Source organism: Pricia antarctica, assembly GCF_900101815.1.
GTDB lineage: Bacteria > Bacteroidota > Bacteroidia > Flavobacteriales > Flavobacteriaceae > Pricia > Pricia antarctica.
On sequence record NZ_FNAO01000002.1, the window covers coordinates 1 to 230,686 of the forward strand.

The window sequence follows — 230,686 nt, forward strand, 5'->3', positions numbered from 1 at the left end:
TGACTTTCCCATACTGATCCGGCCACGGAAAAGCTCCTTCAAGAGGCTTGTATAGGTCCGTCCTTCATGATATTATAGGCTTGTGCAACGGTTACCATTATTACCAATTTGGATTCAAATGTGGAATTTATAGAAGAAATATAAGGTTCAAATCCAAGTTCCCCGATAACCATTAACCTCAACCTAAATAGATATGGGACTATACATATAATAGGTAGCCGAATAGGTCTCGCTCACAGTGATTTGAGTAGTTTTTAATTTCAATTAGTCGGGGTAACGTCCTTCCCCACCTCCAGCACTTATATTTTCCCTCATTCCGCAGGCTACATTCACTCAAATATAAAAGCTTCCGGTTACGCGCAATACAGGTTGTGGTTATCCACCCTTATGTCGCTGATTAAACAAACGCAACCACAACCCGTATTTTATCCCTAGCCGATTTCCGTCATTGCTTTGTCAATTAATTTTTTGGAATTATCACGAACGCCTGAATCCTTGGCATATATATTCCAGTCAGCAATAGCACTTTTTACCTCATTGATAATAATTTTAGGGTTTTTTACTCCGAAGGTAGATGCCAATTCCAATAGATGTTGCTCCCCAGGTGATTTACTTTCACCCGCAACCATAGTGCTGTGTAGTCCATGAGATGAATTTGAAAAGGTAAGATCATAGGCCGGGGCCAACATCCATTCTCCAGCAGCGTTCATTAGGAAGGATATATTCTTGCTATGGTCGTCCCGATTATGGCTATAGACATTGAAAGCAGCTAACCGAAGTACTTTTGAATAGGCGGCCACATGGTTTTCAAGACGAAAAGCGCAGTCCATTACATTGCCATAGTCTAAATTGCTATACCGAAAATTGTCGTTCAAAAGTCCGCTTGCAGAATGTAAATGCAAGCGATCATTTTGTACTCTATCGAATCTTTTGGTCGCAAAATATGTTGCCCCGGATGGACCTTTGAATAATTTGCATTCGGACATTTTTATACCCGCAGCTAATGCCATTTTATAATACGCATATTCTATTTGAGCGATATCGGGCAGATCAGTTGACGACGGGAACTTTATTATCCAATGTTCGTAGCCTTTAGGGAGTGACGAATGCCCATGTATGAGATGATTGGTTTTAGTATTATAACCCACAAAAATTTTCGGTCTTGCGCCACCGGAAGAACCGCCAAGATTGAACAATTCTTCTATTACACTGGAAGGTGTGCCCGACAGTACTTTATTCATTTCCTGAGAAATTTCGTCCAACTCCATAAGGGTATCAGACTGAACTTTCGAGTTTAGGGACGGTTTATAGGTTAATGCGCCCATGCCACCGGAACCCACATAGGCCAAACGGTCCAAGGGTGTGATTTGATTTAGGGATATTCCCTTTGACAATAAGGTTCTATCCAATAGCAATCTACCCCAACCATCGGGCAACGAATCATTGAACACTCCGAAGAGCCCTTCAAAAATTAGGGTTTCAGGAGTTAAAATAGTATCGGAAAGTTTCAGTTTAAAAGGAGATAACTCTAACCCCTTTTTTATAAAAGTATCATCGTACTTGAAATAAATGGTACCATTGTCGGAGACCATTTGACCAACGGCAATAGGGGTGTCTGTAAAACGAAGGTAAACTTGCAGTTTTTCAATCGGTTCCATTAGCTTTTCTTTTTTGAATCAAATAATTTCTCAATATGTTTAAGGTCATTATCAGCCTCCAAAACTCTTTCAAAATCGGATAACCGACCTAGAACAAATACCAACTTTAAAAGTGATTCCAAGGAAACTTGCCCTTTGGTTTCGAAACGTTTTAAGCTGCCCAGGGATACTCCCGAACGTTCTGCTAGTTCATTTTGGGATAGTCCCTTCTGTTTCCGAAGTTTTTTATGTTTGCGCGCTAGTTCTAAACGGACATCCCCAGGAAGTTTGTCGATGCTATACTTATTCACAATATGGATTATATATTAGCTAAAAATACTATAATATACAATAAATAGCTAATTTATTATCTATTTATTATGTTTGTTATTTCATCATAATAATACTTCTACGGCCTCATCCAATACTTCAACGCCAAACTCGCGGACATACGCTTTTGTAGTCAGAACACTTTGATGCCCAAGCGTCTCTCCGATTACATCAATGCTAATACCTTTCTCGCGTAGGCACATAGCAAAACTATGTCTTGCAACATAGCTGGTCACATTTTTTGTTATACCCGCTTTCCGTGCTAATATTTTAAGTGCCTTATTGTATTGTGATAGAATCTTATGCTTTCGATTTTCAATCTGCATAGGAGTTAGAGAATCATGCAGTAAAATTGGAAAAACGTAGTTGGTATCCCTCCTGTTTTCATTGTAATAATTTAAGATCTCTCTTACCGGTGGTACGATCTTTAGGGAGAAATTGCCCTGGGTTTTCGCTCGTGCATAAGTGATTCGCGTTTGGGTTATATCTGACCACCTTAAGCGCATCATATCGGCAAAGTTCATGCCTCTGGCATAGAAGCTAAATAGAAAATAGTTCTTTGCATTAAGGAGTTGAACATCTCCTTCACAATCAACATTTTTGAAAGATTCAATTTCTGCCATTGTTAGTGCGTGCTTGATCCGTTTGCCACGAAGCTTTGATATTTTGTATTTATGGAAAGTGTAGAGGTTTTGCTTAATCAGATCGCGACGAATAGCCAAGTTGAATATGGTTCGTAAGCTTCTCATGCGAACAGCGATGCCTCCATTTGAACCACCCCGACTCCTGAGAAATACCTCGTACTTATCAAGAAAGGTTACATTGATTTCCCGCATGTGCAAAACGGATTTTTTATGAAATTTTCTAAGGGAACGAATGGTATCTCGATTGTTTCGGGCATAACCCGTCCTTCCTGATAGCACCAAATCTTTAACCACAGAATCCCAGAATTCGAATAAATCGATTTTGCTTCGTTTCGAGCCAAAGCGAAAACGGTTTTCAAATTCATTGAGAGTAAAATCAACATCGTCTATTTCAAATTCAGAAATAATATTTCGGGCTTTGATTTTGATAGTATCCAACAAACGATTGTTTTGCATCGCATTCGGGTGTCTGGTCTTGAAACAATGCTCTTTATCGTCCCACCGTTCTTTTTTGACTAAAAGCCCTGTAGCGATAATTTTTTTCTGTCGGTCTTTTAGCACTTGTAAAACGATGGAATGTTCGCTCTCGGCGTTTGCTTTTGTCTTCAGTTTTAGCTTAATACTTACCATGCTTTTTTATTAAGGGGTGAAACATAGGTGAAACAAATGCCACCTTTTTTGAAAACGCATGAAAACAAGTAAAAACAAAAACCCAGTAAATACAAGGGTTTCCAGAGATTGAAGAAAACTGAAAACAAATGAAAAGACAAATATTCGCGCTGTTAATCAGAGGGTCCTTGGTTCGAGCCCAAGAGGAGGAGCTAGCAATAGCAAGGCTTCAGGAGTTTTCACTCCTGAAGCCTTTTTTATTTGCACGCAATTTGCACGCAAAACTGTCCAAAACTAAATGGATTAAGAGCAGTTTGAAATAGATTGGGGCAGGTCATGGGGGCTAAACAACAAATATTGTAAACCTAAGTTATTACTAATTGGATGCTTTGCCTTTCATCCATATAGGACAGGTTTCCGATTTGTGATCACTACCAATGATGTCCTTATAGATTTCTGGTCGTCGAGCATTTCTATACCTCCAACCTCCAGAAAGTTTAATTTTTTTCTTTATTACCCGTGCAACGGTAATAGCATCATCGAATGATTTTATTTCAGCTAATACTTCTCCGTACGGGTCAATTATCATGGAATTACCGTTTTTTAAATGTTCACCATCGTAACCAATAGGGTTTGTAAAGGCATAATACACTCCATTATCGTATGCCCTCGCTGGCAGCCAACGCATTAACCATTGTCTTCCCTTAGGTCCGTCAAATTCCATTCGCAGGGAAACAGGGTCCTTTTCACGATTCTGCCAATACCTATCTTCCACATAGCCTCTATGTGGCATTGCCGATGGCGTGCAGCCTGTAACGTGTGGCGCAAAAATGACCTCCGCGCCTAATAGAGTGGTTGCCCTAACGTTTTCTATTACATTGTTGTCGTAACAAATCAAAATTCCGCATTTCCAACCTAAAAGTTCAAATACGCAATAAGTTTCGCCAGCAGACATATGAGTGCTAATGAATGGATGTATTTTTCTGTGTTTTGCCACTAATCCATCTCCATTTACACATATATAACAATTGAATAATTTCCCTTCTGTTTTTTCAACTAAACCCGCTAAAATGGGGAGCCCATATTTTCGGGAAATGGCAATCAATTCCTGCGTACTATTTCCATTAGGCACTTCTTCAGCCAAATCTGTTAATTGATCGAGACTTAAATCTTTAGTGAACGTGTAGGCAGTGATAGACATTTCATGAAAACTAATTACATCAGCCCCCTCGTACTTGGCTTTTTCCGTTAATTTTTTAATTATAGATAAGTTATATGTTTTATCTCCATCTTTCGGCTGAAATTGTGCAACTGCTATTTTCATGTCTAAATTTTATACCTGTTTATAGAATTCAAATTTTACGTTAAAATCCACTAGTTCTTTTAATTTCGACAATCTTACGTGCTTTTTGCTAAAATTAAAAAATTACGCCGTTCTATCCTTTAGTAAACTCCACGGAATTAATTTTGTAAATTTTTAAACATAATTAGTCAACTAACGAAGCAAACAATTTCTTTAGAGGCTTTGTAGCGAGAGTATTTACCATTGCACTAATGGTACTTTTGAATGCTATTTTTCCTAAATCATACGCAGCATGGTCGTCCCAATATCTTAATGCTTGGCAATTATCCATGCGGTACACAATTTTTCAAAGGTACATTGGATGAAATCAGAATTTATGATAACGTACTTACGGCCAAACAAATCGCTGAACAGTTTAGACTTGACACATCCACATCCAAACTTAAAACTCTATAAACTTATCATGGAAAGTTATGTGTCTTACCATACGTAAGTGAAACGCTTAAAGCACCTATGAGCAATGCCGGTGCACCATTGATTACTGCGGTAATCTCGATGATCATATTAGGTTTTGTTCCGGGAACGTTTAAGATTATAGGAATAATACTTGCTGTCTTGGCAGCCTTTTTCTTGGCATTTGACCCTGGTGATTCTGAAAAAGAAAAGGAGAAGAACAAATTAGGTTAAACCCAAAAAATAAGAGGTAGGTTTGAAAATACCCTTCAAATGTCAATATATACCAAACTAGGTACAGCTTGAATATGGTATAAGAATAGCTCATTACAATAAAAATGCACCTATTTAAATTAGAGGATTTAGCTTTCGGAATATATTTTTGCGTCAAGAAAAACTAACGACATTGTTCAACCCTTTATTATTTTTAATTGGACAGTTCATTTATTTGGCTTAAGGCTATTTTTTTAAATTCTACTTCAGACCCTTCTGCCTGTATAGCAATTTGACCTTCCTTTGCGGTAGCGTTGTATCCATAATTCACTAAATCCCCATTTACCCAAACCTTTATTTCATTTCCCAAGCACTCAACAATCATTTTATTCCATTCCCCTAACGGATTCTCGGAATTATCCGTGAGGTTAAGTATTCTGCGTTTTTTACCGTCAAGACTACCCCATTCTGACCTTGGTCCTCTTCGTTCTTCCATATTTTCTACCTCAATATCTTCGGCAATAACCCAAAAATCACCTGCATCCTCATGGTGCATTTGCACTTCTATTGATTTGGGAAACATTTTATACAGGACTCGTGGCTCAGATGCATGTACCAAAACTCCACAATTTCCAGGCTCACCAGTGAAACGGTATTCGACCTGCAATCTATAGTTCTTGTAAATAGCATCAGTAATCAAATGGCCCCTCGGAGTACCTAGACTAACCAAGTTTCCATTTCGTATTATAAATGGGTTTATAGTATTCGAAATTGTATCCATCTTCGGCACATCTACGTGCCAGCCACTTAAATCCTGTCCATTAAAAAGACTGATCTCTCTTTCCTTTTGGCAAGAAGTTATCAATGTAATACTGAGTAAGAACCCTAATACAAATCTCATAATATCCTTTTTGGTTAAATTAATGATTATATCTCCTCCTTAGATTTAAAATTAAACATCTGTTCTGAAACAATAGTAGTGAAATTTTTATCTCCTATTTCCACTAGTTGTTATGAACCTCTTGATATTTAGGTAATGGAGATTCACTTATTTAGATTTTGTCTCGCTTTTAACAAAATAATGGACATAGAAGATTTACTTTAATATAATCACTGAATTACCTTCTAATTAATAAATTGTATAAGAACTTTAATTTTTAAAATTTTCTTTCTAAAAATCAGAAAACCATATCTTTTAATTGAAAATGGTAGGCTATTATTTCTTATTTATTTGAACCAATGGAAGCAAAACTTGCACATCTTTTAACCGTAACATTCCTAAATTCTCATTCATACAATTTGCCGCACCACAGGCGACACCATATGCAGCAATTTGATTTAATGACAAATTATTAGATATAGCATAGGCAATTCCGGCCGTTAGGCAATCACCGCTGCCAACAGTGCTTTTCACATCTTCGACTTTAACATTTGCGTGAAGATATTGGTCCTTCAAATAAAGAAATAGACCTTCTTTTCCTTTAGTAATTGCAAGCATTGAAACATTATCTTTTAAGTATTTCCTGATTTCTATGCGATTCTCCACGCCAAAATTACTTATCGCTTCATGCTCATTAATATGTAGGCCATAAAATTTACCTTTTAAGGCATTTTTCAATTGTATCCCTGAGCAATCCGAAATAGCCTTTTTATTTTCTTTTTCACAAATTTGAAGCAACTGCGAATATGCATCCTCTGGGGCTCCTTCGGGCCATGAACCGGAGAGACAAACCCAAGTAGAATGGCGTAACGTTTTGCGAAATTGAATTTGGAATAAATTCCAATCTTGAGCCGACATTTTTGGACCGGGTTCTAGCAATTCAGTGTTGTTCAAATCATTATCCAATTCAGATCTAAATGTGTAGCACTTTTGGTTGTTACCATTAAGTTGCGGTCCTAAGATTTCCATTCCTGTTAGTTGATGAGCCTCTTTTATCCAATGCCCATTAGTACCAGCCCAATTCCCCAATAAAGAAACCTCAAGATTAACTCTTTTAAAGCCATTGCCACATGAATACCCTTTCCTCCAGGAAATTCCATCATACCTGAGATTCTGTTGGCTTGGCCTTTTTTGAAAACAGTGAGCCAGGCGTAAGTATCTATTGATGGATTCGGGCAGACTGCAAGAATCATAGTGGTATGTTTAAGTATTATAAAATCGAAAAAATATAATAATTTTTGAACCAAAACTTTCTCTAATCAAAATTATACGAAAGATATTTAAATATAAAATCTTTCGTTACCTTTTTATTTATATTTTTATAAAAAATCAACCCTGTTGTTGATCTTTTATTTGGACAGTTGATAAGAAATCGGAGGCAAGTAAAAATTGAAGAAACCACAGGTAAAGAGATGAAATGGCCTTTTTCTATTCTTTAGCAAGAATAAGGCTACTCCAACGCACAATACTTTATTGCGCATTTACCTATACTGTATGATTTAAAATTTAACTATGAAACATAAAATAAACCCCGGGGTTGCAACGGGTAATGAAGTACAGGAAATTTTTAGATATGCTAAAAAAAATGGATTTGGGTTGCCGACCGTAAATGCCATCGGGTCCAACACCCTCAATGCGATACTGGAAACGGCTGCCCGTTTAAATTTTCCAGTGATAATTCAATTTTCGAACGGTGGAGCTCAGTTCAATGCCGGTAAAGGATTGTCAAACAAAAACCAAAATGCTGCGATACTGGGAGCCGTTGCAGGTGCCAAACATGTAGACAAATTAGTAAAAGCCTATGGTCAATGGTAATCTTACATACCGATCATTACGCAAAAAAATTATTGCTTTGGATTGATGGACTTTTGGATGCTAGTGAGCAAAACTATAAGCTTAAGGGTAGACCGTTGTTCAGTTCACATATAATTGATCATTCAGAAGAGCCTTTAGAACAGAACGTTTCATTTTGTAAAGAATACCTAAAGAGAATGAGTAAAATGGGTATGACCCTTGAAATAGAATTGGGCATTACCGGAGGTGAAGTAGATGGGGGCGAAAATTCAGATGTCGACGATTCTAAGTTCTATACGCAGCCAGAAGAAGTGGTATACGCTTATGAAGAGCTTTCGAAAATAAGCCCGCAATTTACGTTAGCTACCGCTTTCGGAAACGTTAATGGTGTCTACAAACTAGGAAATGTAAAACTCACTCCTAAAATCCTTCAAAACACTCAAGACGTTGTAACAAAAAAATATGGTGTAGAATATAACCCTATTGATTTTGTATTCCATGGTGGTTCAGGCTCTAGTTTGCAAGAAATACGGGAGGCCAATGGTTACGGAACAATTAAAATGAATGTAGACACTGACTGACAATACGCTTTTTTAATGGGTACTAGGGATTATATTCAAGAAAATAAAAATTACCTATAGTCTCAACTAGGAAACCCTAATGGCCCCGATGAGCCAACTAAAAAGTTTTATGACCCGCGAGTTCGGCTTAGAGTAGGTGAAAAAACATTGAGCGAACGCCTAAAGAAAGCTTTTGAGGACTTAAACAACGTTAATGCGCTGTAATTAACCATTCCCTTAATAATGCTTTTAAAGTTGGGTTTATAAAAAATGTCGAACTCATGAGATTTCTTTTTCTTTTAATCTTGCTAATACTTTTCGCATTTGGAAATGCCCAAAACCTTCCTGGAATAAAACTGGAGATTAAAAAATTAGAGGGAGAAATTGTCTTGGACGGGGTCTTGGATGAACCAAGTTGGAAAGATGCGGATGTAGCAAAAGATTGGTATCAGAATTTTCCGGTGGACAGCCTACCCTCGCCTTTCCAAACGGAAGCACGCTTAACCTTCAATGACGAGTTTATATACGTTTCCTTTGTTTGTTTTGACGATGACACCCCAGATGTGGTCAGCACGTTACGTCGAGATTTCAACTATCCGCTTAATGATAATGTCTCTTTCATCTTTGGGCCATACAATGATCGTTTGAACGGCTATTTTTTTAATGTTACGGCCGCCGGGGCAAAAAGGGACGGAACGGTATCCAGCGGGGGAATTGGTGAAAACGCTTTCAATATCTATTGGGACAATAAGTGGTATTCTGAAGTGAAAAGGTACAAGGATCGATGGATTGTAGAAATGGCCATACCTTTTAAAAGCCTTAAGTATAAAAGTGACTTAAAGGAGTGGAACGTTACATTTGACAGACTTGATAAAAAAAGAAATATAAAGTCTGCTTGGGTACGCACTCCACGCCAATTCTACACGGGTACCTTTGCTTATGCGGGTCAGTTGGTGTGGGAAGACCCGATTCCTGAGGCCAAAACAAATATTTCTCTTATTCCTTACGTATCAGGTGGCTGGTTTGAAGACAGGGAGGTAAGTCCAATTGAATCCTCTACCCAACTACAGACCGGTTTCGATGCCAAGGTAGGCATAAACCCCTCAATGAATCTGGATATTACCGTGAACCCTGATTTCTCACAAATTGAAGTGGATGAGCAAATTCTTAATCTGTCCAGATTTGAATTTCAGTTCCCGGAACGAAGACAGTTCTTCTTAGAAAATGCAGACCTTTTTGCAAATGCAGGTTTTGAGTCGGCCAGACCATTTTTTTCAAGACGTATTGGCATTGTTCAGGACACTTCAGGTATTTCCCAAATAGTACCTATTCTGTATGGTGCCAGGCTTAGTGGAACCTTAAATGAAAAATGGCGTTTGGGAGCCATGAATATGCAAACGAAGGAAATGTTGGACTTGGGACTGCCGGCCCAGAACTATACCGTCGCCACTGTGCAAAGAATGTTCTGGGAACAGTCGAGTATTTCCATGACTTTTGTGAACAAACAAAGTTTGGGTGTACAAGAAAGTGATTCTCTAATCTACTTTCACCCAAGCATTTTCTTCAAAGCGAACGGAGAAAATATTCTAAGACCCAACACGTACAACAGGGTAATCGATGCCGATCTTGTACTCAGAAGCAAGGACAATAAATGGTATCATAGTTCATTTTTGGCAAAATCCTTCGATGCCATGAATACGGCAAAGACCCTATCGGGCTCCGCCTTTTTTCAATATGCAGACCGCAATCTAAATGCAAATGTGGGCACCTTCTTTGTTAATGAAAACTTTAATGCGGAAGTGGGTTTTGTCCCTGGAAGCACTGTTTATCCAGGACAAATTGGCTATTATTCCGAAGTAGGCTATAAAATATACCCAAATAGTAAAACTGTTCTTTCCACCGGTCCAAAGGCGGGAATAAACACCATATATCTGCCCGATGGAACCTTGGCAGACCGTGAATACACCCTTGGCTATACCTTGGATTTTAAAAATTCCGCAAACTTAATAATCGATTATAAAAATATCTTTCAACAACTGACACTTGATTTTAGCCCGGTTAATAATACCGAGAACAAATTCTTCAAAGGGGAAAAATTTCAATGGAATACCATTTCAGCCACCTATCAAAGTAATACGACCCGAAAATTCAATTTTTTATTGAACTCTACCTATGGTGGGTTTTACAATGGCACGAATCTGAATTTGGGAGGCGAGTTTAATATGCGCTTTCAGCCTTACGTGAATGTTACTATGCGCTTTGACTACAACAATCTTAAGTTACCGGACAATTACGGAGATGAAGAATTATTTCTTCTGGGTCCTAAACTAGACGTGAACTTTACTGACAAAATATTCTTCACCGGATTTTACCAATATAATAATTTGAGTGATAATATGAATTTGAACGCCAGATTGCAATGGCGCTACAAACCAGCGTCAGATTTCTTTATCGTTTATACAGAAAATTATTTCCCCGCAAATTTTACTAGCAAAAATCGTGCATTGATATTTAAACTTACCTATTGGTTGAACCTTTAGATTTTGTGCCCAATAAAAGTTTAAATAACCGATTCATAATTTCCCTTTTTAAACCTCAAAGCACTGGTTCATATGTGTCAATCTAATGGTTGTAAATTTTTTGTAACAATCATGTTATAAAAGAAAGAGATAAAATCATTTCATTAGAAACATCTATCATTTATCTTGGACCAAATTAAAAATGGATCATTTAAATCGAATGAAAGATTCTGAACAAACCTATGATGCCATAGTAATCGGTTCCGGTATATCTGGCGGATGGGCCGCAAAGGAGCTCTGCGAAAAAGGACTAAAGACCTTGGTGCTGGAGCGGGGCCGCGACGTGCAGCATATCAAGGACTACCCGACGGCCCACATGGATACATGGGATTTTAAATACAGGAAACGTATGACCCGGGAGTTCTATGAAAAGAACCCCCTGATCACCAAGGCGTCAGGGTTCGACGATAGCACCGACCATTTTTTCATCCGGGACGACGACCACCCCTACGTACAGGAAAAGCCCTTTGATTGGATCCGTGGCTATCAGGTCGGCGGAAAATCTTTGATCTGGGGCCGGGCATGCCAAAGATGGAGCGATGAAGAGTTCAAGGCGCCCCACAAGTTCGGATACGGTATAGAATGGCCCATCGGCTATGACGATGTGGCCCCTTGGTATTCACATGTGGAAAAGTTTGTTGGGATCTGCGGAAACAGAGACGGCCTCGAGTCCATGCCCGACGGCGAGTTCCTACCCCCATTCGATTTCAACTGTGTCGAGGAACATATGCGCGATACGATCGACGAGCACTATCCCGACCGGCATCTGGTGCATGGAAGATGGGCCCACTTGTCGGAACCAACCGAAATCCATAAGCAACAGAACCGTTCAAAATGCCAGGCACGCGTACTCTGTATGCGTGGCTGTCCTTTCGGGGCTTATTTCAGCAGCAATTCGTCGACTCTGCCCTGGGCCGCCAATACGGGCAACCTTACCATCCGTCCCTTTTCCGTGGTGCATTCAATACTTTACGACGAAAAGACCGGAAAGGCCTCCGGGGTCAAGGTAATAGATACCAACACGCACGAAGAGATTATATATAACGCACGGATCATTTTCCTGAATGCCTCGGCACTCAACTCCACCCTGGTCCTGCTGAATTCCAAGTCGGACCGTTTTCCCAACGGACTGGGGAACGATAGTGGTGTTCTGGGAAAATATATCTGTTTCCATAACTATCGGGGCCATTTGAATGGAAAAATGCCTGGATATCGCGATGTATACATGTACGGGAAGAACCCCGTAGAATCGATAATCGCGAACTACCGTAATTTCAAGGAGCAGGAAATGGACTATTTTGGAGGTTTTACCACGTTCTGCGGGGCATACCGGCCAAGGGCGGATGAACGGGAGAACAGTGACGAACAGATTGGGGCCGATTTCAAGAAAGCCATAAGCGAACCGGATGACTGGCATATCTATATGTACATTCAAGGGGAAACCATTCCAAAGGCTTCGAACCGCGTATACCTAAGTCCCGACAAAAAGGACAAATGGGGCATCCCCCTGTTGGTAACCGACGTAGCGTACGATGAAAACGACGAAAAGATGTTGGCTGACTTTCTGGAACAGAGTAGGGTCATGATGGAAAAATTCGGGTGTACCGACATTACAGCGGTGGATAACGGCCAGGCCCCGGGACTTGATATCCACGAGATGGGAGGTGCCCGAATGGGGAAAAGCCCCGAGGATTCGATTCTGAACGAATGGAACCAGTTGCACAACTGTAAGAACGTGTTCGTGACCGATGGTGCCTGTATGGCCAGTACCGGAAACCAGAGCCCATCCATCCTGTACATGGCGCTGACGGCACGTGCCGCCGCTTATGCGGTGGACCAATTCAAAAAAGGAATATTATAATGTACTATATATGGAGAAAAAGGTAGGAGTAGGCCTCATTGGATCACAATTTATATCCACCATACATTTTGAGTCTCTAACAACCGTGGCCGATGCGGAGGTCCTGGCGGTAATGTCCCCGACCCAGGCAAATGCCTCGGCATTTACCAAGGAACACGGTATACTCTATCAATTTACGGACCTCGATGCGCTTCTGGCCATGGAACGAATCGATAGGGTCGTCATTGGCACGCCCATTTCACTGACTGCGTGAAGAACGACAGGGAGCCGCTGGTAACAGGTGAGGACGGAAAGGCCGTGCTCGAGGTCATTTTCGCGGCCTATGAATTAGCGGGAACGGGAAGGAAAGTACAATTGCCCTTTACAACGGAAGTGGAAAAACCCTATAAAATTCGGAAAAAGACCTCAACAAATAGAACAGAATGAAGCGAAGAAAGGCAATGGGCCTAACGGCCACAATCTTGGGCGGAACGATTATCGGAACGGAACTTTTACTCTCGGGCTGTACCGACGGGGCGGAGCGTAGAACATCTTTTTCCGAATCCGATATCGTACTTTTGGACGAGCTCGGAGAAACGATATTGCCGGCAACCGAGGGTTCCCCGGGGGCGAAGGCGGCAAAAGTTGGTGCATTTATAAAGAACATTGTAAACGATTGCTACAGCAAAAAAGAAAGGGGAACCTTTCTAAAGGGGATGGGGGAATTTGAACAATCGGTGAAGGAAACCTACTCGAAAGGGTTCTTGGAACTCGACAGGGTTCAACGGCACGAGCTTGTGGTCAAACTGGACAAGGAGGCTGAAAGTATCAATGACGGAATAGACACTCAATTCTATCCGATTGTGAAAATACTGGTCATCGAGGGATATTTTACATCCGAGCCCGGTCTTACAGGGGCATTGCGCTATAATCCTACCCCTGGAAAGTATATAGGGTGCGTTCCTTATATCGAAGGAGAGGGCTACATAGGGGGATAATAAACTTTTAAAAGGGCATGGTATTCCATGAAAATACCATACTGTTCCCACTACGCTGAAATGTTCCAAAAAGCCGCAGGTTCCGTTCTCCCCGAACTTAGAGAAGTTCAGCAGAATTGGATTTGTACGGCCACCGGAAATTTGCCGATCGGGAACTATGATGCCCTGGTCCATGAATATAAAAAGACTCTAGGGAGTTTCGAGCAATTGGGCATCGTCAAGTTGGACGATTGGGGTGGAATCCCGATGGATTCGCCAAATTCCTGCGAGACCGTTATAAAAGAGACTATCCTGCTTCCAATGTCAATTCCGGATGAAAGATAAGTTTCATTGAAAAATGATAGCTTATATACAAGCTGGAATAATAATGAATTTATTCGGCCTTCAGAAATTATTTCCTAAGACAGAGTAGCAGGTCTTATGTAAAATTTGTGATGCCAGGATTTTATTGAATTCTCAAGTAAAAGTAACGGTACAGCCGTATGTTCGATCAATTGTCGGCTCCGATTAAAATTGGGAATCTAGATATTCAATAGAGTGAATACAGATTATATCGAGAGAAAGATTAATGGGATGTTTTCTTATCATCTTCCAGAGATAATTTACGTTATGCTCTAGATCAGCAAATAATAGTAAAGGAAGAGCTGCTGAAGACCTAGAAAAAATGTACCTTCTACTATCGGATAAATAGAATAAGTCAAATAATAGTTCGATGCGAATAATACTAATTTTTACGATTATAATAACCTATTTTATGTCCAACTCAAATAAAAATATAGATAGTCCGACTACGGAAAATAATAAGGTGAAATCTGACTCGACCAGAACAATGCTTTACAGCTTTCTTGAACAAGGCAAAGGTAAGTGGCGTGTGCAAGATGATGTCGTTATGGGAGGCCGCTCCGATAGCCAGTTAAAGATTACGGAAAATAATCATGCCCATTTTTATGGACGCGTCTCTTTGGAAAATGATGGCGGTTTTTGTTCGATCCACCAAACTATGGAAAAGAACCCTTACCGTATCCCTGATAAATCAAAGGCGTTTTTATTACGTTTGAAAGGAGATGGCAAAGATTACAACTTTCGCGTCAGGACAAAAAACGGACGTCACTCCTATGGTTTTACATTTTCTACAAAAGGTGACGGTTATTGGGAAAGCATCTCTATTCCTTTTAATATGATGGAAGCTTCGTACCATGGAGAACCGGTGGAAGTACCTAATTATGCTGGAGAAAATGTCATGGAAATGCAATTATTGATTGGTAACCAAAAAGAAGAAACTTTCGAAATTTTTATAGAATCTATAGAGATTATCTGATTTAGATATTTCTAAGAAAACTATGATCAAAAGTGACTTGGGACCTAATCGGCAGGAGACAGTTCCAAACCACTCCTTCACTTTATTTGTATCAAAATTCGGAAAAAGTCAGAAAGCAATACATTTATAAGACCCTAATTCAAAGTTTAAATAAAGGGTAATCTCGAAGGCCGGTGAACAGCACAACTTCAAAAAAGATAGTAGTATGGAAGTAATGACCTTAAATGACAACAATACCATGCCTAAGTTAGGTTTCGGCACCTATAAGTCCACCGAGCAAGAAGGGGTCGAAGCGGTGAAAACAGCATTGAAGGCGGGCTACCGACTGATCGACACTGCAGCCAAATATGAAAACGAAGAAGCCGTGGGCAAAGGTATCAGGGAAAGCGGTGTGGCCAGGGAGGAGATTTTTGTCACCACGAAATTATGGCGTGAAAAGCTGGGCTATGAAGAGACCAGGGCCGAACTTGATAGGTCATTGTCCAAATTGGGCCTTGACTATGTCGACCTCTATCTCATACACTGGCCCGCAAACAAAAAAAACTATTCGGATTGGCAAAAGACGAATGCGGATACTTGGCGGGCAATGGAGGAATTGCAGACCGAACGGAAAATCAAGTCCATAGGGGTGAGCAATTTTTGGCCGGAGCATCTGAACGCCCTTTTCCGAACGGCCAAGGTCGTACCTGCCGTCAATCAGATCGAGTACCATCCGGGCTATTGGCAAGCGGAACTGACCGAATTTTGTAAGGAGAGCGGGATTGCGGTCGAGTCCTGGTCACCGCTGGCCAGGGGAAAGGTCTTTGACAACAACGTTTTGAAAGAAATTTCAAAAAAACATAACAAATCCGTTGCGCAGGTGTGCCTGCGCTGGATCTTACAAAATGATGTCATCGTAATCCCGAAATCCTCGACGCCGGAAAGGATCAGGGACAATATCGATGTGTTCGATTTTGAACTGACACAGGAAGAAATTAAACGTATAGACGCCCTTCCGACCTTTGGTTTTAGTGGGGAACTGCCGAATATCTGGCCGGATAGGGTCTACTAGCATCCATCCCTGCATATCTTGGTGCAAAAAAGATGAAACCGTTCTTTGTACTTATCGCAGTTTTCATACTGGCGCTACGCATCATCAAATGGGGTGGCGGTGCAAGGGACCTTCCCATTTCGGCCCGGATCGCAATGTCGTCAACGCTGGTCTTTACGGCAGTCGGCCATTTTGTGTTCGCGGAAGGGATGGCCATGATTGCCCCCCTTATAATGAGAAATATTTACCATGACCATTGAATAAATATACAGTGCACGATAATTGCAACCATTGCACAAGTCCATTTTATCTACCTTTGAATTACTCATGTTTCACTCTCCACTTCTTAAAACATCTTTACTGAAAATAAATCAAATATTGAAACGTGGTTGCGTTTCTCAATGATAATTCAGAAGGAACTTTTAAAAAGAGGTTTGAACATTTTACTTCGTTGTAATATGTTCGGCAAAACCAATTTCTATCAATACTATTGCTTAATAAAATTCTTATAATGTTCATATCGCTCAAAAATTTGATCCACGTAATTATAAGGCTCAATGCCGTTTACATAACCATAGTTTACCAATGGATGATTGAAGCTTTGAGGATAGCTTAATGCCAACATCATTTCATTTACGTTGTCATCCCAAATATTTGCATTTAAATTATTCAATTTTGCCAGTTTTCGAGCGTCCATGATATGGTAATAGCCACTATTGTATGCGCCCATCGTAAATTTGATACGTTGCACCGTATCTGTAATTTCCTCAAAATTATCGTAGATACTTTTCAAATATTTGGAACCTGCATTAATATTGTCAATGGGTTCAGAGCTGTTGGCAACACCTAATTCTTTCGCGGTACGTGGCATCAATTGCATCAATCCTTGAGCACCTGTCCATGCATTGGCTTCCGTATCAAAACCAGACTCTTGATATACCAGGGAGGCTAATAACCGCCAATCCCAACCTATCTCCAAAGCATTTTCCTTTATGATTCCGTCATATTGGCTAATCTGATTGTTGGTAAGACTGTAGAACTCACTGTTCACGCGCCGATTAAAATATCTTTTGTTCTGAAAGTATTTATTGTAGATTACGTAATAATCGGCTGTCTTTTTCTGACTTTCAATCCATTCGTTGATTTTTTCCAATAATACTCCGGAATCTTTGTTGACCGCCCATGCGATACGTTGGGAAAAACTAACAGGAACGGATACATCTAAAATCGGATAATAGGAAGCATTAATGGTAGCAAGGTTTTTATCTGCTATGGTATAATCCCTTTCTTCTTCAGCTACCATCTTTATTATTTCAGCAGTAGATATTTTTCCCAAAATGGTATCTATTTTGATGGTTCCGCCAATTTCCCGGGAGAGATTCCCAAGTCTTTCAAAATAGGAAGAATTGAATCGTACCGATACGGTATCATCTATGAGTTGGATCGGGTCTCGTATTAATTTTTCCCGTATTTTATCTAAGGTCAATTGACGCCAATTATCAGGTTTTCTTTGTACCAATACCTGATTGGTCAGATAGAGGTAATCGGTAAAAGCCACTTTTTTTTTCCGTTCGGAAGTAATTGCCAACCCGTATGCCACGAGATCGACATTTCCTTTCTCCAATTCTGACAACAATGAATTTAGGTCTTCCGCTACGATAAGCTCGAGTTCGAGACCGAAGTGCGTTGCCAGTCGTTGCAAAAGCTCGTATTCATAGCCCATCGCCCTTCCTTTGTACAAAAAATAACTTGTACTGCTATACGCAATTAGCGCTTTTAATTTACCATCCTCTATTATATCCTCATAATCCCTTATCGTTGCAGTTGCATTATCATTATGATCATCGGTCTTAGCGGAATTAGAATTGCAGCTAATACATAATACTATACCAATGCCAAGCAGGAAAAGTTTGTTATACATATCTCGTCCATTTAGGTTAATAAGGGATTTTATTGAATTTCTTTTCGTTGAAATTAAATCAATCGGTCAAGGGAACTCACGGAGTTCCGCCATTAAAAAACTAAGCTCGATTTTTGTTACTAAGCCTGCTGTCGCTAATTAAAAGAGCTGATCGAATTTTCATAGTTCACTTCGGAAATGCCCTAGCCTTTAACCAAATGTTAGGACTATGTGCACCTATCTTATAGCTCGGTGCACTGGCTAAAAGATACTAAAAAAAGGGGATATCATTTTTCCGGATATTTTAAATGGTTTTGCTTAGGCAAAAAGTTCTTCATTATGGCTTTTAAAGACCGGATATAGCTTTTGGATTATCCAGAGTGGTCCAAAGGTGATTTCTTTAGCAGTTTCGGTAATTGACCTTTTCTTTTAGCACCTATGTTTTCTTTCATTCCACAAGCTACATTCACTCAAAAATAGGAGTTTCGGGTGGGGCTTGTCCCGAGTGGCGCCGAAGCCGCATATCATTCGTTAATTTGACCTTGTGACAATTATGAGTTTTTGTACTATAAATGGTATTGAAGTAGTACTTTTAACGCTTACCAACCTCTTAAAAGCATTTTATGAATATATTACGCGCTACCCGAAACTTATCGGTATTAATCGCCACTCTTGTATTTGCATCAGTTTTCTTACAATGTAAAAGCGAAACCAAAAAAGAGGTAAAAGTGGCTGTCAATGAAACCATTTTGACAGCTCCCGAAGGATTTTCCGTTAAAGAGATAGGAAAGGAATTGGGAGCTGTTCGGCATTTGACCGTTGCTGAGAATGGGGATATCTACGCAAATAGAGCGGTGCTAAAAGACGGCAAGAGTATTATTCTTCTCAGGGATAAAGACAAAGACGGCACCATAGATGAGCAGAGGGAATTTTCCAATGTTCCCGGGACGGGTATTCTTGCGAAGGACAATTACCTCTACGCCTCTTCTAATTCGGGGGTGTATCGCTATAAATTGAATGATAGTCACGAAATTATTGATTTTGATACGACAGAAAAAATAGTAGACGGACTTATCGATATGGGGCGCGACAATGCAAAGCCATTTGCTATCGATGGCAACAATAACCTCTATGTAACAATAGGCTCTTGGAACGATGCCTGTAGGGATGAACAAACGGAAAAAGGTATGATGCCCTGTACGATATTGGATTCCGCTGGGGGTATTTGGAAATTCAACGCCGATAAACTACATCAGACCTATGCCGACGGAACACGATACGCAACGGGTATTAAAAATGCTGTTGGAATCACATGGAATTCCAAAACGAATTCTTTATTTGCCACCGATCACGGCCGAGGCGGCTTGGGTGATTTTTATCCAGACCTCTTTACTAAAAAACAAAATAATGAACTGCCCTCTGAAACATTTTATGAATTAAAAGAGAATGATAACGGGGGGTGGCCCTATACCTATTTTGATCATATTAAAAATAAGCGAATTCTTGCGCCAGAATACGGTGGAGATGGTGAAAAAGCAAGTAGCGAAAAATTCGTTGATCCTATTATGGCTTTCCCCGCACATTTCGGTCCAAATGATGTGCTTTTCTATACGGGGGATATGTTCCCTGAAAGATATAAAAATGGGGCGTTCATCGCTTTTCACAATCAATCGTCGGAGCTTAAAAAGGGCTTTTTTGTAGCTTTTGTCCCTTTTGAAAATGGAAAGCCAAATGGGGATTGGGAAATTTTCTTGGACAATTTTTCTGGAATCGATTTGGCGACCCCAAAGGAAGGAGAGGGACTAAAACATCGACCCTGCGGTTTGGCACAGGGCCCCGATGGTGCGCTCTATGTCAGTGATGATTTTGGAGGAAGCATTTTTAAGATAACGTCTTAAATATCTTTATAATCAATTGGATAGCATCTTATGCCTACGATTTTCGATTTGCATGGGTGTAGGGCATCATGTAGTAAAATTGGAAAGACGTCATTGGTATCCCTCCTGTTTTCATGGTAATAGTTCAAGACTCACCTTGTGGTCGTTACAATTTTCAGCGAGAAGCTGCACTGGGTTTTAGCCTTGGCATAAATGATACGAGTCCGGTTGGAGGTCAATGAATCTAGTATATTACGACAGGCAGGAAACACTTTTCATCAATTGAATTCACGTTCTAAAATCCTTGAGCCAATTTTTGTGGTGACCTCACGGAAACAACTTCAAGAGAATCATTATTCTTGGCCACTACGATATTCCTGGTTCCGTTTATTTCAATAGTTTAATCAGAAAAAACAAGGGTACGGCCTCATCAATATAAAAGCAAAGCTCGTGCCACCTCACATTTTAGGATAGGAGTAATCATGTTGGTAACGAATCTGATCAAGTTCGCAGAATTGCACAACTTTTAATTCTGACTTATTGAATAAACCATATCTAATGGTAAGCGGCCAGTTGGGTATGAAGGCTAACAGCTACGAAATCTTTTTTGTTCACCTGTCGTAAACCATATTCATAGTATGATTCCAACTACGATTGAAGAATAGGTTTGCCGCTCGATAGGTGGGCGGATGTAAAGGTGCTGACCGTTATAATTAATTCGGAAGGTCAATTATTGTCTTCTTCCCCACGAAATCATAAAGTTCGATTTGTTTTTCTCCGTCATATAGTTTGAGAATGCGCGATGATTGTGATAAGTACGAAGAGCCGTAATAGCATTCCTGCCAACGTTCCGTGCCGTTAAAGTTGACAATCTTGACCTTCAAGGTGGCTGTTGGAACATCGAAAAGGGTGCACTCCTTTTCAGGATTAACCGTGCTATATAAACGTAACCGACCTGAATTTCTTCCGAAAAGAGCTATAAATTGGCCGTCGATTTGAAGCGATACGGCACCCCTGTTGTCACCATCAACAAATAAACCCGTATGCGAGTTGGAAAACGGTTCGAAGTCCCCTTTGCCATTTCCTCTTAAAAAGCAGCCCTTAAAGGCGTCATATCTACCGCTTCCTACTTCTGTGCCGAAATCGTTTCCTGTTAGCACAATATCCAAAAAACCATCGGAATCGAAGTCCTGCACCAAAATACCATAAACTGGAGCCAACTGGGCTTCCCGTGGAAGATTGATCAGTTCAAATTGGCCATTCCCATCATTGCGGAGATAACTAGTGGCGAAATTAAAGGCTTTGACCTGATAGGCACTGCTTTTTTCTTTTGGGGATAAAAGGTCGTCCAGCTTCGCCTGGGCATAACTGGCATAATCCGGGAATTTTTTCTTCATCGCTGGAATCTGCTTGATGAAATCGTCTCTGGAATGTATAGGGTGTTCGACGCCGTTGACGTAGGAGGTAAGAATAGGGTCTAAAACACCGTTGCGGTCGTAGTCTAGGCCATAGGCGGTTATTGGTTCTTTGGGCGAAGCTTTATATTTGGTGTTCAGGCCTAAGTTACCAAGAATATAATCGATGTCGCCATCTTTGTCAAAGTCACCACCATTAATACTGTTCCACCATCCAGAAGTGTAAGAAAGACCTGTTTTTCCCGATACATTTTCCAATTTCCCGTTGTCATTTTCAAAAAATTGAATGTCCATAAACTCCCCGATAGCGATAAGGTCGGTGTCTCCATCGTTGTCGAAATCCGTCCATAGGGCGTCCGTGACCATTCCAATTTTTCGTAATGCTGGGGCCAGTTGGCTGGTTACATCAGTAAATCGTCCGTTTTCGTTTTGCAGCAGATAGCTGTCAGGTGGTAATGGATATTTAAGGGGTACGAGTCTTCCACCAACAAAAAGATCCAGATCGCCATCCCTGTCGAAATCTGCTGCCCGCACACAAGAACCGCTTGACAACATAGTCGGAAGTGATTTTTCATCCAACGAAAAATTACCCTTGCCGTCGTTATTGTAGAGCCGATCTTGAAAGTATTCCGAACCTTCATAAAATTCATTACTGCCGCTTACAATGTACAGGTCTTGATCTCCATCGCTATCGTAGTCAAAAAAAAGGATGCCCGTATCTTCCTCATATTTTTCCTTTTCGTTTTTGACCAAGGGCTTCTGTTCGAACCGTTTATCCGGTTTGCTGTAAAAGAGCTGTCCGCTACGGTTATAACCGCCCCCTACGAAGAAATCTTCCCGACCGTCCCCATTGATGTCAGAAACGGCGATTCCTGGACCTTGGCGGGAATGTTTATGGGGAAGTAGAAATTGCCGGTTAAAATCGAGATAGTCTTCTTCATCGTGTTTGTAATTAATTTCATAGTTATCGGTGACTTCCTGAAATAGTAAGGAGGCTGGGGCAACCGAAGGTCGTTTCAAACTGTCGGTCGCAGTTTTCGTTTTGTTGATTACCAAAAGTTGATTAGCTTTCAGGTCACATAGAATGCTGTATTTTCCGTCCGGCCATTCCACGGAAAGACTGTCGATTGTGCGAATGTCGCCGAGTCCAAAATGTAGTTTGTAATCCACGGAAGATTGGTAACCCCTAGTAACGGATTGTTGGAGCATTTGTATACTATCACTGGTAAACAATCGAACTTCAGCCCCTAAGGCATTTAGGTTTAAGCTGTCTCCCACTAGACCGATATTGATGAAATTATGGTCGGGAAGCTTCTCGGAACGGTTTTCATAAATAAATGCGACCGAATTTATGGTATTGGCAACGATATCGAGATCACCATCGTTATCCAGATCGGCATAGGCCGTGCCGTTAGATAAGGACGGTTCGTTTAGACCCCATTTTTCGGAAACATCTTGGAAGCTCAAATCACCGTTATTTTTAAACATAAAATTGGAAAGAGCAATGGAGGGCATTTGCCGTGCTTTTCGTTTGAGCGCGGCATCAAGACTATCTTGGGTAACATTGCCCGATAAAGACCCCGTATAGTTAATAAAATCGAGATCGGTAATATCACGTAAATAACCATTGCTCATAAACAGATCTTTCAAACCATCATTGTCAAAGTCGGCAAAAAGGGGCGACCAGCTCCAGTCCGTTGCCTGAATACCTGCCAACTGCCCGATTTCGGAAAAAGATGTCGGATAATTACCTACTTGTCCGTTATTGAGTTGTAAAGTGTTCCGCATATATTGCGGCATATAACCTTGTTGCAACGTATATTGAAAAAGGTCGTAGTTCAACGGACCGGACATTTTTTTTTCGTGGAAGTTGTCACGGGGCAGCATGTCAGCAGTGACCATATCGATTAATCCGTCATTATTAAAATCGGCCATATCGTTACCCATACTAAAATGGCTGACATGGTCGAGATGGGTTTGGGACATTTGGTCAAAAGCGCCCTGTTGATTATTGATATAGAGGTAGTCGTTCGCAATGAAGTCATTGGTAACAAAAATATCCTCCCAACCGTCTTCGTTTACATCGGCAATACCTACACCCAGCCCCATGCCATCATACCGGATACCTGCTAGTAAGGATACATCGGTAAAGGTGATTTTGTAGGATTCGGTTTCCTCGTTCCGATATAATCGATCGTTTGCCGGTCCGCTTCCATCCTTGATCAAGGGAAGCACGTTGTTGGGGTCCCGAATGGCGTTGGTATGGTTCAGAAGATAGAGGTCGAGATCGCCGTCTTTATCATAATCGAAGAATGCGGCCTGGGTGGAATAGCTGGTATCGGCCAGACCGAAAGTTTCGGCCTTTTCCTCAAAAGTCTCATTGCCTTGATTAATAAAAAGTAAGTTTTTGCGCTGTCCGGGCTCATAGTTGCCCGAGCGGCAAACATAGATATCCAATAGACCGTCGTGGTTGATGTCGACCATGGTAACACCGGTAGACCATCCAGGAATATCGATTCCGGCCGATGCGGTAATGTCTTCAAATTTTAAACCTCCTTTGTTCAAGTACAGACGGTCATCGACCATATTTCCCGTAAAATATAAATCTGGCAAACTGTCATTATTGATATCCCCTATGGCCACCCCCCCTCCGTTATATACATAGAAAAAGTCGACCATATTAAAGGTTTCGTTTTCAACTATACGGTTATTGAACGTGATGTTGGAGCTATCGGAAGATATTTTACGGAAACGGATTTCGTAGTTTTGGGTATCACTATCACGAGATTTCTCCCCAATACAAGACGACAGAAGGACTAACGCAAAAATTAAGACAAATAATGTTGGTAAACGGTTCATACGTGTCATGTCAATTTCAACATTTTCGAAAGATACTTCTAATTGAGATTTTGTAGCGATTTCGAATAAAAAAACCTGCCAGAAGCGGCAGGTTTTTTAAAATTAATCTAATCTGGACAGATCTGGCAGGAAGGTCCAAAAGTAATTTAATACGCTGGATTTTGAGTAACGTTCGGATTGCCCAGTACTTCGTTCAACGGTATCGGTAATACATAATCTTTTGCCGAAAGCGTACGATCTACATCGTAGGTGTCTATGAATTCCTGAATGTATTCCCCAAGATAATCAGGCGAACCGCCGAAAGTACTTTTGCGCTTCAGTTCTGGATAGGTCTCACACTCCATGGCGAATTCAAGTACCCGCTCGTTCACGATAGCATCCCTTAAGGCATCTTGGCTCAAACCTGAGAGCGGTTCAAGACCTGCTCGTGCTCGTACCAGATTGATTCCAAAATAAGCGTCTCCCGTTCCACTTTCGTTAGCCGCTTCTGAATGGCCCAATAAAATATCGGCCAAACGAACATATACGATATTCTTCTCGGTATCGTTGGAATTGGAAATTCCCATCTCTGTATATTTTGCAGACCATCCATCGGAGAATATAAGTTCATCGGGATTGTTTGGATCGGCATCAGCGGAAACCATTCCACCAAAACGGCTTAGATTATAGGGTGCAGCATCGCTCCAGTGAACGATCGGCAATTCTCCTTTGGCAGTTTTTCCGGGTCGTGTACTTGGATATTCGGTGATAAAAGTACCTGCGATACGCTTATCTGCGGGATCGTACTTTTCACGAAAAGCTTTGGTAGCATTGATCCAGTGCCAACCAACACCTCCTAAATCGTTTGGCAAATCACCGGGAATATAATGTTGGTGGTAATTTTGGTTTTCTCCCGCATTGGCAGAAGATGAAACTTGGGCCTCGAATATACGTTCCCCTGAATTTTCGGTAGCAACGGCAAAATTGTCGGCAAAGTCATCAAAAAGTGCAAAACCGCCATCATTGACAATCGTTTCTGCAGTAGTTCGTGCCTCGTTCCATTTTTCATCCTGTAGATAAGCCTTGGTCAATAGGCCCAAAGCTGCCCAATGGGTCGCACGACCTATATTTTCTGAAGTATAAGATTCGGGCAAAAGGGCGGCAGCTGTATTAAGGTCCGCTTCAATCAAATCCAACGCAACACGTTTACCGTTTTCGTTTGAGGGTAAATCTTTATCACTCAAAGTTTTTTCGGTAGTAACCGGAATATCGTCGAAATAGCGAACCAGATTGTAATAATAAAAAGCCCTCAAAAACAGGGCTTCACCCTTAACACGGTCGATCAAGGCGGTGTTGGGCACTCCGTTTTCTTTGAGCTGGTCGGCTTTTTGAATAAGTGCATTGGCCCTATTTATATTCTCGTAAGATATTCTCCAATAGGTAGCAATGTAGTCATCGCCTGGGTTAACGTTACCGTTTTGAAAATCCAGTGGACCTTTTTCCCATCCTACTTGATAACCTACAAGGCACTCAAATACAAAACGATCATAAAAATGGTTGAACCAATCACGCCCATAACCGATGCCGTCATAAACGGCATTTACACCAAGTTCTAATTGCTCTGCAGTACTAAAGAAGTTTTCCTGTGTGGTAAAATCAGGATTCTCTTCCAAATCGGAACATCCTAAGGGTATAATCAAGGCTATCACCCAAATCAATCTTACAAACTTAAAATTTATTGTTTTCATAATGCATTTTTTTTGTTAATGTACTAAAATTCAAGATTAACTCCTAAAGTAATCGTCCGTGCCCTAGGATAGGCGTCATAATCATCACCTCTATTGAGGTTGTCTTGGCCCCTGTTGTTTACTTCGGGGTCAAAGCCTGAATAGTCTGTAATCGTCAAAAGATTTTGTGCGCTCACGTAAATTCTCGCCCTACTGAGGTATTTATCAATATCGGGAATGGTATATCCCAAGGATACATTCTGTAAACGGATAAAGGAACCATCTTCAATAAAATAGTCGGAATCACGATATGAGTTTGCAAAATCCCTATTGGCATCGATTAGAGGTCTTGAGGCGTCGGTATTTGTGGGCGTCCATGAATCCGATAGAATGGTACTTAACTGATTTATTTTCTGAACACCATCCCCTAATTCCGAGGCTTGTAGATTCCTTACATCAAAGTTTTGAGATCCGCGGAAAAAAACACCGACATCAAAATTCTTGAAATTTAGGGTAGTATTAATACCCCACGTAAAATCGGGATTGGGATCACCGATGATTACGTAATCGTCAGGTGTAATATCACCGTCGCCGTTTACGTCTCTGTATTGTGGATAGCCAGGTTTATCGCCTGACCGAGAAGCATTGTTGGCAATTTCTTCTTCCGATTGAAAGATACCGATATAATCATAACCCCGCCATACTCCGATTGGGTTACCTGCTTCTACCCAACTGCCATCGACGCCCAGGTGTCCGCTGGTTGAGCTTGAGAAAAAGGGTGTGCTTTCTCCCAAATCGGTCAATTTGTTGCGCAGAATAGAAATATTTCCAGAGATATTCCATTTAAAATCTTCATTATTCACTATGTAACCATTTAAACCAACTTCAAAACCTTTATTTTCCAAAGATCCAGAATTTTTAAGTAAAGACTGAAAACCAAGGCTACTGGGAAGCGTAACAAATAGTAGCAGGTCTTCAGTTTGGTTGGCAAAATAATCCAAGGTCAAGTTTAGTCGATCATTGAAAAGCCCCACATCGAGACCGATATTTTTCATCGTGGTTGACTCCCACTTCAAATCAGGGTTTCCGAGACGACCATCCGCAAGTCCGAGAACTAACCCGCCGTTGATAACGTAATTAAACTCATTTAGGTTGGCTAAGGAATTATAAACGGGAATTTCTGAGTTTCCAGTCAAGCCCCAACTTCCCCTCAATTTAAGACTATTAATGGTTTCTGAAAGTCCTGCGTTCTCGAAAAAACTTTCATTGGCAATATTCCAACCCAAAGCAACAGATGGAAAGTTGGCCCATTTGTTGTCTGCGCCGAATTTTGAAGACCCGTCTCTTCGGAAGGTCAAAGTTGCCAGGTATCTTCTGTCATAAGTATAGTTTACACGTCCTAAAAGCGATTCCAGCAGCCATTCCCTTCGATTTGAGGAGGGCGTAAGAATGTTCGGGCCACCCTGAAGCGTTGCCTGGTCTACGGAAGCGGCCGTAATCCCGCGTGTTGTAGATGCGGTGAATTTATTAACTTCCTTTTGGTAGGTATATCCAGCGACGGCACTGATTGAGTGCTTATCGTTGATTATGGTATTGTATGAGAAGATGTTTTCATTGAGAATGTTAGCTACGCTACGGTTGGCCAAGGTCAATTCACCGGTGTTGTCGCGGCCGATCCTGGTGTTCACTGATGGAAAGAAACTGGTTCGGTTCACGTTCCAAATATCGGCACCGATACTTGTTTTAAAATTTAGACCTTCCAGAAGATTAAAAGTGAACGCTGTGTTTCCTAAAACCCTATTGGTGATATCTTCATCGGTGGCATACTCCAGTTCCTGTAGGGGGTTGATATCGAAACGACCATCATAGGAAGCAAGCGCATAAGTGCCGTCAGCGTTACGAACTGGTCCTGTCGGATCCAGTCCCAAAGCGGTAATGATAATTCCGCCTGGTCCACCACGATCAGTAGGGGCGTTGTTCGAGACCGTTTGATTAAAAGCCAAACTGGTACTCACCGTAAGAAAATCATCGAAAGCACTATTGTCCAAGTTTATCCGAATTCCGTAGCGTTCGAAGTCTGTTTTCTTGATAATACCTTCGTTTTTATGATAGTTGCCCGTTAAAGCATATCGATTGTTCTCATTGCCACCGGAAAAGCTTAACTGATGGTTATGAATGGCTCCCACCCGGGTAACCTCATCGAGCCAGTTAGTGCCCTCGCCAAAGGCGGCGATTTCCGCTTGGTTGTAGATTGGTGCACCGCCCTGACTGGTTTCCAAAGTATTTAGATATGTAGCGAACTGACCACCGTTCAACACGTCAATACGATTGGCAATCGTCTGGGTAGAATAAGACCCTTCGTAGCTGACCTTTGCTTTTCCGACCTTACCTCGTTTCGTCGTAATCAGGACAACCCCGTTAGAACCCCGCGAACCGTAAATGGCCGTCGCGGAAGCATCTTTTAGAACTTCAATGGATTCAACATCATTGGGGTTAATAGAGGCCAATACATTGGTCGCCTGTCGGTTTCCTCCCGCACCGTAAGCGGAGTTGTCAGGGTAAATAGGAAAACCATCGATGACATATAAAGGTTCACTACCGCTATTGACCGAATTTGATCCCCGAATCCTTACGGAAACTCCACCACCTGGTGCCGCTGAAGTCTGAACGACCTGTACGCCCGGTGCCCGTGATTGTATGGCTTGATCAACCGAAGTAACCGGGAGTTCTTTTAAAGCATCTCCATCAATGGTAGAGACAGATCCCGTAAGGTCACTCTTTCTAACGGTACCATAGCCTACAATGACAACTTCATCGAGTGCCTCCGATTGGGGTTCCATGGAAACATCAATGTTGCTTCGGCCGTTGATCGAAACATCTTGGGAAGCAAAACCTATGGAAGAAAAGGTAAGCGTACTTATATCTGCTGGAACGCTAAGCTCATAATTGCCATCAAAGTCGGTAATCGCACCCGATGTGCCCGCGACCACGTTTACACCAGGCAAGGGTTCGTTCGATTCTGCATCGGAAACGGTTCCGGTAATTGTCTGTCCAACGACCACAAATGTGGTACATAAAAAGAAAAGAAAAAGCCACTTCGTTTGGAGAAGGTAGTTCATTTGAATTGAGTTTTGAATAGTTAAAGGGTTCTCGATAGATTAATGAAAAGAAAGCGATAGTAAAGCGTTATGTTTTCATTAACAATAGTAGTAACAATTCACGGTAAAAGAATGGATAATTCTATTAAATATATGGACTATTTTACTTTTATTTGAGATTAGGTAAATTTCTATACCTGACGTTTTCAATTTTGAATATATAAGCTTAACAAGATGATAATTAGGGCGCGCTCATGAAAAATCCAATTTAGTTGCATAGTGGAACCTTATTCAATTAATTTTCTAGTCTTAGAACCGCTGACTATTTTTATACGCCCTAGGCGACATCCCCATATTTTTCTTGAACAGCCGCGAAAAGTAAAGAGGATCCTGAAAGCCCATGCTAAAGCTAATTTCCTTTACGCTCATATCGGTATACTTAAGGTATTCACAGGCTTTTTGAGTTTTTTTCAGATTAAAAAAGTGGATAATCGCATATCCGGTACGTTTTTTAAAAAGACTGAACAAGTACGAGGTGGAGTAGTTGAACGCGTCGGCAATATCTTGGGAAGTAAAGGATTTGTCAAGATTATCGGTCAAATAGCCGATGATTGCGTCCACCAGATTATCGCGGGCGTGGGCATCTGTCGACCTGTGGATTTCGCCATATATAAAAGCCCCGATAAAATTTAGGGACAGAATGTTCACGTATTCCAGACTGGATTCAATATAATTGCTCTGAAAGATTTTATACATCTGATCAAAAAGCTCGATGCGTTCATTTTCAAAGGGAATAATGTCGTTCGGGCTGATGTTCATTTTATACCGGGCGAACAAATCTTTGGCCATGGTGCCTTCGAAATGCATCCAATAAATACTCCAAGGATTGTCTTTTGAAGCGCCATAACGATGGGTCTCCCCTTTGGGCATCATAAAGAATTGGTTGGTATGTATTTTTCGATATTGGCCGTTTAACTCCAACCATCCAACCCCCTCGGTACAATAGATAAAAACATATTCGTTGGCTCCGTTCTGGCGTTCCCGAAAATGATTTTCCGCTCTCGGGTAATATCCGATATCGGTCACGTAAAAACTTCTAGAAATTGGATTGCCGTCCGCCTTCTTTTTTACCGCTTTCGGTAGCACAATCATTCTTTGACCTACAAAACCCTCTTTAATAGTAAGATTATCCATACTTGAAAAGTATTGTCTATGTTATCGTTATGCTAAAATACGTAATATTGAAAAAGCGACGTTCTATCGTTTCAACTTTTTAAATAGTATTGTCTTCTGTTGCATAGTGTTGAACAGAATAATAAAATGATTACAGAGACATTAGCGGGAAATAATTTTTTTCGCAGAGTTTAATCCATGTAAACAGGTGTCTACATCTAATTATAGATGATTTTCCAAAATATTATGACTAAGCTTCAAGTGGATAAGGTCATGGTAAAACCCGCACTTAAAGCCAATATAACCTGACTATGAAACACCATTAACATATATAGTCCGTTTTCTATTTTCCCTCACCGTTTTCGGTCAGGAACAACCTAGTATTTTATGGATAACCATCGAAGACACCTCTCTCCAGTTTATAGGTTGCTATGGAAACGGGCTAGCACCCCGGTAATCGACCAACTGGCGAATGAAGGGGTCAGGTTTACCAACGCCTTTTCCAAGGGCACGGGATGTTCGCGCAGCCGAAGTCCGATCATTACTGGGGTGAGTACATCAAGAATGTCTGGGATTCGTTGTCCAAAGCCGATAGGATCGGGGAGAACGACTTCAAGATGCCCCCCTTCTATCATGTTTCCCCTGAAATGCGCAAGTATTTTGCACGGGTCTACAACTCCATCAAACTGACCGATAACAAGATCGGTGACTTGTTGTACAGGCTTGATAAGAATGGATTGCGGGACAACACCATTATACTCTTTTATTCCGATCAGGGCGAGGGCATTCCCAGGGGAAAGACCAATGGCATAAATTTCGGGCACCGGGTACCTTTTGTAATAGGGTTCCCCCAGAAATACAAAAACCTGTCGCCGTGGGGCACCTCCGGGACCGTTTCTGGGGAACTTGGCGATTTTGAAGACTTGGCGCCCACCATATTGAGTCTGGCCGGCGCTAAGATGCCAGATTATCTCAAGGGCCATCTTGAACTTTCCAGTGACCGTGCCCACAATTGACCCGATATGGTTCAGCGTATCAAGGACGGAAAATTCATCTACTCCAGCAACTTCATGCCCTTTGTACCCCAAATGAGGTATATCCGCTATTTTGAAATTGGGGATATTGTAAAACAGGTGCGTAGCGACCTATCGAACGGCAAATTCGACTCCATACAAAAAAGCATTTTCGAAGAGCGGACACCAGAGTTCCTGTTCAATATCGAAAACGATTTTTGGGAGACCCATAACCTTGTAGACAACCGCAAATATGAGAAGTTATCGGAAAAAATGCGGAAGGAGTTGGATGCCGATATCTTAAAATCCAGAGATGTGATGTTTTTCCCCGAATACGAAATAGGCCTGATTTCCAAATCGGTAACGCCCTATGAGTTCCGGTTGGATAAAAAGAGATATCCCTTAAAGGAAATCTATGGGGCAGCCTCCCTTTCCGGCAAAAGGGGCAATTGTTAAATAGCAGGCGCGTTTGCTCAAGAGTAAAAATAATATCGTCCGCTATTGGGCCATTTTTGGACTGCGGAGCCAAAAAAAGGAAATCTTGGAACCTTATAAAAAAGAGATATTCAACGCCAATTACGATTCCTATCCGCCAATTTCCGTTACCGCCTTGGCCATTTTCTATCAGTTCTTTACCAATCCAGAAGCGGAAAACAAGCTGAAGGAATTCTGTAAAAACAGTAATATGGATATTACCCTAATCGCAATTAATTACCTGCTATAAAGTAAAAACAAAGCCCCTTTTATCGAAACAATCAAGGCAGTACATGAAATGCCGGATAACAACTATAACGTAAAAGCGCCCTGTGTGGATTTTCTGGGGGTATTGGGTATCGTGGAAAATACGGTGAAGAAAGATAGTTAATAGTATTCCTTAAGCTTATTTTTCGTTTGAGGATTAAGATAGTTGTTTGAGTTAGTTTGGCCCTTTTCCTCGCAGCGTTCATAGGCTGCGAGGAAAAAGGGTTAACTTTAGGGAAATATGACTCATGGGTATTCATAAACAGCAAAATCTTTTTAGTATTCGGCCCCGTTTAATTTTGGGGATTTTCTGCATGCTATTCCAATTTTGCTTTTACCTGTAAAGTCCCAAAGAACCACAAACCGGTTAACCTGAAAATCAAAAAATGAAACCACGAAAGTTAGTTCTGTTAGTTTTGACACCGTGCCTTGCCCTCTTTAGCGCTTGCATGGACAACACGGTAACTCCGGAAAAGAAAAAACCAAACATCGTCTTTATTTTGGCTGATGATTTCGGCATGCATGACCTAAGTGTCACGGGTAGCACGTATTACGAGACGCCTAACATGGATAAAATTGCAAAAGAGGGAACGATGTTTACCCAAGGCTATGCCGCAAGTCGGGTCTGTAGTCCTTCACGAGCTAGTATCATGCTCGGGCAGTTTACCGCGCGCCATGGTATTACCGACTGGATCGGGGCGGCCTCTGGTACCGACTGGCGCAAACAGAACCACAACGACAAAGTGCTTCCCGCGGAATATGTGCATGACCTGCCCGCAAAGGATACCACCTTGGCAGAGGCGATGAAGACCAACGGCTACCACACGTTTTTTGCCGGGAAATGGCATTTGGGCGAAAAAGGCTCATGGCCCGAAGACCATGGTTTTGATGTGAATAAAGGCGGCTGGGACGTGGGTAGCCCGAAAGGAGGCTATTTCTCGCCTTGGGACAACCCGAATTTGGAAAACAGGGCAAAAGGGGAGAATCTTTCGATGCGTCTTGCCCAGGAAACTGCTGACTTTATTGAGAAAAACAAGGACAGCACTTTTTTTGCCTTCTTGTCCTTTTACGCCGTTCATGGCCCGATTCAGACTACGGAAGAAAAATGGCGGAAATATAGGGACAAGGCTGACAAAATGGGCATCAAAGATCATGGCTATGAAATGGAACGGGTGCTGCCGATCCGTACCGTACAGGACAATCCCATTTATGCGGGGCTTGTAGAGCAAATGGACGATGCCGTAGGGCTAGTACTCGATAAATTAAAAGAACTAGGGTTAGATGAAAATACTATTGTAGTCTTCACTTCTGATAATGGTGGGGTGGCCTCCGGGGATGCTTTTTCAACGACCAATCTTCCATTACGAGGCGGAAAAGGATATCAATGGGAAGGTGGCGTCAGGGAACCCTATTTTATAAAAGTACCGGGTTTGAAGAACGGTGCATCGATTGATTATCCCGTAACCGGGGCCGATTTTTATCCAACGCTCCTCGATTTGGCGGGGATTCCCTTAAAACCCGAACAGCACATGGACGGCATCAGCCTAAAACCGCTATTCGAAGGGCAGACTTTGGATGGCCGACCCTTATTTTGGCACTATCCCCATTATGGCAACCAAGGTGGCGAACCAGCGTCCATGATTCGGGAAGGAAAATGGAAACTAATTCATTATTATGAGGATGACCATCAAGAACTCTACGATCTGGAAGCCGACCCCGGCGAACAAACGGATGTGTTTTCCGATAATTCTGACGTATCCGAAAGGTTGGGCGATCTGCTGCAATCCTATCTCGAAAAGGTCGACGCCAATATGCCGAGCGCTGATCCGGAGTTCGATCCCGACTTGGCCAAAAAGCAACATCAGGAAAAAATAGACGTCCTGATGCCCAGACTTGAAGCGGAACGTATGAAATTTTTATCCGAAGATTTTGAGCCGAACGAGACTTGGTGGGATAGTAAGGTGACGAAGGATTGAGATAACGAGGAAATGAATTATTTTCCATTATGATTTAAATTATCTTAATGTCATTAAAGTGGGTCGCAACTGGTAATTGTTAGGGTCACTCTAGCTAAATGAAACCTAACCCAGTTGGTTTGGTGAAAATTTCTATCAATAGCAAGAAAAAAGTCATATTGTCCATATCTATCTGATTTTTCTCCATTTTATAGTATCCTTCTATTCAATATATTGCAAGAATATTTCTATAAGATTGTAATTATATGACACCACCGGTATCCCAAGAAAAATTCAAAGGCGATAAGGACATCATAATTATAACTGCATAGGTGGTCATTACCTTGACCGAAAAACGTAACTAAAAATTGTGCATTATTTCACCCAAACACCAAACACCAAACACCAAACACCAAACACCAAACACCAAACACCAAACACCAAACACCAAACCTTTTTTCCATGACCGATACAAAATTCAACTTCAAATACCTTCTTTTTATAGCCCTCGTCTCCGCTATGGGCGGCTTTCTATTTGGGTATGACTGGGTGGTCATCGGTGGGGCCAAGCCGTTCTATGAGCTCTTTTTTGGGATTACCGACCAAGCCACAGTACAGGGTTGGGCCGTGAGCAGTGCTTTGGTAGGCTGTATACTCGGTGCGGTACTGTCAGGGGCGCTGGCAGACCGTTTGGGCCGTAAAATTCCGTTGATTATGGCTGCAGCTTTGTTTACGTTATCGGCATTTGGAACAGGGTATGCGGATGATTTTACACCTTTCATCATTTATCGATTGATAGGTGGTTTGGGCATCGGTTTGGCATCGACCTTATCGCCTATGTACATTGCTGAAATCGCCCCTGCTAAATACCGGGGGCAGTTCGTCGCCATCAACCAATTGACCATCGTTATCGGTATTTTGGCCGCACAGATTGCGAACTACGTTATTGCGGAACCGATTGCGGAAGTAATGACTCCCCAAGAAATCGCAGCCTCATGGAACGGCCAAATGGGCTGGCGCTGGATGTTTTGGGCAGAATTGGTTCCTGCGGTTTTATTCTTCGTCCTGATGTTCGTCGTGCCGAAAAGTCCCCGGTTTTTGGCCAAGGTCGGTGATGAGGTAAATGCGGTGGGAGTACTCGAAAAAATTGGAGGCAGGGTTTATGCCGAGGCAGAGGTTAAAAACATGAAGGCAACACTTGAAAAGGACCAAGGCCGAAAAATATCCTTCTCCGAACTGAAGAGTATAAAGGTGCTTCCTATTTTGATCATCGGGATGGTACTTGCCGTTTTTCAACAGTGGTGCGGCATCAACATCATTTTCAATTATGCAGACGAAATCTTTACCGCTGCGGGATATTCCGTGGGCGATATGCTCTTCAACATTATCATCACCGGAAGTGTCAACCTGATTTTCACCTTTGTCGCCATGCGGACGGTGGATAGCTGGGGCCGTAGAAAATTGATGCTGTTCGGATCTATCGGACTTGCGGTAGTCTACGCCATTCTAGGCGGGGCCTATTATTTGGAATTCACCGGTTGGCCGGTACTTGTTCTGGTCATCACGGCCATCGCCATTTACGCCATGTCGCTCGCGCCCATCACGTGGGTAGTTCTTTCGGAAATATTCCCGAACCGCTTGCGAGGTCTCGCCATGTCCATCGCTACGCTGTCCCTCTGGATAGCTTCTTTCGTACTCACGTTCACGTTTCCCATTTTGAACGACGCCCTTGGGGCCTATGGCACCTTTTGGGTATATAGTGGGATATGTATTTTAGGATATCTGTTTATTAAAAGGAAGCTACCGGAAACCAAAGGAAAAAGTCTGGAAGAAATTGAAATGGAATTGACAAAAGAGTCATAACCGACTTTAGGCATGGTCGTTTGACGATGCTTTGTCCAGTATTAAAAGTTCTGAAATTGAACAGTTTATGAGTATAGGAGTTTATAAGTTTATACGATGGATGTCGAGCAAGAAAGTAGTCTTCCTGCTCTTGATATCGCTCATTCCAAAGCCGTGTCAGGCCCAGCACAAAGTCAATCAGGAAACCTATCTCGATATCATTAAAACCGAACTACAAAAAAAGTGGCCCGACAACCGCACTATCAATTTGGTGTTCCATGGCCATTCCGTACCCTCTGGATATTTCGATACGCCCAATGTACATACTGTTAAGGCCTATCCCTACCAAACATTGAAAAAAGTAAAGGATCTGTATCCTTATGCTGTGGTCAATAGCATCACCACGGCCATCGGCGGGGAGCAATCCGAACAAGGTGCGGAACGTTTCAAGGATGAGGTGTTGACCCACAGACCTGACGTACTATTTATCGATTATGCCCTGAACGACCGAAGTATCGGGCTGGAACGGGCCAAAACGGCTTGGGAGAAAATGATCCGGGAGGCAAAAAGATATGGTACCAAAATCATCCTAATGACCCCTACCCCGGATCTAAAGGAGGATATTCTATCTTCGGAAGCCGAACTGGAAAAACACAGCGAGCAAATCAGGCAGCTCGCCAAGAAATATGAAGTCGAATTAGTGGATAGTTATGCGCTGTTCAAGGAAATTGCTGAATCCGAAGATTTAAAAACTTACATGGCCCAAAACAATCATATCAACGAAAAAGGACATCAAGTAGTTGCGGAGGCGATTATGGAATTTTTTTAATGAAGTGAAGATTTCTTAACGGAAAAAAAGATATACCCTTTGCCTCTTGCATGCGATAAGGGAAGCACGACCGGGAGGAATGCAAAGGGTTAGGGAGGGGGCCCTTCCCATAACAACTATTAACTCAATGAAACCATGAAAATAAAATTAAATCCCATCCTACTATCAATCCCTCTCTTCCTCTTCCTTTCCTGCGGAAGCGAAAAGGCCAATACCATCGACCTCTCCGGTCAATGGTATTTCCAGATCGACTCATTAGATCAGGGCGTATCCGAAAAATGGTTTGAAAAAGACCTGTCCGACACTATATCGCTACCGGGTTCCATGGCCGAAAACGGAAAGGGAGACGACATTTCAGTCAACACGAAATGGACAGGCAGTATGTGGAACGACAGTGCCTGGTACAAGAGCAAGAAATATGAAAAGTACCGGCAACCGGGCAATATCAAGGTCTCGTTTTGGTTGAGTCCCGATAAGGTGTATACCGGTCCCGCTTGGTATCAAAAGCAAATCGATATTCCCGATGATTGGAACGGGAAAGCGGTCAGTCTACATTTGGAACGTGCTCATTGGGAGACCACATTATGGATCGATGGTGAAAAAGTGGGGATGAAAAATACGCTCGGAACGCCGCACGACTATGATTTGGCAGGATATCTCTCTCTCGGCGAACACACGGTCACATTGCGTATCGATAATCGGATAAAGAACATTGACCCCGGGGTCGATGCGCACAGTGTTTCCGACAACACCCAAACCAACTGGAACGGTATCGTCGGGGCTATCGAGCTAAAGGCGAGGCCGTTGGTGTACATCGAAAACGTACAGATCTACCCCGATGTAGCCCAAAAAAAAGTCATTGTCAAAGGAACTGTGCGGAATGCTGCTGGAAAGGCACAAATGACCCAGCTCACTTTGATGGCCAAAACCTCCGGTATCGGAGAAAATCTGGAAAGCAAGGTCAAGGAAATGAACATCGATTCCGTTGGAAAGTTCGAAGTGGAATATCCCATGGGCGAAAATCCGTTGCTCTGGGATGAGTTCGACCCCAATCTATACACCATGCAGCTGAGTTTGCAATCGCAAAAAGGCAAACATGAAAAAGAAGTTGTATTTGGCATGCGCGATTTTAAGGCCGACGGAAGGCAATTTTCGGTCAACGGCCGGCCTGTATTTCTTCGGGGCACCTTGGAATGCGCCATTTTTCCATTAACGGGCTATCCGCCGACCGATGTAGACGAATGGAAACGCATCCTTACAACCATCCAAAGCCACGGGCTGAACCATATGCGGTTCCACTCTTGGTGTCCGCCCCAAGCAGCCTTTCAAGCTGCCGACGAATTGGGTGTATACCTGCAAGTCGAGGCTTCAGCTTGGGCGAGCATCGGCGATGGAAAACCCATCGACAAGTTTATCTACAAGGAAGCCGAGGATATCATTGCCACCTACGGCAACCACCCGTCCTTTGTGATGATGGCCTACGGCAATGAACCCTCGGGCGACCGCCATAAGGAGTATCTCGCCAAATTTGTCGACCATATGAAGGCCTTCGATGACCGTAGGGTCTACACCAGTGGCGCGGGTTGGCCGTATTTAAACAACATGGATTATTACGATAACGCCGATCCGCGCATTCAGCACTGGGCCGAAGGCTTGAAAAGTATCATCAACGCCGAACCGCCCCAGACGGAGTTCGATTATTCCGAACTGATTCAAAAAACGCCCATGCCTTACGTAAGTCATGAAATGGGCCAATGGTGCGTGTACCCCAATTTCAAGGAAATGTCCAAATACACGGGCGTTACCATACCTAAGAATTTCGAGATTTTCAAGGAGACCTTGGAAGAAAATCACATGGGCCACTTGGCCGACAGCCTACTTTTGGCATCGGGGAAATTGCAGACGCTATGTTACAAGGCCGATATTGAGGCTGCCTTGCGCACTAAGGATATGGCGGGATTCCAATTGTTGGACCTACATGATTTTCCCGGACAGGGAACCGCCCTAATCGGTGTTCTGGATGCCTTTTGGGAGAAGAAGGGATATGTCGCCCCCGAGGCGTTCCGCGAATTCTGTAGCACGACCGTACCCCTGGCGCGAATGGAAAAGCGGATATTCTTAAATACGGGTACTTTCAAAGCTTCGGTAGAGGTCGCCCATTTCGGGAAAGTACCTTTGACCGATGTTGTCCCAAAATGGGAACTTTCCGATACGGATGGTGGAATTTTTGCCCAAGGCGAACTGTCCCAGACTACCATTCCCATCGGTAACGGCATCCAGTTGGGTGCTATTTCAGTGGATTTGAAAAAGGCCGAAAAAGCCCAAAAGCTCACCTTGACCGTGCACATCGGTGAAAATAAAAATAGTTGGGACGTGTGGGTGTATCCCTCTAAAAAAGCACCAATTGAAAAAGCCAAAGAAATGCGGGTCGTTCAAAAGTTGGATGCAGGGACCATTTCCTATCTAAAGAATGGTGGAAAGGTATTACTGAATATCACCAAGGGCGATATCGCTCCCGATGTGGGCGGGGATATCGGTGTGGGCTTCTCCAGTATCTTTTGGAACACCTCTTGGACCAACGGCCAAAAGCCGCATACCTTGGGTATACTTTGCGACCCCGAACATCCGGCCTTGGCCGATTTTCCTACGGAATACCATTCCAACTGGCAGTGGTGGGATGCCATGTCGCACTCCAATGCCATTATTTTAGATGATTTTATTCCCGATCTTAAGCCTGTGGTCCGTATCATCGACGATTGGTTCGACAACCATAGAACGGCCCTGATTTTCGAGGCCAAGGTCGGGAAGGGAAAACTCCTTTTTTCAGGGGTTGACCTTCACACCGATCTGGAAAACCGATTAGAGGCGCAGCAGTTGCTGTATAGTTTGAAAAGGTATATGGCGGGCGATCGATTTGATCCGAAAACGACCTTGGAAATAAATGATGTAAATAATTTGTTCAAATAAATAAATAATATGTCGAATAAAAAAAAGATAATATATGGCCAATGGCATGCAAGTGTGTGTTATAAGCCCTTACACATAATCAAACATTCATTTTTGACCGCTTTGCCATTATTATGCTGCTTCAGTATCGCATCTCTCTTCGGACAGATTCGAAACAATGTTAATGCACAAGAGTGGCTACTTGACACCGATGCCATGACCTATAAATTGGCGGTTGTCGATAACAAATTGTATTCCCAATACTACGGAAAAAAGCTCAACGACTCCCTGATTATACCCTGGGTAGAACGGCAGGAGGTCGCGGTCAGGGGCGGGGAGGTCGATAAGACCCCGGCCATTGAAGTGATTTTTGAGGACGGTACCCGTGATTTGGACCTGATTTTTTCGAAGGCGGAAATACGGGAGGATGACGGGGTACAGGTACTCCGTATCGATTTGAAGGATACCTATTACCCTCTCCTGGTTTCCTCTTATTACAAAGTGCTGCCGGAATACGACATTATCGAGAGGTGGACGGAACTAAAAAATATCGGCAAGAAAGATATCCGCATCGAAAAGGCCCTATCCGCTTCGCTTTGGTTGCCCGAAAACGACTATGAACTGACTCATTTTAGCGGGATATGGGGAACGGAATTCCAACCGAATACCACCTTGCTCACGCAGGGGAAGAAAATAGTGGGAAGCCGGAATTTTAAATCGTATGGATCTCCTTTGTTTTTAGTCAACAAACAAGGCAAGGCCACCGAGTTTGACGGTGAGGTATGGTACGGGCAAATCCATTATAGCGGAAACTGGTCCCTTATATTCGACAAACAGCCCCGGGGAGAGCAACAGATTTTGGGAGGTATCAACTTTTGGGATACGGAGTGGACCTTAAGACCGGATACAACGTTTAAGACGCCCGTTTTTTCGTTCGGCTATACCGATCGGGGAAAGGGAGCGGTTTCCCGAAATTACGGGGCTTATGTCCGCGACCGGATTCTACCGAAAAGCCACCGCCACAAAATACGGCCAATACTTTACAACAGTTGGTATGCCACCGAGTTCGATGTGAACGAAAAACAGCAGTTGGCCCTGGCGACGGTGGCCAAAAAGATAGGCGTGGAAACCTTTGTGATAGATGACGGGTGGTTCAAGGGAAGGGTCAACGACAAGGCCGGGCTGGGCGATTGGACCGTTGACCGCAACAAATTCCCGAACGGATTGAATCCCCTTATCAAAAAAATCAATGCCATGGGGATGGATTTCGGCATTTGGGTAGAGCCTGAAATGGTCAATCCCGATTCCGATCTCTATCGCGAACACCCCGATTGGGTCATGCATTTCGAAAATCGCACCCGAACAACGGGCCGCAATCAACTGATGCTCAATTTGGCACGGGAAGACGTCTACGAATATCTCTACGAGGCACTTCACAATCTGTTAAACGACCATAATATCACGTATTTAAAATGGGACATGAACAAAACGTTGACGGAACCGGGATGGCCGGAAGCGGATCTTTCCGTTCAACACGAAGTACGCATCCTCTACATAGAAAACCTGTACCGTTTGATCGATTCCCTGCGCCGGGATTTTCCCGAGCTATGGATCGAGACCTGCTCCAGCGGCGGGGGAAGGGCAGATCTCGAAATTTTCAAAAGAACCGATGTCGCATGGGCCAGCGATAACATAGATCCCGCCGATCGGGTGATGATTCAATATGCCTATCTCAACGCCTTTCCGGCCAATACCATGGTAAGCTGGACCGGCCATCAAGAGCGGCATGGAATCACCTACGACCTGGATTTTCATTTTGATGTTTCCATGAGCGGGGTGCTAGGGGTCGGTAACGATATTACGAAATGGACCCCGGCGGAAATCGATTTGGCTTCCAAAAAAATTACACTTTACAAAGCTATTCGAAATACGGTACAACAGGGCGATCTGTACAGGCTGGCATCCCCTTTTGAGTCCAACACTTCCGTTTTGCAATACGTAGGGAAAGATAGATCGGAAACTGTGCTGTTTTACTATGAATTGGAAGAACGGCTCAAAGGCAGCACTTCCTTTCCCCATAAAAATCAAATTGTAAGGCTAAAGGGCCTAAAAAAGGACGCCGTTTACACCTTGGAGGATACCGGCAAAAAATATTCGGGGAGCGATCTTATGGAACAGGGAATAGCGTTCCCGTTGAACAAGGGGTATAGTTCCGCTATCTTGAGATTCAAGGAAAAGTAAGGATAAATGCAGGATACCGATACCATAACAATAAGAAACCGGAACGGGCTGACGGCCAAATTTTTAAGTTTGGGCGCCCGGTGGACGGAAATGTACGTCCCGAATCGGAACGGTGTTTTTGAGGATATTTTATTGGGTTTCCCCGATAAAAAGGAATACTTGCGGGCGGCCGAAAAATATTATGGGGCCGTAGTGGGAAGATATTGCGGACGGATACCCAATGGTAGGTTCACGGATGGTGACACACGGATCGAACTTCCGTTGAACGATTCAGGAAAGCATCATTTGCACGGGGGAAAGGATGGTTTTCATTTAAAGGAATGGAAACCCATACCGGAAAGTACTTCGGAAAATACCGTTGGCTTTTCCCTTTTTTCCGAGGATGGGGAGGAGGGATATCCCGGAAATTTGGAGGTTAGGGTAATATATACCTTAACCAACGACGACCAGCTTATTTTTGAGGCCACGGCAAGTACCGACCAAAGAACCTTGGTCAACCTGACCAACCATGCCTTTTTTAACTTAACCGGAAGGGCCATAGACCTTGGTGGACATGAGTTATGGGTCAATGGAGATCTTTTGGCACGGGACCGTGAATTTTTGACCACGGGCGAAATTATAGCTCTCAAAAAGCCTTTTCAGGTGCCGTTGAAGGACAAAATTTCATCCGCGTTCCGACTAAAACATACTGAAGGGCATCCCGACCTTACTTTATCGGAACCCGGGTCGGGGCGTTCTATAAGGGTCTATACCGATCAAGTGGTAGTACAGTTGTACAACGGATTTTTTATGACCGGTTCCGACGTGGGAAAAAATGACGATGTACATTATGCCAATACAGGGTTGGCCATCGAGCCCCAGTATCTTGTCCATCGCAAACTTAATCTAGTATATCCCGGTGAAACATATAAACATAGAACGATTTATGAATTCGGGGTGGACAAGGAAAACGAAACATAAAAAAATAGTCTCAATATGAGCAAAGTAAAAGCCTGGAGAGAAAAGGTCACCATCCCGACTTACGAGATCGGAAAACCCGAAAAATATCCTGTTTTCCTTGAAAAACGGGTCTATCAGGGCAGTAGCGGATCCGTATATCCCCACCCGGTTATAGAACAGATCAGCGACGAGAAAACGGACAAGGAATGGGACGCGATCTACATCGAAAACGACTACATCAAGATTATGGTCTTGCCAGCTCTGGGCGGCCGTATCCAAATGGCATACGATAAAATCCGAGAAAGGCATTTTGTGTACTACAACCATGTCATCAAACCCGCATTGGTGGGCTTGACCGGGCCTTGGATTTCCGGGGGTATCGAGTTCAATTGGCCCCAGCACCACCGCCCAAGCACCTATGACCCGACGGACCACTACATCGAGGAAAACAAAGATGGCAGCATTACCGTTTGGGTCAGCGAAGTAGAACGCATGTTCCGCACCAAGGGAATGGCCGGTTTTACCTTACATCCCGATAAGGCGTATATAGAAATTAAGGGGCAGTTGTACAATCGAAGCCCTCATCCACAGACATTTTTATGGTGGGCTAACCCCGCCGTGGCCGTAAACGACCATTATCAGTCCGTTTTTCCGCCCGATGTCAACGCGGTGTTCGATCATGGCAAGCGCGATGTTTCCGAATTTCCGATCGCAAAGGGCGAATATTACAAGGTGGACTATTCCCCCGGCACCGATATTTCCAAATATAAAAACATACCCGTACCTACTTCCTATATGGCGATTACCTCGAAGTATGACTTTGTGGGCGGCTACGAAAATGATTCCAAAGGCGGGCTGTTGCACGTGGCCGACCACCATGTCTCCCCGGGCAAAAAGCAATGGACCTGGGGGAACGGCGATTTCGGCCATGCCTGGGACAGGAACCTGACGGATACCGACGGACCTTACATCGAACTGATGTGCGGGGTCTACACCGACAACCAGCCCGATTTTTCATGGATGCACCCCTACGAGGAAAAAAGTTTCAAGCAATATTTCATGCCCTATTACAATGTGGGCATGGTCAAAAATGCAACCAAGGAAGCCCTACTGAACCTCGAACTGGAAGATGGGCAAGCAACGGTCAAGGTATATGTTACTTCAAACTATCCCGGGTGTACGCTAGAACTTCTGAACGATGGGGATTTGGTTTTTGAGGAAAAGATGGATTTAAGTCCAAAGGATGGTTTTGAGAAAAGCGTATCCCTAGAAAACCCAGTTCACCAAAATCTTACGGCCACCCTAAAGAACGAAAACGGCAAAGTTCTAGTTTCTTGGACCCCGGAGGATTATTCCGACCAAGAAGTTCCCGAAGCGGCGAAAGCGGCAAAGGCACCGTCGGATATCAAAAGCACGGAACAACTTTATCTCCGCGGCCTACATTTGGAACAATATCGCCATGCCACCTACGACCCAACAATCTATTATTTGGAAGCTTTGTCACGCGAAGCCGGAGATGTGCGCAACAACAACGCGATGGGACTTTGGTACCTGAAAAAGGGACGCTTCGAAAAGGCCTTGCCCTATTTCGAGACCGCCATCGAGACGCTTACACGGCACAATCCGAATCCCTACAATGGCGAACCGTATTTCAACAAAGGCTTGACCTTGCGTTTGATGGAAAAACCGGACGAGGCCTATGCCGCATTTTTTAAAGGCTGCTGGAACGCCGCTTGGCAAGACGCCGGGTATTTCAACCTGGCCCAGATCGACTGTGCCAAGGGTAAACTCGATAAGGCTTTGGAGCTGGTCGATAAATCCCTGATTAAAAACTGGCACAACCATAAGGCCCGACACTTGAAAGTCATCCTATTGCGGAAAATGGGCCGTTTAGAAGAAACGAAACAATTGATAGACGATTCGTTGGCCATAGACCGCTTTAACTTCGGGGTGCTTTTCGAACGCTATTTATTAAGCGGGAATACCCAGGATTTGGATTATTTCAGAAAAATGCTACGGGATTATGTCCATAATTACATCGAATTTTCCTTGGATTATGCCCAGGCCGGATGTTATGACGACGCAATCGCCTTGATGGAAATCCATACCAAAGGAAAAACTGAAATGTATCCCATGGCCGCGTATTTCTTGGGATGGTACCATGAGCAAAAAGGGGATGCCTCCGAAGCTGAAAAACAGTACAAACTGGCCACTAAAATGCTCTCCGATTATTGCTTTCCCAGCCGTTTGGAGGAAGTTGTGGTGTTGGAAGTGGCTAGAAAATCCAATCCCGAAGATGCCATGGCACCCTATTATCTCGGTAATTTCTGGTATGCCGCCCAGCAGTATGAAAACGCTAGGGAATGCTGGGAGGCATCTGTGAAACTCAAGGGCGATAACGCCATTTGTCTGCGTAACCTCGCCTTGTTATATTATAACAAAAGCGATAAAAAAGCATTGGCCCAGAAAAAATTGGAACAGGCCTTCAAACTGGATTCCGACAATCAGCGCTTGTTGATGGAATTGGATCAGCTCTACAAAAAAACGAATGTCCCGGTTGCCGAACGTTTGCGGCTATTGGAGGATAATCCGGCGCTTACCGCCTCTCGCGACGATCTATATCTGGAGTGGATCGGCCTTACCAATTTTAAGGGCGAACATCAAAAAGCCTTGGAACTTCTCGAAAAAAGGCAATTTCACCCCTGGGAAGGCGGTGAGGGTAAAGTGCCCTTTCAACATAGTACCGTACACGTCGAATTGGCGAAGCAGGCTTTAAACACCGATAATTCGGTGAAAGCCATTGAGCATTTGGAAGCTGCGCAGGACTTTCCACACAACCTGGGCGAAGGAAAATTGTTCGGCGCACAGGAAAACGATATTCTCTATTGGTCCGGATGCGCTTACGATAAACAGGGTGATACGGCACAGGCCAATGAGAACTGGCAAAAAGCCTCCGAGGGCCTTAGCGATCCCAGTCCTGCTATGTTCTACAACGACCAGCAGCCCGACAAAATATTCTACCAAGGCTTGGCTTTACTCAAATTAGGAAAGAAACAGGAAGCCGAAAAGCGCTTTCACAACCTTATCGACTATGGAAAGAAACATATGAACGATGCGGTCAAACTTGATTATTTCGCCGTATCCCTACCTGACCTGTTGATCTGGGAAGAGGACCTGAACGCTCGGAATCAAGTAGATTGCCACTACCTAATCGGTTTAGGCGAACTAGGGCTCGAAAATACGGAAAAAGCGATTTCCGCTTTCAAAAAAGTGTTGGAAAAAGATTTGTACCATCTATCCGCCCATATCCATTTAAAAATGGCAGAAGCTTGGGAGGAAAATTATCAGGTTTCTGATAAATAATCAGATTATGAAACTCGCTCCACTTCCGCCAGTTTACTAATGGCGTCCTCAACAGTAAGCGGAGTTCGGAGGAACCAGAAACAACAAGAAAAAAAGTATGAACAAAATGAACGTTTATTTAGCATCCATTTTTATACTACTGATTTGGACATCATCGGCAGCCCAAACCACCAATCAAATCGATTTATCGGGTAGTTGGCAAGTAAAACTCGATTCCACCGATATAGGCACGACAGAAAACTGGTCAAAAACCGACTTAAACGGCGAAACCATCACCCTTCCCGGTACGCTCAACGACGCGGGTATTGGCAAACCGAATACCTTGAAACCCGCAGTGAACAACTACGTTCTCTCCAACCTGGCCCGAAAGCACCAATACGTCGGCAAGGCATGGTATCAAAAAGAGGTCGAGATTCCAGTAGGTTGGAAAAAGGAGTCCGTCAAGCTCGTTTTGGAACGAGTCATTTGGGAATCAACGGTGTTTGTGGACGGACAAAAGGTGTCATCTAAGGAAAGTCTGGTCGGCAGCCACGATTATGATCTGACCGAGGCATTATCCCCAGGAAAACATCTTCTAACCATTCGAATCGACAATGGCAACAAATATCCGCATATCAACATCAAGGGCGACCGCTATCCTGACCCCGTAAATCAAGATATGGCACACGCCTACACCAACCATACCCAGATTAAGTGGAATGGTATTATCGGGGATATTTTGCTGGAAGCGTCCGACTTAAATGCCCCTCAACACTTAAAGGTACATCCCGATTACGCCAACGATACGCTCAACCTCGGTTTCGAGCAACCGAAGCCAAGCAAAAAGGGACTCACTTTGGAAATTTTGGATGCTAATGGTGAGGTCTTACTATCCCAAGAAATCAAGAAACCCCTTGTGGAGGGTAGCTATGTAAATTTTTCCATACCCACTCCCAAAGAACTACAAGTCTGGGATGAGTTCCATCCTAGTATATACACCGTAAAAATCACAACAGGAAACGGTTCTTCTGCAACGGAATTCGGCCTTCGCAAACTGGGAAACAAAGACGGTATGCTCACCTTGAACGATCAACGCATCTTTTTAAGGGGAAACCTTGAATGCGTAATCTTCCCACTTACTGGTCATCCGCCGATGGAAAAGGGGGATTGGGCACAACTGATCGCACAGGCCAAGAATTACGGGCTGAACCATCTGCGTTTCCATTCGTGGTGTCCCCCCGCAGCCGCTTTTGAGGCTGCCGATGAAGCTGGATTTTACTTGCAGGCCGAACTCCCACATTGGAGCCTGCAAGTCGGCGAGGACAAGCCGACGACGGAGTTCCTAAGACAGGAAGCCGATAAGATGATTCGTGATTACGGCCATCATCCTTCCTTTATCTTTATGACGATGGGCAATGAGCTGCAGGGTGACATACAGCTGTTGAACGATATGGTCGCAAAACTGAAAAAGAAAGACGATAGTCGGTTGTACGCGACAACTTCCTTCTCCTTTCAAAAACCCACGGGAACACGCCCCGAACCCGAGGATGATTTTTTAATTGCCCAATGGACGGATAAGGGATGGATTCGCGGGCAGGGCGTTTTTAACGATAAGGCGCCCGCTTTTGACACTGATTATTCGGCGAATAGCGAACATATCAAGGTACCCTTGATTTCCCACGAGATCGGACAGTATTCGGTCTATCCCGATATGAACGAAATCCCGAAATACACGGGCGTTTTAGAACCCTTGAATTTTATAGCGATTAAGCAAGACCTTGAGAAAAAAGGGATGCTAGAATTGGCTCCCGACTTCACGCGAGCGTCCGGAAAACTCGCTGCCATGCTGTATAAAGAGGAAATAGAACGTGCCTTGAAGACCCCAAGTTTCGACGGCTTCCAGTTGTTGCAGCTTCAGGATTTCCCCGGACAGGGCACCGCTTTGGTAGGACTGCTCAACGCTTTTTGGGAATCGAAAGGCGCCATTTCCGCTGCGGAGTTCCGAAAGTTCAATAGTCCGCTTGTGCCGCTGCTCCGATTTGAAAAGGCGGTTTATGAGGATGGAGAAACTTTTTTGGGCACGATCGAGGTCGCTAATTTTTTTGAGGATAAAAGGGCACAGACCCTCGAATGGTCGATAACCGACGAAAAGGGAAATACACTTGCTGAAGATAGCATCGAAGGCGTAGACCTATCCATCGGAAATAATCTGGATCTGGGGAAAATCGATTTCCCCATCGCCATTAAAAAGGCGCAACAATGGAATGTGTCCGTCAAACTAAAAGGTACGGAATTCAAAAACGGTTGGCCGATTTGGGTCTATCCAAAAGCGGAAGTTCCGGAGATTAAAGTTTCGGACACTGAAGCCCCGGAGCCAAAAGCACCGGAGACTGAAGCCCCGGGCACCGGAACCTCAAATAAAGAGGTGTCGGGTCCTCAAGCTTCGGTGCCTAAGAATATCCTGATAACAAGGTCTTTTGACGAGGCCTTAACCGCACTGGAAAAAGGCGAAAAGGTATTGCTCAATCCAGATACGCTACAACTTAAGGGCATCAAAGGCAGGTTCGTACCCGTATTCTGGAGTCCCGTACATTTTCCCGACCAACCTGGCACCATGGGCCTGCTTATCGATACCAAACATAAAGCCTTGGCGGATTTCCCGACAAAGACCCATACGGAATGGCAGTGGTGGGACCTTTGCATCCGATCAAAATCCGTCATCATCGATTCCCTTCCTGTAAAACCGATCATTAGGGTCATCGACAATTTTGTCACCAACCATCAACTCGCAACGGTTTTCGAGGCTAAGGTCGGCCAGGGCTCGCTGTTGTTTTCTTCCATGGACCTGCAAACGGACTTGGATAAACGTCCCGCAGCAAGACAACTACGCAAAAGTTTGTTAGCTTACATGACGTCCGAAGCATTTAACCCAGAAACTGAACTGAGCACGAAAAATTTATTGGCACTAAAAACAAAATAAAAAATGAGAAGCCATTATTAGCTTATAATTGTAGCGACCTGTATTTTACTGAGCACCGTTGCTTTCGGACAGAAGACTTACGAAGCGTTTAAGCCTAAAGATATGGAAAGACACTAATGGCGCACCAATTACCGCGCAGGGAGGGGGCATGTTTGTTTTTGACGATAGCTACCCTTGGTTCGGCGAGCACAAATAGCGAGTTCGAAAGGTAATACGTCGCAAGTTGGCGTCGGGGTATATCCCTCGAAAGATCTCTATAATTGGAAAAATAACGGTGTGGCCCTTGCCGTAAAAGAAAATACTACCTCATTATTACGAAAGAAAAGCGTGATCGAGCGGCCGAAGGTTATTTATAATGACAAGATCGAGAAGTTCGTAATGTGGTTCCACCATGAGTTGAAAGGGCAGGGCTACAATGCAGCGATGACCGGCATGGCCGTGGCGGATAAGGTTACGATTCCATATAAATATCTCGACAGTTTTCGGATACATCCAAGAGTTTGGACACAAAATCTTTCAAAAGAGTAGCAGGAAAAGGCTGCCGCACTTTACAATAACAAAGATTCGGCCAAGGACTAAAAACGAAAAAACAGTGCCTAACTCTACCGTGATTTGAAGGGTGACAGATGTCCCGCGACATGTAACCTCCTCCCAATTAGACCGGCCAGTTTAAAGATAGGGTCTAATTCACTATTAAGATAGCATCAAGTAAAAATTCGGCTTAGACTCATCGTGTGGACAAGTAATGGACATATTTCAAAATAGTCTCTAAATGACCTACAAAGATCGTGTTTCTGAAAATTCAGCAGGGTACAAGCGTTATTAATTTCCGATTTTTTTGTAGTATTGAAGTAGACACCTATAACTACACGCTCATGAAAATAAAAACCTTCCTATTTTGCCTGCTAACCTTAGGTCTGAGCACTGCGATTACTGCACAACTAGAAAAGACGGCTTCCGTTGAGGGTATTACCGAATACCGGATGGACAATGGTCTGAAAGTATTGCTCTTTCCCGATAATTCGGCCCAGACCATAACCGTTAATATTACCTATTTGGTGGGCTCTCGCCATGAAGGTTACGGAGAGAAGGGCATGGCCCACCTTCTCGAACATATGGTGTTCAAGGGTACGCCCGGCCACCCCGATATTCCCAAAGAGTTGAGTTCGCATGGGGCAAGACCCAACGGCTCAACCTGGTATGATCGCACCAATTATTTCGAGACCTTCAATGCCACGGATGAAAATCTGGACTGGGCGTTGGACCTTGAAGCGGATCGGATGGTCAATTCCTATATCGCCAAAAAAGACCTGGAATCGGAATTCAGCGTCGTCAGAAACGAGTTCGAGATGGGAGAGAACAGCCCCGTGAACGTACTCATGGATCAAGTAATCGATGCGGCCTACCTGTGGCACAATTACGGAAGTTCTACCATCGGCAACCGATCCGACATTGAACGGGTGCCCATTGAAAACCTCCAGGATTTTTACAAAAAATTCTATCGCCCCGATAATGCCGTTTTGATGGTCACCGGAAAATTTGATGAGGATAAGACCCTTGCGCTCATCGAGAAAAAATTCGGGGATATTGCAAAACCCTCGATTCCATTAAGGGATTCACATACCGTTGAGCCCGCCCAAGATGGTGAAAAGATGGTCAATGTAAGCCGCGTAGGCGACATACAACTAGTTTCTGCACTTTATCACACTCCAGCCGGTTCCGCCGAAGAGTACGCGGCCGTATCGGTCCTGGAAAATATACTGACCGACGAGCCTTCCGGACGTTTGTATAAAGCCTTAGTGGATACTCAAAAAGCATCCTCCTTATGGTCTTTTTCGCCCTTCGTCAAAGAACCGGGCTTTATTTACATCAATGTAGAAGTGCCTTCCGATAAAAATGCCGAAGAGGTCGAGACCATCCTGAAAAAGACGCTTGACGACCTAAAATCCAATCCTATTACAAAAGAGGAAGTCGATCGGGCAAAGGCAAACCTGCTGAAACAGATAGACCAACAATTCCGGAATTCGGCCTATTTGGGTACCTATATGAGCGAATTTATCGGGGCCGGCGATTGGCGGTTGTCCTTTATCTACCGCGACCGGATCGAGAACGCAACTTTGGAAGCGGTGAACGCGGTGGCGAAAAAGTATTTCATCCCCACCAACAGGACTATCGGCCGGTTCAACCCTGTAAAAACTCCCGAACGTATCGAAATTGCACATACCGAAGGTCTTGATTCCCTCGTAGCCGGCTACAAAGGCAAGGTAGGTATGGGCACCGGTGAAGCCTTCGATGTGGCCTATGATAAAATCAAGGAACGCCTAGAAAAGGGAACGCTTGAAAACAAGGTCGAATACGGCATTATCGAAAAGGCCAATCGTGGGGAGAACGTTACTGTAAATTTCAGTATTCGCAATGGGAACGTAAAATCACTGAGCGGTAAGGGCATGGTTCCCTCCTTTACGGCCGCTATGCTCAATAAGGGTACGAAGACCAAAACAAGGCAACAGATCGAGGATGAGCTCAGCAAGTTGAAATCTTCCATTTCTATTTATGGGTATAATGGCAATGTGAATGTCTCGATCAGTTCCACTAAAGAAAATCTGATGCCTACCTTGCAGTTGATGGCCGATATGCTCAAAAATCCCGCTTTCGATGCCGCTGAACTTGAAAAATTGAAGACCGAGCGGCTGGCCGGTTTGGAAGCCAACAAAACGGAGCCGCAGTTCTTGGCATCGCGTAAAGTTTCACAGATCAATAATCCATATCCGAAAGAACATCCCTTATATACGATGACCATAGCGGAAGAGGAAGCGGCAATCAAGGCGCTCACTGTAGATCAGGTGAAAAACTTTTATGAAGAATTTTATGGTCTCGGAAAATCGATATTGGTGGGTATCGGAACCTTTGAAGCGGACAAGGTAAAAGCCCTTATTGAAGATGATTTCAAAGATTATATAAGCAAAAATAAGTACACACGTATTGCAAATACGTATAATCCCTCAAAAGACGTAAACGAAGATATACGTACCCCAGACAAGAAGAACGCCATGACCTTGGGCAACCTTAACGTAAAAATTAGCCAAACGCATGAAGATTACCCGGCCCTTGCCATTGCCTCCACGATTTTGGGCGGGGGTTTCCTGAATTCGCGTATTGCGGCAAGACTGCGTCAGAAAGATGGGGTCAGTTACGGTGCCGGATCAGGATTTCAAGCTGATAGCAGTGCAGAGGATGAAAATTCGACGATGTACCTTTACGCCATCTATGCCCCGGTAAATTATGACAAGGTGCAGCTTGGTTTTAAGGAAGAGCTGGACCGTTATATTAAGGACGGTATCACAGAGGATGAACTAAAAGATGCCGTTAATGGATGGATTCAGGAGGAAAACGTTTCCAGGGCGAAGGACAATGAACTGGCACGACTTCTCAACAACAATATTTTTTACGGCCGTAGCCTCGATTTTCAAAAGGCTTTAGAGGATAAGGTAAGCAAACTGACCGTTGGCGACGTCAACAAGGCGATTAAAAAGTATCTGCAGCCCTTTGAAAAATGGACGGTCGTGAATGCGGGGGATTTTGAAAAGTAGTTTTCAAAACGAATATCACAGCATTCGAAGTTGCCTATCCTTAAGAAAAGTAGGTAGGCATTCATTTTAGATACCGTGCCCGTGCGCTATCCCAAATCTGTATTTTTCCGATAAGCTCATGCTAAAAGCGTATATTTTACTAAATTAACGCTCTCGAAAAATCAAAGGTTTTATAAATTAAAAAAAATACAAATGCCGAAAAAAATCAGATTAGGAATATTGGGTGGTGGCGGAGATTCCCTTATCGGGATACTTCACCGTGTAGCCTCACAGATCAATGATAATTATGAAATTGTAGGAGCGGTTTTTAATCCCGATATTAAGGAAAGTATCGCCTTCGCCAAGGAAATCGATGTGCCGACCGACCGGATTTACAAGGATTTCGATACTTTGATCGAAGAGGAAATGAAGTTGCCCGCGAACAAACGTATTCAAGTATGTTCGATACTGACACCGAATTTTCTACACTTTCCCATGGCTTTAAAGCTGATTGAAAACGGATTTCATGTCATCTGCGAAAAACCGATGACCACCTCTTTGGAAGAGGCCAAGATTTTACAAAAGGCCCATGAAAAAGCGGGAACCGTCTTTGCTTTGACCCACACGTACACGGGCTACCCGATGGTACGCCAGATGCGGGAAATGATTAAAAAAGGAGCTTTGGGCAAAATACACAAAGTCGATGCCGTGTATTACCAAGGATGGATTAACGAAATTATTCACGATAAGAAAAAACGTTCTACCGTTTGGCGGTTAGACCCCAAAAAAGCGGGCATCAGTTCGTGTATGGGCGATATCGGAACGCATGCCTTTAATATGATCGAGTATACGACAGGACTAAAGATAAAATCGCTGTTGACGGATTTTAATTATCTATACAAAGACAATAAAATGGATGTCGACGGTACCGTACTTATCCGTATGGGCGACCATGTGAAGGGAGTGATTCGAAGTAGCCAAGTCGCCACAGGCGAGGAAAACGGACTGGGAATATCAATTTATGGTGAAAAGGCCGCCTTTAAATGGGAACAGGAGAACCCAAATTTTCTGTATATGCTGAGCGACTCCAAACCGACCCAAATCTATAAACCAGGACATGCCTATAACAGCAAACTTTCTTTGGAAGGTACGAAATTGCCACCGGGACATCCCGAGGGTATTTTCGATTCCATGGCGAACATCTATCTCGGTGTCGCCAAGGCCATTCGTGGCAAGAACTACAATGACGGCGAATTCCCGACTATGACCGACGGTGTTCGGGGCATGAACTTTGTCGAGGCTACGGTCGAATCAAATAAAGGTGGTAACGTCTGGGTCGAGCTTGAGAAGTAAGCAGTAATTGCGAGGAATACCGACGAAGTCGGGATGACGCGGCAATCTGTTGAATCAAAATCTGATTTTTCCAGCTATCTAAAATCAAAAAGTCCCCAACGGTTTAATAAACCTTTGGGGACTTTTTTGACCGTACTAATCATAATTTAATCGGCCGGATCATATAACTAAAAGACATATCTCCCGGCTTGATCTGATACTGTTCGTGTGGCATATATCCCCAGCTATTATCCCCGCCGACCCCCATTTGGCTATGATCGATATTGATGCTGATCAGATCTCTTTTCGGTACGTCATAGGTATGGCGTCGTTGTTTTTTCATTCCCTCGTCAAAATCGGAATTGTATTGGTGGTGGGCACTGAATCCGAAGGTTTCCGGGGCCGTAATTTCGATACCTTTTCCGCTGCTATTCGTAAACGATAGGGTGCGAACATCACTACGGTTACCATTGGCTTGCGGGCGTATATATTCAAAGTATAGATCCGCTACATTGGCGTCATAAGATCCGACGAGCGCCGCTGTTTTTCGATCTTGATAGTTTTCGAAGGGCCCTCTACCGTACCAGCTCACATTATCATATGAATTGTCAATGATAAAATTGTTGCCGAACCGGGGCAGAATGGGTTGGTCTTCGCTAATGCCGGTCAATTGAGTACTGACCATCAGTTCTCCCTTGTTGTTGACGGCATACGTGATGGATGCCTGTCCGTCCACCGAGGGAAGGTTAAAACTAGCCGTAATATTTAAATTGTCCTTGACTTTGAAAGGATTGTCCGTAAGCTTTAGGACATCCATTCCTCTTTCTTCGTTTTTTGAATTTAACTGCAGATTTACGAGTTCTTGGTCATCGGTCGCTTCCCTCCAAGCTTTTAGCTTTTCGGGCATATTGTATCCGAAATCGTTATCGGTCGGCGCCCGCCAAAAATTGACTTGCATTCCTTGTAAAATCAAGTTTCCGTTGCCGTAGTCGAGCGAAGTCAAAATGCCGGTGTTGCTATTGATGCCTATTTCAAAACCGTCTCCCGATACTTTGATGGTATCACCTTCTTTGGTAACGGATAAGCCCGATGTATCGTTCTCGAAAACCGGTGGGGTGAAATCCGTAAGCTGAAATTGGGCGTAGGCCACCACATGGTCTTTTGGTATCAAGGGAGCCTTTTCCTTTGTTGTGGCATATACATTCAAAAAATATTCGGCCTTGGCATCCGATAGTTCCGGTAGATCGATCTGTACGGTTTGGGAAGCATAGGGCGCGACGGAAACTTTTGGGATAGTTCCCGAGGCTTCCTCTTGGCCGTTTTTCATGAGTTTCCAGGAGAAAGTATATTCCGACAGATTGGTGAAATCGTAGTGGTTGGTCAACCTAACCGCTCCCGATTTCGGATGGTCGGAGGTAAACTTCACATACTGGTACACTTTCTTAACCTCGTGCAAGGCCGGATGCGCCGAACGGTCTGGGTTTACCAGTCCATTAAGACAAAAGTTATTGTCGTTCTGAAGGTCCGATGCTCCGAAATCGCCTCCAAATGCGTAGAATGGGGTTCCTGCATCATTTTTGGTCAAGAGACCTTGATCGACCCAATCCCAAATAAAGCCGCCTTGAAGTACGTCGTATTTTTCGATAACATCCCAATAATCCTGCAGGTTGCCGACACTGTTGCCCATGGCGTGGGCATATTCGCATTGAATGTATGGGCGCTTCGGGTCATTTTCGGCATAGGCCACCATCGATTCGATTTTATCGTACATCGGTGCCTGTATGTCGGTATTATCATAATGGGTGGCACCTTCATACTGAACCGGGCGGGTATTATCCTGTGCTTTTAGCCACTCATAGGTAGCCACAAAATTTTCACCGTTGCCCGCCTCATTGCCCAACGACCAGATGACGATCGAGGTAAAATTCTTGTCCCGCTCGTACATACGCTCGGTGCGGTCGAGGTGCATGGCCTTCCATTCAGGCCGATAGGCCGGGTGTATTTTCTTGGCGGCCTCGTTATTGTCCAGTCCCTGATTTGTGGTGCCCATACCGTGGGTCTCAATATTGGCTTCGTCGACGATATAAAATCCGTATTTGTCCGCCATCCGGTAGAAGAACGGATTTTTAGGATAATGGCTACAGCGAATGGCATTGAGGTTGTTCTGTTTCATGACCTCCATGTCTTTTAAGGTTATTGCTTCGTTGATGACATGTCCGGTTTTTTCGTCATGGTCGTGTAGATTGGTTCCTTTGATAAGTACGGGTTGACCGTTGACCAAAAACTGGTTGTTCTTGATTTCGATTTTCCGGAAACCTATCTTAGAACCGATGGCTTCGGTGATTTTCCCTTTATTATCCTTTATTAGGAATACTAATGAATACAGATGCGGCTTTTCGGCGTGCCACGACTTAACCTTTGGGATGGCTTTTTCAAAAGTTACCGCAGTGCCTTCGGATAAGAAATCCATTTTTTTAGTTTCGGTGTAAATTTCTTTCTCACCATCCAATAGACGGACCTCGACCGCGCCTTTATTTTTTTTGCCGCTGTTTGCAATGTCAAGGCTTAAGCTAAGTTTGCCGTCCGTGTAATCATTCTCCAAGGTGGCAATGGCACGATAATCTTTGATAGTGGCTTTGTTGGTCGCATAGAGATAAACGTTACGATCTATTCCGCTTAGCCGCCAAAAATCCTGATCTTCCATATAACTGGCATCCGACCAGCGCAAGACCTGAACTGCTAGGGAATTTGCGCCCGGTTTTAAGTACTTCGTGATGTTAAATTCCGCAGGTGTTTTACTGCCTTCGCTATACCCGACCTTTTGTCCGTTGACCCAAACGTACATCGCACCGCTGACCCCGCCAAAATGCAAAAAGATGTCTTTTCCGTCCCAAGTGGTAGGGGTTTCGAACGAACGCCGATAGCTTCCTACCGGGTTTGCATCGTGGGGAATAAAAGGCGGATTTTTCGGAAAGGGATATACCACATTGGTGTAAATGGGCGTACCATGACCTTGCAGCTCCCAGTTGGAGGGCACCTCGATTTTATCCCATCCCGAAGTGTCGAAATCTTCCTGAAAAAAACCGACCGGCCTTTGGGGCACGCTTGCTACGTAGTTAAAATCCCATTTCCCGTTTAAGGACCGGTAGAAAGGAGAATTCTCCCAACTTTCGTTTTCAAGGGCGTGTTGGGCATCCTCATATCTATAAAAGGATGCGGTTGGCGTTTCGCGATTGATCTCAAAGATTTCAGGATTTTCCCATTCGGGATTTTGCCATTTTGGGGCCTGGGCAAGGGTATCCAGAGAAAAAAGGGATGCTAGGATTGTGAGAATAGGAAGGAGGAATTTCATTTGCATAGTTTTCGATATATAATGGAAGAAAGTACTGTTTTTGATACGGCAACAAGGTAAAGAAGTTTGAGGAAGCGTGCTATCCTTGCCGCTGAAATACCATCTCGAACTCTTGACAGACCACAATCATGCTTTCCCGCGGTAGACGGCCAAAAGCTTCGAGTTCTTTAGTGTAGTAATCCCAGTGCACCTTTTTCCAAAACGCAAGGCTTTTATCGCCCTCGCCTTGGCGTTGGGCATAGGCCGAATCAATAGCAAAGAAGGGTTTTAAGGTAACCTTGGTGGTACGCACTATGCATTGGGCTTTACCCTCCCGGTCCGTAACGACAATAAAATCCCCTATTTTCGGTAAAGATTCTTTACGGTACTGTATGCCTAATAGGGAATGGGAAGTCGCCCTTTTGATACCTTGTTTTACCAGTTCGGCACATTCGTTGGCATCCTGTTCATTGTTGCAGAAGTACTCTACTTGAGGCGTTTCGACAAAGGCATGTTCTAAATGTTTGTCCAGATAATCGCCCCAAAGGGCGCGGGCAGAAGCGTTTTTCATAATTATTGATGCCTGTTGAAAGGTATGGTTATCCTATATTTATATAAGGATAGTGGTGCGAAATATACGAACGCGCCGGTTGTTTGACTGGGTTATCGGAATATGGGTTCTTAAACACGTTGAAAAGCAATTAATTCCATTTGAGTTTGAGGCTAGTGGCTTAAACTAATGGCTTAAAGCGGACGCTATCGTATCAGATGATCTGAAACGCTAGGGATACCATTAAGGGACTTTCAAGCAAACTTTCCCGCTTTGAACTGTTTCACCGCATGGTCCGCTGCCCTTGCGGTAAATGCCATATAGGTCAAGGATGGGTTTACACAGTTCGAAGAAGCCATAAAAGCCCCATCGGTAACGTACACATTGGGTACATTATGTACCTGGTTGTTCTTGTTTACCACAGATGTATTTGCGCTGTGGCCCATACGTGCACCTCCCATTTCATGGATGCCCAGTCCCGGCCCCGTCACTTCATCGTAAGGCTGTACATCCTTAAAACCTGCCGCTTTGAACATGGCCACTATTTCTTTGGTGATATCCTTGCGCATATTCATTTCGTTTTCCTTGAATTCTACGTCGAAATCCAATTGGGGTAAGCCCCATTTATCGGTGGCTGTGGCGCTTAGGGTAACGCGATTGTCGTCATATGGCAAAAATTCGCCAAAACCGGTAACGCCGATCTGCCATTTTCCGGGCTTCAATATTTCTTCCTTTAATTTTTTGCCGTAGCTTAATTCGGCGATACTTTCCGACCAATCTTGACGGCTGGCGGTGCCTTGGTAGCCGAAGCCGCGGAGATAGCCTTCGCGCTTGGTCTTTTCATCGAGATTGACAAAACGGGGAATGTAGAAACCATTGGCCCGTCGTCCCTTAAAATACTTATCGAGATAGCCGTCTACCTTTGCGGTGGCGCCCAATTTATAATGATGGTCCATAATACCGCGGCCGAGCGCGTCGGAATCGTTGCCCATGCCATTGGGGAAGCGTTCGCTTTTTGACTGTAACAAAATGCCGACAGAGGCCATTGACGAGGCGCAGAGAAAGATGACTTTTGCCTTGAATTCCATTTTTTCATTGGTCTCCGCGTCAATGACCTTTACGCCGGTGGCTTGTTTGGTAGCGTCATCATACATGATTTCATAGACGATGGAATTGGCGCGAAGAGTCATGTTTCCGGTGCGCTCCGCTGCCGGAAGGGTAGAGGAGTTGCTGCTAAAATAGCTGCCGAAGGGGCATCCGCGGCTACAGCGATTACGATACTGGCAAACACCACGACCCTCGAAAGTCGCTTTTGGGTCTGTGATGTGCGCCGTGCGGCCGATGGTTACAAGGCGGCCGTCATCGAATTTCTCGGTGACGGATTTTTTAAAATCCTCTTCGACACAGTTTAATTCCATCTGGGGCTGGAATTTTCCATCGGGCAATTGCTTAAGTCCCAAATTTTCACCGCTTACCCCGATATATTCTTCTACTTTATCGTACCACGGTGAAATATCGGCATAGCGAACGGGCCAGTCGATGCCGATACCTTCTTTTTTGTTCGCGCCGAAGTCGATATCGCTCCATCGATAGCTTTGACGGCCCCAAGTGAGGGATCTTCCGCCGACCTGATAACCGCGGATCCAGTCGAAACGTTTGGTTTCTACGTAGGGATGTTCGAGATCATTGACAAAAAAATGCTTGTTATCTTCCATTGGCGCCCAGCCTACCCTTTTTTGAACGTGGTATTTTTTCTCGTCCTCCTGAGAAAGTTCCCCTTTAAGGGGATAGTCCCAAGCGTCATCGTTCATCGTGGGATAGTCCTCAATATGCTTTACCATCCGGCCGCGTTCGAGCACCAAAGTCTTTAATCCGCCTTCACACAGTTCTTTGGCCGCCCAGCCCCCACTGATTCCGGTGCCGACCACAATGGCATCATAGTCTTCTTCCAAATTCATACACTGATTCTTATTTTATTTCTGATGGATTTCCTTATATTTATCGCATCCCTGATAAATTGTGATTTATGGGATTTACAGGAATTAAATATAAGGCTTATTCTTAAACCGACCACTATTTGAAATAAGTTCAGGAATAAAAAGGAAATTACAAACACATGAAGACAATTAAAGGACCCGCCGTTTTTTTAGCGCAATTCGTAGATGACAAAGCACCCTTCAATTCTTTGGATGGTATGTGCCAATGGGCAGCCGATCTAGGATATAAAGGCATTCAAATACCGACTTGGGAAAGTTTTCTTATCGATATCGACAAGGCTGCTGAAAGCCAGGATTATTGCGATGAGCTCAAAGGAAAAATCAACTCGTACGGACTGGAAATCACTGAGCTTTCTACCCATTTACAGGGGCAATTGGTCGCCGTACATCCCGCCTATGACCTGATGTTCGATAATTTTGCCCCCGATAAGGTTAAAAATAATCCTAAGGCCCGTACCGAATGGGCGGTAGATGTGGTCAAAAAAGCGGCGACGGCCAGTCGTCGATTGGGCTTGAATACATCTGCCACTTTTTCGGGAGCCTTACTTTGGCATACCTGGCACCCATGGCCGCAACGCCCACCGGGATTAGTCGAAATGGGTTTTGAGGAGCTGGCCAAACGCTGGATGCCGATTTTAAACCATTACGATAAGGAAGGCGTCGATGTTTGTTATGAGATACACCCCGGCGAAGACCTGCACGACGGCGATACCTTCGAACGCTTTTTGGAGGCTACCGGAAACCATAAACGAGTCAATATTCTGTACGACCCCAGCCATTTTGTATTGCAACAGTTAGATTATATAGAGTACATCGATCATTATCATGAGTTTATAAAATCCTTCCATGTAAAGGATTCGGAGTTCAACCCCACAGGAAAAAAGGGCGCTTTCGGAGGCTACAACAATTGGGGCGACCGAGCCGGAAGGTACCGTTCATTGGGCGACGGCCAAATCGACTTTAAGACCATTTTCTCAAAACTCACCCAATACGGCTGCGATGTCTGGGCGGTGATGGAGTGGGAATGCTGCATCAAAAGTCCCGAACAGGGTGCCCGAGAAGGAGCCGTTTTCATCCAAGACCATATTATAGAGGCGACCGAAAGGGCCTTTGATGATTTTGCAGGGGCCGATATCGATAAAGATCGGTTGAAAAGAATTTTAGGAATTGATAAATAGACCGTAAAGAAATGTGGATTGCATCTTACGATTGTAAACACGATTACATTTGCAAACGCATACGGCAGATCTATCAAGAATCTTTTAAATTAATAGTAAAACCTATCCGCCCAGTAGATGGGTTTATTTCAAAAACAACATTCCATGAAAAATCTGTTCCTTACCCTATTCATCGCAGCCACAATTTTCGGATGCAAGGACAAAACCGAAAAATCCCAGAAAGAAATGACCGCCGAACGCGTGGAAGAGGCCGAAGCGGAAAATCCCCCACAGGAATGGACGGCACTTTTCGACGGCACGTCATTCGATGGATGGAAAGAGTATCAAAATGACGAAGTTTCCGATAACTGGAAAATCGAGGATGGCGCCCTGGTTTTACATCCTCCCAAAAATCGTAAGGAAGGCGAAATTCACGATCTGGTTACCAAGAAAGAATTCACCAATTTTATACTTTCGCTGGACTGGAGAATCTCCGAAGGCGGAAATAGCGGTGTAATGTGGGGCGTACAGGAAGACGCGAAATATAAAAAACCTTATAATACCGGACCTGAAATTCAAGTGCTCGACAACGAAAAGCATCCTGATGCCAAAGTGGGCCCCTCACATCAGTCCGGTGCGCTTTACGATTTAAAGGGCCCCTCAAAAGATGTTACAAAGCCGGTCGGCGAATGGAACACAATGGTAATCACTGTTGACAACGATAATAAGAGGGGCAGCGTGGAACTTAATGGCGAAGAAGTCGTCGCTTTTCCTGTAGGCAACGAAATGTGGAACGTCATGGTCTCGAAATCCAAATTTGCCGATTGGGAAGGTTTCGGAAAGTTCATCCAAGGAAAAATCGCCCTCCAAGATCATGGTAATGGGGTATCGTACCGAAATATCAAGATTAAGGAACTTTAAAAAACCCCTATGATTCAATCCATGACCGGATTTGGGAAGCACATTATACAGCTTCCATCTAAAAAAATTACCGTAGAGCTTAAATCCCTAAACAGTAAAAGTCTAGATCTGAACGCGCGGATGCCCTCGGCCTATCGCGAAAAAGAACTTGAAATACGAAAGACTATCGCCGCTTCTTTGGCCCGTGGTAAGGTCGATTTCAGCTTGTATGTAGAATTTACAGGAAACGAGACTTCCGCCGAAGTAAATGAAGTGGCGGTCAAGAATTATATGAAACAACTGCGATCGATTGCCGATGGCGATGATCTGCGTTTGTTGGAAATGGCCCTTCGAATGCCCGATTCCCTAAAAACAGAACGCGAGGATATCGAAGACGACGAGTACGAGTCCATTCAGCTTGCCGTTAGGGAAGCGCTAAAGGAAATCAACACGTTCAGGTCCGAAGAGGGAAGAGTACTGGAAAAGGACTTTTTACTGCGCATTCAAAACCTGCAGATTTTATTGGGAAAAGTGGAGCAAATGGATCCGGATCGTCAATCGGATGTACGTAGCCGGCTAGAAAAAGCAGTATCCGATTTGCAAACCGATGTCGACCAGAACCGCTTTGAGCAAGAACTGGTCTATTATTTGGAAAAGTACGATATTACCGAGGAAAAGGTGCGGTTGGACAATCATTTGAACTATTTCGCCACAACGTTGAACTCAAAGGATTCCAACGGTAAAAAATTGGGATTCATCGCCCAAGAAATCGGCCGTGAAATCAATACCATAGGCTCAAAAGCAAATTATGCCCCTATGCAGCAATTGGTAGTACAAATGAAAGACGAGCTGGAGAAAATCAAGGAGCAAATGTTGAATGTGCTCTGAAAAAGTTGACAGCAACGGTACATGGTGAAAAAATTGTATAAGCCCACCTGCCGGACGGTTAGGTTTATTGGCTTATGCTACTATTAATTTTAGTATTTGGTTTCAAACCACAAACCAAATACACGAGTGCAGTACTATTTTTTGAATTTGAAACCTGCGCTTGAACTTGAACTTTAATAATGAAAGGCGGTAAACTCATTATATTCTCTGCACCCTCCGGGAGTGGCAAAACCACCATTGTACGCCATCTTTTGGAACAACCCGAACTGAATCTGGCCTTTTCAGTGTCGGCAACCTCACGACCTCGACGAATCAAGGAGATAAATGGCGAGCATTATTATTTTATGTCCATTTCAGAATTTAAGAATAACATCAAAACCGATAATTTTTTGGAGTGGGAAGAGGTATACCGCGATAATTTTTATGGTACCCTAAAGAGCGAGGTCGAAAGATTGTGGGGTGAGGGTAAAAATGTCATCTTCGATATCGACGTCGCAGGCGGACTTCGAATTAAAAGAAAATTCCCGAAAGAAACCTTGGCCGTATTCGTGAAGCCCCCAAGTGTTGACGAATTGAAAATACGCCTGAAAAAGCGCAGTACCGAAAGCGACGATAAAATTAACATGCGTATTGCCAAAGCCTCGGTAGAACTGGCTACGGCTCCCCAATTCGATAAGATTATCAAAAATTATGATTTGGATACGGCACTTCAAGAAGCCCATGACCTGGTGGCGGAATTTATAGCCGAAAAACCTGTGCCGGGTGATTAAAAACAGTGAGATTTCTGCAGAACCTTGGCAAGGGTCTAGATGTCCGTCCTCCCAACGACTCGGCTCTGGGCGGTCCTAGAAATGACAAATAGTTCCCAAACTTATGAAAAAAGTCGGCCTCTATTTTGGTACGTTCAATCCGATTCATATCGGTCACTTGGCCATTGCCAACCATATGGTGGAATTTTCTGACTTGGACGAGGTCTGGTTCGTTATTACGCCTTTAAGTCCCTTTAAAAAAAAACAATCGCTGCTTGACAACCATCACCGGTATCAGATGGTGTTCGAGGCCGTTCAGGACTATCCCAAACTAAAGCCCAGCAAAATCGAATTTAATCTGCCGCAGCCTAACTATACAGTAGACACGCTGGTGCATTTGAATGAAAAATACGGGGAAGAGTATCGTTTTAGCCTGATCATGGGCGAGGATAATCTTAAGAGCTTCCACAAATGGAAGAATTACGAGGTCATTTTAGAACATCATGATATTTACGTATATCCAAGAATTTACGAAGGACAGACCGGAGATGTATTTGATCGCCATCCGAAAATTCATCGGGTCGAAGCGCCCATAATGGAAATTTCATCCACCTTCATCCGAAAAAACCATAAACTAGGCAAAAACGTGCGGCCGCTGCTTCCTGAACCGGTTTGGAAGTATATGGATGAGATGCACTTTTATCGGTAACTGGTTTGGATTTATGAAATGGCAAGAATATTTTAGAATTCGGAATTTTATTCGTTCACATCGAAAAGTACGACCTCATACTCAAAGTTCTTGGTTTCGCCGTCCACGCCCACATTCTTTAATGAGACCACAAACCTACTATCCTCGATAAGGCTATTGGTATCTATTGAAGGCTTCCAGACGATGGTTTCATCCCCAAAGCCATCTTTTAGTTTTTCGGTTTCTAAATTGACATTTTCTCCCGTCGCGGTCTTCATGGATATCGTGGTCTGGGTAAAGTCGGCCTTTGCGATGGAAAAAGACCATCGCGGATAGGCCAATTGCTTAGGTAGATAGCCTTTTGGGGGCCAGGCAATAAATTCAGGAGTGTCGGCAGGGCGCTCACCGGGGTTGCCGATTACCCAAATGGCATTGTAGCTACTCGTATTTCCAACTCCTATTTCTTGAAGTCTGGACCATAATAAATACCTTCTGTGTCCCACTGGGTAGTTGTCTTTACCTTGATCTTGCATGTAGGAATCGATGGCACCGGCATTTCGGGTTGAGGTCAACACGGAATTTTGTGCCGCTTCTTTGCCGTCTTCCGAAAAACACTTCCACTCGTTCGGTGGATCATGTGAAAGGGTTCCGTTGGCGTGCATCATCAAGGCCGCATGTTGGGCTTTCTCGCTTTTCAACCTGTTTTCTGCAATAGCATTAGTAAGTCCTACGGCTTTTCTGAAATACAAAAGTCGCTGAAAGATTTTGTCCTTGGTATCCTGCGGCACGGTCCCGGGCTGGCAGTTGGGCTCGTTACCGGTCCATGACACCTCCGTGCCGGTGTCGCGAGAGGCATAGTAAAAGTCGGCGTATAACTGCTTGGCGATTGCCCTGTCGGCCTTGTCCGTTTCCTGTTTTCCTGTTACAGGGTTTTCCGTACCGGGGCCGTCCGTATGGGAATTATCTGGGTCTTTATTCGAATCTTTGCTACATGAGACGCTTAGAAGAACAACGGAGACTAGGATATAGGACAGTTGGGGAAGGCGCATAAGAATGATGATTTCGGATGTTCGTCCTATGCTAACGCTTAATTTTCGGGATAGGTATATTTTTTTCGATAAATAGTAGGGCTAAACAGCCAAGGTTGGCCGGTCATTTTCAAATCGATACTCGTGCAGGATACGGATCCATGGGGAAGAAACGACTAGGGAAAATAGGAAGCTAGCCATAAGAAAAAGGGTTTTCATTACCCCGTTGTAAATATACGACGCAAAGAAAAGAACGGTACGTTACACTAAGCTTATCTACAAATGTAAGACGAGTTCGATTTTACGGTTCACAAAACCTTTATTCCATAACCTTGGCCGGAATAATTGTGCCGTCATATTCCTGATAATAGGTTTCCAAGAGATTGATGATGACTTTCATTAGGTCTTTGGTTTCCAATAGCAATGAGAAATATAGCGTGGTGTTCTTGGGGCTTGACTCTTCGGTACGTGTTCTTTCTACCTGTTTTTCAATTTTTTGGGATACTAAATCGAACAGTTCTTGTTTTCTTTCCAGTACTTTACCAATTTGTTCAAAAGACCTTTCGTCGAAAGCTTTTTTGGTATTTGTAAAAATCTCATCGAGTTTCTGGTCGATTTCTTTCAGTTCCTTGATTTGGTTGTACTTTAATTTTTTATGGTTGTTGTGAACGTGCTTGTGGCTGACCTTTCCGATATACTCCAGAGATTGGACGATGTCGGTCAGCAGTCCTAAAATATTGATATAAAAATTACTTGCTCCAACGCTGGCCTCGTCCAGATTCTTGATGAAGTAGAAAATGTGGTCGCGCAGTTCGTCGATTTCTGCAGATAATTTTGCCCCCTGTTTTTTGTTCTTTTTTAGAAGACTAAGATCGTGCTTCGCCAAACCGTTGATGGAGTTGGTGTATATTTTTTTGCTTCTCTTGATGACGTTTGATATGTTATCGGCACTTTCTTCTATAACGCCCTGGATTGAACTGCTTTCTGCTTTTTGTAAGCTGTCCTCCGCCCTTATTTCTTTGGATTTTTTGTTATAGGAAATATAATTTCTGGCCAATATCAAGATGGCCGCAAACAATAATATGGCTATAGCTGCACCTTTGCCAAAACTGATAAGAGCCAGAATCACACCGGATGCGACAAAGGCGATAATGGCCGTTCCGAACCATCCACCAATAACATTCAATACTCCGGCGACGCGGTAAACGGCACTTTCAGCGCCCCAGGCCCTATCGGCAAGTGATGAGCCCATGGCCACCATGAAAGTCACGTAGGTGGTCGATAAGGGCAATTTGTACGAGGTCGCAATAGAGATTAATATACCCGCTACCATAAGGTTTACTGCGGCCCGCACCATGTCGAAAGCCGGTTTTTCGTAGGTTTTGTCCCTTGCAAGGGCGATTACCGGTTTATGGAAACGTAAGGCCAACTTTTGGTTTAGCGCTTTCGGCAATAGCATTTGGGTGGCTTCCGATATGCCGACGGACAGGCGGACGATGCTCCTGGATAAAAAATTCGGTTGAAAACGCTCTTTGGCCTCTCCTTCTCGGGCCAAATTAATTTCGGTATCGGATACGTACCGTGCTTTTTTCGACAGCCACAAGGTCGCTACCATAATCATTCCTGAAATAAACAGTAAGAACGTAGGAGTGGGTACTTTGGCGGCCAACACGTCCATTCCGAACTCGGTCGCCAGCTCACCTGACGCCTGCCAGGCCTCGTACGATTGCCATGCTGCAATGGGTACCCCGATAAAATTGACCAAGTCGTTGCCCGCAAAGGCCAAGGCAAGGGCAAAAGTCCCGACGCCTATAATCAGTTTATAAATATTAATTTTTGCTAGGGTCATCAGCGAATAGGAAATTAACGACCATAACGCAAAGTTCATGACAACGAGCCACCAGGCTTGGGTCTCCAAGAATTGTTTTATCGTCATGGTTCCGATCAGGTTAAAACTCCGGTCTGCAAAAGCGGTTCCGCCAATACCCTTGATCAAAATAAAATAGGTAATCGCAGAAAGGGCAAAACCCCCGAACAGCGCGCCGACCCATTTCGCCTTTTTTTCAAAATCATAGCTAAGGAGCAGTCTGGAAATCCATTGCACAAAGGCCCCGACAGAAAACGCTACCACAACGGACAGCAAGATGCCCATAATGATTTCGGTGGCTTTCGATGTATTGATATAGTTGACCACGTCGCCAAAGGAACCATTGTCGACCCCTATTTTTATCAAAGACATGGCCACAGATGCCCCCAAAAGTTCAAAAACTATGGAAACCGTTGTGGATGTAGGCATCCCCAGCGTGTTGAAAAAATCGAGCAATAGGATGTCGGTAATCATCACGGCCATAAAAATGAACATGATTTCGTTGAAATAGAATTCGCCAGGGTTAAAAATACCTTTCCGGGCGACCTCCATCATACCGCTCGAAAAAATGGCTCCCAGCGCGATACCTGCACTGGCGACGATCATGATGGTCCTAAAAGAAATAGCCTGTGATCCTACGGCGGAATTCAGAAAGTTGACCGCATCGTTGCTGACCCCGACGACCAGATCGGCAACGGCCAAAACGGCCAGTGCCACGATCATTATCAAGTATATATTATCCATAAGCTTCTTTAAAAAATCGACTTGCAAATATCCATGCTAACCCTAAATACAATGTTACCTAAAGGTTATATTTTTAGACGCCCTTAAAAATGTACATCGACCTGCAAGCGGTACATCAGTTCGTCGCGTCCTGCATTCTCCGAAAGATAGCTCAAATCGGTTTGGACTTTCAATTTATGGCCGACGATGTACTTTGAAAGTCCCAAGGTATACTGTTTTTGTGGATTTCTCCCTGTGATGTCTTTATTTAGCTTGATATTGGTAAACCTTCCCGAGACTTCCCAGTTGGTTTTGAACAAATATCCGGTTTGAAGGTTCAATCCGTCACCGACCTCAACGAGATCCCCGGTAAGGGTGCCATCAGCATTCTTGGCAATCGGATCGGTGGCGGTTCTGTGGGCATATTCACCCATAAGGGAAAATCCTCGGTATTTGAACATGGCATCCAAAAAAACGATATTGATATCGGTCTCGAAAAAACCAATATCGTTTACCATATATGACCCTTGGTTACTTCGGTTTTTGACGGCGTTTTGGTTGGTGTCGTAGGTCGCGGCCAACATCAATTTCGGTTTTTCCTCCCTATCCTGGTCACTTCCGGTGTATTCGCCGTTACTGGCGAACAAACCAAAAGGCAAGAGTTCGACCCGGGCCGTATACTGATGCCCGCCTAAATTACCGCTGACGACGTTGCGACCTTCCCCTTGGGAGAACGCCAATTTTTCACGGATTAAAAATTTTTCGGTGAGATTGAAATGATGCCGTAGCTGAAAGCCCACGTCCCGGTCGATGGTGAAACGGCTGTTCAATAAAGAACGGTCGACCTGTTGCAGGTTTCCCGAAGAGATGACCCGTTCAATATTTCCGGGTAATTTGGTCTGTCCGAACCAAAGCTCGAAGTTTTCGTGGAAATTCCACATGACGACAGCATCCAGAATGTAGCGTGGGGCATCCCCCGTAAAAGTAGAAGCTCCAGAAATATCGCGGTTCGACAGCCCGAGCTCTATCTTGTATTTCAGTTTGGGCGAATAGGCGAATCCATCGAATTTCAAACGGGCGCGCCTTACCAAAAAACTCTGTTCGGGATTTATAAGGCCTCCGTCCGCCCCTTCGTTCCAACTGGCGATGGATAACAACTGCATACGGGCGCCGATTTTCATGCTCCAAGTACTATCCTTTCCTACGAGATTAAAGATACCCTTTCCGAAACTAGGGGCGTCGGCCTCTTGGGCTTGGGTTACCAAGCTTGTCATGACTAAAAAGCTAAAAAATAAACGATTGGTTTTCATCAAAATAGGTCCAGTATGCTTAGGAAAAGACGCGGCCAAGGTTAAGTTAACGCTTAGATATTGTTAAATTAAGCGCAATATACAAACAAAAAAAATCGGCAAAATGAGCAAAGTCTACTAAATTGCGTTGCCATTCTGTAAAAACAGCAGTAAAAGGTATCTTGCACCATCCAAATAGCAGAAGTGATATGAACTGGTCAGCGCTACTATCTCTAAAACGTTACGGCGACACCAACAAACGCCTTCGAAAAGAACAGGATGATACCCGCTTAGGATTCGATGTGGATTATGACCGGATCATCTTTTCGGCCGCATTTCGAAGTTTGCAGGATAAAACGCAAGTAATTCCCCTCTCCAAGACAGATTTTGTACATACCCGATTGACCCACAGCCTGGAAGTTTCGGTGGTTGGCCGCAGTTTGGGAAGGATTGCGGGAAAAAGGATTCTTGAAAAACATCCACATTTACACGACACTTTGGGCTATCGCTTCAACGATTTCGGTGCCATAGTTGCAGCAGCGGCCTTGGCACACGATATCGGCAATCCTCCCTTCGGACATAGTGGGGAGAAGGCCATCGGGGAATACTTCGAGAATGGCAAGGGTAAAAAATATCGATCGGTTCTTTCCGAAATCGAGTATCAAGACCTGATTGATTTCGAGGGCAACGCCAATGGATTCCGATTATTGACGGAGTCAAGGGAAGGTGTAGAAGGGGGTTTACGATTGAGCTACGCCACATTGGGAGCTTTTATGAAATATCCAAAGGAATCACTTCCCAAGAGACCGACATCCCATATCGCGGATAAAAAATTTGGCTTTTTTCAATCCGGACAAAAAGCTTTCAAGGAAGTGGCGGAAGTGCTGGGTCTGCTTTCCAGGACTAATAGTGCGGAATTTTCATACGCACGGCACCCATTGACCTATCTTGTGGAGGCGGCCGACGACATCTGTTATACCATTATCGATTTTGAAGATGGCATTAACCTTGGACTTATATCTGAAGATTATGCCTTGGAATATCTAATTAAATTGGTTCAGAACACTATAAATACCAAAAAGTATAATTCCTTGGCCTATCAAGAAGATCGATTGAGCTACCTGCGTGCCTTAGCAATCAATACCCTAATCATAGATGTCGTTTCAATTTTTGATACAAACGAAGATAAAATACTGAACGGTACCTTCACAACTTCCCTTTTAGATCAAAGTCGTTATCAGGCCCAAGTAAAGGATATTATTGCCCTTAGCGTAGATAAAATATACCGCTCACCTGAAGTAATCGAGAAAGAGATTGCGGGCTACCGAATTATTTCGGATATCCTCGAGGTATATACCAATGCTCTCATCCGAAAGAAAGGTCATAAAGCCTCGAACTATGATATGCTGATGTTACAGACCTTACCGGAGCTCTATAGAGATACCGAGACAACGATTTATACTATACTTTTAAATGCCTGTTGTTACGTGGCCAGTCTTTCAGATCGTGCGGCAGTGCATATACACAATAAGATTATGGGGAAATCGCTTTAGAACGCATATGAAACCCCGACTCCCAACAACTGCTTGAACTGTACGCGTGTCTTACCCGGGTTCACGACCACACCCTGCGCGTTGACTTCTTCATTGAAAAGCACGTTGTCGTCGAAAACGATGTGGGTACCAATTGTGGTAATCATATATTTGTTGACCTTTAGGTCGATATTTAGCTCCCAATCGACGTCTATGTTGCCGAACCCGCGTAAATAGTCGGTGTAAAGACTCAGACGGTGGTTGAGCAGCACATTGTTGTATATTTCGGTTTCCCAGGTATTGGTGACAAGGATACCGAATTCAAGAAATACCTTTTCGCCTGGTACGATGACATTGCCATTTACATCGAGAATGGCTCTTTGTACGCCAAAAGCGCCCTTGTTCGCCAAATCCTCATCGAGTACATAGGTCGATTTTTGGGTAATCGGGGAGAGATAGAGGTTTAATTTTTGATCTTTGGTAATGTAGGAGATACCTGCCCCTAAAAACGAATAGCCCGGCGACATAAATCTGGAAATGGGCGTTTCTCGATCCGGATATTTGTACCCGTTCGAAAATTGCGTGTTAAAATTCGCCTTGGCGGAGTAGTACCAGTTGCTTATCGTATCCCTTTGAAAGCCGAAGGTCGAACTTAGGCGAATGGCGTCGTCCGTTTTGCGCAGTTTTTGTCCCTCTTGCAGGTTCAGACCATAGCGCAGGTCCATATAATTGTCCCACCGGGTATAACGGAATTTATAGTTGCGCTCGAAACGGGCATTACCCAATGCCGAGGCCGAATTGTTGCCGCCGGCGTTCCAGTTGACAAAGGCCACTTCGCTAAAATTAATACCTAATTTGTTGACGTTCGTCCAAAACGACGGTACGCGGAAACGGTTCGGTTCGTCTTCCAGCGCTTTGGTCTGCCGGAACGATATCACCGGGTTCATCAATTCGACACTACGGGGAACGAAATCCATTTTTTTCTGTACCCTACGGATGACCACGGTACTGACTATGGTAGTGTCGATGGAGACCGTATCTACCGCCCGCTGCTGTGGAAGTGAATCCCTGTCCTGGGCAGGGAGAACTGAGAAGCAAAAAATAAAAAGGAAGGCTAAAAATACCTTGATTACTATCCAGCGGCTTGTCATATGGATTTTGATATTTGGATTTGGCGAATACAATTAAACGTTGCAAATCAGTTCGATGTTATGAATCAAGCAGAATTTTTATCCTGGTTTTTAGGGATGCCGCATCGATTTTGGCCAAGCGGTGCAATTCTTGCACGGTACCGTGTTCTAAAAATAGGTCGTCGATGCCCATGATGACCAGTTTATTGGCATGTGCGGTTTCATTGGCAAACTCAAGGACCGCACTTCCAAAACCACCGGCTTTACAACCATCTTCAATGGAAAGCACATATTCGTAATTTTCGAAGATAGTATATAGGTTTTTTTTGTCCAAAGGTTTAACAAAACGCATATCATAATGGCCGATTTGATCGTTGCTGAATTCCTCGATAACCTCCGCTACCGTATTACCGATATGTCCTATGGATAGGATGGCGATTTTCGAACCCTTTCGGAGTTCCCTTGAACTTCCGATCTCAATTCTATCAAAAGGGGATTTCCAATGCACTTGAACCCCTTGGCCCCGGGGATACCGGATGGCAATAGGATGTGACAATCCCAATTGTGCGGTATACATGATATTGCGGAGCTCGGTCTCGTTCATCGGCGCAAAAATGACCAAGTTGGGAATACATCGCAAATAGGCCATGTCATAAACCCCGTGATGCGTAGCCCCGTCTTGGCCGACAATACCAGCGCGATCCAAACAGAAAATGACCGGCAGATTTTGCAGTGCTACGTCATGGATTACCTGGTCGTAGGCGCGCTGTAGAAAGGTGGAATAAATGGTGCAAAAAGGCATTAAGCCTTCGGCGGCCATCCCAGCAGCCAAGGTAACGGCGTGCTGTTCTGCAATGCCCACGTCGAACGCCCGGTCGGGCATCTTGGCCATCATGTATTTTAGAGAGCTTCCCGTGGGCATAGCCGGAGTGATTCCCGTTATTTTCTTGTTTTTTTCTGCGAGTTCCACGAGAGTATGGCCAAAGACATCCTGATATTTAGCAGGCTGGTCGGTATCGGTTTTTGCCTGCAGTTCGCCTGTAGATTTGTTAAATTTTCCCGGGGCGTGGTAGACTACCTGATCATCCTCAGCGCTTTGAAGTCCCTTTCCCTTGGTGGTGATCACATGCAAGAGCTTCGGGCCTTTGACCGATTTCAGACGCTCAAGTTCTTTAAGTAGAAGGGGGAGATCATGCCCATCTACAGGACCGGTATAGTTGAGGTTGAGGCACTCAAAAATATTCTCTTCCTTGGCCGTACCTTTTTTAACGTTGGTCAAGTATTTTTTCAGGGCCCCGACACTCGGGTCTATCCCGATGGCGTTATCGTTGAGTATGACCAAAACATTGGCTTTCGTAGAACCGAGATGATTGAGGGCCTCGAAGGCCATTCCACTGGCGATGGAAGCATCGCCGATGACCGCGATATGCTGCCTTTCTGTATCTCCCTTTATACCTGACGCGATGGCCATCCCCAAAATGGCCGAAATTGATGTCGAGCTGTGTCCCGTTCCGAAAGCGTCATATTCACTTTCGCTACGCTTGGGAAAACCGCTGATACCGCCCAATTGGCGGTTAGTGTCGAAAATCGATTTTCTACCGGTCAGTATTTTATGTCCATACGCTTGGTGACCCACATCCCAGATGAGTTTGTCGTTGGGGGTATCGAATATGTAATGGATGGCAATGGTGAGTTCTACCACGCCAAGACTGGCACCCAAATGGCCCTCTTTCGTGGACACGATATCGATGATGAAATCGCGGAGTTCTAAGGCGAGATCAGGTAGGTCGCCGGTTTTTAGCCGGCGAAGCGCTTTAGGAGAATCGATTTGTGCCAGTATCGTTTTATGCACGCCAAGGAAATTGAAGCCACAAAGCTAGCATTTTTCAAAGCTTCAAATCGATTTTTTGTCGATTCACAACATTGTTATGGTGTTATGTACTTATGGTCTATGGTCCACGTTCAACCTCTGCAGACTATTTTAACCATTTACGTGAGGTATTTACCAAACTATAACCTTCATGTATCAGCCTTTAAAAGCTAAACGTCTTTGTTTCAAGTGACGTCTTTTCTAACCTTTTCATTAGGTTACTTTGGCCTATTCGCGAAATCACACACGAGTTCTATAATTAATAGCCTAACCGTCGCTCCGCGCTTTGAATTGAAGTGGTTCAGCGTCTATTCCCCACTACGACTACGTCAATACGGCGACCTGGCCCATGGGGACTAGGGATGAGGCTGGGCCCTTTCACTCTAGGTTGTGGATTGATCATGACCAATATGATGTCTGACAAGAGCACGAATGCCGATGTGTATGTTGGTCCTAAGATTCCGTTGTATAAGAATATTGCCTTTTAAATGCCATGGATGGCACTCAAGAAATAGTTCATCGATAATTGGAATAGGGAGTCCGGGAATAGTACTAGGATAAAGAAGAATAATTTTTCGATGGACCCGCTACTTTAATGGCGGGTTTTTTGTGTCTCAAAACAATATTCCATACTATTGTCAATCAAAATAGCAGCATGATTCTCCCCTATGATGACACCTACTTCATGAAAAAAGCGCTGCAAGAGGCCGAAGCCGCTTTTGAAAAAGGCGAGGTTCCGATCGGCGCCGTCATTGTCGTACAAGACCGCATCATCGCCAGAGCCCATAACCTTACCGAACAGTTGAACGATGTAACCGCCCACGCCGAGATGCAGGCGATTACCGCGGCTGCAAACTATTTAGGAGGTAAATACCTTCAAAATTGTACGCTTTACGTAACGCTTGAACCCTGCCAGATGTGTGCCGGAGCCTTAAATTGGAGCCAGATTTCTAGAATAGTCTATGCGGCGGTTGATCCGCAAGGGGGTTGCGGGGTTATGGGCACTAAACTGCATCCGAAGACCGAGATTTTAGGTGGAATTTTAGAAAACGAGGCTAGTGCGCTTTTAAAGCGGTTTTTTATCGAAAGGCGGAATTTGAATTGAGGTCTTCCAACCTTTGATACAGCTAAATGACATTGAGGGCAGAAAAAAGTAGCTGCAAGTCATACTCGCATTAGCGAGCTGCTTGTAGGTCCGCCCGTGCGTTTCAGAGTTATTAGGGTCGACCCGCTCGAGCCTTGCAAATCAACACCGGTTCGGGCATATCTTGCATGTGGTGCGCTAGGGAACTATTTTTTCCCATCCTTTTGCTTCTCCCAATTCCGCATTTTATGAATGTTTTCCTCATTAAGCATATAATCCTTCATTTTTTTTCCTCGGGAATAGTGAATTAGGAAAAGCGGCATGGCGACCAAAAAAAGCCCCACCGTACCAAAACCGATGTATTTATGGGAAAGTGCCAGTTGCTCTTCCTGAATGGAAAAACCGTAGCCGATGGCACCGAGCGACGCCAAGACCAATACAATTATAAGATATTTCATAGCCTTCAAAATTAAAGAAAACCTGCTTCCCGGAAGACAGGAAAAATAAAAATCGATTAATGGGATTCGGATGCGTCCATTTTTTCTTACCGTGTAAAATCGATCAATTTTCTCCGATATACCGTCAATAGTTTCGATTTGGTGATAAAGCCCACATACCGTCCATTTTTTAATACCGGAAGGTTCCAAGCGCCGCTGGTCTGGAATTTCTCCATAATATCGGTCATCTTGTCTTTGGCAAGCTCAATAGTATCCGGCGGGGTATGCATCACGTCTTGCACCAATACTTCCTTATATAAGGATGGGTCGAACATGATGGAGCGAATATCGTCGAGCAGAACAATGCCCAAAAGACTGCCATCCTTTTCATCAATGACCGGAAAGATGTTTCTGCTCGATTTTACCACGGCATCGTGTACCATCTCTCCAAGGTTCATTTCGGGATGGATGGTAATAAAGTGGTTTTCGATGACCTTGTCTATATCCATCAAGGTCAGTACGGCATGATCTTTATCGTGGGTGATAAGATCCCCTTTTCTACCCAATTCCATATTATACACGGAATGCGGGTGGACGTATTTAGTAATGGAAAAGGAAATGGTCGAGGTAATCATCAGCGGAATAAAAAGATCATAGCCTCCAGTGACCTCCGCAATCAAAAATATCGCTGTCAATGGGGCGTGGAGTACGCCCGCCATCACTCCAGCCATGCCCACCAAGGTAAAATTACTCTCCGAAATCGGAGTTTTCAACAGGCCGATATTGTTGATAATCTTGGCGATACAGCTGCCCATAATACTTCCCATAAAAAGGGTAGGGGCGAAAATACCGCCCACACCGCCAGCCCCGAAGGTCAAGGCGCTAGCGACGATCTTGAACAGGACAAGGCCGACCAATAGGATGACCACGGACCAAACATTGGTAACATCCAAGTGAAAAATATTGTTTTCCAGTACTTTTTCGGGATGCCCCTCGATAAGGCTGTTCATCACCTCATACCCCTCGCCGTATAACGGGGGCACCAAATAGACCAGTATGCCGATACCAATACCGCCGAACATTAGGCGTTTGACGGGGGAATCCATCCTATCGAATATTTTTTGGATGCGGTCATATACTTCGGTAAAATAGATGGAGGTCAACCCGGCGAACACGCCCAGAATGGCATAGAAAGGCACATCCCCTAAAACGAAACGGTCTTCAATCGTGAAGGGAAGCAATACATCGTTCCCGAAGAAAAAATAGGAGGTAATTATCGCCGAAAGGGAGGCCAACAACAGCGGCAATAGGGAGGCGATGGTCAGGTCGAGGCTAAAGACCTCGATGGCAAAGATAATGGCCGCAATGGGCGCCTTGAATATCGACGACATAGCCCCCGCCGCCGCACAGCCGATCAATAGATTTCGGGTAGACTGGTTCATGTGGAACATCCGCGAAATGTTCGAGCTAATAGCCGCTCCCGTTGCCACTACGGGTCCTTCAAGCCCGACGGAACCCCCGAAACCGACCGTTAGCGGAGCCGTTAATATAGAGCCGAACATCTGGTACTTGCGCATGATGCCCTTATGTTTCGAGATGGCGAAAAGTGTAGAGGGGATCCCGTGGTTGACTTTGTGGCGGATGACATATTTAATAATAAGATAGACCAGTCCCAAACCGATAACGGGGAAAACGAAATAAAAGGCATTGTGGTAATATTTCACCAGGTTGCCTTCCAGTAAATGCTGGAAAAAGTGGGTCAGGTTTTTGAGGATTACTGCGCCCACTCCCGAGGTGAAGCCCACCAAAATGCTGAGCAGGTATAAGAAACGCGTCTGGGAAATATGCTTCGCCCGCCAGACCAGCAAACGTTTAAAAATCTTTTTTGTTCGAGTGGGCATAGTTGTTCATTATCAAAAATTGACAAAGGATTGCCGAAGGGAATTAAACGTCCAACTTCAATCCCAACTCCTTCAACTGCGCGTTATCGATGGGCGCCGGCGCATCGATCATCACATCACGGCCGTTGTTGTTTTTAGGAAAAGCGATAAAGTCGCGAATGGTTTCTTGGCCCCCCAAAATCGCTACCAGCCGGTCGAGACCGAATGCGATGCCACCGTGGGGCGGGGCGCCATATTGAAAAGCGTCCATTAGAAAGCCGAACTGGGCTTTGGCCTCTTCGGGGGTGAAGCCCAAATGTCGCAACATGGTGCTCTGCACCTCTTTGTCGTGTATTCGTATGGAGCCTCCGCCGATTTCGTTTCCGTTCAGCACGAGGTCGTAGGCATTTGCCCTGACGGCCCCCGGATTGGTTTCCAGCAATTCGAGTTGCCCTGGTTTTGGGGAGGTAAACGGGTGGTGCATGGCGTGATAATGTCCAGTTTCTTCATCAAGTTCCAAGAGCGGGAAATCGGTTACCCACAGCGGGGCGAACTCGTCCGGTTTTCGTAGCTGCAAACGCCTCGCCATCTCCATACGTAGCGCGCTGAGTTGGGTGCGCGTTTTGTGCGCGTCCCCTGAAAGTACGCATATCAAGTCCCCTTTTTGGGCCTCGGTAGCCGCTGCCCATTTGGCCAGATCTTCTTGATCATAGAATTTATCGACGGAAGATTTAAAGCTTCCATCTTTATTATATTTAACGTAGACCATGCCTTTGGCCCCAATTTGCGGCCGTTTTACCCATTCGACCAAGGCATCGATTTCCTTTCGGGAATAGTCGCCCGCCCCTGGTACCGCAATACCAACGACCAGTTCGGCAGAATTGAACACGGTAAAATTCTTATGCTGGGCGATGGGGTTCAGTTCACCGAATTCCATCCCGAAGCGGATGTCCGGTTTGTCGTTTCCATAAATACGCATGGCGTCATCATAGGAGATTCTAGGGAAAGCCGATATGTCGACCCCATTTATTTGCTTGAGCAGATGCTTGGTCAATCCTTCGAAGGCGTTGAGAATATCTTCCTGCTCCACAAAGGCCATTTCGCAGTCGATCTGGGTAAACTCGGGCTGGCGATCGGCCCGCAGGTCTTCGTCCCTAAAACATTTTACGATTTGGAAATACTTGTCCAGGCCACCGACCATCAGCAATTGCTTAAAAGTCTGTGGCGATTGCGGAAGCGCATAAAACTGCCCTTCGTTCATACGGCTGGGCACCACAAAATCACGGGCGCCTTCGGGTGTGGATTTAATTAAATAGGGGGTCTCCACCTCGATAAAACCTTGGTCGGAAAGATATTTACGGACTTCCATAGTCACTTTGCTACGGAAGATGAGGTTGTTTTTTACAGGATTTCTACGGATGTCGAGATACCGGTATTTCATCCGCAGGTCTTCGCCACCGTCCGTTTCGTTTTCGATGGTGAACGGCGGGGTTTTAGAAGGATTCAGTACCACAAGCTCTTCCACTAGAACCTCGATATTTCCGGTCGGGATATTCGGATTTTTAGATGCCCTTTCGATAACTTCTCCTTTTACCTGAACTACAAATTCGCGACCAAGTTCGCGGGCCAGCTTCAAAAGTTTAGATGCCGTTCTATCCTCATCAAGTACTAATTGAGTGATGCCATACCGATCACGAAGGTCGATCCATATGACAAAGCCTTTATCCCGTGTTTTTTGCACCCATCCCGAAAGGGTCACTTTTTCGTTGATATCCGATTCGCGTAGCTGTCCGCAACTATGGGTTCTATACATGTCCATCACTATTTTTTGAAAGAGCAAATGTAAGAAGTTAGGACGGTATTGGCGAAAAAATAAGAGCATCCTTTTGTTCGACACCCAACGTTTCAAGAATTCATAAAACGCTTAGATTTAACATTAATTTTACATTTGTCATAATTCTTGTGTAAATTGGCTCTTGAAATAACTAATTCAAAACGTATGAAAATGAGACAAACTTTATTCAAAAGGGTGTTTTTGGTACTTTTTTTCACGCTGCCCGGAGTGTTGATGGCACAGGGGACGATTACCGGAAACGTAACGGCTTCTGTCGATGGGCTGCCATTGCCGGCCGTAAACGTGGTGGTAAAAGGTACAACGGTGGGTACAACTACCGATTTTGATGGGAATTATGAGATTACCGTAAACGATTTTCCCGTAATCTTGGTTTTTTCATCATTGGGATATGCTGAAAAAGAAGTAGAAGTTACGTCTGCTACCGCTAAAGATGTTATCTTGGAGGAATCAGCAACAGGTCTTGATGAGGTGGTGGTTACGGGCCTGGCGACTTCGGTGAAAAGATCGAACTCGGCCAATGCCGTAGCTTCGGTTTCAGCCGAAGAACTAACCGGTAGAACCCCTCCCTCTACTTTAGATGGGGCACTTTACGGTAAATTTGCCGGTGCCATCGTCAACTCCAATTCCGGTGCTCCGGGCGGAGGAATTTCCGTAAAGTTGCGTGGCGCGACTTCCATAACGGGCAACACACAGCCCCTCTACATCATCGACGGAGTGTATATCGACAACTCCTCGATTCCGGCAGGGCTCAATGTGGTTTCCGAAGCAGCTGGACAGGGAAGCGATTCGAATCAAGATAACCCGTCGAACCGGATTGCTGACATCAATCCGGAAGATATCGCCAATATTGAGATTTTAAAAGGAGCCTCCGCAGCTGCTATATATGGGTCACGGGCTGCCGCAGGTGTGGTTATTATTACCACAAAAAAGGGGAAAGCTGGCGAGACCCAGTTCAAATTTTCACAATCCACTGGTTTTACACAGGCCATTAATCTTTATGGGTTGAGGAACTATACCGAAGATAAGGTGTTTGACTTCTTCTACTCTCCGAGCGATGATCCCGGAGAAGATCAATCCTCCCGTGATGCCGCCAATGCTCAGGTTGCGCTGTTTTCACAAGCAAGGAGCTCCGGCAACCTTGTCGATTACGAAAAAGAAATTTTCGGTGAAAAGGGACTGATAAGTATCACCAGTTTCAGCATGAGCGGCGGAGACGAGAAAACAAGATTTTTTTCGGGGATAACCCACAACAATGAAAATGGAATCGTTAAGGGCACAGGATACGAGAAAACTTCGTTACGCTTGAATTTAGAACATAGGGCTACCGATTTTTTAAAACTCTCGCTAAGTTCCAACTATATTTATTCCTCGTCCAACAGGGGTTTTTATAATAACGATAATACCGGTACGAGCATCGGTGTGGCTTTGGTCTCGACCTATCCATGGTATAATCTCTTCCCTAACGCAGATGGTATCTACACCGATTACGCTTTGGGTGCCTCCAATATTCTGCAGACCCGCGATTTGGTCACGAACAACGAAAAAATCAACCGGGCGATCATGGGGGGCACAGCAAACCTCGATATTTACAAAGCCGAAAAATCGAACTTAGAATTGATATTACGTGGAGGTCTCGATTTTTATCAACTACAGACACGGGCGATATTCCCTAAAGAGCTACAATTTCAAAAACCTTCTAACGGTGGCCGTAACGGGGTATCGGTGCAAGGTGAGACCATCAATAAAAACTATAATCTTTCCGCTTTTTTGGTGCATAACTATTTTACAGAAAACAATATCAATTTTAGAACCCAAGCGGGACTGACCAATGAGTTTTTCGAGCGAAATACAGATTTGATAACGGCCACAGGTTTAGTGGCGTCGGAAACCAATGTTGACCAAGCGGCAAATACCGGGGTAGACCAAACCCGCGTGCAACAAGAGGATGCCGGGTTTTTCGTACAGGAGGAAGTCAATTTTCAAGACAAGCTTATCGCTACCATTGGTCTGCGAGGGGATAAATCTTCGAACAATGGCGATGCCAATAAGCTCGCCTATTATCCCAAGGCTTCTTTGGCGGTAAGCCTGAACGAGTTCGGTTTTTGGAAGGAGGATTCGGCTTGGAACCAATTTAAGCTGCGCGTCGCTTATGGTGAGGCAGGCAATTTCCCGCAATCGGGTGCATTGTTTACTTCTTATAATTCCTTTTCCACGGATGGCATATTAGGAATCAGTTTACGGGGAATACGGGGAAATAGCAATCTGAAATCCGAAAGACAAAAAGAACTGGAATTCGGTACGGATCTTAGCTTCTTCGGCGGGCGTTTGGGACTCACGGCAACCTACTATACTAAAACGGTGGATGACCTGATCTTATTGGCTTCCTTAGAGCCTTCAACAGGATATACCCAACAATTTGTCAACGCGGGAAGCCTTCAAAATAAAGGGATAGAGTTATCCTTGAACGCCGTCCCTATCGCCACCGAAAATTTTCAGTGGGATTTAGGGGTCAATTTCTTTAAGAACACCTCGGAAATTACGGAACTGAACGTGCCTGCATATAATACGGGTGCTTTTGGGGCCGGGCTAGGAAGCTATAGACTCGAAGAAGGTAAGAGTGCTACCCAAATTGTAGGGTCATATCCCGATGGGCTCAGGGTGATAGGTGATGGGGAAGCCGATTTTCAGATAGGATACAATAATAACCTAAGCTACAAAAACCTGCAACTCACTTTTTTATGGCAATGGAAACAGGGGGGCGATAACATCAACTTGACCAACTTGCTATCAGATTTGAACGGAACCAGTGCTGATTATGATGATCTTACCTTGGATCCCGCGGGAGAAACGGTGAACGGAAAATTTAGGCCCAATGCGAATGCCGAAGTTTTTGTTCAGGATGCTTCCTATCTGCGATTGCGTGAAATCGGACTGTATTATACTTTGGATAGCAAAGTGCTTCCCAATGTTTTTGGTGATACGATAGAAAGTATAAAATTCGGACTTTCAGGTTCAAACCTGATCAATATATTCGACTACAACGGTTATGATCCCGAAGTGTCCAATTTTGGCGGTAGTACCATTTTTACCGGCGTAGACGTCACCCCGTACCCGTCTTCAAAAAAATATATGTTCAACGTTGCGATTAACTTTTAAAAAAAAGAACCATGAAAATATATCTTGATAAAATTTTAGGCTGTACCCTCATCATGCTGGGTCTTCTATCCTGTGAAGTAGAAGAGTTTTCCGATTTGAACGGTCCGGAAGTGGAGGCCTTTCAAGAAAAAATCACAAGAGGAGACCTGCCTGATCTTGTTGGGGGTGTCCTGTATAGTTCCAGAGTGAATTTAGGGGGTTATTTTGATGATGTTGGCGTAATCGGAAGGGAGTTTTATCGATTTTCTGCTTCCGACCCCCGGTTGACCGGTGACCTCTTAGGTGGGGGTACCAACATTTTGGACAATAATACATTTTATATCACCAATCCTTGGGCGGCACGCTATAGAACGGTGAAAAACGCCAACCTTATATTGGGTTTTTTCGAGGGGCAGGATGTGTCCGACCAGTTTTCAGATCAAGAATTAAATGCTACCAAAGGTTTTCTCAAAACATTCATTGCCCATGACCTTTTGTTAAATTTAAACCTGACCGATGAAAATGGAATTCGGCTAGATGTGGCCGATGAAGATAATCTGGGTCCGTTTGTCTCAAAAACGGAGGCTTTAAGTGGTATCCGCGCCATGTTGGAAGATGCAGCCGCGGACCTTGGGAATGGCGGGGACGCTTTCCCCTTTTTTCTGCCTTCCGGGTTCGATGGTTTTGACACCCCTTCGTCATTTTTAGGGGCTAACCAAGCTATTGCTGCCAGGGTGGCCATCTATCAGGCAGATGCTCCAGCCGCACTGTCCTTTTTGGAAAATTCATTTTTGGACTTGGACCCAACGAACTTGAACTCCGGGGTGTACTATAATTTTTCACAGGATCAGACGGATATTTTAAACCCGATGTTTTTCCCCGTTGAAGCCACGGCCGCTGGAGCCAGGATTATGCAAGCGAGCTTTTTATCGGATGCCGAGACCGGTGATAACAGATTGAGTAAGGTCGCCCAGCGTAGTGAACCTTTGACGCAAGACGGGTTGACCGGTGCCTATGCGGTTTTTAGATATGAAACCGATACGGATCCCATTCCTATGATACGCAATGAAGAATTGATTTTATTATATGCCGAAGCAAACATTACGGTCAACCCGGCAGAGGCTATTTCCGCGCTCAATGTGATACGCGAAAGTGCCGATTTACCGTCTTATACGGGGCCTTCGGATAGCGCTTCTTTAATTGATGAGATGTTGAAACAAAGAAGGTATTCACTCTATGCAGAAGGGCATCGTTGGATAGATATGAGAAGGTACGAAAGATTGGATGAACTTCCTATCGACAGGCCAGATGATGATGTTTGGCCCATGTTTCCGATTCCATTAAATGAAAATCAATAAGTGTAGATACACATAACCCCGATAATCGCTTATCGGGGTTGTTTATGACCTTTTCCGGATTCATTTATGCCGCAGTCTCCAATTCCTTAGATTTTTTCGCCGCTTTCTTCTCTTTTTTGCCGCCTTGCCGTCGCATCCAAATCTTCATCCGATAGGTAATGTTGAACAGCACGGGCACAATAATCAACGTCAAGAACGTCGCCACTAGCAATCCAAAGATGACCGTCCAAGCCAAAGGCCCCCAGAACACCACGTTGTCGCCCCCCATGTAAATCTTGGGGTCGAACTCGGAAAACAGCGAAAAGAAATCGATGTTAAGACCGATCGCCAAGGGAATCAATCCCAAAACGGTGGTAATTGCCGTAAGAATAACAGGACGAAGCCTGGCTTTTCCGCCGACGATTATGGCTTCTTTAGCCTCTTCTAACGTTAAAAGTTCGGACATATCTTCCATGCCCAGTTTTAGTTTTTGACGATCGATCAAAATCTGTATATAATCGAGTAATACCACCCCGTTGTTTACTACGATACCCGCTAGTGAAATAATGCCCATCATGGTCATCATGATGACAAAAGACCATCCTGTAATCATTAGGCCGCCAAAAACACCTATAAAGCTCAAAAAAATCGCGATCATAATGATTAACGGTTTTGAAATACCCCCAAATTGGAATATTAAAATGAGGCAGATAAGTCCCAATCCTGAGAAAAAAGCGCCGATCAAGAACATTTGCTGTTTGTTCTGCTCTTCCAATTGGCCGGTGTAGTCGATTTTGATATCGCTGGGAAGTCCCTTGAACTCTTCCATTTCTTTCTGTATTTCCGATACGATGGCCCCGGCATCGGTAAAGCCTGGCTTGAGGCCGGAATAGACAGTCACTACCCGTTTGCCGTCCCGGTGCTTGATGGCGCTGAAGCCCGAGGTGTTCTTCTCCTCGGCCACGGCGGAAATCGGAATTTCCTTGATTTGTCCGCTAGCTTGATCCCTGAAAATGATATTTTGGTTGAATAGGGCACTTTTATTGTAACGAAGGTCTTCGTTGAAACGGATATTGATATCGAAATCATCCCCATCCTCTTTATAAACCCCTGCTTTTTCCCCAAAGATCGATCTCCGAAGTTGGTTGCCGACTTGCCCAACGGCCACACCGAGTTCACCGGCTTTCTCACGATCTACGATTACCTGCATAGAGGGCTTACTTTTATTTACGTCGATTTTAATTTCTTCAATACCTGCAATATTCTTGGTGTTCACAAAATTGCGGATGTCCTCGGCCGTATTGATGAGTTCGTCGTAGTCCTTACCTTCCAGTTCTATGTTGATGGGATAACCCGCTGGTGGGCCGTTCGCATCCTTTTCTACTGAAATGGCCAGACCGGGATAAATACCGTCCAGGTCTTCTTGTACTTTGGCCCGGATGTTTTCGGTATTGATACCCTGTCGGTATTTGTACTCGCTGAAGTTTACGGTCATTTTGCCCCTATTCGGCATTTCCGCCGATGAACCGCCATCGGTCAAGGGGTTTCCGGCACCTTCGCCCACAACGGATACCGCAGAGGCCACCATAAAGTTTTCACCGTCCTGTTTATATTCCGGGTCGTCTAAAACAGCGTAGACCCGTTTTTCGATATCCTCTGTGATGTCGTTGGTCTTCTCTATGGATGTGCCTTCCGGATATTCGATATACACATAGATCTCGTTAGGCTTGTTATCGGGAAAAAACTCGATTTTGGTGCGTTGACTTTCGATGGACATTCCAAAGAGCCAAAAAACACCTATCAACAGGAAAAGGGTGATACTAAAATACCAATACACATTGCCCCCGCGCAGGGCATGCTTCAATCGGCGTTCGTACCAATTCTCGAAACGGGACATGGTCTTTTTCTGAAAACGTTCAGCAGCTCCCTTAATGGCATATTTGTAGACCCAGAACATGATGGCGGTCAGGATAATAACAGAACCCAGACCTCGGAAAGTGCCCCCGAAAATCAGGATTAAAAGACCGATTGATCCGAGGATTACGCTCATTCGGATCAGTTGTTTTACCGTGAGTTCTTTTTCGGAGGTGCTCATAAACTGGGAGACGAGCATGGAGTTCATAAAGATGGCCACCACAAGCGATGAGCCCAATACCACGGAAAGCGTGATGGGAAAGAATTTCATGAACTGCCCGAAAATACCCGGCCAAAGTCCGAGCGGAACGAAAGCCGCGACCGTGGTAGCCGTTGAAATGATGATGGGCAAAGCGATTTCGCCGATTCCCTTTTTGGCGGCCTCGACGCGCGGCATTCCCTCGTCCATAAGGCGATATACGTTTTCTACCACCACGATACCGTTATCGACCAACATGCCTAGCCCCATGATCATGCCGAAGAGGATCATCGTGTTCAACGTATAGCCTAACAAAGATAGAATCATGAACGACATGAACATAGACATGGGTATGGCGAAGCCCACGAAAAGGGCATTTCGAAACCCTAAAAAGAACATAAGCACCGTAACGACCAAAATGATTCCAAAAATGATATTATTCACCAGGTCATCCACTTGGTTCAGGGTTCGCGTCGAGGAGTCGTTGGCAATGGAAATATGCAAATCGGACGGAAAATAGTCCGTTTGCTCTTTTTTAATAATTTCCTTGATTTGATCGGCCGCGGATATGGCATTTCGACCTGCCCGCTTCTTCACGTCGAGCATGACCACGTTTTCGCCGAATTCACGGGCGTAGGTGGTCTTGTCTTCTTCCTTGAAAGAGACATCGGCAATATCTTTTAAATAGACCGCTCCGTCTTCCGCCTTGACCACGAAATTGTTCAGTTGCTGTGGATTTTCAATTTCTCCGAGAATACGAATGGTTCGACGCTGTCCGCTGGTTTTTAGGTTGCCGGCCGACATGGTCATGTTGCCGTTACCGATGGCGCTCAGCACATCTTGAAAACTGACCTTGGCGGCCATCATTTTATAGATATCCACCGCAACTTCGACCTCTTTTTCCTGTGCCCCGCGAATGTCGGCCTGCTTGATTTCGGGCAGGTCTTCTACTTTATCCTGCAGGTATTCCGCATATTCCTTTAATGCGTCTACGGGATAATCGCCCGTAAAATTGATGTTCATGATAGGTACCTCCTCCGAAAAGTTCAGATCGAAAACGTTGGGTTCAACCTTGGCGCCGTTAAAAAGGGGCCAATCTTCACTTGCTTTTTCGCTGTCGACTTCGTCCTTGACATCCTGTTTGGCTTTTTCTACGGTGATTTCCTCATCGAACTCCACGGTGATGATGGCATAGTCCTCTTGGGAGGTAGAAACGGTCTCTACAACGTTGCTCAAGTTTTTGAAGCGATCTTCCAAGGGGTCGGTAATCAGTTTTTCGATATCCTCGGCCGTGTTACCGGGGTAAGGTACACTGATATAGATCTTGGTTTCGACGATTTCGGGAAAATCCTCGCGTGGCATGGCATTATAGGCCGAGAAGCCCAACCAAAGAAAAATACCGATCATTACATAGATGACCGAGGGGTTGTCTATGGCCCAGGACGATAGACCGAATTCCTTATCGGCGTTCTTTTTTACTTTGCTCATTTTTAAAAAAGTTTATAAGCCTGCAAGCAGGCAGTTTATGAGTTTATGGGTTTATTTGGGAGAAATGTTTTCGTTAACGCTTAAGATAGAAGTGAACGTTTTCCGACTTTCTGCCAGAGGTTCAGTTTCAAGTGAAAAGATTTTCATGATATGGTATTTAGTTAGTTTTCTAGCGATTCATTATAAACTCATAAACCGTCTGCCTTTGGGCAGACTAATAAACTTAAAAATTCAACTCTTGATTTTTACCTTTTGCCCGTCCTTTACGGTTCTGGCTCCTTCTTTGATGACGTGGCTTCCGTTCTGGATGCCGGTCAAGACTTCTATTTGGCCACCTTGGGTCTTTCCTGTGGTAATGATGGCTCTTTTGGCCACGGCCTCATTGTCCGCATTCGGTTCATCCGCCAGATACACATATTGTTCGCCCTCCGCATTTTCGGAAATGATGCTCGATGGAATGAGAATGGCTTCTTCGCTGGTATAGTCGTTCAGGCTAACCTTGGCACTCAGGTTGGGTTTTATCTTTCCGTTCTTGTTCGGAACGGGAATCTCTGCACTAAAGGATCGGTTCGACGGTTTGATAAAATTACCGGTTTCCCGAATTTGGGTCGTTATGCTATCCCGCAATACCGGAAAATAGACCATGGCCTCCTTGCCTTTGGCCACATCGCCCAAATAGGCTTCGGGTACATCGACGGAGATATACATATCGGATAGATTGACGATACGAAAGACTTCTGAGCCGACACCTGGCGATACTACGGTACCCTGATCTTTGATAACATCGTCGATAATTCCCGAAAACGGTGCCCTGATGGTCGATTTCCCTAATTGGCTTGACGCTTGATCTACGGAATTCTTTGCCGCCTCAAAATTACTTTTTGCGGAGAGAAATTCGATTTCCGATCCGATTTTCTGATCCCACAGCCGTTTTCTACGCTCGTAGGTGGTCTTTGCCAGTTCGGCCTGCGTTTTCAATTGCGCCAGTTGGCTGCTCATGCCACCATCATCTATAGTGGCCAAGGTTTGGCCTTTTCTTACCCGATCGCCCTCTTTAACATATACCCGCTGTAGCGTTCCGGCCATTTCGGGATATACCAAAACGTTCTGCTTGGTCTTTACATCGCCTTGTAGCTCCAGAAAGTGATCGAACTTTTGAAATTCTGCGGTAATCGTATTCACCAAGGGCAGTTTTTCCTCCCCTGATTTCAAAGCAATGGCCGAATCCAGCTTTCGTATATTGGCCTCGATCTGTTTTTGTTGGTCTGAAACCTCCGATTTTTTAGTGCGGAGCGTTTCTAAATTTCCTGCTGCAATCAGATCATCGACCGATTGCTCTTTAGCGCCACATGCGGAGAGGGCGATGGTTGCGGTTATTAGGTATACTATTTTTTTCATGCTGAAAAAAGTTTATGGGTTTATTAGTTTATAAACTATGAATTAATTTGAGATTTGTACAAACCATCCAACATCGCCGTTATTTCGGTAATGTCTTTTCTGATTTGAAAATAGTTTTCGTCAGACAAAAATTCTAGGTCATTGCTTAGAATACTTTGGTTTAATAGTTCCATTGAAGAGCCAAAAGCAATTTCGGTAAATCTTGCCCTGTCTTTTGGGGAATGCCTTCCTGTGCTTTCAGCAATATTCGATGAAGTCGAAACCGAACAACGTCTCATTTGACTTATCAAACCAAATCTTTCATCGTCGGGAAAATGTTTGGTCATTTTATATATTAATACGGATAGTTGTCTAGCTTTTTGCCAAACAATCAATTTTTCAAAAGAGAATAATTTCACGATTTTAGTTTTAATCCTTTTAGTTACATGTTTTATAAACTCATAAACCATCTGCCGTTAGGCAGACCTATAAACTCATAAACTATTCTTCATTCAAAATAACCTCTAAACCGGTTTTCTTGTTAATGACCTCTACCATCGACTGCAAATAACCTTGCTGGGCGTCGTACAATTGGGTCTGGGCCTGTCGAAGGTCAAAGCTCGTGGCGAGGCCCTCGAAATATTTGATCTGGTTCTTTTTTTCTATCCGTTCGGCCAGCGTAAGGTTTTGCTTGGCCGTTTCATATTGCTCGATCGCCAGAATATATTCGCTTTTCGACTGATCCAGCTGCAAGCGTATCTGTTCTTCGGCTTCGGTAAGCTGCGTTTTCGCCTTTTCGAGGGCAATTTTGGCCCGTGAGGTAGTTGCGCTTCTACCCAAAGAACTAAAAATAGGGATGCTCAGGTCAAAACCCAATACCGATGAATCGAACCACTTTTGATCGCTATTGAAAAAGTTAAAGGTATCGGCGTAGGCTGAACTACCGTAATTAACAAATGCGTTCAAGGTCGGCAAGGCCCTGCTTTTGGCCTGTTTCCATTCGTAGAAACGTTGTTCGTTCAGATTCAGTGCCAGCTTGTAGTCGACATTGTTTTCTAAATTGAACTCGGTTTCCATGAGGCCGAGGTCAATCTGTTTTTGGGCAAGGGCATCGAGATCCTCTTCCAACTTAGTAGGCGCGTCGATAGCTATCCCCATGTTCAGGTTGAGCATTTGAAGCGTAATATCTTGTAAACGAATGGCATTTTTTAATTGGTTTTCTATGGATGATTTGGTAATTTGAAGTTGATCTACGCTTTCTTCGTCACCAAGGCCGTTTTCGTAAATCTTTTGGGTCTCGTAAAGATTTTTTTCAAGTGTTTCGAGGTTTTTTTCAAAGATGGATACACTTTCCCGAGCCAAAAGAACGTTTCCGTAGGCTTCGGTCACCGCCTTGCGGATGTCGAGCTGGGTCTTTTCCTTATTATTGGCACTATAGCTCAAAAAAGCCTTTGTGGCCTGTACGCCCACGATGTACGTGCCGTCGAACAGCTTTTGACGTAAGGTCGCCGTAGCGGTTGCTTGATGGGCCTGCCCAAAGACTATAGGAATGAAGGTGCCCGGTTCGCCTCCGCCAAATTCTGCGGGAATTAAGGATACCGGCTGCTTCAATTGATTCTGATAGCTGACATCGCCGGTAATCTGTGGCAAGCCCGTGGCGATGACTTCCCATTTTTGCTTTCGGGCGTCAATAAGGTCGCGATCCGCATTGATGGCACTGTAATTGTTTTCGAGCGCAAAGGCAATGGCCTCTTCCAAAGTGAAACTATAGGTTTGCAAGGTATCTTGCGAAAATGCTACGGTCAAAATGAACAAGGAGAAAAAAGTCAAAAAATAGGTTCGCATTTATTGGTAGTTTGAGTTGATAATGGTATTTAAAATTTTTCTTCCTTTCGGGGTGACGATGCCGCGAAGGTGATATTCCAGATATTCGGCCATTAGGGTGGCAACTGGAAATTTGTGCATGGGAAATAATTTTTGGTTCTTAATACTGGTGACCCCGGAAAAGTAAATACGCGAAATAAAATCGATTTGGATGTTCTCGCGATAGATGCCTTGATCAATTCCTCTTTGCAGGTTTTCTTCGATACATTCCTCCATTAATTCGAACTGTCCAGAATGCATCTTATCATATATTTTAGGATAGTATTTCTGTAATTGGTGCTGGGGCGATGATTTTTCATTTTTAAGATTTAACATCACGAATTTCTTGATTTCGTAAAGCTCCTCAATCGGATTTTTATGCAATTCCCGAATTTGCCCAATGCCCGTTGAAATCGTACAAACAAGTTTTGAAGTCGTCTCCTCAACCAATTTGGTCTTGTTTTTAAAGTATGAGTATATGGTCTTTTTTGAAATGCCCATTTCATGGGCTAAATCGTCCATAGTTACGCTTTTGAACCCGAGGTCCAAAAACAGTTCTGTTGCCTTATCTAAAATCTTTTCTTTCATAAATCGAGCGCAAAGATAAGTAAGGAAACTTTAAAAACTAAATAAGTTTCCAAAGTTTTACAATTTTTTAACATTGTATATGTATTGAGGATATCGTTTTTCATTGTGCGCTCTTGCCGCATCGGATTTATAGGCCGTTTCCCCTTCTTCTTCGCAAAAAGTATCGCATTTCATGTATCAGGAAATGGAAAACGAGAACGCTGTCTTACAAATAGGATGTATTTTTGAATAAAATTTCCAAACAGACGCTGAATGCATTCCATCGACTTCTACCGCACCGCTTTTATTTCCTATTTGGAAGAAAACACTCAGGCCAGGGAACCCCGTAACCTATACGAGCCCATAGCCTATATTTTGGGCCTTGGCGGTAAGCGCTTGAGGCCCGTACTCACATTGATGGCTACTGAGATTTTCGATGCGAATCATAAACAGGCCCTGAATGCGGCCCTTGCCATCGAAGTCTTCCACAATTTTTCATTGATTCATGACGATATTATGGATGCCGCACCCCTTCGAAGAGGCAAAACTACGGTACATGAAAAGTGGGATGTGAATACGGGAATTTTATCTGGGGATGCCATGTTGATCACCGCGTACCAACTCTTTGAAAATTATGAACCGAAAAAGTTCCGTAACCTGGCCCAATTGTTCAGCACTACGGCCCTACAGGTCTGTGAAGGCCAGCAATACGATATCGATTTTGAGAATCGAGACGATGTCATCTTACCCGAATACCTGAAGATGATAGAATACAAGACAGCGGTCTTGGTTGCGGCGGCCTTAAAAATGGGAGGTATCATTGCAGGTGCTTCCATTCAGGATCAGAACAAAATCTATGATTTCGGGCTGCATCTGGGCATCGCTTTTCAATTGCAGGACGATTATCTCGATGCCTTCGGTGACCCTAAAACCTTTGGAAAGCAAGTGGGGGGCGATATCATCGAGAATAAAAAGACCGTTTTATACCTGAACGTCTTAAAAAAGGGAACTACGATACAGCGAAAAGAGCTACTCGACATGTATTCCATACGGCCTAAAGACCCATCGGCAAAAATAGAGACCATCAAGGGGATATTTTTGGAAAGCGGCGCGGCGCAAAATACCCTAACGGCCATTGCCGAATATACCGAAAAAGCATTTGATGTTTTGGAGGAGCTACATATTGCTAACGATAAAAAGGAAGTGTTACGGAGTTTTGGAGCGCAGTTGATGAGGCGGGAGGTTTAACTAAAAATCAGTTTAAGCATCCTAGAGTTTTGACGCAAGCTTTACAATACTCCCCATATTTAAATAAAAGACTTTACTGTCATACAAAACATGAAAAAGCTGCTCATCCACAAAATCATCGGCCTTTTACCGCGCTGGATGCCTTGGTGTCAAATTCATCGACAGCACCACCATAGCCCGGTACCTCTCCATGTTCGACTGGGCAAAGTTCCGGACAACAGTGGTAGCAATGGTAAAAAAAATGCGCTTTTTTCTAGTCTCTAATACCTATAATACTCGGGCTTGAAAGGTCCCTTAACCTCTACACCTATATACTCCGCCTGATCGGGCTTCAATTCGGTCAGTTCCGCATCTAGACGTGATAAGTGCAATTCCGCTACTTTTTCGTCCAAATGCTTGGGCAACATGTAGACTTCGTTGTTGTATTTGTCGCTGTTCTTCCAAAGTTCCATTTGCGCCAAGGTCTGGTTCGTAAACGAGTTGCTCATTACAAAACTCGGGTGGCCGGTAGCACAGCCCAAATTGACCAAACGGCCTTCGGCGAGTACGATAATGTCTTTTCCGTCGATGGTGTACTTGTCTACCTGAGGTTTAATTTCATCTTTAGTATCGCCATAGTTTCCGTTCAACCAAGCCATATCGATCTCGTTGTCGAAGTGACCGATATTACAAACGATGACCTTGTCTTTCATCGCCTTGAAATGTTCTGGGCGGATGATATCCTTGTTTCCTGTAGTTGTAATCACGATATCAGCCTTACCGACAACGTTTTCCAATTTTTTCACTTCAAATCCGTCCATACAGGCCTGCAGGGCACAGATGGGATCGATTTCGGTAACGGTTATGATGGCACCGGCGCCTTTAAAGGAAGCTGCGGTACCTTTTCCGACATCGCCGTAGCCACAAACCACTACTTTTTTTCCGGCGAGCATGGTATCGGTCGCACGACGGATGGCATCAACGGCACTTTCGCGACATCCGTATTTATTATCGAACTTCGATTTGGTGACGGAATCGTTCACATTGATGGCCGGCATCGGTAAGGTTCCTTTTTTTACGCGTTCGTATAGACGGTGTACGCCCGTAGTGGTTTCTTCGGAAAGTCCTTTAATGGCTTCTGCCAGTTCGGGGTAATCATCCAAGACCATATTGGTAAGATCCCCACCGTCATCCAAAATCATATTTAAGGGTTCGCGTTCTTTCCCAAAGAACAAGGTCTGCTCGATACACCAGTTGAATTCCTTCTCGTTCATACCCTTCCAGGCATAAACAGGAATACCCGCTGCGGCAATGGCGGCAGCGGCGTGGTCTTGTGTAGAAAAGATGTTGCACGAGCTCCAGGTTACATCAGCACCAAGTGCGACCAAAGTTTCGATAAGTACGGCAGTTTGGATCGTCATGTGAAGGCATCCGGCAATTCGCGCGCCCTTCAAGGGTTGCTCGTTTCCATACTCTTCGCGAAGGGACATCAAGCCCGGCATTTCGGCCTCGGCCAATTCGATTTCCTTTCTCCCCCAGTCCGCCAAGGCGATATCCTTTACTTTATAAGGTACAAATGCAACAGTTTTGGTTTCCATCTTCTTTTTATTTTTTACTTTCGTTACTATCCATATAAAAGGACTGTTTTGAAACAATCCGGAAGTCGCCAAAGTTAAGAAAATCGCATATAATCTCATGCCTCTTTACAATACATTAACGGTAAACCCTTCGATCAAGGCCTATCTATGGCAGGTGACGGAATCCGAGGCCGAACTTTCAGAAGAAATTGCCTTGACACCGCATTGCCAAAACCGGATGGACGGGATGAAATCGGAATTGCACCGTAGGGCGTTTTTGAGCATCCGACATTTGATGGCCGAAGCCGGCTATGTCGATAAAGACCTCTATTATGACGAGGTTGGGAAACCACATTTAAAGGATGGGAATAAAATTTCCATTACCCACTCGAACCATTTCACAGGGATAATTGTCAGTTCGAAAGAGGAAGTCGGTATCGACATCGAGATGCAGCGGGAAAAGATTCTCCGTATTGCCCATAAATTTACGCCCATCGAAGAATACAGTACCATTGCGAATAGGGATGCCCTAATCCGAAAACTGACCATCGTTTGGGGCGCCAAGGAAGCCCTGTATAAAATTTACGCCGAACCCGGACTCAGTTTTATACACCATATTGATGTAAAGGATTTTTCTTTTGAGGATGACCGCACCACCGCAGGTATACTATATAAAGGAAAGGAGTCTTTCTACGAGATCGAATTTTTTGAGTTCGAAGGCTTTACTTGTGTCTATGCCGTTCAGAGTTCAGAATGATGAGTTTTTGCTAAATCCCAAACCCCCAAAAAATGAATATTTCCGTAGAACTGACCTTCTCTCCTTTACAAGACGATTTCGAAGAACATATCATAGGTTTTATCAAAAAGCTTCGCACCTCGGGTCTCACGGTTTTGGAAAACCCATTGAGTACCCAAGTCTATGGCGAGTACGATTCGGTGATGCAGGTACTGAACACAGAAATCAAAACGGCTTTTGAATTAATGGAAAAGGGCTTGCTCTATCTAAAAATCGTAAAATCGGACCGCAGCGCATATGAGCCCCATTTTTGATTGGATATTTGCGCAGTACGAAGGTATGCCTACCCATTTAGTGGTATTGGAAATCATTGCGGTGGTCTTCGGCTTTTTGAGCGTCTGGTATTCCAAACAGGAGAACATCCTAGTTTTTCCGACCGGTATTATCAGTACGGCCATCTTTGTATACATCCTTTTGGTATTCGGGCTGTTGGGCGACATGCTTATCAATGCCTATTATTTTGCTATGAGCATCTACGGCTGGTATGTGTGGACACGTAAGGTCGATGACACTCATTTTATCCCCATTACGGAAACTACATCCAAAGAAAACAAACAATCCCTAATCCTATTTATAAGCACTGTTGTCTTTGTCTGCGCAATATACCTATTTTTCGAAAAGTTCAATAGCTGGACGGCCTATGTCGATACCTTGACTACGGCCCTCTTTTTTGTAGGCATGTGGCTGATGGCCAAAAAGAAACTGGAGAATTGGGTGTATTGGATTATCGGCGATATTATATCCGTTCCCTTATATTGGTATAAAGGACTTATATTTACTTCGCTGCAATACTTTTTGTTCACTATTGTTGCCGTCTACGGATATATTGCATGGAAGAAAAGCTTAAACAAAAGTCCTCAAACATTATTAAGATAGTGCTTTTTGGTCCGGAATCCACAGGAAAGACCACCCTTTCGGAACAGCTCGCCCGCCACTATAACACGGTTTGGGTGCCCGAATATGCCAGGGAATACCTCCAGAAAAAATGGAACGACGAGCGCAAGACCTGTGAACCCCAAGATTTGTTGCCCATTGCCTTAGGTCAGATGCGGTTGGAAAACGAATTGACCGAAAAAGCAACGCGAATTCTCATCTGCGATACCGATTTGCTCGAAACCAAAGTATATTCCGAAGCCTATTACGTAGGCCATTGCGACCCCTTACTGGAAAAGTATGCGCTTCAAAATACGTATGACCTTTACCTATTGACGTACATTGACATGCCTTGGGAAGGTGACGATTTAAGGGATAAACCCAATGAACGGGAAAAGATGTTTGCCTATTTCAAGAAAACCTTGGAAAAACATGACCGAAATTTTGTTATATTGAGAGGCGATAAAAAAACAAGGTTGGCGACCGCGATTTTTGAAATCGATAAACTGATACCTAAATTATGACACTGACAAAAAACGATTTAGAACTACTATCCAAAAAAGGAATTTCCGAAAGAAAGGTAAACGAGCAGATCGAGACTTTTAAAGAAGGCATTCCCTTTGTACAACTTGAAAAGGCCGTTACGGTTGGCGAGGGCATCTTGAAATTTGATGCCGAAGAAGAAAAACGTTTGATAGAACGGTTCGACAAGGCCCAAAATACAATGGAATTGCTGAAGTTCGTCCCGGCATCGGGGGCTGCCTCGCGTATGTTCAAGGCATTGTTCAATTTTTTGGATGCCTACGATCCGTCCGAAGAAAGTTTGGACGATTATGTAGAACGGACCGGCGATACCGAAATACAAACGTTTTGCGAAGGACTAACCGATTTTCCCTTTTACAAAATGGTTCAAAATCGCATTTCCGGAAAGGCATCCTCCAAAGACGAGGAAGTATATCTGTTCGTAAAGGAAATGATGTCGGAGGATGCCCTGAACTACGGATTCTATCCAAAGGGACTTTTGCCTTTCCACAATTATGGCGACCATACCGCCACACCTTTTGAAGAACATTTAAAGGAGGCTTCAGTCTATGCCAAAACTGACGATACCGCAAAACTGCATTTCACCATTTCAGAACAGCACGGTGATATGTTCAACCAAGAATTTTCGAATTGTAAGGATAGGGTTTCTTCAGAGAGCCAGACTTCGTTCGACGTCAGCTATTCGTATCAAAAACCATCGACCGATACTATCGCGGTAGCTATGGACAACGAACCCTTTCGCACAGACGATGGCAGTATTTTGTTCAGGCCAGGGGGCCACGGAGCACTTATCGAGAACCTGAACGATCAAGATGCCGATATTGTCTTTATAAAAAATATTGACAACGTAACCGTACCGAGGTTTGCCGGGGATGTTGTAGATAGCAAAAAAGTATTGGCCGGTGTATTACTTAAAGTGCAAGCAAAGGCTTTTGAATATGCTAGACTATTGATGGACGGAAATTTGACGGCGGGGCAACTGGACGAAATTAAAAGTTTTTTGGAAAATGAACTCAACGGACGCCTCTCCAATAAATTTGCCAGTTTCAATATCGGACAGCAAATCGATATCTTGAAGGATAAAGTAAACAGGCCCATCCGTATTTGTGGTATGGTAAAGAATGAAGGCGAACCCGGAGGGGGGCCTTTTTGGATTAAAGACCAAAAGGGCAACGTATCGTTACAGATCATCGAATCGGCCCAAATAGATATGGATAATGCAGATCAGGCCGATATCCTTAAAAATGCAACACATTTTAATCCCGTTGATCTGGTCTGCGGTATTAAAAATTATAAAGGCGAAAAGTACGACCTGATGAATTTTGTAGATACAAAACAAGGTTTCATTACCGGAAAGACAAAAGACGGCAGGGAGCTAAAGGCCCTAGAGCTTCCCGGACTCTGGAACGGTGCGATGGCCTACTGGAATACCATTTTTGTAGAGGTGCCCTTGCAGACCTTTAGTCCCGTTAAAACCGTGAACGATCTCTTGAAACCTGCACATCAAGTCCAATAATTTGGGGCGTACTACATAAAAAGGCTGCTCAACCGAAAAAAGTGTGTAAATCTTACACACTTTTTTCGGTTTTTACACACTGATACACATGCCTCTATTAATTTGAATATTAATAAGTATTTGATTAACAGTATCTTAGTTCGATATCTAGTGTTAATTCACGATTGGCACTATTTTTCCTTTATACTAAGAGAATATCAAAACAACTGATACTCAAAACAAATAAATAGAATTTTTAATTTAAACACAAACAAGATGAAAAATTTAATGATTGCTGCAGTATTTGCTCTAGGAACAATGACTGCTTTCGCACAAGAAGAAAATGCTGTTGAAGAAACTGCAACTGAGGCTACCGAAGCTGTTGATCAAACTGCTACCGACGCTACAGAAGCCGTTGAAGAGAATGCTACTGAAGCTACTGAAGCTGTAGAAGAAACTGCTGATGCCGCACAAGATGGTTTCAACGAAGTCGCTACAGAAGAAATTCCTGAAGCTATTACTACTGCTTTAGAAGCAGCTCACCCAGGTGCTACTGTTGACAAAGCTTCTATGAACGGAGAGTCTCAGTATAAGTTGGAAGTAAATAAAGAAGATGGTGAATCTGCTGAATTGTACATGGATGCCGAAGGCAACATGATTGACATGTAATTCCAGAACCTATCTTTTCTCACCAAGTTAGATAACTTGGTATAAAAAGCCCCGATTGCCGAAAGGTAGTCAGGGCTTTTTTTCATGGTATCGAATCAACTTCGACAAAGTTGAGGTGGTTCTTGGTTGAGGTGGTTCTTGATCGGGTGCTCACTTTCTTGAGGATTATCTTGTTCTGAGAATGAGGGCTTGTTGGAATGAGGGTAATCTTATCCAATTCAAAAAACTTTTACTGGTCGGTGATAAGTCATACGATTTGAGTCATACGATTTGATAGGTCTATAGCAGCATCAAAATGGTAGCACTGGTCATTGGAGAAGCGTTCCTAGGATTTATCTCAGAAGTTATTTGAGACAAGTTCTTTATTTAGCGTATACATTTTACACGCTTTCCAGGGATAAGTATACAGTATTACACAGTATAAAATCCGACAGTACTTTTTAAGACACTGACTATCAGTACACTAAAATTTTATTTTTATTTGGTATCATTTTTTCAGTAGTAAATTCAGTTAAACAAATTAAAACTAGAACCATGAAAAATTTAATGATTGCCGCAGTATTATCCTTAGGAACAATGACTGCATTTGCACAAGAAGAAAATGCCGTTCAAGACGCTGGTACAGCCGTTGAAGAAACTGCGACTGAAGCTACTGAAGCCGTTGAAGAAACCGCAACTGAAGCTACTGAAGCCGTTGAAGAGTCCGCAAACGATGCTGCCGAAGCAACCGAAGCTGCACAAGGTGATTTTGCAGAAGTAAATGCCGAAGAATTACCAGAATCCGTAACATCAGCAGTTTCTAAAAATTATCCTACTGCCTCTATCGATAAGGCTTATGTTAACGATGCTAATCAATACAAATTGGAAGTTTCGTTAGAAGATGGGACAGCAGGAACTTTATATGCTGACGAAAATGGTAACTGGATAGAAATGTAAATAACTTAAGTTATTTGTTTTGTATCAAGTTGGTTTGGTCAGAAAGGGATCGTATTTATACGATCCCTTTCTTTTTTGGTCCATATAAGTTTTGCATACAGCAATACGAGAACTATTTATCTTGCTTTACTGGAAGAACTGTAACCCGTTAACTAGCAAACAGGATGGCTATCGAATAAACGGGCTTTTTAAGATAAATTTACATGAGAAACGGCTTTCTTGTGGTATTTTTACGTAGATAGTTATCGACCAAGAACGCAATATGCCAAACCTTTTGATTATTGAAGATGATGCCGCTTTCTGCCAAATGCTCCAAAAGTTTTTGACCAAACGCGGCTACGATGTGGAGACTAGTTTTACGGCTCCAGACGCCAAGGAAAAGTTCGAGGCAACTAATTTCGATCTTATTCTAACCGACTTACGACTGCCCGATTACGATGGTATACAGCTATTGGGCGATATCAAGAGCGTGAACCCCAAGACCCAAGTTATAGTGATGACCGGTTATGCCGAAGTAGGTTCGGCCGTTAACGCCATGAAAAAGGGCGCCTTCGATTACATTTCAAAACCGTTTACCCCCGATGAGATTGTCATGGTACTTGACAATGCACTAAAAGCCCAGATACCCAGGGACTCCGATTTGAGGGTGACAAATGCAAATCCCATTTCGGAGGAAAATCAGAACAATTTTCCTAAAAATAAGGTTTCGATTGAAAACGTATCCGATGCAAATGTCGTTAAAGGGATAAGCGATGCATCGGTGAAACTCTTGGAATATATAAATTTGGTCGCGCCGACCGATATGTCCGTCTTGATTACGGGCGATAGTGGCACTGGAAAAGAGGTTACCGCCAAGGCTATTCATGATGGTAGTAAACGAAAGGGCTTTAACTTCATTGCGGTCGACTGTGGCGCTATTCCCAAAGAATTGGCGACAAGCGAGTTTTTCGGGCATATCAAAGGAAGTTTTACAGGTGCCGTCGAAGATAAGATGGGCAACTTTGAGGCGGCCGATAAGGGCACCCTATTTTTGGATGAAGTGGGAAACCTATCCTATGAAAATCAGATACAATTGCTTCGTGCGCTGCAAGAACGCAAGATCAAAAGGGTGGGCAGTACCAAGGAAATTAGGGTAGATGTGCGGATCATCACCGCTACGAACGAAGACTTGACCGAGGCCGTAGAACAAGGTACTTTCCGCGAGGATCTATACCATCGGCTGAACGAATTTTCGATTCAAATACCTTCTTTGGAAGAACGGTTCGAAGATTTAATACTTTTCGCAGAGAACTTTTTGCGAAAGGCGAATACCGCGCTCGATAAAAATGTGGACGGTTTCTCGGCCGAAGTGTGGGAGGCATTTCAGCAATACCATTGGCCTGGAAATTTACGGGAACTGCAAAATGTTATTAAAAGGGCCGTGCTATTGACTACGGGAGATGAGGTGCACATAGAGGCTTTGCCAAAAGAGGTATTGCAATCAAAGGAAAAGGAATCGGTGGCCGACGGTTTTTCCAAATCCGAATTTGAAAAGGATCGGATAATTAAAGCCCTGAAAAAGACCAACTTCAACAAATCAAAAGCGGCCAAATTGCTGCAAGTAACAAGAAAGACCCTGTACAATAAGATAAACCACTATAAATTGGACCTTTAGTCGGGTGTAGTTCAATTGAACACGGAGCGCTCTTCCAATTCGGCAACAAGTGCCTTCACATTTGTTTCAAGCTGTTGTAACTTTTGCGAGAGCGTCTCACTATTCATATTTTCAGCATTCGCAAGCTCCATTTTTTCCAAAATGGAAACAGCATCCTTTACCTTCAATTGGCGAAACATAGGTAGCATCCTGTGGGCCACATGGTTAACTTGGTCGTAGTCGTTTGATGCAACGGTCTCATCCAAAAGTTGCATATTGGTTCGCGTGTCGTTTACAAAGGTGTGAAGCACGTCATGAATCGCATCTTCGTTATTTCCTAAAAAAGAGTGGATTATATCAAGGCTATACAATGTGGGAGTTTCTTGCAATTCCACGACAGCTTCTTCCTTTTTCGGTGCTTTAGCGGTAGCGACGCCCAATAATTTTAAGGTGGCGACCAGTTCACCTTTAGTGAAGGGTTTTTGTAGCACCTGGTTAAAGCCAATGCTGGTATAGGATTCAGGTCCCAAATCTTTTCGGCCGGTCATGGCGATAATGGGCTGGTCGGTGTAGTGTGCATACTTGCCGGAACGTAGGCGTTTTAGGACTTCGAAACCTGTTACTTGGGGCATTTGAATATCGGTGAGTACAATATCGTAGGCCAAGTGCGAATCTTCTTCAATAGAAAGAAAATTGGTAAAGGTGTGGGCTGTAATTCCCATACTCTCGGCCAGTTCGCGCAACATATGCAGCAGCGAGGTATCATCGTCGATGATAAGCATACGCAATTTTGGCGCCATATAGGGCATTTCTTTATCCGTTTTCTGTACCGCTTTGGTAATCTCTAGCGGTAGTTGAAAAATAAACGTACTGCCCTCTCCCAATTTGCTTTGTAGCGCTAAGGAACCCTGGAGCAATTCGGCCAGTTTTTTAGATATGGTGAGCCCTAGTCCATGGCCGCCGAATTTTTTTTCGGTACTGCTATCGGCCTGGGTGAATTCCTTGAAGATGAGATATTGTTTTTCTTTGGCAATACCGATACCGGTATCCGTAACCTCGATTTTGGCGTTCAGCCTCTTCCCTTTTCCGCTATCCGCCGTGGCCGTGATTTTAATGTGGCCTTCTTCGGTGAATTTAAAGGCGTTTCCTATGAGATTGGTCAATACCTGACGTATCCTGAAAGGATCGCCCAAAACAGTTTTTTCAAGGTCGGGGGAGATATCGAGTATTAATTTTAGTTTTTTGTTTGCGTGAAGTGCTTGAAGGTTCTCGGCGGTTTCCTGAATCAAATTGGCCGCTATGAAGGGTACTTTTTCGATGTTCAGCTTTCCCGCCTCCAGTTTTGAGAAGTCCAATAAATCATTCACCAGATTGCCTACATATTCGGAAGCTGATTTTACATTTTTGATGTATCCTTTCTGTTTTTTGGTCAGCTCGGTGCTCTCTAAAAGTTCTGAATACCCGCTGATGGTGTTCAACGGGGTACGCAAATCATGGCTGACGGTCGATATAAGCTGTTCCCTGCTTTTTAATAACGATTCCGAGAATTTTTTCTCCTTCTCCAACTTTACGCGATAGGTTTGAACCTTCCAATAATCCCGGGTAATCAAGAAAGAAAATATACCGACGATAATGAAACCGATCAAGGCGGCAAGCCCGGCAATACGGGTCGTGCTCTTGAGGGCGGCCTGTTTTTTCATGTTACTCTCGTAACTACTGGTCATAATCTCTTGTTCGAATGCCGAAATAATGTTCTGAAGCTGTCGGGAAAGCTCTCGGTCGTTACGGTTTACTTCCAGCTCTTTACGGGTCAACGAATATTTTGATTTCGAATCTTGGAGTTTGGCTTTTCGCAACATGGCCTTCGATGCACTCAGAATGGAATCGATATAGGCGGTATTGGCCGTACCATCGGCATTTATTGGCGCATTTTTGTTAATGAGCGCTGCATACTCCCGTTGTAATTTTTGCACCTTTGGCGATTCTTTGTGGAAATTCGGAAAGAGGTTTTCAGCAGAAAATTTACCATAGGACTCGTCGATTTTTTCAAATTCTTTTAAGGCTTTGTCCAACGAATTGTTCGAGACGCTTTTTAATTTCAGGCGCTTTAACTCATTGTTGTTCGCGACCTTTTGCCCCAAAAGTTGCTGTAAACTATCCAAAAGACCTTTTTGTTCGCTGCCTTGCATCAGCTGTTTCAACGTGTCGATTTCGAGCTGTATCGAATCGATCCGAAGGGCATAGGCGTCAAAATTAGTATTGGCATCGCCTTGCAGCGCCAGTTTGGAAAGGCTTTCGGCCTCGTAGAGATTGGTTACCAACGTGCTGGTGCGCAATAATTTTACATCATTACTGTCCGAGGTTTCTGTAGAGATGTAGGTTTTTATTTCCGTATATACAAAGTAGCCTACCGCGGTCGCCAAAAAGGCCAATATCAAATAGCTGGCTACAATTTTAAGGGTAAATTTATTTTTGGATTCGTTGGATGCACTTACCATATATTCAGCTAATGTAGACCTTGATAAAAATACGGATATAAAGCAGATAGGGTTTATAAGGAAGCGTTAATTGTTTTAAGGAATAGACCACGAGAATAATTTTGCATCTTTTAGTTGTGAATTCCAATAGGGCAACCCTATCTTTGCACTATCTCAAAGGGGTGCTAAATTCCGAACGCTTTCAGGCAGGTCCTGAATCACGTTCCCGATGAAGCTGAGATTATACCCAATGAACCTGGGCGGGTAATGCCGCCAAGGGATGGCATGTGTAGCATGCTGCTTGGAAATTCTACGTCCTTAGATGGGCAAAAAATCAGTTGTAACTTAGAATAATAGCCCCTTTTATTCGTAAATTCTTTTTTACGGATGAAGACTATATTCATTACTTTGGCCCTGCTAGGGCTGACCATGGGCATATCGGCCCAAAATCAACAAATCGATTCCTTAGAGGGAACAAAAGTAGTGCTCGACGAAGTATTCGTACAGGCATTACGGGTCACCAAAGCATCGCCGGTGACTTTCTCCAATGTGAAAAAGGAGGATATCGCGCCGCGTAATTTGGGGCAGGATATTCCGGTGCTCCTCAACTTTTTACCCGGGGTCGTAACCACTTCCGATGCCGGGGCCGGGGTCGGATATACCGGTATTCGGGTGCGGGGCAGCGATGCCACTAGAGTAAACGTGACCATAAACGGCATACCCTATAATGACTCTGAATCTCACGGTACTTTCTGGGTGAATATGCCCGATTTTGCTTCCTCTACCGAAAGCCTGCAGTTGCAGCGTGGTGTAGGCACTTCTACCAATGGGGCAGGCGCTTTCGGTGCTAGCCTGAACCTTTTGACAGATGCGGTTTCCGGAGAGGCATACGGACAGATTTCTTCTTCTATCGGGAGTTTCAAGACCCTTCGTAACAACATCAAGTTCAGTACGGGATTGCTGAACGACCATATGGAAGTCTCCGGAAGGTTATCTAGAATTTCTTCGGATGGATATATCGATAGGGCATCTTCCGATTTGGAATCCTACTTTTTGCAGGCGGCCTACAAGGATGACAATACACTTATAAAGGCCTTGATTTTTGGAGGGAAGGAAATCACGTATCAGTCTTGGAACGGTATAGACGCCGAAACCTTGAAAGTCGATCGCGCTTTCAATCCATCCGGTAAATACACGGATGAAGATGGAAACACCCGGTTCTATGATAATGAAATCGACAACTACAAACAAGACCACGCCCAGCTACTTTGGAATGAAAAAATTTCAGATCAATGGAGCACCAATATTGCCTTTCACTTTACTCACGGCAGAGGCTATTTCGAGCAGTATAAAGAGGATGAAGATTTTCAAGATTACGGACTTGAACCCTTAACTATTACAAATTTGGAGGTCAATACCACCGATCTGATCCGTCGTCGTTGGCTCGACAACGATTTTTATGGCGCCGTTTTCTCTGCCAACTATGCTAAAAACAAGCTTGATCTTATCATTGGGGGGGGGTATAACAACTATGAAGGGGACCATTTCGGAGAGATAATTTGGGCCCGTTTCGCCTCCAATAGTGAGATACGAGATCGGTATTATGATGACAGTTCCAAAAAGTCCGACTTTAATATGTACACCAAGGCCAATTATGATTTGACCGATAAACTGAGCCTATTTGGTGACCTGCAATACAGGACGGTCGGTTATAGTGCCAATGGTGAAGAGACCGGTCCCGTCGATGACACTTTTAATTTCTTTAATCCGAAAGCGGGGCTGGTCTATGATTTGAATGCGAACAACAATTTTTATTTCAGCTATGCCGTAGCCCATCGCGAACCCAATCGCGATGATTATAAAAATGGCACTCCGAAACCCGAAAAATTGAACGATTATGAACTGGGTTGGCGATACGTTTCCCAGAATTTTCAATTGAACTTAAATACCTATTACATGCACTATAAAGATCAATTGGTATTGACCGGTGATATTGACGATACGGGCGATTATTTACGGGCCAACGTCGACAAAAGTTATCGGGCGGGGCTCGAATTGGATGCCAATATCCGTATTTCAGAAAAATTCGCCGTTCGCCCCAATGTAGCGGTTAGCACCAACAAAATTGAAGATTTTATCCTTGTACGTAATGGGGCTACACAAAATTTGGGAGATACAAATATTGCTTTTTCACCCAATATCGTGGCGGGAAATGCAATTGCCTATACGCCTTTTAAAAACCTGGGATTATCTCTTTTGTCAAAATATGTCGGGGAACAATACTTGAGCAATACCGATACGGAAGCCTCCAAATTAGCGAGTTATTTCACGAACGATTTTAATGTGAGCTATGAAATCGTTCCCAGAAAAGTACTAAAATCCATTGTTCTATCCGCTTTGGTCAACAATATCTTCAATATACAATACGTATCGAACGGCTATACCTATTTGGATAATTTTTCCGATCCGAATAATTCGGTGGAGGTGCAGGGCTATTTTCCACAGGCGGGGACCAACTTTTTATTGGGAGCTACGTTGCGGTTTTGATTATTGTAAGCTATATTCCTGCCATTTAAACTATTCTGTTTTTAAATGGCAGGATACTATCTTGAAAGATTCACCTCCAAATAGCCATCCCGAATCGCTATTTTTGTTCATTTCCAATTTCTTATAATTAGAATATATGGGTTGGAATTTTTGCGAAAGATCAGCAAAACAGTAAACATGTGTAAATCTAGAATATGAGTAAGAAACCAAAAATCCGCTGGGGTATTATTGGCTGCGGTGACGTTACGGAAGTAAAAAGTGGTCCTCCCTATCAGAATACAGACGGTTTTGAGCTTGTAGCGGTCATGCGCCGAAATGCCGCCAAAGCCGAGGATTACGCCAGACGCCATGGCGTACCCAAGTTCTATTCCGATGCCGATGCCCTTATAAATGACGATGAGGTCGATGCCGTCTATATCGCTACTCCGCCGGATAGCCATGCCGAATATGCGTTAAAAGTAGCCGCAGCGGGAAAACCTTGCTGTATCGAAAAGCCCATGGCCCCCAGCTATGCCGAAAGTCTGGAAATACAGAAGGCCTTTAAAGACCAAAACCTGCCTCTTTTCGTTGCCTATTACCGGCGCACATTACCCCGTTTTCTAAGGGTCAAGGAATGGCTCGATACCAAAGTAATTGGAGAGGTACGGCATATCCGTTGGTTTTTGGCCAAACCGCCTAGTGAAATTGACCAGAGCGGGGAATACAACTGGCGTACCGACGCCAAGGTCGCGCCCGGGGGTTATTTTGATGATTTGGCCAGTCACGGCCTTGACCTGTTCGCTTATTATCTGGGGGATTTTCAAGAGGTATCTGGCGTAGCGAAAAACCAACAGGGATTGTATTCCGCTAAAGATTCGATCACTGCCGCGTGGTCTCACAATACTGGCGTGACGGGGAATGCCGCTTGGAATTTCGGCTGTGACGAACACATCGATCTTGTAGAGATTTTCGGCAGCGAAGGCAAGATCAGCTTTTCGCTGTTCGATGAGAATGAGATTTGTTTGAAGAACGCAAAGGGTGAACAAAAACTCTTTATAGAACATCCGAAGCATGTACAGCAGTTTCATGTCCAAAGTTTAAGGGATGATTTGTTGGGGAAGACCCCCCATCCATCGACAGCAAAAACAGCACTGCACACCAGCTGGGTAATGGATAAAATATTGGGCCTAATCGATTAGTTCTAATTGGATACTACAACCACATTCCCACTTTGGGTCGCCCGATATTCAAGCATATCGTAATAGCGATTCCCGTCGTCGGGCCGATTGATCAACTGGCCCGTAAACAGGCTATATTCATAGTTTTCGCAGGAACAGGTAGCGGTCAGGCCTTTCAGTAGCAGCGTTGAACAGTCATTGGGAGCATGGTTGGGGCAACTAGCCTCAAAAGCGCGATATTGACCGATGGTCGCTTGTATGACAAAAAAACCTCGGGTGCCAATACCCGGGTTATCGACGAAAACAGGATTGCCAAAGTTGGTCAACGGGCTGTACAGGGGCAAGTTCAGGTTCATAGGGAAGCGAAAACCAATTTCCTGCAAATACGGGTTACGCGTCCCCAGGTCATTATCGCAAGAGAACAGGGTTACCCATAAAATCAAGCCTATCAGACGAGCCATAGTTTCAATGCTGAGTTACAAAATTGAACAAATTTTATGTATATTTGCGTTAAATCCTCTCTAAAAAAGCTGAGTTTACTACGGCCTACATGGAGGATTTTCCTATTGTATTTCACTGATGTAAACCTTTGCAAAAGGTAGAAGGTTTATACCGGTGTATTATTTATTTAACGAGAATATCATGGGTAACGTATCCTATTATACCAAAGAAGGATTAAAAAAATTGAGGGATGAACTCAATAAGCTAAAGGATGTTGAACGTCCCAAAGCTTCGCAGGCCATCGGGGAAGCGCGTGACAAAGGTGATTTGTCCGAAAATGCGGAATATGACGCGGCCAAGGAAGCACAGGGGCTTTTGGAAATGAAAATTTCCAAAATGGAGGAAACCCTTTCCAACGCACGTCTTATCGATGAATCCCAACTCGACATCTCAAAGGTTCTGGTACTTTCGACAGTCAAGCTGAAGAACCAGAACAATGGTATGGAAATGAAGTATACCCTGGTGGCCGAAAGCGAAGCAGACCTCAAATCGGGCAAGATATCTGTAGGCTCCCCCATCGGAAAAGGACTTTTGGGCAAAAAAGTAGGGGACACCGCGGAAATTACCGTGCCGAACGGTACCTTGAAATTTGAAATTTTGGAGATAACAAGGCAGTAGCAACGGCAGTTGTCATTGAGCCGATTTTTAACCTGAAAATAAACTTAGAACCTTGTTCCAATACACTTTTTAATTGCTTCCATAAACCATAAACACTTTCCCATGTCAAGCATCTTCACGAAAATCATCAACGGGGAAATTCCCAGCTATAAAATAGCGGAAGACGACGACTTCTTTGCGTTTTTAGATATCAATCCGAATGCCAAGGGACATACGCTCTGCATCCCAAAAAAGGAAGTAGATAAGGTTATGGATTTAGATGAGGTAACGTTTATGGGGTTAATGGCCTTTTCAAGAAAAGTGGGCAAGGCCATTGAAGCGGCCATTGATTGCAAGCGGGTCGGCTTAACGGTTATTGGATTGGAAGTGCCCCATGTACACGTGCACTTAATTCCCTTGAACGAAATGGGCGATGCCACCTTTCAGCATAAGATATCGCTTACCGAAGAGGAATTTAAGACGATTGCGGAGAAAATTCGGTCTAAACTCTCCATGTGAATCAGAAATTATTATTTACTGGAACGGACAAAAGTATTTGAAAAGGAGTATAAACGCTAAGCCAATCGGCGGGCAGCGCAGCTAGAAATGTCCATTTAGAGAAGTTCCCCTCCTTTGATAAAAAGATATACCCCCGCAGCTACTACGACTATCAACAAAAGCATCAAAATCCAAAATAGCGTTGTGAACTGTAGGGAGGTTCTTTCCGGCACTACCATTTTCTGGTAATATTTAAAGGTGCGTTCAATGTCGTCAGTCCACTTTACGGGGTATATCGTTGAGCCACACGTGTTGCATACCAATTGGTGGGTTACTTCGTTGGTGGTTCTATGGGACAGCTTCCCGTAGCGGTGCTTTTGATAAAAAGACAACTTTAGGTCTTGGTTAAAACACTCCGGACAATTGTTCGTCAGGTTGGATTGCTTTATCGTTACCAGTTTTTCTTTTGCCATATCTATCTACTAAAATAAGGTAAAAATTTAGAATTCTTCCCAGACAACTTGGACAAGTCCATATTTCCTACATCCCGTCTTTAACTCTTTTACTTTTTTCACCCCTAAAACTACGAAGCATAAATCCGTAAGGATATCTGCATCACGGTACCCTCCTTACTCGACGATAGTACTTTTATTTTTCCATCATGATATTCCTCAATGATTCTTTTCACTAAGGATAGGCCCAATCCCCATCCGCGTTTTTTCGAAGTGAACCCAGGGTTAAAAATGGCATGAAAATCGCTTTTCGATATGCCGTGACCCGTATCGGAAACCTGTATACATACGTTTTTGCCGTTCGGGAGGATTTCAATGGCAATATCTCCCTTGCCCTTCATGGCATCGATGCCGTTTTTCACAAGATTTTCTATGGTCCAATGGTAGAGGGCGTGGTTTAATAACACCGGCATGTGTTCAACTTGTGAGTCGAACGAGAAATTGATCAATTTCGAACTTCGTAGTTTCAGATAATCATAGGCCTCCTTCGTTTCTTTCACAATATCGTGGGCATCGAGCTTGGGCAACGAGCCGATTTTCGAGAAGCGTTCGGTTATCGTTTGCAAGCGGTCGATATCCTTTTCGATTTCCTTAGTGACCTCGGGGTTGATGTTTTCCGCTTTTAAAAGCTCGTTCCAGCCTAAGAGCGACGACAGGGGTGTACCTATTTGATGGGCGGTTTCTTTGGCCATTCCCGCCCACAGCTTGTTCTGTTCCGAAGCTTTGCTGGTCTTGAAGAAAAAGAAAATGACCGTTCCAAAGAGAAAAATAATGAGCAAAAGGGCGATGGGATAAAATTTTAACTTGTTCAGTACTTCGGAGTTGCCATAATATAAGGTGGCCAAATGCTCGCCTTGCTGATCAATGGATATCGGAACGTTTACTTGACTGTATCTTTTGATGAGATTTGCTACGTCGAGGGAATCCAGTTCCTTTTCGGAATCCATGTTGTTGGTTTTTGTCGAACCGTCCTTATTGACCAAGATCATGGGGGTAGAGGTATTGTTCTGAAACACTTTGAGGTGCAAGTTGCCCAGATCGGCATCTTCTGAAGATTGTTGGAATTCGGATTGCGCGGTCGCCCAGATTTCCATTTTAAGACGCTCTTCTTCCTTGAATTTCTTGAAAAAACTATTCGTGTTCCAAAGAATAAGGCTTACGATAACAAAGGAAGCTATCAATAAAACAATATTGGAGGATTTGTTTTTAGGATTAAAATTCATCCGATCAGAGTATCTTTTGCGACCGATTTAGGGGGATGGCTTTACCGTGCTATGGGTTCTTGTCAAAGATAACGCAATTTGGACTAAAATGGTATGCAGGGCCATAGGCTACTGTTTATTTCTTGTGATAACTTGAGGATAAATTATTAGGAGGATTAACCCAATACTGCTACTTTTAATGCTTAAAATTTTAGTTAACATATAATTCATAGTCATGGAAGTAGAAGGAAAAATAAAAAAAATCGAAGAAACGAAGGAATATGGCAATAATGGTTTTAGAAAGCGGGAAGTAATTATCACTACCGAGGAGCAGTATCCGCAACCTATCGCCGTTGAGTTCGTTCAAGACAAGACCGATTTGCTCAATAACTACAGCGTCGGACAAAACGTAAAAATCAGTATCAATCTTCGCGGCCGGGAGTGGACCAACCCTCAGGGCGAGGTCAAATATTTCAACTCCATTCAAGGCTGGCGTATCGAAAACCTTGAGGGCGCACAGGAAAGCAACGCTGCGCCACCAGTACCACCGGCAGAAGCTTTTGCCCCAGCTGACAACCTGAACGAAGAAGATCACGACGATCTACCGTTTTAAGGAAAATGTCACCCTGAGTACTAAGGCTACGCTCAGCGTAAACTAAAGTTAAAGGTTTGTCAATCCGCGGGGCGGTAATCTGCTTTAGGATACCTATCCCGAATACTTCGACCACTCGGTTAAAACAGGCTTAACATAGCGCTAGGTTCGGCCGTTGGTTTGAAACCTTTCAGACTGTTAATCAAAACGACCCCTTAGGTTTTGAAAACCTGAGGGGTCGTTTTGTAATGCAGTGTTAGGATTCCGTAATTTTGGACAAAATCATTTCTTGAACACCAATGAAAGCATCAATACTTTGATTTTCCTGAATGCCCAATTGGAATTTCCGCCGGCAGAAAGCGCCAGTGCCGAAGGCCTTTTGGCAGTAGGCGGCGACCTATCACCCGAACGTCTCATTTTAGCGTACCGAAGCGGAATCTTCCCATGGTTCGATACCGATTCGCCGATATTGTGGTGGAGTCCCGATCCGAGAATGGTCTTATTTCCCCATAAAATAAAAATCTCAAAAAGTATGCGGAAGGTATTGAGAAGCGGCCGGTTCCGATTGACGCAGAACACCTGTTTCGAAAAGGTCATCGACCATTGTTCCCACATCAAAAGAACGGGTCAAAAGGGCACTTGGATTACCGCCGAGATGATCGAAGCCTATATCGAACTCCATAGCCAAGGCTTCGCTAAATCGTATGAGGTATGGGAAAACGACCAGCTAGTCGGCGGACTTTACGGTATTGACCTCGGTCACGTTTTCTGTGGTGAAAGCATGTTCAGTACGGTCAGCAATGCCTCAAAATTCGGTTTTATAAAACTGGCCCAAGAGCTGGAAGCCAACGCCTACTCGCTAATCGATTGCCAAGTCTATAATGAACACTTGGAAAGTTTGGGTGCCAAAGAAATACCGAGGAGCGAATTCCTCGAATTTTTAGAGGCTCAGCACCAATGAAGTCAGCAGTAAAAGTGCATTTTCAATGCTTTGGGTATAGTTTACTATCCGATATTGGGTGCCTACCTCTAGCTTGATCGTATGGTTTACCAGCCAACCGATATTCACGGTTAGGCGTTGATCGAATTGGGAGCTTTTACCGCTGGCCACGCTTAAAAGGCTTTCTGTCGAAACCACGAAATAAGGCTCGCCAACATCCAATTTTTCACCGCTTATCGGAAGGTCCATGGCCAGGCGATAGCGAAAACGATGGGTGGTCAACGACGGGCGTATACGCTGTTCCGCCCTGAGTCGCTCACCGAAGCGCAGGCTGCCGCGCTTATGGTTTATATCATATTGTTGGGTGAAGCGGAGTTCGTTTTCGGCTCCATCGAAAGCCTCCCGAAATTGGTATAGTAAGCCGAGGGCGATACTTTGGTTGTAGGCAATCTTTAGTTCTGAAAAATGCGAAATTTCTAATTGTCGGGCCCGAAGTTGCAATTTTTCATCATAAATAGTGCTGCGCTGCGTTATTTGGAAGATGTGTTTATAATTGGTCGCCACCTTATAGTTCATTGCGACGTTGGGCTCAAAATTTCCGGTAAAATTAGCCTGGCCCGAAAGGGTATGGCCCAAGAAAAGGGCAAAAACCAAAAGGAGGCCTTTAGTAAAGAATATGGTCATAATTCGGGGGAAGCGATTTTCGGAAGTTTTCAAAATTACCATCGGCATCAAAAAGAATTTCGTATCGGGCAAAGCCTCTTTCCTTTTTTCCGAAGACAATGATTTCATATTTTATATAGGGCAACATCAGGTTTTGAAACGCATGTTTTACAATGGTCTCCGTATCATTTTTCCCTATGGGATATCGTTTTTGAATTCTTCGGATGCGATATTTTAAGAAATCTTTTTCAAGATATTCCTTCATTTTCGAAAAAGTATCATCGGGAATATCGATTGCTCCTATTAAAAACTCAATATCTTCTAAAACTCCGTCTTCACTGAATTCCACGCTGTATTTCAAACGGTCCTTTTTGAACTTGGCCTCGTAGCTTGTCTTGGTACCGTCGGTCTCTCTATAAAATCGGATGCGCCGGGCACCTTCTAATTTTTCGTCAATGTAGCTCAGGGCCTTTTCAGGAAACTGCGATTTTTTGATGCGATGCTCCCGCTCGTCTTTGTTCTGTGCGTGTGCCCAACATCCGCCCAATACTAGCAATAATGCGAAAAATATAGTCTTGTTTGCCATTTTATGGAGAATAATTCAATTTTTGACCGATGACCCACGACCGACGGAATGATAGGCACTTTTTATCTTATCCTCCAAGGCTTATATCTGCCCGGCAGGTCTGAAATCTACAACCTTCAAACCTTGTCATACCGGAAGCATCCGATTTCATGGTCGTTCACCATCCCCGTGGCCTGCATGTTGGCATATATGACGGTGCTTCCGACAAATTTGAATCCCCTTTTCTTTAAATCTTTACTGAGGGCATCCGAAATTTCGGTGTTGGCAGGGGCATCCTTGTAGTTTTTGACGCTATTTTTGATAGGTTTTCCATCCACAAAGCCCCAAATATATTTGCTGAAACTTCCGAATTCCCTTTGAACCTCAATAAACGCTTGGGCGTTCGTAACGGTAGCGCTCACTTTTAATTTGTTCCTTACAATTCCCGCATCCTGTAGTAAAGAAGCGATTTTTAGTTCATCGTATTTCGCAATTTTCTCATAGTCGAAGTTGTCGAAAGCCCTCCTGAAATTTTCGCGTTTGCGGAGGATGGTTATCCAACTTAGTCCCGCTTGAAAAGTTTCCAAAATTAGAAACTCGAACAAGGTATCATCGTTTTTGACGGGCACGCCCCATTCTTGGTCGTGATAGGCTTCGTAAAGTTCATCGCCGGCACACCAGCCACATCTGATTTTTTCCATAATCGGGAATTGGAATTTAAAGATATGTAAGTTTTTTGGAAGCCATTCTACCAAGGTATCCGAACTTTGCAACAGACGCCGTCAAATTCGATTATTTTTGGGCTTTAAAAGCAAAACAATTAGAACCATAATGCATAGTATGGAGAAAACAACCGAAACACTTGTTCAAGAAGGACTATTAAAAGCCATATCGTACGGTGATTATCGCAAGAAAGTATCCCAATTGGCAGCGGATGGCAAATCGACCGGCCCCGAGCAGACTGAAGATTTAGCCAATTATACCCAGCTAAACGATAGGCGTATGAAACGGTTCGACAAAACCTTAAAGATAGATTCCGAATTTGTTTCTAAAATCGAATCGATATCCGAAAAGATAACCTTATTGGTGCTGACCGAAAGCTGGTGTGGTGATGCGGCCCCTACATTGCCCGTAATGAATAAAATTGCCGAAATCAATGGGAGTATTGATTTTAAGATACTTCTACGGGACGAGAATCCGGCGTTGATGAATCGATTTTTGACGAATGGTGCTATGTCCATTCCCAAACTGATTCTGCTCGATGACAACAATAGGGTATTTGGTGCCTGGGGTCCAATACCGCAACGCGCCGCCCAATTGGTGCGGGAGCATAAAGAAAAACATGGCGAACTTTTGCCGGAAATTAAAGAGGAAATCCAGCACTGGTACAATAAGGATAAAGGAAGCAGTACGCTTCAGGAGGTAGTGGCGCTTCTTCCGGTTCAATAAGGTAGACTTAGCGTGACTTTCCTTGAAAAATATAGGTGATGGTGCCTCTTTGCCTAGCTCTTTGATGCGAACTGAACTTTGCCTTCAAGGCATAGGCCACGGCATTCTCGACCAGACAGCCGTTGGAGGTATCCGAATTTCTTGAGTTAAAATCGGCATCAATTACGTTTCCGGAATTATCTACTTCAATGTTTACGACCACTTTACCGCCTTCGATACAGGTGTATATTGGCGGGGGTAAGCGGTAATTAGTGCGGTTGGCCAACGAATAAAATACTGAGGTACGGCGTTTGGCGAGATTGTTGGTAAATTCCTGCTTTTGGGCTTCTTTCTCGCCCAACAATTGTTCGGCCTGTTGCCGTTTCTTTTTTAGTTCCTTTACCCGTTCGGTATATTCGCCATCTGAAGGCTCGGTGGGGTCGTCGTTCTTGTCAGCGGCAGCTTCCCTTTCTTCCATCAGCTCTTCAAGGGTTTTGAAGGCTTCTGGATTCCCTTGACTGGGCTGCATAGCCTCGTTGTATGCCACATGACTTTTTACGGGGTCGATTTTCTGCTGCTCTTGCAGTTCTTCCTTTTGCTTCTCCAAATCTTTGATATCATCCTGCAATATCATCTCCACCACATACTCGTCTACCGCTTCTTCTTTGCCCAAATGGATATTGTACAAGCACAAAATCACTATGGCCATCGAAAAAAGGGTAATCAAGAACGATAACTGCTTCCGGTTGAGGTTCATCACCCTATAACCGAAATCGATCAGATATGTTTTAATTATTCGTTGAAGTGAGTGCAAAAGACTGTTTTTATGAATGTTTCTTAAATTTAGTGATAAAATACGATATCGTTATTTACACATATTACAGTACCTCCATTTTTGGCCTAACGCATATCGCATTGCGCCAAACGCTTATATCAGCTTCAGTCGGAGAAGCCCTTAGGGTCGATCTGAATGATTCGGACTAACTAGTTTCCGATCCGAGAAGGTCATCTGCAAAAGCAACGGGGTCAATAGCAATATCTACGATATAATCGCCTATTTTGGTTCTTCGCAATTTCGAAAGGTGCGCTCCGTTATCCAATAAACACCCCAAATCATGTGCCAAACTACGGATATAGGTTCCTTTACTGCAAACAATCCTGAAATGCACATTCGGCAACTGAACTTTAACGATTTCAAACACCGAAACCGTCACGGATCGTTTTTTTATTTCGACTTCCTTTCCCTCACGGGCGTATTCGTAAAGCCGTTTACCATCTTTCTTCAAAGCGGAAAAAATAGGGGGACGCTGTTCGATTTCCCCGGTCAGTTGGGAAGCCGCCTCACGAATCATTTCCTCTGAAATCGTAGTGATGGAAAAGGTTTTGTCAATTTCTGTTTCCAGGTCGTAGGAAGGGGTAGTGGCACCCAAGGTTATTGTTCCGGTGTACTCCTTTACTTGCCCTTGGAGTTCGTTTATTCTTTTGGTGAACTTTCCTGTGCATATAAGTAACAGTCCCGTTGCCAAGGGGTCTAAGGTACCCGCATGCCCGATCTTGATTTTTTTCAACTGGAATTTCTTACGGATGGCCCATTTGAGTTTATTGACCGCATGAAATGATGACCAACCCAAGGGTTTGTCAATTAGTAATAGTTGCCCGTTTAGGAAGTCTTCCGCTGATAGCTGAGTCAAAATACGATGTTATCTAAATCGACCATACTATCAATGTGACTATCGGAATTCATCTCATTGCGAGCGTACGAATCAAAAACACTGATTTCCCTTGGATTGAAGGGCAAAATTGTTTCGATTATTATTTTATTGATTTCTGCGTCCATGGCAGTAGTAAAGTTAAGCAAATTTGATGGATGTGTATTCGTCTATAAAAGAGGTGGAGATGATACAATGATCACACTACGGTCAGTGGCCTCACGAAATAATGGATCAAAAGCAGCGCGATACCAACGATTATCCGATAATAACCAAAAGCTTTAAAGCCGTTTTTGCTGAGGTAGTCGATAAAGGTCTTGATAGCTAAAAGGGCAACCAAAAAGCCGACCACATTACCGATGATCAAAAGGTTGATCTGCTCGCCGGTCAAGGTGAAGCCAGCGGTGTAATAGTCGTAACTTTTTTTTAGCGTAGCCCCCAACATGGTAGGTACGGCCAGAAAGAACGAGAATTCAGCTGCGGCGGTCCGCGATAGTTTTTGGGACATACCGCCAACGATACTCGCACCACTTCTAGAAACACCGGGAATCATGGCCAAACATTGAAAGACACCGATTTTAAAGGCCGTGGCGTAGGAAATATGCGTTTCCTCGGCGTCCCCGAACCAATCGTCGACTTTTAACAGAATAAAGCCACCAATAACCAAGGATATCGCTACCGTAATCGGATTTTCAAGCAACGAATCAATGACATCGCTGAGCAGTAGCCCAAGTACCACGGCCGGAATAAAGGCGACCAAGAGCTTGTAATAAAAATCCATAGTCTGAAAAAAGCGCTTGAAATACAGCACTACGACCGAAAGAATGGTTCCGAGTTGAATGACGATGGTAAACAACTTGGTAAAATCATCAGAGGCGATACCAAAAAAAGAGGAAGCGATGATCATATGCCCGGTAGAGGAAACGGGTAAATATTCGGTGATACCCTCGATAATTGCGAGTATAATGGCTTGTAAATAATCCAAAAGCTATGACTTCTTGTGGGGGTTCAATAAAATAGCGTAAACTTCGATGCCAAGGCCTATTAGTACAAGGGTTGGGGCCAACCGTATTCTTTGAAAGTTGTAAATCTTCTCATTGAACACATTGGGGTCATCAGTTCCGCCGCCGCTCATCAAAATAAAGCCCAAAGCGATAAAGGCAATACCGATAAACATGAACATATAGTTCTTTTTTTGGAAAATGAATTCCTGTTTCGGCTGTTGATCTGTTTTTGTAGTATGTCTCTTGGCCATGCTGTAAAAGTAGTTAAAAGTGATGGGTAAAAGTTTATGGGTTTATAGATTATTCGTTTACAGGTTAGTTTATCCTCCGTTACTCGCGACAGCCTTGCTTCGTAGTATCGGTCAATACTAAGCCTCTCCATCCCATAATCTAAAAACCTTATTTAATAGTATAGCGCATCGGTTCTTAAATTCAAAAAGCGTTGTGTGGCGAAATAGGTGCAGACCAGCGATATCAGTATTCCCAGCAAAAAAACACTTCCGAAAAGTAGGGCTAGCATTTCGATGTCTCCAAAAAGTTGTAGTTCGGGGAAGGTTTTGTCCAGATAAAACAAGGAGGCCGCAAGTGCTGCCATGGCGATGACCGCGCCCAACATGCCCAGCTTTACGTTCGTCCATATAAAAGGTTTCCGGATGAAGGTTTTCGTAGCCCCCACCATTTGCATAGTTTTGATAATGAATCTTTTGGAATAAATGGAAAGGCGGATCGAACTATTGATCAATAGAAAGGCGATAAACGTGAAGATACCACTGGCCACCAAGATCCAAAAGCTGATTTTCTTGACATTTTCGCTGAGGAGACCTACGAGCGGTTTGTCATAGCTGACTTCTTCCACAAAGGTTTTTTCCGATAGTCCGCCTGCAATTTTCTCGATTTCCTCTGGGGTTACGAAATCCGCACGCAGCTTTAGGTCGATGGAATTTTTTAAGGGATTATAGCCGAGAAAGTCCTGAAAATCCTCCCCAATTTCGGCGCTGTGCTGTTCAGCGGCCTGTTCTTTCGATACATAGGAAACTGATTTGGTATGTTCGGCCATCGCAAGGGTCTTCTGCAGCTGTTCGGCTTCCGATTCCTTAGCGTCGTCTTTCAGGAAGATGGATATCGTGATCTGTTCCTTAAAGTGATCGGCCATTTTCTTGGTATTGACGACCAACAATCCTAAAATCCCCAATAGAAATAATACCAGCGCGATACTTAACACTACGGAGAAGTAGGAGGATATCAGTTTTTGCTTTTGGTATTGTTCGAAGGATCTACTCATGTAATGTCTGCTCTACACCCGCAAATTTAGGAAAGTAAATCGAATAAACTTATTTTTGCCTTGAACAGATTAGAAAGGCAATAAACGGTCAGGGGTATTGTTTTAGTGATATTCTGGATTATTGAATAGAACGATGGCATTTAGACAGGGAACCTGACAAGTTTAAAGCGGAAAAACACAATATACATGCACTACGATTTCGGGAAGATAGAGAAAAAGTGGCAGAATATTTGGGCGAAGAGGGGCACTTTCAAGGCCGAAAATAATTCCGAAAGGAAAAAATTCTATGTTTTGGATATGTTCCCTTATCCGTCGGGAGCCGGACTTCACGTAGGCCATCCTTTAGGATATATTGCGAGTGATATCTACGCCCGCTACAAAAGGCACAAGGGTTATAATGTGTTGCATCCCATGGGATATGATTCCTTCGGATTGCCTGCAGAGCAGTACGCCATTCAGACCGGGCAGCATCCCGCCATCACTACCGAAGAAAATATCAAGACCTATCGCCGGCAATTGGATCAATTGGGATTTTCGTTCGATTGGAGCCGTGAGATCCGTACGTCAGATCCCAAGTATTACAAATGGACACAATGGGTGTTCATTCAACTTTTCAATTCGTGGTACAATTCGGATTCGGATAAGGCCGAACCCATCGAAGACTTGGTCTCCATTTTTGAAAGGGATGGAAATACCAATGTAAATGCGGTGTGCGATGACGATATCCCCAACTTTTCTGCGGATGAATGGAATGCCTCTTCATCCAATAAAAAACAGGAAACACTCCTTAAGTACCGCCTCACCTATCTCGCGGACGCCGATGTCAATTGGTGTCCGGCATTGGGAACCGTACTGGCCAACGACGAAATCGTCAACGGGGTTTCCGAACGTGGTGGCCATCCGGTCGTACGCAAAAAAATGAGGCAATGGATGATGCGTATCACCGCCTACACCCAGCGTCTTTTGGACGGTCTCGATAAAATCGATTGGCCGCAGCCCTTGAAAGATTCGCAGGCAAATTGGATAGGGAGAAGCGAAGGGGCAACCGTAAAGTTTAGGGTACGGAGTTCTGAAAACGGCGTTGTTTCCGACAACATTGATGACGACGAAATTACCAAAGATGCTGAAACTATCAAAGATGCTGAAACTGCAGCACATAACCCAGCACTTTTTATCGATGTCTTTACGACCAGGCCCGACACCATCTTCGGAGTTTCTTTTATGACTTTGGCCCCCGAGCACGAACTCGTGTCCAAAATCACCACTTCCGATCAAAAAGCAGCGGTCGAGGCCTACGTCGAGGCAACCGCCAAACGATCCGAACGAGATCGTATGGCGGATGTCAAGACGATTACGGGAGCCTTTACAGGTGCCTATGCCGAACATCCGTTTACGAAAGAACCCATTCCGATTTGGATCGGGGACTATGTCTTGGCCGGTTACGGCACCGGAGCGGTCATGTCCGTGCCCTGCGGGGATCAGCGGGATTACGATTTTGCGAAGCACTTCGGTATCAACATCCCTAATATTTTTGAGGGCATCGATATTTCCGAGGAAGCCTTTGCGGACAAGGAGAAGACCATTATCACAAATTCCGATTTTTTAAACGGATTGCCCTATAAAAAAGCAGTCAAAAAATCCATTGCCGAACTCGAAACCTTGGGACAAGGCGAAGGAAAGATTAACTACCGGCTGCGGGATGCCGTTTTTAGCCGTCAGCGGTACTGGGGTGAGCCTTTCCCGGTATATTATGTGGACGGTATGCCTCAGATGATTGCGGACGAACACCTGCCCATCATGCTTCCGGAAGTCGAAAAGTACCTCCCCACCGAAACCGGCGAGCCGCCCTTGGGCAACGCCACCGATTGGGCTTGGGACACGAATACGAATCAGGTGGTTTCGAATGAAAATGTCGCTCCGAGCGCTCGCCTGCAGGTGAGCGAGAGGGCCAACTCGAATTTCACGCCGAGTAGTTCTGCTGAGCGCAGTGGAAGTACCGATAAGGGCCAATCAAATAACAATTTCGCCCCGAGCGCAGTCGAGGAGCAATCGAACGACAATGGCGTCTACCCGTTAGAGCTAAACACTATGCCGGGCTGGGCAGGAAGTTCCCAGTATTTCAACCGCTACATGGACCCGCACAATGATGATGAAATCTTCTCGCAAGAAGCCATCGACTACTGGCAAGATGTGGATCTGTATATCGGAGGCAGCGAACACGCCACCGGCCATTTGCTGTACAGTCGTTTTTGGCAGAAGTTTATGTTCGATAGGGGGTTGGTGCCTGTTGATGAGTATGCCAAAAAGCTAATTAATCAGGGAATGATTACGGGGACTAGTGCTTTTGTGCATCGTTGGGATTATACGATTGGTGAGAATAAGAAAGCAGAGAAAAAAAATGTATTTATAAGTCAAAAGTTTGTAAAAAAAATGTTGTCTAAATCATTGTTTCTTGAGGATGTTCTTGAGAACTACGAGATATTAAGGAAATCGATATTTGATTTTCATGAAAAGGATAAAAACGAGATGGGATTTATTAAAGTCACCGATTCTCCAAGTTCCATTTCTAAAATACATTCGGATGTATCGTTGGTGAATTCTTCGGATGAATTAGATATCCAAGCCTTCATAAAGTGGCAACCAGATTCTGAAAATTCCATGTTCATTTTAGAGAATGGCGAAATCTATGATGTAAAAACCTCCCCTGAAGGAAGCTCAGGAGGAGCCTTTATAGTGAACCGCGAAGTAGAAAAAATGTCTAAATCCAAATACAACGTTGTCAATCCAGAAAATATCGTGAAAGAATACGGGGCCGACAGCCTGCGTATGTACGAAATGTTCCTCGGCCCGATGGAGCAATCCAAACCTTGGAACACGGCGGGGATTACAGGCGTTCACGGCTTCCTAAAAAAACTATGGAAGCTTTACCACTCCGGCCCTAACGGTGAGTTTACGGTAGCCGATTTAGAAAGGCCGGCTATTTCCCAGACAACGGGCACCGAAGCGTCGGGCGGGGGCGACTCTTTCGCCAAGACTTCCGACAATCAACCACAATCAAAAGACGAAGGTCTCAGGGAGGCTGACAAGCCGGCTCCCGAAAGCCTAAAAACCCTTCACAAAACCATAAAAAAGGTAGAAGACGATATCCAAAATTTTAGTTTCAACACTTCCGTCTCCACTTTTATGATCTGTGTGAACGAACTGACATCCCAAAAATGTACCAGCCGCGAAATTTTAGAGCCTTTGGCCATTTTGATGTCCCCCTACGCCCCACATATCGCCGAAGAGCTCTGGGAAAAACTGGGCCATACCGAATCGATTGCGACCGCATCCTTCCCGAAATTTGAGGAAAAATATATAGTGGAGAGCAGCAAGGAGTACCCCATATCCTTCAATGGCAAAACCCGCTTTACGATGGAGCTATCGTTGGATTTGGACAGGAAGCAAATCGAAGAAGTCGTAATGGCGCATAAAAAGACCCAGCAGCAATTAGACGGCCGTACGCCCAAAAAAGTAATTGTGGTGCCCGGAAAAATTGTAAATATCGTAGGGTAACTTCGTTTAAATACAGTCATGGACTATATAGAAATTCTAGGTCTTGTCGCGGCCACCCTGACAACGGCTGCCTTTTTGCCCCAAGTGTTTAAGACCTGGCAACAGAAATCGACCAAAGATATCTCCCTGACCATGTACCTTGTAATGTTTGTGGGGGTGGTGCTATGGTGTATGTATGGTATTCTAATAGAGAGTTTTCCTGTAACGTTGGCGAATGCCCTTACGGCTCTCTTGCTATTTACCATGCTGTTACTGAAATTAAAATACAAATAGGCCGGGGCTTTTTGAAACAGAAGGTAATTTTGTCATACTAAATGGAGACCTATTGATATGGCGAGGTTTTTGATATCTTAGAGAAAGGGAATTTCGCCGCCTCTATCTCGAATCATCGCTTTAAAGGACGGAAGTTTTTTGGATTTAAAATTATAAAAGCAAAACAAGAGAAATTATGATAGGATATTATATTCTGATCGGCGCCATCGCCTTGGTCAGCTGGCTGGTGAGCAGAAAGTTAAAAAGTAAGTTCAAGCATTATTCCACTGTTCATCTGCAAAACGGCATGAGCGGTGCCGAGATTGCCGAAAAAATGCTGTCGGACAATGGCATCCGCGACGTAAAAGTGGTTTCTACGGCCGGTAGGTTGACGGACCATTATAATCCGAAAACCAAAACGGTAAACTTGAGCGAAGGGGTTTACAGCCAACGCAATGCCGCCGCCGCTGCGGTCGCTGCCCACGAATGTGGCCACGCGGTTCAACATGCCCAGGCTTATGAATGGTTGACTTTGCGTTCTAAATTGGTGCCGGTGGTCAGTGTGACCTCAAGCATGTCAATGTGGGTGGTTTTCGGTGGACTTATGCTAGGGGCAGCAGCCGGAGTAGGTTTCGGATACTGGGTCGCCGTTGCGGGTCTGATTATGATGGGAATGGCCACTTTGTTCAGTTTTATTACGCTTCCGGTAGAGTACGACGCCAGCCATCGTGCCTTGGCATGGTTAAAATCAAAAAATGTAGTTACTCCACAAGAATATAAGGGTTCCGAAGATGCTCTGAAATGGGCTGCCCGCACCTATTTGGTAGCCGCAATCGGTTCTTTGGCCACTTTGGTCTATTGGGGGCTACAGGTTTTCGGGGGAAGGGATTAAGTGATGATTTGATTTGCAGAACGCATTCGGACTGACCTGCAAGGTGTTGCCGACCATAGAAGGCCTTCCTTCATATCGGCCAAAATAGTAATACCTCGTGGAAAGGCCTAACAGGCAAAGTTTTGCAGTTTAGGGTTTGTTCATAAATAAGACGTACGAATTATAGGCAGTTATTTTGTTTGTCAACAAGGCGAAAAACGCGGGCATAAAATTACGGCGAGTATTTTCAAAGCAGTTGGCGAGTAAAGAACCAGTAGAAATATATGGGTTATTTATGAACAGAGCCTTAGTCTGAATAGTATTAAAGACCCCAAAGGTTATCAATACCTTCGGGGTCTTTGCATTAAATGGTAATCTGCCGATCGATCTGCTGATCTAAAGAAATAAACGTTTCCGTACGTGAAACCCCTTCGATTTGTTGAATATCCTTGTTCAGCACGTGCATCAGGTGTTCATTATCCCTGCAGAGCACTTTGATTAAAATTGACCAGTTCCCGGTGGTATAATGGCATTCCAACACTTCGGGAATCTTTTCCAACTGCTTGACGGCGGCAGGGTTGCTCATGGCCTTGTCCAGATAAATGCCGATATAGGCCATGGTGGTGTAACCCATAACTTTGGGGTCGATGACGAACTTTGATCCGGCCAATAGTCCCGATGCTTCTAGTTTTCGTAATCTTTGATGAATGGCCGCTCCTGAGATACCAATATTTCTAGCAATTTCTAGAATGGGTTTCCGGGCATCGGCCATTAAGAACCTTAGTATTTTCTTGTCTATGCCGTCAATTTTTACCTTTTCGTTATTGGATTTCATGGTTCAGGTTTCGGTTTAATAGTAAAAGTAGAAAAATTACCTGAAAGTTGACAGTATTGAGGTTCCTTCCCCAAAGCACAGGAAGGAATAAAAAGGGATACTATCCTTTAAGAACCGGGTTTTAAAAAGGCTCTATGCTTTAACTCGCCACCGAATCCGGATTATAGCCCAAATAGGGCACCTCATATTCCCTAAAGAGAATGCCATAATTTTTAAGTTCGGAAAGTATGGGTTTATAAACTTCCCTTTTAATGGGAATCTGCACGCCGGGCGTTACGATTTTCTTGTTCAATATCGCCAAAGTAGCCATAGCCACGGGAAGGCCTACCGTTTTTGACATGGCTGTATGAACCCTGTCATCGCCAATGACCACCATATTGGCGTCTATTTGTTTTTTTTGTCCGTTCAGTTCATAGCCGAATTTGTGGTACATCACGATCATATCCTTTTCGTTGTCGGCCAGCGTCCAGCTATCTTCCAGGATTTTCTGCAAAACTTGTGCTGGAGTGGCATGTGATAGCGAAATGGTCTTTTGAGCATCAAAAAGGTTCAGTTCCAACAGCTTTTCCCACATAATATCATCTTGATCGATCTTTAGGTAGTAGCGCAATTTTAGCTCGACGGAATCGGTAGGTGAGTACGGGAGAAACAGGTTGACGAATTCGCGGTACGACATGCCCTTTGAATTTTCAATAGTGTAACTATCGTCGGTCATACCCAATTGTACGAACATGTTCCAAGCTTTTGAAAAGCCTACCCTTCGCATGGTTCCACGGTATAATGTCAAGACATCCTGTAGGCCGTAGGCTTCCCGATAGTTCAGCGAGTCGCGGTTCGCATAGCCTTCGAACCTTCCATAACCCTCAATATCGAAAAATTCGGTACGGCGGAAGAGTTTGTGATAGGGAATGTATTTGTAGGTGCCCTCCTGAATGAATTTGGCTGCCCCGCCTTGTCCCGCTACGACAACATTTCTGGGGTTCCAAGTAAATTTGTAGTTCCATAGGTTATTGTCGTTGTCGGGCGCCACCAATCCGCCTGTAAAGGATTCAAAAAGCAGCATTTTGCCGTCTTTTTCTCGGATACGGTCTATAATCTGCATGGCGCTCATATGGTCGATGCCGGGATCGAGCCCGATTTCGTTCATAAAGACGAGGCCTTTTTCTTTGGCTTTTTTATCTAAGGTCTTTAGCTCTTCACTGATATACGAAGCCGTAACCAGATGTTTTCCATACACGATACAGTCCTGTGCGACCTTAAAGTGCAGAGATGCGGGAAGCATAGAAACAACAATGTCACTCTGCTGAATTGCATTTTTTCTCTCTATATCCTTAAAAATATCCAAGGAGAGTATGGAGCAATTTGGATGGTTGCTAATAGCATCGGGAATAGCGTCGGGGTTGAGATCTCCGATGGTCAAATGCAGGTCTTCGATTGTGGACTTCTGCAAAAAATAATCCAAAAGGTACGAAGTAGATTTTCCTGCGCCGATAACGAGAATTTTACGTGGCATTTGATTTCGTAATTTTGCTGCTCTAACGAGTGGTGTGATACACGAAGGTATCGATTGTTATATTTATAAAAAAGAAGCGGAACTAAGTTATGAACAAAACAATATTTCTGGTAGGAATCCTTTTCGGGATCCTCGCCGTACTATTGGGTGCCTTTGGTGCCCACGGATTAGAAAATCTGGTCGATGCAGATGCGATTCAAACTTGGGAGACCGGGGTAACCTACCAAATGTACCACGCGCTGCTCCTGTTGGTTCTAGCCAACGTGAACGTCATACCCGAAAGCCATAAAAAATGGATATTCTACTGCATTCTAGCGGGGATCATCCTCTTTTCTTTTTCGATTTATTTCCTGGCCACCAATACGCTTACCTCCTTTGATTTTAAGACCATCGGTTTTGTCACTCCTATCGGCGGACTTTTTCTAATACTCGCGTGGGCGCTTCTAGGATTTAGGTATTGGAAGTGCTTTAAATAAATTATCCTTAAAAAAAGGCTATCAAAAATTTATTTATGATAATTTAGCGGATATAAAACGCTTCGTAAATGAATAATTCGAAAAAAAATTCGGAATCGGTTTCCTTGATTTCCTATGGGATAACACATTCAAATATCCATTATCAATTATCTCCATCACAATTGCATGCCATTACCTTGGAAAAGAAAATGGGGAAGGAAGCATCTTCGGGAGCCTTGGCCGTCAATACGGGCGAGTTCACTGGCCGCTCCCCCAAGGATCGTTTTATCGTAAAGGATGCCATTACGACCGATAACGTCTGGTGGGGTGATATCAACATCCCCTTTGAACCTTCAAACTTCGATGTCCTTCACGAAAAGGTCATCGCCTATCTGAACGACAAGGAGCTCTATGTACGCGATTGCTATGCGTGTGCCGACCATAATTACCGGATGGATATCAGGGTCATCAACGAATACCCGTGGTCGAACCTTTTCGCCTATAATATGTTCATTCGCCCCACGCATGAGGAGCTGAAACACTTCGATCCGGAATGGACGGTCATCAATGCACCGGGATTTAGGGCAAATCCTGAAGTAGACGGTACCAGACAACACAATTTTGCCATCTTAAATTTTACCCGGAAAATAGTGTTGATCGGTGGCACGGGCTATACGGGTGAAATAAAAAAGGGCATATTTTCGGCGTTGAACTTTATCCTGCCCTTCCAAAAAACCACATTGCCTATGCACTGTTCGGCCAATGTGGGCGCAACTGGGGAAACCGCGATATTTTTCGGACTTTCAGGCACCGGAAAAACAACCTTATCCACCGATCGATCCAGAAAATTGATCGGTGATGACGAGCACGGCTGGAACAACGAAAATGCCGTTTTTAATTTTGAGGGCGGTTGCTACGCCAAAGTCATAAATTTATCCTCAGAAAGCGAACCGGAAATATTCCATGCCATCAAAAAAGGGGCCTTGCTCGAAAATGTAGTTTTGGACGAAAACGGTACCGTCGATTATACAGATACGTCCATCACGCAGAACACGCGGGTGAGTTACCCGATCTATCATATTGAAAACGTACAACGGCCATCCCTAGGGAAAAACCCGAAGAACATCTTCTTTCTGACGGCTGACGCGTTTGGGGTGCTGCCCCCGATATCGAAGTTGACGCCCAGTCAAGCGGCGTATCATTTTATTTCTGGCTATACCGCCAAAGTAGCGGGAACGGAAGCGGGGGTCATAGCCCCTATCCCATCATTTTCGGCCTGTTTCGGGGCACCTTTTATGCCTTTGCATCCTGCGAAATATGCGGAAATGCTGAGCCAAAAAATGAAAAATGCGGAAGTGAACGTGTGGCTGGTGAATACAGGGTGGACGGGCGGCCCGTACGGCGTTGGTACAAGAATGAAACTTAAATACACCCGCGCCATGATCAATGCGGTACTGAACGGTGATTTGGGCCTTTACGATTACGACCACTATCACATTCATTCCGTTTTCGGTGTAGCCCAGCCCAGGGAATGCCCCGGAGTACCTACAAGTGTGCTAAGCCCCAGAACCACTTGGAACGATGATGAGGCCTATTACACCGCGGCCTTTAAGTTGACCAACGCGTTTCGGGAAAATTTTAAAAAGTTCGAGGCTTTTGCCAGTGAGGAGATACGGCGCGGTGGTCCGCAGCGGTATGCGTTCTAAAAATAATTTACCGCTTGTTCGCTTCGTTAATGTACTTCTGAAGAGCCATGGTCATTGATGGCGTTTCGGGAGTGGGCGCCTTGATATCGATACGTAATCCCGCATCGGTTGCTGCGTCTATCGTAGAATTTCCGAAAACGGCGATTCGAGTATCCTTCTGATCAAAATCGGGAAAGTTCTGTAAAAGGGATTCAATGCCCGACGGACTAAAAAATACAAGCACATCGTAATATACGTTGCGAAGGTCTGAAAGGTCACTGATTACGGTTTTATAAAAGGTCCCTTTTTTCCATTCGATATCCAATCCGTTTAAAATTTCTGGAATTTCATCCTGTAAAGCATCCGAAGAAGGTAACAAGAACTTTTCACCTTTGTATTTTTTAAATAGGGGCACCAATTCCTGGAAATTACGCTTTCCAACGTAAATCTTTCGTTTTCGGTAAACCACGTATTTTTGGAGATAATAGGCCACGGCTTCCGATTGGCAGAAATATTTCATACTGTCCGGTACCTTAAAGCGCATTTCTTCGGCAATCCTGAAAAAATGATCGACGGCGTTTCTGCTGGTCAGTATGATGGCGGTGTAATTGCGCAGATCCACCTTCTGTTGGCGAACGTCTTTGGCATCCACTCCCTCAACATGAATAAATGGCCTGAAATCGACTTTCACCTTTTCCTTGTCAATCAACTTGGAGTACGGCGAATTTTCAATCTTAGGTTCCGGTTGTGATACCAAAATTGTTCTAACTTTCATCTGAGAATGTTTGCTTGTTAGTTGCTGTTCCCGATACGTATGGTATCGGAATTGTTCAATTTTTTGAAATCTCCATTTTTCTAGGCGTGCGAAGATATTTTTACATCATATACTTTAGTTTTTGAGGTAACTGCCAATAATAATGAACGGTGAAATTTCAAGTGCGCAAAGGTACAAAATAAAATAGAAGAAGTAGTTGGTTATAAACTTTTGGTGATTCCTTAATAGGGTAATCCAGCCAATTACATTAATCAAGAGAATTAGGAATATTGCTACGAAAACTACAATTTGGGAATCTCGTGCCACATAGGCCAACAACAGATTTGCCAAAAACATGACAAGACCTGTGTAGTTGAGATACGAGAGTTTTTTGAAAATTAGCTCACTAATGGCCTTATTAGAGCCAAATATAAAGCCGTTGGCCAGTTGCAGCACCACCTTTATCAAAATGAAGCCTAAAATGCATCCTAGAATAATGGGATACATGAACGGATATCCATTTTCAGCGGTATCGAAGAAAATCTTTCCCGCAAAAAAAACAAAAAGTGAAAAGTTGATAAGCTGAAAGAAGGTGAAGAAGATATGGAACCAATTGATTAATTTTTCCTTTTTATTGTACATAAAAATGTACTTGTTGTTAAAGGGCAGAATGATAAAGTTCAAGAAACGGCTATAGAAAAAGCTTTTGGCAAGTACCAGAAGTAGGATACTCGACAGTAATATGATAGTAATCCAATCTGCGGTATCCGCTGTTCTAAGAATAGGTTCCATGAGTTAGTATAGAAGTTCGGTGTTTTTGCCATTGAGCCCGAAGGGTAGTCCGTTATCGGAAATGGATACCCTAAAATAGGCCGGTTCGACCATCTTAGGCTCCGGTAACTTAAACGTAAAATTGATCGTATCATTGGGTGGCAACGAAAGAATTTTGTCATCGACTGGTTTTGGATAAATCAATATGGCATTTTCGACCTTTTTGAAATCCGTCAGGTAGGCCACATTGAACCGTAATTTTTTAAGGGCGACCGGTCGATCATATGGGTTATATATCTTAAGAATCTGTTCCTTGTCCGTTTCCAAAGGCATGGGCCCATCGACTATGGTCTCCAGTTTCCGAAAAGATTCAAAGTCCTCAATGAATTCCCCATAAAAGGTACCCCCGTTACTTTTGGTAAACGAGATATCGGATTTTTTTGGATTTCCCGAAAAATAGAGCACTTTTTGATGCTGTAACTTTAATTCGGAATCATCGATGGAATATTGGTTACGGCGATAATAGGCATTGTTCAGCGAATAGGTGTCGTTTCCCGTATAAAAGGCGAACATGGGCGCATTGCGGTACGAATTTATAAAAATAAGGGGCGTATCGCCAACCTCCGCTTTTATCTGTTCCGCCACGGCCTTGTTGCCATGGGTCTCGTAGTAAATAGGGGAAAGTTCTTCATTGACCAATCCGACCCGGAGGTAGAGAATGATTGCGATGTTTACCAGTCCTATCCGGAAGACCCATTGATTGACCTTTTCGTTTTGCATCATATACCGAAAGGTGATTATGGCCAGGGGAATGGCGATAACAATAATCCACTGTGTCTGTACACGACGGTTAAAACTTGAAATAAAGAAGAAGATGAGCACCCCGTAAACAAGATAGAGCAGGGCTTTTGTGAAGGTGTCCGAGGAACGGGTCTTAAACAAGGAAAGATAGATCAAAGGAAAAGTGAGTCCGAAAATAGCCACTAGGTTCACAAAATAGCCCAAAGTATATTTTTGAAAGTCGTAGGCGGCGTTTGGCCGATCGAAAAGATGATAGCTTATCGTGACAAAATCGTGCTGATAGAGCCAAATAAAATGGGGTATATAGCAAAATAGGGCAACGAAAACGGAGAGCCATGCATATTTGTTCGCCAAGAGTTTTAAATTGGAGAGCAGTACGAACACGATGACTAATGCCGCATGGTACTTGCTATACATCAGACAGGCCATGGCAAGCCCCATGATAATGGCCCATCGTAACGACGAATCGAACAGAAAACGCTTGTAAGTGTAAAGAAATAGAGCGGTAAAGAAGAGTAGGGGGGTATCGGGCAAGGTAAAAAAGCCGTAGGCGTTCAGGAGGGCCATAGAGAACACGAGCACAAAAAAGGGAACGACATAATTGCGTTTTTTCGGATTGTCGATGCTTATCCAGATGACGACGAACGTACCTACGGAAAAAATACAGCTAACGAATCGAACCCCCAATTCCCCATCAAAAAGGAAGCTCCCCAACTTAATCATAAAGGCCACCATGGGCGGATGATCAAAATAACCCCAGGCCATGTTTTGAGCATAATACCAGTAATAGGCCTCATCAAAAATAAGGGGGGTGCAATACGATTGAAGCATATTGATCAGGAACACCGCGCCTAATAATAACAGGAAAATTCGGGGCAGTTTCGTTTTCATTTCAGGTCGGTGTGTGACAATCTATCTCTAACAACGCGCAAAATTACGAATTCTGATATTCATACTCCTGCCATTTAGGAATTCGGGTTTTAGTCTCTTTCTTTTTCACTTTGACGGCGTTAAAATGCAAAACCGTAGTATGGCTTTGCATAGCACGAGTATAAAAGTTTCACAATTCATAGCTTGCCGTTTTCTTAGCGGTAGTAAAACCTTATTTTTGTCAGAAGACTTTTTCTTAGTCTCCTAAAGCAATGCATTCGATGTCCGACAGCCTGGTCATTATTCCCACGTATAATGAGATCGAGAATATCGAGGCCATTATAGGGGCAGTTTTTGCGTTGAACAAGGATTTTCACGTACTTGTCGTTGACGACAACTCCCCTGACGGCACTTCGGCGAAGGTGCTGGAGATGCAAAAAGAGTATTCAGATACATTGTTCTTGGAAACCCGGATGGAAAAATCCGGCTTGGGCACGGCCTATATTCACGGTTTCAAATGGGCCATCGCCAAAAAATACGACTATATTTTCGAGATGGATGCTGATTTTTCACACAATCCCGAAGATTTGAAAAGATTATATCGAGCCTGTGTCAACGGTGCCGATGTCTCGGTCGGGTCACGGTATAAGAAAGGGGTCAATGTAGTGAACTGGCCGCTATACCGGGTACTTTTGTCTTACGGGGCTTCGTTCTACGTAAAGATAATTACGGGTATGCGCGTACACGACCCGACCGCTGGGTTTGTTTGTTATCAACGGTATGTGCTTGAGAACATCGATCTTGATTCCGTGCGTTTTGTGGGATATGCGTTTCAAATCGAAATGAAGTTCAGGGCGTATCTTAAAAATTATGATATCAAAGAGGTATCCATTATCTTCCGAGATCGGGTAAAAGGGAAATCCAAAATGAACGGCTCGATTGTTCGGGAGGCTATTTTTGGTGTATTTATGATGAAAATAAGGAGTCTGTTTAAAAGGGATGGATTTTGAGACGGTTTGAGATTCACTAAATTTTTATAGCAGGTGTTTATGGGAAAGATCGTTTTAAAGAATGCCAAGATTGTCAACGAGAACAACGTCTTCGATAGTGACGTACTGCTAGAGGATGATTTCATTATCAGAATAGATTCCGATATCTCGGATGCCAACGCCAAAGTCATCGATTTAGGGGGAAAGCATCTCTTGCCCGGGATTATCGACGATCAGGTGCACTTTCGGGAACCGGGACTTACGCATAAAGGCGATATCGCGTCCGAAAGTCGGGCGGCCGTTGCCGGAGGCATTACCAGCTATATGGAACAGCCCAATACCAATCCGCAAACGACCACCATACAGAAACTAGAGGAGAAATTCCAATTAGGCGCCAAGAGTTCGTTTGCCAATTACTCCTTTCCCTTTGGAGGCACCAACGATAATTTGGAGGAATTAAAGCGATTGGACAAAAATGCCTGTTCCGGGGTAAAATTGTTCTTGGGCTCTTCGACCGGCAATATGCTGGTTGATGATGAGGCGGTCATCGAACGGATTTTTCAAAATACCGAAATGGTGATATCGGCACACTGCGAAGATGAAAATACCATCAAGCGCAATCTGGCCAAATACAAGAAGGAATTCGGAGACGATATCCCTATAAAATATCATCCCAAGATACGGAGTGCCGAGGCCTGCTATCTATCCTCCTCAAAAGCGATCGAACTGGCGAAAAAGACCGGGGCGCGCTTGCATGTTTTCCATCTTTCCACAGGAAAAGAAACGGAGCTTTTCCGAAATGACATCCCTTTAAAGGATAAAAAAATTACCGCCGAGGTCTGCATCCATCACCTTTGGTTTTCCGATATTGATTACGAAACTAAAGGCGCTTTGATCAAGTGGAACCCCGCTGTAAAAACCGCGGAAGATCGCGACCAACTTTGGCAAGCCCTACTAGACGACCGATTGGATGTCATCGCCACCGATCATGCCCCGCATACGATCGAGGAAAAGGACAACGTCTACACCAAGGCACCCTCCGGAGGTCCATTAGTTCAACATGCCCTACCTGCGATTTTGGAAAAATATCACGAAGAAAAAATAACCCTAGAAAAAATTGTGGAGAAAATGTGCCATAACCCTTCCATCCTCTTCCAAGTCGAAAAACGCGGATATATAAGGGAAGGCTATTTTGCCGATTTGACGGCCGTTGATCTGAATTCCCCATGGCACGTAGCCAAAGAAAACATCGTCTATAAATGCGGATGGTCTCCATTTGAGGGCAATACCTTTCGGTCGAAAATTACCCATACCTTTGTCAACGGGCATTTAGCCTATGAAAATGGGAAATTTTCCACCGAACGGCATGCGAAACGGTTGACTTTTGATAGGTGAAAAAAGGGAAGATACCTGTCAAAATGCCACCCCAAAGTTTGATTACATGAAAAAGTTATATGCGTCCATTCTGATTATCTCCCTGCTTTCCTGCAACGATAACCTCCTGAAGAAGCCCGATAACCTTATCCCCGAGGATAAGATGGTCGAAGTGCTTACGGATCTCGCCATTGTCAATGCCGCCAAAATCACGAACGTAGCCCTATTACAGGAGCACGATATCGAACCTATGGCCTATATTTTCGAAAAACACGGAATCGATAGCCTTCAGTTTGTCGAGAGTGACCGCTATTACGCTTCTTTACCAATAGCGTATGAAAAAATCTATAAAAAGGTGGAATCGAAACTCGAAGAGCAGACCAAGGTTCTTGAAGAGGAAAAAAAGGTTACTGATAGCCTGCGAATAAGTGAACTTGAAAACAAGGATGGCAAAACCAATTTGGATAAAGTCAAAGATTCTCTTCCCTAAATTTCTCACAGCAGAATCGAATTTCATTCCTCAAGGAACGGAATTCAAAATCTAACTCAGCTTTGATTTTCCGGTTGTCAAAAATCTGTCGGTTTTTTAGGGATCGGATATGGCTTTTTGTGATGCTTCTACCGCTCTTGAGAAACAGATTCCTTAGGCTATCGAGCCATCGTCCGATTTCCAGTTGCCAAAATTTTAGTTCATTTGTTGGCGATTTTATCCCCAATTCCTGTGTTATTTCACCGAGTATCTTTTGATAGGTCCAATTTTCGGTGACCGCGATATAGCGTTCGTTTTTGACGGGCGATTGCATCAAGTCGATCATCATGGCTACCACGTCAAGCACCGAAATGAATCCTGTTCCACCTGGTGGATAATACCCATATGTTTTGAGGGCGGTCGTAAAAAGCGCTCCACTACCGCTGTCCCAAAATCCCGGGCCTACGATTACCCCGGGATTGACCATGACTACGGGCAGCCCTTCCTGAGATCCGCGCCAGACCTCCATTTCGGCGGCGTGTTTGGTGAGTCCGTATACATTGGCTTCTTGGGGCGTCCACGGAGTTTCTTCGTTCGTAGTACTGCCATCGATACTCCTGCCGATTGCCCCAATGGTGCTGGAATAACACAATTTTTTTACGTTGTTGGCGATACAGAGGTTTACGATGTTCGCCGTGCCCTCGGTATTTATTTTTTGCAGTTTTTTGAGGTCTTCGGGATTGAAAGAGATCAGGGCTGCGGCATGGTACACATGGGTGATATTTTTGAAAGCGATTTCGAGAGCTGGAATATCATTGATATCGGCTAGGACCCATGCTATAGCATCAAAAAGTTCTTTGGCATCCTTTCTATAGTAACCAAAGACTTTTTCTACCCTTTTAAGGTCGCTTCCCTTTCTGTGGATGGCCCTCACCGAATGACCCGCTTCCACTAATTTTAGCAAAAGATGAGCCCCTAACAAACCTGTACCGCCGGTTACCAATATCATGTTTCAAAGTTAGGGAATAGGAAAATAGTAAGTACGGGGTTAGAGGTAAGAAGTGCAAAATGAACGCGTTCAAACTTTTTGTCCGGAACCGAAAAACTCGGGTTTTGTGCCCTTATAATGCCATTTTTTGTAAGTATAGTAGAGCTTTGGTTGTTAAAAGTGACGAAATGAGGGTGCAAAATGTGTTTTTTTGTAGGCAAAAAAGCTTAAATGAATTCAATATCAAAGTCTATTCTCTCTAATCTCGTCTCTCTGTTCTTTTTTCGGATATTTGCACCCTAATTTAAGAACTTAAGCCAAATGCCTTCAAACTTTGTAGAAGAACTGACATGGAGGGGTATGCTGCACGACGTCATGCCCGGAACCGAAGAACATCTGTTGGAAGAAATGCGGTCGGCATATGTAGGTATCGACCCGACCGCAGATTCATTACATATCGGCCACTTGGTCGGTGTGATGATGCTACGCCATTTTCAATTGGCTGGGCATAAACCCTACGCCCTTATCGGTGGCGCTACGGGTATGATCGGCGATCCTTCCGGCAAGTCCGCGGAACGTAATCTTTTGGATGAACCCACACTACGCCACAATCAACAGGCGTTAAAGGAACAATTGTCGCGTTTTCTGGATTTTGACAGTACCACCGCCAAGGGTTCCGGCAATGCTGCCAACAACGCCGTTCTGGTCAATAATTACGATTGGATGAAGGACTTTTCGTTCTTGGATTTCATCCGAGACGTGGGCAAGCATATCACCGTCAACTATATGATGGCAAAGGATTCCGTCAAGAAGCGGCTTACCTCTGAAGCCAAAGAAGGGATGTCGTTCACCGAGTTCACCTATCAAATGGTGCAGGGCTATGATTTTCTACACCTGTACAGAAACCATAATTGTACCTTGCAAATGGGCGGTAGCGATCAATGGGGAAACATAACGACGGGTACTGAAATGATCCGCCGAATCGCTAACGGAAAAGGCTACGCCCTGACCTGCCCCTTGATCACCAAGGCCGACGGCACGAAGTTCGGAAAGACCGAAGGCGGCAATATCTGGTTGGATGCCGAACGGACATCCCCCTACCGATTTTATCAATACTGGCTGAATGTTTCCGATGCCGATGCTGAGAAATATATCAAGATATTTACGTTTCTCACCAAGGAAGAAATCGACAAATTGACCGACGAACACCAAGAAGTGCCCCACCTACGCATCCTGCAAAAAAGACTGGCCGAAGAAATCACGGTCATGGTGCATTCCCAAGATGATTTGAACAATGCCTTGAAAGCCAGTAACATCCTTTTTGGAAAATCCACATCTGCAGACCTCAAAAAACTGGATGAAAAGACGTTTCTCGATGTCTTTGACGGAGTGCCGCAGGCTGAAATATCGAGATCCGAACTTGAAAACGGACTTGATATGATCGGTGCCCTGGCCGATAAGACCGGTTTTTTAGCATCCAACAGCGAGGCACGAAGGGAGCTGAAACAGAATTCTATCTCGGTCAACAAAGAAAAAGTCACCGCGGATTACGTGATAACCAGCGCTGACCTGATCAATGATAAATTTGTGCTGCTGCAGCGGGGAAAGAAGAATTATTTTGTTTTAATAGTCCTTTAGTACGCAACCTTTTTCATTTTCCTCATCTAATAAGGAAAACGAATATATTATGAAAAGTCTGGTTGTTTTGTATATGATTTTTGGTGTTTTAGTTTCCTGTTCAAATGATGACGGTGAAACGAACGTAACTCTGGATGGTAAATGGGTGCTTATCGATGCTATATGTTTCGCATGTGGAGTCGGACCTGATTTCGATTACAGCGAACACACGCTAACTTTTGATTCGAAGGAAAATCGCGTAACCGCTGAAAATACTGATGACCTAACATTTTTTAGGAGTTCCGGATCTCATGATTTTTCCTTGAGCAAAAACCAGATTACCTTTGATGACAAGAGTTCCTATATCTTTGAAATAAAAGAATCTACCCTTAAATTGATATTTATTGATAATCCCGATTTAATTGATGACGAAACAGTATTGACCTATGCTAAAAACTGAAAACTGAAAAATGGATAACCTGAAAGAAGCGATTCGTGCAATGGTAGAAGTCGACAATTGTTAAGGTAATACGGCTGCCGACGGTTATGAGATAATTTTGGAATGGGATAACGAACAATGAAAAATTGAACAGATGATTTATCTATGGGTTTCTTAAACAGTGGTACAATAAAATTCTATGGGGAAATATATTTTTATAGGAGTAATAGCAGGGCTAATTATGTCTTGCGAGCGGACAGAATGTTGTGTCAATCCCAACCTTGAACTGCAGGGGCGGTTTACCCATGAGCTTCCAAATTGCGATAACGGTGATAACCCAGAAATCAATTGCATCGAGTGGTTGGAGTTTATAAATGAGAATGAAGTCGATATTTCATATGGTGGAATCGATGTAGTTCGCAGGTTTGATTACGTCATTAAGGATAGTAACGTCCTCTATTTGGAAGGGCCTCCCACATCAAGTTTTAAGGGGCGATTCAAAATAATGGACTTGAAAACGCTCGTACGGTTAGATGCCGAAGATATTTGGAAGAAAGCAGAGTAAGGGATTTCTTTTCCCTTATAGCTTCAAAATATATCAGGTTTAAAAGCGTTAGTGAACTACATCATAACTCCAAAACCTTCACTAATGCGTAATATTTTCCTGTTTTTAACCCTCCTTTTTACCATAAGCAGCTGTGACAAAGTCGATGAGCTTACCAAGTTCGATTTAGAATACAATAGCAAGGTTGTCGTTCCCGGGGCGACAGGTATCAATTTGCCTTTTAATATGTTAACGCCCGACATGGAGACGAACTCCGAGTCCCAGTTCGAGGTAAACGATACTAGAAAAGACCTGATTGAAGAAATTAGACTGACCAAACTGCAAATGGTCATAACCGCTCCAACCAATGCGGACTTCAGTTTCCTTAAAACCATCGAAGTCTTTATCTCGGCTGAAGGACTTGATGAAATCAAGATTGCCGAAAAGGATGTTGATGAAAATGCGGGAAGTACCTTGGATGTCGATGTTTTGGATATCGATTTGAAGGAATACATTAAAAAAGACGAATTCAATCTACGCTTGAACACGGTAACGGACGAAGTTATCAACGAAGATCATGAAATCGACGTAAACTCAACCTTTTTTGTTGATGCGAAAATATTCGGGATATAGTACTTGTGGTTAAGATGTCATTCATCACCTAACTCCGTAATCTTCTTTTCATATAATTTCTTGCTTTCTACGACAGCGACGTTCAACTCTTGCATGATACCGTCGACACGGCCCTCGATGCCTTTCATCTGGTCGTTGATATTATCGAATGAGTTTAGTGCAGCCGCTACTTCAAGAGCTTTGACGACCTCAACGGCATCGCCGTGTAATAGCCTTAATTTATCGATGGCCTTCGAGGTGTTGGCCAAAATGCCATTGTATTTAGAGCGAGCCTTTTCGATGGCATTTGATAAGGTTTTTTTGGCTGTCTTATCACTCAGGCTATTGGTCTGGGTCTCCATGGCCGTGAAAAGGTTGGCGGCTTTTTCTTTGAGATCTTTATATTCGTCGTTGAGGTTTTCGACACGCCTGTTTACTTTTTCCCAATCGCCGTAGACCTTGGCGAATTCTTTATCCTCGTTCTTGGTTTCCTCGAGCGCGCTTTTGAGGGCATTGAGAGATTCTAGACCTTTATTAACGTTTTTATTGGCGTTCTCTTTCTTGTTTTCGAATGCGCTGACCTGTGATTTGAACTTATCTTTTAGGCGAATGAGGTCTTCGGGACTCTTGTCCTTCCAACAGGAGATGAATAAAAGGGAGATTAAGGAGATGCAGAAAACTTTTTTCATTTGGAATCTTTTTTGAAGGCAAAAGTAATGAATTTTTGCGCTGAACGCGGAACGGCAGCGACATTAGAATAAAGCGTGTCGATTGCAATATATGCTGAGCGGCCGTCTTAACGAAAATAGCTGGCGGCCGAAATGTTCGGCGTAGCAAATGTGGAATTTGACACTTGAATGCGATTTATGTTGAGCGCCTGAAAGGAACGAATAGGCAGCCAAAGTGCTCGGCACGCCAAATGGTAGGATCTAAATTTCAATTTGCCTTCCGATAGTCTATCAATTTCTGCGGGCCTTCCAACAAAACGCGGACTACCCTCAGCGTGCCGTCTTCTGTGGTGGCAATTTGCCACTTGATCAACGAGATTTTTCCTTCTTCGATTTCTATACCGGTTATGCTTCGGGGATGCACGCAACTTCCATCGTTAAAAAAAGGAATATCGCCGGGTTCGGGAAAACGAGGACGGTGCGTATGGCCGGTGACCGTAATCTGTTCGTCGTTTTGTAGTATCCATTTCTTGATTCGTCTCTCTATTTTAATCAATTCCGTGTAGTTCTTGGCGGGGCTCGTAGGATCGTGTATGCCCCAAACTTGAAGAGGTTTCCAGAGTATCTGCACCAAAAAACGGCTCCAGCGCCAAAAGGTATAGTTCCACCAATCACCTTGATGGCCATGGGTCAGAAAGATCTCTTGTTGTGTTTGTTCGTGTTTTAGTACGACGGCCTCGTTGTAGGTAATCCCCTCGAAAAGCTCTTTAGATTCGCCGTCGATAGGTTCAAAATAACTGCTAAGATGTGCCTTTACATAGTCAGGATCTTTGTAAACCATATCATGGTTGCCCCAGATCATATGTAACCGCTTTTCGAGGTGGAATTTGCGAAGCAGCCCATAGACATTTTTGTGCGCCTCGAAGATGGATTCAAAATGGATGTTCTCCCAAAGCTCGTCGCCATCACCTATTTCGCAGTATTGAAATTCGTTTTTATAATAAAAGGTCAGGGCGTGGTGATAGATATTGCGGTTGTTGGCAAAATCGTCTGCAAAACTGTTGTCACCTCTGTGGCAGTCACTGAAAAGGATGAATTTCGAGTTATCGTCAAAGGATATCCTTTTGGCATTCTTAAAGGCACGTGATAATCGGGAGTTCGAAGACATTTTTTGAAAAAGGTTTTCAGGAGTGCTAAGGTACTGAAAGTTCAAACATCTGTCATACCTCCTACGGCGGTGCGTTTTTCTTTAAAGGTGCGGATTTTTTAACGGCAATGGGGGCGCTTTTTAATAGTGAAGACGGGTTGCGATTTTCATTTGAACTCGGGTTTGGGTTTTGATTTGACCTACACGTATCGCTCGTGCCTCGCTCAAACCTTGCCGGTCAATTTCATACTGCAATCGGATTAAACATCTCCAAGTTTACTACTTTAATTTATCGGGGTGGAGCTTGCGGCGCCTGATTTGTTACAGCGTATTTTTTTTGTTGTTGGCGGCTACGGAGCGGTCGGTCTCCATCTTTAAATTATCGACTACAAATTTCCCCAGTTTACGACCCTGAGTTAAGCCTACCTCTATGGCCATACGATAGTGAATGCCCCCGTACATTCTACTGATGGCCGCTTCCGCTGAAGCATCATTAAATGATTTGTAGCTGCGTACAGGCAGGCCAAAAGCGGTCTCGGTATCGTCATCAAAAGCAAAATTGTCGCCGAAAATGCTGGTAAGTGCAATAGCGGCCGCCCCGGAGACTACTGAATGTCCACTGGTATATTCGGGGAAGGGCGGGGTCTGCAGCACCGGCTTCCAATTATCGTCCCAGTGCTGGTTGATAAGGGTTTCGGGCCGGATCAGGTTACTGCGATATTTTTCCGCCCAACAGCTGATAAAGCCATCGGCGATGGCCATAGAAGTCTTCGTATAGGCGTATACCGTTCTATCGAAGTCGCTTTTGCTCTTTCTTGAGGCGATTTTGGTAATTCCGATCCAATGGCCGCCTGGGGTAATTTTTTTGGTGGCAAACATCAAATGGCCGCGGGTTACTGAAACGTAGGGGTTACAGTCCCAAAATTTGGCAATTTGTATGCCTTCGGATTCGTCTCCTTTTTCGGTAATTTCATTGCCTACATCATAAACTTCTTTCAGCTCTTTATAAAAATCGGAGCCTTCTTCCAGTGAAAATTCGGCCGGGGGCGCTGGTTTGAACTGCTGGGCGGAGTCGATCACAAAGGTTCGGATTTTGTCCCAATGAGGTTCCAGTCCATCCATATAGGCCGGTGGAGTCGGCTGCCAGCGTGCGGCATTATCAGCGTCTACCGTAAATTTCGGCATGGTACGAGTTTGCGGATAATTGTCTTTATTCATCCATTCGCCGATATGGTCCGCCACTTTGAGACCAAAGTCCCTAGAGTCTTTGAACATTTCCGGGTTTTTGGATTCCCAGTCCGCATACAAGCTGTCGCGATAGATTTCCATTGTTTCTTCGGAGAAAATCAAACGTTTGCTAAGTTCCATATGCGCCACAAGTGCCGCCATTTCGTAATTAAAGGGTTTAGAAAGGTCGGGCTTGGGAATGGCGGTCAAGCCATGTACTTGACCCACTAAAGATTGGTATTCGTCGTTGTTCTGGGCCACAATTTCATAAGCGGCAATATTGGGATAGGCGTATATTCGACTGGCCACCGGCGGCGAAAAAATATCGTGGATCATGATTTCAGTGACCTTATCGATAGAACCGTGCAATTCTTCTGGGGAAATCGTAATCGGCTCGGTTTTCTGTTCTTTGCTACAAGAGGCCAATGCAGCCGTAATGGCGATTAAAATAAATAACTTTTTCATCGGTACTCTATTTTTCTGTTTGCGCCGTCGTGCCTCTATTTTTGATCGGGATAATGATTTTAAGGGCTACTTAGCTATCAGTTGGCTAACGGATTTAGGTTGTGTATTGCGCCTGCTTATTAAGAAAATGCAGGGTGCAAGTTACAATTTATTTAGGCATTTTCAATAGATTCTCCGCTCGTTTTGGCGTGTTAACATACCATAAACAAAGAGCGATCAGTCATTTAGTGCGTAGACCTCGTTGCTGACATAGATTTGCAATAATTCACCCCAATTCATCAAATGCATAAATCTTGCGCAAATTTACCCCAAGCAAGGTATCCATCCTAATCCAATGGAAGGATAATTCGGGCGGTGTCGCCCAATTCAGCAAAATCATTTCGATTTTATACCAAAATCCATATGCAACCCCTATATTTATCCATCTTAATCACATCAAACCAATACGACCCATGATAGGCATACTTTCTTTCCTAGGCTTTACGATTCTTGTTGGCGTAATCGCCTATCTCGCGACCCGAACCACTGACGAAACCTCTTCCGATGGTTATTTTTTAGGCGGTAGAAGCCTGACTGCGGGCGTCATTGCGGGATCTTTGTTGTTGACAAACCTTTCGACCGAGCAGATCGTAGGTCTTAACGGAAGTGCCTATAAGGACGGATTGTCCGTCATGGCTTGGGAAACCCTTGCGGCCATTGCCATGGTGATCACGGCCATATTTTTATTGCCGAGATATCTGAAGGAAGGCCTTACGACGGTACCCCAATTTCTGGCCCGGCGTTTTGATGTGGCCACCAAAACCATTACTTCGGGCCTCTTCCTGACCGGATATGTGGTCGTGCTTTTGCCCGTCATTCTATATTCGGGGTCGGTCGCCATTAGTGGCATGTTCGATGTTCCCACCCTGTTGGGGGTGGGAGATTCCACGGCCTTGGTTATCTGTATATGGGGTATCGGGATTATCGGTTCAATTTATGCCGTTTTCGGAGGATTGAAGGCGGTCGCCGTTTCCGATAGTATCAATGCAGTGGGACTGATCATAGGGGGTATCATGATTCCCGTTTTCGGCCTGATGGCCATTGGGGACGGTAGCGTTCTCGAGGGGCTCAACACGTTGGTCTCGGCCAATCCCGAAAGATTTGATTCTACGGGAAATCCTGGGCAAGAAGTACCATTTTCTACGATTTTTACGGGAATCATGTTGATACAGCTCTTTTATTGGGGCACCAATCAACAGATCATACAAAGGGCATTGGGGGCCAAGAATCTGGCCGAAGGGCAAAAGGGACTCTTATTGGCCTCTTTTCTAAAGATTTTAGGGCCATTGATACTGGTACTTCCGGGAATGATCGCTTATTACTATTTTGAAGGTAGCTTGGCATCAAGTGACCTCGCTTATCCCGAATTGGTGCGGGCGGTCTTGCCAAAACCTTTGGTAGGCTTCTTCGCCGCGGTTTTGTTCGGTGCCATCTTGAGTTCGTTCAATAGTGTGCTCAACAGTTCGGTGACCCTGTTCGGTATTGATATCTATAAGCAACATATCAATACCGAAGCCCCGGAGCGAACCGTGGTCAAATACGGAAAGATATTCGGTGTTTGTCTGGCTTTGGCCGCCATGTTAATCGCGCCCCTGATCGCCAATGCCGGAAGCTTGTTCAATTATCTACAGGAAATAAACGGTATCTACAGTATTCCGATCTTTACCATAATTGTGATAGGCTATGCCACTAAACGAGTACCTGCCATTGCAGCTAAAATCGGTATCTTTTCAGGTTCGATTTTATATATCATAAGCCAATTTTTCATAGGTCCCAATCTAAAGGAAAGTGCTTTGGAGGCGGCTAAAGCATCTGGAATTACCGACCCCGGGCAGTTAAATCTTATCGAAGCCGAAGCGTATCCGCATTATATACACATCATGGCCATTTTATTCGTTTTGAACATGGTTCTAATGCTGATTATCGGGAAAATATGGCCCCGAAGCGAACCTTTTGAATTGGAGTATACCAAAAAGGTGGATATCAAGCCCTATCGGTACGTCAACCAAGTGGGAATTGCCGTATGCGTTATCGTAATCGGGATTTATATTTATTTTGCGAAATAGTGTCATATATCAAATCCGCAGTCTTTTCACTGGCACCTTTTCCTCCCAACTTTTTTTCAAGAATAGCATAAGCTTCCAACTGGTTTTTTCGGGTCGGACCATCTAGAATTTTAAAAAGGGCTATTTTAAGGTTTTCGGTAGTCAGCTCGTCCTGAATCAGTTCTTTGACCACCTCTTTCTCCATAATTAGGTTGACCAATGAAATATAGTCGAGTGTGATAATGCGTTTGGCGATTTGGTATGATATCCAGTTCGCCCTATAGCAGACGACCTGCGGTACTTTAAAGATTGCTGTCTCCAAGGTAGCGGTACCGCTGGTTACCAATGCGGCATACGAGACTTCCAATAGATCATACGTTTTGTTGTGCACGAAACTAACGTTCGGATCGGTGAGAAAAGGCTCATAAAATTCCCGATCAAGACTAGGTGCACCGGCAATCACGAATTCGTATTGCGTAAAATCGCCGATGATCGAGAGCATGATGTTGAGCATTTTATGCACTTCTTGTTTGCGGCTGCCCGGCAATAGGGCGATAATGGGTTTTTCGGGATTCAGATGATGCTCCTCACGGAATTTTTTGGAATCCATTCTTTTTCGATCGCCAATGGCATCGAGTAGCGGATGGCCCACAAAATTAACCGGAAAGTTATGTTTCTTTTCATAAAAATCCTTTTCAAAAGGAAGGATAACGTACATCGCATCGATATCCCTTTTTATATCGGCTATCCGGCCTTCACGCGAAGCCCAGATTTGGGGCGAGATGTAATAATTGGTGGTAAAGCCTTTTACTTTTGCCCATTTGGCGATGCGAAGGTTAAAGCCTGAAAAGTCGATGAAAATGATAACATCAGGATTGATTTCCTGTATATCCTGTTTACAGTAATTGATGTTTTTTGAAATCATTCGTAGGTTGAGCAGCACTTCAAAAAATCCCATAAAGGCCATTTCCTTATAATGCTTCGCCAAAGTACCGCCTGCTTTTTCCATCAGATCACCGCCCCAGCAACGGATATCGGCATCCGCATCCTTGGCCCTGATAGCTTTGATGAGATTCGAACCGTGGAGGTCGCCTGATGCTTCCCCGGATATGATGTAATACTTCATGTCAAATATAAATTCAGTACTCTAATTTATGGGTTGATAAGTCTAAAATAATTTATGTATCCTTTATTTAATTGTAAAAATAATCTAGAATTAGTAGTTTGTAAAAGGTTCGGAGTGATAGGTTGTCCTCAGAATATTTTATAGTAAACGATGATCAATGCGGTCAAAATAGTGGCGATCAATACTCCTTTTGCACGTTGATCTCTTCTGATTTTTAAAAACCCGAAAAAGGCGATGAGATTTAAAATGGCGCCAAGGGCGAGTAGGCTACCCAAATGCCCTTGCTGCACCGCTACTTCCATAGTTTCTACGATGCCAAGGTCGGAAAACAGTAAAATGTATAAAAGTGTGCCGACGATATTGGCAATGATCCCCACTACAAAGCCAGTTAGTAGTTCTTTTTTTATGTCCATATAAAATTTATAGCGTTAGGAGTTAGAAAAAATAAATGGCGACAAAATCAAAGGTTTTGCCATTACTTATAATTTATGTCGCAAAAATACGTTTTACAAAATATATGGATCATTGTGGGTTACACCTCCGTTTAACAAAAAATTAATGCCAGGGGATTAAGGTGGCATGGTTTTTTCAGTACCTTAGAGGATTGATACTATGAAAAAGGCAACAAGGAAAAAGTCTATTTCCTTGACCCGCTAGTTAAAAATAAAACAAAAATTGATGAAAAGGAACCTTGCCTACGCGCTTTTGGTAATGCTCATTTCGGTTGCTTCTTGCAGCTTTACCAACAAGTCTTTTGAAAATGACGATAAAGATAAATTATTATTGGACCTGATTACTTACGTACTCGAAAAGGGCCATTATGAACCCAAGAACATCGACGACGATTTTTCTGTCAGCGTTTTTGAAGATTTTATAGATGTAATCGACCCTACGAAACGCTATTTTTTAGAAGACGATATCAAGGAATTCGAGAAGTTCAAATTTCAGATAGATGACCAGATTAAAAGCACTGATATCTCCTTTTTCAATTTGGTTTACGACCGATTGCTTACGAGGATGGAAGATGCCAAAAGTATTTATAAGGAAGTCCTCGATACGCCTTTCGATTATAACGAAAAGGAAAGTATCGATATCGATTATGAAGAATTGCCGTTTGCGGCTTCCAGAAAGGATTTGAAAGAACGTTGGAGACAGCAGTTGAAATATGCCACTTTGGGTACCTACGATTCCAAAATCAGGAAGGTGAATAGAGAATCGGATTATAAGGAGAACGCTGATGGTGAGTTGACCGAAATAAAAGGAGAGAAGAAAGAAACGGCCATAGACGAAGCTACAGAAAAACCGATGACCCCCAAAGAAGCGGAAATTTCTTCCCGAGAATCCACAAAAAGAACATTGGACGAGTTTTTCGATTTCGTCAGCGATCTCGAGCGTAAAGATTGGTTCGTACAGTATATCAACACCATCGTTGACGAATTCGATCCCCATACTTACTACTTTGCCCCTGATGATAAAGAAAAGTTTGATGTAAGTATGTCGGGCAAGTTCGAGGGTATCGGAGCCCGTTTGCAGAAAAAACCGGAAGGTGCCAAGATAGTCGATATCATTTCCGGAGGTCCCGTATGGCGCGATGGACAGTTAGAGGTCGGAGACGAAATTATGAAGGTCGGCCAAGATGGTGAAGAGCCTATCAACATTGTCGGTATGCGTTTAGATGATGCCATAAAGCTGATCAAAGGCGCAAAAGGCACTACCGTAGATTTGACCGTTCGCAAAATCGATGGTTCTATGGAAGTGGTCTCGCTGACCCGTGATGTGGTAGAGTTGGAAGAATCATTTGCCAAATCGGCGAACATCATTAAAGAAAACCACAAATATGGGCTCATAAACTTGCCTAAATTCTACGTTGATTTCGATGATTACACTGAAAGGAACGCTGCCACCGATGTCGCAAAAGAAGTCGAGCGTTTGAAGGAAGCAGGTGCCGAAGGCTTGATTCTCGATTTGCGCGATAACGGCGGGGGATCTTTGAAGACCGTTGTCGAAATGGCCGGATTATTTATTAAGGATGGCCCTATCGTGCAGGTTCGTTCTTCCGGAAAAGGGAAAGACGTTTATGACGATAAAGATGAGCGCATTCAATGGGATGGCCCCTTGGTAATACTCGTCAACGAACTGTCTGCCTCCGCTTCCGAAATTCTGGCAGCGGCCATGCAAGACTACAAAAGGGGTATTGTCATTGGAAGCAAGCAAACTTTTGGAAAAGGCACGGTGCAGAATGTGATTCCTTTGGAAAATATCGTACGCAGCAACGACCATGGTGATTTGGGTGCCATAAAACTGACCACCCAGAAATTCTATCGTATCAACGGAGGTTCGACCCAATTAGAAGGGGTAAAGAGCGATGTTGTGGTTCCGGACAAGTATAGCTACATCGATTTGGGGGAACGCGATCAGTCGAATCCTTTGCAGTGGGATAAAATATCTCCGGCGAACTATAAATTATGGAACGGTTATATCGATTACGACCAGACCATAGCCAGCAGTAAAAAACGGATGGCCAACAGTTCCCAGATCAAACTGATCGAGGAAAATGCCAAATGGTTAAAATCAAAACAGGATGAAACGACCATCTCCTTGAATTATGACACCTATAAAGAGGATGAGGAAAAGGCCAAGAAGAAATCGGAATACTTCAAGACCATAACCGAATACGATTCCAAATTATCCTTTGAATCCCTGAAATACGAAGAAGCTTTGTTTACAAAGGATTCCGTACTTCGTGAAAAACGCGACCGCTGGCACAAGAACCTCGCAAAAGATGTGTATGTAGAGGAAGCCGTGAACGTGTTGCAAGATTTAAAGAGCAACAGTTTAGAGCATGGTAAGCTAGCGGTGAAAGGGTAAGACCTGAGGTTAAGTTGACACCATATAAAATCAAAAAACCCCGATACTGATGTGTCGGGGTTTTTTGATTGAGGATTAGATTTATCTGCGACAATTCAAATTTGTCTAGTTGTAAGGAAATTTTGGTTCACTAACCCATTCTTATTTAGAAATAGTACGATGGTTGTAGCCGAAATATGACCAAGCATCCGCCTAGAAATCCGAACTGGAAAAGCCCGGCAAGTGCTGCCATCTTAAGCTGGAGCCGATCGGGTCAAAATAGCCCTACTTTTACGTCATCCATCGCATTTGAAAATCGTTCCAACACCAACTTCAGTTTAGGTTGTATATAGTTCCGGCAAAACGGTTTCTGTGGATTGTTATAGTAGTAATTAGTGAATTGGCTATCGGATGGTCTGAATGTAGCGAATGGAAGCACCTGGGTAATCAATGGTCGTTCGAAATTGAGTTGCAATGTCTGTAAAATCTCCTGTGCTTTAGTCCGCTGTCGATCGGAGAAAGTATACACCGCAGAACGGTATTTTGGCCGCATAGAATGGTCGGAAGTACTCCCGTGCGTAAGCAAATGGATTTCGATAAGGTCTTTCATGGTGATTGCTGCAGCTTCAAAATGAACGATAACCGCCTCTGAATAAGTATCATTTTTGTCCGTGGAAGCTACAAAGCCTTGTTCGACCTCTTCCACACCGTGTAGGGATTGAAAAACAGCTTCGGTACACCAGTGGCAACCTCCGCCAAGACCTATTTTCTCGGTTCTACTCAAATTGCCGGTATTAGATACCCTTCCAAAAAGTCGATTACTTTTTGAACAGGCATTTCACAAGGCTTTAAATATCTTGAATTTTCCGTAACATAGTAATTCAGGCTAATAAAGTCCTTACCACCCAATTCCTCCGCAAATATTTTATGGCTTTTTCCACCGTTGAAATCGGTGCGGGTTACTCCGTACTTTTTGTTTTGATAAAGCACTTCGGAATACCCTCGAGGCAGGTTTCTGACTCTGCTAACGCAACTCTGCACTGCCAACCTCCTGCAATTTCAAAGATTCCGAATTCATGCAATAACGTAATCCACTAGGTGGTGGCCCATCTTGAAAGACATGGCCTAAATGGGCATCGCAGGTATTGCACAAGGCCTCAACGCGAATCATACCAAAGGTAGAATCCTTTATATATTTCACCGCATTTTCTTTGATAGGCTGATGGAAGCTGGGCCATCCGGTGCCTGATTCGAACTTGATGGTAGAATCGAATAGGGGCGTATCACAACAGATGCAATTGTATTTTCCAGCTTCGTGGGCTTCGCAGTAAGCACCTGAATGCGGCGCCTCTGTTCCCTTTTGTCGCGTAATCCGGAATTGTTCAGGAGTCAATATTTCCCGCCATTCGGCTTCCGTCTTTTCGACCTTTCGGTCAGGTTCGGGATTTCCTTTTGTGCTGAATCGTATAATATCTTTCCAAGTGAGCATAGTCTTTCAATTTTTTTGTAATCCTAAGATAACCCATTAGTCGTGAAAATCGGGTGAAACTCTCTTATAATTACGTGAAAGTTTATAGTCCGTTTAACAAAAGCATCTTAGTTGTAAGGCGCTCAAAGCCTGCCAATCGGAATTAGTTACATTGGATTTGACGAAAATAGTATCCCTCGATTCCGAACTCAACCCTACCTGATTAAACCAGTATGGATATCCCGATTTAATTAGGATACCATGTCATGTATAAATTCCGCATCTTTGATGTAACCTACATATAACCGATAAATCGACGAGGGATGCCCGTGAAACGAAAAACCATATATTCCATTTTATTGATCGCCTGCATCGTCGGTTTCTGGGTTTTTGAGAACTTTTATACACCCGATACCTACTCGGATCGTGAAAATACCGGTTTAAAAATAGATATCCCTCCCAATTTCATGCCCAGTTCCACAACTGGAGCCATTGTGGATCATAGTTATTATAGTTTGTCATACAATGAGCCTTTCGAACAAGCCGAATGGGTTGCCTATGTGCTCAAGAAGAGCCAGTTGACCCGGGACCAACGAAAGCGTCCATTTTTTATCGAAGATCCAAAAGTCAAAACCAAATCTGCAGATTGGCGGAATTATAAAGGTTCGGGCTATGATCGGGGACACCTTTGCCCCGCGGGCGACCGCCGATTTTCGGAGCAGGCATACAATGAGACTTTCTACACCAGCAATATCAGTCCTCAAGATCGAGATTTTAACGCCGGTGTCTGGAACCGGCTCGAACTACAGGTACGCGATTGGGCCAGATACTACAATGAACTTTTTATTGTGACCGGTGGCATTCTTGAACCGGGCCTGCGAGAAATAGGGCAAGAGGATGTAGATGTGCCCCGATATTACTACAAGATTATAGCAAAGGGAGCACCGAACGACCCCAAAATCATCGCATTTCTATTTTTGGGAAAGGAAAGTACTAAACCCCTACGCCAGTTTACGGTTTCCGTGGATGAAATCGAGAAACGGACGGGTATCGATTTCTTCGAAAACCTTCCGGATGAGGTGGAGGCGAAGTTAGAGAGCAAAGTCGACACAGACGAATGGAAGTTTTAAGAAACTCCCTAGGCGCAAAGCCTTTCTTGCCGGCAGTCAAATCCGAATTTTTCACTCCGAACCTGCAATATCAAATCTTTTTTTAACCTGACACTTACACACTCCTACAGCGGACAAGATTCGAACTTGATTTCAAATATCCATGTCCCGTCATCCATCCTTTATGGAATTGGGAATTTTATTTTCAAATTCCTTCCTTCAAGCGATTCGCATCCAACTTTATAAAAACAAAAAGGAGCATGGTGAAGAAGAGCATTCCCGATCCCCCGTAACTGAATAGGGGCAGGGGTATGCCAATGGTGGGCAAGATGCCGATGACCATGCCGATATTGATGAAATAATGTACAAAGAGAATCGAAATCACCCCGTAGCCGTACATTCTGCTGAAAGCGTTCTTTTGCCTTTCGGCCAGAAAGACCAATCGTAAAAGTAATAATGTAAATAGCAGCACGACCGTTACCGTGCCGATAAAGCCCCATTCTTCACCGACCGTGGTAAAAATATAATCGGAATGCTGTTCGGGCACGAAATTGCCTTTGGTACGCGTACCTTCCAAAAAACCCTTACCGAAAAAGCCGCCGGATTCGATGGCTTTTTCCGATTGGTACGAGTTGTACCCAATCGTTTTTTGGATCTGTTCCAATTTTTCGGGGTCTTTTTCCAAACGTAGCCACAGCGAGAAACGGTCGCGATGCCGCTGCTCGAAAACATTTTCAAACACAAAATTGACGGATAGCGAAAAGAGAATGGTAACGATCAGAGCAGTAGCCAAGGGAAATATCGGCACCTTGAATTTTTTCTTTTTCAGTAAAAGAAAAACGAGTATGATCAAGGTCAAGGCTATGGCAATCCAAATGGTACCGAACATCAAAGTGGTGACAAATATCAGAACAGCAAAAAGGGCTATGCCGAGATAATATACGGGAAGCCCTTCCCTAAAGATAACGAACGAGAGGGCAAAAAATACCAGGGCACTGCCCGGATCGGGTTGTGGAATGATTAGTATCGCGGGTATCAAAATAATAACAAAGGCGAAGAGCTGGTCTTTCGTCCGTTTGATATCGGTCTGTATATCGCTCAAATATTTCGCAAGGGCCAGAGCGGTGGCCACTTTGGCGAATTCGGCCGGCTGAAGGTTGAAAAAGCCGAGGTCGTACCATGATGTCGCCCCCGAAATAGTCTTTCCGAAAACGAAGAGGCCAAGCAATGAAAGCATCGATACAATGTAGAAAACACTGGAAAAGCGTTCGTAAAAGCTAGCTTCAAGGGCAAGCAGGATGATAACGGATGCAAAGCTTACAATGATAAAAAATAGTTGCTTGCCGTGCAGGGTGCCAAAGTCGAAAATCGATGCGCCGTTTTCGGTGAACGTACTTGAATAAATGTTAACCCAGCCGATAGTGACCAGTAGCAAGTAGAACAATACGCTTAGCCAATCGATGCGTTTAAGGACACTTTTACCGGACATATGAATTTATCGTATTAAGTCGTCCGTTAAATAGGCTTTTTCGGGCTTAAGGGCATCTTGGCTCCAATCGTATTCGTTGATCTTGAATTCCTTGCCGCTATAGGGCTTGGCGTATTCACGGTCCAGCGTACGTTCAAGCATCCTCTTTTCAAGGTCGGTACGGGTGATTTCGCCTTTGAGGTATTTTTCGATCATTAAAGAGGCGATATGGCCGGCATATCTCGATCCGTAGTATCCGTTCTGAATGTAAACGGCTATAGCGATTTTCGGGTTGTCTACCGGAGCAAAAGCTACGAATACCGAGTTATCGGTCAGCTGTGTCCTTACGCTGTCTATTTTAATATAGTTTTCAACGGTACCCGTTTTTCCGGCAATCTCGATACCCGGTATTTGAAGATACTTGGCGGTTCCTTTATGGTAAACATCGGCCATGCCCTGAATGACCGGTTCAAAATGTCGCTTGTCTATGGTCGTATGTTTGGCCTCAACAAAATCGGGAATGTCAATTTCTTTTCCATCGATTTTTTTGAGGATATGGGGTGTAAAGAAATAGCCCCGATTGGCAATGGCTGCAGTCATATTTGCCAATTGTAATGGCGTAACGTTGACTTCTCCCTGTCCGATGGCATTAGAGTATGTGGTGGTAGCCGACCATCGTTTGTCTCCCTCGCCGTACCATTTGTTGTAAAGTTCAGAACTCGGAACACTGCCGCGCCTTCCCGTGTAAAGATCAGATCCCAAATAGGACCCCAAACCGAAACTCCGTACGTGTTTTTCCCAAGCATCCATGGCTTCACTATTGGATGGAAATTGTTCAAAGATCTTTTTATAGGCACCCACGAAATAGGCATTGCACGATTCGTAGATTCCGCTATTCAGATTCCGTATACCACCTCCGCAATGACATCCTTTTTTACTCCTTCCTATAAAAAACCCATGACTACACGTAAATGTCGTAGCAGGTGTGATTGCACCTACTTGTAATGCAATCAATGCGTTGATCGCCTTGAAGGGTGAACCTGGACTTTTTTCGAAAGAAATGGACCGGTCGAACGTGGGCTTAGAAATGGTGTCGTAATGTAACTTACTATAGTTGGCGGATCTTTTTCTTCCCACCAATAGTGATGGGTCATACGTAGGACCCGATATCATGGATAAAATTTCACCTGATGAAGGTTCGATGGCAACGATGCCTCCCCATTTCCCGTGCATAAGCAGTTCACCATATTCTTGTAAGTCTTTGTCGATAGTGATATTAATTTCGTAACCCTGTTCGGGCAACGTATCCAGTATGCCGTTTTTATATTTCCCGATATCTCGGTTGTAGCGGTCTTTTTGAATGTATTGTACGCCTTTTCTTCCCCTTAAAACATCCTCATATTGCTTTTCGACACCGGTTCGGCCCGTAAGTTCTCCCTGTACATAGTAAGGGTTCTTAGCCAGGTCACGTTCGTTGACCTCACTGATATAACCAAGCACATTGGCGGCGCTGTTGGTATCATAATATCTGAGGGATCGTTTTTGAATGTAAAAGCCCTCATAATGACGCATTTTTTCTTGAAGTTGCGCATAATCCTGTTTAGAAAGCTGGGGTACAAAAACGGAAGGGAGCCTCGGCGAATATATCCTAGCTTTTCGCAGCTCTTTTTTAAACTTCTTTTTGGTTATCTTTAAAAGTCCACAAAACTCCAACGTATCGAGCTCCCTAACCTCCCGCGGAATGACCATCACATCGTACGCAGGATCGTTACCTACCAATAGCTTGTCGTTACGGTCATAGATATAGCCGCGTTCGGGATAGTCGTAGACACGTTTGATAGCAGGATCTTCCAACACCTGGTCCGGCGAAAAACTGAAAATCTGCAGGTACGAAAGCCTGCCGATAAACGTAATACCGATGATGACGATAATGGAGGATAGGAGTAGTTTTTTCAACTAAGGTTTTGTTTTAATGGGTGTGACGCTATTGGTCCGCCTTACTTTTTTAGGGATTCGGAAATTCAAACTTCCGGTTTCGTATTTTAGTCTAGCATTTTGGTTCTATCGGCCACTAACGCTTCGGGAGTCTAGACTCTCGGTCTTTTTCATTCTTTTCTCACACTAAAGAGAGATCCGAACAGCAAACATAACAGCAAAGTTACGGCACCGGTCGCCAATACTTTCTTCAAAATTAATAGGAAATTCGCCAAACTAAAAATTTCTAGCGTAAAGAAGACCAAATGATGTACTATAATCAATAACGTTAAAAACGTAATTTGTTGTATGCGAGTGGTATTACTTAATTTAAAACTCTGAAATTCGAAGTTGACTCCAAATACAAAACGCATAATAGCCGGTCGCATATAGGCAATGGTCAACGTCGAGGCGGCGTGGAGTGCCATCGAGTCGGAGAAGAAATCTATCGATATGCCCAACAAAAACGCAAGACCTATAAATGCTGCTCTATGTTCCTTGATAGGGTACCAGTAAAGAAAAAGAATGTAGACCATTGGGTTGATGAACCCAAAAAAGTTAAGACGATTGAATACCAGCACTTGAACCAACACGAGCAGTAGAAAACGGATCACGTTCAAAAAGTATGAATTACTAATCATCGGACGGGGTCTGGTTTTCCAAGGCTTCTATTTCTTCACGGTATTCGTTGTTCACGATATACACGTTCTTGATATTGGTCATATCGTTAAAAAGCGCCACATCGATACTATAAAAACTATTCGAGCTGTTCAGGTCGAACTTACGAATGGTGCCGATGGGTATGTTTTCGGGAAAAATACTGCTCATTCCCCCTGTAACAATGGTGTCGCCAACCGTAAGCTTCACCAAACGGGGAATATCGATGAGCTGTACCACGTCGTAACGTTTCATGTCCCAGACCAGTGAACCGAAGTGGTCGGTATTCTTGATTTTGGCGTTGATGTTCGATTTTTCGTTCAGAATACTTTGCACGGTAGCAAAGTGGTTCGAGGTGTTTTCTATGATGCCTAAAATACCTTTGCTGGTGATGACTCCCATATCGCCGTTTACACTATCCTCTTCGCCTTTATCGATAGTGATATAGTTTCGGGGCTCGGAAAAACTGTTTTTGATGACTCGGCCCGTCGTGATGGTATACGTACGCTGCGTTGAATCGATAACAATCGAATCGATTTCGCCCACATTAAAAAGAAGGTCACGTAATCGCCTGTTCTCGTCCATTAGTTTTTGGTTCTCGGCATCGAGTCCGAAATAGGTAGAAACATTGTTCGAGGTTTCGAGAATATTACCCGTCAGCCAGTTCGAAGAATTGAAAAAGCGGGATTGGTGGTATGAGTGCGATTGTATGGTAAAGCCAAGGGATACGATCATCAGAAAGATATAAAGAAGAAAGTTCTTATATCGAATGACAAAGTGGATGATTTGCTGCATGCCCCGTGCTAGTTAAGATTTTTGGTAACCTATCACCGGTCCTTTTACTTAATAAGGATGCTCTTGTACCGATCTAAGTTCTTTAAGGCGATTCCCGTACCACGAACGACCGCCCGCAAAGGATCTTCGGCAATATATACAGGAAGGTCCGTTTTTTGGGATAGCCTGCGATCTAATCCACGAAGCATCGATCCGCCACCGGCCATGTAGATTCCGGTATTATAGATGTCCGCGGCCAATTCTGGAGGTGTTTGGGAGAGGGTCTCCATAACGGCATCTTCGACACGTAGGATGGACTTGTCCAAAGCCTTCGCGATTTCGCGGTAGGATATCTGTACCTGTTTCGGTTTTCCGGTCAGAAGGTCACGCCCCTGTACGGATTTATCGTCGGGCGGTGTCTGAAGATCTTCCGTTGCCGCACCGATCTCAATCTTTATATTTTCCGCGGTAGCTTCGCCAACATAGAGGTTATGCTGGGTACGCATATAATAGATGATATCGTTGGTAAAGACATCGCCCGCGATTTTTACGGATTTGTCACAAACGATCCCGCCCAAGGCGATAACCGCGATTTCTGTCGTTCCACCACCAATGTCAACAATCATGTTTCCCTTGGGTTGCATGATGTCAAGGCCGATACCGATAGCGGCGGCCATAGGTTCGTGGATAAGGTAGACTTCCTTGCCGTTTACGCGTTCTGCGGATTCTTTTACGGCACGCATTTCCACCTCGGTGATGCCCGATGGAATGCAGATGACCATACGCAAAGCTGGTGGAAACCATTTTTGCTTCAGGGCAGGAATGTTCTTTATGAACATATTGATCATCTTTTCAGAGGCATCAAAGTCCGCGATAACACCGTCTTTCAACGGCCTGATGGTCTTGATGTTTTCGTGGGTCTTGCCCTGCATCAGGTTGGCCTCTTTGCCTACGGCGATGATTTTACCGGAAATGCGGTCACGGGCCACGATAGACGGACTGTCGACAACGACTTTGTCATTATGGATGATGAGTGTATTCGCCGTCCCTAGGTCGATGGCAATTTCCTCGGTCAAGAAATCAAAAAATCCCATTTTATATATTGGTTATGTTACTAGTTCGATAAGGGTCGATAACGCAAGACCAGTTATATGCGTTTCATCGACAAAAGTAACAAAATTAGCTAGTTGTAAAGAGTTAATGTTGTGAATTCGACGCTTATGATGGTCAAACGATAAAGTATTGAAGGCTAAGCTACTAAAAACAACGATTTCAGCCCCCGATTTAACGATTAAATTTTGTTTTCTTGATTAAATTGAATAGGGTGCAAAAGCATCGATACTAGCTATTCAATGTTTAAAATGGCGCGTGCCCGTCATGACCATAGCTATAGAATTGGCGTTGCAATAATCGATACTCAGTTGGTCTTTAATAGATCCCCCGGGCTGTATAACGCTGCTGATACCACTTTTTTCGGCGATTTCGACGCAATCCGGAAACGGAAAAAATGCATCGCTGGCCATGACCGCGCCTTCGAGATCAAATTTAAAAAATCGGGCTTTATGGATGGCCTGATTCAAGGCATCTACACGGCTGGTCTGCCCGGTACCGCTGGCGCATAGTTGTTTGTTCTTCGCGAGCACAATGGTATTCGATTTGGTATGCTTGCAAAGCTTCGACGCAAAAATAAGGTCTTCCAGTTCTTTTTTGGAAGGCCGTTTTTCCGTAGCATACTGAAAGTCGGATAGGCTGTCCGTTTTATGGTCTTTATCCTGAACCAAAACACCGTTCAGGCAAGTACGGACGATCCTGTCGGGTAAAACTACTTCCTTCTGAATAAGGATAATCCTATTTTTCTTTCCTTTTAAGGCTTCTAGCGCATCATCGGAATAGCTGGGTGCAATGACCACTTCACAGAAAAGCTGATGAATTTCTTCGGCGGTGGCTTTATCGATTTCGACATTGCTGATCAAAATGCCTCCGAAAGCGGAAACCGGGTCACCGGCCAGCGCGTCTACATAGGCCTGATGAATGGTTTCCCGCTGCGCCAATCCGCAGGCGTTGTTGTGTTTTAAAATGGCAAAGGTCGGCATATCGCCCTTGAATTCGTTCATCAGGTTGACGGCGGCATCGACGTCCAATAAGTTATTGTACGAAAGTTCCTTGCCGTGCAATTTGGTGAACATCGCCTCGAAATCGCCATAGAAAAATCCTCTTTGATGCGGATTTTCACCATAGCGCAAGACCTGTCCCTTGGTTTCGCTGATTTTTAAGGAGGCTATTACATGGTCTTTGTTGAAATAGTTGAAAATGGCCGAATCGTAATGCGAGGAGATATTAAACGCCTTGGCGGCGAAATTTTTACGGTTTTCAAGGGATGTGCTTCCGTTTTCTTGGGAAATAATTTCCAGAAATTCCCCATAATCTTCCATGGAAGACACACAGAGCACATCTTTATAGTTTTTGGCGGCCGCTCGAATTAGGGAAATCCCCCCGATATCGATTTTTTCAATAATATCCTGTTCGGAAGCTCCACTGGCAACCGTTTTCTCGAAGGGATAAAGATCCACGATAACAATATCCAACTGTGGAATGTCGAACTCTTCTAACTGGGCTACGTCACTTGCATTATCCTGTCGGTTCAAGATACCGCCGAACACTTTAGGATGCAAGGTTTTCACGCGTCCCCCTAATATGGAAGGGTAGCTGGTCACCTCCTCGACGGGAATTACTTCGATGCCAAGGTCCCTTATGAATTTTTCCGTTCCTCCAGTGGAATAGATGGTGATGCCCAGTTCCTTGAATTTTTTGACGATAGGTTCCAATCCATCCTTATGGAAAACGGAAATTAGAGCTGAAGTAGCTTTTTTGACACTCATTTTTATGTGGTTATAGTTGGGATAGGAATTGCTGTACCCCATATGATTTCTCGGACATGCAAAAGTACTTTTTTTACAAGGAAAACGGCAGTGAGGTTATCAACAATTAAAAGGAAGTTTTAAACCCATATTTTCGCAACCTCAAGGTTTACAAACTCCAAAAACCGCTCATCTTCCTCCGTAAACGGATCTGGGGTGTTGGAATCAATATCGATTTGCCCGATATTTTCACCGTTTATGAAGAGCGGCACGACAATTTCCGCTTTCACGCTAATGCTGCACGCGATATAATTGTCTTGCGCCTGCACGTCGGGCACTACGAAATTCTGGTTGCTAACGGCCACCTGTCCGCAAATCCCTTTTCCGAAGGGAATAATGGTGTGATCTGTAGGAGCGCCTGCATAAGGCCCGAGTTTGAGCTCCTCTTTATCGCCGTTCTTGAAGTAAAATCCTACCCAGTCGTAATGAGGTACCGAATTTTTTAAAAGCTCGCATACTTGCTGTAGTCGAATATCGGTCTTCAATTCTGAACGTTTGAGTAGTATGGGAATTTCTTTTCGTAGTCGGTCGAACATGTATCGCTAGTTTGTGCAAAGGTAAAGAAATCGGAAAAAATGCTTGTTTACTCCCCGAGGGTATAATTCTCAGAAGAATGCTGGGTAGTATTGACGATATTTCTAATGATTTCATCGAATTCAGTTGCCGATTGAAATATATGTTCTAGAAGTTGTTCCTTTTCCTTTTGATCAACTGAGGGAGAATCTTCCTTGAGCAGATCGATCAATCCCATTATACGTGCAAGCGGTGCGCGCACCACATGCGATTGCGTCCAGGCAATTTTTTTGAGCTTCTCGTTTTGCGCCTCCATGGCCTGCATATATTTATAGCGTTCGGTAATATCGGTTACCAGTACCACTTTCGCCTTTTTTCCTTTATACGACAAGATATTAGTTCGAATATCAACTATAATCTCCTCACCGTTTTTTTTTCTATGCACGTACTCACCATGTGTGTAATGCTTTTCTTTTTGTTGTGAAAGTTTGAGGTTCGCTTCTAATTTTATGATTTCAGTTTCGGGCCTTATTTTTCGTATGGTCATATTCAGAAACTCTTCATAAGAATGTCCATAGTGTTTAATGGCGGCTTTATTAACATCCAGAAACTTCAAAGTATCGATGTCATAGACCCACATAGGCTGTGGGCTAAGGTGAAAGAGATCGGAATAGCGTCGTTCCGATTCTTTAATGGCCTTTTCCGATGTTATACGTGTCGTAATATCTCGTGAATTGGCCACCAGTCCACTTATGGCGGGGTCGTCCGTCAGGTTGGTGATTATGGTTTCTATCCATCGCCAAGAACCATCGCCATGTTTAAATCTAAAGGGTTTGAGAGTGAGTTGTTTTTCATTTTCCAAGCGCAAAAGACTGGCATAGGCCGCTTCCTTGTCATCAGGATGAATAAATTCAAGGGCATTTTTACCTACAAACTCCTCCGGAGCGATACCTAAGACATTTACAGAAGTTGGGCTAACATATTGGTAGTTGGCCTCAAAATCGAGGATGGCTATCAAATCCGAGCCACTTTGAACCAAGCCTTTGAATCTCTTTTCACTTCGCTCGATCTCCATCCGGTTTTTACGAAGTTCAAAAAGATGAGTCACTTGATTGGCCAAGGATCTCAAGGCCTCCAGTTGCTTTTGTTCAAGCTTTCGTGGCTTCATATCTACAACACACAGTGTGCCCAAAGCATTACCTTCACTACTTACCAAGGGCATTCCGGCATAAAAAACAACATTCGGTTCACCCTTGACCAATGGATTATCTTTGAAACGCATATCATTTCTGGCATCTTCCACAATAAAAACGTCAAGAGGCGTTTTGAGGGCATGGGCACAAAATGACAACTCGATCGGCGTTTCGGTAATGGATATTCCATGGTGTGATTTAAAAAACTGTCGGGTATTGGTTACAAGCGTGACCAGAGAGATAGGAGTGTCACAGATGAAAGCCGCCAGATTGGTTAAATCATCATATTCTTTTTCGGGAAGGGTGTCCAAAAGCTTCATGGACTTCAGGTCTTGGAGTCTTTTCTTTTCGAAACCGTCTGTCATTATTGATTGTTTTGGAAAGTATTGAACTAAATATAAAAAATATAAATCAGAACCAAAAGTAGGCTATTTCTTACTATCTGCAGAAAAGAGTTCCGGGAAGAGTTGGTGAAATACCTTTATTTTGAGTCTTGGAAAGCCTGAAACCTCAAGTCCTCTTAAAAAAAAGGCCCAGCTGGGGGCCTTGCTAAGCGTCACTCAATTAAGATTAGGGGTATGCAACGATTTTCTTAAGGTCTTCAGCCTTTAGGGGCTTGGTAACGAAATCCCTTAAGAACCGGGGATGCAGTTCCGCCAAAAGCCTGTCATTTTCGCAAATGGATGAAGTCACCACGATGACATCGACGTTCAAACTAAAATCTTCGAGCTCCATGAATTCCAAAAATTCGAAGCCGCTCATCTTAGGCATATTGAGATCCAAGAACACCAATATGCTCTTCCCTGCGTGGCAAAGCTCGGAACGCAGTTCCGCCAAGGCCTTCCTAGGGTCGATAAAGGACCGTATCTCGTTGACTATGCCAATATTTCCTATGATCTTTTGGTGTACGAAGTTGACGATAGGATCATCGTCTACCATAAATACAGTATCGTAAATCGGGACTTTATCATCCATTTGTGTCACTTTTACGTAGGTTAACAACGCGCGCCTTCTCTACGGCAGATTTGATTTTTCGATTCCATCGACCGATTTAGTGATGTCCCTTAGTCTGTTAATCTGCAAGGGCTTGGTCACAAAATCCCTTACGAAACGGGGATATTCTTTCGCTAAACCCATATCGGATTCCGAAACGGAGGAGGTCACGATGATTACATCGATATTCTGGGAAAATGTACCTACCATCATGTGTTCTAAAAACTCGAAGCCGCTCATCTCTGGCATGTTGATATCCAGCAGAATTAATATTCGTAAATCTTCTCCGCCATGCGCTTGAATGTCTTCCAAGGCCTTTTCGGGGTTTGTGAATACCTTTGCCCGCTCTTCCAGGCCCAATTTCCTGAGTAGTATACGATGCAGGAAATTTACCACATCGAAATCGTCTACCAAATAAATCAAGTCGTACTTCATAAATCAATTTCATTAAATACCGTTTCACTTATAATTTAGTTATTTTTCAACTGAAGGATCCCAAAACCCATAAGGGCGGTTGGGAACTTTCTTGATGATTAACGTGAAAGCAGGTTGAAAAGTATAGTTTATGCGATTAGGGGTACTATTTGACATGTTAAAGCGATGTTATTAGGAACTCATTATCGCACCAGGGTGTTCGCTGAGAGGACTTTCTTTAATATGCCAAAAATCATTTTTCATTTGGCAAAGGTACTACTAAGAGTTTGCCGACACAATCGCACTGTCGATTTCGTTATCAAATATAGAATCGGATTTTGCTACTCGCCAACCGGATTTAAAAAGTAATTTTAACAACGTCCAGTGGTTTGTTCATGGGCTTGGAGTCCAAGGATGATTGTTGAAAATCTTTTAAATGGAGATGCCACAAAATCATTGAGTACGGCCAAAGGTGGGCCTAATTCCGAGAATCGGGAAATTTTTTTCCAAGCTCAAATAAAAGATAGTATTTTACAATCGCTTTAGCTAAGCAAAAAAAACCGCCCCGATACAAATATCGGGACGGTTTTTTAACAATTTATAATTTGCATGTAGAGGCTAATGACTACATCATTCCAGGCATTCCGCCGCCATGGGGCATTCCGCCGCCGCCGGCAGCTTCTTCCTTAATCTCGGTCAAGGCACATGCTGTGGTCAATATCATTCCGGCGACCGAAGCGGCATTTTCCAATGCGATACGGGTCACTTTGGTCGGGTCGATGATACCTGCTTTAAACATTTCGACGTATTTTTCAGATTTCGCATCGTATCCAAAATCATTTTTACCATCCAATACTTTTGCAGCAACTACAGAACCTTCACCACCTGCATTTTCTACGATAATACGCAACGGTGATTCGATGGCCCTCGCTACAATTTGTAGTCCGGTGGCTTCATCGGCGTTCTCGGTCTGAACTTTGGCAAGTACAGATTTGGCACGGATCAGGGCAACACCACCACCGGCAACAATGCCTTCTTCGACAGCTGCCCGAGTAGAATGCAATGCATCATCTACACGGTCTTTTTTCTCCTTCATTTCTACTTCGGATGCGGCACCAACATATAGTACGGCGACACCGCCAGCCAATTTGGCCAGACGCTCCTGAAGTTTCTCCTTATCATAATCGGAAGTAGTGGTTTCGATTTGTGATTTAATCTGGTTGACACGCGTCTTGATATCCTTCTGGACACCACCACCGTTTACCAGGGTAGTGTTGTCTTTATCGATAGATACCTTTTCACAGGTACCCAACATCTCCAAGGTGGTATTCTCTAAAGAGAAACCTCTCTCTTCGGAAATTACGGTGCCCCCAGTTAGGATGGCAAGATCCTCTAACATTGCTTTTCTTCGGTCACCGAAACCTGGAGCCTTAACGGCTGCGATTTTCAACGAACCCCTCAATTTATTCACGACTAAGGTAGCCAAGGCTTCCCCGTCTACATCTTCGGCAATGATTAACAAAGGCTTTCCAGATTGTGCCACGGGCTCCAATACGGGAAGCAAGTCTTTCATGGAAGAAATTTTCTTGTCGAATAGAAGGATATAAGGATTTTCCAACTCGGACACCATTTTTTCGGAATTGGTAACGAAGTACGGAGAAAGATACCCCCTGTCGAACTGCATACCCTCTACGATATCTACATAAGTATCCGTTCCTTTGGATTCCTCTACGGTGATAACACCTTCTTTACCTACTTTCCCAAATGCCTCGGCAATAAGTTCGCCGATAGTATCGTCATTGTTGGCCGAAATGGAAGCAACTTGTTTTATCTTATCGGAAGAATCGCCTACTTTTTTAGACTGTTTCCTCAAATTGGCAACGATGGCCTCGACCGCTTTGTCGATACCTCTTTTGAGGTCCATCGGGTTTGCACCCGCTGCAACGTTCTTCAAGCCTTCCTTAACAATGGATTGCGCAAGAACGGTAGCAGTAGTAGTACCGTCACCGGCAAGGTCGTTGGTTTTTGAGGCCACTTCCTTTACCATCTGCGCGCCCATGTTTTCCAATGGATCCGCCAATTCTATTTCTTTCGCTACCGTAACACCATCTTTGGTCACCTGTGGCGCACCAAAAGATTTGCTGATAATAACGTTTCTACCCTTGGGTCCAAGAGTCACTTTCACTGCATTTGCCAAAGCATCGACACCTCGTTTGAGGCCATCGCGCGCATCCAAATCAAATTTTATATCTTTTGCCATAATAAACTTCGTATTTATTTGTCTTCCCCAGACATCTTATGCGCTCAGCATAAGCCTCCTCGGGAAGCTGTTTAATTTTTCTTTAAGCGTTCTTTAAAAGGTTCTTGCCTTTCCGTATTGATATAGCGTATTAGTATATCTTGAAAACCCGTAAATTTTTTGAAGTGTGATTCACGGGATTCCCGCCTGAGCGGGAATGGCAAAAGAAGTACTAGATAATCGCCAAAACGTCACTTTCGCGCATCATGAGATAATCATTTCCTTCAAGCTTGAGTTCAGTACCTGCATATTTGCCGTAAAGCACTTTATCGCCAACTTTGACGGTAACCTTATCGTCTTTGGTGCCGGGGCCTACCGCCACGACTTTGCCTTGTTGAGGTTTTTCTTTTGCCGTATCGGGAATGTAGATTCCGGACGCTGTTTTGGTCTCGGCGGCCATTGGTTCGATAAGTACTCGGTCTGCCAATGGTTTGATGTTGACTTTTGCCATATTTCTAGTTTTAGTTTTAAAAAATGAAATTCTCCTTCTTACAAGTCAGAAATTATGCCATTACCTCAAACCTGACACTTTGTTAAAGCAAAAATGCCAGCTTGTCACTTTAGAGGCGGTTCGGAAATTTATCCACTGTTTTTTCAAGTCCCTTTTGCAGATTTCGTCGTTAAAATTTTGAACCATAGCTGTGCTGTCGTTAAAAATTTTTCAGAGAACGGTATCAAAAATGAACCATAAAAATGCCAATGATCATAATTCAGATCTTCTCTGAACTGTCATTTCCGTCAGTTATTTTTGATTTTTAAGCTTTAAAGACTATCCGTTGGATTGGATTCGTCCGTTGCAGGGGCCGAAGGTGTTGTGGGAAGAGATTCGGGCACTTCTTCAGGCAGGGTCGTTTCAATGTCGTCTCCATTAAGCAATTTGGATTCGCCTTCACCGAAGCTACCTTTTAAAGACACATTGGATGCCAAAATCAGGACCACCAGAAATGTGGCCAAAATCCATGTGCTCTTGTCCAGAAAGTCACCGGTCTTTTTGACTCCGCCTACGATTTGGCTACCACCGCCGCCAAAAGAAGACGACAACCCGCCACCTTTAGGATTTTGTACCATTATGACCAATATTAGTAGAAAGCAGACTAATAGGATAAGAATTAAAAATATGGTAAACGTACTCATGGGAAAAAGTTAAAGGTTGAAGGTCAAAGGTAAAGGCTTGGTCGCGGAATAGGGTAAAATGTACGACTATTGGCCTTCTACAGTAACCTAAAATTGTATCGATGAAACCGGCGAAGCTACACTTAAAGTATAAAACAATTACTGACTATTGTGAATTATCCTCTTTAAGTCGCTCGACCGCTTTAATTCGGTCTGCAAAGAAACCACTTTTTTCCGGATATTTCAAACTTAAAATTTTGAAGGCCTGAATCGCTTTTTTATATTTTTTTTGCTCTAGATACACCTTGGCCAATGTCTCTGTCATCAGCTCTTTGGTATCGAAATTAACGGAATCTCGGATGGCCGCTTTCGGCACGTCTTTTTGGGGTTTGATCTTTGGATTATCGGCAATGAATTTGTCGATAAGCTCGAATCTTTTTGATTTTATGGGGTTTTCCTCCATTGGAAAATGGATGTTCTCCATTTCTTTCTCATCTTCACTTCTTCCGTCTCTTTTGACCGTTTTGAAGGAGCTTAGCTGAAGCCATTCGCTGAAAGAATACTTTTCCTTTTTGGTAAAGGGCAGTGGTTCACCGAGTTCCAGGTCTCGGGAGGTATTATTTTCGGCTTCTTTAAGTGCTTTGTCTATTTTGGGGTCTTTGGATGTGAAAAGTCCCGGATCAAACAGGGCGTCCGCTTCGGCTTGGGTCAAGGGTAACGCAGTATCTTCCTCTGCTTCGGAATTATTGGCCACCGATTTTTGAGGAATTACGGCGTCAGATTGGATTTCGGTATCGACCAAGCTCGTAGTTTTTCCCGATAGGGTATCGGAAATACTATTCTGTAGGAAGTTTTTGGACGTAATAAAATCAAAAAGCACCTCGCGGTCGGCCGTGTAAGCGGCGGTAACCTTCAGGGCATTGTTGTATTTGAAACTGTTCAGGCTTTTCAGTCCCTTTAAATGAAGCGAACGTGCCGCTTGAAAATAGGGAAATTCTTCCAATACCTCTTCCAACTGGTTGGTCCGTAAAGGGGAGACCACCTTGTCAGGATGCTGTAAGAGATATGTGAAGTCTTTTACGTTCATTTCTTTTCGATTACCAATCTGCCAATGATTCATTGAAAATATCTTGGGTAATCCGCTCAAAAATAATTTCGAGGGCTTCGCTTTTTATGGCGGAAGGTTGGGTCGCTGCGGGGAAATCATAAAAGAACGAAAAACGCTGTTCAAAATCCGCATCCTCTTTTGTCTTGTTGTAAAAACGGACGTTCACCGCCATTGATAACCGGTTTTGGGCGGCCGTTTGTTGGGCGGTGGCGCTCATGGGTGAGATACGGTACTCCACAATCTCACCTTCATATAGTAAGTCTCCGTTTGAGGAAGTCAGGTCCAAGCTGGTCTGGTTCAATATCCTATCCTGTAAAGCTTGGGTAAAATCCCGTTCCAATCCCGGTTCAAAAACGGAACCCGGATTTTGGGTAGCGTAATTCTGGAACCTAGGCACAGCAAATGTCTTGGCCGTACCCACATCACCACCGGTAAAGTTGTAAACGCCGCAGCTGTTCTGGAACAGGGCCAATACGAATGAAAATAGAATTACTTTATACTTTTTCAATTTTTTAAGCTATTGTTTTTAAAATTCCAAATTCCAAAATTAACTGTATTTAATTTTATTAACGACCGCAGTTTCAATTGCCATTATGGATAGAAATCGATTCTTGATCGAACTTTCTAGTTTTCCGATGACACGGAAACCAAGTTTGGAGTAAAAATTCTCTGCATCCTCTTTCCAACCTTCGATTTGTTCTTTTTCGTAATTCCAGCACCATTTCGACCGAATTGATAATTCTGTCAAACTCTTAGCATCAGTTTCTATGGCTTTGGTAATTTTCAACGTCATTTATTGGAAACACTATACTATATAAGTCTGCCCATCGCAAACCACAAACCATCAAAGATCATATTGCTTAATTTTCCGATACAGCGTCCGCTCCGAAATGCCGAGTTCCCCGGCGGCGGCCTTTCGTTTGCCCCGGTTGCGCTCCAGCGATTTTTTGATGAGCTCTACTTCCTTTTCCTGTAAAGATAGGGTTTCTTCTTCCTGGATTTCTTCGGCGAAATGGTACTTATCTTCTTGAGGCGATTTTTGTGGCGGTCTATAGGAATCGTGCTCGGGCAACTGCAGAACTTCAAGCGGATCGCGGTCGTCGTCTTCCATAACATCTTCTCCGTTATCGCCGTAGATTTTTTGTATAAGGCCCTCATTCTCTTCCTGAACCTTGTCGCCGTCATTGTTCCTCATCAAGGCCAAGGTCAGTTTCTTCAGGTCGTTGAGGTCGCCTTTCATATCGAAAAGTACCTTGTAGAGTATCTCCCTTTCGTTGCTAAAATCGCCTTCCGATTTTTTTTGTCCGATCACTGCGGGCAGGTTCGAACCGCTAGAATCGGGCAAATATCCTTTCAAGGTATCCCAAGATACGATGCGGCTCTGTTCGAGTACCGATATCTGTTCGGCAATATTTCGAAGTTGGCGGATATTTCCCGGCCAACGGTATTTCAATAAGAGATGCACCGCATTATCCTCCAAGCGAATGGTGGGCATCTTGTATTTGGTGCCAAAATCGGAAGCGAATTTGCGAAAGAGCAAATGAATATCTTCCTGTCTATCCCGTAAGGGCGGAATATGAATTTCGACCGTACTCAATCGATAGTACAGATCTTCTCGGAACTTTTCTTTTTTAATGGCCTCGAACATATTGATATTGGTGGCCGCAACGATACGCACATCGGTCTTTTGCACTTGAGAGGATCCTACTTTCAGGAATTCTCCATTTTCCAAAACCCGCAAAAGGCGCACTTGGGTGGTCAAGGGCAGCTCGCCGACCTCGTCCAGAAAAATGGTACCGCCATCGGCCACTTCGAAATAGCCGTTACGGGTCTGGGTAGCCCCTGTAAAAGCCCCTTTTTCGTGACCGAAAAGCTCACTGTCGATGGTGCCTTCGGGAATCGCCCCGCAATTCACCGCGATGTACTTGGCATGCTTGCGGTGCGAAAGTGAATGTATAATTTTGGGAATAGCTTCCTTACCGACCCCGCTTTCCCCGGTCACCAATACAGAAATATCGGTAGGTGCCACCTGCGTTGCCTTTTCTATGGCACGGTTTAGCTTTGGATCGTTACCGATGATTTCAAAGCGCTGTTTTATGGATTGAACGTTTTCCATTTTGTGTCTTTCCCGCCCTTCGGCTGTGCTCAGCACAAGCCTTGTCGGGAATCTTCTTATTTATGTTGTACATCCCCGAAAAACGGGGAAGTATTGATTATTATTCGCTATTCGCTATTCGCTATTCGCTATTCGCTATTCGCTGCTCCCTACTGAACCCTCCCAACAGCCTCGCCTAATAAGGTGGCCGAAGTACAACTATCCATCCGTACCATTACGAAATCCCCTACCTTATAATCCTCTTTCGGAAACACGGCCACGGTATTCTGCGAATTGCGCCCCATCCAATGTTTATCCGATTTTTTTGACGGACCTTCGATCAGAACTTCCTGAGTTTTGCCTAAGTGCTGCGCTGTGCGTTCTTGGCAATGGTTGCGTTGTAGGGCTATGATTTCGGCCAATCGCCGTTTCTTGGTCTCCAAAGGTACGTCGTCTTCCAAATTACGCGCCGCCATGGTACCTGGGCGTTCGGAATAGGCGTACATAAATCCGTAATCGTACTTGACGTATTCCAATAAGGATAAGGTATCTTGATGGTCGGCCTCCGTTTCCGTTGGAAATCCGGAAATCATATCCTGTGAAATACCTACATCGGGAATAATCTTTCGGATGTTGTCGATCAGTTCAAAATATTCTTCGCGGGTATGCAGGCGGTTCATCGCTTTCAAGATACGGTTGCTACCGCTTTGCACGGGCAGATGCACGTAATTGCAGATGTTATCATATTTTGCCATGATGCGGATGACATCCAAGGTCATATCCTGTGGATTCGAGGTCGAAAACCGGATGCGCATTTTAGGCTGTGCCAAAGCAACATTCTCCAAAAGCTGCGCGAAATCGACGGCCATCGCTTTTTCCATATCCGAAGCTTTGCTATAATCTTTTTTCAATCCCCCGCCATACCAGAGATAACTGTCGACGTTTTGGCCAAGCAGGGTAATTTCCTTAAAGCCCTTATCCCAAAGATCGTTGACCTCTTCAACTATGGATTGTGGGTCACGGCTACGTTCTCGCCCCCGAGTAAAGGGAACTACGCAAAATGTACACATATTGTCGCAGCCGCGGGTGATGGAAACGAGAGCGGTTATTCCGTTTGAATTCAGGCGAACGGGCGCCACGTCGCCATAGGTTTCCTCTTTTGAAAGAATGACATTTACTGCATTTCGGCCTTCGTCAATTTCCTGGACGAGGTTGGGCAGGTCTTTGTAGGCATCGGGGCCAACCACCATATCCACAATTTTTTCTTCCTCTAAGAATTGATGTTTTAGGCGTTCGGCCATACAACCGAGAACGCCGACTTTCATCTGCGGGCGATATTTTTTGACAGCGTTGAATTTCTCGAGCCGTTTGCGAACGGTGAGTTCCGCCTTTTCGCGAATGGAGCAGGTGTTGATCAAAACCAGATCGGCCTCGTTGAGTTCTTGGGTGGTATCGAAACCTTCATTGGCCAAGATCGAAGCTACGATTTCACTGTCGGAAAAGTTCATCTGGCAGCCATAGCTTTCGATATAAAGCTTCCGGCCGTTTGATTTTAGCTTTTTCGGTGATAGGGTAGTGCCCTGAACCGATTCGTCAATAATTTTTTGCATATCCTTTTACCTACTCTAAATCCTATTAAAATTAAGGAAAGGGCAAATATACCACTAATTCCATTTTAGTGACAAAATGACAGTTATAAAATTAGTTTAAAATCTGACGCAACGTTTTAGTGTCCTGAGTATCTTATCCATAGAACTCCTAAGGAGTTTTACAGATAGATTTGATAAATTAACCACTTTAAATTCCAAAAAAATGAAAAAGACCCTTGTATTCGTGTTGTTTGTTGCCGCATTGGGCTTTATTTCCTGCGAAGAGGATAAGGACGATATTTTACCGGACTCTCGAGATTATTTGATAGCTACCCCCTTGACCACTGCATTGACAGCCTTTAAGGAAGAGGCCGTTTCCGTGACCGAGCCCGTAGCTATGCAGGAATCGGGAAAAATCTATGCCTATAAGAATTATGTGTTTGTCAATGACGTGAACAGGGGCTTTCATATTTTGGAAAATAGCGACCCGAGCGCCCCAAAAAATATCGGATTTATTAAGTTGGAAGGCAATTACGATATCTCCATCAAGGATGACCGGCTGTATGCCGATAGCTATGGGGATTTGGTCGTGCTGGATATTTCCGATATAGAAAACATTCCGCCTGCAAAAAGGATTAAAAATGCCATTTATCAGCCATATACCTGTACAGTGGGTTTCGATGTCGCATGGCCCCATGCCGATTTTTATGACTATGGCGATATGGATTTCACCAAGGAGGCCGTTATCGGATGGGAGGTAAAAACCGAACATTTGTCGAATTCCGAATTCGAAGACAGGTTCGGTTATAATCCGAATGCTGTTTATTACGAAGATAGCGCGGCGTTTAATAATTTAAGTAGTAGTGACGCCGCCGCACCGAGCGCTCCAGAAACGTCTACGACCGGTCAGGGCGGTTCATTGGCCCGATTTAGGATCGTGGGCGATTACCTGTACGCGGTGGAGTGGTCGAGTATCAATATTTTTGATATTTCGAATCTTGACAGTCCGAAAACCCTTCAAGAGGTCTATACTAACGGAGCGATCGAAACGATTTATAACCAAGGCGACATCCTTTTTCTCGGGGGTCAACAAGGTATGTATATCTATGATATTTCATCGCCGGAAACACCGATCTATATTTCAGAATTTATTCACGGCACCGCCTGTGATCCTGTAGTTGTCGATGGCGATTATGCCTACGTTACCCTAAAGGGCGATACTTGGTGCGGAAATACCGAAAGCGGATTGTATATCGTTAACCTAAAGGATTTGAAAAATCCCGTGCTACAGAAATTTTATCCGTTAAATGGTCCGAACGGATTGGGTTTCAAGGACGATAAATTGTTCATCTGCGACGGTTCGGACGGACTCAAGGTTTACGATAAAAGCAATGTAGACGATTTAAAACTCCTAAACCATTTCAAGGATATTGTTACCTACGATGTCATCCCTTTACAGAACTCGCTGCTTATGATCGGCGATAAGGTGCTGTATCAATACAAGTATTTCGATGACAATATCCGGTTGCTGAGTACTTTTGATCTCAAATAGAACCATTGAAACCTTGGTGAAAACGCCCTTTGATTCAGGGCGTTTTTTTATGCATATATATAAGGTATGACCCTAAATTAAAAAATTCATTTACTTTTGTGGCTCGAAAAAACCATATATGGCCAAGAATTTAGTGATAGTTGAGTCGCCCGCAAAGGCAAAGACGATAGAAAAGTTTTTAGGAAAGGATTTTAAGGTGGAGTCCAGTTTCGGGCACATCGCTGATCTACCCTCCAAGGAATTGGGGGTAGATGTGGAGAAAAATTTTGAGCCCAAGTACATCGTCGACAAAGATAAACAGGCACTCGTAAAAAAATTGAAGACCCTTGCCGATAAAGCGGATATTATCTGGTTGGCGAGTGATGAAGACCGGGAAGGGGAAGCCATTTCGTGGCATTTGGCCGAGGAATTGAAGCTGGATAAGAAAAAGACCCGGCGTATCGTTTTCAACTCGATTACGAAATCGGCCATTCAAAAAGCGATTGAAAATCCTAGGGAAATTAATTATAATTTGGTAAATGCCCAACAGGCACGCCGAGTTTTGGACCGTTTGGTGGGATACGAACTATCTCCGGTACTTTGGAAAAAGATTAAACCGGGCCTTTCCGCAGGTCGGGTGCAGTCCGTTGCCGTGCGCTTGATTGTTGAGCGCGAAAGGGATATTGAAGGCTTTGCGCCCGAAGCATCGTTTAAAATATCTGCAGAATTCAAAACTGAGGAAGGTAGTATTTTTACCGCTAAACTATATAAAACCTTTGCGACCCAATCAGCAGCTGAGAAGTTTCTAACCCAAAATATCGGCGCCGATTTTTCGGTTGGGAATTTGGATAAGAAACCTGCTAAGAAATCGCCTTCCGCACCGTTTACGACATCCACATTACAACAGGAAGCCTCAAGAAAACTTTATTTTTCGGTAGGGAGAACCATGCAGGTCGCCCAACGCCTCTACGAAGCGGGCTTGATCACGTACATGAGAACCGATAGCGTCAACCTTTCAGGCGAGGCCATTTCTGCCGCAAAAGACGCCATTATTGACAATTATGGTGAAAAATACAGTACGGTCCGAAATTTTAAGGGAAAATCAAAGGGTGCCCAAGAAGCCCACGAGGCCATTCGTCCCACGGAGATGACCAATTCATCGCCTTCTTTGGAGCGCGACCAATCAAAACTTTATGATCTGATATGGAAACGTACCATCGCCTCACAAATGAGCGATGCCCAATTGGAACGCACCAATGTAAAGATCAAGGCCAGTACCCATTCCGAGGAATTTACGGCCAATGGCGAGGTTATTAAATTCGACGGATTTCTCAAGGTATACCTTGAAAGTTCCGATGAAGAAGACACTCCTGAAGAACAAGACGGAATGCTGCCCGCCATGAAAGTCGGTGAAACCTTGCTGAACAATTATATTTCGGCGACCGAACGTTTTACAAGGCCACCCTACCGTTTTACGGAAGCATCCCTTGTAAAAAAATTGGAAGAGCTAGGTATCGGGCGACCTTCAACCTACGCACCGACCATATCGACCATTCAAAATAGGGGATATGTGGAGAAAGGTACGATCGAAGGTATCGAAAGAAAATACGTACAGTTATTATTGGAATCCGGATCTGTCAAAGCAAGGAAGCTGACCGAGACCGTGGGATCGGATAAGGGCAAAATGGTACCTACCGACATTGGTATGATCGTCACCGATTTTTTGGTGAGCCATTTCGGGAACATTTTGGATTACAATTTTACCGCTAGGGTAGAGGAAGAATTTGACGAAATTGCGGAGGGCGATGAAGATTGGCAAAAGGTGATGAAAAACTTTTATAAAGATTTTCATCCCACCGTGCTCGATGTAGAGGAAAACGCCGACCGCGCCAGCGGGGAGCGGGTCTTGGGCGAAGATCCCAAGTCGGGCAGGCAGGTCTCCGTTCGTTTGGGCCGGTTCGGGCCGATGGTACAGATGGGCACGGTCGACGATGAGGAAAAACCCAAGTTCGCAAGCCTGTTGCCAGACCAGTCCCTTGCTACAATAACCTACGATGAGGCTATGGAACTGTTCAAGCTTCCAAGAAAACTGGGGGTTTTTGAAGGCGAGGAGGTAGAGGCCAATGTGGGCCGATATGGCCCATATGTACGTTTCGGTAAAAAGTTCGTATCCCTTGGAAAAGATGAAAGTGCTTTCGAGGTCGATTTTGAAAGGGCTGTGGAGCTTATTAAGGAAAAGCAAAAGGCCGATGCCCCTATTTTTAGCTATGAGGATAAGGATGTAACGAAGGGAACGGGCCGTTTCGGGCCGTTTATCAAATGGGACGGCATGTTCATCAATGTCAACAAAAAGTATGATTTCGATAACCTATCGGAGGCCGACGTGATCGAACTGATCGAGGCCAAAAAACAAAAGGAAATCGATAAGGTCGTTCAAAATTGGGAAGAAGAAGGCATCCGCATCGAAAAAGCCCGATGGGGCCGACATAATATTATAAAAGGAAAGACCAAAGTAGAGCTTGCCAAATCGGTGGATGCGGCGGCCATGTCTTTGAAAGAGGCACAGGCCTTAATCGAGAAGAAGGCCCCGAAGAAAAAATCGGCAAAGAAAGCACCAAAGAAAAAGAAGACGGCGAAGAAGAAATAGGCGATTGCAATCACTGTAGCCCTTTCAAAAACATTCGCCTTTGCGAGGAGCGACTTCGAAGTTCGATTTAAGAGATGATTTCCCGCGACGCGGCAAACTGGTTAACCCACATGGGGTTAAAGACTTTTCGATGGCTGCAACAGATTGCCGCGTCGCCTTTGACATTGGAATATATTTAAAATTAGCAGTTGGCTCCTTCCAATGACGAGCAAAACCAGCATCTTGCACCGAATTCCTAGCACCTTGCCCCTAACTCTTTTCCTTTTTACCTCTTCCAACCCCAAACTATAAACTCCATAAAACAAACCCATAAACAACAACAATGGCATTTGATTTTCTTACTCCCGTCGAAGACAAAGTCCTCGCACACTGTGAACTGCTTCCGGCACAGGCCTTAGGCAAATACCTGAAAATTCATACAAAACGCGACGGACTCCCCAACCTTGAATCCATATCCATCGCCATCCTCGGCGTACGTGAATCCCGCAACGCCTTTGAGAAGAAACCTGAAAAACTGAATATTTCTGCCATCCGTATTCAACTTTACAAGTTATTTCGCGGCAACTGGAATTCCAACCTCGCCGATATGGGCAATATCGAAGAAGGCGAAACGGTGGAAGATACCTATTTTGTGGTCCGGAACGCGCTGGCCGAACTAGTGCGGAAAAATATCGTCCCCGTTATTATAGGTGCGACCCAAGATATTACCTACCCTGCCTATCGGGCGTTCGACGGTATCAAAGACCTGGTCAATCTGGTGGCCGTAGACAGTCGCTTCGATTTCGGGATGGACGATGAACTTATCTCCTCACATTCCTATATGAGCAAAATCATTACCGAAAAACCCAATAATCTTTTCAATTTTTCGAACATCGGCTACCAGAGCTATTTTAATGCCCAGGAAGAAATCGATTTAATGGAACGGCTATTTTTCGATGCCTATCGCCTAGGCGAGTTGGGTGCCGATATTTCATTGGCCGAACCGGTCTTGCGCAACGCCCACATGATCAGTATGGACGCCCGTGCCGTACGTGCCAGCGAAATCGGTCTATCCGACAGTTTCTCTCCAAATGGTTTTACCGGCCGCGAAATATGTGCGATTGCACGATATGCCGGTATCAGCGATAACGTAAGCATTTTTGGTATCTATGAGATGGAGAATACCGTTCAATCCGCCCAGTTGATGGCACAGATTATTTGGTATTTTGTCGAGGGTTTTAATTTTCGCATCACCGAATCACCCTACAACAGGGCCGATGACTTCACTAAATATAACGTTCCGACCGATATTGAGCAGTTGGTGTTCTACAAAAGCCATCTTACGGATCGGTGGTGGGTAGAGGTACCCTCCATCTTGGCGCCGCATACTAAAACAAATTCACCGGCGTTATTACCTTGCACCGAGAAAGACTATCTGGAGGCCTGCGACCAGAACATTCCCGAAAGGTGGTACAAAGCCTACAAGAAAGGCTTTAATTAAGGCGAAAAAAAATAAAGTATAATTGCCGCTGATACAATAATTTGACCAAATCGCAGTTTTAGAGTGTAGAATAAAAGTAATTTTTTTGCAGTCAATAATCAGAATCGAAATTTAACCTAAAGTATGAAAAAGCTATTGTTATCATCTATAGCGTTTGTTTTTTTACTCAGCAGTTGCGGGTCAAAGACAAAAGGAGAGCTAGTAGGGGCCGAAGGTAGAAAATGGTATCCCGAAAAGCCCTACGGTATGGAACTCATTCCTAGGGGGGCGTTTATCATGGGTAAATCCGAAGAGGATCAGGCTAAGCTCTTGAACGCACCTACTAAGACCGTTACGGTACGATCGTTCTATATGGATGATACCGAAATTACGAACAGTGAATACCGCCAGTTTGTAGAGTGGGTAAAGGATTCCATCACGAGAACAAAATTGGCTGTTTTAGCTGACGAATTACAAATAGGCCCGGAAGAAGGTGGAATCGGTGACTACGCATTTAAGGATGCCGATACCACTAAATTATCCGCCTATGATAAATATATGCTGGATAATTACGCCGGTATGAGTGATAATTTCTATGAAGGAAGGGCTTTGAATAAGGATCAAGACCTCATTTGGGACATCTCCGAATATCCAGATGAGTACTACACCGAGATTATGGACTCTATGTATATTTCCGAGGATGAATCCTACAACGGCCAACGTTCGATCGACGTCACCAAATTGAAGTACAAATACAGTTGGATGGATATCGATGCTGCCGCACGGGCCAAAACGGGAAGCAGAAAAGATTTTATCCGCCAGGAAGAATTGAATATCTATCCCGATACGACGGTTTGGATCCGCGACTTCGAATATTCGTACAACGAGCCGATGCACAACGATTACTTTTGGCACGATGCTTACAGTGAATATCCTGTTGTTGGTGTTTCTTGGGCACAGGCCAGGGCTTTCTGCAACTGGAGGACCAAGTTCAAGAACGATGATCAGAAAAGCCGTGGCAAGCAGTTTGTCAACCAGTTCAGGTTGCCTACCGAAGCGGAATGGGAATATGCGGCCAGAGGCGGTATCGAAAGCGGTACCTATCCATGGGGAGGTCCTTACGTGATAAGCGATACGGGATGTTTTATGGCCAACTTCAAACCACAGCGTGGTGATTATGCGGCCGATTCAGCGCTTTATACCGTAGAGGCGAAGTCTTACGAACCGAACGATTTCAACCTGTACAACATGGCCGGTAACGTTTCGGAGTGGACGAACTCCAGCTACGATCCTGCATCCTACGATTTCGTGTCTACCATGAACCCGAATGGCGGCGATGGCTCGAACGAACGAAAGGTAATCCGTGGCGGGTCTTGGAAAGATGTTGCCTACTTCTTGCAAGTTAGTACCCGTGATTACGAGTATGCGGATTCCGCACGTAGTTATATCGGTTTCCGTACCGTACAGGATTACATGGGGGAGGAAGATTCAACACAATAAAAAGCGCGTCCGTTAAAAAAAAGGATACACTACTATTTTTTAGTTATTACCTACAATACCTGAAAACCAGTAGCTGAAAATATTTTTAACGGTATTTTCAAAATAGATCGAGAATATTATTTTAGAAGAAGATTTTTAAAAGTTCAAATACACAAATACAAATACCCATCAACGAAAGTTGATTAAAGTCAAACGCAAACCAAATCTTTAGTATTAACATTAAATTTCAAATTAAATCTTAAATTATGGCACAGTCAAAATCAACAAAGAAGTTATTCAACATGGCCTACGGCCTTGGTGCATCGGTAGTAATCATTGGTGCATTGTTCAAAATCCTTCACTGGGAAATCGGTCCGCTTACAGGGGGTCTTTTACTCGCAGTAGGTCTTATTACGGAGGCACTTATTTTTGCTATCAGTGCATTTGAACCTGTCGACGATGAATTGGATTGGGCATTGGTCTATCCTGAATTGGCCGGTGGCAATTCCTTAGGGAAAACCAACGAAGCTGCAGAAATGAAGGAAGCCGAAGCTTCTTTGTCCGCCAAATTGGACAACCTTTTGAAAGAGGCCGGTGTCGATGCCAACTTGATGGAAAGTTTGGGTTCAAGCATCCGCAACTTCGAAGGTGCCGCCAAAGGTATCGCCCCGACAGTAGATGCTATGCAGTCTACGAAGAAATATTCCGATGAAATGGTTCAGGCCGCCAGTCAAATGGAATCATTGAACAGTCTTTATAAGGTACAGCTGGAGAGTGCTAGCAGGCAAGCTTCCATTAATGAGGAACAATTGCAAAATGCCAGCGCGCTTAAAGATCAAATGGAATCTTTAGCCACCAACCTATCTTCTTTGAACGGAGTATACGGTGGTATGTTGACCGCAATGAATAGAAACTAATTAGAGATTAGTTAACCCCAAATCAAAGTATTAACAAAATCTAATTAGAAAACATGGCAGGAGGAAAAGAAACACCACGTCAGAAGATGATCAACCTTATGTACTTGATCTTCATCGCGATGCTGGCACTCAACATGAGTAAGGAAGTTTTGGCCGCGTTCGGTATTATGAACGAAAAGCTAGAAGCTTCGAACGAAAAGATGGTCGACAGTAATGATAATTACTTGGCCAATCTCGACACCAAGGCAACCGAAGATCCCGCAAAGTATGCTGATCTTTATAAGAATGCCCAACGGATAAAGGAAATGTCCGCCGAATATTACACCTATTTAGCAGGTCTGAAAGCAGAACTGATGGAAGGTACCGAAGACCCAAAGGATTATGCGGTCATGGACAAGTCCGATCATTTGGACGAGAAATTCTTCCAAGGCGATAACCTTGCCGAAGGTGGAAAGGAATTTATGAAGCGTATCACCGACTATCGTAACAACGTATCCGCTATCGTTCCCGAAGGAATTAAAGAATCTGTAAAGACGCGATTCAAGACCGGTGACGAAAACGGAAAAGTCGTAAAGCGCGACGGTAGCAAGCAAGACTGGATCAACTACAACTATGAAGGCTTCCCACAGGTAGCGTCATTGGCCAAGTTGACCGCTTTGCAGGCCGATGTCAAAGCGACCGAAGAATCCGCTTTGAAAGCGATGTTGGAAGGTGAATTGAGCAGCCAGGTATCGTTGAAGAATTTTGCGACTTCGTTATTGGGTAGCAAGTCTGCTTACTACAGTGGCGAAAAGTATGATGGTAAGATCATCATCAGCAAAACGGATAACTCTTCCACACCGGTGAAAGCCGATTTGACCTTAGATGGTCGTAAGCTTTCCGAAGGGTCGGATTATCGTTTGGAGGCCGGTGGCGTCAAAATGCTGATCGGTGCAGGTTCGCCTGGTGATCATGAAGTGAAAGGTACGCTCTACTTTCAGCAAGATGGTAATGAGATCGAAGTTCCCGTTAGTAATAGCTTTGCCGTAATCAGCAAGCCGAATTCCGCTTTGATCGCAGCCGATAAGATGAACGTTGTTTATCGTGGTGTTGCCAACCCCATGTCGATTTCCATCCCTGGAATTCCTGACAATAAGGTAAGCGCATCTGCCCCTGGTCTGAAGAAAGTAAGTGCCAGTAAGTACATCATGAACCCACAAGGGGGTAGAACTGTAAAGATCACCGCTTCGGGTACATTACCTGATGGCCAACGCATCTCTACGCCAGCTGAATTCCGAATTAAGGATATTCCACGGCCCGCAGGTACGGTCAGCAAACAAGACGGTACCGTTAAACTGCCTAAAAGCAATTTGGAAATTGCTACTATCGGCGCGATGTTAGAGGATTTTGATTTCGACCTAAACCTAGCGGTTAGCGGCTTCAAATTCAAAGTGCCCGGCCAACCCACGGTCAGTGTCAACGGTGACAAGTTGAACGAGATGGCGAAAACGGCCTTGAAGAGAGCTAAAAGAGGCGACGTCGTCCAGATATTCGATGTAGAAGCTTACATTACCAATAACAAAACGTATAAATTGAAGAAAGTGTCTCCCGTAATTGTGGAGTTAACAAACTAATAACAGGTAAAAAACCGGGTGGACTTATACGTCGCCCGGTACTTTAAAATTGACAAACATGAATTGGAAAAATGTTTTATTAATCGGAGCCGTGACCTTGTTGCCCGCTTCCTTGATGGCTCAGGCGAACATCTTGAACGCCAAAACGCCCGAGGATATCGGTAAGAAGACAGAGGCCCAAAAGGCGATGGATCATGACGTTCCGCTTGAGTATGGCTATATCGATGAGCGCGACATCCTTTGGTCAAAGACCGTTTGGGAAACAATCGATTTGGACGAACGTGTCAATTTTCCTTTGTATTATCCTACCGATACCATTGATATCGGTGCCGATAGACGATCATTGTACGATGTGCTGCTGAAGAACATCCAAAACGGAAAGTTGAAGGATGTATATGCGGATTCTTATTTTAAAGACAAACGTAAATTCAGCGAGCTTAGCGCCACCCTGTCGATGAAGGATACAACTGACTACGGATATGAGCAGATTAATGCAGGCGAGGAGCTTTCTCCTGAGTATGTGATTACGCGTAATCTTTCCGCCGCAGATATCGAGGAGTATCACATCAAAGGAATGTGGTATTTCGATAAGCGTCAAGGCGAATTGAAGTATCGGTTGTTGGGTATAGCACCTGTCGCTCCCGACGTTAACTTTATCGACGATGACTCCATGGACCCGGCGGATGCCTTGGTCGAACTGTTCTGGGTCTGGTACCCCGACGCCCGTCAAATTTTGCACGATGCCAAGGTGTTTAACCAGCGCAACTCCGCGCAGCCCATATCTTTTGATATGTTGCTGAACTCAAGAAGGTTCAACGGTGTCATCTATCGTGAAGATAACGTGTACGGAGACCGAGAGGTCGATGATTATGTAACCGATAATGCCCTGTTCCAATTGTTGGAGGCCCAAAGAATAGAAGAGGTCATTCGCGATAGGGAACAAGATATGTGGGCGTATTAAACGCAATAGTGAATATTCCAATTCAATAAGTATTGAAACGCCCCTACAGCCATGTAGGGGCGTTTTGTGTTAGTCATTGCGAGCTCCGCTCGCCGAAGGCGTTCGGAGCGTGGCAATCAGATGAACATACTAGAAGGTTCAACCCTCTGCCGCGCCAAATTGCACTGCGTGCTTTTGGCTCGCAATGACTGCCGGTTTTATACCTTTGCGCTTATGCAAGACTATCTAGTAATAGGCCTGGGCCTCGCCGGTATCGCTTTCTGCGAACAACTTGAAAAACACGCTAAATCCTATACCGTTATCAGCGACACTTCGCAAACATCCTCCCTGGTGGCGGGCGGTCTTTATAACCCCGTCATCCTAAAACGCTTTAATTTGGCTTGGAAGGCTAAAGAGCAGTTAGATACGGCCATCCCATTTTACACCGCTCTCGAAAAAAAACTGGGTGTCCAATTGAACTACCCGCTTCCCGTTTATCGGCGTTTCGCTTCCATCGAAGAACAAAACCTCTGGTTCGAGGCTTCCGATAAAAAGGGCTTGTCCGAATTTTTATCCCCAAAAATCCATTTAAATAAAAATCCGAACATCGCTGCCCCTTTCGGGTACGGAGAAGTTTTGGGTACGGGCCGAATCGATACTCGCACCTTGGTTTCATCCTATACGGCATACCTTAGTCTAAAGGATCGTTTTACGAAGGAAACTTTTAAGCATTCCGAACTGCAAATCAAGGAAGAATATGTTCAATACAAATCCATCAAGGCCCGAAAGATCGTATTCGCCGAAGGCTTCGGAATGAAGCAAAATCCTTTTTTCAACTATTTACCGATGCAAGGCAGTAAGGGGGAATATTTATTTATCAAGGCTCCGGACCTTAAAGAGGATAAGGCCATTAAATCTTCAATTTTTTGCCTTCCCGAAGGTGATGACGTGTATAGAATTGGCGCAAATTACGCTCGAGAAGATACGACCAATGCACCTACGGATTCTGCAAAAAGCGAACTACTTAAAAAATGGGATAATTTTATTCGATGTAAGTACGAGCTGATCGATCATGTAGCGGGCATTCGACCTACGGTGAATGATAGAAAGCCTTTAGTCGGGCAGCATCCTGAGCATCGAAATCTTTATGTTTTGAACGGATTTGGGTCTCGGGGAGTGATGACCGCACCCTATGCCTCGGAACAGCTTTATAAAAATAGTTCAGCAAATTATGTTCAGGATGGGGAGTTGAACGTTGCCCGATTTACCGAGAAGTATTTCCAGAAGTGACTTCTCCCGCCCCAGCATCATACTTTACAAAAAAATTAATCCAAATATTACGCGACAGGCGGATGATAACCGGCATAAGCACTACTAAGGTAACGATGATGGCAATAAAGGAATTGATAAGTTCGGTACCTGCGAACAAAAAGGCGATAACAAACGCGGCTATGGCGAGTGCGACACCAAGTCCATAGCTTACGTACATTGCCCCATAAAAGAAGGAAGGCTCCATCTTGTACTTCAAGCCACAATGCGAACAGCGTTCATGCATTTTGAACAAGTAGCCCAAACGGTAGGGGTTATTGTTTAAATACATGCTTTCGTTATGGCATCGGGGACAACTACCCGTTAAAATGCTGTATAGTTTGCTTCCTTTTTTTAACATTCCGATTGTTTGTTGCAAAGGTAACTCTTTGTCCAGATTCGGACCTTGTTAGATTTGTAAAAAGGAAAAGTTCAAGTTCGAGTTCAATCGCAAGTTCAAATCTAAAAACTTACTTTTGCAGCCTTGTTATCATGAGTTTGTCTAAATGGGAATACTTTTTAAAACCCTATAAACTCCATGACGGATTAATCATAAACTTTTTGAACTTGCTCTTGAATATTAAATCATGCTGAACGTCCATAATCTTTCCGTCTCCTTTGGGGGCGAATATCTTTTTGAGGAAATTTCCTTTCGTTTGAACGGGGGCGACCGCGTTGGTCTTATCGGTAAGAACGGGGCCGGAAAATCGACCTTGTTGAAATTATTGACTAAAGATATGCCCTTGGATACCGGTACCATTGCCATGGAAAAAGGTATCAAGATCGGCTTTCTACGGCAGGATATCGATTTCGAACAGGGGCGTACCGTCTTGGAAGAGTCGTATCAGGCCTTTGAGGAAATCAAGGCTTTGGAAGCACAACTGGAGCATATCAACCACCAACTTGCCGAACGTACCGATTATGAAAGCGAGGGCTACAACCAATTGATGGTCGACTTGGGCGATATCACCCACCACTATGAGATTATCGGCGGCTACAACTATCAGGGCGAGACCGAAAAGATACTTTTGGGATTAGGTTTCAAACGGGAAGATTTCGACAAAAAGACCGATACCTTTTCGGGGGGATGGCGTATGCGTATCGAACTGGCCAAACTGTTATTACAGAGCAACGATGTGCTGCTGTTGGATGAACCTACCAACCACTTGGATATCGAATCCATATTATGGCTCGAACAGTTCTTGAACAATTATTCAGGGGCCGTGGTCATCGTATCGCACGATAAAATGTTTTTGGACAATGTGACGAACCGCACCATAGAAATATCCCTGGGACGGATTTATGACTACAACAAACCCTATTCGAAATTCCTAAAATTGCGGGGAGAGATCAAGGAACAACAGTTGAACGCCCAAAAGAACCAGGAAAAGGAGATTCAACAGGCCGAGCGGCTGATCGAAAAGTTCAGGGCGAAATCGACCAAAGCCTCTATGGCGCAATCTCTGATCAAGAAACTGGACAAAATGGAGCGTATCGAGGTCGATCAAGACGATAATGCGGTGATGAACCTGCGATTTCCGGTTTCGATTACGCCCGGTAAAGTGGTCGCCGAAATGGAACAGCTTTCCAAAAGTTATGGAGAGAAAGAGGTCTTGAAGAACATCAACCTGCTCTTGGAACGCGACAGCAAAACCGCATTCGTGGGGCAAAACGGACAGGGGAAATCCACTTTGGCCAAAATCATGGTCAACGAACTGGATCATACCGGAAAAATGAAACTGGGCCACAACGTACAAATCGGGTATTTCGCCCAGAACCAGGCGGAATATCTCGACGGCAATAAGACGATTCTCGATACGATGACCGATGCCGCCAACGAAAAGAACCGCAGCCGGGTCAGGGATATTTTGGGTAGCTTTCTCTTTAGTGGCGACGATGTCGATAAATATGTGAAGGTGCTGTCGGGCGGGGAGCGTAACCGGTTGGCCTTGGCCAAGATGTTGCTACAACCGTTCAACGTGCTGGTCATGGACGAACCCACGAACCATTTGGATATTCAGTCCAAAAACGTGCTCAAACAGGCCTTGCGGAATTTTGACGGTACACTGATCGTGGTTTCCCATGATAGGGATTTTCTTCAAGGCCTTACCGATAAGGTCTACGAATTCAGGGATAAGAGGATAAAAGAATATCTCGGGGATATCAATTACTATCTCGACCAGCGGAAAGCAGCTGATTTCAGGGCCATTGAAAAGAAACAGGAAGAAGTACGCAGTAAAACCGTAAAAAAGGATAGTCAGAACGACTATGAGGCCCAAAAGAAAGTAAAATCGCTCAAGAACAAGCTAAGTGGGGTCGAGAGCAAGGTTTCACAGCTAGAAAAGACGATCGCCGAAATCGATCACGATCTGTTAATGGACTATGATACCACCATTGCAAAACCCGACTTTTTCGACACCTACCAAAAAAAGAAAAAGGACTTGGAAAACCTTATGCAAAGGTGGGAAGAGCTCACGGAAAAGCTAGAAAAAATCGAAGCTTGACTTCCTGTTCATCCTACTTTACAGCACTTAATCGGGCTTTCACAACAAAGTAGTACACTTGGTCGATAAATTTTGGTTTTCATCCATTGTTATGGTTTATTTGTAGGATAATTCTTGTGTGTTCGACCCAAATCGAAATATCTACAATAATTGAACCTTATGAAAAACCTACTTTGTTACCTCACCTTACTCGTTTTTAGCTTACAATCCCTAAGTGCGGGTATTCCCAACAAAGAAATGACAGCCTTGGTCGAGTTGCACCACGCGACCCATGGTACGCATTGGACAACACCTTGGAATATGACTACCGACGTGTCCACTTGGCACGGCGTAAAGGTGGTTAACGGTCATGTAGTAGAGATCAATCTGTTCAGAAACAATCTTGAAGGTACTATTCCCAAGAGTATTTCTAATCTCAAGAATCTGATATCCTTAAACCTTGCGTTCAATTCCCTTACCGGTGAACTTCCGGTAACGATTGTAGAACTAAGCCGTTTGAAGGTGTTGAAGTTAGAAATGAACCGCATTAAGGGAGTGCTTCCCGAAGGCCTCGGTAATCTTACCAATTTGGAAGAGCTGAGCGCTTTCAATAATTTTCTGACCGGCAGTATTCCGGAGAGTATAGGGGAAATGAGCAAACTGAAAATTCTCAATCTTAGCAGTAACGCTTTTAAAGGTAGTATACCGAAATCGTTGGGAAGCCTTACCGAACTTGAAGTGCTGGGTCTTTTCGAGAACACCATCGAAGGCGTCATCCCTTCCGAAATAGGTAATCTGGGCAAGCTAAAGGAATTGGTACTGGCCAACAATCAAATCGGTGGCGAGGTGCCGTTGGAGGTCGCCCAATTATCCAATCTTCGGATTTTTCAGATACAGAACAACAAATTCGAATCGTTCAACAACCTGCGTTACGTGAATGAAGACCAATTTTTGGTGTTGGACTTTGACAAGGGCGATAGCAACAAAGGCTTTAAGGATATCGGTTTAAGTAGATCGCGAATGGCGGACACAAAATTTGAAGAGGGTGTACCGGACGACGATAATTGATTTCCTAATATATAATTTGGTTGATTCAAAGGGATGCAAAACGGCATCCTTTTTTTATGCGATTCTCCCAAGTCATTTTATTTAAGATAGATTTAACTAGAGTCGCTTAAACTTATGAATAGTTTTGGTCTCCATCGTTTGAATTCCAATTGTATCATCAAAGTATTTATTAAAATGAAACAGTTCAATATCGGGATCGTAGGAACGGGATCCATAGTGCATACCTATGCAAAATGTATCCAAGAATTGGAAAACGCCCGATTGGTAGCCCTATACACCAAATCTGAGGGTAGAAAAGAATCGGCCAAAAAAGAGTTCGGCGTTCCCGTCTTTAGTACTATGGATGAATTTCTACAAAACGATATCGATTTGGTATGCGTATGCAACGAAAGCGGTCGGCACGGCGAGGCTATCAAAGCGGCCGCTCGGGCAGGTAAACATGTATTGAGTGAAAAGCCATTGGAAACCACGCCTGAGAAAATCGATGAAATCATATCGATCTGTACCTCCCAAAATGTAAAGTTGGGGTGCACGCTACAAAACCGATGTAGCCCCGATTATGAGCTTGTTGTAGAAGCTGTAAATTCTGGAAAGCTAGGCAAACTGGTCATGGGTAACGCTCATATCAACTGGTATAGGTCTGAAAGTTATTATGCCGATAGTGATTGGAAGGGCACCATAGCGTTCGACGGCGGCGCGGCGTTTATCAATCAAGGCATCCATACGATTGATTTGCTGTTGTATCTCATGGGCCCGGTAGCATCGGTATTCGGTAAGGTGAAGACCCTGGTGCATGACATAGAGGGGGAAGATGTCGGTGCGGGTCTATTGAACTTCCAAAATGGCGCCATCGGAACCATTACCGCCGGTACGGCCTTATACCCAGGTTATCCGGAGCGTATCGAAATTTACGGTGAAAAAGGAAGTATCTTAATGGAAGGCGGGAGAATCATAGCCTGGAATGTCAAAGATACGCCAGTCCCAAAACTCGCTTCCGATGAAAACGGTGGAAGCGGCGCCGCCGACCCCACCGCCATCGGCCATCAAAACCATAAGAAAGTAATCGCAGACATGATAGCAGCGATACAGAACGACCGCCCTCCGATGGTTGATGGCGCGGAAGCCCGCAAAGCTGTAGCGGTCATAACCGCCATTTACGATTCTTCGCAAAGGGAAGCGTTGGTATTTTTGTAAACTTGAAAAATGTACGAACACTTCTTTCAATGCCCCTATTGCTGGGAAGAAATTTCAATGCTGATGGATCCTTCTATCAGAAAACAAACCTATGTTGAAGATTGTGAGGTCTGTTGCAATCCGATCGAGGTCACTCCTGAATTTGAGCATAACGAACTTATCGGTTTTCAGGCTACGGATATTGAGCAATAAGGATGGATAAGTCATTTTGGTAGCGTCGTAGAGCGATTTTTTGAAGCGAATTCGGTCATTTCAGTACCCAAAAAATCCCATTATTTTCAACGACGAAATCCTGACCTATCGAAATTATGTGTTATTTTTAGCGAAAATCACCCAATATGAATATTCGAATTACGAAACTTATCCTATTTAGCTGCTTTTTAGGAAGCTTGCTTATTTCTTGCAAAGCTAAAAAGACAGCCTCCGACGGAAAAACCGATACTAAAATGGTGGCGGAAGAAACGGTTTCGACGAATACAGGGGCCATCCCATCCGAAGAATATTCCCAAAAAATTCCCGAGACCGAAATGAGTTTCGACATGGTGCTATTGCCCGAAGGAAGCTTTACCATGGGGAGTCCTGAATCGGAGACCGACCGCAAACCGGATGAAGGTCCGCAAAAGAAAGTTTCCGTTGATGCTTTTTATATGGGCAAATACGAACTGACCTGGGATGTTTTCGAACTCTTTTTTAAACAGAACAAAGAAATCTTTGTCAAGTTGGATAATGACAAGGTTATGAAAATCGATGCGATAACACGGCCTAGCCCTCCCTACGAAGATCCATCTTACGGCATGGGCAAAGACGGATTTCCGGCAGTCAGTATGTCAGCCTATTCAGCACTCGTCTTCTGCAAATGGTTGAGCACGGTGACCGGAAAGTTCTATCGATTGCCCACCGAAGCGGAGTGGGAATACGCCGCCAAAGCCGGTACACAGACCGCTTACAGTTTCGGCGACAATGTCGAAGATCTCGATGCGTACGCCGTATTCTATAAAAATTCGAACAACGCGTATCAAAAAGTGGGGACGAAAAAACCGAATCCGTGGGGTCTATATGATATGCACGGCAATGTAGCGGAATGGACGTTGGACGAATATAAGGAAGATGCCTACGCAAACACAGAAAACGAAAACCCATGGGTGACGCCGACGGTCATCCATCCTAGGGTCATTCGGGGAGGGTCGTGGGACGATGATGCCGATAAATTGCGCTCAACGGCAAGAACGGCGTCCAGTCTGAAACAGCAAAAACGAGATCCCCAAATTCCGAAGAGTTTTTGGTGGTTCACGGATTCGAACTATGTCGGGTTTCGATTGGTAAGTCCGAAAGAACAGCCCACGCCGGAAGAACAGGCTAAGTTTTGGTCCACGGTTTTAGACGAGTAGGGTCTGAGAAATTCGGACTGAACCATTTTTTTAAGTAAAACATTCCTAAAATGAAAAACACACTTTTGACCCTTTTGTTGATGGGCTTGACCATATCAAGCTTTTCCCAAGAATCGTACACGCTTTCCGACGCCAGTACATTGACCATTGACGGCAGTTCTTCGTTGCACGACTGGACGGTCACCGCGAACACTATGGAAGGAACGGTAGCCGAAAATGGAGAAAGTATAACCGCTGTGGATTTTTCGGTGGCGGTTGCCGATATTTTGAGCGATAGGGCCGCTGCGATGGACAATAAAATGCACGACGCCCTGAAAAAGGAAGAACATCCGAAGGTGACATTTACCGTCAAGGACGTCAATGCGGCCATGGGCGAAAATCAGGAACTGAAAGGGAAGTTAACTATCGCAGGTGTTGAACAAGAGGTCAGCGTACCGACTTCGATCACACAGAAAGATGGGAAATTACAGATTACCGGAGAAAGTAAAATAGCCTTGAAAGATTACAATATAAAACCACCCACAGCGATGTTCGGTTCTATCGTTGTCGGCGATGATGTGACCGTCAAGTTCGATTTGGTTTTCACGAAGTCATAGACAAAACCTTTTAGTAGGCAATCGTTTGTTTTGTGTAGATTCGGGTAAAAATCGCTAACGAATTGCAAAAATAGTATTGGAGTTCTTTACCTAAAAATCCTTAACTTTAGCAGTCACTATTCAGTGAATTGCTATAAAAAGGATTGATGAAATACAAAATTGGCATAATCGTAGTGCTGTCCCTGCTGATCGGTCTGCTCTATACCTACAAAAAAGGGGTCTTCGATTCCGGGGACGACGAATACGCAAAGCTGAAACTGCCCGAGACGGTCAACTACAATTTCCATATCAAGCCCATACTTTCCGATAACTGCTATACCTGCCACGGGCCGGACGCCAACAAGCGCAAAGCCGGCCTGCGGCTCGACCTGGAGACGTCGGCCTTCGCGGAGCTTCCCGAAAGTCCCGGTAAATTTCCCATCGTACCCAAGAACCTCCGTGAAAGTACGCTCTACCAACATATCATATCGGAGGACGGCGACGCGCTGATGCCGCCGCCCGATTCCAAACTGGCGCTGAACCCCTACGAGAAGCGACTGATCAAGAAGTGGATCGAACAGGGAGCGCATTTCGAAAAGCACTGGGCCTTCCTCACACCGGTAAAGGCCGAGGTCCCCAAGTTCGAAACTTCCGATCCTAGTCATAAGGATTGGGGCGAGAACGAGATAGACGGCTTTATCCTTAAAAAATTGGGGGACAACGACCTACATCCCTCGGAAAGGGCATCCGACGCGACCCTGATCCGCAGGATAAGCCTCGACCTGACCGGATTGCCGCCAACGCCCGAACAGGGGAAGGCCCTTATGGACGACGGTTCGGAATCGAACATGGCCAAGATCATCGACGGGTTTTTGGCCTCCCCCGCCTACGGGGAACGCATGACCCAATCCTGGCTCGATGTGGCGCGCTATGCCGATTCCCACGGCTATCAGGACGACAGTTACCGTACCATGTGGCCCTGGCGCGATTGGGTGATCCATGCCTTCAACGAGAACCTGCCCTATGACAGGTTCCTGACCTGGCAATTGGCGGGCGACCTGTTGCCCGGTGCGACCAGGGAGCAGATCTTGGCCACCGGTTTCAACCGGAACCACCCGATCACACAGGAGGGCGGCGTGATACAGGAGGAATACCGTACCAATTACGTACTGGACCGCACCAACACCTTGGGGAAGGGCATTTTGGGCATTACCCTGGAATGTGCCCGCTGCCACGACCATAAATACGACGCCATCACGCAAAGGAACTATTTCGAGATGTTCGCGTTCTTCGACCAGGTCGACGAGAAGGGACTGCAGATGGATGCCGTTCAGGCAAAAAATAAGAAATTCTTCGCCGATCCGCCCTTTATGACCATTTCGGAAGAGGAAACCGAGGGCGTCCTGTCGTTCGTGAACCTTGAGAAGGGGGAAAAGATCAACGTGATGGTGATGAACGATTCCGCTCCGAGAACCACACGTATCCTGAACAGGGGCGAATACGACCAGCCTACCGATTCGGTACGCCCCGGTACCCCGCCCACGATTTTCGCCTTTTCCGACAAACTGCCGAAAAACCGATTGGGACTCGCGCAATGGCTGACCGATACCGAAAACCCCCTTACCGCTAGGGTCTACGTGAACCGGCTCTGGGCGATGCTGTTCGGCAGGGGCATCGTGGAGACCTCCGAGGATTTCGGGGTGCAGGGCAGCCTTCCGACCCATCCCGAACTGCTCGATTGGCTGGCGGTGGACTTTATGGAGCACGGTTGGGACATCAAGTACCTGCTCAAAAAGATTATGCTCTCGGCGACCTACCAGCAGCGGTCCCAGATGCGGCCCGAGCTGGAAAGGGCCGATCCGGAAAATAAGCTTTTGGCACGGTCACCCCGTTTTAGGATGAGCGGCGAGATGATCCGGGACTATATACTGACCACCAGCGGCCTGCTCAACACGGAGGTCGGCGGGCCCAGCGTAAAGCCCTACCAGCCCGCCGGACTATGGGAGGAGACCAACGCGGGTGCGGACCGTGGCATATTGACCCGATATGTGCCCGACAGCGGCGACGACCTCTACCGCCGATCGCTGTATACCTTCTGGAAACGTACGCTGCCTCCCCCGAACATGACCATTTTCGACGCGCCTACACGGGATTTCTCCGAGGTGCGACGCCAAAAGACGAACACCCCCCTGCAGGCCCTGGTGCTCCAGAACGACGTACAGGTATTGGAGGCCGCCCGGGTCCTGGCACAGGGCATGCTGGAAAAGGAACCCGACAGTCCCGATCTGGTAAGGGACGTATTCCGCCGCATCTTGATCCGTACGCCCGGGGAAAAGGAACTGTTGGCCCTGGACGCCTACTACCACGATGCCGTGGCCCTTTATAAAAAGGACGGCGCCGATGCCGAAAAACTGGTCGCGGTAGGGGAGTACGGACAGCGCGGCACCGACCCGGCAAAGACCGCCGCGCTCATGCTGACGGCGCAGATCATTTACAATTTGGACGAGACGATAACCAAGGAGTAATGTCAGAAAATAGCGAAGAACTGCCTGCCGCGCCTGTGCGCATAACCTTTACGAAAGCAGGATACGGGTCTTAAATTTGATCTGGATCGTAATTGTTGCTTTTCCTTGCCTTGAATACCAAGGATGAAAGAGGGTAGGCAATCAAAAAATAGCTGTATTCGGGGTAGTTGCCGACCTATTGGGATATCGTTATTAAGTAGGTATATTATCAGTAAAAAATGGCACTGTTATGGAAGAAGAAAACAAGAAAACATCCGACGAAAACCCCCTAAAGGTCAACCGCCGCCATTTCTTCTCGCAATTGAGCGTAGGGATCGGCTCGTTGGCCCTTGGCTCACTGTTGATCCCCGATCTGTTCAAGGGGGCGGGTGCCGTGGAAACGGCCGCCCGGCCTTTGGGCATTCCCCATTTTGCGCCCAAGGCCAAACGGATCATCTACCTGTTCCAGGCGGGCGCGCCCTCGCAGTTCGAGACCTTCGATTACAAGCCGACCCTTCGCAAGCGCATGGGCGAAGACCTGCCGGAATCGATCCGCAACGGGCAACGGCTGACGGGTATGACCGCCGGCCAGGACAAGTTCCCCCTGATGCCGCCGGCCGTTGATTTTAAACAATACGGTCAGAGCGGTACCTATATCAGCGATTACTTTCCGCATATCGCCAAGATCGCAGACGATATTACCGTCGTTCGCAGCATGCACACCGAGGCCATCAATCACGATCCCGCCATTACCTTTTTCCAGACCGGGAGCCAGCAGGGCGGCAGGCCCAGTATGGGTTCCTGGATGAGCTATGGGCTGGGCAGCGAGAACAAGAACCTGCCCTCTTTTGTCGTGCTGACCTCAAGGGGCAAGGGCAACAGCCAGGGCCTGTACTCCAAACTATGGTCCAGCGGGTTCCTGGACTCCAAGCACCAGGGCGTGCTGCTGCGTTCGGGCAAGGACCCGGTGCTGTACCTCAACGATCCCGACGGCCTTTCCCGCTCCGACAAACGGCATCTGCTCGACGAGGTCTCGGCGCTCAACAAGATGCACCATGTGGAGACCGGCGACGACGAGATCGAATCGCGTATCGCACAATATGAGATGGCCTACCGTATGCAGATGTCCGTTCCCGACGTGATGGACATTTCCAAGGAACCGGAATCGATCATCAAGCTCTATGGCGAGGACTGCCAGGTGCCCGGCACCTACGCGGCCAATGCCCTACAGGCGCGAAGGCTTGCCGAGAACGGGGTACGGTTCATACAGCTCTACCATCAGGGGTGGGACCAGCACGGCAACCTGCCCCACGAAATGGCTGGGCAGGCCAAGGACGTCGACCAGGCCTCCGCCGCCCTGGTCATGGACCTCAAACAGCGCGGTATGCTCGACGATACCCTGGTCGTCTGGGGCGGCGAGTTCGGCCGTACGAACTACTGCCAGGGCAATTTCGACCCCAAGAACTATGGCCGCGACCATCACCCCCGCGCCTTCAGCATCTGGATGGCCGGCGGCGGCATCAAGCCCGGTCTCAATTATGGCCAGACCGATGAGTTCGGCTATAACGTGGTCGAGAACCCTGTACATATCAACGATTTCCACGCCACCCTGATGTATGCCATGGGCCTTGACCACGAGCAGCTGACCTATAAATATCAGGGGCGGCGTTTCCGTCTTACCGATGTGGCGGGGAACGTTGTGAAAGACCTTTTGGCTTGAAAGAAGAAGTGAGTAAATAGTATGGAGTACAAAGTAGGGTATGGCTAGGGTAAAACAAGGCGATTTTGGCTCAATCGAATAGTTGAAAAATAGGTGGCGAACGATACTAACTGATAGAAAATGTACTACCTCGATGCAAGCATATGAGGTATCCCGCGAAGGGTCGGGGTCAAAAAAATCCCTCCCAATCCCGAAATTTCGGGACGTGACAAAAAAAGGAAAAACGATTCCAGCATCGGGGAATTATTCCCTATTAGATTACATACTTTGAGCTGACAAATGACATGAATACTGAATATCACATAACCTGTTCAATACGAACTACTCAATACTCAGTACTAACCAAATGACCGATACCCTTAAAAACCGCTGGGCCGACTACACCGTTCTGGGCCTGTCCGTTTTCCTGATGTTTTGCCTCCTCTTCGAGTCCTACATCGAACTTCCGAATATGGTATCCTGGTTGGGACGATGGCATCCGCTGGTACTCCATTTTCCCATCGTTTTGTTGTTGATCGCCATTTTTTTGGGACTGACGGGCAAAGCGGTACCCCGACCGTTGCTCGTCGTTGCGGTACTGTCCACCCTGATAACGGCCATTCTAGGATTTTTTCTGGGGATGGACGTCCCGATCAAGGGCGATCTACTGTTCTGGCACCAATGGCTGGGCGGCGGAACCGCCCTGATCGCCGCACTTTGGTACGGGCTGGATGCGATAGGTCTTGAAAAAACGGTGTACATTAGGGCATTACAGATTGTTTTGATAGGATTGATAGGTTTCACGGGCCACTACGGCGGGATGGTCACCCATGGCGAGGAATTTCTGGCGTTCCCGACGGAAGAACCGGAGCATAAAATCCCTGAAAATCCCATGGTCTATAAGGATGTCGTTTTCCGGATTCTGGACGATAAGTGCGTGTCCTGCCACAATCCCAACAAGCAAAAGGGCGAACTGGTAATGACGAGTTTTGACAGGCTGCTCCAGGGCGGTGAGAACGGACCTATCCTGGAAGCCGGAAAGCCGGGGGAAAGCGAGATGATCAAAAGGGTGCACCTGCCGATGGACGACGAGGACCATATGCCCCCGGAAGGTAAAGATCCCCTACAGGAAAACGAGATCGCCATCCTGGAACAATGGATCGCCCTCGGCGCCTCCGATACGGTGCGTCTGGACCAGCTGCCGCGATCGGAACCTTTGGTAGGGCTGATACAGGAACTGATGGTGCCCGAGGCTTCCGAAAGATGGGCCAAGATCCCCAAGGTGGCCGACAGTACGCTGCAGAACCTGGGGTCCGATTATTTGACCGTTTCTCGCGTCGCCAGCAATACGGAAGCGTTGAACGTCGTTATTTTTCCCCCGCCGGAATACCGCCCCAAGACGATTACCGATCTTAAGCGCATCGCCAACAATATCGTGGCCCTCGACCTGAGCAGGCTCCCCATAGGTATGGCCGAGATCGACGTGATTGCCACCTTTGCCAATCTGGAGAACCTGGAACTGGACAAGACCCCGGTCACCGATGCGGGGGTCGAAAAATTGGCATCCCTCGAAAAATTGGAACTACTAAAGATCTTCGATACCAAGATTACGGACAAAAGTATATCCACCTTCAAAAAATTGCCCAACCTGAAAAGTCTGTATCTTTATAAGACCGGAGTATCCGAAAACGCTGTGGCATCCCTCAAAAAAGAAAGACCGGACCTTCTGATCAACGACGGTATCGATAAAGAGATGCAAGCTTTTTTTGTGGCGACAGATTCGGTAATCAGTAACAGTAATCCATAATTCATTCAAATGAAATTCAACCTAAAACAAAAAACGGCGATAGTAACTGGAGGTGGTAGCGGTATCGGCCAGGCCATTTCAAAGACCTTGGCCGCGCAAGGTGCCCACGTACATATTTTGGAATTAAAAGCGGAATCGGCCCAGCAAACCGTCCAAGAAATTGAATCTGCTGGAGGTAAGGCCTACGTCCATGCCTGTGATGTATCATCGCATAATCAGGTCAAGCAGACGATACAAGAAATCGGCGTCAAAAATGCCATCGATATCTTGATCAACAACGCGGGTATTGCGCATATTGGGAATGCCGAAAATACCCAGCCGGCCGATATGGACAGAATTTACGGGGTTAATATCAAAGGGGTCTACAACTGCATTTATGCCGTACTTCCGATAATGAAAAAAAAGGGAGGGGTAATTTTGAACATGGCTTCTGTTGCAGCAACGGTCGGTATTAACGACCGTTTCGCCTATTCCATGTCAAAAGGGGCGGCCTTGAGTATGATGTACTCGGTGGCTAAGGATTATTTGGCCCATAACATTCGGTGCAACAGTATTTCACCGGCACGGATCCATACCCCGTTTGTAGATGGATATCTTCAGAAAAACTTTCCCGACAATCGCGAGGAAAAGCTAGAAGAGCTTTCAAAGACCCAACCCATAGGCAGAATGGGCAAGCCGCAAGAAGTTGCGGACTTGGCCCTGTATCTCTGTTCGGATGAAGCCTCGTTCATCACGGGGACCGATTTTCCAATTGACGGCGGGTTTATCCGCTTGAATGGGGATTAAGGGTACCGAAATTGTAACATCTTTGCGCTCTAACGGATCATGAAAGAAATTTTATTCCTATTTTAATGGCATAAAGTAATACTTCACCATAAATTTAATCAATATGAAATCTTCAAGAAGGTCTTTTATCAAAAAAACAGCGGTGGCCAGTTCGGGCATTATCGCTGCCCCAACCATCGTCTCGTCAAGCGTCTTCGGCGCCAACGACCGCATCAATGCCGCCGTACTGGGCATCCACGGGCGGGGTAAGAGCCATATCCAAAGCCTGATGGAACTCGACAACGTTCGTGTCGCCACCCTTTGCGACCCCGATATGAACCTGCTGACCGCGCAACAAAAGACCTTCAAGGAAAAATACGGATCCAACGTGAAGCTCGAACAAGACCTCCGCAGGGTCTACGACGACAAGGACATCGATGTGGTCACCATCGCCACGCCGAACCATTGGCACGCGCTCGCCATGATATGGGCCTGCCAGGCCGGCAAGGACGTTTACGTAGAGAAGCCCGGCTCGCACAATATCAGGGAAGGCCGCAAGATGATCGAGGCCGCGGAAAAGTACGACCGTATCGTGCAGCACGGGGTGCAGCTCCGGAGCTCCCCCGCCGTCAACGAGGCCATCGGGCTGCTTCGAGACGGGTATATCGGGCGGGTCTATATGGCACGCGGCCTGGTTTTCCGTTGGAGGGAGAGCATCGGCGATGCCGGCACCTCGCCCGTTCCAGAGGGCATCGACTACGACCTTTGGACAGGCCCCGCGGAAAAGCGGCCGTTCACCCGTAACCTGGTCCACTACAACTGGCACTGGAACTGGCCCTACGGCAACGGCGACGTAGGCAACCAGGGCATCCACGAAACGGACCTCTGTATGTGGGGGCTTGACGTGGGACTTCCCACAAAGATCACCTCCATGGGCGGCAAGTACCTTTGGGACGATGCCAAGGAGACCCCGGAAACCCTAACGTCGACTTACAATTACCCAGAGGAGAACAAAATCATCCAGTTCGAGGTGCGCCCTTGGTGCACCAATACCGAGGAGGGCGTCACGGTCGGCAATATTTTCTACGGCGAGAAAGGTATCTTGGTGGTCGACGGTTATGACAAGTACAAGACCTACATGGGGCAGGACCGTACCCCTGGACAATCCGGCGACGATGGCGGGGAGGCGGCTACGGGCATGGAACGCGGCGCGGGCGGTACCACCGGGCATTTCGCCAACTTCATAGAGGCGGTACGCAAGCACGACAAGAGCATCCTGAACGGGCCCGTCGAAACGGCCCACCTCGCCTCGGGTCTCGCCCATTTGGGGAACATCGCCTACAGGACCGGAAGGGTACTGGAATTCGACCCTAAGACGGAGAATTTCGTGAACGACCCAGAGGCCGACAAATATTTGACCCGCGACTACCGTGAAGGATTCGAAGTTCCAGAAAACGTTTAAAACTAAAAAAAAGATGAAATACCAATTGTTGTTTTTGATTGCTGCCTTCACCGGCGGCACGGCACTATTCGGTCAATCGGCCAAAAAACCTACCATTGATCTAAAGACGAACGAAGCAGAAAAAAAGGTAGATGTATTGGTCGATGGCGAACTTTTTACCTCCTATATTTACCCTGACAACGTCAAAAAACCGGTATTGTGGCCGGTGATGTCCCCCGGAGGTAACATGCTGACGCGCAGTTACCCTATGGTCAATAAGGCCGGTGACCGTACCGACCATCCCCACCATGTGGGAATCTGGTTGAATTATGGAGACGTAAACGGACTCGATTTTTGGAATAATTCCGAGGCGATTCCCGAGGAAGATAGGAACGGATACGGCACGATTTACCATCAATCCATCGAAAAGGCCAAAAGTGGCAAGGGCAAAGCCACCTTAATCACCAAATCGCTTTGGAAATCGCCCGATGACGAAGTCCTTCTTGAAGAGAAAACGGAATTCGATTTTAAAGCGATGGACGACATGCGTATCATCGATCGTACTACGACCTTGACGGCGATGGTCGATAAGGTGAAGTTTACCGATAACAAAGAGGGCATGTTTGCCATTCGCGTGGCCCGTGAACTCGAACTCCCCACAGACAAACCCACCGAACTGATGGACTCCCACGGGGTCGTGACCAAGGTCGCAAAAATGGATAATACCAATGTCAAGGGTAATTATCGCAGCTCGGAAGGCATCGAGGGCGGGGAAGTTTGGGGCACCCGGGCCAAATGGATGAAACTATCCAGTGAAATAAACGGAGAACCGGTATCGCTTGTGATTATCGATAATCCGGACAACGTGGGCTACCCTACCTATTGGCATGCTAGGGATTACGGCCTTTTTGCGGCCAACACCCTAGGTCAAAAAATATTTTCTGAAGGCAAGGAAGAACTGAACTTTAGTCTAAAAAAAGGGGAATCCGTCACCTTTAAGTACCGATTGGTAGTGGCTAGCGAAGACTTGTCGGATGAGCGGATCAACGAATTATCGAAAGCCTACGAAAAAATGTAAGGGTATTAACTTTCCGGTATCGGTCCTCAATATATCCCATCAGAATCCTAAGAGCTTGTTTAAAAATTGTTTCTGAAAACCTACAGAAACAATTTTTAAACAAGCTTTTAGGCATTGATAAGGGCATCAGTCGTCACTGGCAATTCCCGTATCCGTACCCCGGTCGTATTGAAAATGGCATTGATAACTGCGGCGGTAGCCGGGCCTTGGGCGACTTCTCCCGCGCCAACCGGCGGTTGGTCGGGCCTATCGATGACCTCTACCTCCGTTTCCGGCGTTTCTGGGAACCTAAGGATGGGATAGGAGTTCCAATCCAGGCTTGTAATGTGGCGGGCATCATAGCGCACCGCCTCTTTAAGCGCCCAACTGGCGGATTGTATCATGCCCCCCTCCGTTTGATTTTTAAGACCATCGGGATTGATGGTTTCCCCCGCATCTATTACCGCCCACATTTTTTTTAGCTGTACCGCCCCGTTTTTTCGGTCCACCTTGACATGGGCAGCAACGGCAAAATACGCAGTTTCGTTTTTATAATGGCAAAAGGCATAGCCCAGTCCTTCCCCCTCGGCAAGATCGATTCTCGATGTATTCTTCCTGAGTTTCTGTAAACAGTCTATGGAGCGGGGGTCCTTCAAATGCATCAAACGGAATTCGATGGGGTCGATGTCGGCCTTATGTGCGAGCTCGTCCATAAAACATTCCAGCGCAAAGAGGTTGGCATAGGCACCCAAGGCCCTTAACGAGGAGGTCCTTAACGGTCCCAAAAAAATATGCGATTGCACGTTGACCGCATCGATGGTATAATACGGGACCGAATTGCGCACCGCACCCCCTTTGTATCCGATGCCTGGTGCCCCATACCCTTCATCCAGAAAACGTGCCGGTAAGAGGCTTTCGGGAGTGCCGTCGGGCCGGTTGCTGTGCCCGTCTGACCAAACCTCGTACTGCCATCCGTTAATTTTGCCATTGGCATCCAGGCCCGCTTTCAGTTCTACGATCATGGCCGTGCCGTAGGGCTCCCAGCCATTCTCGTCATCGCGCATCCATTGCAGGCGGACATGTCGGCCCGGATATTCGACTGCCATCAGGGCGGCCTCGGTGGCAGCATCGTCCGCAGCATTATGGCCGTAACAGCCGGAACCGGGAACCCCGATGATGTGAATATCGTCTTCCGACATTTTAAACAGGGCGGCCAATGAATTCCGTAGGGGATAAATCCCTTGGCTGTGCGACCAGATCTTTAATTTTTCATCTTCAAAAATTGCGACGGCGCATGATGGCCCGTTGGGGGCGTGCATGATGTAGGGCTTGAAATACGAGGCGCTATGCCGTTTTTGGGATTGGTCAATGGCCGTTTGGGCATCTCCCTTATCCTCTTGGGTTTTGGTTTCCAGGGGAAGGGTTTTCAAATAGTCCTTTAACGGTGTATTTGCGGGCAAATAATCTTCGGATTTCCATTGTACGCTTTTTTTGGCCCGCTCCATGATTTGAATGGTCTGATATTCTTCCTCGGCCAGTATCCCTATGAAATTGCCCTTACGCACCAGTTTTAAAAATCCAGGTTGGGTGTCGAAATCCGATTCGTTCATGGAAACAAACTCCGACGTATAACTGGGCGGTCTTACGGTTCGGGCATGTACCATATCGGGAAAGCGAAGGTCCTGGACGAATATCGGATTACCTCGGACCATGTCCTCGATATCCTTTCGGGGAACGGGCTTTCCCACGAATCTACGGACGGTTTTTCCTTTGAATTCGGAGGGTGTGCCGACCTCTTGCTCTATCTGCCTGCCCGCCAGCAACTGGTGCAAACTGATTTTTTGCTTTGGGCCGATGACCTCCCCATCCTTTAATTGCAGTTGTGAAATCGGGATTCCCCATTTTTCCGAAGCCATTTTTAGAACGGTCTCCCGGGCGGAAGCTGCGGCATTGCGGATGGCCATTCCGCTGGATTGGATCGAATAGCTGCCGGCCGTGTAGCCCTCGTCTGGCGTTTTTCCAGTTTCCGCCATTTGCATTTCGATAAGGTCCAAACGTGTATCCAATTCCTCGGCGGCGATTTGTTTTAGAGCCGTGCGTAGGCCTTGGCCGAGTTCCACCTTGCCGCTCATGATCAGCACCTTGCCGTTCTCCAACAGGTGCAGCCACGCATTGATGTGGTTTTGGTCGGGACGTTTGCCTGAACCCCTCATTTTTGAGGGTGCTAAAAAAGAATGGGGTACAGGAGCCGCACCCATCAACGAAAAACCGATGCTTACATATCCGAGTTGTTGTAGAAAATTACGCCTTGTAGTTTCCATGTTCATTTTGTTTATACGGAATTAGACACGGGTCGCACCCAGTCCCTTTTTTTGGCAATTTGCAATTGGGTGCTTGAAATTTCGGATATGTATGCTTTACCTGGTACACCTCATTCAATGGACGCCTTTACCGCCCTGACCACCCTGGAATGGACGCCGCATCGGCAAATGTTCAAATTTAGTTTCTCCTTGATCTCATCATCGGTAGGTGAGGGGCTTTCATTTAATAAGGCCACCGAGGCGATGATGATCCCGTTTAGGCAATACCCGCACTGGGCGGCCTGCTCCTTGACAAAGGCTTCCTGTATCTTATGCAATCGACCGTTTTCATCCACTAGGCCTTCCAATGTGGTGATTTTGTATTTTGCCGCGGTACGCACTGGCAACTGACAGGAAGTAGTCGATTTACCATCCAACAAAACCATACAGGCACCACATTGCTGAAGGCCACAACCGAATTTGGGGCCATTGAGTTCCAATTGGTTTCGTAATACGTAAAGTAACGGGGTATCGGGGGCGGATTGTACGGTGTGCTCCTTGCCGTTTACGTTGAGTTGTATGTCGGTTTTCATGATACTATCCTGTCAAATTAAAATTAAGGCATAATCCAAGGCGTGTTTTACCGCATCCCTGCATAAAGCTACTTAAAAAATGCTAAGGATGGAAATCAGATGGTGTTCGTAAGATTAACGACCTTCACGTGCCGCCTTAAACTCGCTGTCGTCGTACCATTTGGGAAAATTGCTCTCATTGGCCAATTTTAGGCCTACCTCGTATAGCAATTGGACATCGAAACGGACACCGCTCAATTCCGTAGTGGCCGGATCGTATTCATCGGAGGGTTGGTGGTAGCGTTTTTCACGATATTCATCATTCTTTTTTAGGATGTATTCAGGGCCATGGTCAAAATCCTCATAGGAACCGGCGGCATAGAGCGCCGGGATACCGATCTTGGCAAAATTAAAATGGTCCGATCGGAAGAAATAGCCTTTTTCCGCTTCGGGATCCGGAATGATATAGCGCTCCTGCTTTTCGGCAGCTTCCTTGGCATATTCATCCATTTCGGACTGTCCGAAGCCAGTTATCGTTAGATCTTTCATAGGTCCCGGACTTTCAAAGGCATCCATATTGATGTCCGCCACCGTTTTTTCCGGGGGATAAATGGGATGTTCCGCATAATAGGCGGAACCTAGCAAACCCTGTTCCTCGGCAGTTACCGCCAGAAAGACAACGGAGCGTTTCGGTGGGGAGCCCTTTTTAAAGGCTTCGGCGATGGCGAGAAGGGCCGCTGTACCAGAAGCATTATCGACCGCCCCGTTATAAATGGAATCCCCGTTCACCGGACGCCCGATGCCGAGATGGTCCCAATGCGCCGAATAGATGACGTACTCGTCTTTTCGGTCAGTGCCCTCGATAAGGCCGACTACGTTTTTCGAGACATCTCTTTTAATCGTGTTGGTAATTTTTATGGAGGCGGTTACGCCCAAGGGAATCGGTTTGAAATCCTTGCTAAGGGCTAATTTGTTGAAATCCTTGTTTTCTATTGGGGAGGCCTCGAACACTTTGGTCGCCGCCGCTTTGCTCAGCCAGCCCTCTACGTCGGTTACCGGGGCTTCGCTCTCCAAATTAAGGTGGGCACCGCTCCAACTGCTCTGTACCACATTCCAACCATACGACGCCGGGGCGGTCTCATGGATAATAAGCACTCCCGCGGCCCCTTGTCGGGCGGCTTCGTCGTATTTGTAGGTCCACCGGCCATAATAGGTCATGGCGTTCCCTTTAAAAAGCGTAGAATCCTTAGTAGCAAAGCCGGGGTCGTTGACCAATACTACGGCCGTCTTGCCTTTCCAGTCTATTCCTTTATAATCGTCCCAACCGTATTCCGGAGCCACGATACCATAGCCCGCGAAAACCAATTCAGAATTTTCAAGGCTGACGACACTATCCGTTTTACGGGTAAGGGACACAAAATCGTCAAAATAGTTGAGGTCAAAATCCCCTTTGGATCCCGAAATCCTCATTTTTTCCGAAGGGGTTCCCGTAATTTCCACCAGCGGCACCTCTTGAAAATAACTGTCGCCATTACCGGGCGAAACGCCCAATTTTTCAAATTCGGACTTGAGATAGCTAACGGTTTTTTCCTCCCCTTTGGTAAACGGCATTCGCCCCATAAATGCATCGGATGCCAAAGTTTCGATATGTTTGGCGATAGTGGCCTGATCTATTTCTTCGGATTTGCTAGTGTCGGCGGTGTTGGGTTGGCATCCTACAAGTAGTAGTAGCAATGCGAATTTTAGATAGTTGCTCATACGGTTCTGTTTTTGATTTCTTTGGAAATAGAGCACTTTAGTCTCATGCTTTTTGTTGGGGGATGCTTTGACACGAATCTCACGAATTTATATCAAATATGGGTCATCTCATGTATAATAACCTCCACCACGGCCCCTTCGGTCGCCTTTCGATGTGCTGCAATGTGTGCGCTGGCATTATGGTTTTGCCATAGCTGACGACTCTCCCAATTTTCGTAAAAGAAAAACCGATCGGGGTTTTCGTTGTCTTGGTGTAGGTCATAGTTTAGGCAGCCTTCCTCTTTAAGGGTAGGAGGTATTAGGTTGAGAAGGGACTGCCGTACCAACTCCCTTTTTTCGGGCGTGGCAAGAATGCTTGCGGTGATGGTCAGTGGTTTGTTGCTCATGTGGGATGTGATTTTAATGTTTTTGATAAAGATAGCAAACCTTGAAGAGACGGGATTGAAATTTAGGTACGGGAACACGCCATCATTCCTCCGGCATCAGTACCATCGAATTCTTATGCCTCCTAAATAAGTCTTTTAATTACTTTGAAATATTTGAACGGGACGTATTTCATGGGTATATCAATCCAAGTAGGGGTTGATACCACCGCTCTTTGATTACTAAAGGCCAAAAAGCTTTGTTTGCCGTGGTAGCTTCCCATACCACTGTTCCCGACGCCGCCAAAAGGCAAATTATGGTTGGTAATATGCATTAGGGTATCGTTCACACATGCGCCGCCCGATGTGGTTTTTTCCAATACATGCTTTGCGTTCTTGTTTTTACCAAAGTAGTACAATGCCAAGGGCTTTGCATTTGTATTGATATAGGAAATAGTTTCATCGATATGATCGAACGTCATTACCGGTAAAATGGGACCGAATATTTCGTCTTGCATCACTAAAAAATCAGGATCGACATTGTCGATAAGGGTAGGTGCCATAAATCTTTCTTTGGCATCAATGACACCTCCTGTATGGATGTCCCCCTGCTTTAGTAAAGTTGCTAACCGCTCCATGGCCTGCCCATTGACAATGCGTGGGTAAAAACGACTTTCTTTTATATTGTCGCCATACATTGCTTTAATTTGTAGGGCTATTTTATTTAATAGCTCATCTTTAATTGATTTGTGGGCAAAAAGATAATCCGGTGCTATACAAGTTTGTCCCGCATTAATGAGTTTGCCCCATGCGATGCGCTTTGCTGCGATATCAATATGGGCATCCTCATCAACGATACACGGACTTTTTCCTCCCAACTCCAAAATCACCGGTGTTAAATTTTCTGCCGCCGCTCTCATGACCACTTTTCCTACCGTAGGACTTCCTGTAAAGAAAATAATATCGAAATCTTGCTTAAATAGGATGGTATTGGTTTCCTTTCCCCCTTGCACCAAACAGATATATTCGGATGCAAAATTCTCGGCAATTATATCTTCCATTACTTTCGCAGTGCGCGGTGTATCGGGCGATGGTTTCAGCACACAACAACAACCTGAGGATATGGCGCCAACCAACGGATTCATAACCAATTGAAAAGGATAGTTCCAGGGCGCCACGATCAAGGCTACCCCTAGGGGTTCATATCGTATTTTACTTGATGACGGTAACACATGCAAGGGGGTGGATACCCTTTTCGGTTTAGCCCATTTTTTTAAATGTTTTATGTGATAGTCAATTTCGCCGGTTACGATACTAATTTCTGTTAGATAGGCCTCTTCGGGTGATTTGTGCAAATCTTCCCATAAGGCATTTTCTATTTTCGTTTGATACTTGACAATAGCTTGTTTCAGCCTTTGAAGCTGTTGTATTCTAAAATGGATATCCTTGGTTTGATTCGTAGCGAAAAAAGCTTTTTGATGTTCCATATGTTGGACAACCAGATGTTCAGCTGTTTCTGTCATAACAATTTGATTTTAGGAAATACCTATTTTTTATGGCCCGTGAAATGTTCCATGGTTTTATAGATGCCCAATATATTGCCCGTAAAACGGTATAGCGTTTTTTTATTCATAAATCCATTTTACTGCTCTTTGGATGACTTTGTCATAAAATTTCCCATTTGAAGAATAAGAGTTTTTAATTATTTCGTCTGGCTCTATTTCTTTTCCAAAAATATTTCCCTGTCTGTCCGCATATATAGAACTTGTCAACAAAATCATTGAACCATCGCTTAGTGTGTAATTGGCATTGCCAGTGGATAAACCTCTAGTACTTTCTCCAAAACTTCTAGTGTTGTTCTTTTTATGAAAGGCCGCTACCACAACTTCACCTGAACTAGCTGTGCGCTTACCTGTTAATATAGCAATTGGATTTGAATTGTTTAATAGCTCATAATGCTGTCCACTTATCTTAGTAATTGTTGTAGAATCAATTCCAGATTCACCATAATTGTAAAACCAAGAAAATTTTTTTTGTTTGTTATCAATAAAATAACCGCAAATTCCATTGCCTAATAAAGGTCCCAATCCAGCTAACATTGGCCAGCAATTACCACCTGTGTTTTCTCTCAAATCTATTATCCAACCTTTAAGGTTTTTGTTGTCAATGGATTTTATTTGATTTTGCAAACTATCCGCATATTGTTGGATAGAAATTGAATCGCCACTGCCAAATCCTTTCATATGGATGTAACCAATGTCTTGATTTAGGAGCTTGCCATTAAATGTTATTATCTCATTTACATCAGCCGTTTTACTTGTAGATTGCCATTTTGCAACTTCTTCTTTTGACATAAAAAAACTATGATTATCACCTATATCTTTTAGAATTGAATTTACAATTGGATAACAGTTTTCAATTGAATCCATACTATTTATTTTTTCATAAGCCTTACTCTTTATATCATCAAAATCAACCGAATCCCGTTTAATTGAATTTTCCTCAACTATTGTAAAAACTTCATCCAGATAGTCTTTTGGTGTCACAGTTGTTTTTTGTGAATGGGAACAACTAATGATGACCATTAGGATGAAAAATGTATAAACGTGTTTCATGTTTTGAAGTCAAATGCGATATAACGTATTTTAATGTCAGCTATTGATTTGAAGTACTCTTTAAAAAACATGTTTTTATGTATTAGTCTGGTTGATAGCTTCTTAACTTGCGCATAACAATAGTATAAAATACATATGACCTATATCTCCAAATTATTCAGATACAAAACACCTACTTAAATTTTAGAATAAGAAAAAAAAGGCAAGACACTAAGAAATGAGGCACTGCAAGATAACCATAAATATCAAAGCAATTCCTACGACTTTCCGTAAGATATTTGGGAAATAAATGACAAAGAAAGGCATTATAAGAATTAGATAGATAATCAAGCACAACCTAAGCGTTTGCGACTATTCAATCTGTTAGAACTGATCTTTACAACACCGACGTCAAAACAAAATCCCGATACGCAACATTGTCTTAATCCACTGCAGGTAAATGGAGTCGGGACTGCGTATTCACTGATTTCAGCGTTGAGAAAACCATTGCTGGATATCATTTTTTTCTCTAACCTTCGTCAGGTTGTCATCGTATAAATTTCTATTTCTTTCAAAAAAATCCGACAGATAGAGAACAGGTCTTTTCAATATCTCCTTTTCGACCAGATATAAAGTTATCATGAGTCTTCCATCACGTCCATTACCGTCTAGAAATGGGTGAATTGTTTCAAATTGATAATGAATCTCGGAATAAGAATCGAACTCAGGTTTAAAGCGTAAAGCCCAATGAAAGAAGGTAGGCAACGAGAATACCCAATGGTAAAATGAAAATAGGAGCAATTCCAGCAAAGTAGATTCCACCTATCCTGAAATCTTTTTGATCTACTAACTTCGTGCTATATGCAATCGCATTTGGAGGTGTAGATACCGGCAAAAACAAAGCACAACTTGCACTTAGAGCAATAATTAGAGGTACTGAAACCTGAAATATTCCCGGGAGGCCCAAAGTGATTGGAATCAAAATGGCCGCCGCGGCGGTATTTGACATTACGTTGCTCATTCCCAACGTGAGATACCCAAATATAATGGCAAGCAACAAGAGCGGGAAATTAAAACTATTGAGCATGGTAATAAACTTGTCAGCCAATCCCACGTCTACAATAGCGAGGCCCAACGCGAGACCTCCGGCTACCAGCATTAGTGTATCCCAGGGAAGTCCACGTACCTGATCTGCCGAAATGATACTGGTGAGCGTAAGGACGACAATTGGTACAGCTGATGTAGCGGCCAAGGGAATTCCATGAAGCGACTCGGTGCTCCAGAGAAGAACTGTAAAAAACAAGGTCATAATAACGATCCACTTCTCCTTCACCGGCACCAAGTGTTCGGGCTCTTCATCTAAAAACGACAAATCGAGATCGACAACGTCAGCAATATTCTTGGAAGAGAGGTATTTCCAAAACGACCAAACCAAGAATAAGGCAAGTGGAACTCCAAATACCATCCAGGTGAGAAATGTAATTTTAACGCCAATGGTTTCCAAAGCACCCACAGCGATTGCATTGGGGGTGCTGCCGATGATGGTTCCAATACCACCCACAGATGCAGCGGCCGGTATTCCAGTGAGCAAGGAACGTGTAAGGGGATTTCCTTTGCTCAGCTTGGATACGAGAGGCATTATGCTCCCAATCATCATGGCCGCTGTAGCCGTATTTGACATAAACATGCTTGCCACGGCAGTCATCATCATCAAACCGTAGAGTAGTCTTTTTGGTTTCTTCCCAAACCGACGTACGGTAAAGCGAAATAGTGTTCGGTCAAGTTCGACTCGCTTCATGCCCTCGGCGAGGAAAAACCCACCCAGCAATAGCCAAATCACATCGCTGGTCCAGGCGCCCACATAACCGCTTATTGGCATGGGGGTTTCTAAAAAATAATCTGATCCAAGCGTAAAGACCAAATAGCCGATAATAAAAATTCCCACGGCAAAAGGTGGTATCGCTTCTGTAATCCAAAGACCTAAAGCGAGAATAGTCAAAAAAAGCACACTGTACATTGCCGGAGTGGCATCTTCAAACGGAATAAAATAGGTTACCAAAAAGGCGATTACCACATTTCCTAAAAAAGTGGAGGTATTAAATAGCCTGCCCAATGTCTGATCGCGGTAATATTTAAATGCAGACCTTCTGGAATCGCTGCTTCCCATTTATTGATTTTTTTTAACTTTTAATGGCTTAAAACTGGATGTCAAGTAGTTATAATTCAATTATTTCACATTCATAAAACCACAAAAAGTACTAAGAATTACAGACGAAACACGTACATCAAAATTATCTCATTTTTAAAGTATTGCCAACGGTAAATATATAAACCTGTTTTAATGTCTTATATTTTGTGTTAATAATAGTTTTTACTCCATATCATTAAAATGTATTTATTTTAAAGCTAATTCTCGCCTTTTTATGATTCCAAATCCGAACCTGGAATTGAGTTAGGCCAATCCTTTTTGTAATCCCTCTTGGTCTTTTCATAACCCTCCATTAGCTCTTTAGACTTGTTTTGACTGTAGACTTTTTTTGCCTTTCCAAAAAACTCATTTTCTTCGTCCTTCAAATGATGGTGCACCTTATCGTTCAATTTCTTCATAGTCGCTAACCAATGTGGAGAAACCATATCGGTTGCCTCCAACTCTTGAATGAGTTCGTCTATTTCATGGTGTTCTGCCATTCCATGGCGTGCATCTTCTTGCATGCTGTCTGTCTCTATTAAGGGAGAGTAGAAATATCGTTCCTCTGCTACTTCATGCACTTCCAATTCCTTTCGGAGCTTAGTCCAAAGTTCTTTACGCTCTGAAGAATTTCCTGAAGTTTTTGATATTTTATCACAAAGATCTCTTTGAATATCGTGGTCCTTCTTAATTGCTTCGTAAATGTTCATAATGTTTTTAAATTATTAATTGTTAACAATTGTAAAAAAAACATATGACCTATATCTCCAAATTATTCAGATATAAACCATATCCTTAAATTTTACCAAAAATGTTAGGATAACATAAAAAGGGCAAGACACTAAGAAATGAGGCACTGCAAGATAACCATAAATATCAAAGCTATTCCTACGACTTTCGGTAAGATATTTAGGAAATAAATGACAAAGAAAGGCATTATAAGAATTAAATAGATAATTAAGCACAACCTAAGCGATTGCGACTATTCAATCTGTTAGAACTGATCTTTACAACACCGACGTCAAAACAAAATCCCTATACGTAACATTGCCTTAATCCACTGCAGGTAAATGGGGTCGGGACTGCGTATTCACTGATTTCAGCGTTGAGAAAACTTGTTTACGGCAATTCGTATCAGCGGATCGCTTTGTGTTCCCCAAATATGTAGATGCCCTTCCTTGTCCACTTGCAGTCCTGCTGCAGCACCAAAATCAACTTCATTGGTACAGTTAAAAGTTTTGGTGCGGACTTTCTCCATTATGGGTTCAAAGTTTTCCAGACCACTCACAAGAATCAAATCTGCATGACCGACACTTTCTTCGTTGTAAAATCCAATGGCATAAATGGCCTTCTCATCTCTAATAAGATTGATCGATTGATAGCTTGCCCAGTCATCGGGAGCAGCAAAACTCGCTAGCATTTTCTGTTCATTTTGTTCGGGATCAATGCGGTAGAATTCCCAGTTCCGACTATCCCAATTGCTGACTACCATCAAATAACCCGTGTCAGTGGCTAATAAGCCTGTTGATCCAGCGGTTTGCCGCTTAGCTTCACCTTTCCTGTCCATAGTAAAATTTGGCTGAGCGGTATCCAGGTTGCCATTACGGTAATTATACAAGCAAACTTTTGAAGCGGTCTTGGTAAAATTATCTTCAATGCCTACTACGAAATAGGGTTCACTGACTTGAATGCCTCCCGCATGCCTATACGGTTCCTTCATTAGGGAAATTAGGGTATCCGTTTTTCGCGTTGCCAGGTCCACCTGCAAAACGTAGGCTTGTGCGAGCGAACTCCCCGAAATAAGAAGTTTTTCAGTCCCGTTTTTCTCAATTACCTGCATACCCTGCAAATGGCCCCCTTCACTGGGCACATGTATTTCATTGCTTATGAACATAACTTCCGGTTCGGAGCTCAGGGCTTCAAATACTTCAGGTACATTTTTAACTTGCTGGCCAAAGCCCAAAAGAGGATGCAAGCCTAGGATGGCAATTATAAAATATGCTATACATATATTACGTTGACCCATGACGAAAGTTAGTTTAAATATCTAGCAACAGGTGTCGTTATCATTTTTAAGTTTCTTATGGGCCGTCCCGACCACACGAACTTAGTTGTTTCGGTCGGTTTTAACTTCCTCAATTTCCTTTTTTATGCGCTTGTTGACATCAATTTTGGCACCGGTAAAAACAAATATCCTAGTTTTAAATTCCCTCGCATACGGGTTTGTAATCGAATCGGCAATAACGGCCGTATCAAAATAGGGGCTGGTTTTTTTAAACTCATCTTCTTTTTCGGAATAGTCTTTAATCCGTATGAGATTGGTATATTTTTGGTCAAGATCGAACCAATCCACATAATCCGCGTTGAAAGAAGTCGCTTTAATTCCCACTTTGGTATAATAGTTTATGGCGCCTGCTTGTCCGTAGTTATCACAGAGTACCAGCGTTTCGTTTGCATTTGGAAGGTCGGTATAGAGGGCATCCACTTTTAACGCAAGTTCTTTCCATCCCAACATATCCGCATAATCTTGGGGTATCAAATGGTCCTTGCCATCTTCCCATCTCAGCATTCCTAATTTCTTATACGTACTGGAATGCGCTACCATATATTCAGGACTTTTATTAGGAAATGTAAATTGATACATGGGGATAAAGAATACCATAGGAACGGCAATAGCTGCCCAACGCCAATATTTTTTGTTTTCTTCCTTTAGGAGGATCGAAAGATAAACAGAACCAAAGGTGAGGTAAATAGGATAAAGCCCAATGGCATAATAGTCCTTGGCCCTAAAATATAGAAACACAATCAGTGTAAAAAACAGCGTACCAAAAAAGAGCCTATATTTCTGAAAAGGCTTGTAGAACAATAGACCGTATAACCCCGAAATTAATACAAAAAGTGATCCAATAAAGAAAGATAATTGGGATTTTAAAAAACCCAAACGGTCCACATTCACCAATTGCGTTTCCGCCAGTTCGTTTAAATGATGGATAACCGGGAATCCGTTATTGTACTGCCATAGGATATTGGGCAAGACGAGTATAATTGCCAATAAAAGCGCCAGATATAGTTCCTTTCTGAGGAATACCTTTCGTTGTGGACTCAACAAAAGAGCCGGAAATAGTCCTAAAATTAAGAAGCCAATATTATATTTATTGAGAAACCCAAAAGCAAATACGATGGCAGCTGCATACAGCCATTTCGATCTTTCGGTATTAAAATATTTGATGAGGATAAAGTAAAAAGTGGTCCAACACAAAACATCTAGGGAGTTCGGCTGGTAAAGGGTGTTTAACCTTAAAAGTGCTGAAAACAGAACACAAGTCGCGCCTAAAATCAAGGCAAAACGATTGCCGTTCAGTGCTGCAATGGCTTTCCAAACCACTACAAGGGTCAGGGCCCCAAATAACGCTGGAAAGAATTTTACCCAAAAAACGGAATTGCCCAAAAGAGAAATGATACTTGAAATCCAAGAGGTAACCGGAGGAACGGATTGATAGCCCCAAGCCAAATGATGGGCTTGGTCAAGATGAAGGTATTCGTCGCGTTGCAGGTCGTATTCTGGGCTTATTAAAACGTATTGCAGTAGAAATTTTAAGGCTACGAAGCCAACTAAAATCCAGGTATTTTTCTTCGTTTTGGCATCGAGTTGCAAATTCATGTTGGTGGTATTGACTAAAATGTTTCCCAAAATTCGACAATTACAAAGATGTCGGGTCATTTTTGATGACCGGATTGTTGAATCTTACGGATGGGCCGTCGTCGCAGTGTAAACTTATTCAATTCAAATAATAATCTTCAATGGTTTAGGTTTTCCATTAGGTGGTGCTGGAGGCGCATGTTTTTAATTTATGGGTAGGGTCGTTTACTCGATTAGCTACTGTCTTTTTTGCCCTTCAAGTAGGTTTCGGGTGTTAGGATTGCCAGTTCACTGTTCTTAAAATCCTTTATGTTCCTCGTCAGAATAATCTCGATTTCCTTGTTTTCCACTGCCGAAAAATTTTGGAGCGCGTCTTCAAAGTCCTTAAAATTGGAATTCAAGGCTCTCACTACCACTTTCCTGTCCATTTTTACGATATCGATTATGTTCAGGAGCTGGTTCAATTTATCTATTACGATTTCATGTTTGGCGGTCTTTCGCAATAGGTAGTAGGTGTTCGCTATAATTACGGGTGTCGTAAAACCTTCGATTTTTATTGCTTCGCAGAGGTTCAATACCTGTGCCGCATGTTCGGCAAAAGGTTCCGTATCGAAGAAAAAGTCCAGCAGGACGTCCATATCAATCAATACTTTTTCCATTATAGGTATTTCTTCTCTAAACGGTCCTGCAGTTCTTTTTTATAATCGAAGTCTTTGGGCGGTTTGATCGAGCCTTTTAAGGATGCTATTGCCGGGCTCAGATTGTTCTGTTTCTCCGGTTTCTTGTCCGTTAGCATCTTCAAATAATTTTCAATAATATCGGATAGGCTGCGGTTTTTGTCCTTGGCGTATTCCTTCGCCCTTTCAATGATTTTTTGTTCTATCGTCAATGTAAGTTTTGTATTCATCGCTTTAATTTTCGACTAAAATACTAAAATACGTGTATGTTTAAATAAAAAGATACGTGCGCTATAAGAAAACATTGTTTTTGAGATTACAGTTATTCAGATATAGTGCACCTAAATACATTAGGAAAAAGGAGTAACACAATAAAAAATCAGGCACTGCAATGAAACAAAAAGTACCAAAGTTAATTCTATGACTTTTCGTAAGGCAATTAAAGCGAGCTTAAGAGGGTAAGCAATTCTAGAATGCCAATAAAAAAGTATAACCGAAATGTATGAGACTCTTAATTATTGGTAACAGGAATCCTACAATACTGGCGTCAACACAATATTCCGATAGGCCACAGTACCATGATCGCCCTGCAAATAAATAGGTCCGGGGGCCATCACATCGGAGCTTATCGCCCCACCGGTGGGGCCGGCCATAGGCTGGTTGTCAATGATTTTTTTGCCGTTAAATACTACCGTCAAGTGGCGGTCGTACAGCGTAATGTCCAACGTCTGCCATTCGCCGGCTGGTTTTTCGGCGGTAACACTGGGGGTAATCCGGCTGTAGAGGGCACCCATGTTGTGGGGGTCCAACTCTTTGCCGTAGGAATCCACTACCTGAATTTCGTATAGGCCGCGGAGATAGATGCCGCTGTTGCTGCCTTCGGGTACGTTCACCTCCAGTTTTAGATTAAAGTCCATGAATTCCTTTTCGGTACGCAGGTTTCCGTAGTGGAGGTGTTCGCCTTGCTCGGGCTGAACGGGGTTGTTGGTTAATTGTCCGTCAACCACCTTAAAGCCGTTTTTGTGTTCTGGGTCGATGAGTTTCCAACCGGTAAGATCTTTGCCGTTAAAAAGGGTTATGGGCTTTCCATATTTTATTTGCGACATATCAGGTTTTTCGGGCATCGGTGGCATACGCTTTCCGGTAAAGGTATCGGACGTTTCGCCGGGGCCTTCCCAAGAGGGGCCGGTCATGGTACCTTGTAATCGGTCTCCCGATTTTTTGATACGAAGGGTGTAGGTGCGAATATGTTTTCGTTCGTTGGCCGCCCCGTCCTTGAACATGTTTACTTCGTTGGTTCGGGTGACCACTAGGGTGTTTTCATCCGCTAAATACACGTCCGACACGGGCAATACGCTACCGCCGATCCATAACAGTTCGGCATCCAAAAAACCTTGATTGTCATGTACGTTCAGCCATCCTACCCCGCCGCCTTCGACATCTAGGGTCCAAGTGCCCAAGAACTCGTTTTCCGTGGTTAAAGATTTGAAAGTAGGGTTTGCCGATGCCATGGAGGAGCTAAAAAAAAGAACGGCGATAAAAAGGGAGGTATTTTTCATTTTGACAGGGATTTAATTGCCTGTAGTGGCGATTTAGTTTCAATTTAGCCAATTATTTCAATATCCCCATTATTTTCGAATGAAATTAATTCCTATTAAAGTACCGATTTGGATATCTCCATATCGGCATCCTTCCAAGCCTTGTCAAATTCGTCTTTAATGATCTTTGCTTCATCCTTTTTATTTTGGGCTACAAAGCTTTTATACAGGCCCATCAACGACCAGCCGTTTTGGCGAAGCGCCTTGACATCTTCTTGGTATACTTTTTTCGCTTTTGGGATTGATGGTAAATTCCATACCTTCATGGATCTTTCGCCCGATAGCAAACCCATTGCTTTTGTACGCAATTCGAAGAAGTAGAATTTTAAGTAATCCAAATAACTATTTACAACATGAAAACAAGTAATAGATTTTTAAAAACCATGGTCATTGGTTCGATTTGCTTCCTATTTTCGAATCTACTGATAGCGCAAAAACAGTTTAAGGTGCTTTTGATAACCGAGACGGCAGGTTGGCACCATGAATCTATCGACAATGGTATTGTGGCGATAAATGAACTGGCGGCCACCCACAACTTCGAGGTGGTGCGGCAACAAGATGCAATAAAAATCACGGAAGAAGGCCTCAAGGGGATGGATGCCGTAATCTTTCTGAGTACCACGGCCGATATTTTTGATGATGACGAACAAGCTGCCTTCGAAAATTACATCCGATCGGGAAAGGGATATGTGGGTATCCATGCCGCTTCCGACACGGAATACGACTGGGAATGGTATACCAAGCTCGTAGGGAGGATGTTCCATATCCATCCGGCACAGCAGACGGCAAAACTAAAAATCATCGATCATAATTTTCCCGGGCTGGAGCATTTTCCCGACACCCTTTTGTGGACGGATGAATGGTATGAATTCGGTCCCGATAAAATAGAGGGCCTGAACAACCTGGTTCTGGTAGATGAGAATTCCTATGATCCAAAAGTGACATGGAAAAATAGGGATGCCGATAAAGATGGAAATTTCACGATTGATCGGGTAGGTGAAGGAACCGGCACGCACCCTATCTCTTGGTATCATGAATTCGATGGGGGACGGTCGTTCTACACGGCTTTGGGCCATATCGAAAAGGTGTTCGAAAACCAATGGTTTTTAGACCATTTATATGGAGGAATTTATTATGCCGCTACTGGCAAAGGAATCGAAAAATAAGTTAAAGATGAAAAGACGAAAATTTATGTATGCCGCTATGGCCGCAGGAGCTCTACCAATGACCACCATGGCCACCCCTTCCGTTTTGGAAATGGAAGGAGAAAAGGAACTGTATGAAATCAGGACCTATGAGGTAAAGTTCGGTAGTAAGCAACAATTGCTCAAAGATTATTTGAATCAAGTGCTCGGTCCCTCCCTGAAAAGTCTGGGAGCGAACCACTTTATGATTTTGACTGAAATGGGAAATTCAGATCCGACCCAATTATATGTGATTATTGGATATCCGAATGGTGCAACTTTTTTAAAGGCCCAAAACCTGCAAAATGATGCTGCCTATAAAACCGCAGCCGCCGAATATAACGCACTGACCCCGGATCAAACCCTATACAACCGGTTTACCTCATCCCTTTTATTGGCTTTCGACGGCATGCCCAAAATGATGGACCCAATTGCCGGGGCTTCGCTGTTCGAATTAAGAACCTATGAGGGCTACAGCGAGGATGCGGTCCGACGCAAAATCAAAATGTTCAATGAGGGGGAAATCGATATATTTTTGGAAACAGGTCTCCACCCCGTATTTTTTGGGGAAATGATCATTGGTCCATACAGACCTTGTTTAACCTATATGATCAACTTTAAGGATATGGAGGAGCATGATGCCAACTGGAAGAAATTTAGTGCCAATCCCGACTGGAAGGCCATGAGCGGCATGGAAGAATATGCCAATACGGTTTCCAATATCAGAAAGGTATTTTTAAAACCTTTGTAATTCGGTAATTACAATATAAAGTCATTTGGTCATTTTGTTTGGAACCGAGCTATTCGGTTTTTTGCTCTAATGATTTTGTTTTTCAGCGGAATAGCCTAAGCTACGCAGCTTAAAAAAGACGAAATTCGGGTGAAGAATGTGAATATCGTAGGTAAAAGAGAACGTCAAAACGACTTCTGTTTCCATTTGTGGAAAAACCTTCGTTTTTAGGTGAGTATTTTAATTCAATGTGCTGTTGGTTAAATAAAAACTCAAGTATGGAAATTAAAAATCGGCGGAATTTTTTAAAAAAAGCGGCGTTGGCCCCACTTTGCCTTAGTTTTGGCACCAACTCATGGCCGATTATTCCTGATAGCACCAACGAGGTTGCACCCAATGCAACCTCAAAAATAAAACTGAGTCTGAACGCTTGGTCGTACAATGTTCCCCTTTATAAACATATAAACGGGGAATCGGGCGGTATGAGTCTTTTCGACCTCTTGGAGGAGTGCGCCAAACTCGATTTCGATGCCGTTGATCCCACCGGATATTTTTTTCCGGGATATCCGGAAGTGCCGAAAACCAAGTTCGTGAACGATTTCAAACGTAGGGCTTTCCAGTTGGGCCTTGATATCAGTGGCACTGGAATTCGAAATGATTTTGCAAATTCGAATAAAGAAGAGCGCCATGCAGACATTGAACTGGCGAAACGATGGATTGAGGCTGCGGCCGAAATGGGCGCGCCCGTCTTACGGGTTTTTGCAGGCCAACGGCCCGAAGGCTATAGTTGGGACGACACTGCCGTATGGATGGCCGATGCCCTTGGTGAATGTGCGGCCCATGGCGAGAAGTTCGGGGTATTGATTGGCGTGCAAAACCATGGCGGAATGCTCAAAAGTGCCGATGAGGTTTTGAAGGTTCTTGATATGGTATCATCGGATTGGTTGGGTGCCATTGTTGATACCGGTTATTTTTTGACGGATGACCCCTATTCGGATATCGCACGCGTCATCCCTAAGGCCGTGAATTGGCAAGTTAAATCATTGCTGAGTGACCGTAGGGGAGGGCCCATCGATTTGCAGAAGCTGGTAGCTATTATTAGGGCATCGCATTATAGGGGCTATTTACCTATCGAAGCCTTACCGATACTAGGTAAGGAAGAGGAATTCGATGCCTACACCCAAGTACCTGAATTACTGGGTAAACTCAGAAAGGCCTTGCGTTAAAATCATTAACCCGCATTGAAATTATTGAAAAAACAATCCGTTTAGGTAACTATCCGTGTAGCAGGCTTGCCCCTCATCAGTACGAAGGCTATTCGCTGCGGGATTTTCTTCAAAATTTAACGTGGTTCACGGATAATCGGCAGCAATCATTTCTTTGATACCCTCATCGTATGGGGTCGGTGCCATACCGAACCGCTTTTCAAATTTGCTGCTGTCAAACACATAGTCCCTATCATATTGGTAGAGCATTTCGGGCATTTCTTTCATGACGGGTACGAACAGCCCGATCAGCGGAATCATCCATTTTGGGACAACCTTCATTTTGGGTTTCGCTCCAAACGCCTTGGCGATATGTTCGACCCATTCCTTGCCCGTATAGGGGTCGGAAGCCGTGGGCAAATGCCAAACTTGGTTATAGGCATCTGAAGTGTTTCCCAGAAGAGCGGTCGCCTTACCGGCATCGGGCGTATAGGTAAAGGAATGTTTGCGGTCCGCGGCCCCCATCCAATTGGCCTTTTTACCCTTGGCGAGATTCTTTATCACCGTTTCGTTGAGCATACTGGTGTTGGCAATGTTCGGCCCGTAAAAATCTGCGGAACGGGCGATCAAGGCTGTGATGTTTCCCGCCTTTACTTCGTCCAAGAGCATAGTTGCGATAAGCGCCCGTACCTTCCCCTTTTCACTTGGGGGGTTTATCGGGGTTTCTTCGTCCATCCCATCCAAATACGCTCTATCGTACATATAGATGTTATCAAAAAATACCAGCTTGCAATTCTCTTCCTTACAGGCAGCGATGACCGTTTCCATAAACTTCGGCCAACTGCTCTGCCAGACTTTTAGATTATACGGAAACCCCACGGTAACATAGACCACGGAGGAACCCTGAACCGCTTTTTTTACGTCATCGGCCTGCAACAGGTCTGCCGATAACAAGGTATCGGTCTTGTTTACTTTTTTGGGATTCCGGCTTACCAGTCTTATGCCCGTCGTGTATTGTTTGAGCGCTTTCGCCAGTTCGATGCCAATGGCACCGCCGGCGCCTAAAATGGTCTGCATAGGGTGCTGTTTCTGTAAAGTTAGGGTTTTATGCGAGTGTAAGTTTCAACGTAATATGATTTTTTATTTGGTCAAGCCGATTAGTTGTTTAAAAAGAATAGTATTTTTAAAATTAATCCCGTCCCTAGAAAACAATACAGCGGCAAACCTTTACTAATCATCAAAATCCATAGTTAAAAATGAAATTTTATTTTAAGCACCTACTTGCATTAGCGACTGTTCTTATGGTGTCGTGTAACGACTCCAAAAAAAATGAGCATAACGATGCTGTTGCCAATGAAACTGCCGATAGCATCATGAAGCCCAACATCATTTATATTTTAGCCGATGATCTGGGGTATGGGGACCTAAGCGTTTATGGACAGAAAAAGTTCAAGACTCCCAATATCGATAGGCTGGCCGAGCAAGGTATGTTGTTCACACAGCATTATTCGGGCAGTACGGTCTGTGCCCCTTCAAGATCGGCCTTGATGACCGGCATGCATACGGGGCATACGGTGGTAAGGGGCAACAAAGAGATCAGGCCTGAAGGGCAGTACCCCATCCCCGACAGTACCTATACCTTGGCGGAAGTCCTAAAAAAAGCCGGGTATGTTACCGGGGCGTTTGGTAAATGGGGATTGGGATTTCCGGGTTCGGTAGGCGACCCCACCAATCAGGGATTCGATGTTTTCTATGGATATAATTGCCAACGTCTGGGCCATAACTACTATCCGTACCATTTATGGTCGAACAAAGATTCTATCGTACTCATGGGAAATGCAAACAAAAAGGATAGTGCCTATGCCCCTGAGCTCATCCACAAGGAAACCTTGAAGTTTATCGAGACCAATAAAGACAAACCGTTTTTCTTGTTCGTGCCTTCCATAATCCCGCATGCGGAGTTGGCCGCGCCAAATGCGTATATGGAAATGCATCGCGGCAAATATCCGCCTGAAAAGGCCTACCAAGGCATTGACGACGGTGCTGAATTCAATGTGGGTCCCTATCGGTCGCAAAAGGAAACCCACGCCGCCTTTGCCGCCATGATCAATGTGTTGGACGATCAGGTGGGCGATATTATGGCTAAAGTGGAAGGCTTGGGCCTTGCCGACCAAACGATAATCATATTTACCTCCGATAATGGCCCCCATACCGAGGGCGGCGCGGATCCGGAATATTTTGATAGTAACGGACCCTTAAAAGGTACAAAAAGAGACTTGTACGATGGGGGTATTCGAGTGCCTATGATCGCTAGTTGGCCGGGAAAAATAGCGCCGGGCTCGAAATCCGATTACGTTTCGGCTTTTTGGGATATTTTTCCGACATTTTCCGAAATTGTCGGTGTCGAACCCCCGAGTGATATCGATGGCGTATCGCTTTTGCCCACGCTTTTAGGGAAGAACGCCGATCAAAAGCAACACGAGTATTTGTATTGGGAATTCCATGAAAAAGGAGGTCGACAGGCGGTACGAAAAGGGAAATGGAAAGCGGTCAGATACAACGTTTTCAAAAACCCCGACGGTCCTTTGGAACTGTATGACCTGGAGAAAGACCAAGGCGAAGAAAACAATATTGCTTCGGAACATCCGGAGGTTGTAGCGGATATGGAGCGCATTTTGAAGACGGCTAGAACACCTTCCGAAATTTTTACTTTTGGCCAGGGTACGTATTTAGAAGGGAAATAAAATAAAAATAGCAGTGTCGTCTTTGTTGCCGCCCCATAAGAGTTAAAATAACGATATTCGCAAAAAATAAATATATGGATTGGATGTATGCACCTTGGCCTTGGTATGTGGCCGGCCCGTTAATCGCCCTGACCATGTTCATTTTGTTGTTTTTAGGGAAAAAGTTCGGTATGTCATCGAACCTGGAAACGATGTGTGCCATAGGTGGTGCTGGAAAGGTAGCAGCATATTTTAGGTTCGACTGGAAAAAGGACCGTTGGAACTTAATTGTCGTGGTGGGTGCCGTTATGGGAGGATTTTTGGCATCCCAATATATGTCCAACAACACGGTCGAAATCAATCCCCAGGTAGCCCGGCAGCTTTCTGAAGATTATGGCATCGATAGTGCGGGGGAAGCCTATTTGCCCCCTGAACTCTTTGCCGCCGAACAATTGGGCGACCCTTTCGTTCTTGCCGTTTTAATCCTCGGCGGATTTCTGGTAGGTTTTGGGGCACGCTATGCCGGTGGTTGTACTTCCGGCCATGCGATTTCGGGCCTGAGTAATCTGCAGTTGCCATCGCTGATCGCCGTAATCGGATTCTTTATTGGCGGGCTGGTCATGGTCCATTTGTTGTACCCTTTATTATTTGGATAGAAAAATGAAGTATATAAGTTATTTAATGGTAGGCGTTTTCTTTGGGATTGTCATGTACAAATCCGAAGCGGCCTCCTGGTTTCGGATTTACGAAATGTTCCAGTTCGGTGCTTTTCATATGTATGGTATTATCGGCTCGGCCTTGGTGTTGGGGATACTTGGTATTCAGGTCATCAAACGGAAGAATTTAAAAGCTTTCGGAAATCAAGAAATGCGGTTGAATCCAAAGGAAAAGGGCATTTCCCGCTACTTGATCGGCGGTATTATCTTCGGATTGGGCTGGGCGCTGGCAGGGGCGTGTCCCGGACCCATGTACGTGCTGATCGGTGCAGGATATTATTCGATTCTGGTGGTCATAGGGGGTGCGCTGTTAGGAACTTTTGCGTATGGGTTGTTGAAAGATAAGTTGCCGCATTAAGATCCATCCTCTTCATTATATTGGTCAAAATAAGAATCCTGATCTAACAGGGAACAGGTGCAGAATAAAAGGAAAGAGGAACCGGTAATTAAATTTTTCATTGGTTTTAGGTGGTTGGGCGAATCGGGTAAAACTTCCCAAAAAAGAACAAATCATTCCTTCTAAATAAAGATATTTTTTTATTTTAATGGGTTTGTGCACTAATATTGAGTTTACAAAGGATAAAGTGCTCCTGAAATGAATTTCAAGACCCTTTCCGTAATGAATGATGGAAAAATCTATCGAACCGATTAAAACCCTCAAAATGAACATGAAAAAGTTTTTGCTTACCCTGATTTTGCTTTTAGTTTCCCTACCGATTATTGCCCAATGGAAGCCCGCCGGAAAAAAAATAAAGACCGAATGGGCCGAAAAAATGGACCCTGAAAGCGTATTGCCGGAATATCCCCGCCCTATCATGGAGCGGGCGGACTGGAAAAACCTGAACGGATTGTGGGACTATGCCATACAGCCCCTTGGAAAGTCCCTTCCCTCAACCTTCGACGGTAAAATTTTGGTGCCATTCGCAGTGGAATCAAGCTTGTCGGGCGTGATGAAGGAGGTCGGTTCGGAGAATGAACTTTGGTATAGTACCGATTTCGAGGTGCCCGCCGATTGGGGCAAAAAGAACATCCTTATACATTTTGGTGCGGTAGATTGGCAAACGGAACTATGGATCAATGGGATAAAGGTAGGTTCACACGAGGGCGGCTATACCCCTTTTACCTTTAATATTACCCCGTTTCTGAGCGAAGGGGGGCAACAATTGATCGTAAAAGTATGGGACCCCACCGATGAAGGCCCCCAGCCCAGAGGTAAACAGGTCAAGAAACCCGAAGGCATCTGGTATACCCCTGTAACGGGCATCTGGCAGACCGTATGGTTAGAGCCGGTAGCCCAGAAAAGTATCGCAAGCCTAAAGGCCGTACCCGATATCGATAACGGTACCGTAATGATCGAAACGGAAATCGTAGGCGGTACTTATGGCGATATTGTCGAGGTTACGGTTTCCGATAACGGAACGACCTTGGCGACCGCCAAGTCCACCGTTGGCGAATCTTTGGTGCTGGGCATCGACAACGCCAAGCTTTGGTCGCCCGAAATGCCATTTCTTTATGATATGCAGGTAAAACTGATGGGTAGAAATCCGATGACCGGCGAACAGATGCTCCAAGACGAGGTAAAAAGCTATTTTGGGATGCGGAAAATTTCCATGAAAAAGGACGACCACGGTATCGTGCGGATGCAGCTCAATAACAAAGACTACTTTCAGTTCGGTCCGTTGGACCAAGGCTGGTGGCCCGACGGACTCTACACAGCCCCCACCGACGAGGCTCTGAAATACGATATCCAAAAGACCAAGGAACTCGGCTTTAATCTGATCCGTAAGCACGTAAAGGTGGAACCGGCCCGCTGGTACACCCATTGCGACCGATTGGGCATCTTGGTCTGGCAAGATATGCCCAGCGGCGATATGGGCCATGGTCCGCAATGGCAGAACCACAATTATTTTGAGGGGTCCGAACTTAAAAGAAGCGCCCGATCGGAAGCGATTTATAGAAAAGAATGGAAGGACATCATGGATTATTTGTTCTCCTATCCAAGCATTGTAACCTGGGTACCCTTCAACGAGGCCTGGGGCCAGTTCAAGACCGAAGAAATTACGGAATGGACCGATGCCTACGATCCCAGCCGATTGATCAATTCCGCCAGCGGCGGCAACTTTTACCGTACCGGAGATATCTTGGATCTGCACAACTATCCCGGACCCAAAATGTACCTCTACGATGCACAACGCGCCAACGTTCTGGGGGAATATGGCGGAATTGGCCTGGCCTTGGAAGATCACCTATGGCGCCCCGACGAGAACTGGGGCTACGTCAAGTTCAAAAACTCCAAGGAAACCACCGATCAATACGTAAAATACGCCGAGGAATTGAAAAAAATGGTCAAGTCCGGTTTCTCCGGCGCGATCTATACCCAGACCACCGATGTCGAGGGCGAGGTGAACGGCTTTATGACGTATGACCGGAAAGTAGATAAGATGGATTTTGCCAAGGTTAAAAAAGTGAACCAAGCGATTATCAATGAGCTTCAGAAATAATAGGACTTAAATTCCGATGAACATGAAAACAAAATTGACCTACCTTATTATCATTCTAGTATTGGGCTTTCAACAAAATCAGGCTCAAGAAAAACTGAAAGTTGCTGTGGTCGGTCTCAACCACGATCACGCCCACGGAATCATGAACGCCTTCCGGAACGACCGGATACAGTTGTTGGGCATAGCTGAAAACGATCCCGATCTGATTGCCCGCTATAAAAAGGACTACCAAGTGCCCGACAACCTCTTTTTCCCGGACACGAAGACCATGTTGAACCAAGTGACTCCCCAAGTGGTTATGGCCTACAACCCCATTAACGAACATGTGGACGTCGCCGAAATATGCCTGCCCATGAAGATACCCTTGATGGTCGAAAAGCCCTTGGCCACGACCGTAGCCGATGCCCAAAAGATGGCAAAACTCTCCAGGGACAACGACACCCATCTTTTGACGAACTTCGAGACCACTTGGTACGCCAGCAACCAAAAACTGAAAACCTTGGTCGGGGAATCCGATTTCGGAAAAATAACGAAGATGATCGCCAAAGATGGCCATGAGGGCCCCAAGGAAATTGGTTGCAGCAAGGAATTCCTCGCATGGCTCACCGACCCGGTAAAAAATGGCGGCGGTGCGGTCATGGATTTCGGCTGCTACGGTGCCAACTTGATGACCTGGCTGCAGAACGGCAAACGGCCCATTGCGGTCACTGCGGTCACAAAACACCTAAAACCGGACGTTTACCCGAAAGTCGATGACGATGCCACCATTATGGTGGAATATGACGATGCCATCGGAATCATCGAAGCCTCGTGGGACTGGTCGTACAGCATCAAAAGCCTTCAGGTCTATGGGTCCGAAAGTTCCTATCACGCCCCGAACGGAAAGACGCTGGTCAAGAACACGAATCCCGTAGAATCGGAAAGCATTAGCTTGAACGAGGAGTACTACCAAGACCATATTGCGTATCTAGAAGCGGTATTTGCCGGAAAAGTAAATCCCGAAAACGACTTGTCATCGTTATCCAACAACCTGATCGTTGTAGAGATTCTGGAGGCCGCCAAGAAATCCGCGGAAGCGGGCAAACGTATCGAGCTTTAACCCAATATACGGTATGAAACAAAAAATCATCCTGTGTCTTGCCTTTATAGCTATAAGCGGTAAGGTGATTGCGCAAAAACAAAAGGGGAACAACCCCATATTCGATGGCTGGTACGCCGATCCGGAAGGGGTTGTTTTCGATGATACCTATTGGATATTTCCCACCTTTTCTGACGACTACGACAAGCAGTTGCATTTCGATGCTTTTTCCTCCAAAGACCTGGTCAACTGGGAAAAGCACGAAAGCATATTGGATACCACTCAAATCAAGTGGTTGCGACAGGCCCTATGGGCTCCCGCCATCATCGAAAAGGACGATAAATATTATCTCTTTTTTGGCGCCAACGATATTCAACGGCCCGGCAGGGATTCCTACGATCCCGACAACGATATCAACCATTATGGAGGCATCGGCGTGGCAGTAGCCGATCATCCCGGGGGCCCTTACAAAGATTATCTAGGCGAACCTCTGATATCCGATTTTTACAACGATGCACAACCCATTGATCAGTTTGTCTTTATGGATACGGACGGCACCTATTATTTTTTCTATGGCGGCTGGGGCCATTGCAATATCGGGGTATTGACCGATGATTTTACGGGATTCGTTCCTTGGGAAAATGGTGAGAAATTCAAGGAAATCACCCCCGAAGAATACGTGGAAGGCCCGTTCATGTTCCTTAGAAACGGCATCTATTATTTTATGTGGTCGGAAGGCAGCTGGGGCGACGGCAGCTATAAAGTGGCCTACGCCATGGCCGACAAGGCCACAGGAACGTTCAAGCGCATCGGCACCATTTTAGAATCCAAGGCAGACGATATCGCTACTGGTGCCGGACACCATTCCGTCATTAAAAGGCCCGGAACGGACGAGTATATCATCGTGTACCACCGAAGGCCCATTCCCAATGAAGACCGTGATCATCGTGTTGTGGCCCTCGATAAAATGGAATTCAATTACGACGGTACCATAAAGCCCGTCAAGATGACTTTTGAAGGGGTTCAATTAAAATCCCCACCAAAGGAATAAGGCTATTTTTAGACCCAGGCTGCCATCGATGGCTAGCGGGAGTAGGGGATTGACGAACGATGAGCGACAATGGCAAAACGGCTCCGGAATCAAAATCGGCCGATTACGGTGCTATAATCAAGGTTGTACACCTGCTCATTATGCATTTTCAAGGCAACCGAATAAAATAGCTTATTTTTAGTATCATAAAAACCTATCTAAACACTATGCCATTCCCCAGAACTTTAATTTTTTGCCTTGTGGTTTCGCTAACCTTCTTTGGTGCCGATGCCCAAGAATCGGTCGACAGTACCGGCTTAAGTAAACGCCCCGTAATGGCCGCTACGGTGCTAGAGGATAGTCCCGTTATCGATGGCGACGTGCTGAACGATGCAATCTGGCAGGGGGTAGCCGCATTTGGAGATCTGACCCAGGCGCAGCCCAATTTTGGGAAACCGGCATCCGAAAAGACGGAAATCCGGGTGGGCTACACGAGCGAAACCTTCTACGTAGCTGTGGTCTGTTACGATTCGCGGCCCGATAAATTGGTCGTCTCCGATGCGCGTCGTGATGCCAATCTTGACAATACCGACGCATTCCTGTTTATTTTGGATACCTATAAGGATAGTCAGAACGGTTTTATTTTTGGGACGAACTCTATCGGCGTCGAATATGATGCCCAGGTCGACAACGAAGGCCAGGGCAACACCAACGTCAACCGTCAGCAGGTTGGTACCATAGGAGGTTTCAACCTCAACTGGGACGGTTCTTGGGAGGTACGGACGGAGGTAGGCGACTATGGTTGGAGCGCCGAATTTGCCATCCCCCTGCGTACGTTGCGCTTTCAACCGGGCAAGGATTGGGGCGTTAATTTTCGTAGAAATATCCGCAAGACCAATGAAGTTGTTTATTGGTCGCCCCTGCCGGTCAGTTTTAACATCAACCGGCTATCGTTGGCAGGTACCTTGACCGGACTCGACCTGCGCAGTCCCGGTAACCTAAAGGTCATCCCCTATGTACTCGGCCAAGTTTCCAGAGATTTTACGACCGCCGATTCGAAATCCGATTTCAGGTTCGAGGCCGGGGGCGATGTCAAGTACAGCATTACCCCGAGCCTGACTTTGGACCTAACCTACAACACCGATTTCGCACAAGTCGAGGTCGACGATCAGCAGGTAAACCTAGATCGGTTCAATCTCTTTTTTCCCGAAAAAAGACCGTTTTTCCTTGAAAATGCAGGACTTTTCAGCGTGGGCAACCCCGGGGAGGTCGACCTGTTTTTTAGCCGTCGTATCGGTATCGGCGAGGGCGGTACTGTCGTACCGATAATAGGAGGCGCCCGATTGTCAGGAAAGCTAAATCGTACCAACGTGGGGCTGCTGACCATGTTTACCGAAGAGGTCGCGGAAGCCGGTATTCAACAAAACAACTTTAGCGTTGGGCGGGTCAACCACGAATTTAAGGGGCGGTCGGCCCTGGGGGCGATGTGGGTTTCCAAAAAGGGACTCCAAACCGATGACGATTTTAACCGAACTATCGCTATCGACGGTAAATGGGGATTGGGCCGCAAGGCAAGGCTCTCGGGTTTCTATGCGCGATCGGCCGATGCCAAGGAATCCCTCGACGGACACGCTTTTCTTTTGCAGTCCGATTACAAATGGAACAACTGGGATATGAAAGCCGCCTATACCGAGGTAGGAGAGGGCTTTAACCCCGAAGTAGGCTTTTTGCTCCGGCCGGCCTTTAGAAAGCCCGAAGGTTTTTTGATGTACCATTTGCGGCCCAAAAAGGAGGATGCCAAAATTTTGGAATACCGTCCCCATGTCTCGTACCAAGGCTATTGGAATTTTGACGGTTTTCTGGAAACCGGGTTCCTACATATCGACAACCATTGGGAGTTCAAAAGCGGAACGGAAATGCACACGGGCGTAAACGTTACGACCGAAGGGGTGTTGGAACCCTTTGAGATTTCCAAAGGGGTCATCGTGTCCCCTGGCACCTATCGCCATGCCGAGGGTGCCTTCGTTTTTTTTACCAATCAGAGCAAACCGATTTCCGTGAATATAAGATCGGTTAACGGAGGCTCATTTGGGGGAACCCGCTCCATCAACAGCGGTACGTTGCGCCTAAGGGCCGGCGACAAGTTTAATGCCGCTTTTACCTATCTGTACAACTGGTTCGACCTACCGGGAGGCAGTTTTTCCGCCAATGTGTTCCGCAGCCAGATTTCCTATTCCTTCAAGCCTAATATGTACCTACAAGGACTGGTGCAGAACAATACGGTGGACCATCTTTGGGCGTTCAACTTCCGTTTTGGCTGGCTGCAGCGTGCCAATACCGGCCTGTTCGTAGTATATAACCATAATTTACAGGATGGCGGCCCGTTGAACAATAGCTTTATCATAAAATATACCCGGATGATCGATTTGCTGAAATAACGCATTCCCAGTTCTGACATCCCTTTAAAAAATGAACCGGAAAAAGAGGATAAAAAAAGGCGAAAATGGACAATTAAAGTATTTTGTGTGCAAAGGATAAAATATACGAAGGCCCGAACAGCAACAGTTGATCATCGACCTATTAAAAACGAATGCCCCCCCATGGTCTGTACCGAATATATGGCACGCACGAACGATAGCTGATTCTCGAATATTCTTCCTATCTTGAAAAAGGAAAATATCGGGGCCATCAATTGAGGCCTGCTCGCTGGCAAATCCAATACCAAATACGCTTGGAACACGCCTGTAAAAGATGGTGGCCAACCGGCAGAGCGGTTTCACGATGTCTTCCGAAAAAACGGAACCCCTTATCGACAAGATGAGGGGGACCTGATTAAAAAAATTAAATTCAGAACCCAATAAAGACAAAAATGAAAAAAAGTAAATGGTACGGAATGTTTGGCTTAACCTTGTTGATGGCATTCACAGCCTGCAAGGAAAACAAAAAAACGGAAGAGATGAACACAAAAGATGATTCTGCCATGGAAAAAACAATCGAGACCAGCCTAAAGGAGTCCGACTTCGCTACCGAAATCGATGGGAAGCCCGTAAAGCTTTATTGGTTGAAAAACGGGGACCTGCAAATGGCCATGACCAACTACGGCGCCCGGATCGTGGGACTTTGGGCACCCGATAAAAATGGCAAGATGACCGACGTTATCATCGGCCGTGGAAGTGCAAAGGCCTATGTTGACGGTCCCGAATCTTACTTTGGAGCGACTATCGGCCGAGTGGGCAACCGAATTGCGAAAGGCAAATTTAAGGTCGAGGGAAAAACGTATTCCATCAAACCCAACAACAACGCAAATGCCCTGCACGGCGGTGAAAATGGGTTTCAAGACAAGGTCTGGGAAGCCGATCGGCCCAATGACTATACCTTGGAGCTGCAGTATACCTCCCCCGATGGCGAAGAGGGCTTTCCCGGGGAACTGGACGCAAAAGTTACCTATTCCCTGGTCGACGACCATACCCTAAAAATAGAATATGGGGCTACCACCGATAAAACAACGGTGGTCAATTTGACGAACCACTCCTATTTCAATCTCAATGGGGAAGGTAGCGGTACGATCCTCAATCATGAATTGCAAATCTATGCCGACAAGTTTACTCCGGTTGACGAAGGCCTTATCCCCAGTGGGGAATTGAAGAGCGTCGAAGGAACGCCGTTCGATTTTACGAGTCCCCATACCATCGGAGAACGCATCGATATGGACGATGAGCAATTGAAATTCGGGGGCGGTTATGATCATAATTACGTATTGGGCGGCCAGAAGGAGAACGGTATGAACCATGCCGCCAAGGTTGTCGGGGACAAATCGGGAATCATAATGGACGTTTATACCGAAGAACCCGGCGTACAGTTCTATACCGGTAATTTTATGGATTCGAAGAACGCCCTGAAATCCGGTGCAAAAGATGATAATCGAACGGCTTTTTGTCTAGAGACGCAGCATTTTCCAGATGCTCCGAACCATCCTGATTTCTCGTCGATCGAACTCAAGCCCGGCGATACCTATAATACCGTCACGGAATACTCATTTTCAGTTAAATAAGGGATTTTCAAAGTCCACGGACCATGAGAAAGGGGAAGCGCTTATCCTATCCATGTTTACCCTCAATGGGATCCGGCTTTTCCCAAAAGGAAGCCTTCCGGTTTCGCAGGCTGAAGAAAAACAACGGAACATGAACGTGGTAATCGCCCCAGATTCATTCAAGGAATGCCTGTCGGCAAAAGAAGTGGCCTTAAACATGGCCTTGGGTGTTGCCGAAATTATGCCCGAAGCTGAAATCGTGCAAATTCCCATATCCGATGGAGGCGAAGGGATGTTGGAAGCCTTGGTGAACGGTTCACAGGGAAGGTTCGTTTCGGTCAAGGTCAAAGACCCCTTGTTGCGTGATATAGAAGCCCAATACGGAATTTTAGACGACCAAAAAACGGCGGTAATCGAATTGGCAAAGGCATCGGGGCTGGATCTTTTGGCCGAGAAGGAGAAAGATCCCTTGTCGACCTCAACCTTCGGTACGGGCCAATTGATCAAGGATGCCTTGGATAAGGGCTGTACGAAACTGATTATCGGAATCGGCGGCAGTGCGACGAACGATGCCGGAACCGGAATGATAAGTGCCTTGGGCGCTCGATTTTTGAACGCAAAAGGAGAAATTTTAAAGCAAGGTGGCGGTAGCTTGGGCGAACTGGAGCGAATCGATATATCGGATCTGGATAAGCGGTTGGCCGATTGTGAGGTTTTGGTGGCCTGCGATGTATCGAACCCTTTGACAGGTGAAACGGGGGCATCCTTTGTATATGGCGGCCAAAAAGGGGGCAGTCATGAAACTTTGCAATTGTTGGACAAGAATCTGACCCACTATGCCGCTATTTTAAAAAAAGATTTGAACATCGCTATAGACACAGTTCCGGGATCCGGTGCCGCAGGGGGTACAGGCGCTGCTTTGATGGCTTTTATGGGAGGAAAATTAACGGAGGGGATAGGTCTGGTATTAGATACCCTGAACATGGATGAATACCTTAAAAAAGCGGATGTAGTTATTACGGGGGAAGGAAAAATCGACCAACAGACCTTATATGGAAAAACCATTGCGGGAATCGCAAAAATGGCAAAAAGGCATAATGTGCCGGTAATTGTCATTACAGGAAAAATCGGTGATGCTATCGGGGGCATTTACGAAAACGGGGTGACCGCCGTGTTTTCTATTGTCGATCAGCCGATGGAGTTGGAGCACGCCATTACCGATGCCCCTAGGTTGATCCAAAATTGTACAAAGGCTGTTTTTCAAACCATCCAAAGATTTAAGAAATAAGAGGTTATGGCTTTGAAGGATGCTGAAAATAGGAAATCGGACAGTGTAGTGATGATCGGTAGCTTTGATACGAAAGCAGAAAATTTCGCCTACTGGGCTGGCATCCGGCGAAGAATTTCCTGCGGTCTGGATCGTAAAACATCCCAAGGCGAAAATTGTGGGGAATACTTTGGGGCATGATGAAAGAGCGCATAATCTAAAGGCGTATCAAACGATTTTAAAGAATAGCTTGGAGTGGGTCAAGGATTAATTACCTTAGATGCACCTTCGAGCGCGGCAAACCCTTACCACTTTTGAGACCGGCTCGTAACCCGTAATGTTGCCATCGAGATCAAAACGATCGTTGGGATAGAAAATGAGTTTAATGGACAGGAAATTAAAATTAGGCGGTTCTATTTTCGGGCACATTGTATTTTGCTTCTCTTTTTTATGGTTTACCGGTTGTACCTCCGATAAAAAGGAGCCTGAATTCCTATTCCGTACGGCCCTTTTGGTCAACGAAGACCATACTTGGTTCAAAGCCTTCGCCTATTTCGGCGAAATTTTGGAAGAGCGTTCCGACGGTCGGATAAAAGTAGAGATCTACCCATCGGAACAATTGGCGAAGGAGATCGAAGCTATCCGTTTGATACAGGCCGATGTTATCGATATGACCACCACGGGTTCGACCCTGACCAACTGGTTCGAGGTCGCCACCTTCTGCGAACTGCCTTTTTTGATGCAAGATTCGACGGACATGAACCGCTATATCAACGGCCCGATCGGAAAACTGATGGAAGAGGAAATGATCGAGAAATCAGGGTTGCGAGCCTTGGGACATTTTGAACGCGGCGCGCGACACTTGACTTCAAATCGACCTATCCGCCATCCCGATGATTTAAAAGGATTGATTATCCGCGTTCCCAACGTCCCCTCATTTGTTACGGCATGGAGCGCCTTGGGGGCCAAACCGACGCCAATGGCATTTTCAGAGGTCTTCACCTCGCTGCAGCAGGGCACCATCCAAGCACAGGAAAATCCGTTTGCGATGATCAACAATGCCGGTTTTGCGGAGGTCCAAAAATATGTAAACCTGACCGGTCACGTCATAAGCTGGGTCTATCCGGTAGTGGGCGAAAAACAATTTCAGCGCTTACCGTCCGACCTTCAGGAAATCTTTTTGCTGGCGGGAAAGGACATGCAAGACTATGAACACCGGCTTTTTTTGGAGAACGAGAAAAGTGTTCAGGAGGAATTAAAGACTAAGGGTATGAAATTCATAAAGGTGGACAAGAAAGCTTTTGAAGAAAAGTGTAGCAATGCAATCTACGAAAGCCTGTCCCCCGAAATGCAGAAGATATATAGACAACTCAAACAAGAAAAACAGGATGCTTCGTAAAACCATCGGGCGTATACTTAAAGTGGGTACCTTGTTAAGTACCTGGGGCTTGATAACGACCGTGCTCCTTCAGATTTTTTTCCGATTTTCGCCCTTACAGACCCCGTCATGGACCGAGGAGGCATCGCGCCTCTTTTTTATCTATGCCATGTCCTTCGCTGCGGGCCTGGCCATGAAGAGTGCTTATTTCGTACACTTGGACATGTTTTTCAATCGCCTTCCCCTTAAATGGCAGCGTTTTTTGAACAAGGGCATTCCGTTGATAAACTTTCTGCTTTTTGCCATCATGGCCCTATTTTCTATTAAGTTAGTCCTATTAGGTATCCCCGAAAAATCGCCGAGTATGGGTTTTA

Annotated in this window: 190 protein-coding genes and 2 pseudogenes (1 of these 192 cut by a window edge); 103 read left to right on the plus strand and 89 right to left on the minus strand. The window is 44.6% G+C overall.

Annotated elements, in window-relative coordinates; translation table 11 throughout:
- Positions 1-431 precede the first annotated feature (431 nt).
- From BLT07_RS02895 to BLT07_RS02910, 4 genes are all read right to left on the minus strand, one after another.
- Positions 432-1,658: a type II toxin-antitoxin system HipA family toxin gene (locus BLT07_RS02895; RefSeq protein ID WP_091865660.1), complete on the minus strand. Its 1,227-nt coding sequence runs from the start codon at positions 1,656-1,658 to the stop codon at positions 432-434.
- Positions 1,658-1,948, minus strand: coding sequence for a helix-turn-helix domain-containing protein (locus BLT07_RS02900; protein ID WP_091865661.1), 291 nt, complete (start codon positions 1,946-1,948; stop codon positions 1,658-1,660). Before BLT07_RS02900 ends, BLT07_RS02895 begins: the two co-directional genes overlap by 1 nt.
- A gap of 84 nt (positions 1,949-2,032) precedes the next feature.
- A complete protein-coding gene (locus BLT07_RS02905; protein WP_091865663.1) occupies positions 2,033-3,241 on the minus strand; it encodes a site-specific integrase in 1,209 nt (402 codons plus the stop codon).
- 355 nt (positions 3,242-3,596) lie between these two features.
- Positions 3,597-4,544 carry a nitrilase family protein gene (locus tag BLT07_RS02910; protein WP_091865664.1) on the minus strand — a complete coding sequence of 316 codons (948 nt, stop codon included), beginning with the start codon at positions 4,542-4,544 and terminating at the stop codon, positions 3,597-3,599.
- Positions 4,545-4,787: 243 nt separating this feature from the next.
- On the opposite strand from BLT07_RS02910, the gene BLT07_RS21665 reads away from it, so the two are divergent.
- Complete coding sequence (locus BLT07_RS21665) at positions 4,788-4,979, plus strand: LamG-like jellyroll fold domain-containing protein (protein ID WP_091865666.1); 192 nt, start codon at positions 4,788-4,790, stop codon at positions 4,977-4,979.
- A 57-nt stretch (positions 4,980-5,036) separates the two neighbouring features.
- Entirely contained in the window at positions 5,037-5,210 is a 174-nt protein-coding gene (locus tag BLT07_RS20875; protein ID WP_175455234.1) for a hypothetical protein, read from the plus strand.
- Between the two features lie 193 nt (positions 5,211-5,403).
- Here the strand turns inward: BLT07_RS20875 and BLT07_RS02920 are convergent, their stop codons facing one another.
- The 3 genes from BLT07_RS02920 to BLT07_RS21280 all read right to left on the minus strand — a co-directional run bounded on the left by BLT07_RS02920 (position 5,404) and on the right by BLT07_RS21280 (position 7,322).
- Entirely contained in the window at positions 5,404-6,090 is a 687-nt protein-coding gene (locus BLT07_RS02920) for a 3-keto-disaccharide hydrolase (RefSeq protein WP_091865667.1), read from the minus strand.
- A gap of 315 nt (positions 6,091-6,405) precedes the next feature.
- Positions 6,406-7,098: a 1-phosphofructokinase family hexose kinase gene (locus tag BLT07_RS02925; protein ID WP_245726432.1), complete on the minus strand. Its 693-nt coding sequence runs from the start codon at positions 7,096-7,098 to the stop codon at positions 6,406-6,408.
- Between the two features lie 23 nt (positions 7,099-7,121).
- Positions 7,122-7,322 (minus strand): hypothetical protein, encoded by a 201-nt coding sequence (locus BLT07_RS21280; RefSeq protein ID WP_245726433.1) that lies wholly within the window; start codon positions 7,320-7,322, stop codon positions 7,122-7,124.
- A gap of 319 nt (positions 7,323-7,641) precedes the next feature.
- On the opposite strand from BLT07_RS21280, the pseudogene fbaA reads away from it, so the two are divergent.
- From fbaA to BLT07_RS02970, 10 genes and pseudogenes are all read left to right on the plus strand, one after another.
- A pseudogene (gene fbaA / locus BLT07_RS02930) lies at positions 7,642-8,504 on the plus strand (class II fructose-bisphosphate aldolase).
- A 260-nt stretch (positions 8,505-8,764) separates the two neighbouring features.
- Positions 8,765-11,023 (plus strand): carbohydrate binding family 9 domain-containing protein, encoded by a 2,259-nt coding sequence (locus BLT07_RS02935; protein WP_091865669.1) that lies wholly within the window; start codon positions 8,765-8,767, stop codon positions 11,021-11,023.
- Between the two features lie 181 nt (positions 11,024-11,204).
- Positions 11,205-12,923 carry a GMC oxidoreductase gene (locus BLT07_RS02940; RefSeq protein WP_217633282.1) on the plus strand — a complete coding sequence of 573 codons (1,719 nt, stop codon included), beginning with the start codon at positions 11,205-11,207 and terminating at the stop codon, positions 12,921-12,923.
- 10 nt (positions 12,924-12,933) lie between these two features.
- The gene (locus BLT07_RS02945; RefSeq protein WP_175455235.1) at positions 12,934-13,176 is read left to right on the plus strand and encodes a Gfo/Idh/MocA family oxidoreductase; all 243 of its coding nucleotides are present in this window, start codon (positions 12,934-12,936) and stop codon (positions 13,174-13,176) included.
- Positions 13,173-13,349 carry a hypothetical protein gene (locus BLT07_RS20880; RefSeq protein WP_175455236.1) on the plus strand — a complete coding sequence of 59 codons (177 nt, stop codon included), beginning with the start codon at positions 13,173-13,175 and terminating at the stop codon, positions 13,347-13,349. The genes BLT07_RS02945 and BLT07_RS20880 overlap by 4 nt, the downstream gene beginning before the upstream one ends.
- Positions 13,346-13,900, plus strand: coding sequence for a gluconate 2-dehydrogenase subunit 3 family protein (locus tag BLT07_RS02950; protein ID WP_091865675.1), 555 nt, complete (start codon positions 13,346-13,348; stop codon positions 13,898-13,900). The genes BLT07_RS20880 and BLT07_RS02950 overlap by 4 nt, the downstream gene beginning before the upstream one ends.
- Positions 13,901-13,927: 27 nt before the next feature.
- Positions 13,928-14,224 (plus strand): sugar phosphate isomerase family, encoded by a 297-nt coding sequence (locus BLT07_RS02955; RefSeq protein ID WP_139205093.1) that lies wholly within the window; start codon positions 13,928-13,930, stop codon positions 14,222-14,224.
- Between the two features lie 430 nt (positions 14,225-14,654).
- On the plus strand, positions 14,655-15,218 hold the full coding sequence (locus BLT07_RS02960) for a CIA30 family protein (RefSeq protein ID WP_175455237.1): 564 nt from the start codon (positions 14,655-14,657) through the stop codon (positions 15,216-15,218).
- Between the two features lie 205 nt (positions 15,219-15,423).
- The gene (locus BLT07_RS02965) at positions 15,424-16,269 is read left to right on the plus strand and encodes an aldo/keto reductase (RefSeq protein WP_091865681.1); all 846 of its coding nucleotides are present in this window, start codon (positions 15,424-15,426) and stop codon (positions 16,267-16,269) included.
- Positions 16,270-16,301: 32 nt separating this feature from the next.
- Positions 16,302-16,508, plus strand: coding sequence for a hypothetical protein (locus BLT07_RS02970; RefSeq protein ID WP_091865683.1), 207 nt, complete (start codon positions 16,302-16,304; stop codon positions 16,506-16,508).
- 227 nt (positions 16,509-16,735) lie between these two features.
- On the opposite strand, the gene BLT07_RS02975 is transcribed toward BLT07_RS02970, so the two are convergent.
- Positions 16,736-18,169, minus strand: coding sequence for an MltF family protein (locus BLT07_RS02975; RefSeq protein ID WP_091865684.1), 1,434 nt, complete (start codon positions 18,167-18,169; stop codon positions 16,736-16,738).
- A gap of 602 nt (positions 18,170-18,771) precedes the next feature.
- Between BLT07_RS02975 and BLT07_RS02980 the strand changes: the two genes are divergently transcribed.
- The gene (locus BLT07_RS02980; protein ID WP_091865686.1) at positions 18,772-20,046 is read left to right on the plus strand and encodes a PQQ-dependent sugar dehydrogenase; all 1,275 of its coding nucleotides are present in this window, start codon (positions 18,772-18,774) and stop codon (positions 20,044-20,046) included.
- Between the two features lie 692 nt (positions 20,047-20,738).
- Here the strand turns inward: BLT07_RS02980 and BLT07_RS02985 are convergent.
- The 4 genes from BLT07_RS02985 to BLT07_RS03000 form a co-directional block, all read right to left on the minus strand.
- Positions 20,739-24,299 (minus strand): VCBS repeat-containing protein, encoded by a 3,561-nt coding sequence (locus BLT07_RS02985; RefSeq protein WP_175455238.1) that lies wholly within the window; start codon positions 24,297-24,299, stop codon positions 20,739-20,741.
- 146 nt (positions 24,300-24,445) lie between these two features.
- Positions 24,446-26,026 carry a RagB/SusD family nutrient uptake outer membrane protein gene (locus BLT07_RS02990; protein ID WP_091865690.1) on the minus strand — a complete coding sequence of 527 codons (1,581 nt, stop codon included), beginning with the start codon at positions 26,024-26,026 and terminating at the stop codon, positions 24,446-24,448.
- 23 nt (positions 26,027-26,049) lie between these two features.
- A complete protein-coding gene (locus BLT07_RS02995) occupies positions 26,050-29,124 on the minus strand; it encodes a SusC/RagA family TonB-linked outer membrane protein (protein ID WP_091865691.1) in 3,075 nt (1,024 codons plus the stop codon).
- 288 nt (positions 29,125-29,412) lie between these two features.
- Entirely contained in the window at positions 29,413-30,297 is an 885-nt protein-coding gene (locus BLT07_RS03000; protein ID WP_091865693.1) for an AraC family transcriptional regulator, read from the minus strand.
- A gap of 366 nt (positions 30,298-30,663) precedes the next feature.
- Here BLT07_RS03000 and BLT07_RS21670 point away from each other — a divergent pair, with 366 nt between their 5' ends.
- The 15 genes and pseudogenes from BLT07_RS21670 to BLT07_RS03075 all read left to right on the plus strand — a co-directional run bounded on the left by BLT07_RS21670 (position 30,664) and on the right by BLT07_RS03075 (position 54,026).
- A complete protein-coding gene (locus tag BLT07_RS21670) occupies positions 30,664-30,966 on the plus strand; it encodes a sulfatase-like hydrolase/transferase (protein ID WP_091865695.1) in 303 nt (100 codons plus the stop codon).
- A complete protein-coding gene (locus BLT07_RS03010) occupies positions 30,924-31,292 on the plus strand; it encodes a sulfatase-like hydrolase/transferase (protein WP_245726435.1) in 369 nt (122 codons plus the stop codon). The genes BLT07_RS21670 and BLT07_RS03010 overlap by 43 nt, the downstream gene beginning before the upstream one ends.
- Positions 31,293-31,298: 6 nt before the next feature.
- Positions 31,299-31,745: a hypothetical protein gene (locus BLT07_RS03015; protein WP_091865699.1), complete on the plus strand. Its 447-nt coding sequence runs from the start codon at positions 31,299-31,301 to the stop codon at positions 31,743-31,745.
- A gap of 13 nt (positions 31,746-31,758) precedes the next feature.
- Positions 31,759-32,013, plus strand: a complete 255-nt coding sequence (locus tag BLT07_RS03020) for a hypothetical protein (protein ID WP_091865701.1) — start codon at positions 31,759-31,761, stop codon at positions 32,011-32,013.
- Positions 32,014-32,416: 403 nt separating this feature from the next.
- The gene (locus BLT07_RS03025) at positions 32,417-34,006 is read left to right on the plus strand and encodes a sulfatase (RefSeq protein WP_091865703.1); all 1,590 of its coding nucleotides are present in this window, start codon (positions 32,417-32,419) and stop codon (positions 34,004-34,006) included.
- A gap of 378 nt (positions 34,007-34,384) precedes the next feature.
- Positions 34,385-35,848 (plus strand): annotated as a pseudogene (locus BLT07_RS03030) (sugar porter family MFS transporter); the annotation flags it as partial.
- Between the two features lie 67 nt (positions 35,849-35,915).
- Positions 35,916-36,656 carry an SGNH/GDSL hydrolase family protein gene (locus BLT07_RS03035; protein ID WP_217633283.1) on the plus strand — a complete coding sequence of 247 codons (741 nt, stop codon included), beginning with the start codon at positions 35,916-35,918 and terminating at the stop codon, positions 36,654-36,656.
- Positions 36,657-36,791: 135 nt separating this feature from the next.
- Entirely contained in the window at positions 36,792-39,623 is a 2,832-nt protein-coding gene (locus BLT07_RS03040) for a sugar-binding domain-containing protein (RefSeq protein WP_091865705.1), read from the plus strand.
- Positions 39,624-39,632: 9 nt separating this feature from the next.
- The gene (locus tag BLT07_RS03045) at positions 39,633-41,843 is read left to right on the plus strand and encodes an alpha-galactosidase (RefSeq protein ID WP_091865707.1); all 2,211 of its coding nucleotides are present in this window, start codon (positions 39,633-39,635) and stop codon (positions 41,841-41,843) included.
- 6 nt (positions 41,844-41,849) lie between these two features.
- Positions 41,850-42,803, plus strand: coding sequence for an aldose epimerase family protein (locus BLT07_RS03050; RefSeq protein WP_091865709.1), 954 nt, complete (start codon positions 41,850-41,852; stop codon positions 42,801-42,803).
- A gap of 15 nt (positions 42,804-42,818) precedes the next feature.
- On the plus strand, positions 42,819-46,145 hold the full coding sequence (locus BLT07_RS03055) for a DUF5107 domain-containing protein (RefSeq protein WP_091865711.1): 3,327 nt from the start codon (positions 42,819-42,821) through the stop codon (positions 46,143-46,145).
- Between the two features lie 106 nt (positions 46,146-46,251).
- On the plus strand, positions 46,252-49,104 hold the full coding sequence (locus tag BLT07_RS03060; protein WP_175455239.1) for a sugar-binding domain-containing protein: 2,853 nt from the start codon (positions 46,252-46,254) through the stop codon (positions 49,102-49,104).
- Positions 49,105-49,278: 174 nt separating this feature from the next.
- Positions 49,279-49,632: a glycoside hydrolase family protein gene (locus tag BLT07_RS03065; protein WP_091865715.1), complete on the plus strand. Its 354-nt coding sequence runs from the start codon at positions 49,279-49,281 to the stop codon at positions 49,630-49,632.
- Between the two features lie 347 nt (positions 49,633-49,979).
- Entirely contained in the window at positions 49,980-52,694 is a 2,715-nt protein-coding gene (locus tag BLT07_RS03070) for a M16 family metallopeptidase (protein WP_091866447.1), read from the plus strand.
- 192 nt (positions 52,695-52,886) lie between these two features.
- Positions 52,887-54,026, plus strand: coding sequence for a Gfo/Idh/MocA family protein (locus BLT07_RS03075; protein WP_091865717.1), 1,140 nt, complete (start codon positions 52,887-52,889; stop codon positions 54,024-54,026).
- Between the two features lie 139 nt (positions 54,027-54,165).
- On the opposite strand, the gene BLT07_RS03080 is transcribed toward BLT07_RS03075, so the two are convergent.
- From BLT07_RS03080 to BLT07_RS03090, 3 genes are all read right to left on the minus strand, one after another.
- The gene (locus BLT07_RS03080) at positions 54,166-57,357 is read right to left on the minus strand and encodes a beta-galactosidase, LacZ type (RefSeq protein ID WP_175455240.1); all 3,192 of its coding nucleotides are present in this window, start codon (positions 57,355-57,357) and stop codon (positions 54,166-54,168) included.
- A gap of 79 nt (positions 57,358-57,436) precedes the next feature.
- The gene (locus BLT07_RS03085) at positions 57,437-57,907 is read right to left on the minus strand and encodes an ASCH domain-containing protein (protein ID WP_091865721.1); all 471 of its coding nucleotides are present in this window, start codon (positions 57,905-57,907) and stop codon (positions 57,437-57,439) included.
- A 233-nt stretch (positions 57,908-58,140) separates the two neighbouring features.
- The gene (locus BLT07_RS03090; RefSeq protein ID WP_091865723.1) at positions 58,141-59,844 is read right to left on the minus strand and encodes a GMC oxidoreductase; all 1,704 of its coding nucleotides are present in this window, start codon (positions 59,842-59,844) and stop codon (positions 58,141-58,143) included.
- A gap of 158 nt (positions 59,845-60,002) precedes the next feature.
- Here BLT07_RS03090 and BLT07_RS03095 point away from each other — a divergent pair, with 158 nt between their 5' ends.
- The 5 genes from BLT07_RS03095 (at position 60,003) to nadD (ending at position 64,286) form a co-directional block, all read left to right on the plus strand.
- A complete protein-coding gene (locus BLT07_RS03095; RefSeq protein ID WP_091865725.1) occupies positions 60,003-61,061 on the plus strand; it encodes a sugar phosphate isomerase/epimerase family protein in 1,059 nt (352 codons plus the stop codon).
- Positions 61,062-61,205: 144 nt separating this feature from the next.
- Positions 61,206-61,961 carry a 3-keto-disaccharide hydrolase gene (locus tag BLT07_RS03100; RefSeq protein ID WP_091866449.1) on the plus strand — a complete coding sequence of 252 codons (756 nt, stop codon included), beginning with the start codon at positions 61,206-61,208 and terminating at the stop codon, positions 61,959-61,961.
- A 9-nt stretch (positions 61,962-61,970) separates the two neighbouring features.
- On the plus strand, positions 61,971-62,828 hold the full coding sequence (locus BLT07_RS03105; RefSeq protein ID WP_091865727.1) for a YicC/YloC family endoribonuclease: 858 nt from the start codon (positions 61,971-61,973) through the stop codon (positions 62,826-62,828).
- 179 nt (positions 62,829-63,007) lie between these two features.
- Entirely contained in the window at positions 63,008-63,598 is a 591-nt protein-coding gene (gmk, locus tag BLT07_RS03110; RefSeq protein ID WP_091865728.1) for a guanylate kinase, read from the plus strand.
- A 103-nt stretch (positions 63,599-63,701) separates the two neighbouring features.
- Positions 63,702-64,286 carry a nicotinate (nicotinamide) nucleotide adenylyltransferase gene (gene nadD, locus BLT07_RS03115; protein ID WP_091865730.1) on the plus strand — a complete coding sequence of 195 codons (585 nt, stop codon included), beginning with the start codon at positions 63,702-63,704 and terminating at the stop codon, positions 64,284-64,286.
- A gap of 47 nt (positions 64,287-64,333) precedes the next feature.
- On the opposite strand, the gene BLT07_RS03120 is transcribed toward nadD, so the two are convergent.
- From BLT07_RS03120 to BLT07_RS03130, 3 genes are all read right to left on the minus strand, one after another.
- Positions 64,334-65,314 carry a CAP domain-containing protein gene (locus tag BLT07_RS03120; protein WP_091865731.1) on the minus strand — a complete coding sequence of 327 codons (981 nt, stop codon included), beginning with the start codon at positions 65,312-65,314 and terminating at the stop codon, positions 64,334-64,336.
- 298 nt (positions 65,315-65,612) lie between these two features.
- Entirely contained in the window at positions 65,613-67,904 is a 2,292-nt protein-coding gene (locus tag BLT07_RS03125; RefSeq protein WP_091865733.1) for an inorganic phosphate transporter, read from the minus strand.
- Between the two features lie 83 nt (positions 67,905-67,987).
- On the minus strand, positions 67,988-69,157 hold the full coding sequence (locus BLT07_RS03130; RefSeq protein WP_245726436.1) for a porin: 1,170 nt from the start codon (positions 69,155-69,157) through the stop codon (positions 67,988-67,990).
- 224 nt (positions 69,158-69,381) lie between these two features.
- On the opposite strand from BLT07_RS03130, the gene dgt reads away from it, so the two are divergent.
- The gene (dgt, locus tag BLT07_RS03135; protein ID WP_091865736.1) at positions 69,382-70,725 is read left to right on the plus strand and encodes a dGTP triphosphohydrolase; all 1,344 of its coding nucleotides are present in this window, start codon (positions 69,382-69,384) and stop codon (positions 70,723-70,725) included.
- On the opposite strand, the gene BLT07_RS03140 is transcribed toward dgt, so the two are convergent.
- On the minus strand, positions 70,722-71,855 hold the full coding sequence (locus tag BLT07_RS03140; RefSeq protein ID WP_091865738.1) for a DUF3078 domain-containing protein: 1,134 nt from the start codon (positions 71,853-71,855) through the stop codon (positions 70,722-70,724). The two genes, dgt and BLT07_RS03140, sit on opposite strands and share 4 nt — an antisense overlap.
- A 58-nt stretch (positions 71,856-71,913) precedes the next feature.
- Positions 71,914-73,686, minus strand: coding sequence for a 1-deoxy-D-xylulose-5-phosphate synthase (locus BLT07_RS03145; protein WP_091865740.1), 1,773 nt, complete (start codon positions 73,684-73,686; stop codon positions 71,914-71,916).
- A 673-nt stretch (positions 73,687-74,359) separates the two neighbouring features.
- On the opposite strand from BLT07_RS03145, the gene BLT07_RS03150 reads away from it, so the two are divergent.
- Entirely contained in the window at positions 74,360-74,809 is a 450-nt protein-coding gene (locus BLT07_RS03150) for a nucleoside deaminase (RefSeq protein ID WP_091865742.1), read from the plus strand.
- 185 nt (positions 74,810-74,994) lie between these two features.
- Here BLT07_RS03150 and BLT07_RS03155 read toward each other — a convergent pair whose 3' ends face one another.
- The 3 genes from BLT07_RS03155 to aspS form a co-directional block, all read right to left on the minus strand.
- Positions 74,995-75,246 (minus strand): hypothetical protein, encoded by a 252-nt coding sequence (locus BLT07_RS03155; RefSeq protein WP_091865744.1) that lies wholly within the window; start codon positions 75,244-75,246, stop codon positions 74,995-74,997.
- 86 nt (positions 75,247-75,332) lie between these two features.
- Positions 75,333-77,126 (minus strand): chloride channel protein, encoded by a 1,794-nt coding sequence (locus BLT07_RS03160; protein WP_091865746.1) that lies wholly within the window; start codon positions 77,124-77,126, stop codon positions 75,333-75,335.
- Between the two features lie 43 nt (positions 77,127-77,169).
- Positions 77,170-78,918, minus strand: coding sequence for an aspartate--tRNA ligase (aspS, locus tag BLT07_RS03165; RefSeq protein ID WP_091866451.1), 1,749 nt, complete (start codon positions 78,916-78,918; stop codon positions 77,170-77,172).
- Positions 78,919-79,110: 192 nt separating this feature from the next.
- Between aspS and BLT07_RS03170 the strand changes: the two genes are divergently transcribed.
- Together BLT07_RS03170 and BLT07_RS03175 are read left to right on the plus strand one after the other, a co-directional pair.
- Complete coding sequence (locus tag BLT07_RS03170; RefSeq protein WP_091865748.1) at positions 79,111-82,116, plus strand: SusC/RagA family TonB-linked outer membrane protein; 3,006 nt, start codon at positions 79,111-79,113, stop codon at positions 82,114-82,116.
- 11 nt (positions 82,117-82,127) lie between these two features.
- Positions 82,128-83,453 (plus strand): RagB/SusD family nutrient uptake outer membrane protein, encoded by a 1,326-nt coding sequence (locus BLT07_RS03175; RefSeq protein ID WP_091865750.1) that lies wholly within the window; start codon positions 82,128-82,130, stop codon positions 83,451-83,453.
- Positions 83,454-83,517: 64 nt separating this feature from the next.
- On the opposite strand, the gene BLT07_RS03180 is transcribed toward BLT07_RS03175, so the two are convergent.
- The 5 genes from BLT07_RS03180 to BLT07_RS03200 form a co-directional block, all read right to left on the minus strand.
- Positions 83,518-87,033, minus strand: a complete 3,516-nt coding sequence (locus BLT07_RS03180) for an efflux RND transporter permease subunit (RefSeq protein ID WP_091865752.1) — start codon at positions 87,031-87,033, stop codon at positions 83,518-83,520.
- Between the two features lie 231 nt (positions 87,034-87,264).
- Positions 87,265-88,431 (minus strand): efflux RND transporter periplasmic adaptor subunit, encoded by a 1,167-nt coding sequence (locus tag BLT07_RS03185; protein ID WP_091865754.1) that lies wholly within the window; start codon positions 88,429-88,431, stop codon positions 87,265-87,267.
- A 35-nt stretch (positions 88,432-88,466) separates the two neighbouring features.
- Positions 88,467-88,829 carry a four helix bundle protein gene (locus tag BLT07_RS03190; protein WP_091866452.1) on the minus strand — a complete coding sequence of 121 codons (363 nt, stop codon included), beginning with the start codon at positions 88,827-88,829 and terminating at the stop codon, positions 88,467-88,469.
- A gap of 82 nt (positions 88,830-88,911) precedes the next feature.
- The gene (locus tag BLT07_RS03195) at positions 88,912-90,255 is read right to left on the minus strand and encodes a TolC family protein (protein ID WP_091865756.1); all 1,344 of its coding nucleotides are present in this window, start codon (positions 90,253-90,255) and stop codon (positions 88,912-88,914) included.
- Complete coding sequence (locus tag BLT07_RS03200; RefSeq protein WP_091865758.1) at positions 90,256-90,861, minus strand: TetR/AcrR family transcriptional regulator; 606 nt, start codon at positions 90,859-90,861, stop codon at positions 90,256-90,258.
- A 252-nt stretch (positions 90,862-91,113) separates the two neighbouring features.
- Here BLT07_RS03200 and BLT07_RS03205 point away from each other — a divergent pair, with 252 nt between their 5' ends.
- Positions 91,114-92,088, plus strand: coding sequence for a polyprenyl synthetase family protein (locus tag BLT07_RS03205; protein ID WP_091865760.1), 975 nt, complete (start codon positions 91,114-91,116; stop codon positions 92,086-92,088).
- Between the two features lie 260 nt (positions 92,089-92,348).
- On the opposite strand, the gene ahcY is transcribed toward BLT07_RS03205, so the two are convergent.
- Positions 92,349-93,665, minus strand: a complete 1,317-nt coding sequence (gene ahcY, locus BLT07_RS03210) for an adenosylhomocysteinase (RefSeq protein ID WP_091866454.1) — start codon at positions 93,663-93,665, stop codon at positions 92,349-92,351.
- 97 nt (positions 93,666-93,762) lie between these two features.
- Between ahcY and BLT07_RS03215 the strand changes: the two genes are divergently transcribed.
- The 8 genes from BLT07_RS03215 (at position 93,763) to BLT07_RS03250 (ending at position 100,610) form a co-directional block, all read left to right on the plus strand.
- Positions 93,763-94,401: a 4'-phosphopantetheinyl transferase family protein gene (locus tag BLT07_RS03215; RefSeq protein ID WP_091865762.1), complete on the plus strand. Its 639-nt coding sequence runs from the start codon at positions 93,763-93,765 to the stop codon at positions 94,399-94,401.
- Positions 94,402-94,433: 32 nt separating this feature from the next.
- Positions 94,434-94,694, plus strand: coding sequence for a YkoF family thiamine-binding protein (locus tag BLT07_RS03220; RefSeq protein WP_091865764.1), 261 nt, complete (start codon positions 94,434-94,436; stop codon positions 94,692-94,694).
- Positions 94,678-95,316: a nicotinamide riboside transporter PnuC gene (gene pnuC / locus BLT07_RS03225; RefSeq protein WP_091865765.1), complete on the plus strand. Its 639-nt coding sequence runs from the start codon at positions 94,678-94,680 to the stop codon at positions 95,314-95,316. The genes BLT07_RS03220 and pnuC overlap by 17 nt, the downstream gene beginning before the upstream one ends.
- A complete protein-coding gene (locus BLT07_RS03230) occupies positions 95,271-95,837 on the plus strand; it encodes an AAA family ATPase (protein ID WP_091865767.1) in 567 nt (188 codons plus the stop codon). Before pnuC ends, BLT07_RS03230 begins: the two co-directional genes overlap by 46 nt.
- Positions 95,834-97,372, plus strand: coding sequence for a DUF4301 family protein (locus BLT07_RS03235; RefSeq protein ID WP_091865769.1), 1,539 nt, complete (start codon positions 95,834-95,836; stop codon positions 97,370-97,372). Before BLT07_RS03230 ends, BLT07_RS03235 begins: the two co-directional genes overlap by 4 nt.
- 255 nt (positions 97,373-97,627) lie before the next feature.
- Complete coding sequence (locus tag BLT07_RS03240; RefSeq protein WP_091865770.1) at positions 97,628-98,020, plus strand: hypothetical protein; 393 nt, start codon at positions 97,628-97,630, stop codon at positions 98,018-98,020.
- A gap of 534 nt (positions 98,021-98,554) precedes the next feature.
- The gene (locus BLT07_RS21290; RefSeq protein WP_245726437.1) at positions 98,555-98,956 is read left to right on the plus strand and encodes a hypothetical protein; all 402 of its coding nucleotides are present in this window, start codon (positions 98,555-98,557) and stop codon (positions 98,954-98,956) included.
- Positions 98,957-99,218: 262 nt separating this feature from the next.
- A complete protein-coding gene (locus BLT07_RS03250) occupies positions 99,219-100,610 on the plus strand; it encodes a sigma-54-dependent transcriptional regulator (RefSeq protein ID WP_091865772.1) in 1,392 nt (463 codons plus the stop codon).
- Positions 100,611-100,621: 11 nt separating this feature from the next.
- Here BLT07_RS03250 and BLT07_RS03255 read toward each other — a convergent pair whose 3' ends face one another.
- The gene (locus BLT07_RS03255) at positions 100,622-103,087 is read right to left on the minus strand and encodes a hybrid sensor histidine kinase/response regulator (RefSeq protein WP_091865774.1); all 2,466 of its coding nucleotides are present in this window, start codon (positions 103,085-103,087) and stop codon (positions 100,622-100,624) included.
- Between the two features lie 366 nt (positions 103,088-103,453).
- Between BLT07_RS03255 and BLT07_RS03260 the strand changes: the two genes are divergently transcribed.
- Complete coding sequence (locus BLT07_RS03260) at positions 103,454-105,613, plus strand: TonB-dependent receptor (RefSeq protein ID WP_091865776.1); 2,160 nt, start codon at positions 103,454-103,456, stop codon at positions 105,611-105,613.
- Positions 105,614-105,807: 194 nt separating this feature from the next.
- Complete coding sequence (locus BLT07_RS03265; RefSeq protein WP_091865779.1) at positions 105,808-106,791, plus strand: Gfo/Idh/MocA family protein; 984 nt, start codon at positions 105,808-105,810, stop codon at positions 106,789-106,791.
- A gap of 2 nt (positions 106,792-106,793) precedes the next feature.
- Here the strand turns inward: BLT07_RS03265 and BLT07_RS03270 are convergent, their stop codons facing one another.
- Complete coding sequence (locus tag BLT07_RS03270; protein WP_175455241.1) at positions 106,794-107,231, minus strand: Rieske (2Fe-2S) protein; 438 nt, start codon at positions 107,229-107,231, stop codon at positions 106,794-106,796.
- A gap of 181 nt (positions 107,232-107,412) precedes the next feature.
- Between BLT07_RS03270 and greA the strand changes: the two genes are divergently transcribed.
- A complete protein-coding gene (gene greA, locus BLT07_RS03275; RefSeq protein WP_091865781.1) occupies positions 107,413-107,889 on the plus strand; it encodes a transcription elongation factor GreA in 477 nt (158 codons plus the stop codon).
- A 102-nt stretch (positions 107,890-107,991) separates the two neighbouring features.
- Positions 107,992-108,387 (plus strand): HIT family protein, encoded by a 396-nt coding sequence (locus BLT07_RS03280; protein ID WP_091865783.1) that lies wholly within the window; start codon positions 107,992-107,994, stop codon positions 108,385-108,387.
- 95 nt (positions 108,388-108,482) lie between these two features.
- Here BLT07_RS03280 and BLT07_RS03285 read toward each other — a convergent pair whose 3' ends face one another.
- Both BLT07_RS03285 and BLT07_RS03290 read right to left on the minus strand, forming a co-directional pair.
- Positions 108,483-108,839 carry a hypothetical protein gene (locus BLT07_RS03285; RefSeq protein ID WP_091865785.1) on the minus strand — a complete coding sequence of 119 codons (357 nt, stop codon included), beginning with the start codon at positions 108,837-108,839 and terminating at the stop codon, positions 108,483-108,485.
- Between the two features lie 110 nt (positions 108,840-108,949).
- Positions 108,950-110,101: a sensor histidine kinase gene (locus tag BLT07_RS03290; RefSeq protein ID WP_091865787.1), complete on the minus strand. Its 1,152-nt coding sequence runs from the start codon at positions 110,099-110,101 to the stop codon at positions 108,950-108,952.
- A gap of 214 nt (positions 110,102-110,315) precedes the next feature.
- Here BLT07_RS03290 and BLT07_RS03295 point away from each other — a divergent pair, with 214 nt between their 5' ends.
- Both BLT07_RS03295 and aat read left to right on the plus strand, forming a co-directional pair.
- Positions 110,316-110,693, plus strand: coding sequence for a DUF3127 domain-containing protein (locus tag BLT07_RS03295; RefSeq protein WP_091865789.1), 378 nt, complete (start codon positions 110,316-110,318; stop codon positions 110,691-110,693).
- A 295-nt stretch (positions 110,694-110,988) separates the two neighbouring features.
- Positions 110,989-111,633, plus strand: a complete 645-nt coding sequence (gene aat / locus BLT07_RS03300) for a leucyl/phenylalanyl-tRNA--protein transferase (RefSeq protein WP_091866458.1) — start codon at positions 110,989-110,991, stop codon at positions 111,631-111,633.
- Here aat and BLT07_RS03305 read toward each other — a convergent pair.
- The 3 genes from BLT07_RS03305 to BLT07_RS03315 form a co-directional block, all read right to left on the minus strand.
- Positions 111,613-112,296, minus strand: a complete 684-nt coding sequence (locus BLT07_RS03305; RefSeq protein ID WP_175455242.1) for a DUF2490 domain-containing protein — start codon at positions 112,294-112,296, stop codon at positions 111,613-111,615. The genes aat and BLT07_RS03305 overlap by 21 nt on opposite strands.
- The gene (locus BLT07_RS03310) at positions 112,277-112,861 is read right to left on the minus strand and encodes a hypothetical protein (RefSeq protein WP_091865793.1); all 585 of its coding nucleotides are present in this window, start codon (positions 112,859-112,861) and stop codon (positions 112,277-112,279) included. Before BLT07_RS03310 ends, BLT07_RS03305 begins: the two co-directional genes overlap by 20 nt.
- A 116-nt stretch (positions 112,862-112,977) precedes the next feature.
- Positions 112,978-113,541, minus strand: a complete 564-nt coding sequence (locus BLT07_RS03315) for a DNA-3-methyladenine glycosylase I (protein ID WP_091866459.1) — start codon at positions 113,539-113,541, stop codon at positions 112,978-112,980.
- 139 nt (positions 113,542-113,680) lie between these two features.
- Between BLT07_RS03315 and BLT07_RS03320 the strand changes: the two genes are divergently transcribed.
- On the plus strand, positions 113,681-114,289 hold the full coding sequence (locus BLT07_RS03320) for a thioredoxin family protein (protein WP_317040738.1): 609 nt from the start codon (positions 113,681-113,683) through the stop codon (positions 114,287-114,289).
- Between the two features lie 7 nt (positions 114,290-114,296).
- Here the strand turns inward: BLT07_RS03320 and BLT07_RS03325 are convergent, their stop codons facing one another.
- The 5 genes from BLT07_RS03325 to BLT07_RS03345 all read right to left on the minus strand — a co-directional run bounded on the left by BLT07_RS03325 (position 114,297) and on the right by BLT07_RS03345 (position 118,263).
- Positions 114,297-115,082: an energy transducer TonB family protein gene (locus tag BLT07_RS03325; RefSeq protein ID WP_317040739.1), complete on the minus strand. Its 786-nt coding sequence runs from the start codon at positions 115,080-115,082 to the stop codon at positions 114,297-114,299.
- Between the two features lie 166 nt (positions 115,083-115,248).
- A complete protein-coding gene (truB, locus tag BLT07_RS03330; protein ID WP_091865800.1) occupies positions 115,249-115,959 on the minus strand; it encodes a tRNA pseudouridine(55) synthase TruB in 711 nt (236 codons plus the stop codon).
- Between the two features lie 217 nt (positions 115,960-116,176).
- Entirely contained in the window at positions 116,177-116,962 is a 786-nt protein-coding gene (locus tag BLT07_RS03335) for an undecaprenyl-diphosphate phosphatase (protein WP_091865802.1), read from the minus strand.
- Between the two features lie 3 nt (positions 116,963-116,965).
- Complete coding sequence (locus tag BLT07_RS03340) at positions 116,966-117,232, minus strand: DUF3098 domain-containing protein (protein ID WP_091865804.1); 267 nt, start codon at positions 117,230-117,232, stop codon at positions 116,966-116,968.
- A gap of 152 nt (positions 117,233-117,384) precedes the next feature.
- Complete coding sequence (locus tag BLT07_RS03345; RefSeq protein WP_091865806.1) at positions 117,385-118,263, minus strand: cell division protein FtsX; 879 nt, start codon at positions 118,261-118,263, stop codon at positions 117,385-117,387.
- Positions 118,264-118,449: 186 nt separating this feature from the next.
- On the opposite strand from BLT07_RS03345, the gene BLT07_RS21295 reads away from it, so the two are divergent.
- From BLT07_RS21295 to BLT07_RS03360, 3 genes are all read left to right on the plus strand, one after another.
- Entirely contained in the window at positions 118,450-121,818 is a 3,369-nt protein-coding gene (locus tag BLT07_RS21295; RefSeq protein WP_091865808.1) for a leucine--tRNA ligase, read from the plus strand.
- Between the two features lie 18 nt (positions 121,819-121,836).
- A complete protein-coding gene (locus BLT07_RS03355) occupies positions 121,837-122,091 on the plus strand; it encodes a SemiSWEET family sugar transporter (RefSeq protein ID WP_091865810.1) in 255 nt (84 codons plus the stop codon).
- Positions 122,092-122,266: 175 nt separating this feature from the next.
- Positions 122,267-122,962, plus strand: coding sequence for a zinc metallopeptidase (locus tag BLT07_RS03360; protein WP_091865812.1), 696 nt, complete (start codon positions 122,267-122,269; stop codon positions 122,960-122,962).
- A 343-nt stretch (positions 122,963-123,305) separates the two neighbouring features.
- Here the strand turns inward: BLT07_RS03360 and BLT07_RS03365 are convergent, their stop codons facing one another.
- On the minus strand, positions 123,306-123,776 hold the full coding sequence (locus BLT07_RS03365) for an Lrp/AsnC ligand binding domain-containing protein (RefSeq protein ID WP_091865814.1): 471 nt from the start codon (positions 123,774-123,776) through the stop codon (positions 123,306-123,308).
- 139 nt (positions 123,777-123,915) lie between these two features.
- Entirely contained in the window at positions 123,916-125,289 is a 1,374-nt protein-coding gene (locus BLT07_RS03370) for a saccharopine dehydrogenase family protein (protein ID WP_091865816.1), read from the minus strand.
- Between the two features lie 89 nt (positions 125,290-125,378).
- On the opposite strand from BLT07_RS03370, the gene BLT07_RS03375 reads away from it, so the two are divergent.
- Both BLT07_RS03375 and pckA read left to right on the plus strand, forming a co-directional pair.
- A complete protein-coding gene (locus BLT07_RS03375; RefSeq protein ID WP_091865818.1) occupies positions 125,379-125,765 on the plus strand; it encodes a DUF423 domain-containing protein in 387 nt (128 codons plus the stop codon).
- 68 nt (positions 125,766-125,833) lie between these two features.
- Positions 125,834-127,450, plus strand: coding sequence for a phosphoenolpyruvate carboxykinase (ATP) (gene pckA / locus BLT07_RS03380; RefSeq protein ID WP_091865820.1), 1,617 nt, complete (start codon positions 125,834-125,836; stop codon positions 127,448-127,450).
- 7 nt (positions 127,451-127,457) lie between these two features.
- Here pckA and BLT07_RS03385 read toward each other — a convergent pair whose 3' ends face one another.
- The 3 genes from BLT07_RS03385 to BLT07_RS03395 all read right to left on the minus strand — a co-directional run bounded on the left by BLT07_RS03385 (position 127,458) and on the right by BLT07_RS03395 (position 130,646).
- Positions 127,458-128,204: a uroporphyrinogen-III synthase gene (locus BLT07_RS03385; protein WP_091865822.1), complete on the minus strand. Its 747-nt coding sequence runs from the start codon at positions 128,202-128,204 to the stop codon at positions 127,458-127,460.
- A gap of 114 nt (positions 128,205-128,318) precedes the next feature.
- Positions 128,319-128,975 (minus strand): DUF4271 domain-containing protein, encoded by a 657-nt coding sequence (locus BLT07_RS03390; RefSeq protein WP_091865824.1) that lies wholly within the window; start codon positions 128,973-128,975, stop codon positions 128,319-128,321.
- A 3-nt stretch (positions 128,976-128,978) separates the two neighbouring features.
- Entirely contained in the window at positions 128,979-130,646 is a 1,668-nt protein-coding gene (locus BLT07_RS03395; protein ID WP_091865826.1) for an ArnT family glycosyltransferase, read from the minus strand.
- 260 nt (positions 130,647-130,906) lie between these two features.
- Between BLT07_RS03395 and BLT07_RS03400 the strand changes: the two genes are divergently transcribed.
- The 3 genes from BLT07_RS03400 to BLT07_RS03410 are packed head-to-tail and all read left to right on the plus strand — an operon-like array spanning position 130,907 to position 133,478.
- The gene (locus tag BLT07_RS03400) at positions 130,907-131,635 is read left to right on the plus strand and encodes a polyprenol monophosphomannose synthase (RefSeq protein ID WP_091865828.1); all 729 of its coding nucleotides are present in this window, start codon (positions 130,907-130,909) and stop codon (positions 131,633-131,635) included.
- Positions 131,636-131,674: 39 nt separating this feature from the next.
- A complete protein-coding gene (locus BLT07_RS03405; protein WP_091865829.1) occupies positions 131,675-133,009 on the plus strand; it encodes a dihydroorotase in 1,335 nt (444 codons plus the stop codon).
- Between the two features lie 46 nt (positions 133,010-133,055).
- Complete coding sequence (locus tag BLT07_RS03410; protein ID WP_139205095.1) at positions 133,056-133,478, plus strand: DUF4296 domain-containing protein; 423 nt, start codon at positions 133,056-133,058, stop codon at positions 133,476-133,478.
- Here BLT07_RS03410 and BLT07_RS03415 read toward each other — a convergent pair.
- Positions 133,459-134,466 carry an NAD-dependent epimerase/dehydratase family protein gene (locus BLT07_RS03415; RefSeq protein ID WP_091865833.1) on the minus strand — a complete coding sequence of 336 codons (1,008 nt, stop codon included), beginning with the start codon at positions 134,464-134,466 and terminating at the stop codon, positions 133,459-133,461. The genes BLT07_RS03410 and BLT07_RS03415 overlap by 20 nt on opposite strands.
- Before the next feature lie 300 nt (positions 134,467-134,766).
- Here BLT07_RS03415 and tyrS point away from each other — a divergent pair, with 300 nt between their 5' ends.
- The 4 genes from tyrS (at position 134,767) to BLT07_RS03435 (ending at position 137,678) form a co-directional block, all read left to right on the plus strand.
- On the plus strand, positions 134,767-136,083 hold the full coding sequence (tyrS, locus tag BLT07_RS03420) for a tyrosine--tRNA ligase (protein ID WP_091865835.1): 1,317 nt from the start codon (positions 134,767-134,769) through the stop codon (positions 136,081-136,083).
- A 49-nt stretch (positions 136,084-136,132) separates the two neighbouring features.
- A complete protein-coding gene (locus BLT07_RS03425) occupies positions 136,133-136,522 on the plus strand; it encodes a hypothetical protein (RefSeq protein WP_091865836.1) in 390 nt (129 codons plus the stop codon).
- A gap of 178 nt (positions 136,523-136,700) precedes the next feature.
- The gene (locus BLT07_RS03430) at positions 136,701-137,066 is read left to right on the plus strand and encodes a hypothetical protein (protein WP_091865838.1); all 366 of its coding nucleotides are present in this window, start codon (positions 136,701-136,703) and stop codon (positions 137,064-137,066) included.
- Positions 137,067-137,150: 84 nt separating this feature from the next.
- Positions 137,151-137,678, plus strand: coding sequence for a hypothetical protein (locus tag BLT07_RS03435; protein ID WP_091865840.1), 528 nt, complete (start codon positions 137,151-137,153; stop codon positions 137,676-137,678).
- 17 nt (positions 137,679-137,695) lie between these two features.
- On the opposite strand, the gene BLT07_RS03440 is transcribed toward BLT07_RS03435, so the two are convergent.
- The 3 genes from BLT07_RS03440 to BLT07_RS03450 form a co-directional block, all read right to left on the minus strand.
- Positions 137,696-138,346 (minus strand): hypothetical protein, encoded by a 651-nt coding sequence (locus BLT07_RS03440; RefSeq protein ID WP_091865842.1) that lies wholly within the window; start codon positions 138,344-138,346, stop codon positions 137,696-137,698.
- Positions 138,347-138,593: 247 nt separating this feature from the next.
- Positions 138,594-139,493, minus strand: a complete 900-nt coding sequence (locus tag BLT07_RS03445; RefSeq protein WP_091865844.1) for a metallophosphoesterase family protein — start codon at positions 139,491-139,493, stop codon at positions 138,594-138,596.
- A 300-nt stretch (positions 139,494-139,793) separates the two neighbouring features.
- Positions 139,794-141,164 (minus strand): vanadium-dependent haloperoxidase, encoded by a 1,371-nt coding sequence (locus BLT07_RS03450; RefSeq protein WP_091865846.1) that lies wholly within the window; start codon positions 141,162-141,164, stop codon positions 139,794-139,796.
- Between the two features lie 452 nt (positions 141,165-141,616).
- On the opposite strand from BLT07_RS03450, the gene BLT07_RS03455 reads away from it, so the two are divergent.
- Complete coding sequence (locus tag BLT07_RS03455; protein WP_091866461.1) at positions 141,617-143,269, plus strand: solute:sodium symporter family transporter; 1,653 nt, start codon at positions 141,617-141,619, stop codon at positions 143,267-143,269.
- Here BLT07_RS03455 and lpxB read toward each other — a convergent pair.
- Together lpxB and BLT07_RS03465 are read right to left on the minus strand one after the other, a co-directional pair.
- Positions 143,232-144,374 carry a lipid-A-disaccharide synthase gene (gene lpxB / locus BLT07_RS03460; RefSeq protein WP_091865847.1) on the minus strand — a complete coding sequence of 381 codons (1,143 nt, stop codon included), beginning with the start codon at positions 144,372-144,374 and terminating at the stop codon, positions 143,232-143,234. The genes BLT07_RS03455 and lpxB overlap by 38 nt on opposite strands.
- A 128-nt stretch (positions 144,375-144,502) precedes the next feature.
- Positions 144,503-144,787: a hypothetical protein gene (locus BLT07_RS03465; RefSeq protein ID WP_091865849.1), complete on the minus strand. Its 285-nt coding sequence runs from the start codon at positions 144,785-144,787 to the stop codon at positions 144,503-144,505.
- A 265-nt stretch (positions 144,788-145,052) separates the two neighbouring features.
- Between BLT07_RS03465 and BLT07_RS03470 the strand changes: the two genes are divergently transcribed.
- Positions 145,053-147,242 (plus strand): carboxy terminal-processing peptidase, encoded by a 2,190-nt coding sequence (locus BLT07_RS03470; RefSeq protein ID WP_091865851.1) that lies wholly within the window; start codon positions 145,053-145,055, stop codon positions 147,240-147,242.
- A 253-nt stretch (positions 147,243-147,495) separates the two neighbouring features.
- Here BLT07_RS03470 and BLT07_RS03475 read toward each other — a convergent pair whose 3' ends face one another.
- Complete coding sequence (locus tag BLT07_RS03475) at positions 147,496-148,005, minus strand: peptide-methionine (S)-S-oxide reductase (protein WP_091865853.1); 510 nt, start codon at positions 148,003-148,005, stop codon at positions 147,496-147,498.
- Between the two features lie 240 nt (positions 148,006-148,245).
- A complete protein-coding gene (msrB, locus tag BLT07_RS03485; RefSeq protein ID WP_091865855.1) occupies positions 148,246-148,710 on the minus strand; it encodes a peptide-methionine (R)-S-oxide reductase MsrB in 465 nt (154 codons plus the stop codon).
- Positions 148,711-149,012: 302 nt separating this feature from the next.
- Here msrB and BLT07_RS03490 point away from each other — a divergent pair, with 302 nt between their 5' ends.
- The gene (locus tag BLT07_RS03490) at positions 149,013-149,819 is read left to right on the plus strand and encodes a DNA/RNA non-specific endonuclease (RefSeq protein WP_091865857.1); all 807 of its coding nucleotides are present in this window, start codon (positions 149,013-149,015) and stop codon (positions 149,817-149,819) included.
- A 184-nt stretch (positions 149,820-150,003) separates the two neighbouring features.
- Here BLT07_RS03490 and rodA read toward each other — a convergent pair whose 3' ends face one another.
- From rodA to miaB, 18 genes are all read right to left on the minus strand, one after another.
- Positions 150,004-151,287, minus strand: a complete 1,284-nt coding sequence (gene rodA, locus BLT07_RS03495) for a rod shape-determining protein RodA (RefSeq protein ID WP_091865859.1) — start codon at positions 151,285-151,287, stop codon at positions 150,004-150,006.
- Between the two features lie 6 nt (positions 151,288-151,293).
- The gene (locus BLT07_RS03500) at positions 151,294-153,222 is read right to left on the minus strand and encodes a peptidoglycan D,D-transpeptidase FtsI family protein (protein ID WP_091865861.1); all 1,929 of its coding nucleotides are present in this window, start codon (positions 153,220-153,222) and stop codon (positions 151,294-151,296) included.
- Positions 153,223-153,371: 149 nt separating this feature from the next.
- Positions 153,372-153,881 (minus strand): rod shape-determining protein MreD, encoded by a 510-nt coding sequence (locus tag BLT07_RS03505; protein WP_091865863.1) that lies wholly within the window; start codon positions 153,879-153,881, stop codon positions 153,372-153,374.
- Positions 153,874-154,692 carry a rod shape-determining protein MreC gene (gene mreC / locus BLT07_RS03510; protein WP_091865865.1) on the minus strand — a complete coding sequence of 273 codons (819 nt, stop codon included), beginning with the start codon at positions 154,690-154,692 and terminating at the stop codon, positions 153,874-153,876. Before mreC ends, BLT07_RS03505 begins: the two co-directional genes overlap by 8 nt.
- 44 nt (positions 154,693-154,736) lie before the next feature.
- Entirely contained in the window at positions 154,737-155,765 is a 1,029-nt protein-coding gene (locus tag BLT07_RS03515; protein WP_091865867.1) for a rod shape-determining protein, read from the minus strand.
- A 255-nt stretch (positions 155,766-156,020) separates the two neighbouring features.
- Positions 156,021-157,550, minus strand: a complete 1,530-nt coding sequence (gene purH / locus BLT07_RS03520; protein ID WP_091866463.1) for a bifunctional phosphoribosylaminoimidazolecarboxamide formyltransferase/IMP cyclohydrolase — start codon at positions 157,548-157,550, stop codon at positions 156,021-156,023.
- A 119-nt stretch (positions 157,551-157,669) separates the two neighbouring features.
- Entirely contained in the window at positions 157,670-158,125 is a 456-nt protein-coding gene (locus BLT07_RS03525; RefSeq protein WP_091865869.1) for a GAF domain-containing protein, read from the minus strand.
- 47 nt (positions 158,126-158,172) lie between these two features.
- The gene (locus tag BLT07_RS03530; RefSeq protein WP_091865871.1) at positions 158,173-159,660 is read right to left on the minus strand and encodes a PAS domain S-box protein; all 1,488 of its coding nucleotides are present in this window, start codon (positions 159,658-159,660) and stop codon (positions 158,173-158,175) included.
- A 205-nt stretch (positions 159,661-159,865) separates the two neighbouring features.
- On the minus strand, positions 159,866-160,270 hold the full coding sequence (locus tag BLT07_RS03535) for a response regulator (protein ID WP_091865872.1): 405 nt from the start codon (positions 160,268-160,270) through the stop codon (positions 159,866-159,868).
- Between the two features lie 39 nt (positions 160,271-160,309).
- Positions 160,310-160,723, minus strand: coding sequence for a response regulator (locus BLT07_RS03540; protein ID WP_091865874.1), 414 nt, complete (start codon positions 160,721-160,723; stop codon positions 160,310-160,312).
- Between the two features lie 604 nt (positions 160,724-161,327).
- Entirely contained in the window at positions 161,328-162,962 is a 1,635-nt protein-coding gene (gene groL / locus BLT07_RS03545; protein WP_091865876.1) for a chaperonin GroEL, read from the minus strand.
- Between the two features lie 211 nt (positions 162,963-163,173).
- Complete coding sequence (locus tag BLT07_RS03550; protein WP_091865878.1) at positions 163,174-163,452, minus strand: co-chaperone GroES; 279 nt, start codon at positions 163,450-163,452, stop codon at positions 163,174-163,176.
- Positions 163,453-163,763: 311 nt separating this feature from the next.
- Positions 163,764-164,135, minus strand: coding sequence for a preprotein translocase subunit SecG (gene secG, locus BLT07_RS03555; protein WP_091865880.1), 372 nt, complete (start codon positions 164,133-164,135; stop codon positions 163,764-163,766).
- Between the two features lie 145 nt (positions 164,136-164,280).
- Positions 164,281-165,201, minus strand: a complete 921-nt coding sequence (locus tag BLT07_RS03560) for a hypothetical protein (protein ID WP_091866465.1) — start codon at positions 165,199-165,201, stop codon at positions 164,281-164,283.
- Between the two features lie 10 nt (positions 165,202-165,211).
- A complete protein-coding gene (locus BLT07_RS03565) occupies positions 165,212-165,730 on the minus strand; it encodes an LptE family protein (protein ID WP_091865882.1) in 519 nt (172 codons plus the stop codon).
- Positions 165,731-165,769: 39 nt separating this feature from the next.
- On the minus strand, positions 165,770-166,009 hold the full coding sequence (locus tag BLT07_RS03570; RefSeq protein ID WP_139205096.1) for a hypothetical protein: 240 nt from the start codon (positions 166,007-166,009) through the stop codon (positions 165,770-165,772).
- Between the two features lie 57 nt (positions 166,010-166,066).
- On the minus strand, positions 166,067-167,338 hold the full coding sequence (locus BLT07_RS03575) for a sigma-54 interaction domain-containing protein (protein WP_091865886.1): 1,272 nt from the start codon (positions 167,336-167,338) through the stop codon (positions 166,067-166,069).
- 149 nt (positions 167,339-167,487) lie between these two features.
- Positions 167,488-168,927 carry a tRNA (N6-isopentenyl adenosine(37)-C2)-methylthiotransferase MiaB gene (gene miaB / locus BLT07_RS03580; RefSeq protein ID WP_091865888.1) on the minus strand — a complete coding sequence of 480 codons (1,440 nt, stop codon included), beginning with the start codon at positions 168,925-168,927 and terminating at the stop codon, positions 167,488-167,490.
- A gap of 202 nt (positions 168,928-169,129) precedes the next feature.
- Between miaB and BLT07_RS03585 the strand changes: the two genes are divergently transcribed.
- From BLT07_RS03585 to BLT07_RS03620, 8 genes are all read left to right on the plus strand, one after another.
- A complete protein-coding gene (locus BLT07_RS03585; RefSeq protein WP_091865890.1) occupies positions 169,130-170,458 on the plus strand; it encodes an LVIVD repeat-containing protein in 1,329 nt (442 codons plus the stop codon).
- 118 nt (positions 170,459-170,576) lie between these two features.
- The gene (topA, locus tag BLT07_RS03590; RefSeq protein ID WP_091865892.1) at positions 170,577-173,084 is read left to right on the plus strand and encodes a type I DNA topoisomerase; all 2,508 of its coding nucleotides are present in this window, start codon (positions 170,577-170,579) and stop codon (positions 173,082-173,084) included.
- Between the two features lie 322 nt (positions 173,085-173,406).
- Positions 173,407-174,564, plus strand: a complete 1,158-nt coding sequence (locus BLT07_RS03595; protein WP_091865894.1) for a formimidoylglutamase — start codon at positions 173,407-173,409, stop codon at positions 174,562-174,564.
- A 123-nt stretch (positions 174,565-174,687) separates the two neighbouring features.
- On the plus strand, positions 174,688-176,043 hold the full coding sequence (porK, locus tag BLT07_RS03600) for a T9SS ring complex lipoprotein PorK/GldK (RefSeq protein ID WP_091865896.1): 1,356 nt from the start codon (positions 174,688-174,690) through the stop codon (positions 176,041-176,043).
- Positions 176,044-176,288: 245 nt separating this feature from the next.
- A complete protein-coding gene (gene porL, locus BLT07_RS03605) occupies positions 176,289-176,939 on the plus strand; it encodes a type IX secretion system motor protein PorL/GldL (protein WP_091865898.1) in 651 nt (216 codons plus the stop codon).
- 53 nt (positions 176,940-176,992) lie between these two features.
- Entirely contained in the window at positions 176,993-178,552 is a 1,560-nt protein-coding gene (gene porM, locus BLT07_RS03610; protein WP_091865900.1) for a type IX secretion system motor protein PorM/GldM, read from the plus strand.
- A gap of 58 nt (positions 178,553-178,610) precedes the next feature.
- Entirely contained in the window at positions 178,611-179,513 is a 903-nt protein-coding gene (gene porN, locus BLT07_RS03615) for a type IX secretion system ring subunit PorN/GldN (protein ID WP_091865902.1), read from the plus strand.
- 213 nt (positions 179,514-179,726) lie between these two features.
- The gene (locus tag BLT07_RS03620; RefSeq protein ID WP_091866466.1) at positions 179,727-180,782 is read left to right on the plus strand and encodes an NAD(P)/FAD-dependent oxidoreductase; all 1,056 of its coding nucleotides are present in this window, start codon (positions 179,727-179,729) and stop codon (positions 180,780-180,782) included.
- Here the strand turns inward: BLT07_RS03620 and BLT07_RS03625 are convergent.
- Entirely contained in the window at positions 180,757-181,161 is a 405-nt protein-coding gene (locus BLT07_RS03625) for a DUF983 domain-containing protein (protein WP_091865904.1), read from the minus strand. The two genes, BLT07_RS03620 and BLT07_RS03625, sit on opposite strands and share 26 nt — an antisense overlap.
- Before the next feature lie 226 nt (positions 181,162-181,387).
- Between BLT07_RS03625 and BLT07_RS03630 the strand changes: the two genes are divergently transcribed.
- The 12 genes from BLT07_RS03630 (at position 181,388) to BLT07_RS03685 (ending at position 196,802) form a co-directional block, all read left to right on the plus strand.
- A complete protein-coding gene (locus tag BLT07_RS03630) occupies positions 181,388-183,304 on the plus strand; it encodes an ABC-F family ATP-binding cassette domain-containing protein (RefSeq protein WP_091865906.1) in 1,917 nt (638 codons plus the stop codon).
- A 159-nt stretch (positions 183,305-183,463) separates the two neighbouring features.
- A complete protein-coding gene (locus tag BLT07_RS03635) occupies positions 183,464-184,351 on the plus strand; it encodes a leucine-rich repeat domain-containing protein (RefSeq protein WP_091865908.1) in 888 nt (295 codons plus the stop codon).
- A 174-nt stretch (positions 184,352-184,525) separates the two neighbouring features.
- Complete coding sequence (locus tag BLT07_RS03640; RefSeq protein WP_091866468.1) at positions 184,526-185,545, plus strand: Gfo/Idh/MocA family protein; 1,020 nt, start codon at positions 184,526-184,528, stop codon at positions 185,543-185,545.
- Positions 185,546-185,554: 9 nt separating this feature from the next.
- Positions 185,555-185,737, plus strand: a complete 183-nt coding sequence (locus BLT07_RS03645; protein ID WP_091865910.1) for a CPXCG motif-containing cysteine-rich protein — start codon at positions 185,555-185,557, stop codon at positions 185,735-185,737.
- A 146-nt stretch (positions 185,738-185,883) separates the two neighbouring features.
- The gene (locus tag BLT07_RS03650) at positions 185,884-186,933 is read left to right on the plus strand and encodes a formylglycine-generating enzyme family protein (protein WP_245726438.1); all 1,050 of its coding nucleotides are present in this window, start codon (positions 185,884-185,886) and stop codon (positions 186,931-186,933) included.
- Between the two features lie 50 nt (positions 186,934-186,983).
- Positions 186,984-187,529: a YceI family protein gene (locus BLT07_RS03655; protein ID WP_091865911.1), complete on the plus strand. Its 546-nt coding sequence runs from the start codon at positions 186,984-186,986 to the stop codon at positions 187,527-187,529.
- A 146-nt stretch (positions 187,530-187,675) separates the two neighbouring features.
- Positions 187,676-190,033 carry a PSD1 and planctomycete cytochrome C domain-containing protein gene (locus BLT07_RS03660; RefSeq protein WP_091865913.1) on the plus strand — a complete coding sequence of 786 codons (2,358 nt, stop codon included), beginning with the start codon at positions 187,676-187,678 and terminating at the stop codon, positions 190,031-190,033.
- A gap of 229 nt (positions 190,034-190,262) precedes the next feature.
- Complete coding sequence (locus BLT07_RS03665) at positions 190,263-191,732, plus strand: DUF1501 domain-containing protein (RefSeq protein ID WP_091865915.1); 1,470 nt, start codon at positions 190,263-190,265, stop codon at positions 191,730-191,732.
- Between the two features lie 346 nt (positions 191,733-192,078).
- Positions 192,079-193,518, plus strand: coding sequence for a c-type cytochrome domain-containing protein (locus tag BLT07_RS03670; RefSeq protein WP_091865917.1), 1,440 nt, complete (start codon positions 192,079-192,081; stop codon positions 193,516-193,518).
- A gap of 9 nt (positions 193,519-193,527) precedes the next feature.
- Complete coding sequence (locus BLT07_RS03675; RefSeq protein WP_091865919.1) at positions 193,528-194,304, plus strand: SDR family NAD(P)-dependent oxidoreductase; 777 nt, start codon at positions 193,528-193,530, stop codon at positions 194,302-194,304.
- Positions 194,305-194,407: 103 nt separating this feature from the next.
- On the plus strand, positions 194,408-195,745 hold the full coding sequence (locus tag BLT07_RS03680; RefSeq protein ID WP_091865920.1) for a Gfo/Idh/MocA family protein: 1,338 nt from the start codon (positions 194,408-194,410) through the stop codon (positions 195,743-195,745).
- A gap of 13 nt (positions 195,746-195,758) precedes the next feature.
- Entirely contained in the window at positions 195,759-196,802 is a 1,044-nt protein-coding gene (locus tag BLT07_RS03685) for a DUF6807 domain-containing protein (RefSeq protein WP_091865922.1), read from the plus strand.
- 107 nt (positions 196,803-196,909) lie between these two features.
- Here BLT07_RS03685 and BLT07_RS03690 read toward each other — a convergent pair whose 3' ends face one another.
- The 15 genes from BLT07_RS03690 to BLT07_RS03760 all read right to left on the minus strand — a co-directional run bounded on the left by BLT07_RS03690 (position 196,910) and on the right by BLT07_RS03760 (position 212,778).
- On the minus strand, positions 196,910-199,102 hold the full coding sequence (locus tag BLT07_RS03690; RefSeq protein ID WP_091865924.1) for a xanthine dehydrogenase family protein molybdopterin-binding subunit: 2,193 nt from the start codon (positions 199,100-199,102) through the stop codon (positions 196,910-196,912).
- Positions 199,103-199,212: 110 nt separating this feature from the next.
- Positions 199,213-199,674: a (2Fe-2S)-binding protein gene (locus BLT07_RS03695; protein WP_091865926.1), complete on the minus strand. Its 462-nt coding sequence runs from the start codon at positions 199,672-199,674 to the stop codon at positions 199,213-199,215.
- 114 nt (positions 199,675-199,788) lie between these two features.
- Entirely contained in the window at positions 199,789-201,411 is a 1,623-nt protein-coding gene (locus BLT07_RS03700; RefSeq protein WP_091865928.1) for a M28 family metallopeptidase, read from the minus strand.
- A 92-nt stretch (positions 201,412-201,503) separates the two neighbouring features.
- Positions 201,504-201,797, minus strand: a complete 294-nt coding sequence (locus tag BLT07_RS03705) for a putative quinol monooxygenase (protein WP_091865930.1) — start codon at positions 201,795-201,797, stop codon at positions 201,504-201,506.
- Positions 201,798-201,919: 122 nt separating this feature from the next.
- Positions 201,920-203,296 carry an aldehyde dehydrogenase gene (locus tag BLT07_RS03710; RefSeq protein WP_091865931.1) on the minus strand — a complete coding sequence of 459 codons (1,377 nt, stop codon included), beginning with the start codon at positions 203,294-203,296 and terminating at the stop codon, positions 201,920-201,922.
- 102 nt (positions 203,297-203,398) lie between these two features.
- Positions 203,399-204,319 (minus strand): S41 family peptidase, encoded by a 921-nt coding sequence (locus BLT07_RS03715; protein ID WP_175455243.1) that lies wholly within the window; start codon positions 204,317-204,319, stop codon positions 203,399-203,401.
- A gap of 537 nt (positions 204,320-204,856) precedes the next feature.
- On the minus strand, positions 204,857-205,189 hold the full coding sequence (locus BLT07_RS21170; protein WP_217633284.1) for a Fic family protein: 333 nt from the start codon (positions 205,187-205,189) through the stop codon (positions 204,857-204,859).
- Positions 205,098-206,534, minus strand: coding sequence for an SLC13 family permease (locus BLT07_RS03725; RefSeq protein ID WP_091865935.1), 1,437 nt, complete (start codon positions 206,532-206,534; stop codon positions 205,098-205,100). The genes BLT07_RS21170 and BLT07_RS03725 overlap by 92 nt, the downstream gene beginning before the upstream one ends.
- A 254-nt stretch (positions 206,535-206,788) precedes the next feature.
- Entirely contained in the window at positions 206,789-207,265 is a 477-nt protein-coding gene (locus BLT07_RS03730; protein ID WP_091865936.1) for a hemerythrin domain-containing protein, read from the minus strand.
- Positions 207,266-207,654: 389 nt separating this feature from the next.
- Positions 207,655-208,530 carry a hypothetical protein gene (locus tag BLT07_RS03735; RefSeq protein ID WP_139205097.1) on the minus strand — a complete coding sequence of 292 codons (876 nt, stop codon included), beginning with the start codon at positions 208,528-208,530 and terminating at the stop codon, positions 207,655-207,657.
- A gap of 132 nt (positions 208,531-208,662) precedes the next feature.
- Positions 208,663-210,216, minus strand: coding sequence for a glycosyltransferase family 39 protein (locus tag BLT07_RS03740; protein ID WP_091866472.1), 1,554 nt, complete (start codon positions 210,214-210,216; stop codon positions 208,663-208,665).
- Positions 210,217-210,428: 212 nt separating this feature from the next.
- Positions 210,429-210,854, minus strand: coding sequence for a type II toxin-antitoxin system VapC family toxin (locus BLT07_RS03745; RefSeq protein WP_091865940.1), 426 nt, complete (start codon positions 210,852-210,854; stop codon positions 210,429-210,431).
- The gene (locus BLT07_RS03750; RefSeq protein WP_091865942.1) at positions 210,854-211,102 is read right to left on the minus strand and encodes a DUF6364 family protein; all 249 of its coding nucleotides are present in this window, start codon (positions 211,100-211,102) and stop codon (positions 210,854-210,856) included. Before BLT07_RS03750 ends, BLT07_RS03745 begins: the two co-directional genes overlap by 1 nt.
- Positions 211,103-211,405: 303 nt before the next feature.
- On the minus strand, positions 211,406-212,431 hold the full coding sequence (locus BLT07_RS03755; RefSeq protein ID WP_091865944.1) for a 3-keto-disaccharide hydrolase: 1,026 nt from the start codon (positions 212,429-212,431) through the stop codon (positions 211,406-211,408).
- 95 nt (positions 212,432-212,526) lie between these two features.
- A complete protein-coding gene (locus BLT07_RS03760; RefSeq protein WP_139205098.1) occupies positions 212,527-212,778 on the minus strand; it encodes a hypothetical protein in 252 nt (83 codons plus the stop codon).
- A gap of 45 nt (positions 212,779-212,823) precedes the next feature.
- On the opposite strand from BLT07_RS03760, the gene BLT07_RS03765 reads away from it, so the two are divergent.
- The 3 genes from BLT07_RS03765 to BLT07_RS03775 all read left to right on the plus strand — a co-directional run bounded on the left by BLT07_RS03765 (position 212,824) and on the right by BLT07_RS03775 (position 215,610).
- The gene (locus BLT07_RS03765) at positions 212,824-213,636 is read left to right on the plus strand and encodes a ThuA domain-containing protein (protein WP_091865948.1); all 813 of its coding nucleotides are present in this window, start codon (positions 212,824-212,826) and stop codon (positions 213,634-213,636) included.
- A gap of 7 nt (positions 213,637-213,643) precedes the next feature.
- Positions 213,644-214,405 (plus strand): NIPSNAP family protein, encoded by a 762-nt coding sequence (locus BLT07_RS03770; protein WP_091866474.1) that lies wholly within the window; start codon positions 213,644-213,646, stop codon positions 214,403-214,405.
- A gap of 257 nt (positions 214,406-214,662) precedes the next feature.
- On the plus strand, positions 214,663-215,610 hold the full coding sequence (locus BLT07_RS03775) for a sugar phosphate isomerase/epimerase family protein (RefSeq protein ID WP_175455244.1): 948 nt from the start codon (positions 214,663-214,665) through the stop codon (positions 215,608-215,610).
- Between the two features lie 126 nt (positions 215,611-215,736).
- On the opposite strand, the gene BLT07_RS03780 is transcribed toward BLT07_RS03775, so the two are convergent.
- Positions 215,737-216,666: an NAD-dependent epimerase/dehydratase family protein gene (locus BLT07_RS03780; protein ID WP_091865952.1), complete on the minus strand. Its 930-nt coding sequence runs from the start codon at positions 216,664-216,666 to the stop codon at positions 215,737-215,739.
- Positions 216,667-216,845: 179 nt separating this feature from the next.
- Here BLT07_RS03780 and BLT07_RS03785 point away from each other — a divergent pair, with 179 nt between their 5' ends.
- The 12 genes from BLT07_RS03785 to BLT07_RS03845 all read left to right on the plus strand — a co-directional run.
- Positions 216,846-218,333 (plus strand): arylsulfatase, encoded by a 1,488-nt coding sequence (locus tag BLT07_RS03785; RefSeq protein ID WP_091865954.1) that lies wholly within the window; start codon positions 216,846-216,848, stop codon positions 218,331-218,333.
- Positions 218,334-218,407: 74 nt separating this feature from the next.
- On the plus strand, positions 218,408-218,968 hold the full coding sequence (locus BLT07_RS03790; RefSeq protein WP_091865956.1) for a YeeE/YedE family protein: 561 nt from the start codon (positions 218,408-218,410) through the stop codon (positions 218,966-218,968).
- Positions 218,969-218,972: 4 nt separating this feature from the next.
- Positions 218,973-219,386: a DUF6691 family protein gene (locus BLT07_RS03795; protein ID WP_091865958.1), complete on the plus strand. Its 414-nt coding sequence runs from the start codon at positions 218,973-218,975 to the stop codon at positions 219,384-219,386.
- Positions 219,387-219,690: 304 nt separating this feature from the next.
- The gene (locus BLT07_RS03805; protein ID WP_245726439.1) at positions 219,691-221,529 is read left to right on the plus strand and encodes a glycoside hydrolase family 2 protein; all 1,839 of its coding nucleotides are present in this window, start codon (positions 219,691-219,693) and stop codon (positions 221,527-221,529) included.
- A 22-nt stretch (positions 221,530-221,551) separates the two neighbouring features.
- Positions 221,552-222,628 carry a Gfo/Idh/MocA family protein gene (locus BLT07_RS03810; RefSeq protein ID WP_217633285.1) on the plus strand — a complete coding sequence of 359 codons (1,077 nt, stop codon included), beginning with the start codon at positions 221,552-221,554 and terminating at the stop codon, positions 222,626-222,628.
- Between the two features lie 13 nt (positions 222,629-222,641).
- Entirely contained in the window at positions 222,642-223,658 is a 1,017-nt protein-coding gene (locus BLT07_RS03815) for a glycoside hydrolase family 43 protein (RefSeq protein WP_091865966.1), read from the plus strand.
- 239 nt (positions 223,659-223,897) lie between these two features.
- Positions 223,898-226,075 carry a carbohydrate binding family 9 domain-containing protein gene (locus BLT07_RS03820; RefSeq protein WP_245726440.1) on the plus strand — a complete coding sequence of 726 codons (2,178 nt, stop codon included), beginning with the start codon at positions 223,898-223,900 and terminating at the stop codon, positions 226,073-226,075.
- A 431-nt stretch (positions 226,076-226,506) separates the two neighbouring features.
- Entirely contained in the window at positions 226,507-227,688 is a 1,182-nt protein-coding gene (locus tag BLT07_RS03830; RefSeq protein WP_217633286.1) for an aldose epimerase family protein, read from the plus strand.
- 130 nt (positions 227,689-227,818) lie between these two features.
- Positions 227,819-228,955 (plus strand): glycerate kinase, encoded by a 1,137-nt coding sequence (locus tag BLT07_RS03835; RefSeq protein ID WP_091866478.1) that lies wholly within the window; start codon positions 227,819-227,821, stop codon positions 228,953-228,955.
- 64 nt (positions 228,956-229,019) lie between these two features.
- A complete protein-coding gene (locus tag BLT07_RS20685) occupies positions 229,020-229,205 on the plus strand; it encodes a hypothetical protein (RefSeq protein WP_139205099.1) in 186 nt (61 codons plus the stop codon).
- Between the two features lie 114 nt (positions 229,206-229,319).
- Positions 229,320-230,333, plus strand: a complete 1,014-nt coding sequence (locus BLT07_RS03840; RefSeq protein WP_091865970.1) for a TRAP transporter substrate-binding protein — start codon at positions 229,320-229,322, stop codon at positions 230,331-230,333.
- Positions 230,323-230,686 carry the 5' portion of a TRAP transporter small permease gene (locus BLT07_RS03845; RefSeq protein ID WP_175455245.1) on the plus strand. It continues 101 nt past the right edge of the window, so only the first 364 of its 465 coding nucleotides appear in the window; it begins with the start codon at positions 230,323-230,325; its stop codon lies beyond the right edge, outside the window. Before BLT07_RS03840 ends, BLT07_RS03845 begins: the two co-directional genes overlap by 11 nt.

Bases quoted from the DNA above. Each gene is read 5' to 3' on its own strand.
- BLT07_RS02895 (WP_091865660.1), bottom strand. From the start codon at position 1,658: ATGGAACCGATTGAAAAACTGCAAGTTTACCTTCGTTTTACAGACACC.
- BLT07_RS02905 (WP_091865663.1), bottom strand. From the start codon at position 3,241: ATGGTAAGTATTAAGCTAAAACTGAAGACAAAAGCAAACGCCGAGAGC.
- BLT07_RS02910 (WP_091865664.1), bottom strand. From the start codon at position 4,544: ATGAAAATAGCAGTTGCACAATTTCAGCCGAAAGATGGAGATAAAACA.
- BLT07_RS21665 (WP_091865666.1), top strand. From the start codon at position 4,788: ATGCTATTTTTCCTAAATCATACGCAGCATGGTCGTCCCAATATCTTA.
- BLT07_RS20875 (WP_175455234.1), top strand. From the start codon at position 5,037: ATGAGCAATGCCGGTGCACCATTGATTACTGCGGTAATCTCGATGATC.
- BLT07_RS02920 (WP_091865667.1), bottom strand. From the start codon at position 6,090: ATGAGATTTGTATTAGGGTTCTTACTCAGTATTACATTGATAACTTCT.
- BLT07_RS02925 (WP_245726432.1), bottom strand. From the start codon at position 7,098: ATGGAAATCTTAGGACCGCAACTTAATGGTAACAACCAAAAGTGCTAC.
- BLT07_RS21280 (WP_245726433.1), bottom strand. From the start codon at position 7,322: ATGATTCTTGCAGTCTGCCCGAATCCATCAATAGATACTTACGCCTGG.
- BLT07_RS02935 (WP_091865669.1), top strand. From the start codon at position 8,765: ATGAGATTTCTTTTTCTTTTAATCTTGCTAATACTTTTCGCATTTGGA.
- BLT07_RS02940 (WP_217633282.1), top strand. From the start codon at position 11,205: ATGGATCATTTAAATCGAATGAAAGATTCTGAACAAACCTATGATGCC.
- BLT07_RS02945 (WP_175455235.1), top strand. From the start codon at position 12,934: ATGGAGAAAAAGGTAGGAGTAGGCCTCATTGGATCACAATTTATATCC.
- BLT07_RS02950 (WP_091865675.1), top strand. From the start codon at position 13,346: ATGAAGCGAAGAAAGGCAATGGGCCTAACGGCCACAATCTTGGGCGGA.
- BLT07_RS02955 (WP_139205093.1), top strand. From the start codon at position 13,928: ATGAAAATACCATACTGTTCCCACTACGCTGAAATGTTCCAAAAAGCC.
- BLT07_RS02960 (WP_175455237.1), top strand. From the start codon at position 14,655: ATGTCCAACTCAAATAAAAATATAGATAGTCCGACTACGGAAAATAAT.
- BLT07_RS02965 (WP_091865681.1), top strand. From the start codon at position 15,424: ATGGAAGTAATGACCTTAAATGACAACAATACCATGCCTAAGTTAGGT.
- BLT07_RS02970 (WP_091865683.1), top strand. From the start codon at position 16,302: ATGAAACCGTTCTTTGTACTTATCGCAGTTTTCATACTGGCGCTACGC.
- BLT07_RS02975 (WP_091865684.1), bottom strand. From the start codon at position 18,169: ATGTATAACAAACTTTTCCTGCTTGGCATTGGTATAGTATTATGTATT.
- BLT07_RS02980 (WP_091865686.1), top strand. From the start codon at position 18,772: ATGAATATATTACGCGCTACCCGAAACTTATCGGTATTAATCGCCACT.
- BLT07_RS02985 (WP_175455238.1), bottom strand. From the start codon at position 24,299: ATGAACCGTTTACCAACATTATTTGTCTTAATTTTTGCGTTAGTCCTT.
- BLT07_RS02990 (WP_091865690.1), bottom strand. From the start codon at position 26,026: ATGAAAACAATAAATTTTAAGTTTGTAAGATTGATTTGGGTGATAGCC.
- BLT07_RS02995 (WP_091865691.1), bottom strand. From the start codon at position 29,124: ATGAACTACCTTCTCCAAACGAAGTGGCTTTTTCTTTTCTTTTTATGT.
- BLT07_RS03000 (WP_091865693.1), bottom strand. From the start codon at position 30,297: ATGGATAATCTTACTATTAAAGAGGGTTTTGTAGGTCAAAGAATGATT.
- BLT07_RS21670 (WP_091865695.1), top strand. From the start codon at position 30,664: ATGGATAACCATCGAAGACACCTCTCTCCAGTTTATAGGTTGCTATGG.
- BLT07_RS03010 (WP_245726435.1), top strand. From the start codon at position 30,924: ATGCGCAAGTATTTTGCACGGGTCTACAACTCCATCAAACTGACCGAT.
- BLT07_RS03015 (WP_091865699.1), top strand. From the start codon at position 31,299: ATGGTTCAGCGTATCAAGGACGGAAAATTCATCTACTCCAGCAACTTC.
- BLT07_RS03025 (WP_091865703.1), top strand. From the start codon at position 32,417: ATGAAACCACGAAAGTTAGTTCTGTTAGTTTTGACACCGTGCCTTGCC.
- BLT07_RS03035 (WP_217633283.1), top strand. From the start codon at position 35,916: ATGAGTATAGGAGTTTATAAGTTTATACGATGGATGTCGAGCAAGAAA.
- BLT07_RS03040 (WP_091865705.1), top strand. From the start codon at position 36,792: ATGAAAATAAAATTAAATCCCATCCTACTATCAATCCCTCTCTTCCTC.
- BLT07_RS03045 (WP_091865707.1), top strand. From the start codon at position 39,633: ATGTCGAATAAAAAAAAGATAATATATGGCCAATGGCATGCAAGTGTG.
- BLT07_RS03050 (WP_091865709.1), top strand. From the start codon at position 41,850: ATGCAGGATACCGATACCATAACAATAAGAAACCGGAACGGGCTGACG.
- BLT07_RS03055 (WP_091865711.1), top strand. From the start codon at position 42,819: ATGAGCAAAGTAAAAGCCTGGAGAGAAAAGGTCACCATCCCGACTTAC.
- BLT07_RS03060 (WP_175455239.1), top strand. From the start codon at position 46,252: ATGAACGTTTATTTAGCATCCATTTTTATACTACTGATTTGGACATCA.
- BLT07_RS03070 (WP_091866447.1), top strand. From the start codon at position 49,980: ATGAAAATAAAAACCTTCCTATTTTGCCTGCTAACCTTAGGTCTGAGC.
- BLT07_RS03075 (WP_091865717.1), top strand. From the start codon at position 52,887: ATGCCGAAAAAAATCAGATTAGGAATATTGGGTGGTGGCGGAGATTCC.
- BLT07_RS03080 (WP_175455240.1), bottom strand. From the start codon at position 57,357: ATGAAATTCCTCCTTCCTATTCTCACAATCCTAGCATCCCTTTTTTCT.
- BLT07_RS03085 (WP_091865721.1), bottom strand. From the start codon at position 57,907: ATGAAAAACGCTTCTGCCCGCGCCCTTTGGGGCGATTATCTGGACAAA.
- BLT07_RS03090 (WP_091865723.1), bottom strand. From the start codon at position 59,844: ATGAATTTGGAAGAAGACTATGATGCCATTGTGGTCGGCACCGGAATC.
- BLT07_RS03095 (WP_091865725.1), top strand. From the start codon at position 60,003: ATGAAGACAATTAAAGGACCCGCCGTTTTTTTAGCGCAATTCGTAGAT.
- BLT07_RS03100 (WP_091866449.1), top strand. From the start codon at position 61,206: ATGAAAAATCTGTTCCTTACCCTATTCATCGCAGCCACAATTTTCGGA.
- BLT07_RS03105 (WP_091865727.1), top strand. From the start codon at position 61,971: ATGATTCAATCCATGACCGGATTTGGGAAGCACATTATACAGCTTCCA.
- gmk (WP_091865728.1), top strand. From the start codon at position 63,008: ATGAAAGGCGGTAAACTCATTATATTCTCTGCACCCTCCGGGAGTGGC.
- nadD (WP_091865730.1), top strand. From the start codon at position 63,702: ATGAAAAAAGTCGGCCTCTATTTTGGTACGTTCAATCCGATTCATATC.
- BLT07_RS03120 (WP_091865731.1), bottom strand. From the start codon at position 65,314: ATGCGCCTTCCCCAACTGTCCTATATCCTAGTCTCCGTTGTTCTTCTA.
- BLT07_RS03125 (WP_091865733.1), bottom strand. From the start codon at position 67,904: ATGGATAATATATACTTGATAATGATCGTGGCACTGGCCGTTTTGGCC.
- BLT07_RS03130 (WP_245726436.1), bottom strand. From the start codon at position 69,157: ATGACAAGCTTGGTAACCCAAGCCCAAGAGGCCGACGCCCCTAGTTTC.
- dgt (WP_091865736.1), top strand. From the start codon at position 69,382: ATGAACTGGTCAGCGCTACTATCTCTAAAACGTTACGGCGACACCAAC.
- BLT07_RS03140 (WP_091865738.1), bottom strand. From the start codon at position 71,855: ATGACAAGCCGCTGGATAGTAATCAAGGTATTTTTAGCCTTCCTTTTT.
- BLT07_RS03150 (WP_091865742.1), top strand. From the start codon at position 74,360: ATGATTCTCCCCTATGATGACACCTACTTCATGAAAAAAGCGCTGCAA.
- BLT07_RS03155 (WP_091865744.1), bottom strand. From the start codon at position 75,246: ATGAAATATCTTATAATTGTATTGGTCTTGGCGTCGCTCGGTGCCATC.
- BLT07_RS03160 (WP_091865746.1), bottom strand. From the start codon at position 77,126: ATGCCCACTCGAACAAAAAAGATTTTTAAACGTTTGCTGGTCTGGCGG.
- aspS (WP_091866451.1), bottom strand. From the start codon at position 78,918: ATGTATAGAACCCATAGTTGCGGACAGCTACGCGAATCGGATATCAAC.
- BLT07_RS03170 (WP_091865748.1), top strand. From the start codon at position 79,111: ATGAGACAAACTTTATTCAAAAGGGTGTTTTTGGTACTTTTTTTCACG.
- BLT07_RS03175 (WP_091865750.1), top strand. From the start codon at position 82,128: ATGAAAATATATCTTGATAAAATTTTAGGCTGTACCCTCATCATGCTG.
- BLT07_RS03180 (WP_091865752.1), bottom strand. From the start codon at position 87,033: ATGAGCAAAGTAAAAAAGAACGCCGATAAGGAATTCGGTCTATCGTCC.
- BLT07_RS03185 (WP_091865754.1), bottom strand. From the start codon at position 88,431: ATGAAAAAAATAGTATACCTAATAACCGCAACCATCGCCCTCTCCGCA.
- BLT07_RS03195 (WP_091865756.1), bottom strand. From the start codon at position 90,255: ATGCGAACCTATTTTTTGACTTTTTTCTCCTTGTTCATTTTGACCGTA.
- BLT07_RS03200 (WP_091865758.1), bottom strand. From the start codon at position 90,861: ATGAAAGAAAAGATTTTAGATAAGGCAACAGAACTGTTTTTGGACCTC.
- BLT07_RS03205 (WP_091865760.1), top strand. From the start codon at position 91,114: ATGCATTCCATCGACTTCTACCGCACCGCTTTTATTTCCTATTTGGAA.
- ahcY (WP_091866454.1), bottom strand. From the start codon at position 93,665: ATGGAAACCAAAACTGTTGCATTTGTACCTTATAAAGTAAAGGATATC.
- BLT07_RS03215 (WP_091865762.1), top strand. From the start codon at position 93,763: ATGCCTCTTTACAATACATTAACGGTAAACCCTTCGATCAAGGCCTAT.
- BLT07_RS03220 (WP_091865764.1), top strand. From the start codon at position 94,434: ATGAATATTTCCGTAGAACTGACCTTCTCTCCTTTACAAGACGATTTC.
- pnuC (WP_091865765.1), top strand. From the start codon at position 94,678: ATGAGCCCCATTTTTGATTGGATATTTGCGCAGTACGAAGGTATGCCT.
- BLT07_RS03230 (WP_091865767.1), top strand. From the start codon at position 95,271: ATGGAAGAAAAGCTTAAACAAAAGTCCTCAAACATTATTAAGATAGTG.
- BLT07_RS03235 (WP_091865769.1), top strand. From the start codon at position 95,834: ATGACACTGACAAAAAACGATTTAGAACTACTATCCAAAAAAGGAATT.
- BLT07_RS03240 (WP_091865770.1), top strand. From the start codon at position 97,628: ATGAAAAATTTAATGATTGCTGCAGTATTTGCTCTAGGAACAATGACT.
- BLT07_RS21290 (WP_245726437.1), top strand. From the start codon at position 98,555: ATGAAAAATTTAATGATTGCCGCAGTATTATCCTTAGGAACAATGACT.
- BLT07_RS03250 (WP_091865772.1), top strand. From the start codon at position 99,219: ATGCCAAACCTTTTGATTATTGAAGATGATGCCGCTTTCTGCCAAATG.
- BLT07_RS03255 (WP_091865774.1), bottom strand. From the start codon at position 103,087: ATGGTAAGTGCATCCAACGAATCCAAAAATAAATTTACCCTTAAAATT.
- BLT07_RS03260 (WP_091865776.1), top strand. From the start codon at position 103,454: ATGAAGACTATATTCATTACTTTGGCCCTGCTAGGGCTGACCATGGGC.
- BLT07_RS03265 (WP_091865779.1), top strand. From the start codon at position 105,808: ATGAGTAAGAAACCAAAAATCCGCTGGGGTATTATTGGCTGCGGTGAC.
- BLT07_RS03270 (WP_175455241.1), bottom strand. From the start codon at position 107,231: ATGGCTCGTCTGATAGGCTTGATTTTATGGGTAACCCTGTTCTCTTGC.
- greA (WP_091865781.1), top strand. From the start codon at position 107,413: ATGGGTAACGTATCCTATTATACCAAAGAAGGATTAAAAAAATTGAGG.
- BLT07_RS03280 (WP_091865783.1), top strand. From the start codon at position 107,992: ATGTCAAGCATCTTCACGAAAATCATCAACGGGGAAATTCCCAGCTAT.
- BLT07_RS03285 (WP_091865785.1), bottom strand. From the start codon at position 108,839: ATGGCAAAAGAAAAACTGGTAACGATAAAGCAATCCAACCTGACGAAC.
- BLT07_RS03290 (WP_091865787.1), bottom strand. From the start codon at position 110,101: ATGAATTTTAATCCTAAAAACAAATCCTCCAATATTGTTTTATTGATA.
- BLT07_RS03295 (WP_091865789.1), top strand. From the start codon at position 110,316: ATGGAAGTAGAAGGAAAAATAAAAAAAATCGAAGAAACGAAGGAATAT.
- BLT07_RS03305 (WP_175455242.1), bottom strand. From the start codon at position 112,296: ATGACCATATTCTTTACTAAAGGCCTCCTTTTGGTTTTTGCCCTTTTC.
- BLT07_RS03310 (WP_091865793.1), bottom strand. From the start codon at position 112,861: ATGGCAAACAAGACTATATTTTTCGCATTATTGCTAGTATTGGGCGGA.
- BLT07_RS03315 (WP_091866459.1), bottom strand. From the start codon at position 113,541: ATGGAAAAAATCAGATGTGGCTGGTGTGCCGGCGATGAACTTTACGAA.
- BLT07_RS03320 (WP_317040738.1), top strand. From the start codon at position 113,681: ATGGAGAAAACAACCGAAACACTTGTTCAAGAAGGACTATTAAAAGCC.
- BLT07_RS03340 (WP_091865804.1), bottom strand. From the start codon at position 117,232: ATGGCCAAGAGACATACTACAAAAACAGATCAACAGCCGAAACAGGAA.
- BLT07_RS03345 (WP_091865806.1), bottom strand. From the start codon at position 118,263: ATGAGTAGATCCTTCGAACAATACCAAAAGCAAAAACTGATATCCTCC.
- BLT07_RS21295 (WP_091865808.1), top strand. From the start codon at position 118,450: ATGCACTACGATTTCGGGAAGATAGAGAAAAAGTGGCAGAATATTTGG.
- BLT07_RS03355 (WP_091865810.1), top strand. From the start codon at position 121,837: ATGGACTATATAGAAATTCTAGGTCTTGTCGCGGCCACCCTGACAACG.
- BLT07_RS03360 (WP_091865812.1), top strand. From the start codon at position 122,267: ATGATAGGATATTATATTCTGATCGGCGCCATCGCCTTGGTCAGCTGG.
- BLT07_RS03365 (WP_091865814.1), bottom strand. From the start codon at position 123,776: ATGAAATCCAATAACGAAAAGGTAAAAATTGACGGCATAGACAAGAAA.
- BLT07_RS03370 (WP_091865816.1), bottom strand. From the start codon at position 125,289: ATGCCACGTAAAATTCTCGTTATCGGCGCAGGAAAATCTACTTCGTAC.
- BLT07_RS03375 (WP_091865818.1), top strand. From the start codon at position 125,379: ATGAACAAAACAATATTTCTGGTAGGAATCCTTTTCGGGATCCTCGCC.
- pckA (WP_091865820.1), top strand. From the start codon at position 125,834: ATGAATAATTCGAAAAAAAATTCGGAATCGGTTTCCTTGATTTCCTAT.
- BLT07_RS03385 (WP_091865822.1), bottom strand. From the start codon at position 128,204: ATGAAAGTTAGAACAATTTTGGTATCACAACCGGAACCTAAGATTGAA.
- BLT07_RS03390 (WP_091865824.1), bottom strand. From the start codon at position 128,975: ATGGAACCTATTCTTAGAACAGCGGATACCGCAGATTGGATTACTATC.
- BLT07_RS03395 (WP_091865826.1), bottom strand. From the start codon at position 130,646: ATGAAAACGAAACTGCCCCGAATTTTCCTGTTATTATTAGGCGCGGTG.
- BLT07_RS03400 (WP_091865828.1), top strand. From the start codon at position 130,907: ATGTCCGACAGCCTGGTCATTATTCCCACGTATAATGAGATCGAGAAT.
- BLT07_RS03405 (WP_091865829.1), top strand. From the start codon at position 131,675: ATGGGAAAGATCGTTTTAAAGAATGCCAAGATTGTCAACGAGAACAAC.
- BLT07_RS03410 (WP_139205095.1), top strand. From the start codon at position 133,056: ATGAAAAAGTTATATGCGTCCATTCTGATTATCTCCCTGCTTTCCTGC.
- BLT07_RS03415 (WP_091865833.1), bottom strand. From the start codon at position 134,466: ATGATATTGGTAACCGGCGGTACAGGTTTGTTAGGGGCTCATCTTTTG.
- tyrS (WP_091865835.1), top strand. From the start codon at position 134,767: ATGCCTTCAAACTTTGTAGAAGAACTGACATGGAGGGGTATGCTGCAC.
- BLT07_RS03425 (WP_091865836.1), top strand. From the start codon at position 136,133: ATGAAAAGTCTGGTTGTTTTGTATATGATTTTTGGTGTTTTAGTTTCC.
- BLT07_RS03430 (WP_091865838.1), top strand. From the start codon at position 136,701: ATGGGGAAATATATTTTTATAGGAGTAATAGCAGGGCTAATTATGTCT.
- BLT07_RS03435 (WP_091865840.1), top strand. From the start codon at position 137,151: ATGCGTAATATTTTCCTGTTTTTAACCCTCCTTTTTACCATAAGCAGC.
- BLT07_RS03440 (WP_091865842.1), bottom strand. From the start codon at position 138,346: ATGAAAAAAGTTTTCTGCATCTCCTTAATCTCCCTTTTATTCATCTCC.
- BLT07_RS03445 (WP_091865844.1), bottom strand. From the start codon at position 139,493: ATGTCTTCGAACTCCCGATTATCACGTGCCTTTAAGAATGCCAAAAGG.
- BLT07_RS03450 (WP_091865846.1), bottom strand. From the start codon at position 141,164: ATGAAAAAGTTATTTATTTTAATCGCCATTACGGCTGCATTGGCCTCT.
- BLT07_RS03455 (WP_091866461.1), top strand. From the start codon at position 141,617: ATGATAGGCATACTTTCTTTCCTAGGCTTTACGATTCTTGTTGGCGTA.
- lpxB (WP_091865847.1), bottom strand. From the start codon at position 144,374: ATGAAGTATTACATCATATCCGGGGAAGCATCAGGCGACCTCCACGGT.
- BLT07_RS03465 (WP_091865849.1), bottom strand. From the start codon at position 144,787: ATGGACATAAAAAAAGAACTACTAACTGGCTTTGTAGTGGGGATCATT.
- BLT07_RS03470 (WP_091865851.1), top strand. From the start codon at position 145,053: ATGAAAAGGAACCTTGCCTACGCGCTTTTGGTAATGCTCATTTCGGTT.
- msrB (WP_091865855.1), bottom strand. From the start codon at position 148,710: ATGCTCACTTGGAAAGATATTATACGATTCAGCACAAAAGGAAATCCC.
- BLT07_RS03490 (WP_091865857.1), top strand. From the start codon at position 149,013: ATGCCCGTGAAACGAAAAACCATATATTCCATTTTATTGATCGCCTGC.
- rodA (WP_091865859.1), bottom strand. From the start codon at position 151,287: ATGTCCGGTAAAAGTGTCCTTAAACGCATCGATTGGCTAAGCGTATTG.
- BLT07_RS03505 (WP_091865863.1), bottom strand. From the start codon at position 153,881: ATGATTAGTAATTCATACTTTTTGAACGTGATCCGTTTTCTACTGCTC.
- mreC (WP_091865865.1), bottom strand. From the start codon at position 154,692: ATGCAGCAAATCATCCACTTTGTCATTCGATATAAGAACTTTCTTCTT.
- BLT07_RS03515 (WP_091865867.1), bottom strand. From the start codon at position 155,765: ATGGGATTTTTTGATTTCTTGACCGAGGAAATTGCCATCGACCTAGGG.
- purH (WP_091866463.1), bottom strand. From the start codon at position 157,550: ATGAGTGTCAAAAAAGCTACTTCAGCTCTAATTTCCGTTTTCCATAAG.
- BLT07_RS03525 (WP_091865869.1), bottom strand. From the start codon at position 158,125: ATGTTCGACCGACTACGAAAAGAAATTCCCATACTACTCAAACGTTCA.
- BLT07_RS03530 (WP_091865871.1), bottom strand. From the start codon at position 159,660: ATGACAGACGGTTTCGAAAAGAAAAGACTCCAAGACCTGAAGTCCATG.
- BLT07_RS03535 (WP_091865872.1), bottom strand. From the start codon at position 160,270: ATGGATGATAAAGTCCCGATTTACGATACTGTATTTATGGTAGACGAT.
- BLT07_RS03540 (WP_091865874.1), bottom strand. From the start codon at position 160,723: ATGAAGTACGACTTGATTTATTTGGTAGACGATTTCGATGTGGTAAAT.
- groL (WP_091865876.1), bottom strand. From the start codon at position 162,962: ATGGCAAAAGATATAAAATTTGATTTGGATGCGCGCGATGGCCTCAAA.
- BLT07_RS03550 (WP_091865878.1), bottom strand. From the start codon at position 163,452: ATGGCAAAAGTCAACATCAAACCATTGGCAGACCGAGTACTTATCGAA.
- secG (WP_091865880.1), bottom strand. From the start codon at position 164,135: ATGAGTACGTTTACCATATTTTTAATTCTTATCCTATTAGTCTGCTTT.
- BLT07_RS03560 (WP_091866465.1), bottom strand. From the start codon at position 165,201: ATGAACGTAAAAGACTTCACATATCTCTTACAGCATCCTGACAAGGTG.
- BLT07_RS03575 (WP_091865886.1), bottom strand. From the start codon at position 167,338: ATGGAAAACGTTCAATCCATAAAACAGCGCTTTGAAATCATCGGTAAC.
- miaB (WP_091865888.1), bottom strand. From the start codon at position 168,927: ATGCAAAAAATTATTGACGAATCGGTTCAGGGCACTACCCTATCACCG.
- BLT07_RS03585 (WP_091865890.1), top strand. From the start codon at position 169,130: ATGAAAAAGACCCTTGTATTCGTGTTGTTTGTTGCCGCATTGGGCTTT.
- topA (WP_091865892.1), top strand. From the start codon at position 170,577: ATGGCCAAGAATTTAGTGATAGTTGAGTCGCCCGCAAAGGCAAAGACG.
- BLT07_RS03595 (WP_091865894.1), top strand. From the start codon at position 173,407: ATGGCATTTGATTTTCTTACTCCCGTCGAAGACAAAGTCCTCGCACAC.
- porK (WP_091865896.1), top strand. From the start codon at position 174,688: ATGAAAAAGCTATTGTTATCATCTATAGCGTTTGTTTTTTTACTCAGC.
- porL (WP_091865898.1), top strand. From the start codon at position 176,289: ATGGCACAGTCAAAATCAACAAAGAAGTTATTCAACATGGCCTACGGC.
- porM (WP_091865900.1), top strand. From the start codon at position 176,993: ATGGCAGGAGGAAAAGAAACACCACGTCAGAAGATGATCAACCTTATG.
- porN (WP_091865902.1), top strand. From the start codon at position 178,611: ATGAATTGGAAAAATGTTTTATTAATCGGAGCCGTGACCTTGTTGCCC.
- BLT07_RS03620 (WP_091866466.1), top strand. From the start codon at position 179,727: ATGCAAGACTATCTAGTAATAGGCCTGGGCCTCGCCGGTATCGCTTTC.
- BLT07_RS03625 (WP_091865904.1), bottom strand. From the start codon at position 181,161: ATGTTAAAAAAAGGAAGCAAACTATACAGCATTTTAACGGGTAGTTGT.
- BLT07_RS03630 (WP_091865906.1), top strand. From the start codon at position 181,388: ATGCTGAACGTCCATAATCTTTCCGTCTCCTTTGGGGGCGAATATCTT.
- BLT07_RS03635 (WP_091865908.1), top strand. From the start codon at position 183,464: ATGAAAAACCTACTTTGTTACCTCACCTTACTCGTTTTTAGCTTACAA.
- BLT07_RS03640 (WP_091866468.1), top strand. From the start codon at position 184,526: ATGAAACAGTTCAATATCGGGATCGTAGGAACGGGATCCATAGTGCAT.
- BLT07_RS03645 (WP_091865910.1), top strand. From the start codon at position 185,555: ATGTACGAACACTTCTTTCAATGCCCCTATTGCTGGGAAGAAATTTCA.
- BLT07_RS03650 (WP_245726438.1), top strand. From the start codon at position 185,884: ATGAATATTCGAATTACGAAACTTATCCTATTTAGCTGCTTTTTAGGA.
- BLT07_RS03655 (WP_091865911.1), top strand. From the start codon at position 186,984: ATGAAAAACACACTTTTGACCCTTTTGTTGATGGGCTTGACCATATCA.
- BLT07_RS03660 (WP_091865913.1), top strand. From the start codon at position 187,676: ATGAAATACAAAATTGGCATAATCGTAGTGCTGTCCCTGCTGATCGGT.
- BLT07_RS03665 (WP_091865915.1), top strand. From the start codon at position 190,263: ATGGAAGAAGAAAACAAGAAAACATCCGACGAAAACCCCCTAAAGGTC.
- BLT07_RS03670 (WP_091865917.1), top strand. From the start codon at position 192,079: ATGACCGATACCCTTAAAAACCGCTGGGCCGACTACACCGTTCTGGGC.
- BLT07_RS03675 (WP_091865919.1), top strand. From the start codon at position 193,528: ATGAAATTCAACCTAAAACAAAAAACGGCGATAGTAACTGGAGGTGGT.
- BLT07_RS03680 (WP_091865920.1), top strand. From the start codon at position 194,408: ATGAAATCTTCAAGAAGGTCTTTTATCAAAAAAACAGCGGTGGCCAGT.
- BLT07_RS03685 (WP_091865922.1), top strand. From the start codon at position 195,759: ATGAAATACCAATTGTTGTTTTTGATTGCTGCCTTCACCGGCGGCACG.
- BLT07_RS03690 (WP_091865924.1), bottom strand. From the start codon at position 199,102: ATGGAAACTACAAGGCGTAATTTTCTACAACAACTCGGATATGTAAGC.
- BLT07_RS03695 (WP_091865926.1), bottom strand. From the start codon at position 199,674: ATGAAAACCGACATACAACTCAACGTAAACGGCAAGGAGCACACCGTA.
- BLT07_RS03700 (WP_091865928.1), bottom strand. From the start codon at position 201,411: ATGAGCAACTATCTAAAATTCGCATTGCTACTACTACTTGTAGGATGC.
- BLT07_RS03705 (WP_091865930.1), bottom strand. From the start codon at position 201,797: ATGAGCAACAAACCACTGACCATCACCGCAAGCATTCTTGCCACGCCC.
- BLT07_RS03710 (WP_091865931.1), bottom strand. From the start codon at position 203,296: ATGACAGAAACAGCTGAACATCTGGTTGTCCAACATATGGAACATCAA.
- BLT07_RS03725 (WP_091865935.1), bottom strand. From the start codon at position 206,534: ATGGGAAGCAGCGATTCCAGAAGGTCTGCATTTAAATATTACCGCGAT.
- BLT07_RS03730 (WP_091865936.1), bottom strand. From the start codon at position 207,265: ATGAACATTTACGAAGCAATTAAGAAGGACCACGATATTCAAAGAGAT.
- BLT07_RS03740 (WP_091866472.1), bottom strand. From the start codon at position 210,216: ATGAATTTGCAACTCGATGCCAAAACGAAGAAAAATACCTGGATTTTA.
- BLT07_RS03745 (WP_091865940.1), bottom strand. From the start codon at position 210,854: ATGGAAAAAGTATTGATTGATATGGACGTCCTGCTGGACTTTTTCTTC.
- BLT07_RS03750 (WP_091865942.1), bottom strand. From the start codon at position 211,102: ATGAATACAAAACTTACATTGACGATAGAACAAAAAATCATTGAAAGG.
- BLT07_RS03755 (WP_091865944.1), bottom strand. From the start codon at position 212,431: ATGAAAAATACCTCCCTTTTTATCGCCGTTCTTTTTTTTAGCTCCTCC.
- BLT07_RS03765 (WP_091865948.1), top strand. From the start codon at position 212,824: ATGAAAACAAGTAATAGATTTTTAAAAACCATGGTCATTGGTTCGATT.
- BLT07_RS03770 (WP_091866474.1), top strand. From the start codon at position 213,644: ATGAAAAGACGAAAATTTATGTATGCCGCTATGGCCGCAGGAGCTCTA.
- BLT07_RS03775 (WP_175455244.1), top strand. From the start codon at position 214,663: ATGGAAATTAAAAATCGGCGGAATTTTTTAAAAAAAGCGGCGTTGGCC.
- BLT07_RS03780 (WP_091865952.1), bottom strand. From the start codon at position 216,666: ATGCAGACCATTTTAGGCGCCGGCGGTGCCATTGGCATCGAACTGGCG.
- BLT07_RS03785 (WP_091865954.1), top strand. From the start codon at position 216,846: ATGAAATTTTATTTTAAGCACCTACTTGCATTAGCGACTGTTCTTATG.
- BLT07_RS03790 (WP_091865956.1), top strand. From the start codon at position 218,408: ATGGATTGGATGTATGCACCTTGGCCTTGGTATGTGGCCGGCCCGTTA.
- BLT07_RS03795 (WP_091865958.1), top strand. From the start codon at position 218,973: ATGAAGTATATAAGTTATTTAATGGTAGGCGTTTTCTTTGGGATTGTC.
- BLT07_RS03805 (WP_245726439.1), top strand. From the start codon at position 219,691: ATGAACATGAAAAAGTTTTTGCTTACCCTGATTTTGCTTTTAGTTTCC.
- BLT07_RS03810 (WP_217633285.1), top strand. From the start codon at position 221,552: ATGAAAACAAAATTGACCTACCTTATTATCATTCTAGTATTGGGCTTT.
- BLT07_RS03815 (WP_091865966.1), top strand. From the start codon at position 222,642: ATGAAACAAAAAATCATCCTGTGTCTTGCCTTTATAGCTATAAGCGGT.
- BLT07_RS03830 (WP_217633286.1), top strand. From the start codon at position 226,507: ATGAAAAAAAGTAAATGGTACGGAATGTTTGGCTTAACCTTGTTGATG.
- BLT07_RS03835 (WP_091866478.1), top strand. From the start codon at position 227,819: ATGAACGTGGTAATCGCCCCAGATTCATTCAAGGAATGCCTGTCGGCA.
- BLT07_RS03840 (WP_091865970.1), top strand. From the start codon at position 229,320: ATGGACAGGAAATTAAAATTAGGCGGTTCTATTTTCGGGCACATTGTA.